Below are 221,622 nucleotides of genomic sequence, written 5' to 3' on the forward strand. Positions count from 1 at the left end.
AGTAGGTCATCGCCAAGCGCCTAATTATCTCATTGAGATGTAACGAAGCCAGCTGAATAAGCTGGCTTTTTTGCGTCTGCAATTTGTACAATCGTCATTTAAAGACCAATGCTATATAGCATTGGTCTATTCATTTTAGTTTTGGTTCTTCTGCTAGTTCTTTACGTTTTTTCCTTCCTTTATTTCAGACTTTTATACTCTAAGTTGATTATTTACATGAAGATCTCGCTTAGTTTGATAAGTCCTTTTGCTTAGTGGTTAGTTTCCCGTTAGCATACAAAAATATTAATTTTTTTGTTAACGGCCATCTGTTGCCTATGCTTCGTAAGCTTTCGCTCGCGGTACTGCTTCCTCTTTGTATGCTGACCCTATATTTAGTGTTGGTCATAGGCGAGTACCTGTTCGAAAGTGACCAAGTTAGGGCTGAACTTGCGCAGCGACAATCGGCTTTGATAAAGCAACAGTTGTTCCGCATGCAGAATGTGGTTCAATCGGCGCAAGCTTTACAGGATGTAGAGCGGATTGAACAGGAAGTTTCCTTAGCTGCGCTGGATATGGGCACTATGGTGTATATCTTGGTTGATGCTGAAAGCCGTATTCGTTTTGCTAATCATACTGTGTGGCGTGATAGCAATGCTACTCAAGTCATCGATGGTTATGATGTAGACCTTCATCGCTCTGTGGTTCAAGCTTTTCTTCCGCAGATCCTCGTTAATCTCGACCGTTTAACTATTCAAGCATATTATCCCGTTCTTCCCCAGTATGGTGGGGCTGTTGATTTGATTTATCTTGAAGCCGATTTAGCCCCTTTAGTGGCCGAAGCTTCTGCTAAGTTACAGCAACGTTTTATGCGGGTTTGGGGCCTTGGCGGATTATTGCTGATTGGCTTTACCTTTATTTTATATTTCCTGTTGATCCGCCCATTCCAAATGTTGAGCGAGGCAGCTAAGCAGGTAGGCACTTCTTCCTTTTCGACATCGATACCTTGGAGTTCATCTGAAGTTTTATCTTTGCAAGCCAGTTTGCAGCAGGCACATGAGCGTTTAAGTCGGGCAGTTAAACAGCTGAATGACAGTGAATTGCGTTGGTTATTTGCTGTGGAAGGTTCGCGTAACGGTATTTGGGATTGGGACATCAGTACGGGGGAGGTTTTTCTTTCTGATCGCTGGAAAGAGATGATTGGTTATGCGCCTGATGAATTGGCTGGAGTATTCCAGACATGGGAGACGCGGCTACATCCCGATGATAAGCAGATTGTGTTAGATGCTTTGCAGGAATACGTTAGCGGAAAGAGTAAAGAATTTGAAAGTGTTCACCGCTTACGGCATAGAGATGGCCATTATGTGTGGGTGTTAGACCGCGGTATGTTAGTTGATTGGGATCCCCAAGGGCGCCCGACTCGCATGATAGGCATTCATATGGATGTGTCAGAAAGCGCGAAGAACCATGCTGCAATTACTGAGCTTGTGGATCAATCTGTTGTCGGTCGCAAGATGTTGCCCGATGTCTTTATGGTGCGTTTATCGCAATTTTTAACCCAAGGTAATAGTTCGGGGCAATGGGGAGCATTGCTGCTCGTTGAGGTGGATCGCTTAGGATTGGTCGCCACTTTAAATTCCCATGAATTAGAGCGCTTGTTAACGCAAATCGCGGCCCGTTTATCGAGTTATTTCACTGAAAATATAACGGTCGGTCGATTAGAGTCTGGTAATTTCATTTTGCTTGCTAAAGATTTAGCGGCAGATGCGTCAGCCGCTGCTCGTCGTGCTTTAGCCCTTGCGAGTGAGTTAAGGCAAGTGATTGCTCGACCATTCCATTACGGTCATCATCACTTTGAGCTGAGCGCGTGTGTGGGGATCTGTTTACTCGATAGTATAGAAACCTTAGATCCCGCTTTAGTGATGCGTCGTGCCGAGTTGGCAACGTTAAGCGCTAAGCAAGCAGGTCAAGCTGGGTGTGCTTTTTACCATGCTGAAATGGACTTTCGCCAGAGCCGTGATGAACAGTTACAGCAGGAATTACAGACGGCATTACAGCAAGATAGCATGACGTTAATGTTCCAACCTGTGATGAATGCGCACAGTGAACTTGTCTCGGCTGAAGTGCTCACGCGTTGGTATCGTGCTGATGGAGAGTTTATTCCGCCAGCTGAATTTGTGGCGTTAGCAGAACAAGGGGGAATTATTGCTGAGCTTGATCTTTGGGTGGCTAAGCGGGTGTGTCTGTTTATTCAGAAATCGCGGGCTCAAGGAAGGAGTTTGCCTCCTTTGACTCTCAATATCAGTGCATTCTCATTTGGTCAGGCTGATTTTGTTGATGCATTCGTTGGGTTGGTAAAGGAGCATGGTATTGTGGCTAATCAACTGGGTATTGAGCTCAATGAGGCCGCATTTTTAATGCAACCACAGTTTGTGGATGAGCGTGTCTCTAAGTTAGTTGAAGTAGGTGTAGGTATCATCCTCGATCATTTCGGTTCAGGCTTGAGTGCCTTGAGCTGCTTAGCTAATCAGCCATTAGTTGCGGTTAAATTGGATATGAGTTGTATTGATTCATTAACCACAATGCCAACAAAAGTGAATGTACTTATTACCTCTGCGCGGCAATTCAATTTGAGCGTTGTCGCCAAAGGTGTCGAATCATCCCAACAATATCAAGCTTTTGTTGAACTTGGCTGTGATGGCTATCAAGGCTATTTATTCAGTCGAGCCTTAAACCAAGCGGACTTTATCCAGCTTGTTTGTCCTCGTCCTTTATTGCGTAGCGTTTAAAGAAGTCGAGAGCATAGTTTAAGGCTTGGTTTCGGCAGGCGTCTTTTTCCATAAAAATCTCATGGGCAGCCCCAGCGATTACTTTCAATTGGCAATGGGTACTCACGGCGAGATTCTGGGCCGCATTATCAACAATCTTATCTTCACTCGCTTGCAGTATCAGTATCGGAGTGCGAATTTGTGCCGTTGCCAGTACGCAAGTATCTGCCGCATCTAAAGATTCAGTCAACCAACGGTTAGTGGGTGAACCGAGTTGTAACTTAGGGGCAGCATCATACAATTCTCGGTAGGCTTGGTATCGGGTCTGGCTGTGAGTTAGCTCATTCCCTTTGAATGGAACAGGTTTATAGTTTTGTCCTGCAAGTACATAATTAGGCTCGCCGCCATTGAGTGTGGTATCGAGTTTACTGGCTAACCAGCGTACGAACGCTTTTGGCATAGGTAATTTAATGCCATACATGGGTGCGGAAAATGCCGCGGCGGTAAAAATATCGGGATGCTGTTTGAGATACAAAGTGCCAATCGCGCCCCCCATTGAATGGCCAAGTAGCATGAGTTGTTTGTCGTTTTGTGGTAACACTATCTTCTGCATAAATAGAGCAAAGTCATCAATATAATCATTGAATCTTCGCACATGGCCCATGTGTGGATTGATTGTCATACGATCCGATAGCCCTTGGCCACGGTGATCTATGGCATAAACAGAGTAACCTTGTTGGTATAAGTCGAAGACCAATTCTTGATACTTTAAATAGGACTCGACTCGGCCACTGCTGAGAACGATTGCGGTATGCGCTTGGGGATGTTTGACCATCATATAGGCCAGCGTGACGCCGTCGGCAGAGGCTAGCGTGTCTTGAACAACGCTTTGCCAGAAGGCTTGCTGCTCTGAGGTATTTAAATCGTGTTCAGTCGAAAATGTCGCTTTGGCTTGGCTCATACTCAGTCGCAAATCATTTGGCTTGAATGGTTTGTTAGAGTGTAACAGACAACCATGGGAGTCTGAAAATACCGACTCCCATGAATTTCATTAACTTAGCGTGTCGCCTTTTTCGCTTCAATAAAATCATTGATTTGCTGTTCGAGGATTGACATAGGCACTGAGCCATTTTCGAGCACAGCATCGTGGAAGGCACGAATATCAAATTTGTCGCCGAGTTCCTGTTCTGCCTTGGCACGTAATCGTTTGATTGTTAACTCACCAATTTTGTAGGACAAGGCTTGTCCTGGCCACGAAATATAGCGGTCAATTTCGGTAGTGACATTGTGCAGTGATAGTGCGGTATTGCTGGCCATAAAGTCGATGGCTTGTTGACGACTCCATCCTTGGGCGTGCATGCCAGTATCTACGACTAAACGCGCCGCGCGCCACATTTCATAGGTTAAGCGACCAAAGTTACTGTATGGATCTTGGTAGAAACCCGCTTCTAAACCTAAATATTCGCAATATAGCCCCCATCCTTCACCAAAGGCAGAGATATAGCCATAACGACGGAAATCTGGGAGTGAGGTTAGCTCAGAGTTGAGTGAAATTTGCAGATGATGACCGGGTACGGCTTCGTGCAAGGTTAAGGCTTCTAGCTCGTAGAGTGGGCGCTTATCCAATGCATAAGTGTTGACCCAGTAGTAACCGGGTTCATCATCGCTGTTCGATCCTGAATATCGCCCAGTGGTGTATTTCGGTGCAATTTCGGCGGGCACTGGTGCTATACCATAGGGTTGGCGTGGGAGTTTGCCGAAGTACTTAGGCAGCATGGCATCGGCTTTTTTGGCAATAAATGCCGCTTCTTTGAGTAACTGATCGGCACTGGTGGTGTAGAACTGAGGATCGGTCCGCAGGAAATATAAGAAGTCGGCAAAGCTGCCTTTAAAACTTACTGACGCGATGATTTGTTCCATTTCTTGGCGGATACGCTTAACTTCCTTTAAGCCCAGTTCATGCACTTCTGCTGATGTCATATTCAAGGTCGTATAGTAACGTACCCGATTCTCATAAAATTCAGCACCGTTAGGTAAGCTACTGGCCGCGATATTTTCCCGTGCATTGGGAATGTACTCTTTAGTCATAAAATCATAGAAGTTTTGGTACAGAGGTAGAACTTTTTGCTCAACTAAAGCTCGGCCTTCTTGGGTCAGCTGAGTTTTTTGTGCCTCAGTGAAATAGTTGGGATATTGAGTAAAAGGTTTGAAATAACTGCTCTTTTCAACAGGGACGATATAAGCACTGATACTGTCTTCAAAGCCATTGAGTGTCACTTTTGGCGGCGTTATTCCCTCGGCTAATCCTTGTTTTAGCCAGTGGGTTTGCTGGGCGAAATAGGTCGGGAGTGCATTGAGTTTGGCAATATAGTTGCGGTAATCCTCAAGGGTGTTGAATCTTCCCTGTGCGATTGACGTGATATAAGCGTGGAAGCCGCTTTCCGCCGTAATGGGCAGGTAATAATCCTTGAAACGATATAGGTCGACATCGTTTTGGATCTGATCTTCCAGTATTTGAGCGTTAATCTTATCTTCTTTACTCAAGCTGCCGCGGTCGAGTGCTTTGAGCTGCGCTAGTACTGCGATTTGACCTTGATTAAGCTTAGCGAGCGCGGCTGGCGAGAGATCCGCTAATTTTCCTGCGGCACTGGCATCGCCCATGCTGTAAGCCATTTCAGGACTCGCACTGAGCTGTAATTGCCAGCTTTGGTCGATAATCGCTTGCAGCGCTGGGGCGATTGGCTCAACTTGCGACTGTGCTGCTGATATTGTCTGTGATGATGGGGTTTGAATATTTTTTGTGGTTTGAGCGGCACTACAGGCGCCTAATGCGCATATCAATAAACTGGGGGTTAAGAGTTTATGCATGTTAGATCTCTGATATTTTCGTTGTTATTGAAGTCATTATGCCTGATGAATGCGGCCGTTCCTTGTATGGATATTAAGCAGAATTGTGACTGAATGTGAATTTAAATGCGTTTAGCGCATAAATGCCCCCGAAAATGCGTGTTAAACTTAGTGTCCGCCCGCGACCAAATAACAAAAGCATTGGCTGGGTAGTTCAAATAGGGGTTAAATATGATTGATACATCCATTCCATTGGTGGATCTGCATCGTCACCTAGACGGTAATGTGCGGGTAAATACCATTTGGGAACTAGGACACCAACACGGCATTGCGCTACCTGCCGATTCTTTAGAGACGCTCGCACCTTTTGTGCAAATTCAGGGGAAAGAAACTAGCTTAGTCGCCTTCTTAAAGAAGCTCGATTGGATGGTTGCCGTACTCGCAGATTTGGATGCGGTTAAACGCGTCGCCTATGAAAACGTTGCCGATGCGGCGTTATCTGGCTTAGATTACGCTGAGTTACGTTTTAGTCCTTACTATATGGCGATGAACCATAAGTTACCGATTGAAGGCGTAGTTGAAGCGGTAGTCGACGGCGTTAAAGCGGGCTTAAAAGACTATAACGTGAAAATCAATTTGATTGGCATTATGTCACGTTCATTTGGTCAAGCTGCTTGTACTCAAGAACTTGAAGGCTTACTCGCCCATAAACAACATCTCGTGGCTATGGACTTAGCCGGTGATGAATTAGGCTTCCCTGGCGAGTTATTTAACGATCACTTTAAACGTGTTCGTGATGCTGGCCTTGCGATTACGGCTCACGCCGGTGAAGCTGCGGGTTCACAAAGTATGTGGCAAGCGATTCAAGAACTTGGCGCAACTCGAATTGGTCATGGGGTGAGCGCGATTCACGATCCTAAGTTGATGGAATATCTTGCTAAGCACCGTATTGGCATCGAATCTTGCCCAACCAGTAACTTGCATACTTCTACTGTGGCTTCTTACGCTGAGCATCCATTCAGAACCTTTATGGATGCAGGCGTGTTGATAAGCCTAAATACCGATGATCCCGGTGTGAGCGCTATCGATATTAAGCATGAGTATCGTATCGCCAAATCTGAACTCAAGTTAACCGATGCTGAGTTAGCGCAGGTGCAACGTAACGGCGTTGAAATGGCATTTTTATCGGACAGTGAGCGCAAAGTACTGTATGCCGCTAAGGTATAAGTTGATTTTGAGTCATTAATAAAAATAGCTATAAATAAAAAATCCGACTCTAGAGTCGGATTTTTTGTGAGCGTTTGCGAGTGCAGCAATAAGCGTTTTAGATCACGCGAGAGAACTGTTGCTGACGCGCTTTTTGACGATAGTAAAGATCGAAGCACATACAGATATTGCGGATCAATAAACGGCCAGTAGGGCTGATAGTGATCTGTCTGTCGACGATTTCAACTAACTTATCATCGATAAATGTCTGCATTAACTTAAGATCTTCAGCGAAATAGGTTTCGAAGTTAATCCCCAGTTTCTCATCAATTTTCGCCATATCCAGTTCGAAGTGGCAAATCAGCTGTTTAATCACGACGCGGCGGATTTCATCGTCACGGTTTAGGCTGCAACCTTTCCACAAAGCATGGCCTTCCTTATCTATGGCCTCATAGTAAGGGCGGATATCTTTCTGGTTTTGCGCATAGCAATCGCCAATCTGACTGATGGACGATACGCCAAGACCTAACAAATCGCATTCTTCTTGGGTGGTATAACCTTGGAAGTTGCGGTGCAGTCTGCCTTCGCGCTGCAACTTGGCTAACTCGTCATCGGGTTTAGCAAAGTGGTCCATGCCGATATATTGGTAACCAGCGCCAGTTAAGGTCTCGATAGTTTGGTGCAGCATTTCGAGTTTTTGTTTTGGCGAAGGTAAATGCTCGTCTTTGATCTTACGTTGAGCGGCAAAGCGCGCAGGTAAGTGAGCATAGTTAAATACCGACAGACGGTCAGGCGATAAATCTAAAACGCGCTGCATAGTGTCGGCAAAAGTTTCTGGCGTTTGGTGTGGCAAACCATAGATTAAATCTATGTTGGTCGACACAAAACCCATGGCTTTCGCTTTGGCCATTAAGTCGAAGATAAATTGCTCATCTTGTTCGCGATTAACGGCAATTTGCACTTCTTTATTGAAATCTTGTACACCGATGGAGATCCGGTTAAAGCCCGCTTCTTTCAACGTGTCGAGCATTGACAGTTCTATCTCGCGAGGATCGACTTCAATTGAGTACTCGCCTTCTTCCGCAAAGTTAAAGTTAGCTTTAATCAATGACGTAAGTTTAAGAATCTGCTCTGGATTTAAGAACGTGGGTGTACCGCCGCCCCAATGCATTTGGGTCACACTGTAATGTTTGAACAGGGGCGCACGTTTAATAATTTCTTGGCTTAAATATTCAATGTACTGATCGGCTTTGTGTTGGTGGCGGGTGATGACTTTATTACAGCCGCAGTAATAACAAAGCTTGGCGCAGAACGGGATATGAATATACAGCGACAGTTTATCGCTTTTGCTATTTTCAATGGCCGTCAGCAGGTTTTGTTCGGTGAATGTGTCATCGAACTCTAATGCCGTTGGGTAAGAGGTATAACGGGGACCGCTGTAGTTATATTTTTCGATCATCGACTGATCCCAGCTAATCTGAGTGGGCTGCTTCAAGGCGTGTCCTCCGTGGGTAAATTAGCAACAAGCGAAGTATGCAAGGTTCTTAAGTAAATAACCTTGATCTAGGTTGTAAAAATGACGTCTGTCTTTTTAGAAGTTACGCAATATCTATCAAAAAAGTACGCTTGTCTGTCGATATTTGGCGGTTTTGTGCGCAGGCTCACGGGAGTAAGGAGGGTAAGATTAGTACGGGTTTTATCGAGATGACCTCAAAACCACAATAATAAGTGGTCTTGAGGTATAACAATGAGCGGGTTTAATGCATCGCTTTGGCTTGGTAATCCGCCAGCTTTTTCGCATCATCACTAATACCTTGCTCTAATGCGGCTTCGGACTTCATTCTGATCAAGTCTAACTTCATCCTTTCTTGCTTAGGCAAGGCTTGGCGAGCATCCATGATGGGATGATCTTTAATTAGCTCAAAGTGTTTGAATAATGAAGGGTAATCAGGAGCCACGCGCTCACTTAATGACAGGATTTCAAATAATCGCCCAATCCTGACCACGCCTTCAGAGATCTCACAGCGGTCTTCAATCATAGCGGTGGCGATATAGCGGATATCATCTAAAACTTGGGCACGTTTTGCGTTCGCAGTCACTTCGCGCTCGGCTTGTTCAGTCTGCTGACGCTTTTTTTGCTGCTTGAGTTTTAGGATTAAGAAGGTGGCGTAGCTACTTAGCGCTACTATGATGATAAAACCGAGAATAATGATAGCCGTAGACACAGAGACTCCTTATATGAATGGCATAAGGAGCCACAGCTAAAAACTGAGTTCCCTATGCCTTAGCACTGAGAGGTTAGAACTTGTCTTGATAATCTTTTAGTAAGTCAGCGCCTGATTCGAATTTGTCGAACAACTCATCGTCAGATAAAGACTTAGCAGGTGATGAAGGTGTGTCATCATCCATATCGTCGGTAATGCCCAGTTTAATCATCAGAGCTTCAATTTTATTTAGCTGTTGATCTAACCACTTTTGGTCAACCTCGTTGAGGTCGCGGCCTTCTTCAAGCATATCTAACAGCTGATTTAGTCTTGGATCTTCTTCCAATTTCAGCAGTTTTTGCTCGTCAGTCAGCTTAGCTTGTTTCACTTTTGGCTGAGCGGCTTTATCTGTTACCACTGCCGCAGGAATTGCTAAAGCCACAGGCTTTTTACTGCCATGACGCGGGTCTTTTTTCTTAGCGGCCTGCTGTTGCGGCGCTTGCGCTAAAATTAAGCTTTCGTTATGACGACTACCTGATTTATTGCCAGAATCTTTACGTTTGCCAGTCGCTACAGCGCGATCTTGCTTCTTCACTCTTGGCTGTAACTTAGGGCTGTTCTCGCCGCCCTTGCGTGTTTTCTTGCTACGAGACATGGTCTTCTCAATTATTTACAACGTATGGCCTTGCAGACTAAGGGTGAGCTTGTCTACAAGGTGCGAAATTAGGCCGAGTGTTATACCAGATTATGATGTTTTTTGCATCAAAACGAGGTCCTTTGCGGCAAATAATAGTTCAAAATCGCTATTGTTTGCGAGGTACTCGAAGGTTTGTCGCTGATAAAAGCTCACATGGGTGAGGTTGTTCTTATAATGCCACTTAGAAAAACCATCTAATTCAGTTAGTAATGGTGTGCTTATCGCTAACCAACCACCAGAATGCAGTAGCCGAGAGAGCAAAGTCCACTCTTTTATAGGGTTTTGAAAATGCTCAAACACCCGATAACAGCAGATAAAATCATACTCTAGCTTTAACACGTCATGATTCGGGGCAAAAAAGGGATCATATTGATTTAACTTGTGGCCCGCATTTTCTATGGTCGTCAGGCTCTCATCATCGAGTATGCGGCCAAAATTCAATCCTAATAAACTGCCCGCTTGTTGCTGCTCTAATTGCGCTAACAGCGGCAAAATAAATTGCGATAACTGTTTTTGCTTCGACGCTATGCGTGAACGACCGTATCTTTGCTTCTCTGCCGCGGGGGGTAAATGGCTATTAGCATCCGCAAAGGTTAACTCACATGTCTTGCAAACATAAAAACTCCGCTTTTTATCTTGATGAAGGAGTCGTGTCTGACTGTTATGACAAAGAGGGCATCTGGGCATTGAGTCTGCTGAAGTGGTTATTAAGGCTTTGATTGTACCAATTATATTGGTTGAGTGCACATTTTAGACACTACTAATGGGGTGTTACAAAAGAAAAAAGGCGGCAGTTAAACTGCCGCCTTACAAAGGGTGCTTTAGCACCTTATCCTGATTCCAAGTATCCATACTTGCTATGCGACTTTCCCGGTCGGTATCCTTCTTTTTTTTACTGCTTTCCCTGCATTATTTTTGTTAATGGTCTTCCAGACACTTTATTTTTTTCTGTCGCCATCCTGACTACAGTTTCCGTAGATGGTCTCGCGACACATCTTTTAAAGCATCGTCATCATTGACGTCGAGTTAACCATCCATGTTACTTAAGTACCTTCCTGTGATAACAAGCATCCAGCCAGTGCATCCTAAGCTTATCGCTTCCTTTGCTACAGTTTACATCATGTAAACTATGTCCTGATGGGGCAAGTTACCCTTAGTGTAAGGTGTTTTGCTAGAAGCAAATTGGCGTTATCGGCCATCCCTTACAAAATTGTGCTGACCTGGATTTCAAGTGGAAATCACGACTCTTGTTATTATTAGAGAGTGGTCTTAAGTATATTATTGTTATTGAGTATCTTTATTCTTATATCTTGAACGTTAATTATACCGAAACCTGTAAGTTATTATTAATCTTTTTGTACAAACAGATGGGTTTATCTCGGTACGGGGCTTATTAAACCGAAATCTGTGATCTATGTCAAGCACGAATCTTTGCAGTTTACGTCCACGTCAACTTTGGGGTGTAAAAAAAGGGTGACAATACACCCTTCTTTTCACTCGCGAAGATTACTTCAGGCTAGAAAGATACTTTGATAGCGCGTCGATATCGCTATCATTTAGTTTTTTAGCCACATCTTGCATCATGCCATTCAAGTCATTATGGCGGCCGGCTTCACGGAATTTTGTCAGCTGGATCTTGATATAGTTGGCGTGTTGGCCTGCCAACGTTGGAAAACCTGCAAGCTCAGCGCCTTTACCATCTGGGCCATGACATGCCATACAAGCGGTAATGCCACGAGAAACATCACCACCCTTGTAAAGTTTAGCACCTAACTCAGGAACATCTTTTGCTTCAGCCACTTGGATTGCTTGGCTAGAAAAATATGCGCTAATGTCGAGAATATCCTGATCGCTTAGAGGCATTGCCATGCCACTCATGATAGGATCCATACGACCATCTTTACCGCCAGTTTGTGCTGCGCTACGGAAATCATGTAGTTGCTTTTGGAGATAAGTGGCGTGTTGGCCCGCAATTTTGGGGTACATATCGATCATACTGTTACCGTCCATACCGTGACAGGCCGAACAGACAATGATTTTCGTTTTTCCCGCTTCAGCATTACCTTCAGCAATCGCAGGTGAAGATATGGCGGCAATTACAACAGACAGCGCAAGAGCTAGCTTTTTCATGGCGTTCCAACTTCTGGTTAAATTATTATCCTGAGCTTACTAGGGTGACCCGCAAGCGTGGTAAAATATGATTAATGTGATCGGAGTAATATTTTACACGAAAACGTGGGAAAGTAAGTAATTCTTCATAAATTATGGTATTGCGTAGAAAAATTTCGGAGTAAATAGTGACTGAATCTCGTATAGATTTTCGTAGGGCAAAGTTTTTAATCAGTGCACCTGACATTGCACATTTGGATCAATATCTGCCCGGCGATGTTGGAGTTGAGATTGCATTTGCTGGCCGCTCTAATGCCGGAAAGTCTAGTGCACTCAATGCATTAACTGAGCAAAAAAGTTTAGCAAGAACCAGTAAAACACCGGGCCGTACTCAACTAATTAACGTATTTGAGTTAGATGCTCAGCGTCGTTTAGTTGACTTGCCTGGTTATGGTTTTGCACAAGTCCCACTTGCGTTGAAAAATAAATGGCAGCAAGCATTAGGTGAATATTTGCAAAAACGCGCTTGTTTAAGTGGCGTGGTTGTCTTGATGGATATTCGTCATCCACTAAAAGATCTCGATATGCAGATGATTGAATGGGCAGTTGCTAGTGAAATTCCGGTATTAGCTTTGCTAACGAAGTCAGACAAATTAGCTCAAAGCGCTAAGATGAAAACCGTAAATGAAGTGCGTCTCGCACTAAGTGAGTTTGGCGACTGGGTGCAAGTTGAACCCTTCTCATCACTTAAAGGAACCGGTAAGCCTAAAGTGTTGGCAATTCTTAATGAATGGTGTCATCCACAGTGGTTGACTGATGAGTTAGATGCAGCGAATAACGCTGAATAATATCGCCTGTTTTGGTGTACATGGTAGAATTTGACTGTGTATACCTCCTCTTTGTTTTTACTGCAATTTATTCTCTTTTGTTCAGTCTCATTCCCATCGGTTCTTCGTTAATTCCAGGCAAAAAAATAGCCGATGATATCATCATCGGCCAAAAATATTAGCTCTTTTGGGGAGAAGCTAAATTCAACAAGACTCAAGCACCATCAAATTAGCTTCAATGGTTCTCAATGAAACTAGCATACAGCCAATTCATCCCTTGTTAAAGTAAATACTCTAAAATTTACTTAAAGTCTGAAAAAAGAGCAAAAAAAAGCCTCAGCAAACAAGTTGCTGAGGCGCCAGAATTTGGCTCATCACTATAAGTGAAATAAAGGTCTGAAAGATAGAACATCTTAACCTCTGTACCCTACGCAGAGAATATTACTCTATTTATCTTTAAATGGAAAACAGTTTTTTCAAAAAAGAGGTAATTATGTGCGCTTGATCTCAGGTTGTGAGTGAAAAAACATCTCAAATTGATCCTAAAATTTCATTGAAAATGATTAATTGGCTGATTTATAGATGAAACTCGAAATTTATATACAAAAGTGATCAATATTCTATATTTGATTTTTTACTCTAATCCTGACCTAAGATTTTGGTGTACGCGTGAGAGAACAACCGTTATGGCACTCTTGAGCATATATGGCTGACTTGAATGCAGTTTCAATTCGAGTAAATCACACCTTTTAATATCCATCTGCTGTGGCAGTGTATCGATGAACTCTACTGCCAAATGTATCAGGTAAAGATTGTTTGGCTGTGAGTCATACATTATGTCGGTAGTTAAGTTGCGCTGAACTTAACGATCTAATACGTGCGGAGTCGAGATTGCTTCGTTGGAGTCATACATTGTGCTGTTGATGCAGTTTTTATTAACTTAACTATATGATTTGTATTGTTAAACAATAATTGGCGCACAGTGATAAAAGGGGCTCAGTATTGATGTGCTTAAGACGGGAGAGAGCTAACCTGAGCTTAAAATATTGAAGTCAGATTAGCTTTATTTTCAGTTAAATCATATTGATAGTGTTCTTCTGGATATTACTGAGATTAGTGGGCTTCATCCCAGTTATCACCAATGCCTGCTTCGGCAAGCAGCTCAACATCGAGATTAGCTGCTTGCGCCATCAAGGTGCAGATTGTCTTTTTAAGTGCCTCTGCTTTATCCGCATCGACTTCAAACACTAATTCATCGTGAACCTGCATGATCATAGTGATTTCGCCTTGGGTTTCTGTTTTGATCCACTGGGCAATATTGATCATGGCCTTTTTGATTATGTCGGCAGCCGTACCTTGCATTGGCGCGTTAATCGCAGCACGTTCAGCACCTTGGCGGCGCATCGCATTACGATCACGGATTTCGGGCAAGTAGAGGCGACGACCAAACAGAGTCGACACATAACCTAAGTCAGCAGCACCCGCCCGCGTTTCTTCCATATAACGTAATACGCCAGGATAACGGGCAAAGTAGGTATCGATATAGGTTTGTGCTTCATGGCGTGGGATATCAAGCTGACGCGCCAAACCAAAGGCTGACATGCCATAAATTAAGCCGAAGTTAACCGCTTTGGCACGGCGGCGTTGTTCTGTGGTTACTTCATCAAAGTCGGTACCAAATACTTCTGCAGCAGTGGCTCTATGAATGTCTTTCCCCTCGGCGAAGGCTTTGAGTAAGCCTGCATCTTGGGATAAATGGGCCATGATCCGCAGTTCGATTTGCGAGTAGTCGGCGGCCAAAATTTTACGGCCTGCTGGGGCGATAAAGGCTTGGCGAATACGGCGACCTTCTTCTGTGCGAATCGGAATATTCTGTAGGTTAGGTTCGCTTGACGATAAGCGACCTGTTGCCGCATTAGCTTGATGATAGCTAGTGTGTACGCGACCCGTTTTGGCGTTGACCATCAGTGGCAGTTTATCGGTGTAAGTGCTCTTTAACTTAGATAGACTTCGATGCTCGAGGATCACCTTTGGCAGTGGGAAATCTAAGGCTAATTCGACTAATACTTCTTCCGCGGTCGATGGCGCGCCCTTTGGGGTCTTTTTGGTGATCGGGTAACCTAGCTTTTCATAAAACAAGACTTGCAGCTGCTTAGGTGAACCAAGATTGAATTTTTCACCGGCAATGTCGTAGGCTTTTTCTTCTAAGGTATCGATTTTACGCGCCAGCTCATCGCTCTGTTGGCCGAGTAACATACTGTCGATTAATACCCCTTGACGTTCAATGTCCGACAACACTTGGATTAGTGGTAATTCGACTTCGGTAAACATGGCGGCAAGTTCTGCTTCTTTCTCGAGTCTTGGCCATAAATGTTGGTGTAAACGCAGTGTGATGTCGGCATCTTCGGCCGCATAAGGTGCAGCCGTTTCTAGCGGGATTTGGTTGAAGGTCAGCTGTTTTGCACCTTTACCGGCGATTTCTTCAAAGCTGATATTCTTATGGCCTAAGTACTTGAGCGCTAAACCATCCATATCATGGCGCGAAGCCACTGAGTTGAAAACATAGGATTCGAGCATAGTGTCGAAAGCGACGCCCTGTAGTTTGATCCCTGCATTGGCTAAGATACTGATGTCGTACTTAAGATTTTGACCGACTTTCTTGATCTTTGGATCCTCAAGCAGTGGACGCAGTTTTTCTAACGCCACAGTTTTATCGATTTGAGTCGGTGCACCAACGTAATCGTGGGTCAAAGGAAGATAAGCGGCTTTTCCTGTCTCAACGGCGAAGGAAATCCCGACTAATTCGGCCACCATGTAATCTAAGCTGGTGGTCTCAGTATCGACTGCCATTAAGTCGGCTTGTTTAAGCTTAGCAATCCAAGTGTCTAATTCGGCTTCGGTGAGAATGCAGTCGTACTGTGTTTCAATCGCTTCGACTGGAGATGAGTCTTCTTGTGTTTCTGTGGATGCCGCATCAATTGAGGTATTTGCCGTCATTTTATTATCTAAGACTTCGGCTAACCAACGTTTAAACTCCATCTCGCCGTAGCATTTTATCAGTTCATCTTTGTCTGCTGGCATGATGGTAAGTTCGTGCCAATCTTGCTCAAGTTCGACATCGGTTTTGATGGTGGCGAGTTCGTAAGAAAGCTTGAGCATGTCGGCATTTTCAATGATCTTTGCCGCCATAGTTTTAGAACCTCTAAAGCCGAGCTCGGCGACTTTTTCGGGCTCCGCTAATAAGTTACTCACACTGCCGGCTCCCGTGAGCATCGCGAGCGCCGTTTTCTCTCCTACGCCGGGTAAGCCTGGAATGTTGTCGGCCTTGTCGCCCATCAGTGCGAGTAAATCTATGATACGGTCTGGACCGACACCAAATTTGGTGACGACTTCTTCTGGGCCCATTATGGTGTCTGTCATGGTGTTGATGAGCGTAACGTTCTCATCCACTAATTGCGCCATGTCTTTATCGCCTGTGCTGATAAGTACGGCACGGTTTTCTAAGCTGGCTTGGCGGGCAATAGTACCGATCACGTCATCGGCTTCGACGCCGGAAATTGAAATCAGTGGTAAACCTAGTGCGCGAATAATGCGATGCAAGGGTTCGATTTGCGAACGTAGATCATCAGGCATAGGTGGGCGCTGTGCTTTGTATTCGCTGTACATGTCATTGCGGAAGGTTTTTCCCTTGGCATCGAACACGACTGCGATATGGCTTGGTTGATAACGGGTCAACAAGCTGCGTAACATATTCACTACGCCATAAACGGCACCGGTTGCTTCGCCCTTTGAGTTTGTTAGGTGAGGAGGCGCATAATAAGCGCGATACAAATAAGAAGATCCATCCACAAGCACAAGTGGGTTTTTAGCGACGGTTGGCATAGGTATTTTTCGTTTATCGATGACTTAGATGGCGCTAAGCATGCCACAGAAGCACTATTTCAGCCATGGCAAAATGACTCCCAGCCTGTGGATAAGTCTGTGAGTGAAAAAGTCAACTGAGAATAATGGCGATGATTACGGCTTAGTGCGATTTTTTTAAGTTGTTGTTTTTTATGTTTATAAAAGATTTGTGTGAGTTCAATACTGTTTCTTAAAAAATCTTCCCAATTTGTGGATTTTTTATTGACTCCGTAAAATACATCTAAGGATTGGCTTAATTTTCGGCACTCGTCAGATTCGACGAATTAAGTTAGCACGATTTTTAATCAGATCAACTAGTTTGTTTATGGTTTGTTAAAACTTAATGACATAAGAAGGATATTTTTAATGAAAAAAGTCGCAGTGTTACTGAGTGGATGTGGTGTTTTCGATGGAACTGAGATACATGAATCGGTTTTAACGCTTTTATGCTTATCCCGATCAGGGGCTCACTACCAGTGTTTTGCACCTGATATCAAACAGATGCATGTGGTAGATCATCTCACTGGCGAGGTCGATGCTGCTGCAAGTCGTAACGTGCTGGTGGAGTCGGCGCGTATCGCCCGTGGCGAAGTCAAAGCGACCACAGAATTAGATATCGCCGAATTTGATGCCTTGATCATTCCCGGTGGCTTTGGTGCGGCGAAAAATCTGTGTAACTTTGCGACGAATGGCAGTGAGTGTGAAGTGGAACCGCTGGTGACTGATTTTATCAATGAGTTCATTCTGGCGAAAAAGCCCGTTGGTTTTATCTGTATTGCTCCTATGATGATCCCGCGTTTATATCCCCAGGGTGTAAAAGGCACTATTGGTAATGATAGCGATACTGTCGCAGCGTTTAATTTGATGGGCGGTGAGCATCAAGTTGCGACAGTACATGAGATAGTCGTGGATGAAGCAAATCGGATTGTCAGCACTCCCGCTTATATGTTGGCTGGTAATATTGCTGAAGCGCATTCAGGCATCGAGAAGCTAGTCGTTAAGCTACTAGAAATGACTGATCAGAGTTAGTTTGAGCTGTTTGTAGAAGAGTGAAGCGAGTCATTGAACCAAGATAAATTTCAGGATTTATCTTGGTTCACTATATTAAATTGAGATCGAGGATTTGCGGCTATCAAATAAACCTTGGGCTAACCCTATGAGTAAGCCGCCAATGTGGGCGCCGTTAGCAACCGAAACCCCTAGAATATCTGTGAATCCCAATGCCAACCATATCATCATAAAGCCCATATATGATGGTGGGAAATCTATTCCAGCTGCGGGTTTACGTATACCCATAATCCAAGTGTAACCTACCACTGCATACACAACGCCGGACAGCCCGCCAAAGTTAGGTCCACCGACATAATATTGGATAACGTTTGGCAGTGTTCCTGCGACAAACAGCAGGATGAGTAATGGTGCAGTACCAATACGGGTTTCGATTTTACCGCCTAAATACCACCACCAGAGCAAATTAAAGATGACGTGCATGGCTGAAAAATGCAGCAGGCTCGGTGTAAAAACACGCCAGAACTGGCTGAACTCTGAATGAGGTACTGCCCCAAAATAGGACAGTGCTTCGTAGGTTTGGTTGGCGAATCCTAAGTTCATCGCTGCAAAAATGAGTACGCAAGCCGCAAATACGATCAGCGTGACTGGGCCTGCGCCAGTAATAAATTGGGTGAACAACTGCAGCGAAGGGGCACCATAATCGAGTTTGGTTTGGGTATCGCCGTGTTCCCATGAGGCTTGCAGATATTTATTGTCGTATGGGTGAGCAATAAAGTGGGTAAACTCTTTGCGTGCTTGCTCCACATCTTTGTCATGGATAACCAGAATGGCGACACCCTGAACCAGTGGCTCAATTTGGCAGTCAATGTCTTCCCCTTTGAGGTAATCGACAAATGCCTGTGCGGCTCTGCTGTTGGGGAGTCTGCCAATTTCTATCATGCATTCGCCTCATGCCAAGCGCTATAGCCGCCGTCTAGGCTGTAAACGTCATCAAAACCTTGTTCGCATAAATATTGCGCCGCATTTTGGCTGCTCATGCCGTGATAACAAACCACCACCAGTGGGCTATCCATATCGGCTTGGCTAATAAATTGCGCTAGGTTTTCGTTATTCAGGTTAGTTGCACCTGCAATATGGCCGTTGGTGAAGCTATTGCCATCGCGGATATCGACGATTTGCACTGGCTGTGCTTCGGTCATTTGCAGCAATTGATTAACACTTAAGTGTTTAAAGGAAGACATAATAAAACCTGACAAAGCTAAGAGATGGAAATCAAGATGGGATAAGTGTGCAACAAGGGGCTGCGAGTGTACAGCCCCTATCTAGGTAATGCTCTGGAGGATTAATCCCAGCTGAGGATCACTTTACCCGATTGGCCCGAGCCCATAGCGTCGAAACCTTGTTGGAAATCATCAATCTTGAAGTGGTGAGTGATGATAGGTGAAATATCTAAGCCTGATTGGATAAGACTTGCCATCTTGTACCAAGTTTCGAACATTTCACGGCCGTAGATGCCTTTAATGACCAAACCTTTGAAGATCACTTTGCTCCAGTCGATGGCCATTTCACCACTAGGAATACCGAGCATAGCGACTTTGCCGCCGTGGTTCATGGTATCTAACATGGCGTGGAAGGCTGAGGGTACGCCAGACATTTCTAATCCAACGTCGAAACCTTCGGTCATGCCCAGTTCTTTCATCACGTCTTTTAGGTTTTCTTTTGACACGTTCACAGCGCGCGTGGCGCCCATTTTACGGGCCAGTTCTAAGCGGTATTCGTTGACGTCGGTGATCACCACATGGCGCGCACCTACGTGACGACATACTGCTGCCGCCATGATGCCGATGGGACCTGCGCCTGTGATCAACACGTCTTCACCGACTAAATCGAAGGATAATGCTGTGTGCACAGCGTTACCAAACGGGTCAAAGATTGAGGCTAAATCATCGCTGATATCATCAGGGATTTTAAAGGCGTTAAAGGCGGGGATAACTAAGTATTCTGCAAATGAACCTTCACGATTGACACCCACGCCAGAGGTGTTACGGCATAAATGGGTGCGGCCTGCGCGGCAGTTACGGCAGTGGCCACAGGTAATATGACCTTCGCCAGACACGCGGTCTCCAATCTTAAAACCACGAACTTCTTGGCCGATATCAACCACTTCGCCGACATATTCATGACCAACAACCATGGGGACTGGAATGGTTTTTTGTGACCATTCGTCCCAGTTGTAGATGTGCATGTCGGTGCCACAAATCGCAGTTTTTTTAATTTTGATCAGCAGATCGTTGTGGCCCATCACTGGCTTAGGCGCATCGACTAACCAAATACCTTTTTCGGCTTTTAACTTGCTTAGTGCTTTCATTGTCTTAAGTCCTAAATAATGCCCATTTCTTTGGCAATACGGGTAAAGGCGGTGATCGCTTTGTCGAGTTGCTCACGGGTATGTGCCGCTGACATTTGCGTACGGATACGGGCTTGTCCCTTAGGAACGACTGGGAACGAGAAGCCAATAACATAAATATGTTCTGCTAATAAGCGGTTAGCAAAGTCGCCCGCCAGTTTCGCATCACCAATCATCACTGGGATAATCGCGTGGTCGGCGCCGCCCAAAGTAAAGCCTGCTGCTGACATTTGCTCACGGAAATAACGGCTGTTTTCCCATACGGCTTCGCGCAGGGCTTGGCCTGATTTGAGCATTTCTAACACATGGATAGATGCAGTCACGATTGACGGCGCTAATGAGTTAGAGAACAGGTAAGGACGTGAACGCTGGCGTAACCAGTCGATGACTTCTTTTTTACCCGAAGTGAAACCGCCCGATGCGCCGCCTAAGGCTTTGCCTAAGGTGCCGGTGATGATGTCCACTCTGTCCATCACATTGCAATATTCGTGGGTTCCACGGCCGTTTGCGCCAATAAAGCCTACCGCGTGAGAGTCATCGACCATCACCAGTGCGCTGTATTTATCGGCTAAATCACATACGCCTTGCAGGTTAGCAATCACGCCGTCCATCGAGAATACGCCATCGGTGGCGATCAAGATATTACGGGCGCCCGCTTCTTTCGCGGCGATCAACTGAGTTTCTAAATCGGCCATATCGTTGTTGGCATAACGGAAACGCTTTGCTTTACATAAACGTACACCGTCGATGATAGAAGCATGGTTTAACGCATCAGAAATGATGGCGTCTTCTGCATCTAACAAGGTTTCGAATAGACCTGCGTTCGCATCAAAACATGAAGAGTACAGAATGGTGTCTTCAGTGCCGAGGAATTCGCTCAGGCTAGCTTCTAGCTTTTTATGTATGTCTTGGGTACCGCAAATAAAACGTACTGATGCCATACCAAAGCCGTGGCTGTCTAAGCCCTGTTGGGCGGCTTTGATTAGCTCTGGGTGATTCGCTAGGCCTAGGTAATTATTCGCGCAAAAGTTAACAACTTCTTGGTGATTAACTTGAATGGCAGTTTGTTGCGGTGAGGCAATAACACGCTCGCTTTTATATAAGCCTTCGGCTTTGATGTCTGCAAGCTGTTGATTAATCTGTGCGTAGAATGAGGTAGAGGCCACCTGATATCTCCTTAGTTAACTTTATTCTGATTTTGGGAGTGGCGGCATTCTAACTCTAAACCTAATCGGCCTACAGCCTTTTTTTCATGCAGGTTCGCAAGATAAACTAGTTTAGGGCTAAAGTGGTTTTTACATTATAAAAACTAATGTGCAACATAAGTTTGCCACTGTTTGACTGAGTATTCTTTTAAGCGTTGTAGAGCGAAAACGGGTTCGCACTCAGTACTATAATTGCTTTGAGTTTAGTTCCGAATGCGAGTTCCCAACATAGGTGTTTGGGATGACGTTATAGAGATTCTTGACTCGCTAGCGCGTGGTAATGTTGCTCTAGGCGAGTAAAAGTCGCAACGGAAGTCGGGGTTGCATAGGCTTTGAAAATCATCAGCACCCTTAAAACGCCTTCATAAAGTGTCGCTTTAGTAATGGTGGACGTGCTGGATTGCGTGAGTTGATAACCAATCCAAAAGCTGACGATCATCTTAATGGTATCCGCCAGTGGCGTGATTTTGTCAGCATCGACACACAGAAATCCATCTTGTGTGAGTTTATGCAGCACATGGCTTGAACGCGTTAAGACTTGCTGCTGTGCGTGCAAATAGCGTTTTTTTAGTTCTTCATCGCGGGCGAGAATATCCGCAAGATTGGCGTACATAAAGCGGAATTGCCACAAGGTATAGAACATAGCATCGAAGTAGCCGATTAACAGTTCTACATCCACTTGCTTATCTTCATAGGGTTGGAAACCCGATTCGAGATGATTCTCATATAGACTGAAAATACAGCGGATAATGTCTTCTTTATTGCGAAAATGGTAATAAAGATTCCCGGGACTCATATTTAAGTGAGCGGCAATGTGATTGGTGGTGATGTTTCTTTCGCCATGCTCGTTGAACAGTTCAAGACTGGCATAGATTATTTTGTCGCGGGTTTTCATAAGTTATCCAAATTGCTAGTGAACGCCACATCATAGATAGAGTTAACCAACGACCGCCATACTGCTGGTAAATTATCTCTAATTTGGTGCATATGCTAACATTGCCGCTATTCATCAGGCAAAACTCATAAGTACGTTTTTAATGAATCGTTTTCTCTATTCCACGATCTTATATTTATTATCCCCTTTGCTAATCGTCTATTTAGCATTTCGTGCTATTAAAAGCCCTGATTACCGCGGTCGTTGGGGGGAACGTTTTGGATTAACCCGACTTAAATCGACGGATGTACTGGTCCATTCTGTGTCTATGGGTGAAACGCTCGCGGCAATCCCATTGATCCGTTTGATTATGCAATCACACCCTGAGCTAAGCATTACGGTTACCACAACCAGCCCAACAGGGTCTGCCGAAGTGCGCAAAGCCTTTGGTGACTCAGTGCAACATTGTTATTTACCCTTTGACTTACCTTGGTGTGTGGGGCGTTTCTTGCGCCAAGTTTCACCTAAATCTTGCATCATTATGGAAACTGAACTGTGGCCTAACTTGGTTGCCTTAGCGGCCAAGCGAGGTGTGCGCTTGATGTTGGCTAATGCACGTCTGTCGGCCAAGTCGGTGGCGCAATATGCTAAGCGCCCTAAACTCAGTCGACCTATGTTGCAACGACTCGATGTTATTGCGGTGCAGACTCAAGTAGAAGCGCAGCGTTTTATCGAGTTAGGTGTATCGCCAGATAGAGTGACAGTATGCGGTAGCTTGAAGTTTGATCTCAGTATTACGCCTGAGCGTTTAGCCAATGCCAAGCTGTTGCGTCAGACTTGGGGGCGTGAAACCTCGCCGATTTGGGTCGCAGGCAGTGTGCATCCTGGAGAATTTGACGCCATGCTCACCGCCCATAGGCAATTATTGGCTCAGTGGCCCGATGCCTTGCTGATTATTGCACCGCGTCATCCTGAGCAGTTTTCTGCTGTTGCTGAGTTTGTTGCCAGCCAAGGTTTTGAATCTGTTCGCCGCAGCGGTAATTTTCCTGTGGCGGCCACGACACAAGTGCTAGTGGGCGATACCATGGGTGAACTTCTGACCTTTTATGGCGCGGCGGATCAAGCCTTTGTCGGTGGTACGCTGATCACTAACGGTGGTCATAATCCCTTGGAGCCTGTTGCTATGGGCGTGCCTGTTATGGTGGGACCGAACCATTGGGATTTTGCTCAAATTACGCAGATGTTGGCGGATGCTGGTGGGTTAAAGGTTGTCGCATCGGCGGATGAACTTGCCGCTAACTTGATTGAGTATTTTGCTAAACCTGAGTTACGCCTGCAGGCGGTGAACGCGGGATTGGCTGTGGTTGAGGCAAATCGTGGTGCCTTGCAACGACAATTTCTTCTCGCGCAATATTTAATAACCGCTTAATTTAACTGGATAATTTTTTTAGTGGTTCAGGCGCTTTGCATCGCCGCTTGATAGCCCTGCATAAGTGATGACCAGTTATCAGCGGTGAAGGCAAGGTTTGGTAACTTGCCTTGTTCTTTATTGAAGGAACGTAAAAGTCTGTCTAGATTCGATTGCTGCCATTGCGGGCTCGGTGTTTTTAACTCGCCGCGGTCGAAATCGATAAGATAAAACCGTTCTGGCGTTAAGGGTTCAGTTTGCGCGGGCTGGAACAGAATATTCTTGGCATTAAGGTCGGCGTGGTACACACCACGCTGGTGGAATTGGGCGATAGTTGCTCCCAATGCTTGCCATTGCTCAGTGCTCATGACCCCTTTGCCGAGTTTAGCGACTAAATCTTCGGCGCCTTCGACCCGTTCGATAATGATATCGGCGCGGTAAAATAATCCATCGCGCACTATGTTGGCGGCAATCGGTTTAGGTACAGCAAAATCTTCGCGATACAAAATGTCTAATAAGCGTAACTCACCCATGGCGCGGGTATTTTCGAGGCCAGTATAAACGTAAGCATCTTTGCTGAATTTCTCCATTAAGCCGCCACGCCAGTAATGACGCAATACCCAATGACTGTGCTCAAATGCCACAAACCAAGTGGTGTAGCGGCCTTTGGATGAACCTACGACAGCATTTTTAGCCCGCCAAAAATCCACCGAGAACCACGCGGGATCGATATCTGTTGGCGTATCTTGGCAAACTGCCATGTGACCTTGGGCGGTTTTTATGAGCTGTATCTGAGCATTCATCGGAGATTTGTTGACTTAAGCGTGGCACCTAGGGCCATTCTACATTAAGATCCTTAGCTTGCGCCAAATAACCTTAAGAGCTTTTAGCTTCAATCCCAATGAGTTTAAATCCCAATACCATGAATTCTCTTTGTTTGCTTCGCTTATCCGCTATCGGTGACGTCTGTCATGCCGTGGCTATGGTGCAGGCGATTCAGCGGCAATACCCCGAGCTCAAAATCACATGGGTGATCGGTAAACTCGAATATCAATTGTTGAAGCATTTACCCGGCATTGAGTTTGTTATTTTCGATAAATCTCAAGGATGGCGCAGCTATTTTAATTTGCGTAAGGCCTTAAAAGGCCGACGTTTTGACGTGCTGCTGCATATGCAGGTTGCGCTACGTGCTACCTTGGCTTCATTAGCCATTTCGGCAAAGGTGCGCATAGGCTTTGATCGTGCCCGCGCTAAAGAAGGTCAGTGGCTAGTGACAAATCACAGGGTGGAGCCCTTGGCAAATCCCCATGTGCTCGAAGGATTTATGGGATTCGCTAAGGTGATTGGCGTTAACGATCTTACTCCTCAATGGCATATTCCTGTGCCAATTGCGGATACTGAATTTGCCCAGACGCAGATTAAAGACAATGAAAAAGTCTTTATCATTTGCGCTGCAGCCAGTAAGGCTGAACGTAACTGGTTACCAGAGCGCTATGCCGCCGTTGCGATCCATGCGATTGCGAAAGGATTTAGAGTCATGCTTTGCGGTGGCCCAACTCAACTTGAGAAGGATTTAGCAGAGCAAATTTTGCAGGCTTGTCCCTCTAAAATCGATAATTTAGTGGGCAAAACCAGTCTGACGCAATTATTGGCGCTGCTAAAACGCGCCAGTTTAGTGTTAGCGCCTGATACGGGCCCTGCGCATATGGCGGTGACCCAAGGTACTCCGGTGATCGGTTTATATGCCCATTCCAATCCTGGGCGCACAGGTCCTTACCTATCGCAGCAATATGTGGTGAGTGCCTATGATAAGGCCATGAGATCGCAACATAGTGGACAAATTAAGTGGGGAACTCGCGCTAAAGGCGAGCATCTAATGTCATTGATCAGTGTTGACGCTGTGATTGAGAAGTTTGAGCTGGTGGCGCATGACACTAAAGCTTCAGAATAAATTTATTTGGATTAAAGGTTAATTATGGCTCCTCAAAAAGCCCCTAAGTTCTTGTTTATCCCAGTCTCATCGGCTGAGGGCATAGGTGAGTATATGCGCTCAATGATCATTGCCGATGAGGTGAAGAGAACTTGGCCGAATGCCGAGATAAAGTTTATTTTGAGTCAACAAGCTCCCTATGCGACTCAGTGCCCTTATCCTGCTGAGCTACTCGAAGATACGCCGACTAAACAAGTCAAGGCGGTTAACCAAATCATGTCTGATTTCCTGCCTGATATAGTATTGTTTGACGCATCAGGTCGTAAATCGCAGTTAGTCCATGCCCATAAACTCGGTGCAAAGGTAATCTTTATCAGTCAGCATAAGCGTAAGCGTAGTCGTGGAATGAAAATTGGCCGCGCTTTAGTGACGGATTGTCATTGGGTCGTGCAACCAGAATTTGTGATTGGCCCTATTAGTTGGTTAGATCGCCTTAAGCTGAAGCTAATTAATAGACCTGAGCCTTTGAATATTGGTCCTGTCTTTACCCAGCCAGATACAATTACCCAATCAGCATTATTAGCGCAATATCAGCTAACGCAAAATGAGTTTGTATTATTCAATGCGGGTTCTGGTGGTCACAGGGTGAATGGTGAACTAGCCGCAGATATTTTTGCTAAGGCTGCCAGTGAAAGTTATAAAGCATCTGGTATTTTAAGTGTCATGGTTTTCGGCCCGAATTATCCAAATCTTCTGCCTGAGCTTGAGGGAGTAGTTGTTATTCCCCAATTGAATAATCAGCAATTTATTAATATGTTGGCCGCGGCTAAAGCTGCCGTATTGAGCGGTGGGGATACTTTATTACAAGCGATAGCGCTGCACAAACCAACATTAGCAGTTCCTGTATCGAAGGATCAGCCGCTAAGGATTACAGCTTGTGTGGCTCAAGAGTTGGTTTTGAGTTGCGATACAGCATTGGAGCCAATGAAAAATAACCTTGCAAAACTGTTATCTCAAGAACAAATGATGCATCTTTGTACTAAATTGGCACGAAGCAAACATTTGAATGGATTGGATATTGCGATAAAACAACTAAGGCTATGGGTTAAATAGTTGCTAGAAGAGTCACGTTTTAGCTTTTTGCATTTATAGAATTAGGGACGCACATATTATGGGATTTGATGGAAAAGTATTGAATTATGATGAGTTTAAAGTAGATCTCGCCAAACTTGATGAGCCGAGAAAACCTGGAATAAGTGCTATTCTGCGAATAAAGAATGGTGCCGAACTTCTGAGATCTAGTATTGAGACCCATATTCCTTACTATGATGAAATTATTGCCTGTTATAATGATTGCACTGATAATACTGCTGAAATATTAAATGATTTGAAAGAAAAATATCCTGAAAAAATAAAAGTTTTTGAATATTTACCTAAAGTTCATCCTATATTCTCAGATGCACATAATAGCTGTACAACCTATGATGTTCATAGTTTGGCAAACTTTTACAATTATACCCTTTCAAAAACCAGCTATAATATAGCAACAAAGTTAGATGATGATCATATTGCAATTGATCGTAATCTTAAACCAGTAATTAGCAGGATTCGTAACGATATTGCTTCTAACGTTAAGAAAGTATATACATTCTCAGGTGTTAATCTAGCATTTGATGTGAACAACAAGTTAGGAGTTTATAAAAGAGAACCTCTCGTTGGTACAGGGGATCATATGTACTTCCCTGTTTCTTCTAAAATTTATTTTTCTCAAGAAAAAAATGTTGAAGCATTTAAGTTCTTGGATAGTAAATATGAAAAGAAATATATGGGGGTTATGTATTTTCATCTTAAACATTTAAAAAGTGGTTATGGTTTTTTAAATTTGGAACCCCAGAAGCGTAATGAGATTGTAAAGCAATTTGTTTCAAATTCTGATGTTGTTGGCTTCGAAGATTTTATTAGTGAAGATTCTATAAATAATCTATGTAAGTATCATAACTCTATTGAGTATTGGTTGCGAACACAGAAAATTTTCAATGTCATCATTTACGCTTTATTTAAAAGAAATCCACCATTAAGAATTGCGCGCTTAAATCAGCTTTTTCAGGATTTAAATGGTATTGATTTAGATGAATGTGTTACGAGGCGTTTAAAGAAATTTTAATTTATAATGGGTCTTGTTATGAGTAATAACACTGTTTCACTGGTTGTCACGAGTTGTAATCGTTTTGACTTACTCGAAAAAACAATTGAAAGCTTTTTAAAATATAATACCTATCCTATATCACAATATATTGTGATAGAAGATAGCCATAATCGCGAAAAACTTGAGAACACGCTGGCAAAGTTCAAGGGAATTGAATTTGTTATGGTTCACAATGAACCGCAGTTAGGGCAAATGAAAAGTATCGATAGAGCCTATTCTTTGGTAACTTCTGACTATATATTTCATTGTGAGGATGATTGGGAGTTCTATCGCGAAGGCTTTATCGAAAAATCGTTCGAGGTTTTACTTTCAGATGACAAAATAGTAACAGTCTGGTTGCGTGAAACTAATGATACTAATAGCCATACAGTGCTTCCTGAGTTGTACTTTTGTAAAAATGATGCTTCATTGACGTATCGGGTTATGCATCAAAATGATTTGCTTCATGGCGTCTATTGGCATGGCTTTACGTTAAATCCAGGCTTAAGGCGTTTAGCGGATTATCAGTTGATTGCGCCGATTGCACAATATACAAGTGAAGGTGGAGTGGGTAATAAGTATTATGAACTAGGCTTTAAAGCTGCAATTTTTCCCGAGGGAAGTGTGAGACACATAGGTTACCATCGGGGAATTCGTTATAAAGCTGATATAGCTAAATGGCGAAAAGATTTCAACGTTGCGTTTAGACGTTTTAAGTCAAAAATACATAAAATATTGAAAGTATAATATATAGCCACTACATGATTAAAGTCAACCATGTAGCTCTATTCTACTTCCTAATCACATTTTTAAAACTTATGTAAGTTGTGATTATTGATTATTGATTATTGATTATTGATTACGTCAATCCAGCCTTTACTCCAAGTATCTTTAGCACATGGAAGTGTAATAGAGTTTAAACCATTTTTAGCAAGATTTTTACATAAATCAACATTATTGAGAGCGCTTGAAAGTGCTTGTTCCATATCTTGCGAAGTTGGCATTACTAATGAGCCATTGTATCCATCAATAATTAGATTTGATAGTCCGCCAATGTTGGAACTCAGTACCATACAACCTGCGGCCATAGCTTCTATCATTGAGAGTGATGTACCTTCTGATCCTAAAGTAGGAATAATAGCGATATGATGTTCTTTATGTACTTTAAAACTGTCATCTGGACCATATTGCATTATATCTACGTTAGAGTCATTGGCAAATAATGATTCTAAATATGGTTTTAAGGGACCATCACCTGCAAAGCTGACTTGAATATTGTGTTGAGGTAATAATCTTTTTATGATTGGTGCAATTAGCTCTATCCCTCGGTAGTCAACAAAGCGCCTGGCGATAATTATTTTAATTTCACTATTATTATTCCATTTTTTTTCAAAGTCAGAGTTACTGATTTTTTCATTATAAAAATTGTATATTATTTTTACTTTTTTATTCCCAACATTAAACCACGTGCGATACCAATTTATGAAGTTGTGGTCTACGCATACCAAGGTAGAGTTATTTTTTATGTAAGATAAGTACTTACAGTGGTTTAATAGTGAGGATGTAAACTGAATAAATGAATTGTTAGTTTTTCTCGGTTTATCCCAAGATATTCCGTGTTGAATAGCTATTTGTTTGTATCCACTCAGGTTTACAGCGTATGAGTCTGTTGCGTAAATGATAATATCTTTTTTCTTATCTGCATTTATTTGTACCCATTTAGCGAGTGCAAATTTCTTTAGGTTGCCACGAAAAAAACCTGTACTAACTCCATGAACATTGACATGTAAAGTTTCGAACATAAATGGCTCTTTGGCTGGCTGCACTAAATGACACTTCCATCCCTGTAGAGATAATACTTCCGTCAGGTTAAGGATGTAGTTTTCTATGCCGCCAATAGTTGTTAATGTGCCATCTAAATTAAACATTGCACGATAAATTATATAAATATTAGACATTAGTCGACCTGATAATGAAGTTTTATAATCTTGTGTATTCGTTGGCACGCTTGTCCATCGCCATAAGGGTTAACTGTTTCACCAAAGGCCGAGGGGTTGTCTATTAGTAGTGTAATTTCAGATACGATTTTATCTATGTCAGTACCGACTAATCTAACCGTTCCTGCTGTAACGGCTTCTGGTCTTTCAGTCTTATCTCGTAGAACTAGCACTGGTTTTTTTAAAGAAGGCGCTTCTTCTTGAATTCCACCAGAATCAGTAAGAATAATATCTGCTCGATCCATTAGTGAAACAAAGGATTGATAATCCAACGGTTCTATAAGATGGAAATTATCTAGTTCACCTAAGTATTCATATACAGGCTTCTGAACCTGAGGATTTAGATGCACAGGATAGATCAGTTGCACGTTAGGATTTGATAGTGCGATGATTTTTAATGCCGTGCAGATATTTTCAAATCCGACGCCAAAGTTTTCTCTACGATGCCCTGTAATTAAAATCACTTTTTTGCCCTGTAACTGATCAAACAAGGGACTAAGTTCTGAAGGGTGACTGTAATTATCTTTTCGGGTAAAGGCCAAGGTTTCAAAAAGCGCATCAATAACAGTATTACCAGTGACGTAAATATGTTCAGGCAAATATCCTTCATTTTTTAGATTTTGTGCCGCAGTCTGCGTTGGGGCAAAATGCAATTTTGACAACACTGCGGTTAACTTACGATTAGCTTCTTCTGGCCAAGGAGAATGAATATCGCCTGTCCGTAATCCAGCTTCAATATGACCGACATCCACTTTTTGATAAAATGCGGCTAATGCAGCAGAAAAGGAGGTGGTTGTGTCGCCATGAACCAAGACGATCTGAGGCTGAAATTCTTTAATGACTTTGCCTACGCCTTCAACGATCGCTCCTGTTAACCATTCCAAAGTTTGATTTGGCTTCATTAAATCCAAATCATAGTCTGGTTTTAATTCGAAAATACTTAATACTTGGTCAAGCATATGGCGATGTTGAGCTGTTACACAAATTTTTACATCTAGTTGTGTATCAGTAGCGAGCATTTTCGCCAGAGGACACATTTTGATCGCTTCAGGTCGGGTGCCAAATACAAGAAGAATTTTCACAATAAAACCTACCCAAGTTACGGATGGAAAGTAGTTGCTGTTTTCGGTGTGTTATTGGGCAAAATTGAACCTTTTAAGATTAGTATGTTGGCCAATTAACTGCAGCTGAATAACAATTTTCGAATAGTCATTCTACCTTTTAGGTGGCTCTTTGGCTATGACACATTAGAGAAGCTAGGTTCACTGACGTCTATTTTTTGTGCGCAAGACGGCACATCGAAGATACTTTTGCGCTGCGACATAAGCGGGTGATAAACTGCGATACATAGTATTTCAAACACCTTTTTTGTTGAATTCATGCATACAAGAGCTATTTATCCAGGAACTTTTGATCCTATCACCAATGGTCATGCCGACTTGATTGAGCGTGCGGCTAAACTGTTTAAACATGTGGTGATTGGCATTGCGGCTAATCCTTCCAAGCAGCCTAGATTCACCCTTGAAGAGCGAGTTGAATTGGTCAATCGGGTGACTGCTCATTTGGATAATGTCGAGGTGGTGGGGTTTTCGGGGTTGCTAGTGGATTTTGCCAAGGAGCAAAAGGCCAGTGTACTTGTGCGTGGGTTACGCGCGGTATCCGACTTTGAATATGAATTCCAATTAGCAAATATGAATCGCAGATTGAGCCCTGATCTGGAAAGCGTGTTTTTAACGCCTGCCGAGGAAAACTCATTTATCTCTTCAACCTTAGTAAAGGAAGTCGCTTTGCATGGTGGCGATGTGAGCCAGTTTGTTCACCCTGAAGTAACGGCTGCATTGGCGGCAAAGCTTAAGTTGGTTAAACCTTAGATTTTACCTGCGAACTAGATAGTTTTTACGTAGGAGTTTTGTGTTAACTTTGAGGCATTGTTGCCTTGTGATGATACTTAAAAGGATGTTATGAAGGCTTTTTTTTCCCCCACGATCCTTGCTACTAGCATTGCCTCTGGCCTATTTTTTTCTTCAATGCTTGCTGCTGCACCTTGGGTCGATGCCTCTGATATATATCTTAGAGCTGACATTCAAGCACTTGCTGATGCGGGTGTGATCACTGTGCCAGTGAATACTTATCCATTGATGTGGTCAGGTATTGGTGGTGATTTAGCGAAAATTGAGCCTGAGCTGCTTTCTCCCTCTTTAGTACAAGCCTTTGCACGGGTTAATTTTTATTATCAAAATGCTGTCGATAATCGTGGTAATGCACGGGTAAAAGTATCGGCAGCATCTGATCCTGCTCGCTTTCAACATTATGGTTCTGACTATCGCGAGAAAGGTGAAGTGCTGGGCTCCTATGAGTATTTAGGATCGCGTGTTGCTTATAAGGCGACAGTGGCAGAAACTTATGATCCGCAAGATAATAAAAATTTCCGCCTTGATGAGTCTTATTTTGCCATCATTTTTGGCAATTGGATCGCAACCTTAGGCGCGGTTGAGCAGTGGTGGGGACCGGGGTTTGACTCGGCTCTACATCGTTCTAATAACGCCCGCCCTATGTCATCGTTAACCTTGAGCCGTAACAATGCTGCGGCTTTTGAAACACCTTGGTTATCTTGGATTGGCCCTTGGACCTTTAAAACCGGATTTAGCTTAACTGAAGTGGATCGTGCTGTGCCTAAGACGGCGGAGTGGGATATGCGCTTAAGTGCAAGACCGATTAAACAGTTAGAAGTGGGATTGTCTTGGTCGACTTTATTTTGTGGTGAGGGCCAAGATTGTAACTTTGACTCTTGGTGGGATTCGGTTGCGAGTAATGCTGTTTGTATCGATGGTACAAATGAATGTGCGCCGAATGAGCGCCGCGATGCAGGCCATAGAACTCAAAGTATCGATATGCGTTATGCCGATACTTTGCAGGATATCCCCGTTGGATTATATCTCGAACATAGTTGTGAAAATGGTAGTGACTGCGGCTCACTTTGGGGTATTGATACCCATTTTGGCACATCGGGTAAGCAGTTTAAGTTGTTTATGGAATATTCGGACACCTATGTAAAATGCGATGGTGATAGTGCCAATTGTTTCTATGAGGATCCTGTCTATCTGAGTGGTGCTCGCTACTATGGTCGTGCTTTGGGTTCTACCTATGATAGTGATGCACAAGTGTTTGTGGTTGGATTAGTTGGCCAGTTTAATAACAGCCGTGGTTTTACCTCGTTGCTGCGTTATGCGAAGCTGAATAAAGATGGCTCCAATGTAGCGAACACTTGGGCACCACAACCGCCAAAAGAAGATTTATTGATGCTGGAGCTTTCTTACCGTATGCCAGTGTGGAAAGGCATGTGGAGCTTAGGTGGAACAGTATCGAGATCGGAGTTTGAAGTTCAAGAAAATGATACCAATGCCACGCTATTTAGCAGTTTTGAGTATCGTTTTTGACAGCTGTAATTGATTAAATAACGAAAAATGCCAAGCACTTGCTTGGCATTTTGGCTTATAAATAACGTAATATTAGCGTGTTTGGCAAATGCCACAAAATACTGTGGTGCGTTGGCCTAAACGGATTTCACTCAGCAAGTTACCGCAGCTGGTGCAGGTTTCACCGCCGCGACCATAGACATGCAGTTTTTGGGCGAAGTAGCCGGGCTTGCCATCGGCATTGGTGAAGTCTTTCAGCGTAGTGCCACCCTGTTTAATGGCGTGGGCTAGGATTTGCTTCACTTCGGCAACTAAAACGGTCAAACGCTCGATATCGATTTTACCTGCCTCGGCTTCAGGATGAATACCTGCGGCAAACAGGGCTTCATTGGCGTAAATATTGCCTACACCCACTACGATATGATTATCCATCAGGCAGAGTTTGATCGCTTTTTTCTTGCCTGTTAAAGCTGCTGCTAATTGTTTGACATTAAAAGCATTAGTCAGTGGCTCTGGCCCCAGTTTGGCAAGTAATGGATGCGCTTCTTCTGGGAGTTCACACCATAGCCAAGCACCGAATCGTCTCGGATCGTTAAAACGTAAAATGCGGCCGTTGGCGAGCACTAAGTCGATATGGTCATGCTTTTCCACTGGCGTGTCGTGGGGTAAAATCCGTAAACTCCCTGACATACCCAAATGCACTATGCTGGTGCCCGCGTCAGTGTCGATTAATAGATACTTAGCACGGCGTCGCACTTGGCGTATAACTTGACCGATAATCTGTTTGGTTATGTCAGGCACTGGCCAGCGCAACGAGCCATTGCGGATCACAAGATCTATTACGGTTTGCTCGACAAGGTAGGGGGCAATACCCTGACGGGTGACTTCAACTTCTGGTAATTCCGGCATGGATTCTTTCTTATCTTAAGTAAAATTGGGTGACATTAAGTTGCGGGTTTCGCATCGAGGATCGGTTGCAGTTTAGATCTTAAACTCGGTGGTACTAAATACCAATTACCTGCGGGAGACTTTAAGGCGCCTTCATTGGGAAAATAGATCCACAGTTGAGCATCGCGGATATCTGCAATCTGGATGACTAATTCTTGTGGATTATCTGTGGTTTCTGGTGCAGCCGTTAAAGGGGACACCCGTATGGTTTGCCACGCCTTTGCCCATTCATCACAGTTGAGGACTTTAGTGTCGCACTCCCATTGTGATGCTTGCTTGTGCAGCCACATCCCATTGAGTTGCAGCTGTGAAAGCGGCGCATTATCGTCAAATAGCAGCTGAGCATCACTCGGAACATTATTGGTCTTGTTATCCATAAAAGTCAGCACGGCGACCATAAAGACGCAGGCGACAATAATGACGTTATTCCATTGCTTACGAGTTAAGGCCATAGAAATGTGTGACGCTAAGTATGGGGTGATGCTTCGAGTTTATCACGGCCAAATTGAGATGCTAGCCCTTAAGCGATGGAGTGGTGATGCTTAACCGCCTGTGGCGTTCATAAAGCGTAGGATTTGTACCTGATTATTGCCAAAGTCGTGCTGCTTAGGCTTGAGATTAATTCCCGCGAGAATAGCGACTTTTAATCTTTCAATATCAGCCGGAAATTCCCGGACTATGCTTTTGAGATCAACGGCATGTTCATTGCCTAAACACAGCAGTAATTGGCCTTCGACTGTGACGCGCACGCGATTACATTCGTGGCAGAAGTTGTAACTGTGGGGCGAGATAAAGCCGATATGGATTGGGCTGTCGGCCATAGTGTAATAACGTGCTGGGCCGCCGGTACGTTTGTTGGAAAGCTGTAGCGGATAGTGACTATTGATGATGGCTTTTACTTCATCGCTGCTGCAATGACGGGCGCGTTTCCGCTCATCCATTTCGCCAAGCGGCATTTCTTCGATAAAGGCGATGTCTAAGTTGCGGCCACGGCAGAAATCAACTAAATCAATAACTTCATTATCGTTCTGCTGTTTTAAAATCACCGCATTAATCTTGATACGTTCAAATCCCGCCGCAATAGCCGCATCAATACCATCGATGACTCTGTCTAATTTGCCGTTACGCGTTAGCTGAGTAAACAGTGTGGGGTTTAAGGTATCTAGGCTGATATTGAGGCGCTTTAATCCTGCATCAAACATGGGTTTAGCGAATTTTGTCAGCCTTGAACCATTGGTGGTCATGGATAAATCCGTCAGCCCAGGCAGTTTGCCAAGCAGACCCACTAGCTGGTCGCAATCGGTGCGAACTAAGGGCTCACCGCCGGTCAGGCGAATTTTAGTCACACCAAGCTCGGTAAAGGCTTGGGCAATCCAAGCTAATTCTTCGAGGTGGAGTACGTGGTCCTTTGGCAGAAAACAGGGATCTTCCGTCATGCAATAAATACAGCGAAAGTCGCAGCGGTCGGTGACCGAGAGCCGTAAATATTCGACCTTACGGCCAAAGGAATCCACAATTAGACTCATAAAAACTCACTGGATCCTAAAGCAGATCCGCAAAGGGTTGAATAAATACAGTTTCACCTGCATTCACGGCTTCTGCATCATCCCCTATGATGATGAGGCAATTCCCTTTAACCATTGAACTTAACATCCCAGAACCTTGGTTGCCCGTGCTACTCACGTGTAGGCGTCCATCTTTACCAAGCTGATAAATCCCGCGAATAAATTCGGTGCGGCCTTGGCGGCTTCGTAGAGTTTCATCACTTATTGCAGGGAATAGCTGCGCTTGCCAGTTCACTTCACCTGCTAATTTTCGTAAAGCGGGCTGCACAAATTGCAGGAAAGACACCATGACTGCGACTGGGTTGCCAGGTAGCCCGAAGAATAAGCTGTCATTCACTTTGCCAAAGGCGAGTGGCCGACCCGGACGCATGCTAATCCGCCAGAAATCAATTTTTCCGAGGCGTGCAAGCACGGTTTTGATGTAGTCCGCATCGCCGACAGATACACCACCCGAGCTAATGACGACATCGGCAAGGTTGGCTGCTTTAGCGAGAGTTGCTTCAAGGGCTGCTTCAGAATCTTCGATAATGCCTAAATCGATAACGTCACAACCGAGACGTTTTGCCATCGCTTTGATGGTAAAGCGGTTTGAGTCATAGATGCAGTTAGCTTTGAGTACTTCGCCTGGCTGGCTCACTTCATCGCCGGTAGAGAATACTGCAACGGTTGGGCGGCGATATACACTCACGTGATTGAGCCCGAGTGAGGCCAGTAAACCTTGTTCGGCGGCGCTTAGGCGAGTGGCTTTTGCAAGTGCGACTCGGCCTTGAGCAATATCTTCTCCAGCGAGGCGAACGTGTTGGCTAGAAAGAATGCGGCCTTCAAAGCTAACAATGCCATCGACTTCCTTGGCAAGCTCTCGGGGCTGCACTGTATCGGCACCCGCAGGCACTGTTGCGCCCGTCATTATACGCACGGTTTCGCCGACTTTAAGCGTGCCAGAATATTGATGACCGGCAAGAACCTCTCCCACCAATTTTAAGGTGGTAGGCATGGGGTCTTGATAGACAAAGGCGTAGCCATCCATCGCCGAATTGGTCTGTTGTGGCACGTCGACGGGAGAAATGCTGTCGCTGGCTAGTACGCGGTTATCTAAGGCATCTAACTCAATGTCTTCAATCTCTGCCACAGGTGAAACATGGGATAAAATTTGCGCTAAACCTTGGCTGACGCTGAGGTTTTTATTGTCGCCTATGGCGCAGGCATCTACTGCCGAAATGGGGTATTGGAGTGGCGCTTCCCAGTTTTGGGCGTATTCCATCACAAAATCGGCAATCTGGCTGACATTGTTGAGATCGAGACGGCGCAGCTCACTCGGGAGTGCGTCGTTTGGCAACTGAGTGTCATCGCAACAGGCGATGGCGAGGATATTCTCATCTTGGGTGTAGATAAAAGGTTTGCCGTGGGCGGCGCGGTGCAATTCAATTTTAGGTAATGCGAGCTTTTTAAAGCCTTCGACGAGGACAATATCGACTTTGTCGGCTTCGATTTGCTTGAGTAAATGGACTAACTCAGGATCGCCATCGCGCGCATCTTCTGTCATCAGCGCCCAGCGTACATGGGAGGCAACCAGCATTTGTCGTGCGCCCGCTTTACGCATTTCGTAACTGTCTTTGCCGGGAATATCTACGTCGAAATTATGGTGGGCATGTTTGATTACGGCTAAACGCAGGCCACGTTGATTTAATTCGGGGATCAATTGCTTGAGTAAGGTGGTTTTCCCCGTGCCACTGTAGGCACAAAATCCGAGAACGGGAATAGCGAGCGGATTGACGAAGGGGTTACTCATTTGCACCTCTAATTTGGGTTATTGGAGCCTTTTTAGCTATTGGGTGATTTCTATCGCTAGTCGTTGTTTTTGTTCTGGCGTATTCACATTCACAAAAGCATTGGGCTGGTCGGCGAATGACGCTACGACGAAGTGATGTTTGATATACCAAAAGTCCACTTTACGCTCACCCGCCTCAAGAAACGCTTTCATCGAGTCACGTAAGCTAGGTTTTAAGAGTAAAACAACGGGTTGTTCATACTCACCGTCACTGGCGACAGCAATCTCGGCTTTTTCTGCTTCAATTGCTGCCAACATACGCGGAACAAGGTCAAGTGGCAGGAGTGGGCAGTCGCAGGGCACTACCAATAAGTAGTCTGCATCTGTTTGGCCCATAGCGGTGATCATACCCGCTAAAGGTCCGAGGAAACCACTATGCTCGTCACTTATCACCTTAAAACCGAACTCAGCATAACGTGTTTGGTTACGATTTGCGTTGATCAGGATCTCCTTAACCTGAGGTTTTATTCTATCTATTGTGTGCTTAATCATGGCTTCGCCGTTTAATTCGACAAGACCTTTATCGTCGCCACCCATGCGACGGGCCATACCACCGGCGAGAATAACTGCATCAATTTGCGATGACATACAAAGGCTCCTGTGCTGGCAAAGATTCAGGCTGTTGATAAGAGGTCATCACGCGCTCACCTTCTATGTGCCACTGTTGTTCGCAGATGGCGGTTAACGCGCAATTCTGATGGCTACTCAGTAACATTCCTGTGCCTTCGTGTTTGAGTTGTTGGATCATTTTTAATACTAGCTCTTGGGAATCCTTGTCCATATTGGAGGTGGGTTCATCGAGCATTAACAGTTTAGGTTGTAGGATCCAAGCGCGCGCAATCGCGAGGCGCTGTCTTTCGCCGCCAGAGAGATTACTTGCCCTTGCCTGCAGCAGCGACCCTAGCTGCGCCATCTCAATCGCTTGAGTAATCCGCTGTTTCGCCTTGGCTTTTGTTTCTGAGCTGAAATTCAGCCCATAGGTGAGATTATATTCCACTGTGCCGTCGAACAAATAAGGATGTTGGTGCAGATAAACGGCCTTACCTAACAATGGATTGCGTCGCCACCAAGCATTTTTGGCAAAACCGACAGCCTCAATATGGCCTTTGGTTGGTGGCATTAAGCCCGCCAGAATTTTCATCAAGGTTGATTTGCCTGTGCCATTGTCGCCTTGCAGATAAATCACATCTCCTTGGCAGAGCGATAATACGTCGGCTTTGAATAACAGGCGCGCGCCAAAGGACATTTCTACGTCACGGGCGATCAGTTTGACCTTAGTCATTGCTTAGTGGCTCCTTGGCATGGCTTTGCCGCGTAAACTACCTAAGGCAAAGTTGAGGATCAAGGCCAAGATTAGCAGCACTAGCCCGAGGGCGATAGCTTGGGCGAAGTCACCTTTGCTGGTTTCAAGTGCGATTGCGGTAGGAATATTACGGGTCACGTTTAAAATATTGCCGCCGACCATCATAGAGCAGCCGACTTCGGTCAGAATGCGACTAAAGGCCGCGACAATCGCCAGCAGTAAGGGCATGCGCAGTTCTCGGCATACTGTCCACACTGCACTGCACCAAGAGGCACCTAAGGTGCGTGAGGTTTCCCAAGCTCTGCGATCAACGCTAGTGAATGCGGCTTGGCTCATTGCAATTAGCACGGGGGCACAGATGAACATTTGCCCGAGAATCATGCCTTCTTGAGTAAATAACCATTTTAGATCGCCCATAGGACCGTTGCGCGTTAGCAGTAAATACACGAGTAGACCGATAACCACTGTGGGGATTGATTGCAGAGTTTGAACTAAGTTAGTGACTATCCATTTGCCGCGAAATGGCGCAAACGCCAATACAAAGCCGAGCACCATGGAAGGAACCAGCGTGATCAGCAGTGCCGCGAAAGAAACCGAAAACGAGATCGAAATGATGGACCAAACGTCAGGGTCTAAAGAAAACAGCAGGCTTAACGCCTGCTGTAATAGTGCTAGCCAGCCGTCGTTCATTCGCTATAAGTTGCCTTGAACAATTGCTCGCCTTCAACTTTGAAGCTGTTGATCATGCTTTGACCTTCTTTGCTGATCAACCAGTCGCTGAATGCTTTAGCGCCTTTGTGGTTCAGATCTGGGTATTTAGCAGGGTTGATGAGAATGACTTGGTATGGGTTGGCTAAGGTTTTGCCACCATCGAAATCAACGGCAAGATCGAGCTTAGTTTTATAAGCCACGAAAGTACCACGGTCAGACAGAGTGTAACCTTGCATTTCATTTGCCATCAGCAGGGTTTTACCCATGCCTTGACCTACTGAAGTATAACCTTTGAAGTTAGGAGTAACATTTGCCGCTTTCCATACTTCTAACTCTTTGATGTGAGTGCCTGAATTGTCACCACGAGAGATAAAAGGCACGCCTGATTTTGCCATTTTAACGAAAGCTTCTTCGGCTGTTTTGCTGTCACGGATTTTTGCTGGGTCGTTTTTAGGGCCAAGTACTACGAAATCATTTTCCATAATGCCACGGGGCTCAACACCAAAACCATCGGCTACGAATTTAGCTTCGGCGCTAGGCGCGTGAGTCATGACTAAATCCACGTCACCTTGCTCACCTAGTTTCAGGGCTTTACCTGTACCTGTGGCGATGACTTGAACCTTGTAGCCTGATTCACTTTCGAACTTAGGTAACAGTTCTTTCAATAGGCCTGAGTTTTCTGTGCTGGTGGTGGTGGCTAACTTGATAATTTCAGTCGAGTGAGCGGGTAAAACAGTGAACATACTGGCTGCAACAACCAGTCCCAGTAATGACTTCATATGAGATTTCATGTTTAGCATGGGTACTCCTTGGCGGAAAATAGGATTCCAACTCAAATGCCTACTGAGTGGAAGGTCTCGTAAATTGTAATACGTTCGGTTGAAAGCAAGTTAGATGCCAAGCTGAAAATGCGGTCATTTTCTTCACAGCTTAACCTAATTTGTGAGCTTGATCGCAAGCTTAACAAATACTCTACAGACAAATTGTCTCAGGACAAACTTCTGATGGTTCATAGTGACCTATTCATCTATTTTCAGTGCTAGAATTGGTCGCAAATGAGTCAAAATGTCCAGAAGCAGACAATATGAGCCAGATAGATAATAACCTCAAGCCTCTTCCCTCGGCAGTATCGGTACTGATTGTTGATGATGAACCCGGAATGCGGAGTTTTTTAAATAAGGCACTCTCGAAGAAATTTGCCTTAGTCGAAACGGCGGGCAGTATCGAAGATGCGGAGCAGCTGCGTAGCCGTTGCCATTTCGATTTGCTTATCGTCGACATTCGTCTGCCTGGTCGTTCGGGTATCGAATGGCATGAAGCGTTGGATGAGCAGGGGCGTCGTTCGGACATCATATTTATGACTGGCTATGCTGACATGGAAGTCGCGATTACTGCGCTACGCGCTGGTGCGTCTGACTTCATCATGAAACCTTTCCATCTCGAACAGATGATGACTGCGGTCGATCGCTGTATCGAACGTCGTCTGCTTAAACGTGAAAATTTGATGCTGCGTCGTGAGGTTTCAATCGGTTATTCATCGACCATTATTGGCAGCAGTGAAGCCATGAAGTCGGTGAAACATATAATCGAACGTGTGGCGCCGACCAATGCCGTCGTCTTAATCCAAGGTGAGTCGGGCACGGGTAAGGAATTAGTCGCACGGCAATTGCATTTGCTTAGTGGACGTCAGGGACCTTTTGTCCCAGTTAACTGTGGCTCTATCGCCCCTGAACTGCTCGAAAGTGAATTGTTTGGCCATACCGCCGGTGCCTTTACGGGTGCGAAAGGCAATCGTGAAGGTTTATTCAGTTTTGCTTCTGGCGGGACGATTTTTCTCGATGAAATTGGCGAAATGCCACTGAAAATGCAAACGGCTTTACTCCGAGTATTAGAGCAAAAAGCGATTCGTCCTGTGGGCAGCGAGAAAGAAGTTAACATCGATGTGCGAGTGATCGCGGCCACTAACCGTACTCTGATTGATGAAGTGGATGCAGGGAATTTCCGTCGAGATTTATATTATCGGCTGAATGTGCTCGATATTTTAATCCCGCCATTACGTGATAGACCCGAAGATGTCGTGGAGTTAACCCATCATTTCACTCGCCAACTTGCCGCTGAATTAGGGGTAAGAGAAGTCGTGTGGAGCCATGAAGATATGGTGAAACTACAGCAACACGAGTGGCCTGGTAACATTCGTGAACTGCGCAACATGATTGAGCGTTGTATTTTGCTGGGTAAACCGCCAGCGGAATATTGGAAGCAACAGCTGAAGAGTGAGTCTTTATCCACATCGGGTTATCCATTGGATTGGCCATTGAAAGACGTAGAAAAACACCATGTGACCAGTGTTGTGGACTTACATTCTGGCAATAAGTCTGCCGCGGCGAGGGATTTAGGCGTTTCGCGTAAGACCTTAGATCGCAAGTATAAAGAGTGGTTTGATTTTAGTGGCGAACAGGAGTCATAGGGTGTCATTCTTCACTCACTTTTTTGGTGTCAGTTGGCAGCAAATGCAGGCCAAGGTGCGCTATCGCATATTAATCCTGACGTTACTGCCCATTCTACTGACACTGGTGAGTTTAGTGTTTATCACTATTTACTGGAACATCAGTTATACAGGTAAGCAGCTGTTTATGAAGGTTAAAGCTGACTTATCTGTTGCCGAAAACACCTTGCAGCAAGTGCAAGTACGCCAAGAAAAACAACTTGAACGTGTGGTGACGTCTTGGACTTTTCAAAATGACTTTAGGCCACTTTTCAGTGGTAAAGAATTAAGTGGCGAAGTCAGCTACCGAGCCAGTATTGATGCTTTTCTTCTTGAACAGAAAAAACAGCTAAATCTCGATTATTTGCGTTTAGTTAGTGTTGCCGAAGCGGCCGCAGACCCAGATTTACGTCAAATCCTTCCTAAGTTAGACGGTTTATTACCTTACTCCGGCTTGATGGTGCTGCCGCCCGAGCGTTTAGCACGTATCGACCCCGAATTGGCTATCACTGCGAGCATTCCGATAGTTGCAACCTTGCGGGCGCAGAGCCCCGTTAAAACCGTTGAAGAACGTGGTTTATTGAGCCGTAGCCTATTGCCCGTCCCTGATATGGAAGGCAAAGTGGCTTGGTATCTCGATGGTGGGATCTTGTTTAATCGCGATACTCGAATTGTCGACCACATTCGTGATCTGGTATACGACAAAGGCACCTTGCCCGAGCGTTCCATCGGCACTGTGACCATCTTCTTAGATAACATCCGTATTTCCACCAACGTGCCGCTGCATTTTTATCCCACAGGTAATGAGACGCTGGGCCGCGCGCTTGGCAGTTTAGTGTCGGAGGAAGTGAAAGACAAAGTGTTAACTCAAGGCGAGCAGTGGGTCGATCGCGCTTTCGTATTTAACGATTGGTTTATTTCCGCTTATGCCCCCTTGGAAGATGTTCGCGGCCAACGTGTCGGTATGATCTATACCGGCTTTTCTGAATCGCCATTTATCCATAATTATTTACTCAATATCATAGAGCTGGGCACGATTCTCATGTTGGTGCTGCTGGTGTCGGGCTTGCTGGTTTATCGCGGCGCCTATAGCTTGTTGCAGCCCATTGAGCGTATTCACCATGTTGTACAAGCAGTGCAGTCGGGGCGCAATATTCGTATCGGCGCCTTAGGATTAGATAGGGATAATGAGTTATCGAACTTAGCCGAGCAATTTGACAGTATGCTTGACTTGCTACAGCGTCGAAATGCCCAAATTCAAGCGGCGGCAGAACAGCTTGAAATGAAGGTTGAAGAGCGTACTCGCAGCCTGCAGGATAAAACCTTAGAGTTGCAACGTAACGTGGCGTTACTGAACGAAACGCGTCAACAGCTCGTCACTAACGAGAAGCTCACAGCTCTTGGCGAATTGACCGCAGGTATCGCCCATGAAATCAATAATCCGACGGCTGTAATTCTTGGCAATATGGAATTACTGCGCTACGAACTTGGTGATAATGCTGAAGTAGTAAAAGAAGAAATTGATCTAGTCATTCAACAGGTTGGGCGGATCAGCACTATCATCCGTAGCCTGTTGCAATACAGCCGACCTGGCGAATTCAACGCACCACTAGAAATGCATCCGATGACTCCTATTATCGAAGAAATGTTGGTGTTGGTGCGACATTCGATTCAAAAACAAGAAGTCGTGCTGATCACTGAGTTAAACGCCAGTTGTCCAGTACAGGTTAATCGTCCGCAGTTGCTGCAAGTCTTGATTAATCTTGTAGTGAATGCGGCGCATGCGATGGACGGTAAAGGACGTATTTGGGTGCGAACCTATGACTGGGTGCAGCAAGATATGCCGATTGGCGTCAAAATAGAAGTGGAAGATGAAGGCTCAGGGATAGCGCCAGAGCAGCTTGGACGGATTTTCGACCCTTTTTATACCACACGTAAGGATGGCACTGGTTTAGGTCTTTCGCTCAGTTACGGCATTATCAAGCGGATTGGTGGCACGATAGAAGTGAGTTCAACTTTGGGTAAAGGGTCTTTATTTACCATAGGTTTGTATCATGAAGCGAAGGAAGATCAGCAAAATAATCCCTACGATGGCTTACACTTTGCGGGCAACTACAGCGATATGTCTGCAGATTAGTCTTATCCCGTTAAATAGACATTGTGTTGTATTTGGCTGATTAGGTTTGAATTAAAATATGTCGAGCGATTGCTAGCTTTGTATTATGTGGCTTTGCATTACTGATTTTTAGGCAAAAAAAAGCCGGATGATGAGTCCGGCCACAAAGAGTGTGTGTGAGCAATGTCGTGCTTGCAAACTCAGGAGCTCCATAACAACGTCGATTACCAGTCATCGTTGTTAAAGATGAGTTTTGGAACGCACGTTAACGATAATCATTCTCAATTGTGTTTGCAAGCTATTTATTGCAAAAAGTGCATATCTTTACAAATATCGTTTTGCTCTCATCCATTAACGGTTTAGATCGACTTGCACAGATGCAGTTTATGATCGACTAAGCTTTTAGGATCGGCTGTCAGTTCAGTAATTAAATATTGATTACTGATCAATAAATTAAGCATCGCAGGGAAGCGGTTCTGCGTCTTCACCTGAATATGATTATAGCCATGGCGGCGTGCCCAAGTTTCTTGATATTCGAGTAGACTCTGCGCTAAGCCTAAACGTCTAAAGTCGGATGCTACTCCACCCAACCAGCTGTAAAATATGGTTTCTTCTTGCTCATAACCCAGTTTAAACCCTGCCAATTCACCTTCTACATATGCGACTAAGATCAAATATGTCTTGCCCTGTAAGCGCTGGTCCAACACTTCGTTTGTGAGTGGGTGATCGAGCTCAGGGATTTGTTGGCTAAGTTGGATAAGCTGAGCGGCTAACTCGGGAGTCAAACTTGACTCTGCTTTAATTTCAATAGAATACATAGTTTACTCTCATAAAAAATCAGCCCCACTCGCGCGTTAACAGGAGCAGGGCTGAGCTATTAACTGGTTAAATTATAACAGGTCTGGCCAGTTGGGTTAATTAGGAAATTGATTCTTGCGGATTGGCTCGCAAAATCTTGTCCTGTAAGACTTTTAGCAAAACACCGTATGCCGGTAGGAAAAGGCCTAAGCTCACGATTAGCTTAAAGCCGTAATCGACTGTAGCGATTTCGGGCCAATTGGCTGCCATAAAGCTATCGGAAGAGGCGTAAAAGGCGATACTGAAAAAGACTAAAGTATCGACCAGATTTCCGACTAAGGTTGAGGCGGCTGGGGCGACCCACCAAGAGCGACTGGCTCGAATACGGGCAAAAACCTTAATATCCATCAACTGACCAATCAAATAAGCCGCGAAGCTGGCAAAGGCAATTCGGAACACAAAGGTATTCCACTGTGCAAGTGAATCAGCACCTTGAAAGCTACCTTGATGGAACATCACTCCCATCACGTAGGAAATCATCAAAGCGGGAATCATAGCTTTGAGTATGATGCTGCGTGCGGCTTGTTGGCCAAAAATACGGACAGTGAGATCTGTGGCTAAGTACACGAACGGAAAGCTGAATGCCCCCCAAGTTGTGTGGTAGCCAAACAGTTGAAATGGCAATTGTACTAAGTAGTTGCTGACGCAAATAATCAGTATGTGAAATCCTACTAATAGGAATAAAGCGCGGCGAAGCTGCGCTGTGGTTAACATTAACATATGTGGCCTTTTTAGTTGTGTAGGGCGGGGTGAGGGAACCCGCTAATATTCAATTTATTATGTTTACGACTTTATTGCCGGTGACAGCGTGCTGAAATCGGGTCGCCATTATAGTGGTCGAGTTTTAAGATGCAAGTCTGCTGTTTAAATGTGCACATAGAATGAAAACTCTTCTACACTTTGAATACGTCGAAGGAGGATAGCCATGAGACGATTTTTTGCTACTTTTTGCTTATTTTTAGCTGTGTTACCTGTATCTGTTTCCGCCGCTCAGCCGATAGTGGTCGATGTAGCAACGTCAACTTGGGAGGGATTTGCCAATCGTGATAAAACGGGTTACTACTTCGAGTTACTTCAGCGGATTTTCCCTGAGCCAGAATGGCAGCTCAATGTACAGTTTATGCCTTTTGCCCGCAGTTTATATCTTGTTGAGCACAATCGTACCGATATCACGCTCAGCGTTTACAAGGGTGATATTAAAAAGGGGCTATTAACAGAGAATATGGTTGAAGTGGACTCTATCGATGTGGCTGTTACTGCTGAGGTGGCGGCAGGATGGACTGGTATTGAAAGCCTATCCCACAAGAAGGTTCAGGCCATGCTGGCCTACAGATACAATATGCTGACACCTGTGCCTATGTATTACGAAGAAAGTAGCGATATGTTGACTATGCTCAATAGCTTAAATGCTGGACGTATAGATGCCGTGCTAGATTACAAACCTAATTTACTTACGTTTGTTCCTAAATTAAAGGCGCCACAAAATTTTGTGATTATTCAAGGTGTACTCAAGGCCGAAACCTATTTTGTTTTCGCTAACACCGAGAAAGGCCAGATGTTGAAACAACATTTTGACCTTGCACATAAGCGCTTAATCGATTCGGGTGAACAGGACAGGCTTTACCTTGAAACGATTGAAAAACGAAGGGCTGACGGCGCTGAATAGTCTTAATGTTTACTAGGCTTATTACATTTCGAATAAAATCGACATTATGGTTGCGAGTTTATTTTCAAGCTCTTGCCACTCAGCTTCAGGCTCAGAACCTGCAATAATTCCCGCCCCCGCAAATAGATTAATCCGACCTGGTTCGATCAGCGCACTGCGGATCGCTACCGAAAACTCACTCTCATATTTATTGAAATAGCCGCAGGCACCGGCGTACCAACCGCGAATATAACCTTCACGTTGACGAATAAAGTTTAGCGCTGAATACCGCGGCAAGCCGCCAACTGCAGGAGTAGGATGCAGGGCTTGCAAAAGTTGGAAATCATTCACGCCCGGCTTCAATTCGGCTCGAATTGCACGGTGTAAATGTTGAATATGGTTCAGCTTAAAAATAGTCGCTAATTCATCGGCGCCAACATAATTGCTCAGCGGCGTGAGCATATTCACTATGTGACTGCGAACAAGTTGGTTTTCAACGCTATTTTTGTTGTCTTCTAATAAAGCGTTCGCCAGCGCAACATCTTCTTCTTGATTGAGACCGCGTACCGTTGTACCAGCAAGTGCCTCGGTAAATAGTTCCTGCTGACGGCGGCGGAATAAACGCTCTGGTGAGCAAGAGATAAAAGTGCGATCTGGGCTAAATTGAAAGCCAAACTGGAAACTATTGGGATTACGGCCCTGCCAGCAAGCCAGCACCATCCAAGGATCGATAGGTTCGTTGACTTCAAGTTGCGTTAAGCGGGATAACACGACTTTTGGGGTATCTTGATTGAATTTAGGATCCACCACTTGCTCGACTAATGTCTTCCAACGTTCAAAATCAGGTTTGTCACTGCGCCCAAGTGGAACGATCTTTTTAGGTGGCGAGAGTGGCTTAGCAGGCATGACGGCTTCGATAGCGCCGATGGCCTTATCTATCTCACTATGGTGATCATTATCAGCAAAATTAAGATTCACTAATAGGCTAAATTTGTTCCCACTGCGTCTAAATTCAATGCGCGGCAGGATAAAGCGGCTATTACCGAACTCAGGCCAAGACTCTATAGTGCGATCGAAGGCAACACCGCCATAGTAGCGAATATTCTGATTCGTCGATAAGGCTCGCTGCTCTTGGTAGGCCATGGCCAGTTGCTGATCATTGATTCCGGTTTCAAATCTAAAGTCTTTGCACGCCCCTATCGCCGCGACTTCTTCGATTCTGTCGCGCCCATGCCAGTAGATCCTTGGGTATTGAGCCTGGGATGCCAGCCATGAAATTAAAGGCATAGCGACAGTGTTTAGTGACAACTGCACTATCGGTTCCGTCGGTGGAACTTGCTTTAATTGAATGAGTTTGTCGATGAGAGACTTAAGGTCTTCAGACAGGGCATGAACGGGCAAATAGAACTCCAAAGATAACGGATGAAGGCGAAAGCTGAAGGTCACTCTGTCAGCGTCAGTAAATTCGACTCAGGTTAATGTCCTCTTTTACAAGCCATTTACCTGTAGTGATTTTAGTCTGTAAATAAGAATCTTTCGCTCAAATTAAAGGCCACGGTCGAGTGTGTCAAGATGTAAGGCCCTATCGTGTGACTTTCGCCATAGTCTCATTTTACGCTGATAAAAAATGTGACTTGAGTGGGTCTTTTTGTCGGGCAAGTCACCCTCGATGGACATTTTGTCTCTTAGTCGTTAAATGTACTTTCCCTTTGTCGTAATTAGTCGATCTAGGTTGGTTTTTAAACGTTTTTCGGTTGAGACAGAATAATCGCGGTCCACAATAGCTGGCACATCTTAAATTTTCTACGTGACAAGTTAGATGTCTATTAACGTATGACTCGCCGTGGGAATGAAAAGACGACTAGGGTGAAGCCTTGTCATAGGCTGTTCGTTAGATCTTTATAGGCAGATATAGCATGAAACTCTTAGATCTCGAAGGCGTTAGCTTCAACTATGGCAGCCAGTTACCGACGGTATTGCAGGAAATTAACTTGGCGATTGGTACAGGCCAATGCCATTGCGTGAGCGGTCCGACGGGCTCAGGAAAATCGAGTTTGCTAAACCTACTGGCGGGCGTGTTAAATCGCCCGCATGAAGGTGACATCTGGCGTTATCCTCAATTGGTTACGGGTCTGGTAATGCAAGACCCACAAACTCAGCTACTAAGGCAAACCGTTGGTGCCGAGGTGGCTTTCGCCTTAGAAAACCTCGGTATTCCCACCGAGCAAATGCTACCTAAAGTGCAATTAGCTCTGCGGCGTGTGGGCTTGTATTTGCGCCTCGATACCCAAGTCAGCACGCTTTCTCTCGGTCAAAAATATCGCTTAATGATCGCCGCCCAGTTAGTGTCAGAGCCGCATTTACTGCTGCTCGATGAACCTTGGGCACAACTCGATGATCACGGTGTGAGTGAGCTGCTGGTCGTGCTTCGCAATTTTATCCAAGATGGTATGGCGCTAGTATTAGTTGAGCATAACGCCTCGGCATTCGCCGAGATTATTCAGCATTATTGGCAGTTAGAGGCTGGCAAGTTGTCCGAAGGCATCTATACCGTGAGCGATGCGCCGCAAATTGAAGCGCCTGCGTGGCGACATCAAGCTAAATTTGAGCATTTAGGCAAAGTCTTGGTCAGTGCCGAAGCCTTTGATTTTGGGTTCGATGCTTGTCCCACGTTATTTGCGTGTCCACAAGGATTTCAATTGCAAGCGGGGGAGATAGTGACCTTAGTGGGCGACAACGGCTCTGGTAAAACGAGTTTATTGAAAACCATAGCGGGCGTGCACAGTTTAAGGCAGCGTCTTCCCCTTAAAGTGCTAGGGCGAAGGCCTAAATTGGGGATTTATGGCGCTGAATTGGGACTATTGATGCAAAGGCCGAGTCGACAATTATTCGAGTCTAACGTGCTAGCCGAAATGCAGTTTAGCCTTAGGCGCTTTGAGCTCCCCAAAGAGCGAGCGGTGCAAATGTTAGACGAGTTGGATTTATTTAGCTTAGCCCATCTGTCGCCCCACAAATTATCCTACGGCCAACAGCACTTGATTGCCTTAGCGTCACTCGCCTGTCTACGCCCTAAGGTGCTGCTTTTGGACGATCCATTGGCGGGGATGGATAAGCATTACTACGGCAAAGTGTGGTACTTGCTAAAGCGGTTAAGCTCCCAAGGTTGCGCTATTTTGCTCAGCACTCACAGAAGCATTGAACACAGCGCAGTGTCACGGCAACTGAGTTTACGTAATGGTTTATTGGTGGAAGAGTCAACTGAAATGGTTGAGCGTTATGTGGGGTAATTGTGAGCTTTTCGCGCGTGAGGGGCGCAGGTTTTGAATGCCTAGCCCTTAGGCATTTGTTGAAATAATGAGAGATTGAAATGGGCCTAATCTACGCCTTAAGCTCTGATTTCATCGTATCTTGTTTAGGACCCTTTATTTACCAAGAAAGTCTATGGTGATTTTCTAATCCTCGTCTTAGAATGCCCCTCACGTCTGTTCTATAATAATCAAAAATAACAACAGAACATTTGAGCGTAAGTCGCTTTAATGTCGTATGGTTAAGTTGATATTTTATTCAGGCACATCATCCTTGGGGTTGTAGATATGAGTGAGTCGGCAGAATCAGTTGAACTTATCAAATTACCTGTGTCGCAATTGACATTAGGTATGTTTGTCAGTGCCATAGACAAAAATGATAAAGGTCAACTTGCTATTGCAAATGCAGGACAAATTAAACACAAGGATGCGATTTTAAAGTTAGCTAAAAGTGGTATTAAATTTGTTTGGGTAGACGCTGATCGTTCGGCTGAACATTGTGGGTTAAAGAAAAAAATCACTAACGATAATCAAACTGACAATAAAAAAGCGCTCATTAGCCGCGATAAGCAACAAGCTCAAGCTAAAGTCATGCTTACCGAAGCGAAAGACCTCATTCGTAAAGTCTTATCTGAGACCTTCGAAGGTAAAGCCATCGAAGTTGCCCCCTTCGAAGCGTTGGCCGATACCATGATAGAGTCAGTGATGTTGGATGCTGATGCGCTTAAATGTATGTCTGCACTCCGTTCAAAAGATGCCTATCTACTTGAACATTCAGTGAATGTCGCCTTTCTACTGGTGACCTTTGGTAAATACTTAAAGCTAGATCGCGTCATGTTACGGGAAATGGCGGTCGGCGGGATTTTGCACGATATTGGCAAGATTAAAGTCGACAATAAAGTGCTGCATAAGCCGGGCAAACTGACGCCGGAAGAGTTCGAACATATGAAGCTGCATCAAGTGTATGCGCTTGAAATTATGAACGAAACTACTGGTCTGTCACAGATCAGTAAAGATATCTGCTTGATGCACCATGAAAAATTAGATGGCAGAGGTTATCCAAGGGGTTTGAAGGGTGATGAAATCCCCCGCCATGGCCGTATGAGTTGTATCGTTGATATCTTCGATGCTTTGACAGCGACGCGATGTTATAAAGAGGCTATGAGCCCTGCCGCGGCCTTTAAAATTTTACTCAGTCTGACGCCATTCCATTTGGATCAAGAATTGGTCTATGAGTTTATTCGTTGTATTGGTGTTTACCCTGTGGGTTCCTTAGTTGAATTGTCGGATGGTCGTGTTGGTATTGTTTGGGCCTCGAAAGATAGGGATGCGCTACATCCAATCGTAAAGTGTTTTTATTCTTTAAAAGTAAAACGTTACACTGATGTCGCTATGGTGGATTTATTAAAATCTGAACTTTATATTGAACGCGGTGTGTCACCGAGTACATTAGATATCGATCCGACTCCTTTCTATTAATCTTCAAATCCTACCTTAAATACCGGTCATCTGAGTCGATGGCTGGTGTGAATGATTGCAGAGCCTGCGCTAAAAACCGTAAACTGAAAGTATTTCTCTGGTCGAGCAATGCTATGAACAGTGCTATGAAATCTCTATTTCCTATTTTTATCATTATCTTATCCTTGGCTTTGTTAATCCCTGGGGTGACTCAACCTATTTTGAGTATCAGCGGCAGTATCGATAAGGCCAAGCTGGCGGAACAAGGCATAGAGCAAGTTGCCCAAAGCTTTGATGAGGACTCTGGACGTGACAGTGCCCGCGGCATGTTAAGCATGGTCAGTGGCTTGCTTGGGTTTAATAGCCTTAAGGGCGAAGTCCAAGTGTTGCAGAAGACTCGTAGTATTTGGGGAACAGTGACCGAGCTTTATCACTCTGGTAATGGACTCGTCGCGGGATTAGTCATGTTATTCAGCGTGGTGGTGCCAGCCTTGAAGTTGAGCTTAATGTTGGCACAGCAATGTGTTAGCTCGATTGGCCTGAAACTGAGGATTAATGCCGTCGTCAACGCACTCGCCAAGTGGTCGATGGCCGATGTGTTTGTGATAGCGCTGATCATCACCTTTATGGCGGGGAACGCCTCAGGTGGCATGGGGGAAATGCTAAAAACCCAAGCGCAGTTTGAAAACGGTTTTTACTTCTTTACCGCTTACTGCATTTTATCGATCCTGAGTGGTTTTTTAGTGCGGCGTCCAACGCCAATTTTGTAGCTATTTTATAAGGCATCCCGACCTTAGCGATAAGGTCGGGATGCCGAGATTTAACCGCTCAGCGAGTTAGGACAGAGTACCATTTTGATAGATGGGCATAATCCAATAGCGACAGGGATTATGTTTGCAGATTAACGCCAGTGCCGCGAGCAGCGCCGCTTGTTGCGCAGCGGGGTGCATGATTTCGAATTTGCAAAACTCCCGATAACCTTCCACTTGTTCCTTGATATTAAAATGGCTGTGTTCACGGCTAAAACCACAAATATTCCCTAGGCTAAAGCCCGATAGAAACTCCAGCTCTATCAAGGTATCGACTATGTCGTCCTTAATATCATTTTGGGCGATCAGTACTAACAGTTGTTCTGTGCTCATTTACGTTTCTCCAGCCAAAAATACAGAATTGGCAGTAAATACAGTGTGGTAATGGTTGAAGTGAGCAGACCGCCAATCACCACAATCGCTAAAGGTTTTTGAATTTCAGCCCCAGGACCTGAGGCAAACACTAGTGGCATAAGACCAAACATGGCCGTTGTCGCCGTCATCAAAATGGGGCGTAAACGCCGCGCCGCACCTTGTTCCACCCGTTCGCGCAGGTTGCTGAACATGTGCTTGGTTTGTTCGTAATAGCTGACCATTACCACTCCATTGAGCACAGCGACACCGAGCAGGGCGATAAAGCCAACTGAGGCGGGCACGGACAAATATTCCCCAGATAAATACAGGCTAACTATGCCGCCCATCATAGCGAAGGGAACGTTGGCGAGGATTAAGCCCGCTTTGGCCAGTGAGCCAAATGTGGTGAATAAAATCAAAGTGATCAGTGCGATAGCAATGGGGATCACTAGTAGTAAATTGCTGGTGGCCCGTTGTTGGTTTTCAAACTCGCCACCAAAACTCACGCTATAACCGCTCGGGAGTTTGATTTCCTTTGCGATTTTAGCGTTGAGCTCTTCTACAAAACTCACAATATCGCGACCCTGCACGTTGGTGGTGATCACTGAAAAGCGATTCCCTTGCTCACGCTCGATAAGGATGGGGCCTTGCTTATAGCTTAAGGTAGCGACATCACTCAGGCGTTTTAAAGAGTGATCTGGCATCACCAGTAACTGATTTTTAAGCTCATTAATGCTGCTTAAGTGGCTCTGATTATTAGCCATCAGTACGGGCGTTCGTTTCTTACCTTGCAGCACTTCGGTCACGATCACGCCTTCGAGCTGGCTTTTCAGGTAGCGAGCAAACTCCATGGTGCTCATGCCAAAGCCACGGGCGAGCTCGTTATCTAAGGTGAGGTTGATAAAAGGACTGCCTTCGATCATCGCCATTTTCACATCGACGCTGCCACTGGTGGCATTAACGAGCTGTTGGATCTGGCTCGTGAGCTGGCCTAAGGTGTCGATATCATTACCAAAGACCTTAATCGCCACGTCGCCAATGCTGCCGGTGAGCATTTCGGACACACGCATTTGTATCGGTTGAGTGAAGTTAAAATTAACGCCGGGATAGTCCAATAACACAGCGCGGATCGCATCGATAAGCGCTTCTTTATTTGCAAAGCGCCATTCACTGCGGGGAAAAAGTTCTAAGAATACATCGGTTTCATTGAGCCCCATGGGATCTAAGCCGATTTCATCCGCGCCAGTACGCGCCACCATTTGTTTGATTTCAGGAACTTTAGCCAGCAAGGTTTGCTGAATTTGCTTGTCGATGGCAATCGAAGCTTCGAGTGAAATCGACGGGGATTTCTCCAGCTGCAGGATAATGTCGCCTTCATCTAAGGTCGGCATAAAGGTTTTTCCCACTAACCCGAACAAGCCTAAGCTGACGATAAGCAAGCTAAAGGCGATCACCATAAAGCGTTTTTGATGGCTAAACGTGCTCTTGAGGCTGACCAGATAAAACTGTTTAAGCTTTTCAATCGCCTTAGGTTCCTTGGCGGCTTTTTCGTTGACGAGATAAGAGGCGATAACCGGAATGACAGTTAACGACAACACCAGCGCCGACAGCATGGCAAACACGATAGTGACCGCAACTGGGGTGAAGAGTTTGCCTTCAAGCCCGCTCAAGGTCAGTAAGGGCGAGAACACTATCATGACGATCACAGTGCCCGACACCACGGGAATGGCAACGTCCTTGGTTGCGCGAAAAATCAAGTGCAGCCGCGGTAATCTCTGCTTAGTAGCGATGAGATTCACCATGTTTTCGACTACGACCACAGATGAATCCACCAACATGCCGATGGCAATAACCAGTCCGCCTAGGCTCATTAAGTTTGCAGAAAGATTGAAGTAATCCATCATCAAAAACGTCATCAACGCGGCAAGAGGCAGCGAGAGTGACACGACCAATGCGGCGCGCACGTTGCCTAAAAATAGCGCCAGCAAGATGATCACCAACACTACGGCTTCGAATAAGGCATTGGAGATAGTATCAATCGCGGTATTGATCAGATTAGCGCGGTCATAAAAGGTGTTGATCTGGCTACCTTCTGGCAAGGTTAGGCTGATTTGATCGAGTTTTTCTTTAATGTTTTTGACTACTTGTGCTGTATTGGCGTCTTTTAGGGCGATGATCAAAGCTTCTGCGGTTTCGTTACCGTCCTTAGTGACTGCACCATAGCGGGCTAAGTGGCCAATTTGAATATCGGCTAAATCCTGCAGTCGATACACTCTGGCATCATCGGCTTTGATCACTAATTGTTTGAGCTCGTCGATATCATCGATGCGACCTTCGGCGCGCACTATGATGGTATCTGTACCAATGGTGAGCTTGCCCGCACCTTCGTTGTGATTATTCTCCACTATCGCTTGTTGCAGCGCCGCAAAACTTACGCCCGCGGCCGCCATAGCCGCAGGTTTGGGGGTCACACTAAAGCTTTTGGCATAGCCACCGAGGATATTCACATCGGCGACACCTGCAACGGTTCGTAGTAGCGGACGGATTTCCCATTCGAGTAATTGACGCCTTTCCATCAGTGATAGATTGGGATTTTCGAGTGAAAACATAAAGATTTCGCTGAGTGGCGTACTCATAGGCGCTACGCCGCCCGTCACACCTTCAGGGAAACTGTCCCACACGGCGGCGATGCGTTCACTCACCTGCTGGCGCGCCCAATAGATATCTGTGCCTTCGTCAAAATCTAGGGTGATATCGCTGATGGCGTATTTAGTGGTTGAGCGCAGAATCGATTGATGGGGAATGCCTAGCAGTTCGGTTTCAATCGGCACGGTAATTTGCGCTTCGATTTCCTCCGGCGTCATGCCGGGCGCCTTGAGGATGATCTTCACTTGGGTGGGCGAAATATCGGGAAAGGCATCCAAGGGAATGGAAAACCAGGCTCGTGCTCCCGCTAACATGATGATCAGCGCCACAATCAGCACAAATAAGCGCTGCGTAAGCGAAAAGCGGATGACTGAGGTCAACATCTTATTCGCCTCCTAAGCCAAGCATTATGCCTTTGACTGCAGCAACTGACTGGGATAGCACTTGGATTTGGCTGAGTTCTTGATCGCTTTCAACGATATATTGCTCTGGGGTTGAGCCAAGAATATTGATTGTAATCGAGGTGAGCGTGTCTGCGGTTTTAGTGAAGACTTGGCTGTCTTGCTCCCAACTGAATACGCTATTTTTAGGCAATAAATACACCGCCTTTTGATACTCGGGTATCACAGTGATCTGTTGTCCTAACAGTAAGTTACACTCCTGCGGCAAGGGTGATGACCAAGCGGTCACAAAGGCACCTTCGGCGATGGCCGACACGGACTCAATAGCGATATGGCACTGATTGATATTCACCGCCGAGAGCGAGTGCGACTGACTCATTGGCACACTGACCTTGACGCGAATGCTGTCGCTGGGCACCAGTGAGAATAGCTGTGAACCCGCCATATAAGGCCCATTCACTTGGTTGAGTTTAACGATCCCCGCCACTGGCGTGCCTACCACTAGGGAGTCTGTGGTGGCATCTGTGCTTTTGACTATCTCCATAAAATGCTGCATGTGCTCGTATTCGAGGTGAGTGCTGAAGTAGTCTTGGCTGATCTCTTGCCATTTTTCTGCGCTAATACTGCCATTGTTTAATAAGGGTTTATTGCGCTCATAACGGCTTTTGGCTAGTTGATACAAGCTGCTGGCGGCTTCGACTTGGGCGAGGTAGTGGAACACTTCTGGCCCAGTCAGTTTGACAATCGCTTGGCCTTTAGTGACGAGCTGGCCTTGGCCGACGAGAAAGCTGATCTGCTGGATATTCTCCGGTGTGCTGATCCAGTAATCGTTACCGGGGAGGATTTCAACCTGCGCGGGCAACGGGCTGCCCTCATAACTGGCGACTTTCTGTGGTTGCACGTAGCTCAGGTCTAAATTACCGAGGGAACTTATCGTTAAGGATTCAGCCTGCACTAAGGTGGCAACACTGGCGGATAAACAGAAAAGGCATGCGCCGTACTTGGCCATCATAATGAAATTCCTAAGGCTTGCAGTTGTTGGGAGTGCAGTTGTTGCTGCGCGACTTGGTTCAGTGCCAAGCGGGATTCGGTATCGAGGGCATCCATATAGCGGCGCAGCCAGACTTCGTAGCTAACTTGGTTTTGGTCTTTGACCTTAGCCAGCTCCTCTGTGATGGTGCGGCTAAGGTGTAAGGCTTGGGTTAGCAATGTTTGTTGGTCGAGTAAGTTTTGTTGCTGTTGCTCTAGCTTTTTAAGCTGAGTTTTTAGCTCGATATAGGTACGGTCGAGGTTGAGCGTGTGCTCGGTATTGGCTTGTTGCCATTGGGATAATTCGGTTTGTGATAGGGCAGAACCTAAGGTCAGTGGTACAGAAACGGCGATGCCAAGCTGTTGATCATCGACTTTATTATCGGCGGTATTTTTGGCCGTGAGTGAGACTGCCCAAGGATCGTTATTCCCTGCTTGCTGACTCTGGATGATCAACAGCTGTTGCTGCTTCTGCAGGCTCAATAGTTGCCATAATGGATGCTGCGCGAGCATGTCATTGGGTTGGTTGTTGGCAGAAAGTGGCCGCGCGGTTTCGGCTATGTTCTGCGGTATTTGCTCTTGTCCGGTGAGTTGTTGATAGAGGGCACGCGCCTCGGCCTGTTGCTGATTAAGATCGACCCGCTCCAGTGCAATATCCACCAGTTCGCGTTCTAACAAGAGAATGTGGGCAATCGGCAGTTCGCCCGCATCTGTGAGTTGCTTTTGCTGATTATGGAGTTTGTCGAGTAATTGGCTCTTGCGATCTAATTGGGCCAGTTTCACTGCAGCAAGACGATGTTCCCACAGGCTTTGTCGCAATAATCCCGATAAATACAGGCCTTGCAGCGCGGCTTGTTGCACCTGAATGCCTTGGGTGAGTTGTTTAATTTGCTTATCGCTGCTGTGCAAAGCAGGGGATTTTATTGGCAAATTGAGTGAGAGTTCCTGCTCGTAGCTGTTACCATTATCTAGGCTACCTAAGTGACTCAAGCTAATGCTCGGCAGGCCATTGAGCCAAGATGAACTGCTTAAGCTTATTTGTGATTGCGGTAACTGACCGCCTGATTGAGATAGAGAATGTAATCTTGCTTGGCTGGTGGTGAGTGCTTGAGATAGCTCGGAATGCGCGGCGTGGCACAGGAAACTGCTGCTGACTAAGGTCGCCAACAGACATAACTTGATACAAGACGTACTGACAGACATAGGACGATTCTATGGTAATAAAGTGTGCTGTTAGTGTAGGGATTGGTGGGCGAAAGTCGTGGGGGACATGTATCATAAAACCGTCTATGGTACATATGTCCCATAAATTAATGGGTTGATTTTGCTTTTATTTAGGAGTTTTTCGATGAAGGATCTTGTCATTATTGGTCTGTTGGCCTTGATCATATGCTTTAAGCTTTTTGACATCACTTCCGACATTCAATTGGGCATTCCCCAATGGCATATTGCCCAGGAAGCCATGTTATTAGTGCTCACTGTGATTGGTGCCATGTACTTAAGTTATGACCTTATTCGTCGCTCCCGCGAAGTGAAAGCGTTGGCTAAACGGTTGGAGCATGCGGATAAAAAAATCGACAATATGTCGACGCAAATGCGCTCTGCCAGACAAGAATACAGCCAAGCGGTGTCGCAGCAATTCGAGACTTGGGGCTTTACTAAGAGTGAGCAGCAAGTGGCTTTTTTATTACTTAAGGGCCTAAGCTTTAAAGAAATTGCCGAAGTGCGCCAGACTAAAGAAAAAACCGTCAGACAACAGGCATCGACCATTTACGGTAAAGCGGCAGTCGATGGACGCCATACTTTTTGCGCTTGGTTTATGGAAGATTTTATTCAAGAACATAATCAAGATCTTGCTGCGAATGAAGCGGCATCAGGCCCTAAGGCAGCTTAATCAGCGCAGGATTGGCTTAGCTGTTATAGCTATTTGTTATTGAAAATCGATATTTGCTGAGTTTTTAGTTCTAAACAATAATGAGCATCCCCTAAGTTTGCAGGAAGATGCAATTGAAAAACTGGCTGATTATCGTGTTTTGCCTGATTGCCTTGGTCGCTTCGACGCAAACCACAGGACTCGTGCGTTCACTTATCGAATTCTCCGCCTTTGTTGGCGTCCTCTACTGGGCTTGGCGAATGAAGCCGACGGCAGAGTAGATTGGCTTTGAGTTAAATCTTAGCTATTGAAAATAAACAATATACACTAAAGACGTGATACCAATTGCTGCCCACAGCATCACCCCAAGCAACAAAGGTTTGGGGCCACTCGCCCGCATTTTCTGCACTGTAATTCCTGCACCAATCAAAAACAAACACAGGACTAATGCCCGTTTCGACACCATAAATAAGGTGTCATAAACAGCGTGGAATTGTGGCAACCAATGGGCCACGGCAATGGCTAAACAATAAAAACCGATAAAATACGGCAGGTTAAGCTTGCGCTTATTGCCACCAAACAACATAGCGCTGACCAATGCTATCGGAATAATCCACAGGGCACGGGCGAGTTTTATGGTAGTGGCGGTTTTTAAGGCTTCATCGCCGTAGGCTGAAGCCGCGCCGACAACCGATGAAGTATCGTGGATGGCGATGGCACTCCACACGCCAAAATCGTATTGGCTCATATTGAGCAAGTGGCCGAGTGCAGGGAATAAAAATAGCGCGACTGAATTGAGCACAAATACGCAGGCTAACGCAGTGGCGGTTTGATCGTTACGCGCATTGATGGCCGGAGCGACTGCGGCAATGGCGCTGCCACCGCAAATAGCGGTACCAGAGGCGATTAAGTGGCCCGTGACATGATCAAATTTCAGGGCGCGGGTGAGCATAAACCCTAAGCTGAGGGTGAAAAAGATTGAGCCAACAATCAGGCCGAAGTTGTGGGTGCTCGCCTCGATCGCCGCGTTTAAGTTAATCCCAAACCCTAAGCCAATGATCGAATAAGACAGGAGTTTTTTGGTGAGTGCGGCGATATTCCATTGCACTGGCACCCAACCAAGGCTGGCTAAGGTAAAACCTAACACTAGCGCCATGGGCGATGAGATAAAAGGCGCGAGGCATAACAAACCCGCACAGATGAAAACGATGCGATGAGTCTTATTATTTTGCTGTGATGTCGATGAAGAATTCATAACGCCTTAGGCTCGAGCGATTCGGTTTATCGTTCCAACCACAGATCTTCACATTAAGCGACGGATACAAAATGGCGATCAATTGGATTGATCATGGAGACAGATGAAAGAGGGCATTATAGCTGGGTGTATGAGCCTCAATAAAATCAATTAAACTTATCTAGTCAGTCAGTTTTATTGACTATCAGAGGATTGTGCAAAGCAGGAGGGTAAATTGAAGAAGATGAACTGAGCTCAGTTCATCTTCTTAGCTAGATAATAAATGGCGAGGTTACAAAACGTGAAATTATAAATTTACGATACTTTTCAAGTTGTAATCGCTGCCATCCTTTGCGGTAAACAACTTATCTTGGGTGTCGTTGGCGCTGGACATACCCGCATGTAATAGGCTGAGCCAATGGCGCGATGCGGCAGAACGTGACTCTGGTGTTCCGACTACCATGTTTAATGACGTTCCGATTTGGATATCTTCCAGATTGGCAACGTCTCTCGCACCTATCATGCCACTGCGGTCGAAACTGAGTTCAACGTGGCAACCTAGGTCCTGTAACACTATGGCGCAAGGCGCATCTTTAGTGCCGTTAAAGGCCACAAACTGTTTTGGCTGACGTAAACCACTGTGGCTGCCGTCGGCAAAAAAGGCCAACAGGTGTTGGTAGTAAACCACATAGCTGCTCACATCTTGGTGTGAACCAGAGTTAAGTGGAAAGAGGCGGTCGAGGAATTGTTTCGCATTAGCGATCTTTTCGTGCTCGGCGACATTCACTTGCGCCACGGCTAGCACTTCTTCTGCGATGAGGCTGTTTAGATTCGGTTGGATCTGGTTGCTCTTGATAATTGATATATTCATCGCTTGTTCCTCTCACTCTTTCAATTTAAAAAAATTCAGGGTTTTGATTTAACTTTTGGCTTATCAAAGTTTGTCTTCAATTTGGTTTGTCCGCTTTGAGTGCTTAGCCACTTTTAGTGGGAGTGGTTAAGCATTTTTTGTACTGGAATGGCTTAGCTTTTTCGCATTAGCCTTTCCTTGATTGCTTGATTTGTAGTCTAGTCTTTTTTTGACTACAATTTCACAATAAAAATTTTACACTGTGAATTTTACAAAATGCGCAATGACCAGAGCTTGATGAGAAAATCACATTTCCTAGGCACAAAAATACGTAACCTACGGAAACGTAATAATTTAACTATGGAAGATTTGTCGGCACGATGCATTCGAGTCGACGCGGGAAGTGCGCCCTCTGTGTCATATTTGTCGATGATCGAACGTGGCAAGCGTGTGCCTAGTGCCGGAATGCTGGCTGTGATCGCCGCGGTTTTTCAAAAAGACGCCGAATGGTTCTTAGACGATGTGCCCGAAGAAAACGCCATTACGCCAGACAAGGGTCGACGTGGTGGCATAAGTGGTATGGCACTCGAACCCAGCTTTTTGTTTTCCAATGATATTTTACAAATAGCGATACCTGAGATGCTGTCGCAAACAGGGATCTCAGGTCGGCAGTTTGCCCATTTATTGATCCGCGCCCATCAAGAACACCATCAAAATCATTTCCCTGATCTTGAACGTGCCGCTGAAGAAGTCGGCCTCAAACGTATGCCCTTATCTCTGGACGATATGCTGGATATTGCTAAGGGAATGGGATTGAAAATCAAGTGGATAGATAGTACGCCGCAGGAAGTTATCGATGAAATGGGCGTGAGTTCGCGTCAGTTGGTCACCTCATTTATTGAGCCGCCGAGCACGATTTATGTAAATAAAATCCTCAAAAATCGCCCCAACAGACTCAAATATGATTTAGCCGTGCACATAGGTCATTGCGTGTTGCACAACAAGGATGGCCTCAAGAGTGTAATGATCTCAGGCCGCAAATTAGAAGTGGATGAAGAGGCGGGTATGCAGTCCAATACCTTGAACGCGCAGGATATCTTGCATGCGTGGCGCGATTTTGAATCGAGCTTCTTCGCCGGTGCGCTGCTGTGCCCTAAAGTGCCTTATCGCCAATTACTCGACCGCCACGGCTATGAGATTGAAGTACACAAGCAACTGCAAGTGTCAGCTTCAGTCGCCATGCGGCGCATGACTGTCGTCTCTCCTTATCCTCATTGGCATTATTTCGACGCTTACGCGCCAGGCAAACTCAAAGCCGTTTATCGTGGTAACGGTATTCCACTGCCTTGGGGCAATATGCGACTAGTGGAAGACCCTTGTCAGCATTGGGCCGTCTTTAGGATGATCAGTGAGCCGACGGTCGGTACTTCGGCACAGATTTCGATTTTAAACGTCGGCAACGAACCACGCATTTACTGCTGTGAGTCGATTAAAGTCGAAGATTCTGCGGGCAACCCGCATGTGCTCTGCGCCGGTATTGATTTGAATCCGGCGATTGAAGCCCAAGGCAAAGATGCTCTCTCAATCGCCCACGATTTGAAAGATGCCTGTGTCGCCAGTGGCGGTTCAGTCACTATTCCAAAACACATTAAAAGCGATCTGGTGAGCGTTGCAAAAATCCTCAATATCAACTGGATAGAGCGCGGGATCAAAAATGACGCCCGCCTTATTTGCTCTCGCGGCGCCGTATGCCCACGCCAACCCAGTTGCTATCAAGCAGGTAAATCACAGTGTGATGGTACTGAATAAAGTATCGCAGATGGGATTGATGTTAAGCACTCTCACTTCAGTGACTCGCCATAAACTCGTCCCTGAGGGCTCGACGGCGGCATCCATGCCGCCAACGGTCACTGCCATGAGAGTGCTTAATTTAGCCTGCATCCCTTCCTATTCATAGCAGCCTGTAATGATAATGTTGAGCATAATAAAGACGTTTAAAGTAATAGTTGTTTAAAAAATAACTACTTAACTGACTCAAATTCTTATAGCATAAAATGATAAATTGTAGGGATGTGGCCACAGTTATACTTAAAGATCAGTCAACACTTTCTTTGTATTTTGTGCACAGCGTAATCTATAAACTCTAGGGCTAACATGTTGCTTTAGCATGTTATTTATTTTTCAGATTGTTTCTTAACAAAATTTTTAGTTGGCATAATGGATATAAATCAAAGGAAAGAATTGTTAAGTAGAGCGTATGTTAGTGCGATTGCTGCTCAAATTGGTTTTAGATCAGCAATTCCTGATGTTGATGATGATAGTGTTGATTTAATTCTAAAAGGAAGAGGTTTTGCCTCTACTATTCGTAATCCTCAGCTAGAGATTCAATTAAAGTGCACAGCCTGTAATGACGGTTGCGAAGAATATTTTTCTTACAAACTTCCAATAAAAAACTACAACGATCTACGCGGGAATAATCTCTTGTGTCCTAGGCTTTTATTTGTTCTAGTTGTGCCGAATGAGACAGATGCATGGCTTTCATATGAACTTGATCACATGAAAATGAAACATTGTTGCTATTGGATTTCGCTGAGAGATTTGAAAGAAACTACCAATGGAACATCAGTTACAATTAAGATCCCAAGAGAAAATATCTTAACAGCTACTAGTATGTTTTTGTTGATGGAGTCGGCAAGTCATGAAGGTATTGCTGCATGAATATTTCTCAGTTAAAAAATATTACCCATAATATACCGCCTAAAAATTTAGAATGTTACTTACGGTCAAATGGATGGGTGCCAGATGGCGATGTTTTCGGTCAAGCTACAATTTGGCATCGAAGAGAAGAAGGTTTTTTTGACTTTGAGGTCATACAACCAACATCGATTAATATTAAGGGCTATCAACAGCGCATATTGGACGCGGTAAATTCGCTCTCAGAGTTTGAAAATAGATCTCCTTTAAAAATTATAAGAGCAATAGATAATTTTTTTTCTGATAGTGTGAAAATACGGGTTGTACATGCCGATGTAGAAGAAGGCACTATTCCTATCGATGATGGAGTTTTACTTATTGAAAAATCAAGAGACTTACTTGCAGCAACAACACTCTCTACATTTAGAAAAAAAGCACATTTTACTGGTCAACGTAACACTGATGTTCAAAATTTTATAAAGCAACTGCGCTTAGGCCAAACAGAAGTTGGTAGTTTTGTCGTTAATTTAATAGCTCCTATTGTAGAGTCTTTTGATGCCCAATTAGATCAAGATAAAATATCAATTACTAGAGCTGTCACTAATAATTTGTCTCGTAGCTTGTTAGCTTTAGAGAATGGGATAAAATCTTATCAAAATACAGAAAGCGTATTTGAATTCGAATCAATTGTGGAAAGTGGTGTAAGTGCTAATTTATGTGATGCACTAGTTGGCTTAAGTGGTACTGCCAAAACTAGGTCATTCACAATAAGTATATATCTGGCTGGAGCTGAAGCCGATATCCAAAATATGCCAAAGCAATTTAACTTCTGTTCGGAACAGGTGCCTACACTAGAGCTCGCATCAGCATTTTATAAAGGGAATTATGTTATTAAAGCCTATGAAGCATTTGGCTTAGTTAGCAGAATGACACATTTACCTGATGATGATTTCGGCGAGATTACTGTTAGATCTCTTGTTCGAGGTGTCGAAAAAAATGTGGTTATGCAATTAGCTTTAAATGACTATTGGGACGCTGTGCATGCACATGAAAGAAAAGAGTTTGTGAGTTGTAAAGGCGCACTGCATGTAACCGCAAAGTCAGCAAAGATGCTTGATTCGCATAATTTTAAAGTAGTAGGTAGTCATTCTAACTCGGAGGATGAATGTAGGCTCTAATGTATTGTGATGTTTTTTAGTTAAGTGGAATAACGGATTATCATAGATATGAAGGGCTAACGAGATTAAGCACTCGCGTGTAAGTGACCGTTGGCGGCATGGATGCCGCCGTCGAGCCTATAGGGATATATTCACGGCGAGTCACTGGAATGAGAGTGCTTAATCATTAGTTATGTCGTCACTCATGTGTTTATCGCTTTAAAAAGAACTCATCTCACAATCCCTACTCTATGATTTTTATCAATTAGCCTCGCTCATGGTCGATTTCATTCGTTATTTAATACAACAAACCGAGCAAACACACTACGGCGCTGGCGGGCAATATGGGCTGTAACCAGCGTGGCTTGTAGCTGAGTAAAATTACTAGGATTATTGAACTTAAACACACCCAGCCGAGCAGTAATACGCTTGCGTACGCGGGGCCGTAATGACGACTGGCAAGCCAATAGCACAGGACGAGCGTTGCAGTACCAGTGGTGCGAAATCCGCGTGCCTGTGCATCGGTTAACGGGCGGTTACGCACGGCGCGGTGGTGGCTAAAATAAGATAAGGCCAACAGCCCCATGGCGATAAAACAGGTTAACAATTCGCCTGTGGCTGTCATGATTCAACTCCTAATTCTGTCGTCGCTTTGGTTACCCTTGTAGCCAGCACTTTTTTAGGGCTACGCAAGCGTTTGGCTGCCATGTAAAACAGCGCTGCAAGTGCGAGCATCATGAGATCAAATCCTGCGAGAACATAGGCTTGGCGCTGTAGATTGCTTATCAGCTGATACTGCGAAGTCATGGCGTTGAGCAGAGGTAGCAGGCCATAAAGCAAGGATGTGAGTAAAAAGAGTCGTTGCCATGTTTGTTTATCTCGTTTGAAGCAAGCGAGCAGTGCGACTAACGCCCAACTGATAAAGAAACAATGGATTTCCCAGTTTTCTCTATCTGCAAAGGTGACGGGTAAGAGTCGATTGGCATAAAAATAACAGGCTAGCGCAATGGGCAGGCCACCAAAGGTGGCGAGATTCAACATGTTCACTAGCGTGAGCCCGCTATGATTCTTATCTTTTTTAAGCTGCTTTTGTGCCAGCTTATCGGCCCACATAATCGCGCCGCTGGCGATCATCACGCAGCCCGTTAATCCCGCCAGTAAATACAGTAAACGTAGGCCTTGGCCAGCAAAGCGACCACTGTGCAGGGCTATCATGGCACTTTGGGTTTGATTTGCTCCCGAAGTCACAGCCGACTGCGCCAACACTGCACCTGTCACAGTAGACAAGTGATACCAAGGCGCTTGCTGATTTAAGCTGTGCTCAGGGGCGATTTTGACTGTTACGCTGGCATTGCTGTCGTTGAGATTATCAAACTGCAAGCCTTCAAGTGGCGACTCACCCACGACACTGTGAATCGCACTGAGTAAACTCTGACTATCGAGCATAGTGGCTGGCGTGCCAGTGGCGGCGGGAGTTTGGTAAATGGGTTTCCATTGCGAATAAAAGGCTTGAGTTTCATCACCATATTGCGTGTTAAGTCCCCATGGCATATACATAAACATCAAAGTCACTAGGCCGGTGTAAGTGATCATAAGATGAAAGGGCAATGCGAGAACTGAGCTGGCGACATGGGCATCTAACCAAGAGCGCGGGCCTTTTCCGGGGCGAAAACTAAAGAAATCCTTAAAAATACGTTTGTGGATCACTATCCCGCTGATGATGGCGACCAGCATGAACATAGTGCAAAAGCCGACAATCCAACGCGCCGTGAGCACACTCATGTAGTACAAGTCGAAATGTAGTCGATAGAGAAAGTCGCCCCCTCGGCTTTCCCGTGCTTTAGGTAAGGCTTCACCTGTCGCAGGGTTAATAAAGCCTTGATGATAATCACCAAATCGCTGGCCTTCAGCGGCGGGATCGCTCCATGCATAGGTCAGTAATGGCACCCGTTGTGTTGGTAAGTAAATCCACCATGACTCAGCGTCAGGCGCTTGTTGTGCCAAGGACGTGAGGCCCTTGAGTATCAATTGTTGATTATCCGCATTGGCATCATATTGGCTGCTGTGGTTTTCGGGTTGCATCCACAGGTTGATTTCAGCACGGTAATAGGCCGCTGTTCCGGCGAAAAAAACCAGAAACAACACCCAGCAGGTGAGCAATCCAACCCAAGTGTGTAGCCAAGTCATTGAACGAAAAAAGGAGTCTTTCATAATCCACTCCCTTGAGCGCTTGTTGCATCAAACGCTTTAGCGGCGAGGTAAGCTAAATACAGCAGACCGCTAAGCGCGAATAAATCCAGCCAGTATCGCCATGTTGATTTAACGCTGAACACCCAAATCACGGCGCAGGTGTACACAGTAAATGACAGCATCATGGCGGTTAACACCCGATCAACCTGAGATAACGGCAGGATTTGCGCGAATAAAATAGTCGCTACTGCACTTAACAAATAGCCGCCAAAGGTTGCTGCGAGGCAGCGATTGCCTATGTTCAGGCTATCGCTCCAGATGGCTGACGTTTTCCAGCGCATCAGTCTTTGTGTTAACGGTGGAGTCATGTTGGTTTTTTCAGTCATGATGGTGTGCCACTTCTGCTGAATTTGTCTTGTGGGTGCGGGATAGCACAGAGATTAACAGGGCGGGTAAAAAGGTTAAGCTGAGTAGCGTTGCCACGATAATGCCTGCCAATACCACTATGCCAACGCCGCGGTAGAGTTCGCTGCCAGCACCGGGGAATAACACCAACGGCAATAAGCCAAACAAGGTCGTCGCGGTAGACATTAGAATTGGTCGTAATCGACTGGCGACGGCAGATTTTACGGCATCAACGACACCAAACTGACCTGATTGCAGGTTTTTACGGCTCTGTTCTACGATCAAAATAGGGTTGTTAACGACTGTGCCGAGTAGGATTAGAAATCCAAGCATAGTAATCATATCAAAGGGTTGGTGCCAACCTTGGCCGCCAAGATACGCAAATAAGCTGCCAATAGAATTAAGCGCTTGTAAGCCGACTAAACCGCCCGCAAGTCCGAGCGGGATAGTGATCAGCACAAATAACGGATAACCCCAGTGATTAAAAATCGCGACTAATAACAAGTAGATGATCAACACGGCGACCAGAAAATTGCTGGAGAGTGCCGCTTTCGTCGCTTCGAGCTGATCGGCTGCGCCCGAAATATCCAAACTGACATCTTTGCCGACAGCACCCTGTTGATAGAGGATGGGGACTAATTCTTCCCGCACCTTAGCCACAGCGGTTTCTAACGCAATGGAACGCGGCGGAATAATGTAAAGAGTCACGGTTCTGCGGCCATCGACGCGGCGTAAACTGTCGCTATCCATTTGCTCACTAATGTCGGCCAAGGCTTGCAGTGGCAGTACATTACCCTTAGGCGTGACTATCGGCGCGAGTGCCAATTGCGACAGACTCTGTTGATTGCCTGCCAGACTAAATAGAAAGATATCCACCTTGTTATCATTGAGGAAAAACTCGTCGACATAGGCGCCATCGCTCAGTGCCGAAACCGCATAGCCAAACTCGCTGCCGCTGAAATCTTGTTCTACAAGACGTTGCCAGCGAGGGGAGATCTGCCACAGCGGTTGGTCTAGCGACAAGGTCGATGGGTCAGAATACAGCTGCGGCTCGGCAAATACTTTTTCCGCCGCTTGATACGCCGCTTCGGCAGCGCGATAGAGACTGGCTTGATTTGGGCCAGAAATGTCCAAGGCGACAGCGCGGGTGCCACCATCGTTGCTGGAAATAATCGACCCCCGCGATGAATAGGCGCGCATGCCCGGATATTGCTCAAACAAGGCGGTGAGTGAGCTCATCATGGCATCCATATCTTGGCTGCGAATGGGTTCGCTCATCACCCAAATACTGCCGACACCCACGCTGAGGGTATAGTATTTTAGCGGCGGGATCTTTTGCTCACCACGTTCAAAGGATGCCGCCTCGGCATTGACTCTTGCGGATAGCTGAGTCGTTAATTCTTCAGCAATTTTAGCCATTTCCGATAGGTTGTAACCCGGCGGCGCGACCATAGAAGTAAAGGCTTTTGGTTCTTCGCCTTCGGGTAAATATTCGGCCGGAGGCATCAGCCAAGCCGCAAGCCCGATCGTCGAGACGAGTGACAGCACAATCACAAAGGCGCGGCGTCTTGCCGACAGTACAAGTTGGCTGACTAAGCTCAATATGCGTGATGCTTTGGGCGGCTCACTTTGGTTTGTCTGCGCCGAGTGCATCTTACCGAAACCAAAACGGGCAATAGCGGCGGGTACGATGAACACCGCGACCAGCATAGAAGCGATAATGGATGAAGCGATGGCAATCGCGATATCCGAGTACAGTTGCCCCGCTTCTTGTTTGATAAATAGAATGGGTACAAACACTAGCACTGTGGTGAGCGTCGAGGCTAATACTGCGGGCCAGACATCGTAGATACCACTTATGGCTGCTTCGAGATGCTCTAATCCGCGTCTGCGCGCTTGTTCAATGCTTTCGAGCACCACAATGCTGTTATCGACCGTCATGCCGATGGCAAAGGCAACACCCGCCAATGAAATGACATTAATGGTGCGATCAAACACCAGCAGCCCGACGAAGGCGGCTAAGGTACACAGCGGAATACCGATAACACCAATCAGGGTGGCTCGATTCGAGCGCAAGAAGAGGTACATGACCAAGGTTGCCAGCAATGCACCTATGCCCAAATTAACCCACACATTTGCAACCGAATCTTGCACATAGCGCACATCATCACTGAATAACTCTAACTGCATGGCGTGCTGGGCGAGTTGATTTTGATTGATCTGCGCTATCACGGGCATCATGGCATCTTTGATGGCGATAACGTTAGAACCGACATCCCGTTTGACCGCTAAGCTGAGGGTACGTTCTTGTTCGGCAAAGGACAGTTCTCGGATCTCGGCGTGGTCGAGTTTTATCTCGGCAACGTCTTGCAGCAGAATATTCGTATTACCTTGGCGTTTTAAAATCAGTTGCTTAAGTTGATTTAAATCCTCAAAACGGCCAATTACCCGCAGTAAATAACGTTTTTTACCACTGTCGATATCGCCCGCAGAAGTGTCTTTGTTGCGATCTCGAATGGCTTGGCGCACGTCCATAATGCTGATGCCGCGTTGGGCGAGTTTGGCGGGATCGAGCCGTATTTGAATTTGCCGTTCAGCGCCGCCTTGAATAGTGACGGAGGAAACGCCTTTGACGCGCTCCATTTGTGGGCGAATGAAATCGTTAGCAAAATCGCGCATCATGTCTATATCTAGATTCAGCGGGTTCCCCGCGACAGGCACGAGGCGGAAATACATGAAAGCGTTGTCTGAATATGAACTGCTGTAAAGCCTTGGTTGATCGACGTTTTCAGGGTAGGACGATACTTGGCTGAGCGCATTGCTAACACGAATAAGCGCATCGCTTATCTCTGTGCTTTGGGGGAATTCGAGTTCTATCCATGCCGAGCCCGTATCGGCCCAAGAGGTCATGCGTTGTAAGTTGGGCAGGGTGCGCAGGTAGCGTTCCTGCTCAAGCAGAATTTCTTTTTCGACGTCTTGCGGTGTCGCTCCCGGCCAACCTGTGGCCACGCTGATGGTGCGCACATCTAAGTCGGGGATCATTTGGATTGGGATACGCAGTGCTGCAGCCGTGCCCAATACGCAAAATATCAAGACGATGACCGACAGTAAGGTGCCATGTTTAATTCCAAACTTCAGCATCCCACTAACCTCCTACTGCAGAGTTGAGTACAGAGACTGGCTGTTGGTCTTGTAGGCTTTCGTTACCGCGGATCACTACGGGCGCGTCTTTAGGTAATGGGCTAAGGATTTCAATCCCGATGGCGCTCGTGTGGCCCACTTGAACGGTATGCCGTTGGGCTATGTTGTTTTGCACGGTAAAGACACTGAACTGGCCGTCCGGGTGACGGACTAGCGCATCTTGCGGCACGACAACACTGTGTTGCGCCCGCTGTAAGTGGAAGGTGGCGGTGGCCGATGTGCCGGGCATCAAAAGTCCACTCGCATCAGGAATGGTTAAGCGCACCAAGAAGCTGCGAGCATTGTGGTCGCTCACGGGGACGAGTGCATTCACATGGCCGATAAACTGCTGTTCAGGCAGCATATCTGCGGCAATATCGACTTGAGTTGCAGTGGCTATGTTTTGGAACATTTCCTGTGGGACTTGAATATCGAGCCAGAGCTGTTCTTGGGACACTAAAGTGAAGATTTCAGTGCCGACATTGACCCATTCCCCAGTTTCAGTTTGTTTGCTTGCAATCACTCCCGCAAACGGCGCGATCAGTTGGTGGCGGGCGACCACCTCTTTTTGGTGTGCTAATGCTGCCGTTAAACTCTGCAGATTAGCTTCGGCTTCGGTTAACGCCGCTTGGCGAATCGCGCGCTCAGTTTCGGGGAATAATTGCTGAGAACTGAGTGTTTGCGCTTCGGTGAGGAGTCGCTGTTTTTCTAGCAGCATGGTCTTAGCGGCCATTACATCGGCCTGACGCTGTGCTAATTGGTGTATGGCTAAGGTGTCATCGAGTGCGAGTAGAGGCTGGCCAGCGCGGACTTGCGAGCCCGCATCGACCAGTACTTTGGCAACTAAGCCATCGGTACGTGCAGATAAGCGGGCTACCCGTGCGGATTTAATGGAGCCACTGAGTGGCAAAAGTTCATTGGTACTGCCTGTTTGGGGCAAGGCGACTGTTACAGGTGCTGTGCTTGCGTGGACTGCAGAACACAGCATGTATAAACCTATCATTAAATAACGCACGTTAACTCCATCTCACTATTAAGATTATTACTGAGTGATAAAACTCGTGGTGGTGATGTGTAAAACGCTATCAACCTCGTTGCCTGCGAGTGTTTGTTTACCTTCAGTGGTGTGATTACTGACGAGTAAGTAGCGGCCCGCATCTGGGGTATCGAGGGCGAATTTACCTTGGGCATCGGTGGTGAAAGATTTACTCCAAAAACCGGGGCGATAAACTTGTACTGGATGATTCACCAGTGGTGCGCCTTTATAGCTAAGCACAAACTCGGGAACGCCTGACTTTACTGGCGTAAATTCAAAATCTTGCAGCGCTTTTGTGTGTTCTTGTCCAGTGCGTGCATAGAGTATTGCGGCCTGTAGTCCGGTCTCAGTTTTCCATGGTTGCCACGCAGTATCGGCATAGAAACTGATGTCACTCTTGCTATCTTGGGTTTTGACCAGTAGATGATCGGCCTGCGCTGTGGCGGTTAACGGTGTCTTGGCATTGGCGGCGAAAATACGCGCCGCGCTTAACGATGCTAACTCTTCTGCCGAAGCTTGCTCTGAACCCGGTTCGCCAAATTGCACTTTAACCGAACCATCGTTATTACGCTCAAGCCATACTTCATGTGCTTGAGCCGAAAAAGCGATACCGCCGAGTAAAGTGAGTATTGCAAGTGCTTGTTTCATTTGATCATCCTTAATGTTATTTCGGTTTGGGGCTATGTTTTAGAGCGTCCAACGTAGTGATAGTGTGGCATTACGTGGCTCGCCAAAGTCGGCGTAACCCCAGAGTGAACGGTTGTAGTTCTTGTCGAAAATATTGTTAATGTTCAATTGCATAGAAATAGAAGGTGTTATTTGGTAGCCAAACATTAAGTCAACGAGTGAGTAGGCTGATTGTGTTTGGCGGTAAGCCACATTCGGCGCGCCATCGACACCCCAAATAGTGCCTTGATAGAAGGTGCTGCTCTGCCAGCGCCAGCTCGCACCTGCAGTAATGCCCGGCAGAATATCTTCAAAGTTATATTTAGTGGTGAGTTTGAAGATATCTTCGGGCAGATAAGTTTGACGACGTAGGCCATCTTTATCTTCTGCATTGTTGTGGGTATAACCACCGCTGATATCCCATAAGTCGGTAAGACGTCCGGCAATTTCTAACTCATAGCCTTTGGTGGTAATCCCATCCACACTTTCGTAGATAGAGTCACCGGAAGGTAGCTGACCTTTACCTGCATACTCGGGTTCGTTGTCTTTATTGGTTTCGTAGATGGCGGCTGACATGTTTAGCGTGTCATCGAACAGCGCGACCTTGACGCCGCCTTCGACGTTTGTGCCTTCTGCAGGTTCGAGCAGTTGGCCATCTTCACCAAAATAGGTGCCAGGTTTGAAGATTTCAGTACGGCTAGCGTAGACAGAGATCTGCTCGGTCACATCGTAGACTAGGCCGTAGTAGGGGATGAAAATACCGGTTTTTTCCATGGTCGCATCTGTGCTGTTACCCACGAGATCATGCTTTTCATAGGACCAGTTACTTACGCGTCCACCGACCATTAATTTCAGTGAATCCAACAGATTGACACGGACAGTGCCGTAAACACCCGATTGGCTTTGCTCATTGGTTTGGCCATTGGTGGGTGAATTAGGAATATTAGGCTTGGGGTAATTGCCCTGATCCGCAACGTTATAGCGACGTTGGGGGGCGGAGTTCGTGTTGATGTTATCGAACTCGTTGTCACCATAGTTAAAACCGATCACAGCGCTATGTTCACGGCCGAGTAAGTCGAAGTTACCCGTTGCATACAGGTTGAAACTGTTGGTATCGGATTCGCGATCATGTTGGGCGGCATAGGTATCGCCCCAAGGGCCAACAAATTCGCCGGTTGATTTGACGATATAATCGCCTGGGTAAAAGGCCAATGCGTCTATGGTGGCGTTAGCAATACGATAGGCACTGACGAGTGACCAGTCGTTATCGAATCTATGTTTAAATTCGGCCATGAGACTCTTTTGGGTCACGTCCCAATGGGTCCAGTCCTGTGAGCTAGAGTAGTTGCGGCCAAAATCGACAGCTGTGCCATCGGTATAAAATGCGGGATTAGAGTTCCAGTTATACACACCGTCGGTTTGTGATTTTTGATAGTCCGCAAACAGCGACAAGCTAGTATCTGTGCCGAGACTCGTTTCAACTACGCCATAGAGCACTGTGGTATCGCGCTGATAGCGATCGATAAAAGAATCGCCTTTCTTCACTGCACTTACGAATCGACCTTTCACATTGCCAGAATCCGTTAGCCAGCCAGAAACATCGGCCTCAAGTCTATAGGTATTCCATGAGCCATAACTTGCACTTGCCGTGGCACGGGTGTCATCCGTTGGACGTTTACGAATAAAATTAACCGTGGCAGAAGGTTCACCTAAACCGCTTAAAATCCCTGCCGCCCCTTTTAATACTTCAACCCGTTCGGCAATCACAGGGTCTAAACCTTGATCAATTGAGCCGCTGTAAACATGGGATGAAGAAGTCGTGATTAAGCCGTCAATTTGGACACCGCTGTCGAGTGCATAACCGCGCACGAATATCTGACTATTTTCAGAGGCATCGCCCACCATAGTGACGCCAGGAGTGTGATTTAACACTGACTCCATAGTGACCAAACCTTTGTCACTGATCATTTCTTCGGTAATCAAAGTGACGCTTTGTGGGGTTTCTTTGAGTGACATAGACAAACCCGTGGCGCTATTCATTGCCGCGCGGGTGTATGTTCCTACCACGTTCAATCTTTCTATCTGTTCTGTATCTTTTTTCTCATCTTGCTTAGGGTCAGTATTGGCTTGAACCGACAGAGTAAGTGTGCTGAGAAGTACAGGGATCAATGGCGAGCGCCAAGACGTTAAAACAGATAGGGGAGGCATGGTATTTCAATCCTTTCAGGCGATTTCAGATTAAATGATGATTGGTGATCCTGAGTGCAAATAAAGTGTTTAGGTGCAAATGAGAATCGATCGCATGATAGGTTTGTTGAAAATAAATGCAATATGCTCAATGTGTAAATTGTTTAAGCTGGGTTGTAACTTATTGGCGAATAGCTTGTCAGCGAGCTGTGATAAGCCGTCGCAGTGGGATCTGCACTTTTAGCGCATGCCTTACTATAACTCGGTTTCAGGGCATTGACTGGGAACTCAGGCTGTTGTGGTTCGAGTCAATTTAGCCAACAAAAAGGCCACAGTCGTTACTGACTGTGGCCTTTAATCTTTACAATTGAATCGAAATCCAACGGACTTGTTAAGCCTAAAAGTGTGATTTACAGCTTAGGTTTACGCCCGCACTTGGCCTGTGCCTGAGACTAAATACTTCTCAGCGGTCAAGGATTCGAGTCCCATTGGGCCATAGGCATGTAGCTTAGAGGTCGCGATGCCGATTTCTGCTCCAAGGCCGAGTTCGCTGCCGTCGGAGAAGCGCGAAGAGGCATTGACCATTACCACAGAAGCATCGACCGCACGTTGGAAGTGTGCGGCAGTGACTTCGTTTTCGGTGCAAATCACTTCGGTGTGCTGGCTACCAAAACGGGCAATATGTTGGATAGCATGGTCAAAGTGATCGACTTGGCGAATGGCAATTTCGAGATCTAAATACTCTTGGCCGAAATCGTCTTCTTCCATATACGTACAGTTTTCGAAGTAGCCACCGGCTTGAGTACAAGCGTTGATTTTAACCTTATGCTCGGCCAGCGCTTTGGCTACTTTAGGCAGGAATTGCGAGGCAATTTCTTGGTGTACTAATAGGGCTTCGAGGGCATTACATACGCCAGTGCGCTGGGTTTTACCATTGAGCAGTAAGTCCATAGCAATATCCAGATCGGCATCTTTATCGACGTATAAATGACACACGCCTTTAAAATGCTGGATCACTGGGATTTTACTGTTGTCAGTCACAAAGTTAATCAAGCCTTCACCGCCGCGGGGAATGATCACATCGATATAATCTCGTTGCTGCAGCAGTTCTAGCATGAGGGCGCGATCTGGGTCGGGCACTACTGTGATTAACGCCTCGGGCAAGCCGTATTGTTTCAATACGCTTTGCAAAATCGTGGCGATAATTTTACTGCTGTGCAGCGCCTCTTTACCACCGCGCAGGATCACGGCATTGCCGGATTTAAAGCACAGGGCACCCGCATCGGCGGTGACATTGGGACGTGCTTCATAAATCATACAAACCACGCCTAAGGGAACGCGCATCTTACTGATGGATAAACCATTAGGTCGTTGACCTATATAACGTTCGTTGCCAATCGGATCGGGCAAGGCGGCGATGGTTTCAATGCCTACCGCCATAGCTTCGATACGCTCTGGTGTTAGCGTTAATCGGTCGAGCATGGCTGGGCCGACGTTATCGGCGGTCGCTCTGTGTAAGTCGATTAAATTTGCGCTTTGGATTTCATAGGACTTTTCGCGTAATGAGCGTGCCATATCGAGGAGTACAGTATTTTTAAGCTGTTCGTCAACTTGGGCGAGGATCAGAGCCGCTTTGGCAGCTTCTTGAGATAAATTTTTGATTAAAGTCATATTTACTCCGCTTAGATGTTTACTCGAGAATGGCGATGTTTTTCTCGGAAATGATCGGTCCAGTCTTTTGCTGAAATTCACTGGCAAACTCGCGATCGTCTTGGTCCGTAATAAAGCTAAGTAAACAACTGCTGTAATTGGATTTGGCCTTGGCCAATTTAGTGCCATCGTCTTTGCGTACTAAAATGGTGTCACCGACAGAAAAGTCCCCATTGATGGCAACGACATCGTCACTGGTCAATTGCTCGCTATGGATATCAAGGGCGATATTAAAGTCATTTTCAACAATGACTTCGCCTTGAGCCTGCGAGGTATGTGTCATCCAGTGCAAGTGATCCTGCATTGGCTTCTCATCGGGGGTAAATAAGGTTCCTGGGTTTTGGCCCTTCAACAATTGGTTGAATGAGTCGGCATCAAAACCATTGATAATAAAGGTTTCGATCCCGTGGGAAATCGCCTTCTTGGCGGCTTGTATTTTAGTCCGCATTCCCCCCGTACCGACGGCACTGCTGGCGCCGCCTGCCATGGCGTAGATCTCGGCATTAATCTCGGTCACCTGCTTGATAAGCTGTGCATCGGGATATTCATGGGGGTTTTGCGTGTAAAGCCCATTCACATCAGAACAGATAATCAGCGTATCGGCATCGGCCGCCGCGGCGACCATGGCCGAGAGATTATCGTTATCGCCAACTTTGAGCTTGTCGGCGGTGACGGCATCGTTCTCGTTGATGATTGGCAGTAGCCCATGTTCGAGTAGGCTGAAAATCGTGTCTTTAATACTGATGTAACGATCTCGATTGCGTAAATCACCGTGGGTTAACAGTAGCTGTGCGGTTGGGAAATCAAATAACTTGTTCCATGTGGCCATCATATCGGCCTGGCCCGCTGCAGCCATGGCTTTCTTCACTGTGACGCTCGGTTTATCAACCTCGCCAAAGTGATGCCATCCTGCAGCGACTGAGCCCGAAGAGACCAAGACAACTTGGATCCCTTGGGCACGACAATAAGTAATAAATTGGGCAATGCCGAGTAAGTAGTGGCTGCTGCAACCTTGTTTGTGTGGAGCAATCAGGGCACTACCTACCTTAACGACAATGCGTTTCCAGGGTAAGTCAGTCATACCTGCGCGCCTCATCTGTCTTCGGCTAAAACACGGCCAGCCTTATGGAATAATTTAGTGGTTTTGGCACAGGGATCAGTATCGAGTAACGAGACTATCCAAATCACCACACTGCTCACGGCAAAGCCGGGGATCATCTCATACACCACTGTGGTTAAAGCTTTACCGTCAGCAAGTACTGGTGCATAAATCCAAAACAACACTGTAGCTGCGCCTGACACTATGCCGGCAATCGCGGCTTTGTGGGTTAGGTTAGCTTTATACAAGCTAAACAAGACTAACGGACCGAAGGCTGCACCGAATCCTGCCCATGCATTACTCACCAATGACAGCACACTGCTAGAGCGGTCAAGCGCCAGTAGACTTGCGACAATTGCCACGCCAGCTACGCCAAAGCGTCCCATTTTCACCATGTCTTTTTCGCTAGATTCTTTCTTCGAGATCACGCGATAGATATCTTCCGTTAGCGAGCTTGATGACACTAATAGTTGCGATGAAATGGTGCTCATGATCGCGGCCAGAATTGCGGCTAATAAGAAGCCACTAATGATCGGATGGAACAACAACTCAGAAAACACGATAAAGATGGTTTCAGGATCGGTCAGCTTCATGCCAAATTTATTGGCGTAAGCGATACCGACAAGACCTGTTGCCAGTGCACCCACAATGGTCACTGTCATCCAGCCCATACCTATGTGTCTGGCGGTTTTAATGTCAGCGACTGAACGAATAGCCATAAAGCGCACAATAATATGCGGTTGGCCAAAGTAACCGAGTCCCCAAGATAAGCTTGAGATAAGCCCTAACATAGTGACGTTTTGCATGGCATCGGTGAAGTGTGGAATCGATTGATACGCAAAGTTCAGCATAGTGTCAGCGCTGGTAAACTCTTGATATGCCACCACGGGCACTAAGATTAAAGCGACAAACATGATACAGCCTTGGACAAAGTCAGTGAGGCTCACTGCTAAGAATCCGCCCAACAAGGTATAAGAAACCACTACGCCGAGGGTGACGACTAAACCTATGTCGTAGTTCAGGCCGAATGCTGACTCAAATAACTTACCGCCAGCCACTAAACCCGCTGAGGTATACAAGGTAAAGAAGATCACAATGATCACGGCCGAGATAATTCGGATACTGCTGTTGGCATTGCCGAAGCGTTTAGCAAAAAACTCTGGGATAGTAAGGGCGTTATCCGCGACTTCGGTATAGACCCTTAATTTGGGTGCAACGACCAAGTAATTAATTAGAGCACCAATTAATAGTCCAAGTGCGATGTAAATGGTTTCGAAACCAACCAAAAACATTGCGCCGGGAAGACCCATTAGCATCCAGCCACTCATGTCAGATGCACCCGCTGAGAGTGCGGTGACCTGTGGGCTCACCTTGCGGCCGCCCAAAATATAGCCGGATACATCGCTGGTGGATTTTTTATAGGCGAATAAGCCAATAGCAAGCATGGCGATAAAGTAAATCGCTAAGGAAACGTAAGCCAGGTAATTCATGGATTATTTGTCTCCTAACGCTTTGTTATTTTGAATAATACTCGGTTTCAAAATGACAAAGAGATAGGTGCTTAATATTGCGCATAAACACATAAACTGCATTGTTTCCTTGGCGTGTAATCGGGTAAAGCTTGCTACTTGCGAGATAAGATTTTCCTCTGGTGGGTTCTCCGTAGACATAATTGCTCCTTGGTTGATAATTGAATTTATATCACCAATATAGTTAGTGATCTAATTATATTAAGGCATTTTATCGGCCAAATATCAAGCTTCTATTGGATTTAAATGGTTGTGGCGGCGGTACGAGAGTAGCTTTTGGGGCGGAAAATAGTTTGAGAACTGACTATTTTGCTGAGGTGTTTTTCTGCTCGGCGATACTGTGGGCAGTGCGTTCGAAGGTTAATGTGATGCGTTCAAACATCCCTGTAATCAGAGTGAATTGTTCGTGGGGTAACGGGCATTGCGCCAGCGCTTGTAATAAGGCCTCGCTGCTGATGTTAAACTCTTCTGCGACTTGGCCGTGGGCGCAGGCGATAAATGCCTGACCTAAATTGTGTTGCCAGAGGTTGAGTGCATTTTCTAAGCCTAAGCCTAAGTCTGAGTGCGTATCTGAAATCCCCTGCAACATGCGCCGCATTCGAATCGACACATGGCCTAGATTAAGTGCAGTGAACACCAGATCGGTAAATACCCTCGAACTCTTGCCCGAGCCTTTTTCGTAACTGGCTATCCGCAGCAGTCGATCGCCCATGCGGGCGTTAAACCAAGGCTCAGGATCGCTATGCTGCGCGATATGCACTAGATCTTTTTGGATAGATTGCAGCAGACGATATTGCATCAAACGCTGGCTAGGTTCGGTAATCAATTTAAACAACCAATACAGCACAGTAACGCCAACAAAAATCGCTAAGGCATTGCTGACAGTGTTTTCTATCGCAAATGAAATGGTGTTGCTGGGCTGCACTAACACCGCAAACGGCACGCAAATGCCGAGCCCATAGGGCAAGGTCGGTCGATTCGCCAAGGCGAGTAAGCCAATAAAAAACGGCCCAGCGAGCACTAAAACGAGGATTTCAAAATCGCCGCTACTCTGTGCTAGTAAAGGTAAAGCGTAAAACACTGTGAGGGGCACAGCGATAGTGATGCCGACAAGAATGCGGCGCAAAATCGTGGTTAACATCGGCAGTGGCTGGCGCGCCATCATCATGGAAAAGACCACAGGCATCAGGATCATCATGAGTACCGCACTCGATCCTGTGCCGATCCACAGCGAAGCCCCAATGACAAATACCGCCATGCTGCGTAGACCGGTCGTAAACCCTATCAGTGGATCTCGGTGAAATTCCATTGGCGGCGCGTTGAGTTGTACCGCAGAATTGCTTGTCAGTACGTTATAACTCTTGAGCACCATGATCAGATCGGCGCTTAACTCCATCGCAATTTTGAGTAAGCGAGTCTCTAATGGGGTTCGGTCGCGGTATTGCATCAGGTTTTGTTGGAGTTGATACCTTAAAGTACGCGCCATTTTGTAGCATTCTTGGTCATCAGTGGATTGCGCCATCAGGGTAAAACTGCTGCGCATATTGGCTAAGGTTTTCGCGAGCGGTTCGCTGACCAGATGGGAATGATTACGTTGTAGTCGGCCAAATATTTGGATTGCCGCCAACAGCGAAAGGGTTTTATTGCAGAGAAAGTTCGCCGCATGGCTCTGCCCGCGACCTTCGGGACCTTCATAAATCACCGCGCTGGAGTCGTCACTCAGCGCCGATACTGATTCCATAATAGTGTCGATATGTTCATGGCGGCTCGCATGTACGCCCTGTAAATCTAGTTCTAATGCAAGATAGTTAAGTGTTTGATTAATTGTGTTTTTAGCATGCAGTTGCAGACCATGTTTTACCTTAGTCGGCCAAAGTAGCGAACTGACCAAGACGGCACAAATTGCGCCGACGATAATTTCGCTGATCCTCGCCTGCGCCACATCGAATATTTTTGCACTATCGGCTGTGCTCGGGCTCGCCATCACAATGAGCACTATCAAGCAGGCTGTCATGCCCGCCATAGCAAAGGCATAGACAAAGTTTTGCTGACGCACCATGGCCGACAACCCAGAATTTAGTCCTATCCAGCAGGCGAGTAATCCTAAGGCGAGTTCGGGATAGGGCGTAAACCCGTTGAGTATGGCAATCCCCGCGAGCGCGCCGACTAAGGTGCCGCCGATTTGGCATAAGCCCTTTTCTATCACGAGTCCACTTTCGGGGCGAATTTGCAAAAATACCGCCGACACCAGCGCCCAATATGGCCGTTCTAAATTTAAGAACATGGCCACATATAAGGCGAGCGCCATCGAGATCACGCCTTTAATCGCGAAGATGAGGGTTCGTCGGTCAGGAAAAAATAAACTCTTAAGTAACAGCGCCATAATGACTATTTGTCAGTCTGTAGCTGGATGGAAACTGTCATGCCGACGCTCAGCTCTATGTCCTTAGGAATGCTGTCTAGCTGGATATCGACCGGAATACGTTGTGACAATCTCACCCAATTAAAGGTTTGGCCGATTTGCGGTAATAACTGCCCATTAGCGGTGACATTGGTATTGGCGATTGCCTTGCCTATGCTGGTCACTTTGCCGTGCAAGACATGGCCGCCACTCATCAGGCTGACATCGGCGTTTTGACCTATGTGAACCAAGGGGATTTTGGTTTCTTCAAAATAGCCTGTGATATAGAGAGAATCTTGTTTGACCAGCGAAAATACTGAGTTGCCTTTGCTGACATAGTTGCCATTACGCAGGCTTAAATTGATCAGTGTGCCGTTTTCGGGAGCGTGAATTTGCGTTCGCGCTAAGTCAATTTTGGCGGTATTCAATTGCGCCTGTGCGAGCTCATAACTGGTTCTTGCCAGTTCGGTATTGATAAAGGCTTCGTCGAAGGTTTCTTTGCTGACCAAGTTGTCATTGGTCAAACCGATACGGCGTTTGTACTTATGCTTTGCCAGTTCCCATGCCAATTTTTGGCTTTCCGCTTTGGCATTCAATTCGGCAATGGTGGCTTTGTAGCGGGTATCGTCCACTGTGAACAATACATCACCTTTATTAACGACTTGATTGTCTTTTACATTCAGTTGGTTTACCCAACCGGATACATCTGGCGCTATGGTAATGATTTCGGCGCGAACTCGGCCGTCGCGGGTCCAAGGAGAATAAAGGTAGTGCGACCATATCCAATGTCCGGCGATACCTGCAATCGCGACCACAATAAGGGTGAGGCTGATACGAAAGATTTTTCCCATGAACAATCAACTCCCAAGCAAGTAAATGACCAACGCCAGATAGCAGATAAACAGCCCAACTTCGAACCAAGCTGCGCGCCACAGCTTGTGATAGAGCCCAGTTTGATAGAGTACCCAGCGAGTGATGCAGGAAAGCAGAAAAGCTAAGGGGATAAAGATAATTAATGGACTAAATAACAAACCATCGAACGCGAGTTCTTTAAGCATTACGCTATTCATCCCGATAACAGTGGCGCAGCGATAACCGCACTAAGTGTTTAAAATGCAAAGTACTCCGTCGAGATTATAGGAAAGTCGCGTGAGAGTTAATGGTTTTATGCTATCTGTGATCAATTAGGGCCAGCATAAGCTGGCCCTAAATATGATGAAATCAAAGCGAAAATCGCTTCTACCTCATGGTAACAAACTCTTCCGCGCCCGTGGGGTGGATAGCAACGACCGCATCGAAATCGGCCTTAGTCGCGCCCATTTTCATGGCGACGCCGAAACCCTGAAGGATTTCGTCCATACCAAAACCAATACCATGAATACCAACGACTTTTTCGTCCTTGCCAGCGCAGACTAACTTCATCTTACAGGCTTGGCGATGGGCCGTAACGGCTGTGTACATGGAGGTAAACGTCGACGTATACACTTTGACGTTATCGTCGCCGTATTGAGTACGGGCCTCAGGTTCGGTCAAGCCCATAGTGCCGATAGGCGGATGGCTGAATACAACTGTTGGGATCAGGTTGTAATCCATTTTGGCATCTGTCATGCCGTTAAATAAACGCTCAGATAACAAACGGCCCGCTTTAACCGCAACAGGGGTGAGCTCTACGCCGCCCGCCATAATGTCGCCGACACAGTAAATCCCTTTGTGAGTTGTATTTTGCTGCTCATCAGTGATGACATAGCCTTTGCTATCTAATTGCACTTCAGTATTTTCTAGGCCGATATTGCCTGTTGCAGGTGAGCGGCCAATTGCCCAAATCAAGCAATCGACTGTAATGCTTTCACCGTTTTCTAAGTTTAATGTCAGGCTGTCATCGGCATTTTTAACCACGGCTTTTGGCACGCTATGGGTGTGCAATGTTGGGCCTTCGGTTGCCATCGCATCGACGAGAGCATCGACTAATATAGGGTCAAAGTTACGCAGCGGCGCATGTTTACGCACTAATAAGTGAGTTTCACTGCTCAGAGCGTGTAACACGCCAGCGACTTCAACAGCGATATAACCCGCGCCAACAACTGCAACGCGCTTAGGTTGCTCGCGTAGGGCGAAGAAACCATCGGAGTCGATACCGTATTGCGCGCCAGGAATGTTCGGAATCGTCGGTGCGCCGCCAGTGGCGATAAGGATGTGATCGGCGGTGTAATGTTCGCCGTCCACTTCGATGGTGTTGCCATCCACAAAACGGCCGTAGCCATTTAACAGCGTCACTTTATTGTTGGCAAAACCACGGCCATAGGCATCGTGAATGCGACCAATGTAGGCTTCGCGGTTTTCGACCAAAGTGTTCCAATCGAATTTATTAACAGTGACGTCGAAACCATAATCTTTGGCGTAAAGGTTCATCGCTTCGGCAACATGGGCGCCATACCACATGACTTTTTTGGGCACACAACCTACGTTTACACAGGTGCCACCCACGTGTTTGGCTTCGATGAGTAGAACCTTAGCACCACGCATTGCCGCTCGGTTTGCTGAGGCGATACCGCCGCTGCCTGCGCCTAGGCAGATATAGTCAAAATGTTGAGCCATGAGTTTCTCCGTCTTACTTCAAGGATGAGATGCTTTACAGCAGAAGGTCATTGTAGGGGGCTTTGCGGTAACAGACCAGCCTATTGCATCACTAACGTATAAGGCATTGCTTTTAATAAAAATACTCCTAAAGTTGCATTCAGTTGTTATCGTGTGGCTGTTTCGCGGCGATATTGGCACTTAGAGTGATCGTTTTGAGCTGGGCCTTCTGCACCACATTTCAAACACTGCCACTCTTTTTGGCGGGCGCTGAGTTCGTCGGCTTGATGTTTAGCCGCGTTATCTTGCTTGTCGCCGAGTAGGGACTCTAGCTGATCCATACGTTTATCGAGCCAACGGCAGTTAGGATCATTGGCGACATGTGCACGACTGGCGAGCTGTTGTTTGCGACTGAGTTTTTTACTCTTAGCGGCTTTGTTCGATTGAGTGGCTTTAGTTGATTTAGTGGTTTTGGATGGCTCTGCGGGTGTGACAGTGGGGGGCGAATACTCGAATGCACTTTGCACTTGGTTAGGCACATTAATCGGCTTGCCCTCATTGTCGAGCAAAGTGCCTAGGGGCAAAGGCGCCGTTTGTGCCGGTTGTGCTAAGGATTCTAGACTCGGTTCAGGCTCAGATACCTGCTGCGCATTAGTCGAGCTTGTCACTTGGATAAAAAGCAGGGGCAAGGCAATGACAGCGGTTCGGATAAGATAGAAATGATGCGTTAACATTCCCTGTTCCTCGGCAAAATCGATGTAACATTCCCTGTTCCTCGGCAAAATCGATATGAATAGTGAGTCGCTCCGTCGACATTTTGAGTTTAGTTAGTGAGCTTTGTTTTTGCCAAATGTCGCGGGATAAATTGACAGAGGAAGGTTGCAATACAGCGCTAGAAACACAGAGCTAAAACGACGTTAAAACGTTATCGCAAAGTGGATGCCTGCATAGGTTTGATCCTGTGAACTTATATCGCCGTTGGCTGAGGCTTCTTGCTCAATATCACTCTGGGCAATGCTGTGGCTAATGTGTCCGCTAATATTCATGCTTGGGGTCAGTTGATAATTCGCTTCGAGGCCAAACTGCAGGTTATTACTGCCATCGTGTTCTTCTGTGCGGTATTTAAAATCAAACCCTTGAGTGATATAGGGCGTGAGGCTGAACTGGTCTGTGATACTCCAATAACTGTGCAAACTCACTTCAACAAAGTAGCCTGCTGCCTCTGTGGAATAGACATAACTCACCGATGGTACCAACCAAGCTGTGGCGCTGTAGGCGAGTTCTGCAAATAGCTCGTTATCTTGGCAGCGGCTATTGCTATAGCCTTCAATGCGCTGATATCCCAGATTAGCCTCTAGGTTTTCGGCTAAGTTGAACCCATATTCAAGGCCGATATTCCACTCTGTATAGGCTTGGCTATCACCGCGTCCGACTAAGGCATAAGTGGTTAAGTTGCCGTGTTGAACGGCAGCATTGAGCCAATAAATACCCCCATTTTGCAAGTTATTGCGACCCTGTGAGACATATTTGCTGTCCCAACCTAAATCCAGCGTCACCGCCAAAGGTTCTGTTATCTGGCGGGGTAATATGGTGTTTGAAATACTATCGACTTGTTCTAGGCCCTCATTAGCAACTGCGTTGTGACTAAGGCAGTTGATCCCTAATGTGCAGAGGACGCTGGCGATAAGTTTCACTGAGTGTGTTGCCATATTTTTACTGATTTTGGTCGAGGTACGTTAGTTATGCAGATAATACCTTGCCCACATACAAACATTAATGCGAATTGATTCGATTTGCGATCGAGATTGCAACAATGTGTAGGTAAATAAAACGTAAATCCTAAATGCGAACTAGTTCACTTTTTTTCAAGGGAAATAGGGTTAAGTAAGACGTTCGAAGGGGACAATCGGTTTTCTCGCCTTGATAAATAGGCCATTAGCCCTTATTTATAACAGATACAGATTGTTGAGGAGTCAATATGAGCAACCCTTTGCTTAGCGGCGCAAAATTACCGCTTTTTTCACAGATTAAACCGGAACATATTCAAGTCGCCGTTGAGCATGCCATTGCTCAGTGCCGCACTAAGATTGATGAAGTGCTGCAGAACCAAGGTCCTTTTACGTGGGACAACTTGGTCGCGCCATTAGAACAGGTTGATGATGAGCTAAGCCAAATTTGGTCGCCAGTTTCTCATATGAATTCAGTGACTAGCACAGATGAGTGGCGTGCCGCCCATGATGCTTGTTTACCTCTTTTATCGGAATACGGTACTTACGTTGGCCAACACCAAGGTTTGTATCAAGCCTATAAAGCGCTGCGAGCATCCAATGAATTTGCACAATTGAGCCAAGCGCAGCAGATGGTGATAGAGCACAGCCTGCGCGACTTTGAACTATCGGGTATTGGCTTAGATGACGCGCAAAAAGTGCGTTATAGCGAGATTGTAAAACGTCTTTCTGAACTCACCAGTGGCTTTTCGAATCAATTACTGGATGCGACGCAAGCTTGGACTAAGTTGATCACTGATGAAGCTGAGCTTGCTGGTTTGCCTGAGTCTGCCAAAGCCGCCGCTAAAGCGATGGCGCAGTCGCGTGAGCTAGAAGGTTGGTTATTTACCTTAGATTTTCCCTCTTACCTACCCGTCATGACCTACAGCGAAAACCGCAGTCTTCGGGAAGAATGCTACCGTGCGTTTGTCACTCGCGCTTCAGATCAAGGTCCCAATGCCGGAGAGTTTGATAACAGCCCGCTGATGGACGAAATTCTTGCTTTGCGCCACGAACTCGCATTGTTACTCGGTTTTGACAGTTTTGCTGACAAATCCCTAGCGACGAAAATGGCTGAAACACCGGCGCAGGTGATGGCATTTTTAAATGAGTTAGCGCTGCGCTCAAAGGATCAAGCTAAGGCAGAACTGGCTGAGCTGAGAGCGTTTGCAGAGGCCGAATATGGCGTGACTGAAATGGCCTCTTGGGACTTAAGTTTCTATGCTGAGAAGTTGCAGCAGCATAAGTATGAGATTTCACAGGAAATCCTGCGTCCGTATTTCCCCGAAGATAAAGTGCTCTCAGGTTTATTCTACACAGTATCGCGTTTGTTCGGCCTTAAAATCCTTGAGCAAAAGGATTTTGACCGATGGCATAAAGACGTGCGTTTCTTCGATATTTTCGACGAAACTGACGAACACAGAGGTAGTTTCTACCTCGATTTATATGCCCGCACAGGTAAACGTGGTGGTGCTTGGATGGATGACTGCCGTGTGCGCCGTCAAACCGCCAATGGATTACAAAAGCCTGTGGCTTATTTGACCTGTAACTTTAATGGTCCGGTCGATGGCAAACCTGCGCTGTTTACCCATGATGAAGTGACAACCCTGTTCCACGAATTTGGCCATGGTATCCACCACATGCTGACCAAAATCGATGTTGCAGGCGTGTCGGGTATCAATGGCGTGCCTTGGGATGCGGTCGAGTTACCAAGTCAATTTATGGAAAACTGGTGTTGGCAGGAAGAAGCATTAGCCGAAATTTCTGGCCACTTTGAAACCGGCGAACCATTACCTAAAGCCTTATTAGATAAAATGCTGGCGGCGAAAAACTTCCAGTCTGGTATGATGATGCTGCGCCAACTCGAGTTCTCATTGTTCGATTTTAGAATGCACCACGAATACGATCCAGCTAAAGGCGCGCGCATTCAAGAAACCTTAGACGAAGTGCGTCGTCAGGTGGCCGTATTAACGCCGCCGGATTTTAACCGTTTCCAACATGGGTTTGCCCATATTTTTGCAGGCGGTTATGCCGCAGGTTATTACAGCTATAAATGGGCTGAAGTGCTCTCGGCGGATGCCTTTTCCCGTTTCGAAGAGGAAGGTATTTTCAACCCTGAAACGGGTCGTCGCTTCCTGCACAATATCCTCGAAATGGGAGGCTCTGCCGAACCTATGAACTTGTTTAAACAGTTTATGGGACGCGAGCCGAATATCGATGCCCTGTTAAGACATTCAGGCATTGCTGCATAAGCAATTGTGAGTTTTGATAAATCAGCCCCTTTTAATGGGCTGATTATCTGAGGGTATTTAGCTTAATCGAACGATAAAAAGACGCCTTAGGGCGTCTTTTTTGTGAGCTATATCCCGCTTGCCCTGTGGTATGACCTCTGTTAGCCTGTGGCTCTTATTTCAAGGGCGGCGCGTTATGAATCTGTATTTTCGTTTGTTTTGGTTGTTATTTTGGCGCACGCGCCATTGTCGTAAGATCGATTTTCTAGGGACAAGCCGTATCACTTATCGTGCTTTACCGAGCGATTGCGACATCAATTTCCATCTAACTAATTCTCGCTATCCCGCGTTTATGGATCTGGCGCGGACTTATATGTTGGCTGAGATGGGTCTGCTGAAACGTTTCTTAAAGTTGAAGTGGATGCCGATAGTCAATGCCGCCGAATTTACCTATATTCGCGATATTAAGCCGCTAAAAACCTTTGAGATTGAAACCAAAGTCGTCGGTTGGGATGAAAAATATTTCTATATTGAACAACGCTTTGTGAGCGAACGTGGCCTACATTGTATCGTTCATGTACGCGGTGTGTTTGTGTGCAAAGGTAAGCAAGTGCCGCTAGATGTACTAGTGAAAGAGGCGGGTTATACCGATCCTGCACCTGAGTTGCCGCCAGAAGTCGTGAAGTGGAAAGCGTTTTTGCAGTTGAAGAAAGAACGCAATATGTGATTGTGTTGAGGCATGACTTACTCGCTAAGGTATGCCTCTTATTCCTGCCGTTTCCTCCATCTCTGCCAGTAACACCTCTTCTTGTACTAACATCCAAGCGCCACGCAGTTGTGCCTGTTGCCAATAGCGCACGATTTCATCTAAATCCAACAGGTTTAGATGTTGGAAGCTATAGCTTAAGCAAGGGATAAGTGCACAGTCGGCTAAGGTAAAACTGTCGCCACAGACCCAATGATGTTGTGTGAGTTGCGCGTCTAAGCGTTGAAACTGTGCCAGTAGTTGCTTCTCTAATTGTTTGATTTCGAATTCATTACTGTCTTCTATATGCTTTAACTTTTCTAATTGAAATAATGGGTTGTTAATATCATTGTCTATGATGCGATCGAACAAACGTACCTGTAAGTTGCGTTGTGGCTCTTGTGGCAGCAGCTGGGTACTGTTTTCAAAATGCCTATCTAAGTACTCGATAATAATGCTGGATTCGGGTATCAGCTGTTCATTTTGGGCTTTAAGCAGGGGGATTCGCGCTTGCGGATAACGTTGGTGAAATTCCTTGCGGGACAAAGGGTCGCGTAGATCTATGATTCTGGGGTAGAAGTTGGCCTGCTTTTCATAAAGTGCGATGAGCACTTTCTGTGAATAGCGTGATAACGGGTGATAAAAAAGCTCCATAGGCACTCACTCCAAACCCAGTCTTTTACGGACTTTACGTTTTAACTTTAGTCGTAATTGAAGCGCTTGCTGTAAGAGTTTTCTTAAAAAATGCTGGAATAAACACAATTTTTCTTGGCAAAGCCAAGTGATCCATCAGGGGTAAAAATAGGTATTATGAGCCCATATAGGAAGTGTCGGGATTTAATCATTTTAAAGGTAATAATATGAGCCAGTTAGAGCGTTTTTCATCTATTTATGCCAGAGCCAGTGAGCGCAAAGGCGGACCTGCTGGACTCGAAGCCTTATTGTCTGGTTGCCTGTCTGATGATGAAATTCGCCAATATCGGGATGCTGAATTATTGTCGGCGATGAGCCGTCAGGTGTTTCAAAGTGGGTTTGTATGGCGGGTGGTTGTGAACAAATGGCCCGAGTATGAGAAGTCTTTCTTTGGGTTCGAACCGCATAAAGTATTAATGTTATCGCCTGAGCAAATTCAAGCGCGGGCAAGTGATGCGACCTTGATTCGCCATCTTAAAAAGACTCAAGCCATTTATGATAATGCTCTGATGATCCACGATGTTGCTCGCGAACATGGCAGCTTGGCGCAGCTGATCGCCGCTTGGCCGACGCAGGATATTATCGGGTTGTGGGCATTTTTAAAGAAACGCGGTACCCGACTGGGCGGCAATACGGGCCCCTATTTTCTGCGCGGTATTGGCAAAGATACTTTTTTGTTAACCGATGATGTACAAGGCTATTTTAAAGCACATAAGTTAGTCGATACGGGTTTTTCATCACAAACGGCGCTTAAACAAGTGCAAGCCGTATTTAATCAGTGGCAACAGGAGTCGGGTCGTTGTTTGGCTGATATCAGCCGTATTTTGGCTTGCAGCGTGGGCGATAATCGAATTTAGTCCTGTTAAGTTGTGATTGAAGATGAACAAATTAGTTTTAATAGACAAATATTGCTTTGCTAGCAAGATTTTTCATTACAGAAGCATTATTTGTGGGAGTCTGAGTTTCATTTAATGGGGTATTAATCTGAATTTCGGGTTTGCTCCGTTTTGGGGTAACCACTAAAATAGCTCGCTAGCTATTATTTGTGGCTGTTTAATTGTGTGGCGTTGGCTCATAACGCTGGCGCTGCATTTTAGCCGTGCACAAATAGTAGATGTAATAAATTGCACAGCAATCCGCTATCGGATGTATTCATGTTTTTACGCGCAAGCAGTCTGAAGCCAGCTCTTTGCTTACTCTCTTTCGGTATTGTCAGTCTTGATAGGGTCGTTTTTAACGACTTGATGCTGAGAGTGGCCTGAGTAAAAACAAGCGCGCTGCGTTTTCGTCTCTATGTACAAATTATTGCAACAAGTGACGGTTAAGCTAACGTCATTGAGCTGTGGGCCTTGGCCTGCCGCAAGTCTAGAATATGAACAGATTTGCAACATATTCAATATGGAGTAGGCTTATTGGGTGTTTTACGGCATATCCCCCTAACAATGCCACTCAAAGTTAACCGATTTTTTAAATCGAATAACAATTCGATGAATATAGTAATGCTGAATGAGTGAAAATTTTCATTAGTTTACAATTTAGTTTCGTTATCTTCCTTGTTGATTCATATAGGCTATGAGATAAATAACGGATTTGATTTTAGTTACAATTACGGCTCGTGTCAGCGCAATAAGTGTACTGGTATGTGGGCAGTTAATATTTGAAGGAGTTCTCATGCGGCAGACAATTAAACTTGCCTCAGTTATAAGCGTGGCGTTATGGATGGCAGCTTGCAGCCCTCAAGAAGAGAGCGCTCAGGCGGGTGCTGGTCCACGTAGTATGGAAGTGGGAATCCTTAATGTTGTTGCCCAGCCACAAGTGATTCAGGTGGAATTACCAGGACGCAGTAAAGCTTTCCTCGAGGCTGAAGTTCGTCCACAGGTTAACGGTATTATCACTAAGCGTAGTTTTGTTGAAGGTGGTAATGTGAAACAGGGTGAATCTCTGTATCAGATTGATTCTTCAACTTATAAAGCTGCTTTAGTGAGTGCCAATGCTGATTTAGCCAGAGCGAATGCGGGCTTAGCCTCAGCAAAAGCTAAGGCGGCACGTTATCAGCAATTGGTAAAAACCAACGCCATCAGTAAGCAAGAGTTCGATGAAGCTGAAGCGGCTTATAAAGAAGCATTAGCGAATGTAACCGTGGCTGAAGCTGCGATTAACACCGCTAAAATCAACCTGCAATATACTGAAGTATTAGCGCCTATCTCTGGTCGTATCGGTAAATCGAGTGTGACTGCGGGTGCGTTAGTCACTGCCAACCAGAGCCAAACGCTGGCGACGATTCAACAACTTGATCCTATCAATGTGGATATCGCGCAATCGAGTGCTCAGTTGTTACGTCTTAAAGCTAAGTTGCAGCAAGGTAAGCTACAAGCTTCAGAAAATGCAGACGTGAAATTATTGCTTGAAGATGGCACTCAATATAGTCATCCGGGTAAGTTGCAGTTCGCTGAAGTGAGCGTGGATCCAAACACTGGCTCCGTTATTCTGCGCGCAGAATTCCCTAATCCAGAAGGTATCTTGTTACCTGGCATGTATGTTCGCGCTATGTTAAATGCTGGTACTGATCCACAGGCTATCTTGGTTCCACAAAAAGCGATTACGCGTAACTCTAAGGGTGAAGCTGTGGCTATGGTGGTGAATGACCAAGGTTTAGTCGAAGCGAAAACAGTGACGACCGCAGAAGTGATTAACAACCAATGGCGAGTCACTTCTGGTTTAACTGTGGGCGACAAGTTGATTGTGGAAGGATTACAGAAAGTTCGTCCCGGCGCTCCAGTAACCACCAAAGTTATTTCTGAAACGCAAGCACAATAGGGCATAGCTATGGCACGTTTTTTTATTGATCGCCCCATCTTTGCGTGGGTGATCTCCTTGATTATTATGCTGGCGGGGATCCTCTCGATCCGCTCGCTGCCAGTGTCCCAATATCCTAACATTGCACCACCAACCGTGGTGATCAGTGCTAACTATCCTGGCGCTTCCGCTAAGATTGTTGAAGATTCTGTGACTCAGGTGATTGAGCAACGTATGACGGGTATCGATCACCTCCGTTATATCGCCTCAGCCAGTGACAGTTTTGGTAATGCTGAGATCACTTTAACCTTTAACGCTGAAGCCGATCCGGATATTGCACAGGTTCAAGTGCAGAACAAGTTACAGGGCGCTATGACCCTGTTACCGCAAGAGGTGCAGGCGCAAGGGGTTAACGTTAACAAGTCGAGTTCAGGCTTCTTAATGGTATTAGGCTTCGTATCGACCGATGGTTCGTTAGATAAAGGCGATATCGCCGACTATGTTGGTGCGAACATTCAAGATCCTATGAGTCGCGTACCGGGCGTAGGTGAAATTCAGCTGTTTGGTGCCCAATATGCGATGCGTATATGGCTAGATCCGTTGAAATTGACTCAATACAACTTGACCAGTTTAGACGTTATCGCTGCGATTCGTTCTCAAAACGCTCAAGTTTCAGCTGGACAGTTAGGTGGCGCGCCCTCTGTGGCTGGCCAAGAGTTGAACGCAACGGTATCGGCTCAAAGCCGCTTACAAACGGCGGAAGAGTTCCGCAAAATTATCCTTAAATCGGATATTTCAGGCGCAAACGTCTTCCTAAGCGATGTGGCACGGGTTGAATTAGGTTCTGAAAGTTATGCTGTGGTGTCACTGTATAACGGTCAACCTGCGACAGGGTTAGCGATTAAGCTGGCAACGGGTGCTAACGCGCTTGATACTGCTGAAGCTGTTCGTGAAAAAATTGCTGAGATGAAACCTTTCTTCCCGCAAGGGCTAGAAGTTGTTTATCCATACGATACAACGCCTTTCGTTGAAAAATCGATAGAAGGTGTAGTACATACCTTGCTTGAAGCTATTGTACTAGTGTTCATCATCATGTACCTCTTCTTGCAAAATTTCCGCGCAACTTTGATCCCGACTATTGCAGTACCTGTGGTATTGCTGGGAACCTTTGCGATTCTGTCGTTAGCGGGTTTCTCGATTAACACTTTAACCATGTTTGCTATGGTGCTCGCCATTGGTTTGCTGGTGGACGATGCGATTGTGGTGGTGGAAAACGTCGAGCGGGTAATGGCCGAGGAGGGCTTAAGTCCACTGGAAGCGACGCGTAAGTCGATGGATCAAATTACTGGTGCTTTAGTCGGTATCGGTCTGACCCTCTCCGCAGTGTTTGTCCCTATGGCATTTATGTCAGGTTCAACGGGGGTTATTTATCGTCAGTTCTCTATCACTATCGTATCTGCTATGGCGTTGTCTGTTCTAGTTGCTTTGATTTTAACTCCTGCACTTTGTGCGACTATGCTCAAACCGATTAAGAAGGGCCATGCTCATATCGAAACTGGCTTCTTTGGTTGGTTTAACCGTAGTTTCGATAAACTGACTAATCGTTATGAGTCGAGCGTTGCTGGGATCATCAAGCGCGGCTTTAGAGTGATGGCGATTTACGTTGTGCTGGTTATTGCAGTGGGTTGGATCTTTATCCGTATGCCTACGGCTTTCTTACCAGATGAAGACCAAGGTATTTTGTTCACGCAAGCCATTTTGCCGACTAACTCAACTCAAGAAAGCACCTTAAAAGTATTGGAGAAAGTGTCTGATCACTTTATGGCTGAGGAGGGAGTGAGATCGGTGTTTAGCGTGGCGGGCTTCAGTTTTGCGGGTCAAGGGCAAAACATGGGTATCGCCTTCGTTGGTTTGAAGGATTGGTCTGAGCGTGAAGCGTCTGGTATGGATGTGAAGTCTATTGCTGGTCGCGCTATGGGTGTGTTCGGTCAGATGAAAGATGCCTTAGTATTTGCCTTCGTACCGCCTGCGGTAATCGAGTTGGGGACGGCGAACGGTTTCGACATGTACCTGCAGGATAAGAACGGCCAAGGCCACGAGAAGTTAGTGGCGGCACGTAATCAACTGCTTGGTATGGCGGCACAGAATCCAAATCTGGTGGGTGTGCGTCCAAACGGTCAAGAAGATGCGCCAATTTATCAATTACATGTAGATCACGCTAAGTTGAGCGCGTTAGGCATTGAAATCACTAATGTGAACAATGTGCTTGCAACGGCTTGGGGTGGTTCTTATGTGAATGACTTTATTGACCGCGGCCGCGTGAAGAAAGTATATGTGCAAGGTGATGCCCAGTATCGTATGCAACCGGGAGATTTAGATTCTTGGTACGTGCGCAATAACAAGGGTGACATGGTGCCATTCTCTGCGTTTGCCACTGGTGCATGGGAATACGGTTCTCCACGTTTAGAACGCTTTAACGGCTTACCATCGATGAACATTCAAGGTGCCACGGCTCCTGGTTTCAGTACCGGTGCAGCTATGACAATTATGGAAGACTTAGCCAAGCAGCTTCCTCCTGGTTTTGGTGTCGCGTGGAACGGTCTATCGTATGAAGAACGTCTATCGGGTAACCAAGCGCCAGCGCTGTATGCTCTGTCGATCTTAGTGGTCTTCTTAGTATTGGCAGCACTCTATGAAAGCTGGTCGGTACCCTTTGCAGTTGTGCTCGTGGTTCCGCTCGGGATCATCGGTGCCTTGATTGCAATGAATGGTCGCGGCTTGCCAAACGACGTGTTCTTCCAAGTGGGGCTGTTAACCACAGTAGGGTTAGCGACTAAGAACGCCATCTTGATTGTGGAATTCGCCAAAGAGTTCTATGAGAAAGGTTCAGGCTTAGTTGAGGCGACCTTACATGCGGTGCGTGTGCGTCTTCGCCCCATCTTAATGACGTCTCTAGCCTTTGGTCTGGGTGTTGTGCCGTTAGCTATCAGTACCGGTGTAGGCTCTGGTAGTCAAAACGCCATTGGTACAGGTGTACTCGGCGGTATGATGAGCTCGACTTTCCTAGGGATATTCTTCGTACCATTATTCTTCGTGATAGTGGAGCGTCTCTTCAGTAAGCGCGAGAAGAAAGGTAAAGAACAGAAGCCAAACTCAGCTGAATAAGCTCGATCGTTTCTAAACTTCTAAACTAAAGCCCTGCAATTGCAGGGCTTTTTGTTATTTTAATGCTGTTAGTTATAAAGATGGATAGGCACTGTGCGCGAGTTCTGGCATATTGCGCTGAGGCAGTTAAGAGGACGAAACATGGATGATGCTGCGTTGGAATTGCAAAAACTAGATGCACTCATTGCTAAAGGTAAGATGTACGTCATTTTGGTCTTTGGCGTATTTTTCTGGGGTATGCTGACGTCCCTCGTGGTCGCCTTAATACATTATTTTATCTCGGGCGATCCATTCTGGGCGGAACTGCAAAGAGCGCTCTATATTTATCCCATTGGCGGTATTTTATTTGGTTGGTTTGTGTGGGTGCAGATTAATCGTAAGCGAGATAAACTTCGCGCCCAATAGTATCAATAGTTCTGGTTAAGCTGAGTGTAGGAGTGACATGGTGTTTTCGTGGGGTAATCTTGCCACTAAGCAACTTATCGTGGGAATGGTATGCCATGGCATAGCGCTGGCATTTTTGGCCTATGGCGTTTATGCATTTTACTTGCAGGAGCTTGTACTACCAGAGTTAACTCGCTGTGTCGGTGCTGCAGTGTTATTTGTGGGCATGGGGCTAGCCCCTCAATTATTTTTTATGTCAGTGAGCCAGATAGTATCGCAAGCTGAGGACACGACATTAAAATCTACCCTACAGACCTATGTGTTTAATCTAGGTATTTTTTTGATGATCTGCAGTCTGTTAATGGAATGGCTATACGAGTAAAGTTATCGAATAAAGAAAGGGCGTCGACTTTATCATCGACGCCCTTTTTATTGCGGTTAAGGCGTGTAGTAAGTCGCGGCTCCCGGCCCAACGGGCAGACCAAAGCCAAATACCCACAGGAAGAAGAACGCTGTCCAACCCACGAAAAACACGAGCGAGTACGGCAGCATAGTGGCGATCAGCGTACCTATCCCTAGGTTTTTCTGGTAACGACAGGCAACCGCTAAGATCAAACCAAAGTAGCTCATCATAGGTGTGATTAAGTTAGTCACCGAATCCCCAATACGGTACGCCGCTTGAATCGTTTCGGGCGCATAACCAACCAGCATCAGCATAGGCACAAAAATAGGAGCGGTAATGGCCCACTGGGCCGAGGCACTGCCAAGCATCAAGTTGATAATGCCGCAGAGCATAATAAAGAACAAAAATACGATCGGGCCCGTCAAGCCAATGGATTGCAGAGCATCGGCACCTAACACCGCCAATACTGCACCTAAATTACTCCAGTTGAAGAAGGCGACAAACTGCGCGGCGAAAAAGACGAGGACGATATACATGCCCATAGTGCTCATGCTGTGGGACATGGCATTGATGACATCTTTATCATTTTTGATGCTGCCCACGACTTTGCCGTAAATAAAGCCAGGTATGGCAAAACAGATAAAGATAAAGGCGACTATGCCCTTGAGGAATGGCGAACCTGAGATGAGACCGGTTTCAGGATGGCGCAGCGGTGCGCCTTCTGGTACGACTGAAATCGCTAAAATAACCGCGAGCACTAACATAGATAACCCAGCCCATTTTAAGCCGCGTTTCTCAATAGCACTGATGCTCTCCATCGATTGCAGTACGGTTTCGTCTGCATCATCATCTTGGTATTGACCTAACTTAGGTTCGACGATTTTTTCTGTGACAAAGGCGCCAAGGAAAGTGATCACAAAGGTGGAGACAAACATGAAGTACCAGTTTACTTCTGGGCCGACGTTGTATTGAGGATCTATCATGCGCGCCGCAGCTTCGGTAATGCCCGATAGCAAGGGATCGACAGTACCAAGCAATAAGTTAGCGCTATAACCTCCTGAAACCCCGGCAAAAGCGGCAGCTAAACCTGCAAGTGGATGGCGGCCAAGGGAGTGGAAAATCATCGCCGCCATAGGGATAAGTACCACATAGCCAAGCTCGGCAGCGGTGTTGGACATTATGCCGGCAAATACTATGGTCACAGTGACTAATCGTTTAGAGGCGCCCATGACTAAAGCACGCATAGCCGCAGATAATAAGCCAGAGCGTTCGGCAATCCCGACGCCGAGTAGCGCCACGAGCACAGTGCCGAGCGGCGTAAAGCCAGTAAAGTTGGTCACTAGATGCGAGACTATCATCCGCAAACCTTCGGCGTTCATCAGGCTCACCACATGGATTAAACCGTCGGCACTGCGGCCGTGTGAGCCAATAGGTCTAGGATCGACTACGGTTAACCCAAAGTAGCCCGCAATACCTGAAATAATGATCACTGCAACACAGAACAGTGCGAATAAGGTGATTGGATGGGGCAGCAGATTGCCTAAGCGTTCAACAATATTGAGAAAACGTACAAACCAACCACTAGAGCTGATATCGCCCTGTTGTGGATTGGGTTCAGAAGCTTTTTTTGGAGGAATATCGCCGGAATTAAAACTCATCGTCCTTCCTTTATGTCGACCTTTACGCAGCGCAATATTTGGACCCTATAACAGACTCGAGACATTGCCGACGGCCGATTGTGGATGACGTGGCTGAGGGGATAACTCTAGGTGCAAGACTCGGAGTGAAAGCTAAGGTAAAAGTTAAAAAATTAGCGGCAAAGTATGATTGTTAAGTTTTAATTGAAACTTAAATGTTGCTATTGACTGCGTTGAGGCGAGGAGGGCTAAAATTAGGATAAAAAAATGGACTCTCGAGGAGTCCAGTATTCACGAGCAAAATTGGATGCTCTAATGTTGTGCCATATCACTATAGACGTTGTTTGCTGTATCGGAGCTGAATATCGATAAATTTATAGTTTAAATGCTGTTTTTTATGCAGATGATCACTTTTCATCGCTGAATATGGCCAGTTTCGTTGATGATTGCTCGTTAGATGACATCGCCAGCTCTGACCAGCGAGTAATTTCATTGTCTTAATCAGCCCGCAGGTGAAATTTTCACTCATTTATGGTTAGCTGTATCCTATTAACAAGAATAAGAAACCTAAGGATGGAAGATGGAAAAATTGTTATTGGGATTAACGCTGATTTTTATCGTGACCTATCTTTGGTACGTCAGTCTAGTCAAAAAGCGCAATACCGCGCTCGAAGCCTTGTCGGGTATCGATGTACAGCTGACCAAGCGTGCCGACCTTGTGCCTAACATTCTAAAAATCGCTAAACGATTTATGGAGCATGAAAAGTCACTGCTCACTGAAATCACCGAATTACGCACTCAGCTCAGCCATAATTACAACAAGGCCGATCCGAGTGCCGTTAAAGAGCATTTAGTTCAGGCTGAGCGGTTGAACGACAAAATGAGCACCTTGATGGTGAATGTGGAGAACTATCCTGAGCTCAAGTCCGACAACACTATGTTGCAGGCGATGCAGACCTATAACGAGGTCGAAGCGCATATCTCAGCTGCGAGGCGTTTTTACAACTCGGCAGTTTCCGAGCTTAATACTGCGGTAGAAATCTTCCCCGGCTCGATTATCGCTTCTATGGCGAGTATTAAAGTGATGCCATTCTATGAGGTAAGCGAAGTGGCAAAAGCGCCCGTAGATGCGGCCGAATACTTGTAAGCTTAGCTGTGCAGGGTGAGTTATCACCCTGCAATACTATGACATCAATATGAATATCATCACTTTTATTTTAGGTAGCCCGATTCGGACTTATCGGGGGCCTGTTGGTTTGTCTGCGGATTTTGACGAACTACCTCAACTCGAAGCGTATTACGAAGAACATATCGCGCCCATCAGTCGCAAATATGAAACTAAGCGTGTGGCTTGCCTTAAGGCGGCGCGTAAACGTTTGTATTTGAGTTTGATGATAGTGCTTGGGCTGAGTTTGCTCACCGTTATTGGCTACTACAGCGGTGGCGCTTATTTCCCGCCTTTGCCATTGCTTGCCTTAGTCGGATTATGCTGGTGGAGCTTTGCTCCGACTCGTGAGTTTAAGCATTTGGTTCAAAATGATATTTATCCGCTGATGTTTAAATATTTCGGCGATGATTTTATTTATAGCCGCGAAATGCGCCTCGACATGAATCGACTCGTTGCGGCTAAAGTATTACCGCGATACGACAAAGTCAGCTTCGGTGACTATATACAAGGCTGCTATAAGGGCGTTGAGTTGGCGGTCAATGAGCTTACCCTGACCAAGAATGTGCAAGTCGAAGAGCTGGATGTCAGTACCAGCAGGCGCAGAACTGTGACCCGCACGGAAACCCAGTTTCGTGGCTTAGTGGTTGAGCTTAGTAGCCATAAAGCGTTTATGGGTCATACTGTTGTGCTGAGGGATCGCGGTGGTTTAGCAAATTTCCTTTCCGACAGCCATGCGGGACTGGTACGAGTCAAACTTGAAGATCCGCAATTTGAAAAAGAGTTCGACGTGTTTTCAACGGATCAAATCGAGTCACGTTATTTGCTCAATACGGCATTTATGGAGCGCTTACAGGAGCTTGCCAAACATTTCGATGGCAATATTCAATGTGCATTTTTCCGCAATAAATTGACTTTGTTCCTGCCGAATCGCAGAACGCATTTTCAAATGCAGTCCATTTTTTATGGCGCAACCTTTTCAGTAGAATTTAGTCAGATAAACCGAGAAATGAAGCAACTCTTTGCTATTATTGAAGTACTTAAACTTAATCAGTACACGGGACTTTGATGTTGCTTACTCGCTTAGCGCTTGCTCGTACACTGACTTTTGCAGCCTTTTCATTGCCCTGCAGATTTGAGGCGCTAGGCCTGTGCTTATTATTGATATCGAGTTTGATGATAAATGCAAATGCTGAGGAGGCGCGCGAAAAAGCTAAGCCGCGTATTGTGGCGCGGTACTCACAGAGCGGCATAGTGAGTAGTGAAGGTCTAGAAAAGCTCAAAATTTATCAATACCAACAAGCTAATGGTGTCACCGTATTTACCGACAAAGCCCCCGCAAATAACCAGTATCAAATTTTGTTATATGACTGTTTTGCCTGTCGTCCCGATTCGACCATAGACTGGAATGGTATTCGGTTATTTACCGCTAATTATGATGCCTTGATCTCCCATGCAGCCCATAAGCATCAACTTGATCCCGCCTTAATCCGCGCTGTGATCCACGCGGAATCAGCCTTTAATGCGCGTGCACTTTCGCGAACTGGCGCCATGGGATTAATGCAATTGATGCCAGAAACAGCAAAAGAAATGGGTGTGGCAAATGCATTTTTACCCGAAGAGAATATCTTAGGTGGCAGTAAGTATTTGGCACAAATGCTAAAACAGTTCAATGGTGATATCGCATTGGCCTGCGCGGCTTACAATGCGGGGCCGACGACCGTGGTTCAGTACAATGGCATTCCGCCCTATCCTGAAACCCAAGCCTATGTTGAGCGTGTGAAAATTTTATTGAAGCGTTACCGCGAGCAGAAGGACGTTTAGTTGCCGCATTGATAAGCTAAAATGAAGTGGCGAAAATCCGGAGATCATCGCCGCCATTTGAATCGAAGGTTACTCGCCGACTTCCCATTTTACGGTAATGTCACCGTCCACTTGTCCAAGTGTTTTACCCAAGTAATCCATTAATTCAGTTGCGATTTCGTCTAACTGCCAAGGTGGATTGATGATCCATAATCCTGCCGCTGTCATGCCAAATTCATCTGAATCGGGCTTAATGGCTTGTTCAATTCTCAGCTGACGTTTAATGCCACTGCTGGCTAGGCGCGATAACATACCTTCGGTCTGAGCACGATTTACGACTGGATACCACAGGATAAACACACCCGTAGCAAAACGCTTGTGCGCTTTTATCAGGGTTTCGGCCACATCTTGGTAGTCGGTTTTCATCTCGTAGCTAGGATCGACTAGCACCAGAGCACGACGCTCTAATGGTGGTACTGCGGCGATAAGGCCTTTTAAGCCATCACCTTTGATCACTTTAACTTGTCTGTCTTCGCAGAAATAATCATCCAATAACACATAATCAGTGCTGTGCAGCTCGTGCAAGACCATGCGATCTTTAGGCCCTAGCTCCATGTCGATAATGGCGGGTGAACCTGGGTAGAAGTTGAGTTCGTCTGGATTTTCTTCATTAAAATGGCGCACGGCGGCGACATAGTCCTGCAGCGACTGCGGCAGATCAGTTTTATCCCAAAGCTTAGCTACACCTTCGAGGTATTCACCTGTTTTCTGTGCAAATTCATCGCTTAAAGCATAACCACCCGCACCTGCGTGGGTATCGATATACACGAGTGGTTTGTCTTTTTTGTGCATCAGCTGCAAGGTTTGTAGCAAGATGGCGTGTTTCAACACATCGGCATAATTGCCAGCGTGATAACCATGGCGGTAACTTAACATGGGGGATCCTAGTAATTTGCAAACATAGCAAAGAGAGGCAAATGCCAGTCGGCAATTATACCTGCGATGCTTCTAGGCGTAAATTTAATGCCTCAGTTGGCGCTCTTTTTATTGGCAAACCAATGTGTGGGGGTTTGCATTTGAAAGGTTTTCAGCCAGAGATTCGCTGGTGCGGGTTTACCGAATAAATAACCTTGAAATTGTTCGCATCCTAGCGCAGTGAGTTGCAATAACTGGGCTTCGGTTTCGATACCTTCGGCAATGACGTTGAGTTTTAAGCTCTTGGCTAACAGGATGGCGGCGTTAACAATTTGGGTATGGCGTTCACTAATGCCCATTTGACTGACAAAGTAACGGTCGATTTTAATTGTGTCGGCACTGATATCAATGAGCTGGCTTAATGAGGCATGGCCAGTACCAAAATCGTCAATGGCGATAGACACTCCCATACGAGCCAAGGTGTTTAAGCGTCGGCCTGTTTCTTTATGGGTTGAAAATACAGAGGTTTCAGTAATTTCAATTTCCAACAATGGGATGAGTTCAGGATGATTCATATAGGTTTGGATTAACACTTTAAAGAAGCGATCCGACAGAATATCTTGCCCAGATAAATTAAAGGCAATCCTGACCAGAGGTACATTTTTAGGCCAAGAACGGATCAGTTGTAGTAATTGCCTGAAGACTTTTATCGCAAAAATCGCCTGCAATTGAGATGACTCTATAATGGGGATAAAAGTGTTCGGCATGATCATAGTGCCGTCTTCATCAAACATTCTGGCTAGCGCTTCAAAGCTAGTAATGTGGCCATTGGCCATCACTTTAGGTTGCAGCCACATTTCAAGGCGGTTGTGTTTCAGTGCGTCACGGATTCTGGCTTTTTGCGATGAAGCTTCGAGAAGATTGTTAATCAAACCAATGTAATACACCATCACTGGGCTAGCTTGGGTGGTTTGTTTTATGGCAATTAAACATTGCTCTGCGGCTTGCTGCGGTGAGGCTTTATTACCTGAGCTGCAACCGACTCTGCACTCGAGATGATATTCAGTCTGTTGTTCTTGCTTAAGTTGTAGGTTTGTTGGAATACGCTCGCGTAATTGTAGCGCTAGGTTTTCAGGGGAGATAAGCGGCAGGCTAGTAAACTCGAGTGCAAACGATGCTCCTCTAAATCGGTATATTTTTGCGATATGACCAAAGCGATTTTTGAGTTCAATAGCAAAGGCTTTTAGGATGGCATCTCCGACGCTGATACCGAAAGCAGCATTAATTTGGCTAAGATTATCAATTTTGATTAAGGCTACGGTCATTTCCTGATGGATCAAGCTTGGCGCTGGGTTATACCAGTGATTTTCGTTGGGTAATCCTGTCACTAAATCATAGAAATGCGTGCTGATGTGGTGTTTTTTAAGTCGACTCAGTTCAATCGCATGGTTTGCCTGTTCTGTGACATCGTGGCAGTGAAACAACAAAGTATCATGGTGTTGCAATGAGGCTTTTTGCAGCAGATATTTAGTGCTGTTATTGTTCTTTAAATGGGTCGGAAACGAGGCCGCCAGTAAATTCGTGCTGGTATCTTCGGTAAGTTCAAAAATGTCACATAGGCGAGTGCTGTTTAGTGTGACTTCTCCAGCGATTTCCCTCGCGGCATTATTCAGGTTGAGAATGACTCCATCCTCATTGCAGAAGAAGGAGGCTGTACCATTATTTTCAAAGATTTCAGCATATTGATCTAATGTATGTTGCAGTGCATTTTGATGCTGGATCATTTGCTGCGCATGGATTTTCTGGGTTTTTAGCAGGCGCATTGCCGACAACGGGATACAGATATTAAAAAACATAAACAGCAAACCGTTTAGATAAGCGTGGGTCGCAGGTAGGCTGATATCAATATCGATAATGGGTGGCAGGTTTTGGTTACGCAGTAGCAGTAAAAAAGGCAATACGTTGAAACACATCATAATAAAAGCGACTTTTCTGCCAAACAGGAAAAGCGCCATCAAGGGCAAGGTATATAAGAAAGTAATACCTACCTGCGATAAGTTAAAGTCAGGGATAAACAACAGCATAGATAAACAGGCTGCAATAACCATCGCCAGCAGGCTGATAGAGCTGACGAGTAAATATTTGCGCGTAAACCATAAAGACAGGAATAGTACGGTTAAAAAACTGACCGTAATGCTGATAATGAAAGTGAGGTTTAACTCATACGCAATTAAAGAGCTATGCAGCACTATGCTAGTGGTCAAGATGGCGCCACTGAGCAGAATAATCCGCAATAAGCTGGTTTTTAATATCGTTTTGTCAGGATTTAAAAAATCTTGCTCCCTGATAAACAAAAAACCTTTTAGCCATTGAAGCAAAAAAAGTCCTTATCCCGTACGGAAGTCACGCAGGTTGGCTGGGGACGTAACATATAACATAAATCACTAAACTGTTATACAAATAGATTGCTGCCTTTATAAATCAGTATATTACAGTGTGATACTTGTTTGAATTATTAAGGGCGCACTGAGACAAATTGGCTAAGACAGTGATGAGTTTGGCGATGTGTTTTGCTTACTAGCATATTCATAAACGAGATTTTTAGGCATAATGGCCATCATTTTCGTTGGTTAGAAGACAGCCTGTGACCCCGATTTTTTTCAATCAGCAATACCCAACACTTGTGGATATTTGTGCACGTTGGCAACTCGTCTACGATGCGAATGCGATCTTCGAATTGCGTTTTGAATCAGATACTTTATCACTGCATAAACGCGATGAGCCTAAGCTCGATGGCATAGTGGTGGATTTTGTGACTGGCGCCGTCGCCCATAGACGTAAGTTCGGTGGCGGTCGTGGCCAATCTATCGCTAAAGCGGTGGGATTGAAGCAAGGGGTAACACCGAGTGTGGTTGATGGCACAGCGGGTTTAGGGCGCGATGCGTTTGTGCTCGCAAGCCTTGGTTGCACTGTAACTATGGTTGAACGTCATCCTGTGGTTGCCGCATTACTTGAAGATGGCTTACGCCGTGCTTATCAAGATGCTGAAATCGGCGATTGGATGCGTGAGCGGATGCGCCTATTTCATGGTTCTAGCCTAGAAGCACTATCGAAATTGGCACAAGAGGTGGATGTGGTTTACCTCGATCCTATGTACCCCCATCGTGATAAATCGGCCCTTGTTAAAAAAGAAATGCGTGTATTCCAATCCTTAGTCGGTGCCGATTTAGATGCCGATGGCTTACTCACCCCAGCTTTAGCTTTAGCAACTAAACGTGTCGTCGTTAAGCGCCCAGACTATGCCGAAGATTTGGATGGGATTAAGCCTAATACGGTTATTGAAACCAAGAAAAACCGTTTCGATGTCTATGTAAAAGCCGCGATGAAATAGCGAAGATTTTTCTCATCGCGAACATAGTATGCTTTCTGTCGCTGAACCCATACACTGACATAGTGTACCCATAGTCTGACAAATTTAACTCATTCAATGACATAAAAATGGCTTTTGTAATCATGTTACAAAAGCCATTTTCTTTAATATTAGTATGTTGAACAATTAATAACCCATAGATTGACAAAAAACTGCATGCTAGTAAACTAAATGTACACTATTCGTTCGAATTATACTTATGTATATAAGAAGCTTACGTAAACCATCACCGAACAAAAACGTATTTAAATTCGCTAGCGCAAAAGTTAGCGAAACGATAATGTGTGAAAGTACACTGGAGTTTGATGCGTGCTTTCACCATGAATACAATGATTGTATAGAGGAGTTTGGTAGTCAGCCTGAAGGGTTTTATTACGATTTTGAGGGCAAAAGATTGCCCTATACACCTGATACGATAGTTCACTTTATTGATGGGACGGCAAAGTTCCACGAATACAAACCTTATAGTAAAACATTCGATCCAATCTTTAGGGCTAAATTTCTAGCAAAGAAGGCGGCTGCTCAGTCTTTGGGAGCAGATCTTATATTGATAACAGAACGACAAATTCGCGTAAATCCTATTCTAAATAACCTTAAAATTTTGCATCGATATTCGGGAGTTTACGGCTTGAGCGACATTCAAGTTGAACTGCTCAATCTTATAAAAAAAGCAGGGAAAATTAATGTTAACGATGTAGCTGTAAAGCAATCATTAGCATTAGGGGAAACCCGTTCACACTTGTATTCCCTTATGCATAAAGGATTGCTTAAGGCGAACTTAAGCCAAGATGATCTTAGTTGCAATCCTGCAGTATGGTGTATTGAATGATGGACTTCGAGGATGAGTTCAGTGAGATTGAATTAGTCAAGAAGCCCGACACCCCCATTCAATATGTAAAGTTAGAGGATACAGTATTAGTCAAAAGAGACTTAGATACCTTTCCTGACTTTTTAAAAAACAAAGCGCTCGATAAATACCAGCTCATTGCCTTCATCGAAAAAACAATCACTGGTGGATGGACTCAAAAAAATCTAGACCCAATTCTTGATGCTCTTTTTATTACCATCACGGACAAGCGGCCTAACTGGCGAACGTTAGTCCGTTGGCGTAAAAGCTACATTGAAAGTGATGGTGACCTTGCAGCATTAGTCGTTAAGCGACACAAAATGGGTAATAGAACGAGTCGAGTTAAGGGGGATGAAGCATTTTTTGAGCAAGCCCTAACTCGTTTTTTAGATGCTAAAAGGCCTAAAGTATCTACAGCATATCAGTACTATAAAGATGCCATCACAATTGAAAATGAGAGCATTGTTGATGGACAAATTCCTATCATTTCTTATAAAAGCTTTAACCAAAGAATAAAGTCATTACCTCCTTATCCTGTTGCAGTGGCGCGGCACGGTAAATTTAGAGCAGATCAATGGTTTGCATATTGCTCATCCCATATTCCCCCAACGCGAATATTAGAACGGGTAGAAATTGATCACACTCCACTAGATCTAATCCTGATTGACGATGAATTATCTATCCCAATTGGCAGACCTTATTTAACTTTAGTTGTTGATGTTTTCAGCGGTTGCGTTTTGGGATTTCACTTAAGTTATCGAGCTCCTTCATATGTTTCAGCCACAAAAGCAATAGTACATGCAATAAAACCCAAATCATTTGAAGGCCTTGGAATCGAGCTTAAACATGAGTGGCCTTGCTTTGGCAAATTTGAAACCCTAGTTGTGGATAATGGAGCAGAGTTTTGGTCTAAAAGCTTAGAGCATGCATGCAAAGAGGCGGGAATTAACATTCAATATAATCCAGTTCGCAAACCTTGGTTAAAGCCATTTGTAGAACGTTTTTTCGGGATGATTAACGAGTGTTTTTTAACTGAGATACCAGGCAAAACCTTCCCCAACATCCTAGCAAAAGAAGATTTTAAACCTGAAAAAGATGCCATTATGCGTTTCTCCACATTTGTCGAAGAATTCCATCGTTGGATTGTTGATATTTATCATCAAGATTCAGACTCACGTGAAACGCGAATTCCCATAAAACAGTGGCAACGCGGCTTTGATATTTTCCCGCCACTAAAGATGAGCGCAGAGGACGAACAACGGTTTACTGTGCTGATGGGTATTTCAGGTGAGCGAACATTAACCAGAAACGGTTTTAAATTTGAAGAGTTAATGTATGACTCTACTGCTTTGGCCGATTACAGAAAGCATTACCCACAAACCAAAGAAACCATCAAAAAAATCATTAAAGTCGACCCTGATGATCTATCAAGTATCCATGTTTACCTCGAGGAATTAGGCGGTTATCTTAAAGTCCCCTGTACTGATAATAGTGATTATACCCACGGCTTGAGCCTTCATGAGCATAAAGTGATTAAGAAAATTAATCGTGAGATTATTCGGGAAGGAAAGGATGATTTGGGATTAGCTAAAGCGCGTATGGCTATTCATGCTCGAGTTAAACAAGAGCAAGAAGCATTTATAGCATCCAAAACCAAATCAAAAATTACAGCGGTTAAGAAACAGGCTCAGTTGGCTGATGTGAGTAGCACAGGCCAAAATACGATAAAAATGAAAAGTGATGATCAGAGCTTACTTTTACCTAATAAATCAGCAGCTAAACAAATCCATATTTTCGAAAACTGGGACGACGATTTAGAGGCTTTTGAATGAAGACATTAAGTCCTACTCAAATTGAACAACTGGGTAAATTTAGCGACTGTATTGTCATGCATCCTCAGTTGATAACCATTTTCAATGATTTTGATGAACTAAGGTTTAATCGAACTTTTCAATCAGATCAGCAATGTATGCTCTTAACGGGAGATACCGGAGTAGGCAAAAGCCATCTAATTAACCACTATAAAAAACAAGTATTAGCTAGCCAGAAATACGGACGTGAATCTATACCAGTTCTAGTTAGCCGTATATCTAGTGGCAAAGCATTAGATGCAACACTAACTCAGATGTTGATGGATCTTGAACTGTTTGGAAGCCATCAAAGAAAGAAGCATGGCTATGCCACTGACTTGAGGAAAAAGCTGGTCGATAACTTGGTTAAAGCCAAAGTTGAGCTGCTTATCATTAATGAGTTTCAAGAATTAATCGAGTTCAAAACAGTTCAAGAGAGACAGCTGATTGCAAATGCGTTCAAGTATATAAGTGAAGAAGCCAGAGTTCCTATTGTGTTAGTCGGTATGCCTTGGGCCGAACAAATTGCAGAAGAACCACAGTGGTCATCTCGCTTAGTGAGAAGAAGAAAACTTGAATATTTTAGTCTTCAAAAAGACAGCAAGTATTACCGCCAATATCTGATGGGTTTAGCTAAATACATGCCGTTTGCGGAGCCTCCCAAGCTGGAAGATAAACATGTGGCAATTCCCTTGTTTGCCGCCTGTAGAGGTGAAAATAGGATTCTAAAACACCTTCTTTTAGAAGCATTGAAGAATGCGCTGCTCGCAGATGCTAACACGCTAGGAAATCAACATTTTGCTGATGCTTATACAACACTTTTCAATAGAACATCAGGGACAGTTTCAAATAATCCATTTACTCAACCAATAGAGGATATTCTGATTTCTGAAGTTTTTGAGCATTCTAGGTATAACTCAAATGCAATGTCAGCAGAAGACATGCTGATTGCTAGAGTATTTTCTAAACCACAAACCTTGGCTCAGCTACTGAGTAAATAATTGTCAAACATTCTGACGATTTGCTCTTTATATGAACCTAGCAATGCCAAATTGTAAGAGTTCTCTTCGTCAATGGCTGATTTATGTGAAGCGTTAGCATGCCCATTAGTATTGGATAATGAAAAACCTGACAGATCCACATGTAACTCATTACCTATATTCCCTTGAGTAGCCTCACTTGATGTTAATTGTGGTAACTCTAGGTCTAAATCCTGTGAGCCAGTCTGCTCGATAACCACAGATTGCTCTGGTAAATCTTGGTCAATTCTATAAGCAAACTCTGTCAAGTTTGATTCTGCTAACGTGAATAACCAAGCTTGTTGAGCCTCATCTGAATTAACCCTTAATATTCGACCTAGCACTTGTCGGTAATGCATTTCAGTTTTTATTCGGCTCAAATGACAACATACTTGCAGCCGAGGGATATCAGTACCTTCAGAAATCATCCCTACACTAACAATCCACTGGGTGTGACTTTGTCGAAATCCATCAATAATACAGGAAGGATGCTTTGAGTTAGATGTCACGATACACGCACTTTGTTTAAGATCAGAGACAAGTATTTGGAGTAATCGTTTAGCATGCTTAATTGATGCCGCGACAACTAACCCGCCGGCATTCGGGTTACTCAGGCGTATTTCAGCTAATTTTTTAACGCTTTGATTCAACATATAATGCATTATTTGATGATGATTTATTAACGCTTGATAACTGTATCTTGGGCCTAACAAGAGCTCAGCTATAGATGCAAATGTCTCAATCTCTTGATCAATTTCTAGTTTGATTTTGTTGTTATCAATTAAAACGATATTAGGCTGACGACAGACGTTATCCGCAATTGCCTGCTTTAATCCATAGCTAAAATCACAGTGGATTGTATTATCTGGTTCAGTGAATCGTGAAAGCACAATAGGGGCCTTATCTGAGCGCCAAGGTGTACCAGAAAGCGCTAACGTATATGCCGCATGATATTGAATATTTAGTAGTACCTCTTCTCCCCATGCATTGGCATTGCTAAGAAGATTGCCCTTTAGATGATGAACTTCATCCATGATCACAAACACTTTATGCGTTCGTAAGAGCTGCCAAAACGCCTCAGTTAAGGAGGGCATGAACTGATAGGTATAGACACTACCAATGGCACCCATTAGCCCGTCAAATCGCTTGTTCAGACGCTTTGAAAAGGTTGAGCGAATGCTGTCATTCACCTCTGATGATGGAGAGAAGCACAGTACAAAATCAATTTTCCCCATAGCAATCAGTCTTGCAGCTAGTTCTGCAGCCATAATAGTTTTACCAGCACCTGGCGTGGCTAAACACATAAAGTGACTTTGAGTTTGATATCGTGCCAACGCCGCATCAACGCATTGGCTTTGCCATTGTCTTAACTTCACAGTCATAGGCCTTTGAGGTCGTTAAGGCATGACTCTACAGCTTTAATCTTCCCCATCAATGTTGAACTTTGATTACGAGCATTCATGTATCTCGGATAAAGCCTGGGTTTCGAATTGGGGATCTCTTCAATGAGACGTTTAAACTCTTCCGCTTCCCCAATGTATCCAAGTAAATCAACTTGATATTGGTTGAGTGTGGCCTTAAGCCGCGTTAGTTCTTGTGAGTTTAAAGATGTGGTAACTATTGCTTTGACCCGCGCGTTGCTGGGTACTAGCTGTGATTTATCGAACAGTGCTGTTTTATAATAAACGTGCTTATTCCCCTGGTTTATTTTCTCCAAAAATCCAACATTGACCAGCTTTGCACAAGCACGACGCACCAGCTGATCTATATCTTTTGGCGATACTGAAGAATTTGCCTCTATTATCAAGTTTTTTATCTGAGTAATAGTGAATTTTTCAAGCTCTACGGCAATGATAATACTAAACAAAATTTCATTTATACGGATTAATTTTATAGCCACGGTTTTTACCAATAGTTTTTAATTTCAATGCTTAACGAGCCACTCCATGACATTTTGTTACGCTTAAATCAACAGAGCCTTCATTGATAGGTAACTTGATATTACTTAGCTCAGATTAAATCTTGACAACAAGCCCTAAAAAGCTAAGGATTCCTTAGTATACCTTAAGTGAAAAAACTAAGACAATCTGAGTTATCAAAGGACAAATCATGTTGAAGTTGTGGCAGATAAAATCATCAATCCATTACCTCTTAGACTTAAACAAGCTCGCACTGCTAAGGGAATTAGTCAAAAACAGCTGGGTATGCAGCTAGGTATGGAAGTGGGTACCGCGAGTGCGCGTATGAATCAGTATGAGAAAGGTAAGCATACACCTGACTACAAGACCTTAAAGGCCATTGCCGATGAACTAGGTGTGCCTGTTGCTTACTTCTTTTGTGAGTCAGAAAGCACAGCAGAGCTACTGTGTTTGCTTGAAAAGATGACTGAGGACGAAAAGGTCAATCTACTAGAGCAAATCAAAAAATCATAAATTATTATTGGAAAATTTAATAGGGGCTTGAATCAGACTTACGTCGTCTGATTCACACGCTAACATCTACAATATTATGTTTTTTTAGTTTCTAAAGTCGTAGCCAAGTTCAGTTGAACACTATGAATGTAAAATTTCAGTTTTGATAATTTCAAAAATCAAAACTTACGATGTGTACTCAATAATGCTGTTTACCGTAACAGGCTAACCCCGCTGACTTGATTACGACCATGTTCTTTCGCAAGGTACAATTGCTTATCCGCCGATTCGATAAGTGTTTGCCATTTTAAATGCCGATGAGGCTGCATGCTCGCAACGCCAGCACTAATCGTGACCTCTTGAAAACTGGAGCCTAAATGCTCGATGTGTAAGGCTTGCACTGCGTTTACGATGAGCTGTGCGATGTGCATCGCGCCTAAATGCTGAGTGTCCGGTAATAGGCAAATAAATTCCTCACCACCATAGCGCGCCACTAAATCGTTCGGGCGGTGTATCGCTGTGCGTAGCGCTTTCGCAACGAGACGTAAACATTGATCTCCTTCCTGATGACCATAGCGATCGTTGAAAAGTTTAAATGAATCGACATCTAACATCACCACTGACAGAGGTGCACTATTTCTGCAGCAGTACTTCCATATTTCGGGGATCCGTTGCTCAAACAGGTGCCGATTCGCAACCCCTGTTAGCCCGTCCAGTAAAGCAATCGATTGGAGTAAATCGGCTTGTTGTTTGAGGATAAACTGATTATTCACCCTCGCGTTCGTGATAATCGGATTGATGGGTTTATGAATAAAATCGGCGGCGCCAAGCTGAAAGCCTTTAACCTCTTCTTGTTCATCAAAATGCGCGGTAACAAAGATAATGCAGATATTGGCTGTTGCGGGATCGGCTTTGAGCCGTTGACACACTTCATAGCCCGTCATACCAGGCATTTCTATATCCAAAAGCACTAAATCAGGCAGTTCATTCTGGCAGACTGCGATGGCTTGCTCTCCGTTTGTGGCCATAAACATTTCATAATCTTCATGAAAAAGCTGATGTAATATTTTTATGTTGAGGGGTTGGTCGTCAACGATAAGAATTTTTCCCTTCATGCGATTGGCTTGCGGGATGATTTCCGTAGGATGCATTATTTATTCTCCAACATGATGATGCGTAAAGTGTCTGATGCTTTATCGAATTCGAGTGCTTGTACTTGTCCCTGTAGTGTTACCCACTGTGGATGGTGTGGTAATTTTTTGATTAACTGGTCAACGAAAGTCATAGCTTCTAAATTGTTCGCTTTTAAGAGGAGCATTAAGGCGTTAAGTTCAGTCCAAGCACTTGGTATCGATGCTTGAGAATCGATGGACTGTGCTATTTTATCTTGAGCTAATGCAGTCGATTCAGGTTGAGGGATGTAGGTAGATAGTTGCTGAGTACTTTCATTGATTAATAATTCTAATTGTTCGGTCCACGCTTTTATCTCAATAAACTCAAAGTCTTTTTGTTTGAGCTGTTTTTCTAAAAATGCGGCATAAGCGGCTAAACGCAGTGCACCAAAATTACTGGCAAGACCTTTGATACCATGTCCCACGGCCGCCGCAGTGGCATACTCAAATACTTTAGTAGACTGCTTGAATAGATTGAGTTGTTTCAACATTTCAGGTGCAAAACCTTTCGCCATTTTCTGGAAAAAAGCCTGATTACCGCCAAAACGGCGCAATATCAGCTTGATGTCATCCAGTAATGGCATATCGTCCATATCGTCGAGTGGAGCCTGTAACTCCGCTGTCTGATGCTGTTGCGCTAATGAGGGGACTTCTTCCTGTCCCACTAAACGCAAAATGCTGGGGAGCAATATCTGCATGTCGATTGGCTTACCCACGTGGTCATTCATACCTGCATCGAAGCAATCCTGTTTATCACTTTGGGATGCATTGGCTGTCATCGCTAAAATGGGCAGATCCGCAAATCGGCTATCAGCGCGGATAAGTCGTGTTGCGGCTAGGCCGTCCATATCGGGCATTTGTATGTCCATGATCACGATATCGAATACGTTTCCACTTTCTAACACTTGAAACACCCCTTCAACGCCGCCGTTGGCAAGTTGCACGTTTGCCCCTTCATAACTCAGCAGCTCATCAATCACTTGTCGGTTGAGTTGGTTATCTTCAACCACTAAAATGTCGAGTGTAGATAACAATCGTTGTGAGTGTGGCGTAGGATTCACCGTCATCGTTTTGCCTTCGATAGCATTGATTATCGCCTCGGCTAAAATCTGTGATGTGACCGGTTTAGTTAAAAAATTCACGAAGGGGACATTTTTAATATGCTGACTTTCGCTAATCACCTCATGGCCATAGGCGGTGAGCATAACGATGAGCGGAATAGGGCTATCTGAGTGAGAGTTGCACATTAAATCAGCGGTTTGTAGCCCATCAAGATCTGGCATACGCCAATCCATTAGCACGACATCGAATGGTCTTGCGCTTATATTGGCTTGTTTTACTTTTTCAAGCGCTTGATATCCCCCCGAGGCGGTTTCTGCACTGCAGCCAAAGTCAGTCAAAATCTTATGCAAAATCTCGACAGTCAGTTCGTTATCATCGACAATTAAAATATGATATCCACTGAGGTCAATGGCCTGAGTGGCTTCAACTTCCATGACGCAGAACGTCACATCAAACCAAAAGCGGCTACCCACACCCACACGGCTGGTGACGTTTAATTGGCCTCCCATGAGTTCGACTAACTTTTTGCTTATCGCTAATCCCAGCCCTGTACCGCCAAATCGCCTTGATGTTGACGATTCTGCTTGTTCAAAGCCCGTAAAAATACGCTCTATTTGCTCTTCGCTAATGCCAATACCGGTATCTGAAATTGAAATTTGCACAGTAACGGTATTGGCCTCATGACGTAAGCATTCCATGGCGACAGTGACTTGACCGTGGCGTGTAAATTTAAGGGCATTACCTGCTAAATTAACCAAGATCTGTTGCAGCCTCAGTTGGTCAGCTAAGAGCCATGCGGGTAAAGCCGAATCAAGGTCAAACATGACCTCAACATTTTTGTTGCCATGGTTACCCGACAGCACTATTGCAAGGTCTCGCATAAGCAGTTCGATTGAGCAAGGGTGCAGATCGAGTGTTAATTTACCGGCATCGATTTTTGAAAAATCGAGAATATCATTCAGTAACCCTAATAATGATTTCGCTGCGGTTTGGGTTTTGGTGACATAATCCTGCTGTTGCACTGACATTGAGGTATGTTGCATTAATTGCAGCATACCTAAGACCGCATTCATTGGGGTGCGGATCTCATGGCTCATATTGGCTAAAAATGCGGACTTTGCCGCATTAGCCGCATCAGCCTCATGTTTAGCCTCTCTCAAGGTTTCTTCTAATTGCCGCTGTTCGGTAATATCTAAATTGATACCGATGACTTTTGTGACCTGACCCGTGACATCGCGTTCGATTTGGGCGGCAGCTTGTACGTAACGAATAGTGCCATCGGTTCTGACGACTCTAAAAATGGGATCATATTGGTCTTTTTCTTCTATTGCTGCTTTTAGCTTCGCCTCGGCGAAGTCAATATCATCTGAATGGATCCGCATACGCCAATGTTCATAGGTTAATCCTTTCTCCTGCAAACTTAAGGGGTGATCGTAAATAGCAAACATCCGCTCATTCCATTCGAGGGAGTTATCGCGTAAATCCCAGCTCCAAATGCCGAGCTTGGCGACTTCCGCGGCCTTACTTAAATAATGACTCGCAGTGACAAGTGCTTTTTGTTGTTGTAGTACTTGGGAAATATCAATCGCAATGCCTAAATAACCAATAATCTCGCCGAGATTATCCTGCATGGCTGTAACAGTGAGAGAGACTTGGCATTGACTGGTGTCTTGTCGCACATAGGTCCAAGTGCGCGTTTCTGGCCCAAAGGTTCGCGCTTTATAGACGAACACATCAAAGCCTTGAATGTCTTCACCATACTCACTGGACAATTCAGCTGCTCTTGCTGCGACTTCCTCGGGCAAATGTAGCGGTGCCGGTGTTGATAGCCCAATCATATCCACGGCGGCGTAACCGAGTAATTGCTCGGCCCCACGATTGAAAATCGTGATCACGCCCTTTTTGTCCGTTGCGATGATGGACATTTCGGAGGCGGCATCGAGTACGTTCGTTAACAACGAACCCAACTTATTTTTCTCAATTTGCACCAATTTACGCTCTGTGATGTCGGTTCTTAATGCGACAAAACGTTCTATATTGCCGTTTTCATTAAAGACAGGGCCAATCACAGTATCAAACCATTTCAGCATTTGGTGTCGGTCGCGATTACAAATCTCACCATGCCAAGATAGGCCCGATTTTATTTGGGTCCACATGGTGCGCCAGAATGCGGCATCATGCTCACCAGAGTTCAAAATGGCATGGGTTTTACCTAACAATTGTTTGCGTGAATAGCCACTTACGTGGCAAAAATTATCATTCACTTCTAAAATGACGCCATTCGGGTCGGTGACAGAGTAGAGCAACTGTTGATTGATGGTGTCGAGCAACGTCTGGTTTTCGAGTAATGCTTGCTGGAGTGCATTGGTACGCTTGGTGACTTCTTGTTCTAAACGCGCATTCAAATTTAGAATATGCCGCTCGCCATCTTGTTGGACGGTGATGTCGCGGATAGTTTGGCTTACCCCCACAATCTCATTGTGTTCATTGTAGATAGGCAGCGCTGTCGTAGAGGTTGATAACTGGCTACCATCTTGGCGCTGATGGCTTGATATTCGATTTAATACCGTTTTTCCTGAGAGCACTTCGCTAAACAGAGCGTGCTCTTTCGAGACGCTATTGGATGGAATAATCAATTCTGCATTTGATTGACCTAATACCTGATGTTCTTTATAGCCAAATAGCTGCTCAGCGCCTTGGTTCCAACTCGTAATTTGGCCAGCAAGGTTAAAGCTGATAATGCCGTCGAGGGAATGCTCTAAGATGCTGGCCCGTCTTGCCTGCTCAGCCTGCATTTGGTGCTTACGTTGCGAACTTAAGGACCACACCGTGATAAAGGCGGCCAACAGTAGACTGAATAACCCGCCACTGAGCAGCACTAAGCTCGGTTGATTAAGGTGTAATGACTGAATAAAAGCGGGGTAGGCAATGACTTCGACCTGCCATTTGCGGCCAAAAATAGTTTTTGTCAGTGTGTGGCTATATGCTGATGGTAGCGAGGCATCATTGGCATGCGTCTCAAAAAATCGAATGGGTTGCTGTGCTTGGGTAATATCACTGAGCAGCAATTTAGTCTGTTTTTGATTAAGCGCTAAATTCATTAGCACTTCGTTTGTCACGAGGGGAGCATAACTCCAACCATAACCAGTAGAAAGCCTTTCTTCGACGGTTTTGGGTACCAAAACACTACGATAAATCGGTCGTAATATCAGAAATGATTGCTGGGGTTCACCTGTGGCTTGTACTAACGTGATGGGAGCCGATAACCGCACTTCTCCGGATAATAACGCGGCATCTGCTGCTTCTTTACGATAGGCTTCGGATGCAATATCTAACCCAACGGCAGCACGGTTTCTGTCTATCGGCTCAATGTACTCAATCACATACTTTTCGCCGCTGTGTGGAGTCAGTTGCCGAATATTGAAGTCAGGCCAATCGTCATTTTTGGCTCTTGCTAAAAATGCGGCTTCATCTGCGCTGGATATTCGACGAATAAACCCAAATCCTCTGGCTCCTGGAAACTCTTCATCAATATCACGGGTCAAGCTGTAACGATGGAATATCGCACGGCTGATATTGTGCTCACCTGCGGTGATGATTGTCCCTTGAGCCCCACGCAAGCCATATTGATATAACTTAATACGGTTTATGACGTTCTCACTGATAAGCTCAGCATTTTCCTGCAAAGCTTGTCCGATGACGTGGGCGTTCATCCGTCCTATCTGCCATGAGATTAAGCCACTGAGTATCAATCCCAATATCAGAAAACAGATACCCAATTTATAGGCGGGTTTATAACTCGTCGGCAAATTCATATGTGCTTAATTATTTATCATCAGTAAGGTTCTGATTTTGGACCATTAAAAGACCTTTTGCCACTGAGGAAGTGTTGGCAAAAGCTAAATAGGTTAAAAGTCGCAAATTTAGATGATGAGCGATGATTTCAGCTCGTTACAAATATGAGTGGGCCACGTTGAGATCTCGTTATTTGCCTAGCGATTGGCGACGGTAAGTTGGATAATCTTCAACATGCTTTTAAGATTACGGCGGGTTTGAGTACCGCTGTTTGCATTGTCAGCCTTTTACAAGATAGGTCAATATGAACAATCGGCGCAATTTCATTAAGTCATTTGGCGTTCTTACCTCCGCTACATTGTTGTGTGGCCCAACAGAGATATTTGCAATGTCTAATAATAAGTTGTGGTTTATGCCTGATGAGAGTGAGCCTCACTTGCGCACATGGATGGCCTTTGGAGCAAGTCAGAAAATCTGGGGTAAGAAGCTTCTGCCGGAAGTTCAACGTAACTTAGCGACCATAGCACTGTCCATCGCAAAGTACGAACCCGTTTCAATGCTTGTTCGTCAAGCAGACCTTCCTTTGGCTCAACAACTTATGGGTGACAACATTGAGCTAATTAGCTGTCCACTGGATGATTTGTGGATGCGTGATACTGGCCCTGTTTTTGTTGTTACTGAGAAGGGTGACAAAGGGACGGTTGACTTCAATTTTAATGGATGGGGTGAGAAGCAGGACTTTGACTATGATACTGAAGTCGCTTCGTTTGTCACTCAGCAAGTAGGCCTGCATCGCATTAAGACTGAGTTGGTGCTAGAAGGTGGAGGAATTGAGGTTGATGGTCACGGCACTGCAATTATAACGGAAAGTTGTGTGCTCAATGAAAACCGTAACCCTGGCCTCAGTAAGAGTCAATGCGAACATGAGTTAAAGCGGTTGCTTGGATTGGAGAAAATCATTTGGCTGCCTGGCATCAAGGGGAAAGATATCACCGATGGCCATACTGATTTTTATGCCCGTTTTGCGCGGCCCGGTGTGGTTGTCGCTGGGTATGATCCTGATCCAGCGTCTTTCGACCATGCAGTAACAAAAAAGCATCTAGAAATTCTAAGCACAGCTACAGATGCAAAAAACCAAAAACTTGAGGTAATTGTTCTTGAGGCTCCTTCCATTGTTCGGAATCAATTCGATAATGAGGATTTTGCTGCAGGCTACATTAATTTTTACGTCTGTAATGGTGCAGTTATCGTCCCTGAATTTGGTGACCCCGTGGCTGACGCTGCAGCTAAGCGCCAATTGCAGAACGTGTTTCCTGGGCGTGATGTTGTACAGATCAATATCGATGGTATAGCAGCAGGTGGGGGAGGTATCCATTGTGCAACGCAGCAGGAACCTAGGGGGCAATTAACATCGTAAACTATGATAGAGACAGGCTTAGCCGCGGATGGCTTGGTCAACAATACCGCGTAAACTGAAAATACATTATTTTTTAAATGGATCGCTGAGTTTATTGCTCTTAATTCATTGTTTAGTGCAAAGGAAGACTATTATGTTGAAACGAGTATATAGCTTACGTTTAACCCGCTTTTTTATTTTAATTTTTTTGTTTAACTTTAATGTTGTTGCTCAGATTAGTGAGGAGAACACTAAACTGCCTGACAGTCTCTTGGAACAATTAAATTCTGTTGTAAAAAAGGATACGGGTCGTCTGGTTGATATGTTTAAAGATCTTCATATGCATCCTGAATTGGCTTTCACTGAAATCCGGACAGCTAAGATTGTTGCTAATGACCTTAAACGCTTGGGATATACCGTCACTGAAGGGATTGCAAAAACTGGGGTTGTCGGTGTGCTCCAAAATGGAGCGGGTCCAACAATCTGGTTTAGGGCTGATATGGATGGCATATCAGTAAAAGAAGACACGGGTCTCTCCTATAGTCCTAAGAGAAAACAAAAACTTTCTGATGGCTCTGAAGTCGACGTAATGCATGCCTGTGGACATGACGCACATGTGGTTTGGTTATTGGGCATGGCAAGTGCGATGGTTGAACTTAGGGAGAGTTGGTCTGGAACACTTATTGTTTATACTCAACCTGCAGAAGAAGTGGGATTGGGGGCGCAGGCGATGGTTAATGATGGCTTATGGGAAAGAGGTTTCCCAAAACCGGATTATGCCTTTGGATCGCATACAGCACCTATCCCTGTAGGGCATGTATCAAGTTCTGCGGGGTTGAGAATGGCAGGTACAGATCAGCTTGATATAACCTTTGTGGGCAAAGGTGGTCATGGCTCAACACCTCAAATGACAATCGATCCTATTGTTATGGCTGCTCAAGCTATTCTTTCTTATCAAACAATCATTAGTCGGAATCTGGATCCACTAGATTCCGGCGTTATCACTGTCGGTGCCATAGACGCCGGACGTGACAATAATGTTATTCCTACAGAAGCGATATTGAAGCTTAATCTAAGGTGGTTTACGCCAGAAGTCCGTAATAAAATAATTTTACGTATTGACGAAATTAATAATGGTATTGCATTTGCGTCTGGAGTTAGCCCAGAGCAAATGCCCATACGTAAAATGAAAGGCAATGCTGGGCCATTAGTTAATAACGATGAGCTAGTCACTAAGATTAATCCTGCATTAAAACAATTATTGGGAGCTGAGAATGTCTATGATCAATTTCCGCCCGTAATGGGCTCTGAAGATTTTCAAGAAGCTTTTAATACTCTCAATGTTCCCTATGTATTCATGTTAGTGGGGGTTGCTCCGATGGAACAATTTACTGCTGCACGTGCTAAAGGGTTACCCTTCCCCTATGCTAATCATAACCCCAATTTTTTTGTTGATTTGAATTCTATACCTGTAGGTGCCAGAGTTAATACAGTTGCAGCATTAAGTGTCTTAAGAAAACGATAGTTGATTAGAGTCAGACTTACCTCGTCTGACCCATGCGCAGAATTTCGCGTTTTCGTATGATTCTAAGCTAACAGGTTACTGATTTATTGACATATTCTAGTGGAGAAAGGTTAACAAGCCGCTTTTATATCGCTACGGTCACAAAAAGCGTGGCCTTCTTCATTGAATTTGCTAACGTTCGTCGTTTAGCTATGCACGAAAGTGGGGAAAGATGTCAATTGGAATGCAATATGAAATCACCTAAAACACCTGACGATGAACAAGTTCGATTAAGTCAGCTACGTGCTTTAGCCATTCTTGATACTTCTCCCGAAGAGCGATTTGATCGCGTCACACGAATGGCGAAACGTCTATTTGGGGTTCCGATTGCTTTGGTGTCCTTAGTTGATGAAAATAGACAATGGTTTAAGTCATGTCTTGGATTGGATTGGATGTTTCTGAAACAGAACGGCGGATTTCATTCTGCGGCCATGCAATTCTTAATAAAGGTGCACTCGTTATTAATGATGCCACTCAGGATCAGCGTTTTTTTGATAACCCCTTGGTTGTTGACGAACCGCACATTCGCTTTTACGCGGGGCATCCTCTGTGTACGTTGAGCGGTCAAGGATTGGGTACACTCTGTATTATTGACCTAACTCCACGAGAGTTCAGCGATGAGGATATCGCGATGTTAGCTGATCTTGCGGGTATGGTGGAGCGTGAAATTATGGCTGTGCAGCTCACCATATCCGATGAACTGACAAAAATCTCGAATCGCCTTGGCTTCATAACGCTAACTCGATACTGTCTTGACGTATGCAAACGCGAGTTGTTTCCGGCCTCGCTTGTGTTTTTTGATTTAGACAAATTCAAAGAGATCAACGATACATACGGACACGCTGAAGGTGATAGAGCGCTCAAAATCTTTGCTGATGTAATGCGAGAATCATTCCGTACTTCGGATATTTTTGCGAGGTTTGGTGGTGACGAGTTTGTCGCATTGTTAACCAATACGAGTACAGACCAAATTAAGCAGCTAATTGGACGCTTCGAGACCTTGCTAAGGTCGCGTTGTGTCTCGGAGTGCCTACCTTATTTCATCACGTTTTCTTTTGGCATTGTTGATTACGAACCTCTTAAGCATAAGTCTATCGAGGATATGCTGAATGAGGCTGATAAAGCGATGTATGAGAATAAAAAATGCAAGCGTAATGCATAGCTGCGCAAATCTTGAGTAAAACCAACTAACAAGTCAATGTAACTGACAACTAATTAAAATCTTATAGATTTCCTAACGACCGTTTATTCCTAAATCGTGCACATGAATCACTCTTGGTGCTTAGTCTAGTTCACGCGCCAAAAACTCCGTCTCACGTGGATTTGGGCTAACGCGATTTTCCCCCAAAACGATTTTCGAACCCTGCTATTCGAGTCCTTTAGTTCAGCCAAGTGACCAATTTTTTTGATGATAGAAAGCATCTACTATTGCTTTACCAGTACAGAACGATAGAGGTTGAAATACCCTAAAAGATAAGTTTTGATACATTAAAACCTAAAGATAATTGTACACATCTGAAGGTGTGTCATTGTGGTAATATCCTCAGAACGGAGCATGTTTACCTTATAACATGAACGCTGAATATGATGGCATTCTGGCGGGAAATCCTCTAATCCTGACAAGTCTTTAATGACTCACGCAACTTTAGTATTAATAAGTTTTCATAAATTTTCATAATTATTTGTTTTCAGTTCATATCCTTAATAATGGCTATTCATATCTTTACCATATAGTTACCTCATCGATAAAAACCTGTAAATATAAGGTGATATATGAATAAAAATTTTAAGTTAGTGCGATTAGCAATGCTATATGGTTTGTTATTCCCAACGATCCCCTTCGCTAATGCGGCCGAAGAAGGTGAAGTGTTTGGCGGTAAAATTAATGGGACTTTAACCTTTGCATCTGATTATGTTTTCCGAGGAGAATCAGAAACGCTGGATGCAGATGTTCCTGCAGTGCAAGGGACCTTGGGTTGGGGGAATCATGATGGTTGGTATGGGGGCGTTTTCGCTTCAAATATTAAATTTGCTGATCCAAATCTAGAGATAGTCACGGCACCATTTATTGGTAAAACAGGCGAAATTGCAGAGAGTGGGCTCCAATATGATGTGATGGTATTTTCTTACCTCTATCCAGGTGCTTCTTATTCAAATTATACCGAGTTGTGGATTAAGATCGGTAAACAGTTTGGCCATGCAAATCTGCAATTTGAGGTTACTCCTACATTAGATGACTGGTTTGGCGTCGATGGGTGGCATGGCGTAAACTATGCTCTTCATCCTAGTTATGTATTTGATAATGGAATAAAGTTGTCCGCTAGTTTAGGTTACCAGAATTTAGAGGGCGAAGGTGCTGAAGGTTGGGGGCATTGGAATATGGGCGTGAGCAAGTCCTATGCGGGAATCAATTTTGATGTTCGTTATCATGGGAGTACTGTGGAAATGGATCATAAAGTTTATGGTGATCAAACTAAAATATTTGATGACCGTATTGTTGTAGGCGTGAGCAAAAGCTTTTAATTAAGCTTGTTTTTGTTATTAATGAAATGTGGATCTATTCATCCTATTTTTAGCGGATAATGGATCTATTTTATTTCAGTATATTATTCTGTACTCGTGTTATTTCTTGCCTAGTACCATCGGTGGAAATTAAAAAACATTTATTAAAATAAGTTCTTATTGATTTTTTTGGTGGGAAATATGGTACATACAGAGTTTGCAAATACGGTTCTTGTTGTTGATGATGAGGCTGTGATACGTGCTCGGCTAAAGGGATATTTTGAGCGAGAAGGTTATCGTGTGATTGAAGCTGCTGATGGCGAACAAATGTGGCAGCAATTCACCAAGCAACACATTGATTTAGTTATGTTAGATGTTAATTTGCCAGGTACAGATGGCCTGAGTTTAGCTCGCGACCTTAGAAGTCGTTCAGATGTTGGTATTATATTAGTGACGGGGCGCGATGAGACCATTGACAAAATCATTGGCCTTGAAATGGGAGCAGATGATTATGTTACTAAACCTTTTGAACTAAGAGAACTTTTAGTTCGTGTTAAAAATTTGCTTTGGCGGATTTCTCTTGTAAAAAAAGCGCGTCTAGAGGTATTGGCGGAATTGGAGGAGCCCGATAATCAGCTTGTTTTTGATGTGTATATTCTTGAGTTAAACAGCAGAAAGCTTAAACGTGGTGATGAGGTTATTCGACTCACTAAAGCGGAATTTGAATTGCTGACTGCTTTTGCATTACATCCTCAACAAGTGCTTTCTCGAGAACGTTTAATGCAGCAAACAAGCCATCGTAATGATGATGTTAACGATAGAACTATCGATGTTATTATTCGCCGTTTACGTAATAAGCTCCATGCGGAGTTGTTTGTAACAGTGCATGGTGAAGGTTACTTATTTGCCTCTAAAGTCGAAGATTGATCTGGATTCACTCTATAAATGGGATAGAAATCTGCAGGAGCTAAGCTATTACTAAGTGTTTTTAGTGACATTTCTCCTTGTTTTAAGCCGCGTATTTGCGGCCCTATATCACCAAAGGGTTTTGCACCTTCAAGTTCTTTTATGACAATATCTATCGCTAACTTGCCTTGCAGGACGACTTGGTCATCATTGCTGAAAACAACTTTATGACGATAAAGACCGCGCAGCGTTGCTGGTGAAAGATAGCTACTCACGAGTTTGACCTGATTTGTCATTTTTGCCTGCTGTAGAGAACCTATCGCGGCCTCTATAGCGACTGCACTGCCAAGTATATAGTCAGGTACATGATCTTTCAGGAGGTTGTGTAGCTGCTCTCGATACAGGTCTCGATTGTTATCCGTGTGTCGAATGGATGAAACCTTAATGGGACTATTAGCTATCGCATCAATAATGCCTTGCTCGACCCAATCACTACCTCCAACACTTTCAGGACCAGTTAGTAGTGCAAGTTTGACTGGATTCGGAGCAAGGGAGGTCACTGATTGAGTTATATAGTGCCCTGCAGTCCATCCCATTTGATACCAATTTACGCCAATACGAGTGTTAACTACTGGGCTGTCAAGTCGATTAACTAACGCAATTATGGGTTTGTTTATTTGTCCGTGATATTGATTGAGCAAAGCTGGGTCGACAGTACCAATTAAGATGGCATCAAATGGCTGCTTCAGACAATGTACTAGTTGTTTTAATTGTTGGTCTTTTTTGTAATAGCTACCCGCTTCAAATAACTCTAAATTGATACCTAAATGTGAGGCCTGTGATATCAAACCATAATCAATGCCTATCCAATAGGCATCTTTTAGATGTGGGACTAACACACAAATCCGCCAAGGTTTTTGGGCTGTAGTTAATGCTTTATATTCAAAGATTCTTGTTTTCTGGATTTGGATATTAAAGGGGAAACGTTGTTCAACTGTCCAACTGGGTTGAGCAGTTGCCAATGGTGGAGCTGTCCCTAAACAAGCTATGAGTGTATAAATAATTTTTCGCATCTAATTGTCTCGAATTGGGTTTTTAATTGCTAAACCAAACGAGTCTGATGGTAACAGTTTGGGGAATGAATGTGGGTGTTTTATCTCTCTCTGGCAAAAGTTTAGTGAGCCGACTTATGTTTGCGTTTTGCATTCTCGGACTGCTATTACTGTTGTTAGTTAGCCTTGGTAGTTTATCGCTCTATTGGGTAAAGCTTGCTGATGAGTATTTATATGAGAAGGCTTTACCCGCCTCTGAGGCCGCCCGTCAATTGATGCAGTCTTCTAATGGTTTACTCGATAATGCCCAAGGACTTGAGCGGGTGGAAGAGGAGGCTCAGCGTGCGTATATTGGTCGAAAACTTTCAATTGAAAGCACCAATTTGCTCACTGCAATCGATCGACTGAATTCCCTCAATGTCCACGTTAATGGTACTTTTAAAGATAAAGAGTTAGCACTATTTGCCGGTGAGATCATTCATGAGTTATCTATGTTGGGTCGTCAAGTCGGTGAACGTTTGGCACTTACTCATCAGTTAAACAAAGCTGGACGTGCTCTTACTGAAGCTGCGAGTAAAAGTAATTTATTACTTGAAGCTGAACTTGCTGTAGTCGATTCAGCTATTTTGGCTAAGTTAAGTTTAGCATATCCGCAAGTGGCGGGTAATACGGCTAGCGCGCAGCTTTTGGATACCATTATTGAACAAGATTTGGATCTGCGTGAGCGTCTAAATCGGGGTTTAGTCTTAATTCATCACATCGCATTGGTAGGACAATTATTACAGTCCCCTGAGCAGCAGTTAGGTTTAAAAAATGTCTTGGCGAGTGTGCCAAGGGAACTCAATCAACTGACTATAATGCCTCTGGAATATTACGTGATGGACCCCAGTAGCGATAATGGTCCGAGAGCAACAAACGAAGCTACAATCGATAGGCAGATTGATTTGATGCCTCTTGAACTACTCAAAGGATTAGTTCGAGATCCCGTGCGTGCGATGGAGCTCGAACATGAGTTGTTAGCGTTAATGAACGTTAATTCTGGTTTGCGATTACAGCAGCAATATGGGCAGATTTTATCTCAGCAAAATAAGCAATTACAGCAGCTTACGGGCAAGTTAAGTTGGTTGAACAAATCCGTTGATAACGCGATGAAAGTTCAGCAAGATCAGGCGAATGATGCTCGTTACGAGTTTTTACAGCAACTGCTTTGGGCGAAATTTGGTTTATGGATGACGGGTATTTTGATGCTTATTATCATGATATTTGTTGTGTATCGAGTGATATATAAGGGGATTACGGTACGTTTGAGTGAAGCAACAATGGCATTATCACAATTAAGCCAAGGTAATACAGAGGTTGTGTTAGATCCACGAGGAAATGACGAACTCACCGCCATGGCATCAGCAATTGAGGCTTTTAAGCAAAAGACGGCTCATAATCAGGCTTTATCTTTGGAGTTACAAGCTACCGCTTCAGAGCTATTCGCCCACAAGGCTTCCCTTGAAAGTACCGTGCTTGCTAGAACAATGGAACTTGCGGAGGCCAATAGTCAATTAGATGCCGAGGCAAAAGGGCATTCGGCTGCGCGCGAGATGGCGGAGCAAGCAAGTAAAGCTAAGTCGTTATTTCTCGCCACAATGAGCCATGAAATCCGAACACCATTAAATGGTTTATTGGGCACGTTAACCCTGTTGGGGCATTCACCATTACCGCCAGCACAAAAGCAAATGCTGGCCTTATCTCAGTACAGCGGTACCTTATTGCAAACAGTATTGAATGATATTTTAGATTTTTCCCGTTTAGAACAAGGTAAGTTAACGAATGAACCCAGACCTGTGGCATTGAATGAACTGCTTGATGAAGTGGTTGCGATTATGTTGGCTGGCGCTGGTTTATCTGGACTATCACTATCATTAGTCAAAGAAAATTTACCCGAGTGGGTCAATTTAGACGGCCCTAAGCTGCGACAAGTTTTGTTTAATCTCCTTGGTAATGCGATTAAGTTTACGCAAAAAGGAGACGTTGAGCTTCGAGTATTCGCAGTTGATCAACAGCTACACTTTGAAATTATGGATACCGGAGTGGGTATTAATGAGTCTGTGATGGGGCAATTATTTGTTGCCTACAGTGCTCAACCTAACCAAGGCAGAACCAGAGGAACAGGGCTTGGATTAGCGATTTGTAAAGAATTAGTCGCATTGATGAACAATGTTGATACTTTAACCCAGTGTATCTGGGTGCAAAGTCAAGTTGCGAAGGGGTCCACATTTGGTTTTAGTTTACCATTAACTCTTTGTCAGCAAGTAGACCGGCCTTCACCAGCGGTATTACCAAAGGTTTTACCTAAATGTATTTTGGTGATTGAGGATAATAAGGTCAATGCAATGATAGCTCAGGGTTTTTTAGCTCATCTTGGGCATCAGTCTATCTTGGCTGAAAGCTGTGCTGAAGCGAGAGCCTTATATCGTCAAGATAATGCTTCGCACTTTGATGGTATCCTGCTTGATATTCAACTTAGTGATGGTTCTGGTTTAGTGCTATTGCCTGAGTTAAAGCTAATTGCCAGTAAAGCGCATTTGGAAATTAGTGTTATGGCATTTACTGCGCAAGTTCAAGATGAAGATATTAAAGCCTATCAAACATCAGGTTTTGATGGAGTATTAGAAAAACCCTTAAATATGGATTCACTGGCACTGTGGGTCGGTGTTGCTTCTGGGGAGCAGCTTCAACCTAAGGTGTCCCCGAGTGAAAAGCAATCTATATCTGATTTGGGGTCGACACTTGGATTCGATATTTCTCATGGCCCTCTATTAAATGAACTGCAGATTAATCAAGACGTAACGTATTTAGGGAGCGCTGCGTTATGGGAAATGTTAGAACTTTTTAAAATGAGTAGTACAGAGCAAATACGCCTTATGGAAGAACAGAACAATGATCCCGGGCCTCTCTTGCATGCACTTAAAGGCAGTAGTGCCAGTTTAGGTTTGGTGACTATGTATCAGTTGTGCAAGCAACTTGAAGATCAAGGAATTGATAAAGAATCATATTTACTGCTTGTTAAAGTATGGCAGGCATCAATGAGTGCATTTGAAGAAAAATTAAATTTCGTATCATAATATGAAGATTTGTGCCGCCTTAGGGAAGGCTGATCTAACTACTGAAGTCAAAACACTGAATATATTCAGTGTTTTGACTTCAGTTTAGCATTTGGACAAAAGAAGACTCGGAGGTATTAGCTGTGAGCCGCGAGTCCTTCGCAGTCGCTGGCAACCCAAGTTTGAGTCAAGTTACAAACTGCGGTGTAGAATTTCCCTGTATCGAGAGCGGTTACTTTATCTGTAAAAGTCGGTAACCAAGTGTTGAGATATTGGCTGATAAAAACGAGCTGGTTTTTATTATTACTGATACATGTTTGATGGGCTGCATAAGCTAAGATCACGGCAATATGGTCTGCAGGTTCAGGAAACTCACTTCGAACCATCAGTTGGCTATGCTGCAAATAGCTTTGCATTTTCTGATGTTGTTCACCAAATAACAATACTTCACTCTGACCGACAATATTGTTATTCAAATATAAACCGGCATATGGGCTAGTGCTATGTTTAGTGCCGACTAAGAATAATCCACAGTAATCTGCTGCAAGTTCTAATAATGCTGTTTCTGTGTTCAACTGATTAATGAAAGACTTCAGAGTCAAAATATCTTCAGTGAAGAGAGGATTAGTTTCTAAATAGCTCAAGAAAGCTTGCGCTTCAGTTGTTGTTAGTTCTTGTAATAGCGGATGGTCCAATTCTTTAGCAAATAGCCTAGAGAGTAATGTATACACCATTGAACGACCTTGATTTACTGGTGTGTTATATTGAGGAGATTTATTCATCTTCGTTATCTCTTTTGAGCTAATTTCGATTGTAAGTTAAAGCACCATGATGACAATCAGGTGCTTTGTTATGCTCAGCAATTAGATTAGCGTTTCAATTGGGCCACTGAAAGCACTGACTTCTGGAATTTTTCCTTGGTACTTCTCAAACTCTACTAAGCAAGTGTAAGCAGAGCATGCTTGGGCTAACTTTGAAGTGCCAAGATCTTGTGTTAAGGTGTTTGGGTCGCCGTAACTGCATAAAGCACCTATTTCATTTCCCCCTTGTTTACTACCATCTTTACCAACGGGACCATACCAAGCACCTTCGTGGATTCGAATTATGCCACGGGGAAAACTATCCGAGACCACTGCTCCAGCTAGTAGTTGACCACGATCATTAAAGACTCGCACAAGATCTCCATCCTTAATCCCACGTTGTTTGGCATCGATTGGGTTTAAATACACTGGTTCACGGCCTTGAACTGTGTAAGTTTCACGATATTGTTGTGATTCACACATTTGTGAATGCAAGCGCTTATCAGGGTGGCAAGACTGCATCCACATTGGATACTTATCTGAGCCGGGTCCACCGTGACTACGTTCAGTCTTCTCCATCCACATTGGATGACCAGGGCAGTCATCATAGTTATACTGGGCAATTTTACGACTGAATATTTCAATCAAACCCGATGGTGTACCTAAAGGGTTCATTTCAGGATCCGTTCTGAAGTCAGCATGGCGTGTCCATGGCTGTCCTTCACCAAAGTGAACATAACCATCTTTCCAGAAAGCCTCAAAATCTGGCATATTAAATTTACCCAAATTATCGGCTTTACAGTCGTTATAGAGCTTTTGGAGCCAATCAAACTCAGACATGCCTCGGGTATATTCGTTTTCTTTACCTAAGAGTTTTGCAAAACGAGTGAAAATTTCAAAATCTGATAAGCTATCAAATAATGGCTCTACCATTTTATGCATTGCTAAAATACCGCGGTTAGCGTAGCTGCCATAAACATCTAAGTCGTTGCGTTCAAAGGTAGTGCAAGCAGGCAAAACAATATCTGAAAAACGGCAGGTGGCAGTCCAGTTCATATCTATAGTGACAACACACTCTAGCTTTTGAAACGCAAGCTTCATTTTATTTCTATCTTGATGATGGCTCCAAGGGTTGTTACCGGAAAATACCATCATTTTAATGTCGGGATATGTTACTTTGGCTCCGTTTGCATCAATAGTTTTGCCTGGCTCCAATATTGCATCGACCCAACGAGCCACTGGAATCGTATTACTTGCCCCTTTAAAATCATTACTATCAAATAGCGGTTTTTGACCTTCATCTAAGTTACGTGGAAAAGCGCCTGGTGCTGCTGCACCCGATGACGGTACACCAATGCTTGAATAGTGGTGTCCATAGCTAATTCCACCACCAGGTAAACCAATTTGACCAATCATAGTCGCTAACACCGCGGCCATCCAATATGGTTGTTCACCGTGTTGTTGACGCTGAATGCACCAGCCCATCATGATCTGAGTGCGGCCTTGGGTCATTACTTTGGCTAAATCTCGGATGATATCAGGGCTAACTCCCGATATCTGACTCGCCCATTCAGGTGTTTTGGCTAAGCCATCAGACTCCCCTAATAAATAGGGTAAAAATTGCTCAAAACCTAAACTGTAACCTTGGATGAATTCAGCATCGTGCCACTTTTTAGTGACTATTTCGTGAGCAATTCCAAGCATGAGTGCCACATCGGTTTGTGGATTGACATAGAGTTGTTCGCACTCAAGGTATTTTTGAGTTTTGGTCTCAACAGGATCAATGCTTATCACGCGGATCTTACCCTGACTAACTTTTTCTTTCAGTTGGGCAAGATAGGCAAATGACTCATGTGTTTCTGCGTTCCAGCCTACTTGCAGATTTTTATAGGGATCATTTGACCATAAGATGATGGTGTTAGATTGCTCAAGAATTAATGGCCATGAGGTTCCTTGGGCATACACCTCAGTAGAACCTAAAATGTAAGGCAAAATCGTTTGGCCAGCACCAGTTGAGTAATCACCAATTTTTTTGACAAAATTTCCATGCATGCCTACTGCACGCTGCATGTGACTCGTGCTTGAGTGAAGTTGGCCCGTAGCACGCCATCCGGTTTGTCCTGCATGAAGACCGGATGGGCCATATTTGGTCTGGATTTCATCGAGGGACTCTTTGAACAGAGTTAAAGCTTTATCCCAAGTAACGCGTACAAATCGAAAATCCCCACGTTGTTTAGTATCACTTTTATGGCCTTTTAATAAAAAGTCTAATCTCACCATAGGGTAACGAATACGGGATGGATTGTAGACAAGCCCCTTAACACCATTCATCATATCTGTTGGATATTGATCTAAATCAAAAGGGATGACTTGGTCAATAACACCGTTTTTACGCTTAATTTTAAATGCACCAAAATGTGACCCCGTTGTTAGCCAGTCATCACTAGCCTTCGAGCCAGAGGTGGCAAATGCATTAAGAGGAGTCAATACAGATCCACTGCTCAGACCAATATATGAGGTGGCCGCTAAACCCTTAAGGAATTCTCTTCTGTTCATGTTGGTATCCTGTTAGTGCGCTGACTTATCGAAAGTTGATGAATGCTCTTGCAAGTATTTCTGCACTAATGCTTGAGTATCTTGATCCATATTGACGAACGCAATCATGCCTTGAAACATTCCTGGCCAAGTATTGGCATCAAAGTGAGCTTCTGCGGGTTGGGTATGGCATACACTACAGCTACTTGAATATGTGTTACGTGCATAGTCCCAAAGTGGCTGTAGATCTTTCATTAAGTAGTCCGCGTCAGTCCAAATTTGAGCTTCGACTCTTTGCCATGTCAAGCCTGTCATTGGGTCTTCTTTTTCTTCAAAAATCGCTATAACACCATCTTCAACTGCAGCATCTTTTGAAAGTTGAGCAGAGAGAATGTTAAGTCCGAAATCAAAATAGATAACGCGACCAGCCCCTATTTTTTTTCGCCAACCATTAATGCCAATTTTGATGCGGTTAGCGTTGGTTTCTAACACGGTGACTTGTGTGGCAATGTTTAAGGTGCCAGCTTCCACATCTGTTTTTTCATTAAAATAAAGGGGCTTAGTTAAAGCCGTAAAGTAACTTTCACCCACGACTAAACTGGTTTCCCCTGAGCCGACCTGAGCAATCAGTTCTGGTGCGCGGGACGTGCCCATATCGGGAAGCTTATGGGCGATACCTTTATGGCAATCAATACAACTTTGATCGATTTCGGCAGCACGTTTCATTTGCTTTTGTGCCAATGTAGACATCTCATCCCATTTCATTGAATTGTAGTTATGGCAGTTTTTACACGCTAAGGAATTGTCACGATCGAAGCGTTTCCATTCTCGACTGGCCATTTCTAAACGCTTTGCTTCAAATTTTTCATCTGTGTTTACGGTCTGTAATAACCAACCCCACATATCATGGGATGCTTCAATCTTACGGCCAATTTTTCGGCTCCAATTATGTGGGACATGGCAGTCAGGGCATGTTGCGCGGACTCCGGAATGATTTGACCAATGTACTGTTTGTTGTAGCTCTTGATATGGTTTGCTTTCCATACTGTGGCAGCTGATACAAAACTCTTCAGTGTTGGTCATTTCAAGCGCAGTATTAAAACCACCCCAAAAAATAATTCCCATTAAAAAAGCTGATAGGCTAATAGAGCCTAAGGTAAGGTATTTGGCTGGTTTGTTCAGAGTGTGCCAAATGTTAATAAACCATTTCATAAGAGCATCCTTTAAAGATTGACTAATGGGTTGCGTGAGGATTAGTGAGCGACCACGCCACCGAATGCTTGGATCATCCAAATGACAAAACCATAAGCGCTAATGCCTGTGGCAGTGATGATTGGAAATAGCAAAAAAATGATGAATCCAAGAGCTTTTAACTCTCTGGATTTTATGTTTTTTGGTGTTTCAGCCAAATCTTTTACTGTCATGACTTACTCTCTAATAAATTATCAATATGAGAGAGCATAAGGGAAGGGTGTTAATGGCCGTCATGCAGAAAATGAACAGAATTCGATAAGATGTGAAAGATTATGAATAGGTATCTTAGGCGGCAAGATGGTTGATTTATCTTAACGGTGTTGCGGATTAGATTTTTCAGTGAAATGTTGTAATGATCCCAAGTTTATTAGCCAATTAGGTCATTTATTGATAAACAGGTTTACCTCATCTAATGATTTTTTCATTGCTTTGACACTCATAAATTCTTTTGCAAGCTTCCAACGACGATGACATAACGATCTGAAATAAAGGCGTTAATAAAATAATGCAAGCGTAACTTCGGTGTAGCGTTAATCATAGAATAAATATTCTGATTTTATACTCATAAACATAAGCTTGTAAAATAGGAGAGGTCCAACAATATGGGTCATCTTGATACACTCTCCGCCCTGAATGGCGGAGTATGTTCATGTTACTTTTAGGCTAAATAACCTAAAGTCTGTAAGATCCGCACTACATCCTTATCTATATGTTTATAAAAATTATATAAACCGGTGCAGAGATAATTGAGTCCTGTCTCACCTTGAAGTGTTTTTATTAAACGATTTTTAGGGCATTCTCCCCAACATAGTGCTAAATAATCACACTTTTTGCATTGGCTTGGCAGAGTATTGCATTTGGCCATGCCAAACTGTACTTGCTTATCAGAAAATGCGATATCCCCAAGGTGAGTTTTAGTAATATTGCCAACAAGAAAGTCAGAATAAACAAAGTGATCGCAAGAAAATACGTCGCCATTGTGTTCGAGAGCGAGGGCTTTGCCACAATATTCTGCCTGAGTACAAGTCTGAGCTGGCATTCCAGCGGCTTGAGCAATGGTGGTTTCAAACAAGTTCACATGTATTCGGCCAAAATCGGTACTTAACCATTCGTCCCATACACTTTTTAAGAATTCGCCATAATCATCAGGGTCGACTGACCAATCCGTGACAATAGAAAGCGGATGACCAGGGCGGGCACGCGGTGAGTTTTGTACTGGGGCATTGGCTGCCTCTAGTTTTGTAGGTGCAGTCTTTTTAAATTCGATGGGTTCAACAACAGGCGTAAATTGGACCCGCCAAGTTCCGAGTTGGTCGGCCAGAAAGCGATACACTTCCTTTGGATATTTCACATTTGTTCTATTAACGACACACAGTGCAGCAAAGGAAACATCGTTATCCTTTAGCAGCTTTGCAGCAGCCATTACTGCATCGAAAGTGGGTTTGCCACTGCGGGTTTTTCGGTAAATATTGTGTAGGTCTCGTGGCCCATCGATTGATAAGCCTACGTGAAATTTATGCTCTTTTAGAAAGCTAACCCATTCTTTATTTAATGCTATGCCATTAGTTTGTAGGTCATTATTAATAGTTTGATTGGCTTTGACATAGCGAGTTTGTAGTTCAACAATCCGCTTGAAAAAATCGAGCCCCATAAGTGTGGGTTCGCCGCCTTGCCATGAGAATACTACTTCTTCCCCTGTTTGAGCTTCAATATATTGCCGTATGTATTGCTCGAGTATCTCATCGTTCATTTGTAACTGTGGATTGTGTTCGAGTAATTCAGTTTTATGGAGATAAAAGCAATAGTTACAATCAATATTGCATTTTGCACCAGTGGGTTTTGCCATTGTATGGAACCGATAGTGTCGGTTTGCGGGTAAAGCGGGTAGCTTTAATACTGGAGTCGACATAATAACTCTTTTGTGATGTTTAACTTTAAATGGCTAACAATAGTGTTTAATCGCGCCATTGCTAGCCTGACGTCGAGTTATTGCTGGCCTTTGTTCAATGTGTCGCCGATTAAGTTAGACATATCGAAACTGGTTCCACCTTGTACTGGTGGGTATTTAACAAGTGATTTAATGTGATCATTAATAATTTCAGTTGCTGGAGCCATCAACCAAGACATTTTCTGGAGCAAATGACCTTGAGCGTCGACAGTGTCGTAACTCTCAAAGGGATCTGCTCGCAAGTTAAAAATCTTAGGTGCCGTTAATGGTACTAGGTTTGCGTAATAATCTTCTTTGGTTGAGAAATGGAACTTCCACGGTCCGATACGAATTGCTGTCAGTTTACCTTCGTAATAATGAAGTATTGAATTACGATTAGATTCTGCAGTTTTTCCAGTCCAATAATCGAGATTATTTATCCCATCGATATATTGATTTTTCTCTTTCATCATTTTTTGATTAACGTCCTTTTCGCCACCAATGGCGGCTAAGGTCGTAAACAGATCTTGATGGCCTTGAATCCCATTTAATATTTTACCCTCAGGCAGATGTCCTGGCCAACGGGCCATCATTGGGACACGAACACCGCCTTCATAGGTCGTCATTTTCTCGCCACGAAATGGTGTTGTTGCTCCATGTGGCCAAGATGAATGTTCTGGACCATTGTCAGTGCTATAAATAATAATAGTGTTATCATCGAGCCCCATTTCTTTGAGCTTATCTAATACAGTGCCTATATCATGGTCGTGCTGTAGCATGCCACTGCCATGCATATCATATTCGCTTGTGTATTTTTCTGCGGCATAGCGCCATTTATCATTGAGGCGGGTATATAAATGCATTCGGCTTGTGTTCATCCATACGAAGAATGGTTTACCATCATCCTTTGATTTTTCGATGAATTTTAACGCCGCCGGGATCATTTCACTGCCATCAAAATCCTTCATTCGCTCTTGAGTTAATGGACCCGTATCGGTACAGGTTTGTTTGCCAATGACACCAAAACGAGGGTCGACCGTTTTATCATTTTTTTCGCTGGTGTAGCAATGTAACACTCCACGGGTACCAAACTTTTTATCATAGGATTTTTCTGAGCCAGAATAGGCCTTGGCAAAGTTTTTATAATCTCGCTGTTCAGTTTCTTCTTGAGTGTTTAAGTGATAAAGATTTCCAAAAAACTCGTCAAAACCGTGAACGGTTGGCAATGCGAAATTATGGTCACCTAAGTGGTTCTTACCAAATTGGCCAGTGGCATAACCCTGAGTTTTAAGTACTTCAGCAAGTGAAGGAGAGTCGGCTTTTAACCCAAGGTCTCCCCCAGGCATAGCAACGGTTGTCATACCGGAACGAATTGGATATTGACCTGTAATAAAGGCTGCGCGGCCTGCTGTCGAGCTAGGTTGTGCGTAATGATCAGTAAACTTAATGCCTTCGTTGGCAATTCTATCAATGTTTGGCGTGGTATAACCCATCGTACCCATGCCGTAGGCACTAATATTTTGCCATCCAATATCGTCACCAAAAATGACTAAAATATTGGGTTGTTTTGTTGGCTCTACCGCATAAGCTGTAGGCGCGATGGCTAACGCGGCAAGCAGCGCTGTAGATAGTAATTTCCTTTTTAACATCTTTGAGTCCTCTATGGTAGATCATTACACCTAGTCTGTTGTATCAGCATTAATGGGAGGGGGCAATTGCTGCACAGTACACAATTTAGCAATGGATCAATAATGACCAATTAAAATTATAGGAAACGCTGACACAAATGCTCTGCGCTTTCACATAAATTCGGTAATTAAAAAATGTCACTCAGCACTCAATAGTGGATAATTACTGTTTATTTTCAATTTATTAGAAAGTAAATGTGTGGTTCTTCTATCATTACTTTTGACTTTTTACTTCAAACTAATCAATAGGGATGATTTCAAATAAGGGGGGGTGTTCTATTATTTAAACACATTGATGCAAAGGTGTTCACCGATTGGTATTTATATCCATATCAGCGTCAGCTTGAGAGTTTCTTGTGACAAACAAGTTGTTACATTTAATGATATATATATGTTATACGGCATCATAGAGATAAATTGCACCAGTATGCTTATACTTCGATGACGTGGTTGCCCATGTATCACGAAACAATATTTAAACAAAAAGAACAACAGACCTAAGGTCCATGGAAAATTATATGTTATTTTACAGTGTCCTCTGTCAGAGAAACTTTATAAATCGATTTGTCATTTTATCTTTATCGTGCAGCGGCATAGCTCAAGCGACAGAGCAGCATCTTTATGAAAAAAATAACTTACAAACGCTCAATAGTTTGCCTGAATCGTATTTTTACATTGGGGGAGAGCTCGGCGTAAATCATTATCAGCATAGTTGTGAGGCTTGGAGTCTTGACTGTGACAAAAATAGTACGATGGGAGGACTTTTTGTTGGGTATAAATTAAACAATAATTTTGCTTTCGAAGTTGCTTACATTGATTTGGGGAGTGCTGAAGCGACTTACCTCGAAGTTTCCAAACAAAATACGTATCAAGGAAGCATGCAGGGACTTAACTTTTCTGCTGTTGCTTCAATTAATTTACATCCTGATTTAGCACTGTTTGCAAAAGCGGGGGGATTTAATTGGCGTGGTGAAAATAAAGGCCCATTTTCTACGATAAAAGCTGATGATTGGTCACCCTCTTTTGGCGTGGGCATGACTTACCAATTAAGTGATTCTTGGCAAGCTCGATTGCAATATGAGTACTTTCATCATCTAGGTAATGATGATATTGGTGGTACTAACGCTCATGCAACCAGTCTTGGGATTAGCTATCAATTTGGACGTTCAAGACCGGAGGTTATCACTAGTACAGTCATAAATTCGGTAACAAATACAGTGATTAAAGCGACGCCTATTGAATTGGAAGAAGTCACTTTTCCTGTGTTATTTAACTTTGATAGTAGCGAGCTTTTCTTCGTCGATTCTTTGCAGATTATTATTAATCGCTTAATTCAATTCCCGCAGGCCACTGTCATTTTACGAGGCTATTCTGACTCACAAGGAAGTAGTGAATATAACTTAGCATTATCAAAACGTCGTACTGACAGTATTACCCAATATCTTACAGAACATGGGGTAAAACCGCAGCAGATCATCGCGGAGCATTACGGTGAACAATATCCTGTGACAGATAAAATTTCTGAACAACATAAGCATTTAAATCGCCGTGTTCAGGTGTTACTTCCTCAAACGATAATTCAGCCACAGCAGGAACAACGATAATGATGTCTATATCCCATCCCAAATATCTGATTTTATCATTATTGATGCTGTTATTAAGCGCATGTGGTGACGGCAGTAATTCTGGCTTTCCAAGTGGTTGTGGCGGGGAAGGCAACTTATGTGTGAGCGAGTTGACTATTAGCCCTAAAACATCAGCAGTATTAGTAAGTGGTCAGCAAAGCTATAAAGCAATTGCGATCTTAACTGATGGTAGTGAGCTTGATATTACAGATAAAGTTACTTGGTTCATTGATGACAGCAGTATTGCGACCCTATCAGTTGAGGGGAATCGAGTTGTCGCTACTGGTGTCGCGGATGGTTTAGCGACAGTTTCGGCGAGCTATCATGATTTGAATGCTAGTTCACAGCTATTGGTTGGGGCTATTAGTGTCAGTATTACGCCTAGTGTAAGTACCATACTTACAGAGATGGCTCAGAGTTATCAAGCGTTTGCAATTTTCTCTAATGGCTTACAAGTTGAGGTGACTCAGCAAGTTTCTTGGCAAAGCGATAATCTGGCCGTGGCGAGTATTGATCGAGTTGGTGATAACGTCATCGCTAAAGGTTTAACCGAGGGATTGGCCGTAATATCAGCAAGTTATAATGGCAAGTCTATTTATGCTCAGCTCAATGTTGTTAATAGTACCGCTGAAACGTTGGTGATTACTCCGGCAAGTACCGTGATCCCTAAGGGAACGGCAACACAATATAGCGCTTTTTTGACCACAAGTCGCGGAGATGTAATAGATGTTACTACTAAGGTAAGTTGGCAAGTCACAGATCCAAGCATCGCGACAATGGATGCAAATGCATGGCTTAGCGCACTAAAAATAGGTTCAACGAATATTACTGCAAGTTTGGTTCATAATGCTAAGACATTAACCGCAGTCGCAGCTTTAACGGTTAATAATGCCCAACAGAGTTCTCTGGCAATCAGTCCTGTGGATGGTATTTTTCCCGTGGGTAAAATAGGAGCCTATCGTGCTCATGCATATTTCTCTGATGGTAGTGTTATTGATGTTACACGAACTTCGACTTGGAATATCGCAGATCCCAGTATAGGGACTATTATTCCTACAGGGATTTTCGCGGGTGACAGTGTGGCTTTATCACCAGGAAAAACAGCTGTTAGCGTCAGTTTCAATAACATCACAGTTGATACTGGTTTGGAGGTGACAAACGCCAAAATACTGAATATCAGTATCAGCCCGCATGATTTTTCTACCCCGCTAGGAACAAGAGTCGCTTATCAAGCCTATGCCCGTTATTCAGATGGCTCAAAGCAAGACATTACTCAATTAGCCGCTTGGTCCAGTAGTGAGCCGAGTGTTGCAGCCATTCAATTTAGTGGGGCGCTATCAGGTGTTGCCAATACTCTCGCTATTGGTAATACCGATATAACGGTGAGCTTTGAAGGCATGAGCAAAACCACTACGCTGACAGTAAATCAAGCTGTGGTTGAATCAGTACAAATCACACCACAAAATCCGAGTGTACCAGTGGGGGTTGAAGGACAATTTACCGCGATTGCGTTTTACTCCGATAAGACCACCGCCAACGTCACTCACAGTGCAAACTGGCAAGTCGATGATTATAGTATCGCAGCGGTTATTCCTAATGGAGATTCAGCAGGTTACGCTAAAGCTTTAGGGGAGGGAACTAATCAATTATCGGTGAAGTTTTCTGGTCAAACCGCCAGCACTTCGATATCTGTTTCCGCGGCCAAGCTAGATTCTATCTCGTTAACACCATCCATCGCTGAAGCCCCTGCTGGTACGACTTTGCAATATCAGGTATTTGGTTTATTTTCTGATGGCACAAATCATGATTTAACCACATTTGCTCACTATCAAACTAGCGATAACGCGTTAGCATCTATCGATAGCCATGCCTTAGCCACTGCTCATCAATATAACGCTAAGCCCGTTACAGTGACTGCTAGCTATAATGGCTTGCAGTCAACCGCAACTCTCAAGGTGACTGCAGGTTTACTTGACCATATAGAAGTCACTCCAGCAGCGCAAAGCATAGCCGTTGGCCATAAAGGTTTACTCCAAGCCCGTGCTTTTTATTCTGATAAAACCAGTTCTGATATCACCTCATTAGCCAGTTGGAGTGTGAATGATGGTGATATAGCGTCGGTAGATAATACTGAAGCAGAAAGTGGTTCTGTCTTGGGGATCCGTGAAGGGATGGTAACCGTGACGGCCAGTTTTGGTGGTAAGACTGCATCAAATATCACTACCGTGACTGCTGCGGTGTTAGAAAGTGTGAGTATTACGCCGATTAAATACACAATAGCTGCAGGTTTTACTCAGCAATATGCATTAACTGCGCAGTTCTCTGATAAAACCAGTGTTGATGTTACAGAACTTAGCCATTGGCAATCGAGTGATACACCAACTGCATCAATTGATAATTTTGGTGTGGCTCAGAGTTATAAAGAAGGCAAAGTGAATATCATTGGCACGTATCAAGGTTTATCCGCGAGCGCTAATTTGACTATATCGGCGGCGTTATTAACCGACTTACAAATTACTCCTGTTAATCCCATTGAACCATTGGGCAGTAATGGCCATTTTACGGCTACTGCATTTTTTAGTAATGGTTTCAGTGCAAACGTCACTCGTATTGCAACTTGGAGCTCTTCAGATTCGAAAGTGGTTAGCCTTGTTACCAGCGGCTTTAGAGCGGGGCATGCCAGTGCCGATCAAGTGGGCACCTCGACTATACGCGCCACCTATGGTTCAGGGAGCCATACAACCTTAGCCACAGTCACTGATGCTGAGCTTATTAGTGTTGTGATTACCCCTGCCATGGCGAGTGTCGTTCAAGGTATGAAGTATCAATTCACTGCTGCCGGCATATATTCAGATAATAGTCAGCACGATATAACCAATTTAGTGAGTTGGCAGACTAGTGATACTCGTTTAGCGAGTATCACTAGCAGTGGCTTAGCTAAAGGTGAACAGCAAGGTTCAGTCAATATTATCGCTAATTATCAAGGAAAACAGGCTAAGGCGAAATTAGATATCTCAGCCCCAGTTATCGCTCGCCTCGTCATAGTGCCAAATGCAACAGAATTACCCGTAGGCACGAGTATTTATTACCAAGCAATTGCCTATGATTCAACAGGCAAAGAATATTTGGTGAGTAATTCTGCCGATTGGCGCATGGTGGATCAGACAATAGCTCATGTAGATAACACCGCGGCCAATGGCGGTTTTGTAACATCATTAGCAGTTGGGACTAGTCAGATAGAGATAAATTTCGCAGGGCTTACTCAAACCGCGGTTGTAGTGGTCACGCCTGCAATCATGAGTTCATTAACCATTTCGCCAGCAGATAGCACCATTGTGGATGGTAAAACTCAAGCTTATACAGCAACAGCTCACTTTACGGACTCCACTAGCCTAGAAGTCACGAAGGAGAGTAGCTGGCAAAGTAGCAATTCTGATGTTGCCACTATCACCACGAATGGTAGCGCGTTAGCGGTAAGTCAATCACCAGGGATGACAAATATTCAAGCAGCTTACCTTGGGATAGCAACACAAACTAGTTTAACGGTACAGGAAAAAGATATTGATAATTTGCAAATCATTCCTCATGTCAATTACCTTAACATTGGTGAACAGGTGCAATTAAAGTGCTCAATTATTTATGTAGACTTAAGTTTAGGGGATTGTACAAATGAAGCTTTGTGGACCATTTCTGATACGAGTATTGCGCACATAGAACCCTCTAGCGGTTTAGTTACTGGCTTAAAATCAGGTACAACGCGTGCTTTTGCTTCTTATCATGGTGTCACTAGCAAAAGCACTGATGGTCAAGTAAGTGTTAGGTAACGGGTATTTGAGTTAGCTTTACATGTGCAAGGCCTGCTGAACTTTCGAAAGTTATTTTTAGACCACATGGCAAGACGTTATGATTTGCTTTTCAAAAAGTAATTATAACTTCAAGCCATGCCAAGATTATGCAAACCGATACACGCAGAGAAAAGCTATTCAACTTTGCTGACATGAAATGGTTCTTTATAGATGGGCCGATAGTGTGTCATCAGCACAGTACTGGTGCTACCAAATTGAATAACGTGATCATCGATAAAAGGTGGAAATCAGTTATATCATATCACTATTATAAAAAACCACTTCAAGTGAGAGTAGATTGGTGTTTGTATTGATAATGATTTTGAAAGAATGAAATACAATTGACCTTTGTAACAAATTAGCGAGGAATTACACCAGTGTGGTTTCACTGGTGTGGTTTCTGATTAGTTGCAAACCGTCCAAGGTGACTTTTTGGTCTACTTTTTACTGCTAATTTGCCAATTTATTCAACACAGTCATTTTCATCAACAACTTATGCGCTAGTGAATAGCATTTGATTACAATGTTCGACCGAAGATTTAACTGAAGAAAGTCGCAATACTGTTTGGTGAGTTTTACCCCCCTTGAGTGCATATCACACAATTACGGCCTTGATGTTTAGCGAGATAAAGGTTGTCGTCAGCCTGTTTTATCCAGATATCTAAATCTTCACTAAAATTAGCGTCGGCAAAAATAGCCCCAATGCTGACAGTAACATTAAACGTCGTTTTATCAGCCGGGTTCGTAATGCTGATTTCTGCAATTTTTTGCCTAAAATCATTTAAGTGTTGCTCAACATTTTTTTTATCTTCTATGGGCAGAATTAGTAAGAACTCTTCACCGCCATACCGGGCGACTAAATCGGTATCACGTTTAAAGTGCTGGCTTAAGGCTTTTGCCATGACTTTTAAGCATTCATCACCACCTAAATGTCCATGGTTATCATTTACTTTTTTGAAAAAATCTAAGTCCATAACCACAACCGCAATAGTTGCTTTATTGCGTGCACACATTTTTTGAATATGCTGGAATTGGGTTTCACTGTAACGACGATTGAAAAGATGGGTGAGTGGATCGCGTTCAGCCAGTAACTTTAATTTTGCATTAGCACTCTCTAATTCTTGGGTGCGCTGCTGTACTTTTTGCTCCAGTTCAGCTTGATGGGCTAAGAGTGCATTTTGATTGGCCTCTAAACTTTCGTACAAACTATACACTTCTGCAGGTGTATCGTCATTCAGGCAGTAGTGTTCAAACTTTTCATGTCTAGAATGGCTAAAGTGTTTTGCCAAATATGATAGCGGCTCTGTGAGTAATCGACTGGTGGCTTTAGATATAAAATATACCGCTAACAGTGAGCAAAGTACGGCCAAAAAGGTACTGATGTATTGCTGCTCTGCCAACACGAGTAAGGGGGCAAAGGGCTTGATAACATAAATATGCCAGCCGTTTGCTAAGGAGCGCTCGGTATACACGTATTCTGGTATGCCTTTAGTATCGTTGTTTTTACTGATATTCATCAGTGGCATCAGGGTTTTATATTCCTTATCACCTTTGGTGAATATAAACGGGCTAAGTGGTGTTAAATTTAATTTTTTTGAAGCATAGAGGATATTTTTTTTGTTATCGATCAGGATAATGGCCTGTTCACTGTCATGTAAATCTTGCTCATCAATTTTAGATATGTAATTCAAATCTAAGTTACTTTCTAGAATACCTATAATATTCATATCGTCATTTTCAGCAAAAATAGGCGTATTGATACCAACAATGACATCATTGCTTAAATTGGGGGCTAATTGTGCAGGAGTGATCGTGACTTTTCGCTTCTCTAAGCTCGGAGCAAGATAAGGAGTGGCTGCCTGTAGGACACTCTTCTCGTCGAGATTGAATGACGCTATTTGTGTCTTTACACTTGCAAGTAAGAATGTTCCCTGTGGACTTGCGATAAGCATTGTCGTAAATCGTGGTCGATCATTATGTTTTTTTGACAGCACATCTTGCCAATTTGACTGGTTAGATTGGCTTAGAAATTGTGCGATATTGATAAGTGCTTCTTCGCTATCGTAAAGGTAGTTTTCAACGGAATGTGCCAACAAGGTGGCGGTGTCTTGAATATTACGATTGATCAACACTTGCTGTTTATCAATAAACATACGGTTAAATGTGAGCGAGGTGATGAGTAAGCAAACCGTGATAATTAAGATAAATAAGTAGTTTAAGCGTGAGCTAAATAGACGGCGCGTACGATTGGTGATTTTATCTTTAAAATGCCATAAAAACGGAATAGTTACCACACTCAGCTCTGCTAAAGCCGCGTACAAAATACCATTAACGCCTTGTTTTATAGTGATAAAATGAATGTGGCTGGTCGGTATCTCGGTAAAATTCATCGCTAATATACCAAATAGCGGCATACCGATGAAACACCAATAAAGTATACTGGCATATAAAATACGGATGTCCTTAAGTCGAGCAAAACCAAGGACAATGGCTTCGAGTGAAAATAAAATATAGGCGTAGGAATCTGACCACACTAAAACCAAACCTGTGGCACTTAATAGGGCGGTTATCAGTGCATACCAAGGCCCCAATAAAATGGCGACAATAACAATAGCCATATTGCCGAGTATCAGATTGATATTTGCAAATAAAGGGATAGGTAGCAAATTGACCACAAAGCCGAGTAGACCAAGAACTAAAGCAAATCGGCAGTGTGCGAAGTTAACGCTAGATAAATGCAAAGAGAACCCCTTTAAAATTGGAAAGTCGTAAGTCATCAAGCATGAGATTTCCAGAATATGATGCCATTATATTGAATTTTCGGTTGTATTTCTGGTATTCCCCTCGTCTGTTAGTTTTTTAAAGACTCGAAAACTATTTTTATCTCGTGGTTGCAAGGGAATGTTAATTTTCCGATAGTTATGTTTAGAAAGTATGGCAAAATTTTTCGCTGACGAGTGCAACAAGAGGAAATTTAATTAAAAATGATCTTGGCAGCCAATACTGCTCGCATGATTATTGTTTTTGATAAAAAGCATCAGATGATACAAAACCTTAGTCGTAAAGGTAATTGCTGGGACAACGCCTTTGCAGAAAGTTTCTTTCACTCACAAAAAGTGGAAGCCTTGCAGAGGATGAGCCGATAATGACGAGAGAAAGCATATGTTTAAAGAACTGATCGCTTTATGAGGGGAATTTTGATCTGTGAATCAAGTTAGTCTTGCTATTCTCAATCGCAAACTTCATTGCCTTCCGCTCTGATTTTTTCCATTTTGCGGCTTGAATCGTTTATCTAGTCCCAATTTTGACCGTAGAACCTGGTATATCTTCGATGGTTTCATAAGCACGATATGTTGAGGCATGGCGCTGTAGGATCCCCTCATAATTCATAGCCTCAACAGCCATGAGTTAATGAGAGTTCGGCTAGTTTCTTCACAGCACAAAACAAATCATCAGCTGATATGGGGTAATCATGCCGTCGCCGCAGTAGTTCTTTGCCCATCCTGACTGTCGATAACACATTCCGTTTCTTCACCTGTTGGCTTGGAAGTGCCGCTGTAATTGCTGTGTTTCTCCGTATAATCCTACCCATCAAAATGCCAGTTGCACCAATAACGCTATCAATAGCAGTATGTCCTCTTAGCCGCATAACGTGTTCTGCTATGACGTAAACCAAAGCCATAAGCGGGACTTTTTAAATCTCTAAAGGTTTCTTCTCTTTGCATTCGCTTTTGGTAAATATTGACCAGTTTTTGAGGTGACATGGCTTCCATAGTCAAGTTAGTCACCAGTGCCCAAGGCTCTTTGGCCGTCAGTTCATACGTCCATTGCGCCGTATGGTGGCAGTCGGTTGTAGTACTTCGCTGACCTTTTCTGCCTTTACTTTGCGCCCTGAACAACACCATCTCGCATAACAAGGGTTGCTTTACCGATAACGCCACCCGCCCAACATGTTTTGCGCGACGACGGGCTTGGGGATAAAGCGCTTTTAGCGAAAATTGGCGACTGAAGGGGGGGCGATAGACACTCAATCCTCTGACGCGACCAAGCCAATACCAACCGAGCTGCTCGATTTTCGAAACCATGGATTACGAAAGCCTGCGTCCGTTACTATCAGCGGGGTGATGTTGTCAGGTAATACTTTATGGAGCTCATTAAGAAACTGATTATGGGCAGTTTGAGTGCCTTGAAGTACTAACGGAAATGTTCGCTCGTAGAGTGTGATAGAGCGGCCCTTGATAGCGATAGAGGCACGTAGCGCAATCATCTCGGCATCGTATGTGCTGTCAGTAGCCACTTTACATGCCACTGATAAACAGCCAGTCTTTCATGGTGAAGATGAGAGTTGCCCAGCAATCTATCCATGCGTTTTATTGAGTGTTTAGTCTGTATGCTGGTGCCATCAATATGCCGGCCTAAATGCGTGAGTGTGAGATCATCAGCATTGATGAGTGCTCGGCAAGCGACCATGAGCGTATTGAGCCGCTTTTGATGGATTTCTGGACAATGTTGATAAAGAGATTGATGTAAGATAGTTAATACTTGCACTTTGATGTCTGTGATTGATATTTGTTCGTACTTCCATCTGATCACACTTCAAGGTGCAAGTTCACTCCAATATAATGATTTATATTAAAATTATCAGGTGGCTTCAGGGTATGGCTTTTATGAGTTGAATACCGATATTTGTATGTTGTCATACTCTTTTCCTCCACAAAGCCAAATATGTATAAAATGGCTCGCTCCCATGTGGAGGCTGACTATCAAGGTGTTGTTAACTGGATAGATACATCTGGCATTATAGAAAGTAAAATCAGCTAATCTATAGCTTAATGCTAAGCATTATTTTATTAAACATCCTCACTGATTTCAGAATTTGGAGATAACCAATCATCCAAAACCTCAAAATCTTGACCTCGCTAGTGGTGGTTGGGGACACGACGGTCTCGCCTATGTTGTTGGGTGGATAGCATCAAGGTGAAAATGAGATGTCTAAATCACTATTTGCTATTTTTATGCAACTGCTTTATTTTTGCTAAGGATTTCTTAGTTTTTGGTGGGTGATGGCATTTTTATTTTCCCCTAGAGCGCGTGCATTTATTGATGAATCGCTTGAAAGTTATTTGCTTCGAATCGTTTCAGAGAACTTTTTTGATTCTTATCAGCAGCTCAGTCTTGCTATTAGAGAAGAGCTTCATGAGCTAGACTTCGAGGCCCATGGAGCTTTCCCTATCGAGCTAAAACGCTTCAATATTTATCATGCTAAGCATAATAGCCACTTTAGGATGAGGGCGTTGGGTTTGCTTGAATCCCTTCTTGGTTTACCTCCTCATGAACTGGAGAAAATAGCACTATTTAGATCTAACAGAGTCTTTATGGGGTCTAGCGTTGCAGTGCATCGTAATGGTATCGATATTCCTTTAAGTTTTATCCGTTATGTCAATGAGGATGATGTTGAGAGTGTGCCCATTTGCCCTGAGTGCTTAAAGGATGAGCCTTATATTCGGCAAGTTTGGCATTTAAAACCATATACTGCCTGTGCCAAGCATGAGTGCGCGTTGATCCAACATTGCCCAGAATGCAAAGCACCGCTCAACTATATTGAGAATGAATCAATTGGCTATTGTTCATGTGGATTTGAGCTTTCAAAAGCGGAAATTGTTCGCGCTAAACAGCCTGATCTCATGCTAGCGAGGAACCTTATTGGTGGTGATGTTACGTCTACAAATCCACTTATTAATGAAACATCTGCGACTCACCGACTTGCGGCTCTACTTTGGTACCAAAAGCGTCATGGCGGAAGTAATGACAATTCTTTTAGCGATGCTATTGAATATTTTGATAACTGGCCTGACAACTTTTATCAAGAACTGGATAAAGTGACTCAAGGTGCTGAACTAAGGCTGATAGAGCTATTTAATCGTACTGCTTTTCGGTTTATTTTTGGTGAGTTGATTTTGCATTCACGATGTCTTTATCCAGAGGATAAAGAGCCACATTTTATCTATTATGCTTCAATGGGGTATTTGCAAAGATTGGTGGTGTTACATCCCAAATCGAAAAAGCCTAACGTGGCCGATATGCTAGTCAGCGTCGCAGAAATAGCTGTTTTACTATCAACAACCCAAGAGCAGGTTTATCGGCTTCATCAAGATGGGATATTAACTTCGGCGTTTAGACAAAAAATGAAGCAGCGGATTGACCCTCACGCAGCTGTATTTTATTTAAGGCAAGTGATCGAGTATAAAAGTAGCTTCGGCAGTGATAGACAGGGGATGTACTTATCGGCATGGTAAAGAATTTACATTTGCGAGAACTGCTAGATATTGAAGATGTTCAAGCACGTTCGGCAGCGTTGAGGCGTGCATTTGCTGCTTATACAGAACCGTTAGATGTGACTGGCGAGGAAAGCTCTGCCCTAATTATTTTGCTTAATCTTACCTATCCGAAAAAGTTGGTGGATGACTTACTTGATAAAAAGTTAGCCAGAATAACTGTTAATAACCAAACCCATATTGATGTTTGCATTGACGAAGTACAATGGCTGCATACCCATAATCTCAAGTTCCCAGATATTCGGGTCAGTAAACAAAGGCTCGTTGCCCCTAGTCCTCAATTACATCCCAATATGTTGAGTGGCGCTAATTGCCAGCGTACTTTAGGGTGGTCTCATGACAGTGCTAAAGTCAATTTTGCCAAGCTGTTTGGCTGCCAGTTTATTTGGCAAGGTAAAGTAACTTGCCTTGCAACATTAATGTGTGAAGCACCAAAACACTGGAAAGAGGCTTTTCAAGAACTTGGCATGCCTGTTAAACAGTTTATGAATATTTGCGGCAGGGTGAAGTATTTTTTACCTGCGCAGTTAAGCCCAGATAAAGTCGATAAATACTCCGTACAGGTTCGAATGCCATTCCGTGATGGATATATAGCGATTACCCCCGTTGTAAGCCATGCACTTCAGTCTGAACTCCAGCAAGCAGCAATCAAAAAACAGGGCCGATATACCAGTCTTGAGTTTATTCGTCCTGCGGCAGTCAGTGAGCTAGTCGCATCTCTTGGTGGTAATGCTAGAGCCCTGAATTATCCGCCTCGTATTAATAAAAAAACTCACGGATTAGGCGATAATTTACTGGTTAGGGTTTTATCTGGTCAGGATGTATTGAATCAAAATGTATTGTCACAGCCTCGATTTGTGAGGGTGTTGGATGAACTGTTATCGAGTGAATCAGCGTTGGCGTTAAAGCAACGCAGGCAACAAAAAGTCGCCAATCTTAGACAGATAAGAACGATGTTATCTGAGTGGCTTGCGCCAATGTTGGAATGGCGATTAGAGGTTAAAGATGGGCCGATTCTTCTTACCGAGCTTGAGCCTATTAATGGCTCATTAGAGTATCAGTTTTTAACCTTTGAGAATGAGCTATTACCTGAATTGCTGCTGCCTCTGTTCGGCAGATTAAATTCGGTGATGTCGCATTCAGCAATGATAAGTCAGTATGCCTTTCATCAGAGACTGATGCCTCTTCTTCGAAATAGCTTGAAATGGTTGTTAACTCATTTGGCTTATAAAGAACCTTTGCTACAAAAAGATGCTGAGGATGAGCATTTTCAGCGATATTTACATTTGAAAGGTATTCGAGTGTTTGATGCCCAAGCTTTATCTAATCCGTATTGTGTTGGCATTCCATCTCTCACCGCTGTTTGGGGAATGATGCATAGCTACCAGCGGCGATTAAATGAAGGATTGGGTACTCAGCTTAGATTAACCTCATTTTCGTGGTTTATTCGTCAGTACTCATCTGTCTCGGGCAAAAAACTGCCTGAGTACGGCATGCAAGGATCGAAAGAGAATCAATTTAGACGAGCTGGAATAATTGATAATCGACATTGTGATTTAGTGTTTGATCTTGTCATTCATATTGATGGTTATGAAGACGATTTAGTTATCTTAGATAATCGAACTGAAATGTTGAAAGCAAGTTTTCCTGCGAACTTTGCCGGTGGAGTAATGCATCCTCCCGAGTTAGATGCTGTTGGTGCGTGGTGCCAGCTTTATCAATCCGAAGCGGAGCTTTTCTCAACATTGAAAAGACTGCCTATGTCAGGAAAATGGATTATGCCGACTAGATATTCAATGGGTAATATTAGTGATCTTCTGTTTTTGTTGGATAAAAATTCATCGCTGTGTCCCACTATGGTTGGCTATTTACCATTAACTGAACCCGTTAGCCGAGTCGGTAGCCTAGAGCCTTTACATTGCTATGCTGAACCAGCGCTTGGCGTAGTTGAGTGTGCATCGGCAATTGAGATAAGGTTACAGGGGCAAATAAACTATTTTAAGAGAGCGTTTTGGATGTTAGAGGTAAAAGAGCATTCAATGCTGATGAAACGGATTTAAGGAAGGTTTATGGAGCTATGCAATGTTTTAAAGTATGACCGATCCCTCTACCCAAGTAAGGCGGTATTTTTCTATAAAACAGCCGATTCTGATTTTGTTCCTCTTGAAGCTGAAATCACTCGTATACGTGGTCAAAAAGCTGGATTCACTGAAGCATTTACTCCTCAATTTAAATCGAAAAACTTAGCACCCCAGGACCTTACACACTGTAATCCTCTAACGATTGAAGAGTGTTATGTTCCGCCAAATGTAGATCACATTTATTGCCGCTTCTCGCTAAGAGTACAAGCTAACTCGCTCAAACCCTCTGGCTGCAGCGATCCTGAAGTTTCTAGTTTACTTGAAAAATTGTCTGCAGCATTTAAGGAGTGCGACGGTTACCAAGAGCTGGCGACCCGTTTTTGTAAAAATCTGCTGTTAGGAACTTGGCTCTGGCGTAATCAAAACTCTGGTCACACTCAAATTGATATTAAAACAAGTACGGGAAAGTGTTATCAAATCAGTAATACGAGGCAGTTAGCTTGGAATATTTGGTCTGATGAAGCCCGGACTGTTCTTGATGAATTAAGTAAAGATATGCACTTAGCTTTGACTGATCCGAATGTATTTTGGAACGCTGATATTACGGCAAAAATTGAGACTGTCTTTTGCCAAGAGATCTACCCAAGCCAAACCTTTGGTGAAAAGTCCGCAGAAGGTGAAACTTCAAAACAGTTTACTAAGGTTAAATGTACTGATGGTCGTTATGCGGTGAGTTTTAATTCGGTCAAGATAGGTGCGGCTATTCAATCAATTGATAATTGGTGGGATCAGGACGATGTTAAACGATTACGAGTACATGAGTACGGTGCAGACAAAGAGCTGGGTATTGCACGGCGTTCACCTGAATCTGCACTGAGTTTTTATACCTTATTTGTAAATACAGAGCTGTATTTAGCTGAACTCAAGCAACAGGCCGCAGAGTCAGGGCATTCAATTCATCCTAATATTTACTATCTTTTTGCTGTCCTGATAAAGGGTGGCATGTTCCAGAAGAAAGCCGAAACGAAGAAGGCATAATATGCAGCGCTACTATTTTATGGTGCGTTTCTTACCACGAGAAGCAAACTTGGCTCTACTAATGGGGCGTTGTATCTCAGTAATGCATGGGTACATCTGCAAACATGAAATTAAAGGTCTTGGGGTGACGTTTCCTGCTTGGTCAGACGCGTCTATCGGTAATGTCATTGCTTTTGTTCATTCTGATGAAATTGTATTGAGTGAGCTGAAACAGCAATCCTATTTTCAAGATATGAAAGAATGTGGCTTTTTTAGTCTTGGTAACGTTGACGTTGTACCTGATGATTGTACTGAAGTGATTTTCAAACGTAATCAGGAAATTGCAAAGATTTTTGTTGGTGAGGCCCGCAGACGCTTAAAACGTTTGGAAAAACGAGCGTTAGCTCGAGGTGAGACATTTAATCCTATAAAAAATACTCAGCCAAGAGAGTTTAACATTTTCCATCGTATAGCAATGAGCAGCGGTAGTAATAAGCAAGATTACCTTCTTCATATTCAGAAAATGGTAGCAAAGAAGCAAACTGAACCATTATTTAGTAGCTATGGATTTGCCAGCAATCAACAACAAAATGGAACAGTACCGGAGCTATCTCGTCTTGTAGATAAAATCTGACCTTTTGGTTTCGTGGTTACTGTAATGTTTTAATTTTAAAACTAATTATCTGTTTGAGAAATTATATGGTTATTTCCTTGATTTTGGCTCTAGTAATTGATTTTATATAGGTTTATTTTATAAGTGTATAGTGACCCGCCGAATAGGCAGTTGAAAATTATTACAAATAAAGTTATACAAAACCCTCGATGTGACCTGCCGAATAGGCAGCTGAAAATTTAGTGAACAGTGTAAAATCCTTTATACCAAGGTGACCTGCCGAATAGGCAGCTGATAATAAAAACAATCGTTTCGACGTTTATGTTAATACTGCAAACTGCCGGATAGGCAGTAAAAGCCTCTTCTTACCCAATGTGGGAAGAGGCTTTTTAGTGGCAATGCCCCAATTTTCGCTGGATAATTGTTTGAGTGGAAATGCGCCTTTTTAAGCTATTGATAGCCATTAAAAATCTAAAGTTTGATCAATTTTGAGGAAAATCACTACCAACACGACGGTAGACGTGAAAATAAATATTGATCAATTTCTAGCAAGCTTTTGGACAATTGTGTGTTAGGACTTTTGCTCTACTATGTGAGTCTCGGATTAATATTTCTATGGACTAACGTCCCTGCTAACAGGAGAGCGAATCCAGTGAAGCTGATTGTTATGTATTTTCAATAGCCAAAAGTAGCGAGAAGGGCCGGAATATATGGAAGTAATTGCTGAGCGAGAACGGCACCCGATGCGCCTTCAAGAACACGCTGAATGGAAAGAAGACTTTCCTTTATGATTCCACCCTTTGGCATTTTCGAGCCAATTTGTGCTTCGACTGTAGCTATATCAGCTGAAATTTCTGAGTGCGCAGAATCATCCAAGTTCAGTTCTGGCAAGGCGTTTTTCAACTTTCCCATAAATTCATTAATCGCAAATTTTTCAGCATTTGTTATTTGTACTGTTTGGGTGCTATTTGTTGTTCCTTGTTGAATTACCGAGCCATGCATTTGATGAACATTAATTATATTCACGGGTGGAAAATACTGCGTTGGTTTATCTGGCTCAGTTACGGCTCTTTCAATTTCCACGACCCCTGCATGAGTAATCGACACGGCCATATTCACTGGATCGGCGAGGTATTCACCTTTCAGGTACTTCCAAATATCGTGAGTTTCCTGTGGCGTAACATCAAAGTGCTTAGCAACATCTTCTTTAGCAACCCTTTTAAGCTCACTTCCGTCGGTCAGTTCGTACAGCTTGTGCAAGAACAAATACCGTAGCTCTTTTTTTCGATTAATGTCGACCATGCTCAGACTCCGTTTTTATGCATAACGCTGGGGTCAGATTACACGCCCTTGTTATGTGCTTCATATTATATAGTTTCAATTATATCTTTTACATTACTCTGTGCTTGCTCAAGTATTTCTCTATAGACTCTAGCGACAATACATGAATGATCATTCGATTCAAACAATCGAAACACACTGGTTAGTAATGCCAAGCACTGACCTGGACTAAAATATTTATCAGGACAACTATACTTTCCCAAATCAGTACTTTTATTGTGGACCCAGTGACGCCTTAGCGTATTCAAAGCCTTTAACTGAATATACAGATCACTATCAGTGACGTTAATTTGACCGAGATAAGTTTCTGCTAAATATTGGTATCTCACAACAGGCGAACATTTATTTTCTGCTTTAGTCTTAGATTCCTTTTCTATTACATAATCGTAATAGAATGCTTCAAGGGCCATTGCAGTGAACGTTTGAGCAATCAACCAACGTCCAGTCCAATTCGGGCAGTCAATATCTGCATTATCAATAGGTATTTCGTTAGGTGCGTACTTATGAACTAGAAATTTGAAGTCTTCAGCCCAACCGTTAGCTTGTAGGATTACAACTCGGAGAATCATCCCGAGTCCAGTTTCCCTGACTTGAACCAAATCACAATCTATTTCTTTTAACATATTCTCAAGTCCATACGAGAGTGATCACCACATGACGCAAAATTCGTGACAGTATGGGGTCAATTGGAACGCTTGTATGGATAATAAACTCACCTGATTACAAATAATTTCCAGTTTCGGGTAATGTGAGACCCAGGCTTTAGCTGCAACTAAAGCTTTCCTTGTCGTAGTTCGATTGAACGCTGGCTCCTCTATTGAGAGACCGATAACAAGAAAGAACGCGACAAAGGACTCCAAGCAAAATACTCGAATAGTCTACTGGGTCTCGAACCCGCATTTGCAAGCAAGAGTTAGCTTATTATGAAAACAACGTCTAATCAAAACATTAACGTAGGTGTTGATACTGGCAAGTTTCAACTCGACATTTATATCCGCCCTCTCAATATCTATTTCACTGTATCGAACGATGAAAAAGGGATTAAAGAGGCTGTCAAAACCATTAAAAAATACACTCCTGAGCGCATCGTTATCGAAGCGACAGGTCGTCTTGAAATGCCCTTCATTATGGCCTGCGCTGAGGCAAACTTACCTTTTGTCATCGCAAACCCTGTTCACATAAAACGCTTTGCTGGTGCCATTGGTCAACGGGCAAAAACTGACAAGCTTGATGCGCAACTTATAGCGCATTACAGCGAAGCGATTAAGCCGACCTTATCAACTTTAAAACCTGATGTAATGCGTGCTATGAGTGATTTAGTCGCAAGACGAAATCAACTATTGGTGATGCAGACGATGGAAAAAAACCGCCTTCAAATATTGCCAAAAGAACTTGAAATGACCATTAAACCTATTTTAACGGCGTTCAAAAATCAGATTGAAAAGATTGAAATAAAAATCGTTAAACTCATTGAGTCAAACCCTGATTATCAAGCGAAAAATATACTGCTTCAGAGTATGAAAGGTATCGGTAAAATCGCCGCAGCTTCCATCATCAGTAACTTACCAGAATTGGGTTATATCAGTAACAAGGAAGCAAGCGCATTGGTCGGTGTGGCACCGATGAATAAAGAAAGCGGGCGCTTTAAAGGCATGCGAAAAATACAAGGAGGAAGGCATCAAGTGAGAACGGTTTTATATATGGCAATGATGTCAGCCATACAATCTAACCCGGTTTTTAAGAGCACCTATCAGCGATTAGTTGCCACAGGGAAACCTAAAAAAGTGGCTATCATTGCCTGTATTAGGAAGATGGTGGTGACGTTAAATTCGATGTTGAGAGACGGTGCCCTATGGGAAGCGCCAAAAGCGATAAATTAGCTATTGACGCCATAGTCTCTTGTTATAAATCTGAACTTTATAGATTTTGGTTGGCAATTTTGTCCATAAAACCAGAGATTAGAGCCAACGACTTTTTATTTTGACTAGCCTGCCTATACATGCACGCAGCGCGCCCAAAGCCCAATGCAGGTTCCTTTTCCTCATGAGAAAAGAATGCGCTCGAACTAAATTCAAATAAAATTCCCGCTACATTACGACCTGCGTTTTTGGCTGATACATCTTGCTGCTCTTTAGCGAAACCTGTAATTGCTTTTTGTATTTCCATGTCATACAAACGCACATCGCTAGTTGCTGTTACTGTGCCCTCAGGCAAAAGTACATCAGTCACGTCCATTGCTATCAAGCCATACTTATTTTTACGATTTAAACCAATGCGTGTATCAATCTGGTTTGATGCTTCTTTAATGCGAGTGGCTAACTTTTTCAAAGACTTTATACGTTTGCACTCTACGTACAATTTATCTTTATCAATAGTAACAACCACATCGCAATCATCTGTTAGATCAACTTCATAGCCGCCTTTGAGAAACCTAGAGGCAATATTCAGCTCAAACGCAAAATCTCGTGCAGGGTCATCATTCTGCCCCTTTTTGTTCTTTTTGATTGCTTCGGTACGTATGCTCTTACCTGACATAACATGCTTAATACGATCTTTTAAACCCTCGTGCTTACCATCTTTAAAAGTATTCCATAATCGGATGATCTGGCACGCCTCGGTCACTGCTTGCATGAAGTGATAAAAATCATCAATTAAGTCTCGTTCCGTAGGCGCTTTAGCTCCTGGGTTAACAAATGTTTTTAGCAGCCGCTCGTAGTCGCCCATTCGAGTACTTTTATATGGAAAACCCATCTCTTCGGATAGCCATTTACATGCTTCTGAAAACTCTTTTTTACGGTCTGTAAACTCTCCGTGATACATTGCCGTTTTACTTATTTCTAAGGTTGAAATATTCATAATCCTCCGAACTCAAGTGATTTATAACGATTAAGCTAACTGACGAAATGAGCGACAGTTGAGCGCATTTTTAGCCGTTACCACAGTTCTTTTTCATGTTTGCCAGCATTTTTTCATTGACCTTAATGCGAGTTTGGAGCTGCTTGCTGGTAAGTGAGCGCATTCTCATTGTGTCGATTGAGAAATTATACTCCCACTCATTTATCCAGCTCTTTTCATATGCATGTCTAATGGCTTCAGCATTAAGTGACTTTTGGTTGTCTTTTCGGACTCTCTTGACGGCTTGGAATATTAGGTCTGATGGCAGTCCTATAAATTTCTTAACGCAGCAATTGCCAACGGTTGCAAATTGACCGTTAAGCTTGTTTTGAAGGGTGCAAACTTCAATTATTGGGAAGTGACCGCACAAGCAGGTTTCCGGATCCTCCGCTTCGTATATTTGATACAGGGACCACTCAAGCTTCGCCAGGTCCCAAATTGCTGCATTAGAACTTTTTAGGATCTCTTCCGTCAGTTTGTATTGGGACATTATGCCTCTTTGCAGCTAATGTTCGATGAGTGTTCATGCGCGTTACCAGTGAAAGCGCGCACAGTTAACTATCTGTATATAAATAACTTATCAGCTTTCTATCAAATACACCATCAGGAAAAACGCGCATGTGTGTTTTTCAAATCTATTAACCAAAAGTAGATTTAATTAATTGATTTTATGAGATTCTATCAGTTTGATTAATGCGTACTGATTTTGTGGTTCAAATCACCCCCAAATATCTAAATTTAAATACGACTGTATACCCGCACATTGTTAGGCGATTTACTGTAGAACCAAACATTGAGTAAATAGATGAGAATTTGTATGGCAACTTGTTTGTAAGTTTGCTATTCACACTGCCGAGTGCTAGCAAGCTTTGGGGCAATTTCGATTTAGAAATGGCAGCGTAACTATGCGATCGCTGCCATTTTAGTATCAAACTTATTGCTCCCCCCACAGTTACAGCTGAACAATTCACAGATAGAGAGTCATTAAAGGCCGCTAAAAAATTTGCGCAAGATCTAGGGAAGGATTTAAGAAGATAGGTCGCTAGTAACGAATGCTGGATACTCAGCTAAGCAACTTTTCAATACCCATTTTGATTCACTGGTGGCTAGATTAGCAATACAACCAATACTATTTAGAGCAATTGTCAGTTTGCAAAGGCTTAATAGTCATTTGTAGTAAAGTTACATTTTTCACTTGAGTTATTTTGCGGCTGCTCCTATTTGTCAGACTATGGGTACATTTTATGTCGACGTATGGTTACATCATTTAGCTAAGTAATTGTTTCTGTATATGCTGCTATGTCATAGTTTGGTTTCAGCGACACTTTCAGTGACAACGGCTAGCCCATGTCGATTTTTCAGTTTTATGGGCTATTTTCTTTTTTATACCCACTTGTGATTTTTTATATGAAACTCATTCCTCTGCTAAAACAGCCGCGTATTCACTGACTATTCTAATGTAAAACTTCTCATAACATTATGTTTCGTATTAACAATTTTGTTTATAAAGAGGATTTGCAATGCAGAAAAAGCATTGGTCAAAAGTTCAGTTATTGCACGAGGTGGTCACCAATCCCAATATCATAGTCAAAGGTCAACATAGCTATTACAGTGATTGCTGGGATGCAGGCTTTGAGGGAGCAGCAGTGAGATATCTTCATGGCGATGAAGTGAGCCGTGAGTGGGAGCCTAAGTGGTCTATCGATAAACTTTATATCGGGAACTATGTGTGTATCGCCGCCGAAGTTGTGATCTTAATGGGCGGAAATCATACGCATAGAGCGGATTGGTTTTGTTTATATCCCTTTATAGATTTCATCGAGGAGGCCTATGTAGGCAAAGGTGATACTCATATTGGTGATGGGGCTTGGTTAGGCATGAGATGTATGCTGATGCCTGGGGTGACGATAGGTGAAGGTGCGGTTGTTGCCGCAAATAGTGTTGTCACCCAAAATATCGAACCCTACAGTATTGTGGCGGGATCACCCGCGAAATTAATCAAGTATCGGTTCGATAAAGACGTTATTACTGAGTTACTGGCGTTAAAAATCTACGATTGGCCTGCCGAAAAGTTTGATAGCTTAAAGCAGCATATGTGTTCGGCGGATTTTGACGCGCTCAGCAAAGCGATCACTCTCTATGACCAATCTGTACATCAAAATAAATAACCGTTAGCCCCAAAGCGAAAGGTCGCGCTCAGTCGAGGCCTTTCACTTATTCTGCCTTAAATCTGCTTTTTGGCGTTTTGGCTAGTTCCACCAGTTCTTCGATGATCACCCGTAGCTTGGGTTGGAGGTAAGGGGTTTTAAGCCAAATCAAGTGGATGGGTGTGTCGTCACTGGCGAGTTCGTCCAGTACCGAGATAAGTTCACCAGTTTTAAGATAGTCCTCAACCAACCATATTGGCACTTGCGCTAAACCCACTCCCGCCAGTGTGGCCGCTAAAATGGCTTCGCAATCAGCGATTTCGTGGCGTACTGGAATGTCATAAGCCTCGATGATCCCATCCTCATTTTTAAGTAACCAGCGATGTTGCTGCCCAAGCGGCCAGCCGACAATGCATTGGTGCTGGCTGAGATCATCTTTGCCTTGTGGCGTACCAAGTCGAGCGAAATAGGCGGGAGATGCGCAGATCACTCGGCGTTGTTCTCCTAATCTACGGGCGACTAAATCCACAGTGTCGCCGAGTTGTCCGACACGCACCGCCAAATCAATGCCGCCACTAAACAAATCGGTCGCTCTATCGTTAAAGGTAATGGATAACTCGAGCTTGGGATATTTTTGCGATAGTGATAATAGGGTTGGCAGTATATATCGCCGCCCAAACGTCACAGGTAAATCCACTCGCACTCGACCTGAGGGAATTTGCTGTTCGCTGCCGAGTCGGCTCTGTGCATTGTCTAGGATTGCCATGGCATTTTGGCAATCTGTGAGATACGAATCGCCATCATTGGTTAAGCTCACACGCCTTGTGGTGCGGTGCAGCAGCTTAGTGCCTAAGCGGGTTTCTAATCGTACTATGCTTTTACTGAGCGCCGAACCTGTCATGCCTAACGCCTGCGCCGCTAAGGTAAAACTGCCGAGCTGGGCAACTGTGACGAAATGGCGTATCTCAACAAATTGATTATTTATCACGGCAATTAATTCCTTGAAGGACTTAGTGATGGTCATTTTAGTGACTTAATCATGGGAAGTGAATCGCGTAAGCTACTACCACAGTATGAAAAAGAGCGTTAACTAACGGGCGATCGCCATTTTGTGATTGATTAACAACGCTTTTTTATACCATAGATTTTTATCCCTATTGAGTGAGCTAACTATGAAATCGTCGAATAATTTGCAAGGTAAAGTGGCTTTTGTACAAGGTGGTAGTCGTGGTATCGGTGCCGCCATCGTTAAACGTTTAGCGAGTGACGGCGCAGCAGTTGCCTTTACCTATGTTTCATCTGAAGCCCAATCACAATTGCTTGTTGACGAAGTTATCACCCATGGTGGTCAAGCCATTGCCATTAAGGCCGACAGCACAGAGCCTGATGCGATTCGTCGTGCCATCCGCGAGACCAAAGAGCATTTCGGTGGCTTAGATATAGTGGTCAATAATGCGGGCACGTTGATTTGGGATAGCATCGAGAACCTGACGTTAGAGGACTGGGAGCGAACAATTAACACTAATGTGCGCAGTGTGTTTGTGGCGAGCCAAGAAGCCGCGCTGCACATGAATGACGGCGGCCGGATCATCAATATCGGTAGCACAAACGCTGAGCGTATTCCGTTTGTAGGTGGTGCGATTTACGGCATGAGTAAATCGGCCTTAGTCGGTTTGGCCAAAGGACTCGCGCGGGATTTAGGCCCTCGAGCTATTACGGTGAACAATATTCAGCCTGGACCTGTGGATACCGATATGAACCCTGATAACGGTGATTCATCCGAGCCCGTTAAGGCGATAGGCGCACTAGGGCGTTACGGTAAAGCCGAAGAGATCGCCAGCTTTGTCGCCTTTATTGCGGGCCCAGAAGCGGGCTATATCACAGGGGCGAGTTTGATGATTGATGGTGGGTTTTCTGCATAAGTTTTGCCTGTATTTATCTTTTAGGCAAAAAGTTTGATTCCAATCATTAATAAGCCTGCACAAGAGTCACTCTGGCGGGCTTTACTTAAGCTGTGGCTAGTTATGAAAAATCAATATGTTAGAGCATAAAAACTCGTTGAGTATGATGGTAAGACCTTAGGTCGTTGTTACTCAAATTATCCGTCAGCAAAGCGTGGTTTTATTGAAATGGTGGACTATGGCTTGACTCAGGCAAGGCAAAATAATTTGCTTGTTGATGAACTATTGTTACAATCCGCCGGTCTTATCTTCAGCTATCTGTTGAAAGACACTCATTTTTTATCTTTATTATCAAAGAATAAGACGAAGGGAAATCCAAATTTCTAAGTTATCGACTAAGCAAACAGGCAACTTATGGGGCGTGATGGTGTTTACCATTCTGACCTTGTTCTGTTTGACTCAAAATAGTGGAATACTTAACTTGTTGCTCAAGGAGTCGAGCGCGCAAGCGATGTCGGCTACGTCTTTTTCTGGTGCTGGTTTTAGCGCCAACTCAGTTTTAAACTCAAGTTCAGCTTCAAACAATATGGCTAGCCACGCCGATGCTCAAGCGGCAGGTACTGAGCTGGTCAAAAGTGAACCTAAAAAATGTGAATTGTCTGAGAAATCGATCCGAACCTGTATCGACACTCCGAGTACCATCCCATTTCTTATCCTGCTGTTCCTACTGCCGTTACTTCCCCGCGCCTCCCGCGTGATAACACTGTTACCCATACAAGGTTATCAAGCTAAACCTAGGCGAATACATCTCACACATTGTCGCTTTCAAGAATAAAAACTTATTTATCAATTTGATAGGTGGGTTTGTTTAGGCATGCTTTCTCTCAGTCAATATTTGACTTTTCTCGCCAGTTTGCCGGTAGAAAAGAAAGTTAAGCGGCTACAGAACATCCAATTTTACACATCACACCTCCCTATCTGACTGCTTGAACTTAAGCCTTCTATCACGCTGATGTTTCTTAAGCCATAACGATATTGGTAACCAGAACATAGCGTTAGCCAATATTTATATGGCCTAAAAGCAAGGTAAGCATGCACGCAGCATCACAGAGTCTTGTTTAACTTAGCTTGGTCTAACAGCGCTTAAGTATTGCAATGGCAAATGCTGACGACATATCGAAGAGATTAATATGCAATTGAATAACAAACAGTTAATGCATATTTGGGGGACAAAATGAGTACATTAAAATCCATGTTAACCAGATTCTGGATACTCGCCTTGATAGTGACGAGTCCGTCGCTAATGGCCGCATCGACGGGGTGGTTGGTTAATGATAATCACCCGCCAGCCAAAGTACGTTTTATGCTAACGGGGGAGGTTGATCCTGCAACGAATACTTTGCCCGCTGTGCTTGAAGTACAACTTGAGGGCGATTGGAAAACCTATTGGCGTAGTCCTGGGGAAGGCGGTATCGCGCCGACGATAAAATGGGATGGCTCACGCAATCTACAGCAAGTGGATTGGAGATGGCCTGCGCCAGAGGAATTCTCATTATTGGGATTACAAACCTTTGGTTATAAAGGCAATACCACCTTTCCATTAACCCTAAAAGTCGATGATATCGCTGCGCCAACTCAGCTGCGTGGCAAAGTGACCTTGTCGACCTGTACCACCATCTGTGTACTGACGGATTATCAGATTAGTCTCGACTTCACGCCCAATGCGCTGCAAGCGGATACCGATGCCATGTTGGCCTACAACAAAGCCGAGTCGCTTGTGCCGCAAAAAGTGTTGACCCAAGAGGGCCAAAATCCTGCGATGACAATGGGTTGGGATACCGCCAAAGGTCAACTTGAAGTCAGACTCAATGATGCCAACTGGCAAAGTCCAGCCGTGATTATCGATGGCGAGTCAGATACCACATTTAAGCTAGTGAGCTTAAAACCAAACGAAAGTGATGCTAACGGCAAGCAATTGGTCGGTATTTTCACTGGTCAAAGTTGGCTGGGTGAGCCTGAAGTTTTGGGTAAATCGTTGAACATGACTGTCGCCGATAGCGAGCGGGCGTTGGAATACAGCGCCGAAGTGAAGCCTGTGGTGATTACTCAAGAAAGTACCTCGATATTTGGCATGATTTTGTTAGCGCTTATTGGTGGTTTGATTTTAAACGTCATGCCCTGTGTGTTACCCGTTCTCGGCATGAAGCTCAGTTCAGTGGTGGCCGCGCCTGATCTTAAGCGTAATCAAATCCGCCAACAGTTCATCGCATCAGCGCTGGGGATATTGGCCTCATTCTGGTTACTGGCTGGTTTTATCTTAATGCTTAAGCTCACGGGTCAAGCGATTGGTTGGGGTGTGCAGTTCCAAAACCCTTGGTTTATCGGTTTTATGGCGCTGGTGACCATAGTGTTTGCCTTCAATATGTTAGGTGTGTTTGAGATCAACTTACCCTCTAACGTGCAAACCAAGTTGGCGACAACGGGCGGCAATAATAACAGCGGCCATTTTTTACAGGGCATGTTCGCCACACTGCTAGCGACGCCCTGTAGTGCACCCTTCTTGGGGACTGCGGTCGCTTTCGCCTTGGGCGCCGATGTACTGAGCCTGTTTGCCATCTTTACCGCGTTGGCCGTGGGTATGGCGTTCCCTTGGTTGATTGTGGCGGCATTTCCGCAAGTGGCGGGTTATTTCCCTAAACCCGGTCGCTGGATGAACACAGTCAAAGTGTTTTTCTCCGGCATGTTACTACTCACCAGTTTGTGGCTCATTAGCCTGTTGTCCAGCTTCATTGATACAATCTACCTGTGGCCATTAGCTGGCATTATTACACTGATATTTATGGTGTTTATGGCTAAAAAATATGGCGCGATTGCCATTGTGAGCTGCTTAGGTATCGGCATTTTACTGTCGGCGATTATCGCATTTATGACGGCGAACCAGTGGGCTAAACCTTTACCTACGGATCTTGCTTGGACGCCATTGGATCAAGCATTGATTAATCAGCAGGTCGCCCAAGGCAAAACTGTGTTTGTCGATGTGACTGCCGATTGGTGCATTACTTGTAAGGCCAATAAAGTTGGCGTGATCTTGCAAGATCCAGTCTATAGCCTGTTGCAACAGCAGCATATTGTGCCGATGAAGGGCGATTGGACCACGCCTTCTGAGCCCATAACTCACTACCTGCAAAGCCATCATCGTTTCGGGGTGCCATTCAACGTGGTTTACGGCCCGGGTGCACCGCAGGGGATTGAATTACCTGAAATTCTATCGACTGACCTTGTGCTCGCTGCGTTTGAGCAGGCCTCAGCGTCCCCTGAAAAGTCATCCGTAGCGGCAGGGGAATAACGCGAACGAACAGCCATTCACTCGGACATGTCATTCGGCAATATCACTGGCGAGTCTCATTCAATAGCGAGTCGAGTGGCACTCAACAAATACTCAGGGCAGGGATAACCCTAACCTAAGGCAATGGAAATCGATTATGAAACAGAAGATTGAAGTACAAAACAACACTGAATCAATGCAGAAAACTCAAGCCATTGGAGGCACCCAAATGTCGAAATTTAGCTCTTTATTTAGTCCTTTATTTAGCTCTTTACGAAAAAATCGCAAGTTACAGATGTTTGTTGTCTCGGGTGTCGCCATGACAATGCTGGTGGTTTCCTTGCCTTCGGTGAGCACCATGGCCTATGCCAAGGACAGCAGTTTATCGGCTGCCCAGCAGCAAGAGGTCCGAGCGATTCTTAAAGATGCCTTGATCAATGATCCTGACCTAATGAGAGAAGCAATTATTGCGTGGCAAGCAAGGGAGCAAGAGGGTGCCAATACAGCCATGCAAACGAGCCTAGTAACCCATCATAAAGCCATGTATGAGACCAAAAGCGATCCGTGGAAGGGCTCTGCGGCACCTGAGATTGAGATGGTGTACTTCACCGATTTTAACTGCCCATACTGCAAGAAAATCGAGCCTTCGCTGAACCAGCTGATTGAAGAATTTCCGCAGTTAAAAATCATAGTAAAAATGGTACCGCTACAGGGCGAAGGCTCCAAAATGGCAGTCGATTTTGCCCAAACGGTTTGGTTAAACGAGCCTGAAAAGTATCTCAAGGTGAAGGATATGTTGATGTCGAGTCCGCGTGGACTCGATGCCGCCGCCATCGCTAAGGTCGCTAAACTGACGGCAACCGAGCGTTGGGTTGGCAACACAGATGCGCGCGTGGCTAAAATGGTAGATGACAATGTTAATTTAATGAATGAGTTAGGTATAGGTGGCACTCCAAGTATGATAGTGGCCGATACGCTTATTCCCGGATTAGTGCCTTACGAAGTGTTAAAAGAGCAGCTTGAAGCCGCGATTGCCGCTAAAGATAAGACGCAGAAGAGCAGTTAAGATGCCGCCAAAGGAAACTGAAAATATGAGCGCCGAACAGGTTTCGATATCTTTACCTAAACGCATATTGGGCTGGATTAAGCAGCTGGCACTTTGGCTGCTCATTGCTCTTATCGTGACCAGCGTGATGGACATCTGGCGCGGCAAAGATATCCCGCGGGATAATTTGCCGCAACTCCAAGGGACGACGTTGGCAGGGGATACGCTTGATATTGCCACGCTCAGCCAAGATCAGGCGGTATTGGTGTACTTTTGGGGCACTTGGTGTCCTGTGTGTAATTTTGTCAGCCCGGCGGTCAATCAAATGTCGGCCTATTACCCCGTGGTGACGGTTGCCATGAGTTCGGGTGAGGATGAGAAACTGAGAAAATATCTTCAGCATCAAGGCTATGGCTTTAACACTATTAACGATAGTGACAGCAAGATTGCCCGTGATTGGTCATTGCAGGCGACGCCAACCATTATGATCTTTAAAGAGGGTGAGCTAAAACACTATACGACAGGTTTTACTAGCCTACCCGGTATGTGGTGGCGAATGATGTTCACTTAGAAGTGATACATCAGGGGCTGTTTTAAGGTAGAAAAAAAGCGCTAATCTAGGTTAGCGCTTTTGTATTATCAACTTATTTCAGGTCTAGACAACTAGCTGAAAGCTTAGGATTTACTTCACTAAAGTGAGTAGTGGTGCCTGACTCACAACTTGGAAGTCGAGCGCCATAGTCACACTGAGCGCCGTAATAGTGATGATTGAAAAACCAAACACTTGGCGAGCCCAGCGGTGCATGTCGATGCCGTGGCGATAACCTTTTAATGCCATGGCAAGCCACCACAGGCTAGTGGCACAGGTGACTGCCATAAAGGCGATACCTGTGTAACCCGCGAGTGGTAACAGCGCACTGACTAAGGCGAACACAGCAATATAAAGCACGATATGCAGTTTTGCCTTGGTCATGCCTTCTGCAACCGGCAGTACAGGAATATTAGCGGCCGCATAGTCATTAAAACGGAAAATCGCGATGGCATAGGAATGTGGCATCTGCCATAGACTGAACATCAACAGCAAAATAGCTGCGCCCATGTCCATTTGCCCTGTCACACTGCAATAGCCAACCACGGGCGGTACTGCACCCGAGAAGCTGCCAACCAAAGTGCCATACACTGAGTTACGTTTCATGTAGAGGCTATAAACCCCCACATAAACGATGTAACCAATAACGGCAAATAGCAGGGCTAATGCATTGGTAAACAAGGCTAAGATGCTAAAGCCTAACACACCTAAGGCGAGTCCAAACGCGAGTACGTTACCCACGGCAATTTCGCCCGTGACGGTCACGCGTTTGCAGGTTCGCTGCATTTTGGCGTCGATATCACGGTCAATACAGTTATTGACAGCGCAGCCCGAGGCTACAACCAAGGACAATCCTACTAAGCTCGCCAGCATCAAGACCAAATTTACGTCGCCTTTGGCGGCTAATAAAAAACCGCCAGCAACGGAAATCAGATTCCCGAAAATGATGCCAGGCTTAGTAACCTGCACATACCCTTTGAAGCGTGCTTTCCATTGCGGTGACATAAATCTGTCTTGTGTTTGCATAGACTGTTTCTCGTTACATCATCAAAGCGTTGGCTTCGAGTATGATCCACACCGACAGGCCGACGACCATGACAATAATCAGGGCGGTAAACAGGAAGGAGAAGGTATTTACTTTGCCTTCTTTCGAGAAATCTAAGTGCAAGAAGTACTTAAGATGTACCACTATCTGCACTATCGCCATCACTAGCACTAAGCTGAGGGTGGTCGCTTTCTCGAAGTGATGGGTCATTACGGCCCAAAATGGAATGGCGGTTAATACCACTGACAGCACAAAGCCCATTAGATATGACTTAATGCTCGCGGCCAGATCGTCAGTGCCATGGCTATGCTTATCAGTATGACTATGTGCGCTCATTACAGTGCTCCCAATAAATACACGACCGTGAATACACAAATCCACACTATGTCGAGGAAATGCCAGAACAGGCTTAAGCAGCTCAGGCGGGTGATGCTGCGATGACCTAAACCGGTTTTCGCCACTTCAATCATCATAATCGCCATCCAAATCAGACCTGCGGTCACGTGCAAGCCGTGCATACCGACAAGGGTGAAGAAGGACGACAGGAAAGCGCTACGCTGTGGGCCATTGCCGTGTTCAATCAGGTGATGGAACTCATAGACTTCCATCCCGATAAACACACAACCGAGGGCGAAGGTGACGAGTAACCAAGCCAAGGTCGCGGCTTTGTTATGGCGTTTAGCAAAAATCAGCGCCATGCCATAGGTAATACTACTAACGAGCAGGGCGGCAGTTTCGATCAGCACAAAGTCCAATTCGAAAATGTCTTTACCCGAAACGCCACCGTCCGTGTTCATGTAGAGCACTGCATAGGTTGCGAAAACCGAGGCAAACAAAATGCAGTCGGTCATCAGGTAAATCCAAAAACCAAACAGAGTGTTGCCACTCGTATCATGGTGTTCGTGATGATCTTCTGCGTGAGCTACTTCTAAATCTGCTGGGATTGCAATACTCATATCAGCCCCTTACTACATTGTTTAAGTGGGCATTTTCAATGCGAGCCACTTCATCGGGTTGCACGTAATAGTCGACGTCATTGTTATAGGCACGGAATAAGAACACGATAAACGCGCCCACTAAGCCCACAATGGCTAACCACAGAATGTGCCAGATAGCGGCAAAACCCGCGGCAGTGATCCCCAGCGCCATTAAGATACCGCTTGAGGTATTTTTCGGCATATGGATTGGCTGATAGTGTTTGAGGCCTTGATAAGCAAAGCCTTTTTCTTTCGTATCGGTAAAGGCATCGATATCAGCAACCTGTGGCAGCTTAGCGAAGTTATAGAACTGGGGTGGTGAAGCGGTTGACCACTCTAAAGTATGGCCATTCCATGGATCGCCCGTAGTATCGCGGTTTTGGTCGCGGTCACGGATACTCACGTACAGTTGGATAAACTGCAGAATGATACCGACCATGATGATGCAAGCACCCACGGCGGCTAAGTAGATCCACAGATTCCATGCCGGGTTATCCGTATGGCTAATTCGGCGCGTCATACCCATAAAGCCTAATACGTACAGCGGCATAAAGGCCACGTAGAAACCGATTTGCCAGCACCAGAATGACGCTTTACCTAAACGCTCATTCAAGTGGAAACCTGTCGCTTTAGGGAACCAGTAAGCAAAGCCAGCTAAGTAACCAAATACCGCACCACCAATAATAGTGTTATGGAAATGCGCGATTAAAAACAAACTGTTATGTAGAACGTAATCGGCTCCTGGTAAGGCTAATAGCACACCTGTCATACCGCCTATGGTGAAAGTCACCATAAAGCCTAGCGTCCACAACACAGGTACCGTTAACCGTAGGCGGCCACGGTAGATAGTGAACAACCAGTTAAACAGTTTTACCCCGGTTGGAACCGCAATCACCATAGTCATCACCCCGAAGAAAGCGTTGACGTTGGCACTTGAGCCCATAGTGAAGAAGTGGTGTAACCAAACGATGAAACCTAAAATTGAAATCGCACCGCTCGCCCACACCATAGAGGTGTAACCGAACAAACGCTTAGCCGTAAAGGTTGAGATCACCTCGGAGAAAATACCAAAAGCAGGCAAAATCAGGATGTAAACCTCAGGATGTCCCCACGCCCAAAATAGGTTGATATACATCATGGCGTTACCGCCACCGTCATTGGTGAAAAAGTGGAAATCCATGTAACGGTCGAGCGTTAACATGGCTAACACGGCGGTTAAGATTGGGAATGACGCGACGATCAAAATGTTCGCCCAAGTACAAGTCCAAGTGAAGATTGGCATTTGCATCAGCTTCATGCCGGGGGCACGCATCTTAAGTACGGTGGCGATAAAGTTCACCCCGGTTAAGGTTGTCCCTATGCCCGAAATCTGCAGTGCCCAGATATAGTAATCGACTCCAACCCCCGGACTGTAAGCCAGTTCTGAGAGGGGGGGATACGCCACCCAACCTGTCTTAGCAAATTCACCTAAACCCAATGAAATATTGATCAGCACAGCGCCAGAGGCGGTCAGCCAGAAACTGAGGTTATTCAAGAAGGGGAAGGCAACGTCGCGTGCGCCAATCTGCAGCGGCACCACTAAGTTCATTAGACCTATCATAAATGGCATCGCCATAAAGATAATCATGATCACGCCGTGGGCTGTGAAGATCTGGTCGTAATGTTCTGGCGGCAGATAACCTGCGGCGCCGTTGGTGGCGAGTGCTTGCTGGGTACGCATCATAATGGCATCGGAGAAGCCACGAATGAGCATCACCAAAGCCAACACTATATACATGATACCGAGGCGTTTATGGTCAACTGAGGTTAACCAATTATTCCAGAGTACACTCCATTTTTTGTGTTTAGTGATCAAGGCTGCGATATACAAACCTACCACTGCGACGACCGCTAGGGTCACCATGATGATGGGCTCGTGATACGGAATCGCATCTAAGCTTAATTTACCGAGAAATGACATGATTACTCCGCCTCCACTTTATGAGTGGATGAGTGCTCTAATGATGAAGGTTCTGTGGATGAGTCTTGTGTTAATGACGGTACAGAAGGTGTTGAGCTATCCATGTCGGCCATGTTCTGTGTATTTTCCATCGCGTGCTCGCCTGCCATATGTGCCATGTCGTGCATACCTTTCATGTCTGCCATGTCAGATGTGTGCTCAGTGCCCATGTGTTCCATGCCTGCGTGCATGTCCATTCCTTCGTGACTTTTCATGCCCTCATGTGAGTCCATGTGCATGTATTGCATCACGATTTGGTCAAACATCCCTTTGCTCACTGAGCCAAAGTATTCAACTGGATTGTATTCACTCGGTTTAGCCAGTGTGGCATAGGCCGCTGAGTCCAATTTCTTGCCCTGTTGTTTTAACTTGGCTACCCATGCCTCGAAGTCGGCAGGTGTTTGAGTGGCAATCGCTTTAAACTTCATGCCCGCAAATCCGGCGCCGCTGTAGTTAGCCGAGATACCGTCGAAGGTGCCGGGCTCGTTAGCGATTAAATGCAACTTAGTGGTCATGCCCGCCATAGAATAAATCTGGCTGCCTAACTGCGGGATGAAGAAGGAGTTCATCGCAGTGTCAGAGGTGATCTTAAAGTTCACCGGCACATTGGCTGGGAACGCCAACTCATTGACCGATGCCACGCCTTGTTCTGGATAAATGAATAACCATTTCCAGTCCAGCGACACCACTTCAACCGTGACGGGTTTAGCTTCGTGATCTAAAGGTTTGTATGGATCAAGATCATGGGTCGAACCCCAAGTGATCACACCTAGCACTATCACGATCACAATCGGTACTATCCACACTACGGTTTCAATCGCCGTTGAGTGTGCCCATTTAGGCGCATAGATTTCCTGATCACGGCCATCGCGGTATTTCCACGCGAAGTACAATGTCATGGCAATCACAGGGATAACGACAATGAGCATGAGTAGGGTGGCGACGATAATCAGGTGTTTTTCATCGATACCGATTTGGCCCTTAGGGTCCAATACACCGCCATCACAACCCGCGAGCATGAGTGCTAGTGCCGCGATTGCTGCTTTACTTAATTTTCGAATTAACAAAGGAAGATTCCTCTAACCCTAAGGTTTACAACTCTGCCAAGCGTTAACCGGCAGTCGCACTAAGCGGCGTTATCTGAGCGCAAATCCTGAAACCCAAGAGGCATGACACAATAATGTGCCGCCATCCCGAGGCAAATCTAAGATCCGCTTTCAGCGCTTAATGCTTAATTTGAATTTAAAAACAGAGGGTTAAAATGGCGGAGCGCGACAACCGTGGGCGGTATGTTCGAGGGATTTTAGCCTTGGGGGTGCTAAAAAAAGTGAAGCGTTAGTTAAATCGAGATGATTGAAAAATTTGAAGCAGCAGTCGATTAAATGCCATAACTGCAGAATAACGAGGGGATTGAGTAATAACAGGCTGAGCAAACTAGCGCCGATAAACTCGACCAAAAAGCCATTGCTGAGGCTGATGAGTTCACTAATATCAACACAACCGCCGATTAATACGTATAAAACGTCAGCTACAGGCAGCACAAACAATAACCCGAAAAACAGGGTTAGGTTTGTCATGCTAAAGGTTGAAAGCCGAATAGTTAGGTTCAATCTTTCAACAATGAATTGGCTAAGAGCTAATTTCAATTAATGAGTCCGGCTGAACGGGAAAAGGAGTCAGTTGGCAGAACAAAAAATATTCAGCATGTAACTTTTTTATGCGGCAGGAGGATACCAAGAAGCGGCTATTGAATGAAAGCGGATCCCCGTAGTAAAAGGGCTTAAGTATTAAAAAAACCTTAATTAAAACTAAATTAGATCGTTAATTTTACAAAATTAACAGTATTTAAGCTGATTTTGTTCTCATAAAATAAAAAATTGTGAAGCCTCTCATTTATTCATTTTGACTAAAGTTGATTTGCTCGTGGCGTCATTGAGTTGATTACAGCCCCTATAAACATGTTAGCTTTACCCGCAAAAAGACTAAGCTGAACTTTTATGGCGGGGCTAATGTTGCCGATAGTTGTCTTGATGGGTTAGCTTGTTTGTCACAAGATTGGGTTCGCCAAGTTTGGCTGTGTGATTAAGTGCATTTGAGATCGGCATCCCAAATAAAAACATCGCGTTAAATGAGTGATTGTGTCAGTCATTTACGCTATTTACATTAGATAAACCGATTATTAAACTGTGAACTTATCTCGCCCCTGATATGTGCTTGAGATTGAGCCTGTGAGTAGGGCATGATGCTTCTCAATTCTCGAAGTGCGTCAGCATGAAGGACTACACATAAAGTCATTTATCCCATACCTTAAGGTAAACATTTTCATCGCCTTAGCTTACGTTATTGTAGGTAAAATTGGTTTGATGATTGCTTTGCCGCCTGGATATTCTGCTGCAATTTGGCCTGCCGCAGGTATTGCCATTGCCGCTTGTGTTTTATGGAAGGAATATGCGCCTTGGATTGGCGTGTTCATTGGTTCTTTGTTGATTAATCTCAACATCAGCGGACATATCCATTGGGGGTGGTTGCCCTTTGCGATTTCAATTGGCTCATCTATACAGGCAGTGCTTTCTGCCTATGTTCTTGGGCGGGTCGATCATTTATTCACCCTAGATAATCCTAACGCCGTCATTAAATCCTGCTTGAGTTTAGCTTTAACTTGTACTGTAGCGACTGTTTTTGGCAATTTCTCCTTAGTGATTAACGGTACGATTCCACAGTCCGATTTACTGGGTAGTTTAATAAATTGGTGGACTGGGGATTTGCTCGGTGCCGTGATATTTATCCCTCTGACTATGTTGTTGTTTGATAAGCGAGTTATTTGGCGTTCTCGCCGCATTCAGACGGGTGTGCCTTTGCTGGTGGGCTTTTTATTTTGCGTGGGGATTTATTACTACTCAGATATGAATCAGCGCCAACAGTTACGGGATAAGTTTCTGGTTCAATCTAATGCGATTATTAGCAATATTGAAAGTTTTCAAGATGCTAACCTCCAACAAATTGTTGCCTTAGCAAGCTTGTTCGATAATAGCGAGCAGGTTTCTGAGGATGAGTTTGTACAGTTTGGCAAACGCAATATGTTGATGAAGGATGGCTTTAGAGCTTGGTCTTGGTCACCGCTTGTGGCGGCAGCCGATCAGCAAAGTTTTGAGGCATCCATTCGTTCTGTGGTTGGTGGTTCCTACAAAGTGACTCGTCCCGAAGGCTGGCAGGCGAATACTGATGGTTGGCTAGTCCCTGTGATGTATATTCAGCCGCAGATAGGTAACGAAGCGGCTTTGGGATTAGATCTCAATAGTGAGCCGACGCGAGCTGCTGCCATAGCAAAAGTGCGTGCGACGTTAGCACCCGTGATGACAGCCAAGATTCAATTAGCACAAGATCCCAATGGCCCTGGTGGCACCTTACTCATTGCTCCTGCTTTTGACAGATTGGGTAAGATCTCAGGGTTTTGTTCTGCCGTAATTGATTTGCAAGGCATTATTGATGATGTTGATAGTGTAAAAGGGTTGCAGTGGCAACTGACAGATATGAGTGCGGGCGGTACCTTACTTTATAGCAATACTCGAAAATCGTTTCCCGAATTTAGCAGCAAGCTCTTCAGCGATAAAACTGGGCAGTATTTTCAGGCAAACCTGATGTTAGCGGATCGTCATTGGCATATAGTGATTTATCAATCCTATGCGGTGCTGATGGGCGATACTTTTAGCTTATCGCTACTGATGCTTCTGCTCGCCTTTATCACTTGTGCGGTCGTGGGCGGCATGACACTGGTTTCCTCCGGCGAGCGCCAACGTATTGCCGAAAAAGTGACAGAAAAAACCATGGCATTGTCGAAGGAAATTGCCCGCCGTCAGGCTTTTCAAGCTACCTTGGTCGAAAGTGAGCAAAAATATCGAAACCTATTTGATAAGGCCCCAGTGGGGCATGTGCTTAAACGTTTAGATGATGGTCAATTTGTGGCGATTAACCCCGCCTTTCAAGCGATTACGGGTTATTCGCTCGATGAGCTTAATCAACTTGATCCTTGGGATCTTACCCCAAAGCGTTATCAATTAAGTGAAGAAGAGCAATTAGAGCGCTTAAAGCAGACGCGCCGTTACGGCCCCTATCAGAAGCATTATTTACATAAAAATGGCCAATTAGTGGCGGTGCGCCTCAACGGGGCTTTAGTTACTGGTGCTAATGGTGAACAGCTAATTTTGTTTATTGTCGAAGATATTACCGAGCAGGAGCGTACCGTTGCGCGGGTAAATCTCTTGGCGCAAGTATTTCAGCAGAGTGGTGAAGGCATCACGATTATGGATGCCAACGATATCATTGTGGATGTGAATAGTGCATTTTCTCAGATCACGGGTTATTCCCGAGAGGACATTATTGGTAAAAACTGCCGTTTTATAGAGGCTGAACGAACGGATAAAAGTATCGATTCTCAAGTCCGTGCTGCCCTCGAGCAAACGGGTTTCTGGCAAGGTGAAGTCTGGGACAGGCATAAACAAGGCTACGATTTCCCGAAATGGTTGATGATGTCTGTGGTGCGGGATGATTCTGGTGCCGTGAGTCACTATATTGGCAGCTTTACCGATATCAGTGAGCGTAAAGTCAGTGAGGAACGCATTCATTTCCTTGCCCATCATGACTCTTTGACCTTATTGCCTAATCGACTGAGCTTGCAGTCGCGCCTCGAAGTGGTGTTTAAGGATGCTCTGGTATCCCACAGCCAAATAGCGGTAATGTTCATCGACATGGACCACTTTAAAAATATCAACGATACCTTGGGCCATCATGTGGGCGATCAACTGTTGTTAGAAGTTGCCCGACGTTTGAAATACATCGTTGGTGATAATGATACTGTGGCGCGTTTGGGGGGCGATGAGTTTGTGGTTGCCTTGTCCGATACAAACCATGATGAAGTGGCCAGTTTAGCCGAGGCGCTGCGCAGTGGTTTGAGTCAAACCTATGTGATTAATAATCAAGCATTACATTCATCGCCAAGTATAGGGATCAGTTTATTCCCCAATGATGGTGACAGTGTTGAAGCCTTGATGAAAAATGCTGATATGGCCATGTACCGCGCAAAAGCGGCTGGGCGCAATAACTATCAATTCTTTACTGCGGCAATGAACACCTTGATCACTGAGCGCCAGCATATTGAAACGGGCCTGAGGCAAGTGTTAGCAAACGACGAATTACGACTTCATTATCAGCCACAAATTGATATTAGAAGCGGGCAAGTGGTCAGTGTCGAAGCGCTTGTGCGCTGGCAGCATCCCGAATTTGGCATGATAGCGCCTGACCGTTTTATTCCCATTGCCGAAGAGATCGACATGATCATCCCAATTGGTCAATGGGTGTTAGAAACGGCGATGGCGCAGCTTGCTGTTTGGCGCGCTGCGGGTGCCACTGAGTTGCGAATGGCGGTGAATCTGTCGGCACATCAACTCCGTAAGGATACGATAGTCGCCGATATTACCAATGTGCTGGTGAAGCATAAGTTGGGCAAAGGCGCACTGGAGCTGGAGATTACCGAGAGTGTGGCGATGCAATATCCTGAGCAGAATGCGCGCCTATTAGCGGAATTGCGCCAACATGGTATCGAGCTCGCCATCGATGATTTTGGTACAGGATATTCCTCTTTATCCTATTTGAAACTCTTGCCCTTAGACAGGTTAAAGCTCGACCGATCCTTTGTGAAGGATATTGAGACCGACTCGAACGATGCAGCCATTAGCGCTGCAACTATTTCTATGTCCCATGAATTGGGGTTAACTGTGGTCGCTGAAGGGGTTGAAAACGAGGCGCAATTGGTATTATTGTCGAGCATGGGGTGCGACTTAGTGCAAGGGTTTTACTTTAGTAAACCCTTAGCGGCAGAAGAGTGTTTCCGCTTTATCCAGCGTAATTTATAACGGCAGAGTGTTGTTGTTTTTCTAATGCTGGCGCAGAGTTGGACTATACTTGAGTTCGCATTATGCATGCGTTAATCAAAATACTAAGGATGGTTTTATGCAAGTCATCTTCACTAAAGGTACTCAGCGTTATGGCCAGTTGCGCTGTGTGCGCATGGACGGTAGTGTGACCCAAACCCAAATGCCAGAACAAGGTATAGCACCTCACGATATGATCCACTATGTGGTTGAAAAACGCCTGCATATTCAAGGCGCTTTCTTCTCGCAGATCAGAGCTGGCGCCGATATCAGCTTTACCTTAGAGCATAATGAAACCTCCCGCGCCATCGCTGATAAAACGGAGGTGTGGCAAACCGAATCCATAGTTGAGACCCTGCAGTCGCTACTGTGGTCGGGTGAAACGCCAACCTATGACGGCTTTATTTATCTGTTAGAGCAAGCCTGTAGCAGTCGAGACTTAGCCGTTCCTACTGTTAACCAAACAGATTTTGATCATATTCTCAATGAGATTATGGATTTGAGTGTTGAGTGGCAGGGAATGGGTGAAGGTCAGTCCTTGACCTTGAAGTTCTGATCTATTGATTAGGGCGGTGAGTGGCTAAATACCTTCCCCTAAAAAGACTTTGGTATAGCGCGGCTGGATCCAAGCGCTATCACCTTTGTTTATGCCAAGCTGTTTAAATTGCACTTTAGATAATTCAACATGGATCAGTTGGTTATCTAGCTCAGTTAGGACTTCTAATCTCACTGCAGGGCCAACTATGGTCACTAAGTCTAAACTGACTTTAAGGGCATTTTCAGTTGGTTGTGTCAGTACTTCGATTTCGTGTGGACGAACATAGGCCAAGCCTTGTTGCTCTTCGCTAATCGTGTGTTCAGGTGAGGGAATGTGGATATTGCCTATAGTGCTATGCCCTTGTTTTACCCGGGCATGAAATAGGTTCACATTGCCAAGAAACTCGTACACAAAAGGATTGCTTGGATTATCATAAACTTCTTCTGGCGTACCTTGCTGCTCGATACGACCTTGATTCATCACCACGATTTTGTCTGCGACTTCGAGTGCTTCTTCCTGATCATGGGTCACAAATACGGTAGTGACATTAATCTCATCGTGTAAGCGTCTTAACCAGCGGCGTAATTCGGCGCGGACTTTTGCATCGAGTGCGCCAAAGGGTTCGTCTAACAGCAATACCTTAGGTTCGACCGCAAGTGCGCGGGCGAGAGCGATACGTTGTCTTTGTCCGCCAGAGAGTTGCGATGGGTAGCGATTGGCGGTCCAATCTAATTGAACAAGTTTGAGTAATGAATGCACCTTATCGGCAATGTCTGCCTTACTCGGGCGTGTCTTTCGTGGTCTGACAGTGAGTCCATAGGCGACATTTTCGAATACAGTCATATGTTTAAATAGGGCGTAATGTTGGAATACAAAACCGACACCGCGTTCACTCACATGCTGTGTGGTGATGTCTTCGCCATTAAATCTGACTATGCCACTGTCGGCCTGTTCGAGTCCGGCAATAATCCTGAGTAAAGTTGTTTTGCCTGAGCCGGATGGACCTAAAAGGGCCGTCAGCTCTCCGGTTTTGATCTCTAAATTGACCGAGTCTACGGCAACAAAATCACTAAAACGCTTATTAACTTGTTGAATGTGTATGCTCATAATGCTCTGTTCCCAAGGACGTTGCGTTTAGTTAATTTGATGTTTGCGCTCATCTTTCCACTCAACAATGCTTTTCAGCACGATAGTGACCAGTGCTAAACCTGTGAGCAGGGATGACACGGCAAACGCGGCCGTAAACATGTATTCGTTATAAAGCACTTCTATGTGTAGCGGCATAGTATTGGTCTCACCGCGAATGCGTCCAGAGACCACAGCTACCGCCCCAAACTCGCCCATAGCACGGGCATTACACAGGATCACGCCGTAAAGTAAACCCCACTTAATGTTCGGTAGAGTGACGTACCAAAAGGTCTTTAAACCGCTGGCACCTAGGGTGAGTGAGGCCTCTTCTTCATCTTTGCCCTGTTGCTGCATCAGTGGGATGAGTTCGCGGGCAATAAAGGGCAAAGTGCCGAACATGATGACAATGACTATGCCCGGAACGGCAAAAATCACTTTTAAATCATGGGCAGCAAGCCAAGGCCCAAACCAGCCTTGGGCACCAAAGAGGATCACAAAAATCAGCCCGACCACGACGGGTGAAATGGCGAAGGGCATATCGATTATCGAGATCAGTATGGTTTTTCCTCTAAACTCAAATTTAGCAATGGCCCAAGCGATGGCGACACCAAAAATAGCATTAGTGGGTACAACAATAATTAACACTAACAAGGTGAGTCGAATGGAAGCGAGCGCATCGGGATCTGTCACGGCTTGCCACCAGACCTTGAGACCCGCTTCGAAGGCGCCGTAGAGCACAACCGCTAATGGCAAAACCAGAAACAGTGCGAGAAAGCTTAATGCGATCCCGATTAAACTCCACTTTATCCAAGGAGCCTCAGTAGTAGCGTGATGATTTACAGTCGATATTTGGCCCATAGACTTAACCTCTTTTACTCGCCCACCACTGTAGGCTATTAATTAATAACAATAAGAGGAAAGCTGCTGCGAGCATGACCACGCCGATAGCCGCAGCGCCGTTATAGTCATATTGCTCAGCTTTGGACACTATCAGTAGCGGAGTAATTTCGGTGCGATAGGGCAAATTGCCCGAGATAAAAATGACGGAACCATATTCGCCTACTGCACGTGCAAAGGCTAAGGCGTAACCCGTTAATAATGCAGGCAATACCGCAGGTAGGATCACTCTTCTTATGGTGGTTAATCGATTAGCACCGAGGGATGCTGATGCTTCTTCAAGTTCCTTTGAAAAGTCTGCTAAAACCGGTTGCACTGTTCGCACGACAAAGGGCAATCCAATGTAAGTTAAGGCGATCACAACACCAATTTGACTGTAGGCGACTTTAATGCCCCATAAATGTAAATATTGACCTACCCACCCGGTCGTTGAATAAAGCGTTACGAGCGCGATACCTGCGACAGCCGTCGGTAAGGCAAAAGGCAGATCGACTAAAGCATCGACGACTTTTTTACCAAAAAATTGATAACGTACTAACACCCAAGCGACGAGAGTCCCAAAAATGGCATTAATGCTGGCGCCAATAAAAGACGCCGTAAATGACAGCTTGTATGAGGCTACAACCTGAGGATGACTAATTGCGACCCAAAAGTCAGCCCAACTCATTTGCAGCGTAAACAGAACTAATCCGGCTACAGGAATAAGAAATAGCAAACTTAAATATAAAACTGAGAAGCCTAAGGTAATACCAAATCCAGGTAGCACAGATTTTATGACAACCTTGCTCATATCATTATTCCGTCGCGAGATAAGTGAAACCAATGGGCGGTTTCGTATTAATGAAACCGCGTAAAAGATTACTTGCTAATCTTGGTTAAAATAGAATCGAATTGACCACCATCATTAAAATGAGTTTTTTGTGCTTTGTTCCAGCCACCAAAAACCTCATCAATGGTAAAGAGCTTCAGTTGTGGAAACTTGTCTTTGTATTGCAACGCAATGTCTGGGTTTGTCGGGCGATAAAAGTGTTTTGCAGCTAGGTGTTGTGCTTCATCAGTATAGAGATGTGCTAGGTAAGCTTCTGCTAACTTACGTGTCCCTTTGAGATCGACATTTTTATCTACCACTGTCACTGGTGGCTCGGCAAGAATGCTGACACTTGGAACAATGATTTCAAATTCACCTTTTCCTAACTGCTCAACAGATAATATGGCTTCATTTTCCCAAGCGATGAACACATCGCCAATTTTTCGCTGTACAAAGGTATTGGTTGCGCCACGGGCGCCTGAGTCCAGCACAGGTACGTTTTTATAAATCTGAGTGACAAACTCTAACGCTTTTTCTTCTGAGCCGTATTGCTTCAGTGCATAACCCCAAGCGGCGAGATAGTTCCAGCGCGCCCCACCTGAAGTCTTAGGATTTGGGGTAATGACTTCGACACCTTCACGAACTAAGTCATTCCAGTCATGGATGTTTTTTGGATTTCCCTTGCGAACCAATAGCACTATGGTTGAGGTATAGGGCGAGCTATTGTGTGGTAGGCGACTTTGCCAATTTTCAGGAATTAAATCCGCTTTTTGCCTTAATGCATCAACGTCATAGGCCAGTGCCAGAGTGACAACATCCGCTTCTAATCCATCGATAACTGAGCGAGCTTGCGAGCCTGAACCACCGTGAGATTGACGTATGGTTGGGGCTTTATGGCCTTGTTTTTGCCAGTATTGGCTGAAGATTTGGTTATATTCCCGATAGAATTCACGGGTTGGATCATAGGAAACATTCAATAGCGTATCTTCAGCGAGTGCGAGAAAACTAGTAGAGGCCAAAACTAAAGTGAGTGTTGCTTTTTGTAGGTGAGATAAAATATTCATACCGAAATCCTCATATTATTTAATAAGGCTTCCGGTTGACCGGTCAGCGATGTGGTCTAACTGTGTTGATTGGGTGGTAAATTTCGTTTTTATTTTGACGGCGTAACTTGGTCTAAACGAATTTTTTCTTTCTTTTCTAATTGCACTAATTTCCCATGGTGAAAGGTTAATTCCACTGTCCCAAACTCAATTCTACCCAGTAGTTTTTCTAAACTATTGACGAGCACGGGAATCACGGTCTGTAGATCTTCTTTGGTTGCCATATAAGTCCTCATGTAAGTGGTTTTTGACAACGTAATTGGAATTATAATCAAATATTGATAACTAAAAAGTTACATTTTGCGATTTGATATTCTTTTATGTAATAAGTGTGTCTTTTGTGTGTTTGAGTTTGTGAGATCGTTAGACAGGCTCTGAGTTGCACTTTCTATTTGATAGATAAGATTACCAATCAGCACATCAATGAGGGGCCACTGTCCATGTCCGGAATCGACATTAATGTGGCCACTCAACCCTAAGTTGATTGTTGGGAATCCAAATTTTTTTGCCAGTTTTGTAGCTTGATTAAAGGGCATCCAAGGATCGTTTTCACTAGCAATGACAAGCCCTGTGACACCTAAGGGATGTTTTGGCAACAAGTGTTTGATCGTTTGAGTGCCATCGTGTTCAGGCAGAATGTGTCCATTCTCAGAAAATCGTGCTGGTGATGCTGGCGCGACTAAAATAGCTGCTGCTACCCGCTGTGGATGATGAGCGATGGCAAGGCTTGTCGCTAAACAGCCAAAACTGTGGGCGAGGATGAGGATTTCACCTTCGATTTGATCGATTGCGCGGCAAATGGCATTGGCCCAGATATGAATCTTAGGCTCCAATAGTGGTAAGTCATTGACCCATATAGCTGATTCATATTTTTTTGCAATCCAACTTTGCCAATGTAAAGGGCCGCTACCACCAAACCCTGGCACAATTAATAAGGTTGCCATATTTCATCCTCCAAGATGTGAGTTGATAAGAGAGCCAAATGACGACCGGATGAAGCCAGTTTGACTCGCACTCTGACTATATCTACAAATTTGGTTATTAAAATTGTTATTTGTAGTTCATTTTGGAATATTAGATATATTTAGGATCTTAACTCTGGAGGAAGTTGCCTTTGTGAGGTGATGTTACAGATAAATAATCCATAAAAATGCCCAGTAAGAGGGTGAGTCTTCTGGGCACTCGTTTTCAGTTTATATCTTGCTATTCCCTATGACGGCGTTCTTGACTTTGAGTTGATCGACCTTGGTTATGTTCTACCGAGCGAGCGGTTTGCACATTTTGGCGTGGCTCACTTTGTCTCACTCTCACTTCTTCGCGTTGTCTAGGCGCCGCTTGTCTTGATTGTTCAATCCGTTGTGGCTCTGTACGTCTTGTTTCAGGCCGTGGCGTTTCAACTCTTGGGGTCATAGTTCTTGGTTTTTCTTGCCTTTGTGACTGTGCCCTTTGTTGATCGACATTACGCGGCTGTGACTCCCGAGTTTGGTATTGCCTTTGCTGAGGCTCCTTTGATGACATTGGCTTTGACTGCACGGGTCTTGATTGCATGTCATTACGCTCCTTGTGGGTTGGTGTTTGTACCATAGGGGCGGAGCGACGCTCCTTTAACTCGGCTTGTGTTTTCTGATAACTCGGCGTGCGGTTATCACGTTCACGGCTGACGTTGTGATAGTCTTTATTATCACGACTTTTATTGCCCTGATTACTCATATTACCCAGATTACTATGGGTATCTTGGCGTTCTTTAGACTTCGAATATTGGCTATTGAAGTGCTGTTTACTGCCGCTGGAGTGTGAATCTCTGCCGCGATATTTATCATCATGGTAATAGCGTTGTTTCACCACTGGATTGTGATAACTCACACCGCGTCTATGTTCGGGTTTATGTTTCCAAGGTTGTGCGCCATGGCTAACACTGTATCTTTCCCGTGGGCGATATCGGTGTGAATGGCGATAGTCGATCACCACCACTTTATGGTTGTGCCAGTGGAACGAACTGAAGAAGTAGTTAAAGGAAATATGGATGCCCGGTGACCAGTAGAAATGGTTATGACTCGGACGATAGGGATAGCCAGCATAGCCGCCAAATTCCCAATATACGGGTGGATAAGCCACTCCCCAACGCCATGTGCCGTAAACCACGCGTGGATCGTAATAGGGGACGTAGACGATTTCTCGCTTAGCGGGTTCTATGATGATCTGATTGTTGGCGCGGGTAATTGCCATGTTATCCATGTCCGCTAAGCTATTCGCTTTATCAGCCTGTTGTCTTAGGGACTGAATGCTGTTCATCACTTGGCCTTCATCTTCTAAGAAGGCTTCACCGAGTCTTTGAGTCCATTCGAGATCTTCACTCATTTTTTGCAGCAGAGTCGGGAAGGCCAGCAAGGCTTTGACGCTCGGGTCCCAGTCCTGATCTTCGGCTTGCGACATAATTTGGTCGATCGATGATTTGGGGCGTTGGGTTAACCAACGCTGCGCCTGCACTAATTCGAGTGGATAAGTTGAAGCGATAAGTATGTGGGTCAGTAAGCTATCGGGATACAGGGCAATAGGCGCCAGCATTTGTTCGAGTTCGGCTTGGCTTGCCGCTGTACTCGAGCCATGGCTCGCAGATATGCCCGCAGCCTGTGCTGTGGTAGTGAAAGGCAAGGCCACTAATGCCGCCGTTAACACTAGCCAATTCCATCGATGTAGTCTGTTCATGGTTTGCTCCAATAATCCTGTTCGAGGATGTTATGGGCATATTAGGCGTGTGAATATGAACATAAGCTGAAAGTGTTTTGCGGTTAAATATTTATTTATAGCCAAGTTTTAAGAGAAGTAATAAATCTATCGCATTGAAAATAAAGACTTAAACTGAGTGTGCAAAGCTGATGCTAAATTTGGCACCACCTAAGGTTTCTGAACGAGAGACAGAAATTCTGCCGTTATAGCTGTCGACTAAATCGCGCACGATAGCAAGCCCAATACCATTACCTTGAAGGTAGGAGTCTGCGCGAATACCACGTTCAAAGATTTGATTTTGCAGGGCTTCACTGATCCCTGGGCCATCATCTTCGATACAGATTAGCAGTTGATAGGCATCGCCTGTGACCGTTAATGTCACCGTAGACTTCGCGGCTTTACAGGCGTTGTCGAGTAAATTGCCTAGAATTTCAGTCAGATCTGCTTCATCCCCCTTGAATACTGCGTGTTCTACCATCTCGCCGCTGAGATTGATTTGTGGCTCTCGATAAATTTTAGCTAACGTGCGTAATAACTTAGCGGCGACTTCATCGACACGAATACCTAAATGCCACGAGGCCGCCGCTGCGGTTTGGGCGCGTTTTAGCTGGTGGCCAATGATCCGGCTGATCACTGATACTTGCTCACTGGAGGATTCGCTTAAGTCGGCCTGACTCTTGATTACCGCCAGTGGTGTTTTGAGGCTATGGGCTAGGTCTGCCAAGGCATTACGATAGCGTTTTCGTTGGGTTTGTTCGGTATTGAGCAAAATATTAAGCTGCCGAGCAACCGCTTGTAATTCAGTGGGATACTGGCTACTTAGCTGCATCGACTTACCTTGCTCGACGGAATGTAACTCTTGGGTAAAGCGTGCTAAAGGTCGCAACGTCCACAGTAACCAACTTAATTGAAACACGAGCATGACGAACATTAAGATCAGCAGCCAAGTCCAAAGCTGTTGATTAAACTGATCAATTTGCTGCTGAAATTCTTGCTCGTCTTTAATGATGTGGATTGTCACTGGCACGTTTTGATTTTGGCTGGCAAAACTGACACTAAAGCTATAAATCAAATGGAGTTGATCGGCGAGCTCGATTTGCTCAAATGCGCTTTGACCCGTGGCTGGGATGGTAAAATGTGGCGGTGGCGTAATCCCCATAAAAGATTGCGAATGCCACACTATATCTTGTTTGCCGCTGGCGTCTTCAGTGGTTGCAATGGCATACAGCCCTGATTGAATGAGGTTAAAACGATTCTCTAACACTAACTCTGGGATGGAGATTTGTTTGTTTTCGACTTCAGTCACCGCGAGAATCGAATAGACATAGGCACTGAGTTCATTCTTGGTTGCGCTTTTAACTTGTTCAGTAAAGGCATCGTTTAAGGCAACGCCGATCAAGGGTAATAACACTAAGATAAATAATAGCGCGCTGGCAACTAAGCGTGCTTTTAGGGAGTTCAACACTTGCCACGCCATGGCGCGTTTACTCATCGGTTGCTTGCCCAGACGTTAACGCTTTTAGGCGATAACCTTGGCCGCGCAGAGTTTCAATTAAGTTGTATTGATTATCTGGGTCGAGTTTTTTGCGTAACCGGCGGATAAAGACTTCGATGACGTTAGAATCTAAATCAAAATCCTGATCGTAAATATGCTCTGTGAGTACAGTTTTTGATTTGACTTCGCCTTGATGCAACATAAAAAATTCGAATAGCTTGTATTCAGAACCACTGAGATTAACCAGTTCTTCGCCTTTACGTACTTCTAGACTGCTGGTGTTAAGGCTAAAGGGGCCGTTGTAGATCAGGGGGCTGGCCTTACCGGCGGAGCGACGGATCAGGGCTTTTAGTCGTGCGATGAGTTCTTGGGGATGGAAAGGTTTCGTCAGATAGTCGTCGGCACCGGCATCGAGTCCTTCAACCTTATCTTGCCAACTGTCCCTTGCGGTTAAAATCAGGATAGGAAAGTCGCGTTTTTGTTCACGCACGCTACGGATCAAGGCGATACCATCGAGTTTAGGTAAACCTACATCGATAATTGCTGCATCATAGTTGTATTCGAGCGCTTGAAATAAGCCTTCTTCACCATCACTCGCCACATCGATACTGTAATGGGCATCGAGGAGATGTTGCTTTAAGTTAGTCTGTAGTTCTATATCATCTTCAACTAGTAACAATCGCATCGTTAGTTCCTCGAGACTCGGCCCGTTGCGGCATCTACTGAAACAGAAAATACTTGGCCATCATTATTGAGGATTTTAATACGATATCCCGATCCGCTGGATTGTACGCTCAATACTTTGCCTTGAAATTGTCGTTGCGCCATTGCCACCGCTTGATCAGGGCTATTGACCGCTAGACGACGCTGCTCATTCTTCGCACCTTGGTTACGAGGCTGATTGCGATCATCATGTCTATCATTACCTGCTATGCAACCAAAGGAGGCTGATAAGCAAGTGATTAGGGCCAAGGTCAAACCAAGTTTCATATCGGGTACCCGCAATGTTCAGCGATCTTAAGTTAATGAGTGAGATGGATAACTTATCGAGTCGACTAAGAATACCTCATCACCTTAACAAACACATAGAGATCAGCCAATTGGTTGGCACAATTCCTTCAAAATTAACTCTGGCAGTTATTTTGTTATTCGTGACAGAACTGAAGTTCTGTTGGCGAGTCTATCTCTATGCTCGCGCTTGTATCGTTTAAGTTTTGTGAGTGTTACCCATTCCAGATGAACTCGGGCTGAACGTATCTTCTGGCTGAGAACAGTGGGCGTTGATGTTCAGCTTATGTTCACCTTCATTGCACTTTAATAGCTCCAATTTGAACGGGTTATCCATAGGATATTCAAGATGAACACACTCAATAAGCAAGATATGGCAGCCACAGTTAATGTTAAGCTGTTTATGGCAACGGCTATTGCAGCTCTGTTTTTAGCGTCCCTTGCCGCTAGCGCTCAGCCCCGCGAACTGGAGTCATCGCAAAGCTTAACGCCATTTACTGCAGCCAGCGTTGGTATTGCCAAAAAAGCAGAAAATAGCGAGCAAGCTGCTGAGCAGGAACAACAAGCTTTAGCTTTGTTACAACAAGCTTTAGCTTTGTTACAACAAGCCGCGCCCGCAAAAAATGTCACTGAAGTCGCCGCTGCAGCCGTTAAATCGTTGGCGCCAGCCTTATCATCCAAAGCGCCGACGACAAACCGAGTGCAACTTATGGGCGCCTCGCCGATGACGCGTGAGCAAGTAACAGCGAAACATGCGAGCCAAGGGATTCCGAGTTCGAGTGCGACCAGTGAAGATCCCTACCGCGCACCTGTGTATCACAGCTTTTCGATTTTTGATGCCAGCAGTCGTTTGTTTGAAGACTTTGACTACGATGGGTTTTATCAAACGTTTAGCGTGACCTTCGATGTTGATGTCAATGGTGCATATCTTAATGAAAGAGCTGATTTATTTGCCGAGCTTTATCTCAGTCGTGATGGTGGCCCTTGGGTGCATTACTACACCACAGACGTATTTACCATTTACGGCGATTCGACACAGGACGATTACGAAGTGTTGACCACGCTCTACACAGGTTATGCGACGGATCACTATGATGTGTTGATTGATGTGTATGAAGTGGGTTACAGCGATATTGTTGCGACCATTAGCGCCGATGAGACCGATAGTTTGTATGCGCTGCCATTGGAGAGTAGCGATCGAGACAGAGAGCCCGACATTATCGTTGTTGAGGAAAGTGGCGGCGCCTTCTCAGTATTAGGTTTGTTATGTCTTAGTTTGTGTGCGGGGCTGCGGTTGAATCGAACTCGAGTCTAATCGCCCTTATTTCTCTCGGTGTTTATCTGCGGTAAATAGGGCTAGTATGGATGAGTTATTTTAACTAAATGGAGAAAGACATGATTGCTCAAGGTCAAACATTACCCGCGGCCACATTAGGTCAACTGACTAAAGATGGCATGGTGAATCACCAAGTTACCGAATTGTTCGCGGGTAAAAAAGTCGTATTGTTTGCAGTGCCAGGTGCTTTTACTCCAACGTGTTCTGAAGCGCATTTACCTGGCTATGTGGTATTAGCCGATCAATTTAAAGCGAAAGGCGTGGATTTGATTGCCTGTGTTGCTGTGAACGATGCCTTTGTTATGAAAGCGTGGGGCGAAGCCCAAAATGCCTCTGAATTAATGATGTTAGCCGATGGCGATGCCAGCTTTACTAAAGCCTTAGGTTTAGAGATGGATACTGCCAGTTTTGGTGGCGTGCGTTCACAACGTTACGCCATGATCATCGATAATGGTGTAGTGACTCTACTGAATGTAGAAGAGCCAAAGGTTTTTGAAGCCAGTAAAGCTGAAGTTGTTTTGGCTGCTATCTAAGCGTATTTAAGACATGAAGTTTGGATGTGACCAAAGCCAGCCATTCATTGGCTGGCTTTAACTAAATCAATTTATTGTACGATTTGAATGTTGTCTGCATCTATGGTCACTTCAGACCAATCTTTATCCACTTCACCACGAATAATGACCTGAGTTTCAGGTGTTACTGTGTTGCCGCGCCATAAATCATCATCAATTTCGACCTTAATATCACCCGTAGCGTCACGGAAAATATAATCATCGTGTCCAATGGAAGAAATGATATGGCCCGTTAACTCAATTTGGGCGTCATCACTGGCATTGAGCGCGCTTACCACATCATGAATCACTTGTCTTGCGCTCGGCCCTTGGAAGCCACCCTGTATTTGAGGTTCACCCGTTGTAGGTTGAAAGCCTGCTTGGCTGGTCATAGTCGTGAATGAAAGTGCCATTGCGAAAACGGTAAGAGTCATTTTATTCATCTGTTTGTCCTTTCTATGGTTTTATGTAACTCAGCCTCAATGGCTATTACAGTGTTGCGAGCATAGTGCCAAGACAAGCGTGAAGCGGTTGTGAAGATTGGGTTTGCAACTCAGAATTTGCTAAAACGAGGTCATTTATCCAAGCTAACTTCAGTTAATGGGCATTATCTATAAACTGAACATAAGCCTGATAGCTAGCACCATCGTTTTGGGTTGAAAATGCCCAGCCCATTCGCTCGCAAATACGTTCAATAATAATTAATCCGCAGCCATAGCCTGATGTATCAGTACTTTGAGTGCTTAGTGGATTCAGTATCCATAATTGGTTGCTTTGCATCGTAATTTCAATGTTTCCGGCACTGTAATTGAAAGCATTTTTAATTAAATTACCTATCACTATGTCAATAAAGCTCAGTGGCGCCTTGATGCTCAAGCAATCTTTAAGCGTTAAGCTGTAGGTGATTTCTTGCTTGGCAAAGTGCTGCGCCAATTCAGCTAAAATGTGTTCAAGGCGTGGTGCTAAATCAATTTGGCTGTAGTGCTGGGATTCAATGTCTTCTTTTCCGAGAAGTAAAAAGGCCTCGGTGAGCGTTTTCATTTGATGCCCTGCGTAATCAATACGTGTAATGGCTTTTTTGACCATTAATTGTTGAGCCTCGGTTGTCGCATTGGGGATTTTTTTGAGCAATTCTACCGAACCTTGGATCACCATAATGGGCGTGCGTAGTTCATGGGAGGCAAAACGGCTAAATTCTTGTTCCCGAGTGAAGTAGGCGGCAATTTTAGCTTTGTTGCTTAATAGGGTTTGCTCAATCTGGCGGGTTTCACGGTATGAAGTACTCGGTGTTGATGTTGGTCTTTTTGGTGATAGTTGATTGATTTTATTTTCAATCTCAGCAAGTGGACTGGATAGCAGACGTACAAAATACAATCCATACGCCATGATAAACAGGAGCAAACCGATCCCCATAATAGAGATCAAAATGTGCATTCTATCTTCATAGCTATCAAGGAAATCGTCCGCGTCATCCTTATAAACCACATACAACAGCCCTTGCCCAGAAGGATGAGCGGATATTAAAAAGTGTTTATCTTCGTCACCCAGTTGATGTTCGTAAAATCCGGTATTTTGATAAGGTTGCAGCCAAGCTGGTACAAACTCTTTGCTCCAATATGTTTTCAATTCATTGATATCGGGGAGCTGTGCTTTATCACCAAACCTTTGATAATTCTTTAGATATTCGCGAGTCTCTGTGGCCAGCGTTTGCTCGAGGCTAATCTTCTCAATTTGTTCTTCGGCGATATAAATGAGGCTCCAAAAAATGGCAAACATCAAGCTAGTTAATACTAAAAAAGTGAGGCGGATTTTTTTATATAAACTCGGAAAATACTCAGGGGATAAGTCGGTAACCTTGGCCATGGATAGTCTCTAATTTTGAGTCTGAAAAACCTTTATCGAGTGCACTGCGTAAGCTGTATATGTGGCTGCGAAGTGAATCACTCGAAGGTGCATCATCTCCCCATACTGTATCTACCAATTGCTCTTTACTCACGATAGCGGGCGCATGTTTTAGTAACAGTGAGAGAATGGTGCGCTGAATTTTACTGAGCTTAATTTCTTTACCAGCACGGGTAACTTGATGGGTTTGCAAATTTAAACTGATATCACTGAAGCGCAAAATACCCACATCTAAACGTGGGCCACGATTATGCAGTGAATGTAGTCGTAAGCATAATTCTTCCATCGCGAAAGGTTTATTTAAAAAATCATCCCCACCTGATGTAAAAGAATCAATTTTATCCTGCAGACTATCTTTGGCGGTTAAAAATATAATCGGTGTATTACAATAAATTTCTTCACGCAGTTTTTTGACCGTATTAATACCGTCTAATTTGGGCATCATAATATCCATTATGATGACATCGTAATGGTTTTGTTGAATTAAATTGATTGCACTTTCCCCGTGATATGCACAGTCGGCAATAATACCCTCTAGGGTTAAATAATCCATGATTGTTTCAATAACATCATGATTATCATCAACAATTAATACTTTCATAGGTTAATTCATTTCTTCACATTTGCTTGACGATCTTCATACTAAGATGCCCAGCACTGATTTAACAAGACATAATAGGGAAGAAAATGAATAAACTCTTAGTCTGTATTACGGCCATTTTGCTGGCAGGTTGCGGTGGTAATGATTCATCAACAGATACCTCTAAACCCGATCCTATCGTTCCACAACCCACGTTACCCGCAAAAATTAACGGTACAGTAACAAATATTGCTTCTGACAATAATTCGATAACGGTCAACGGATATAACGTAAATATCGCTAATGCTAAGATTCACTATGGTCAACAGCCGTTAGAGGTTAATGCCATTCAAATGGGGATGAGGGTCAAAATTGATAATGAAGGCCAACAGGCTAAAAATGTCATATTAGATCCAAGCCTCGTGGGTGAAATCAGTTCCGTTAATCAAAATACTATTGCCGTTAATGGGATTAATTTAGTCGTTAAACCAGCGGACGCGACCCAGTATAAAGTAGGCGATTGGGTGGCGGTAAATGGTTATCCAACCGTAATGGGAGAATGGCAGGTTAATTCTATAAACCTTATCCCCAATTTTGCGTTTGCTGAAATAGAGGGACGTGTCTCTGGATTAAACAAGGCCACGCAACAATTCAATATCGGTTCGGCAGTGATTAATTATGCCACCGCACGTTTAGAAGGCAGCTTACAGGAAGGCGCATGGGTTGAAGTGGAAGGCCAGCAAAGTGGTGCTTCATTTTTGGCCTCTGAAGTCGAGGTGGAAGATACGGCGTCTTTTAATGATATGGAGCTAGAAGGGACTATTACTTGGGTCAACCAAGATAAAACGCAGTTTGAGCTTAATGCCCGTACTCGACTCTATGTCACTACAAATACTCAATTTGAAGATGGCAAGCAAGCTAACTTGGTTGAAGGCAAGTTAGTCGATGTAGATATTCAATCTATGCCGCAGGGTTTATGGGCCAGAGAAGTTGAATTTGAAACATCACATGATAATGGTGGAATACCTCCAACCTTAGGTAAAAAGTTCGAGCTAGAAGGTCTGGCGACACTGACCACCAATAATCAGCTACAAATTAATGGATTTACATTTGATATTGATGCCAGAACTCAATTCGATGACGGTTTAACCTTAGCGACACTTGACCAAAAATGGATTCAAATAGAAGGTGTTGAACTCGCAGACAACCAGTGGTTAGTGAAAGAAGTTGATCTTGAAGTGCGAAGCAATGAGCTTGATTTGTCGGGTTTAGTGATGCAAAAGACCTTGTGGGGCTATCAAGCGACTGATGCTTCATTAACGCCATTTGAAGGCAAATGGGTTGATGTCGAATGTCAGTTCGATGGCTCTAATATCCACAATTGTCGAATCGACGATTAAACACAAATAGAGAAATTAAGTGAATAAACGTGCGGTTTTAGGCCGCACGGTTTATTTGGCTTTGCCCAATCCCCAAGCTGGTTTCAATATCTTCTACACTCTGCTGTACTTCTTGGGCGATGACCTCACTCTGCTGTGAACTGGTTTGCGCTTGTTCTTTTAAACTATCCATAGTGCGAACAAATTCATCGAGATAATCGACTTGCTCTTTGGCATTTAGCGAGCCTTGTTTGGCGGTATTAGCCATTTCACTTGCTTGGTTTTGTACTGTTTGCGCCACTTGCCACAGGCTTTGAGCACGCAGTTTCTGGCTGCTGGTGGCCTGTGCTATGCCATTGACACTCTCACTGAGAGCATGATTTGATTGGGTAAGTTGTTGCAGAATTTTCACGATCTCATTCAAAGACACTTGGGTGCGTTGGCTTAAATTACGCACTTCATCGGCCACCACGGCAAAGCCGCGACCTTGCTCGCCAGCCCGCGCAGCTTCGATGGCAGCATTAAGGGCGAGTAAGTTAGTTTGCTCGGCAATATTGCCAATCACATCAATGATTTTCGATACATCCGTCACTGAGTTATTTAGGCTTTCAAGGGACGAATGGCACAGACCGACCGCGGTTTGTGTTTGCTCGGTCGCGCTCAATACCGCCTCGGCTTGTGCTTGACTCGACTGCATTTGGCGCATGGTTTCGGCGGCGCTGTCTTCCACAAGTGCCGAAGTGTGGCTCACCTCATTGGCGAGGCTGCGGATATGCTCGGTCTGTGTTTGCGTATCGGCCACAATCGTTTGGGTGTGCTCTGTGTGTTGTGATAGCTGAGTAATGCGTGCCACCAGTTGGCTTAATGATTGAGAAACCTTAGTGATTTGCTGGCGCTGTGCCTCGTCTTCCTGTTCAAACCTGTGTAGTAACTGGTTGAAATGACCTGCTATTTGGCCCGTCTCGCAGCGACGATTAATGTCTAAACGCTCGCGGCTGTTCGATTCGCTTAATTTCATAAAAGCTTGGTTGAGACGTTTTAGCGGTTTGACGACGCGATTTTGCTGCAGGATTAAATAACCAATCGCAAACAAGGCCATGATGGAAACCATAGTGTAGAGGATTAGCTGTAACTCATATTTCAGCTGTTGGTTCTTTGCTGTCTGGGCCTCACCTAAGCCAATAAGCTGTTGTTCCACATTGCTAATCGCTTGAATGAGTTGATCTTGCATCTCTTGGTTTGTTTGCAGTAATTGGTGGGTATTGGCGACTTCTTTGTTATATCGATTGGCGAGACTCAGCAGTTCACTGCGGTCACTCTCGCCGATTTCAATTTGTTCCGGTTCGCTGGCACCGAGGGCAAATTCATCTGCTTCTTGCTGTTCATATACGCCGATTAACGGCAGTGCGCTGAGGGAGTCGTGCCACGTATTTAGCTCTTTGCTGGTGCTGTCTAAAATACCCTTGAGCTGCTGATTTTTACCGATCAGATAACCATCGGTCAGTTGGGAAAGTTGGTAGACGATAGAAGGTAAATCGCGGCTCAATTGCAGATATTGTTCGGCGACCGCCGCATTTGTGGCTAAGCCTTTATCGGCATAACTGCCCAGACGACGGTTATAGTCGAGCATTTCAGATTCGGCGTGGGCGAGCAGTTGCCTAGGGTTGCCAGCGAGTTTACCCGCGGCGCGGTACTTGGTATCTAAATCTTGAATGAAGTTGCTTAGGCTGGCTTGCAAGTCATTGTCGGTAGCGCTCATGGCTGCGAGGTTAAGCTGCGTGAGCTGGTTCTTAATGGTGCTGAGTTTGGTTTTCGCTTGTTCAAGTTGGCTAGCGTTGCCACTGGCTAAATAGCCATCGAGATCGCGGCGTACACCGACGAGAAAATCCTGCTGAATAGCTTGTAATGTCAGTGTTTGCTGCTCAATTTGTTGCCGCTGATCACTGCTCCACAGCACTACGGCTGCTAGCAATCCCGCGAGCAATAACAACAGGGCAGAAGCAGAAAGCGACAGTGTTGAAATTTTCATTTTGCAATCTTCATAATGGTCAGAGCCAGTAACTGTGCTGAGTTTATGAATTTAAGGTGACATTAATATGACAAGTGCTCACTTGGATGTCAGCGTTGTCATTTGATTTGCAAATATGTGATCTCGCGTTATTCCAGCGGCAGCCACACTTGGGCTTTTAAACCGCCTTCGGCGCGGTTGGAGAGGGTAATTTGCCCTTGGTGCCTATCGATAATCCGTTTGATAATGGCGAGGCCTAGGCCAGAACCAACACTACCACGGGCGATATCACCTTGGGTAAATGGTTGAAATAATTTGGTAATTTGCGACTCGTCGATCCCAGGGCCGTTATCTTCAACGCTAAAACCGATACGTTTACCATCGAACTGTGAGCTAATGCGGATCCAGCCTGAACCATAGCGAAAGGCATTTTCGACTAAATTACTCAGTACCCGTTTAATGGCAATCGCTTGGAATTGGGCTTCGGGGCAGTCAGTTAACACCACTTCTATTTCACCGACGCGATTGGCTTCTGCTTGAGCGACATCTTGAATGAGTTTATTGATTTGACCTAGCTCACGGCTGGTTTCCTGATCTTGGCGAATATACGCAATAAACTGGCTAATGATGGCGTCCATATCTTCGATATCGTTGACTATGCCATCTTTAAGATATTGATCTTCCTCAACCATCATCTCTGAGGCGAGGCGAATACGGGTGAGTGGCGTGCGCAAGTCGTGGGAGATCCCCGCCATCAATAGCGCTCTGTCCTGCTCCAGTTGCTTCATGCTGTGTGCCATCTGGTTGAAAGCATTGGTAACTTCGACAATTTCACTCGAACCTTTTAGCGGCAAGGGGTCGGGAAATTCACCGCGGGAGACTGAAATCGCGGCTTTTTGTAGTCGCCTAAGTGGGCGGTTTTGCTGGCGAGCAAACCACCATCCCCCAGCGACACTGAGTGCGCCAATCACCATTAAATAAAGGGTGAGTGGCGAAAGATCTGAAACATTTTGGCCGATAAGTGGCACTTTTATCCAAATCGAGGGCGCCTGTGGTGGACGGATCCAAATTTGTAATACGCTGCCATGGGTGACGCGGACTTCGGCATCGCCACCAAGATATTCCGACATCTGCGATGACCAGAAACCATAGTAAGTGGCTTGCTCAATCCCCGCTTCATGGGCTTGCTGTTGATTGTAGATTTTCATGCCATCGTCGTGGACTTTGGCATTAAGGGCATCGACTATGGTTAAGTGTTCGCGGCCAATATCTATGCCGTCGACAAACAGTAATTTGACTTGGCGAGCGATTAACTGATTGATTTGTTGGTAACTTGGCTTAAGTACATAGACGGCGACCGTGACGTAAGACACCAGCTGATTGATCAGTAATAGGCAACCAATCAGCATCACGGTTTGACTAAATGCGCTGCGAGGAACAAACCGCCACCAAAACTTAGGTTTCATCGTGGGCTCAATAACCGCAGGAGATTAAGATGGCAGCGCGGCTCATCGACGCGCAGCACCATCGGGTACAAACACATAACCTAAACCCCAAACCGTTTGAATGTAGCGAGGATTCGCGGGATCTTTTTCGATTAAGCGGCGTAGACGTGACACTTGCACGTCGATGGAGCGTTCTAGCGCCGAATAATCGCGGCCACGGGCGAGGTTCATCAACTTATCCCGAGACAAGGGCTCGCGTGGATGGGTGACGAGCACTTTAAGTACGGCAAACTCACCGCTAGTGAGTGCGATGGATTCGTCGCCGTGGTACATCTCACGGGTCGCTAAATCCAGCGAGAACTCACCGAAGCTAATCTGTGCTTCCTGCTGGGCGGGCGCACCGGGCACATCTTGGGTTTGGCGACGCATCACGGCTTTGATCCGCGCAAGTAATTCCCGTGGATTGAAAGGTTTTGGCAGATAATCGTCAGCGCCCAACTCTAAACCAATAATACGGTCGACTTCATCGCCCTTGGCCGTCAGCATCACGATCGGAATGGGGTTACCTTGCTGGCGCAGCCTACGACAGATAGACAGGCCATCTTCACCGGGCAACATCAAGTCGAGCACGAGTAAATGGAAGTTTTCGCGTTCTAATAGGCGGTCCATCTGCTCGGCATTGGCCGCGCTGCGCACCTGATAACCTTGCTCCATCAGGTAACGCTCGAGTAACGCTCGAAGGCGCATATCATCATCGACGACGAGGATTTTCGAGGTTTCTTGTCCCATGGGATGTCCTTTAATTGCTCAGATTGGTGCTTATTCTACTGACGAGAAACAGTTAAGATTAACCAACTGGCTGAAATTGAAAACGAATCTGCCTAATATAGCCGCATTCAACCAAGGCGACTAGCTCACCTTAGTAACTTGAATGCGATAAATGCTGACATTGATTGCCCAATGTTAATACTAAGCAAATGAAATTGCATGGGAATACTCGCGTTTATTCACGCTATAGCTGAAATTGTAACTAAATTGGCATCAGTAAAAGAGGTGATTTAAAAGCCATTATGCACAGAGATGATTTAGTGGATAGAAATAGTACACATACTTTGATGAATGTACTATTTGCACGTTCAGCTCATAAAGTCATCACAGAACTAAGAACCGTTGTTAGCTCCATAACCATAAAAAGTGGTTATGGAGCTATCTATGTAAATAGAGCTCCAATCATTGATTGTTACAAGCGGTTTGAGACAGTTTACTTCCAATTAATCATATCGATTAAGGGCGTTGAATCGCTATTGGTTCCTGGACACTTAAGTAATGCTCCTGCTGTCGCTTGGTACTCAGGCTTGATGTGCTCTTGTATCCAGCCTTGAGCTCTTATTAGATCCTTACCCATGAGCCCGAAAATACGTTGTGGGTTTACAACTGGGGCATTTGGGAAGAAGTCACCGCTAGTGGCTTCAATCATGCTCAATAAAATGGCGTAGTTATCGTGGTTTTGGTCTGCGAGTGGATCCCCGTTTAAAATCGCATTTGTTAAATGCGCTGTGGTGTACTCTGGCGTGCAGACAATACCATTATCGCCATCGTTATAATCCGCCGCGACCAGATTTTCCACATCAATATGATGCACATGGCTGCCTTTATAGGTTAGATTTTCAGGTTTAATATCGTGCAGGAATATCTCCTCGCTATGTAAGGAACATAAATCTTCTAAGAGTGATTTAAAGTGAATTAAGGGAATCTTGTCCCCTTGTTCAATTAATTGCGCTACTTCAATGCCACCATTATGGGCAATCATGGTCGAATCGTTTACATAAATAGAAGGACAAATTGAAGGATGCGATCTAAGTTGGTTCATTGCTAATTGGTTGTATTTATTTTTATCTATATCAAACGTGTCATTATGAATATGTAATTGCACAAATTGACTATCTTGGCGTACTAACTGTTTGAAGGTTCCTTTCCCAGCAGGTTGAAACTTAGTTGGTGTTTTTGCGACTAATTCGGTTTGTGCATTATAGAAGTAGCTACGTCCTGCCTTAGCATTTGTGAGTGATTTAATACCTACTGTATTGAGCTCTTTTTCAGCTTTTTTTTGTTGATAAGAGCGATAACTTTTTTGTATTAGCTGAGCCGCTTCGATTTTCACTCGATGGAGAGATTTTTTGACATTGTTGATCTCTGCGAATGAACTTATCGTTTTCACAGGCTTTAGCGTATCAGCTCTACGTTGGGAAAGTTTTACGATATTGAGCGTGTTAGGTATAGCTGCGAATTGATTGTAGCTTTTATAGCTGGAAAAATTAGAATAATTGCTTGTATGAATCGGCATTATCAAATCTCTGAATGGAATATTAATACTAAAATAAATGAAAATTTTATTAATGGTTAATGGCAAATGATGAATAAAAAATGATTAATTTACTTGCACAATCCTAATTTTTAACTAACTAGTGATTACTTTTACTTGTCTAAATAAACAGAGTGATTAAGTCATTCCACTTTTACTCAGAATATTTCAGACAAAGTCTGTGTGTCCCTCTTCTACTTATTTATATAGTGATGGAGTAGATAGTTAATTGCTCACACATTTATAACATTAGTGAGCCTATGACCAGAGGAGTACCGGATGCCAATTTCCAATCACATCATCAATCCACCTTCATCAGATATCAAGAGTGAGGGCGTCAGTAACGCCGCAACTGATAAACTCGAGATTAAGCAGGTGAGTAATAGGCCTAGTATAAAAAAGCGTTTTTTATCGCTGTTTCAATCTATCCGTCTTAAATCTCGCTCGAAGAATGGCAAAGAAAAGTCAGTTGCGAATAAACCGCTTCAGTTAGCCAAACCAGCCCAAGTTGCCAAAATGGCAGTTACAGCGCCGAAGCAAAATGCGGATTCTAGACTGTCATTAATGCAAGCGATTCGTGATGGCGTTGAGTTGCGATCGGTAACGGCAGATCAGAAAGCGCGACCTGTGACGCCCAATGCCGATACTTCATTTTTACAAGAAGTATTGAAAAAAATGCAAGACGCTCGGATGGTTTTATCCAGCCAAAGTACTGCACCATCCACAGTGCAAGGAGATATTCAGCCTCCTGTCGCATTAACTATGGCAAGTGGTACATTGCCACCGCCACCGCCACCTTTGCCGCCACCGGCTCCGATCCTGCCAGTAGGTGCGATGGCAAGTGACGTGGTTGCGCCGTCAGGTGGAGGAAAGGACGCTTTGCTAAATGCAATTACAGGTTTCAATAAAAACAACCTTAAAAAAGCAGTTACTGGAATCAAAAATGACGATGTTCAGGCACCTGCAACAAAAAATGAGCCCATGGATGAACTCTACTCTGATGAATTACTTAAAACAGCGCCCAATATGAATCAAGCTAATAGAGAGTTGCTCTGCCAACAAATTAGTGATTATGTTGTCAATGCTATGGAGGTTAATTGGGAAGGCATTTTACTCGATCAATATGGGCAGTATGCGGATATTGATGCGTTAGAGGCGGCAATGAACGGGCAGTCTAAATCGATTTCAAGTTATTGGGCCGAAGTGAAACGTTTTCCTGATCTATGGAAGCGAGCCGATGTTGTGTCTGATCAGCCTTTCCAGACGCAGCGTAAAGGTGTTGCCACTGAAACGATGAGTCGCCTCGATTCAGGAAAAACACGGCTTTTCCGCTCGGATAGTAGCCGTGGCGCCATTGAGATGAAAAAAGGGGAAGCCATTTTAGATGGGGCTCGTCGCACAGCCAATCAACTGACGACAAATGAAGAAAAATTGAATTTACTAGGTAGCAATTACCGTCAGTCAGCACTCAAAGTTCTTACAGAAATGCCTTTTATGGAAGGATTCGCTACTAAGAATGGTAAAGATGCGCAGGCAAAATTGGAAAAGCAATTCATGGAAAACATCCATGGAGCCGACAGTCTTAAAGCAGATATATCAAGATTTCTATCGATTCATATGAAAACTGGATTTGAAGACTTTACCTTTTTAGGACAGGAGGCTTTGGTCAAAAAACAGAGTGAGTTAATAAAAACATTACAATTAAAACTGGGTTATTCTAACAGTTAAGCTAAAAATAGTAAGTCGGGTCTAAGTAGATATTTTGGGCCTGGCTTATGACTTAATGTATATAGATTTGTAAACATAAACATATGTGTACACATTAATAAATTAAGTTTCAACACTAAACTTTCCTAAAGGTAAATTTTTAATTTAAAATAATTAAGGTGAGTATAATAAAGTGTGTCATATTTTAAAGTATGAATATTTAGGTTTTTGTTAGTTATATTCTCTGGGGTTCCCGTAGTTCCTTATCACCTTCTAAGCATATCAGCACAATGTACTGTAATCTTAATAATTAGTATTTACATTCGGCAGCTTGATACATTTGGTTTCGTTTGTTTTTCCATTGTTTTCAAAGCTGCAAAAGGTCCGCACCTTGTTTTTTGAGTGTGTTTTTTTCGATTTTTTTCTGGTTAATTCATCTTTTTTTGGCGATTTTTTATTACTTTATTCTGAAAAAAAGACCACAATGTAACTCTGAGTTAATTTTGTGATGAACGAGTAATTCTTAGGAGGAATAGCAATGGCAAGAAACTATGCGTTAGGAAATCAGATGGTTTTTGATGTGCTTAAAAGACAGGTTAGCACTGAGGATAATGTAGTTAGCATAGGTGGACGTGAGGGTGTAATATTAAAACTACTATGTGATCATGTAAATGAAGTTGTAGGTAAGGAGTATATACAAGAAAAAGTTTGGGGTAAGGTTTTCGTGAGTGAAACATCATTGACCAAAGCCATTTCTAATTTAAGAAAATCTCTTGCGCAATTTGATAACTTAGCGTGCGAAATAAAAACCATTTCTAAAGAAGGTTATATACTGATTCTGGATGAAAGTGTTTCAGGCGTTTTAATTGAAGAGGAATATCCGATTTTTGAGATAAAGAATATTAAGCAGAGTCGTAAAGAATCCTTAAGTAATATCAATGTTTCTCCATATTCAATCGAACGAAATTTATCAATTCGTACTGACATACCAATGAGAAATATATATTTTTTATTGGTATGTTTTTTCTCTGCTCTTCTTGCATCTATGTTAACAGTAGGAGCAATAGTCGTTTTCAATAAGTTTTTTTAAAATTATATTTCACGTAAATTTAAACTTATGCGTGCCAAGATTCATATTGGTTGACTTTTGTTTTTTAAAATAATAGTTGATTCAATCTAAAAGATTTTTAGTGTAATTTTTCACGTTCAAATTCAACCTTGAAACGAAATGAAATCATACGCAAGATTGTCTTAAATATTCTACTAGTATTCTATAATTTATGGGCTTCTCTACAGAGATTTGAGCCAAGGATAAGGCTTTTTTTGCTCCTTTAAAGTCACTTTTACATCTTGGTATAAGCGCGACTGTTGGTTGTTATACATGTCGTTCGGTGATAGTTATTTTTTACGGATTTTTTCATAAGTAATCTGGTGATATTGATGTGCAGGATGATGGATAATTAAAGCTCAACCTCTAGGAGATATTATGCTTTCATTAAACAAACTAGCTGCATGCGGACAGACTGAAACATCTGAAATCATGGATAAAAAAAATATTGATTTAGATGTCAAAAAAATTTCCCACATTGAGAATAAAGATCCCATTGTTTCTTTAAGTAAATTGTTGAGTCCAAAACCTTACCAAAAAGTAAAAGTAGAACTAAAAAGCGGCAGTGAAATTTTTTCTTCTTTAATTAAAAATAAATTAATAAATGGTAAAAGTACTGCTTCTGAACGGGCTCTCGATGCAATGGCATCTAGTTTAACTAATATTCTTAATACGGCAACAGATGATGTAGATCTAAGTGGGAAGAAGGTATATGTGAAAAACTTTCTTCAATGCGATCAAAGTAAGCCTGTCAAAGTGACATCTGATCAATTTACACTAGTGCATAAAGCAGAGATCTTTTCACGGTTATCAGTATGTTTTGATGGGTTTATGAATTCTAATCAAAGTGAGTTATCTGAACGTTTGAACACAATCAGAGACAAATTATCAAAAAATGAAAAATTGAATGAAAGTGAAGAGAAACACTTATTTGAAAAATTAACTAAAGATGCATTGAAGGACACTCAAGGTAATAACCTTTATACAAACAAACTCTTGAAACCAGAAAATTTAGTGTTAGAGTTTCCTGGTGATGCTGCGGTTGTTAAAAATGAAACTGAAGCAAGAAATAATAAGATATTAGTTGAGAATTTTGGCTTTCCTAGCAGCCTTTTAGATAGACCAAGCGCTAAGCTCCATGAAACCTATGCATTAAACGCATTTATGAGTGAAAAAGGTGAGCCAGTTGATTTAGGTCAGCTTTTTGGTGGTGCCTTGCAAGGTATTATGCGGGACCCTGTCGATTCCAGTAAAAGTAAAAGTGGCTTATTTAATGAGGGGATTTTAGCTTCTGGGGGGTTACATTTTGATTTTAAGCCTAACGAAAAAGTGTATCAAAATAATATCGATACGTTAGGCCAAGATATACTTGATTTAGCTGTAAACCTCAATATGGATAATTTCAGCCGTCCTGATATGGAGGGTTTCACTGCAGGTGTATCTGGAAATGCTCTGCATTATACCATTCAGACAGCTAAACTCTGTCGTGCCACCAATGCTACATTTAATTTCGAACAAGTGCTTGATGTATGCTTAGACCACTTAGTTGGTGATAGCGTAAAGCAGCCTGTGCATCATAGTTTACCTGAAGTGATACAGGGGGCATATATAGCCAATATGCTAATAAATAAAGGTGTATTGGATAAAAATGATAAAATTATGAAGCATGATGAAATGTATAGTAGTTTAAAGAGTGCCATTTCTGATGCAGATAAAAAAATCACAGACTTGATGGCAACGACTTATCGTAGGTAATGAGTTTGTCTCTGGCATTAATTGATATCACAATGTCTCAGTGTTAATAAAAAACCACTTTTAAAAGTGGTTTTTTATTGCAGATGTTATTTAAGATGTGGTTAATGTTTTTATATTTATAAACTAAAGCCATTTGTAGTATGAGAATAATATTAATGTATATTTTGCATAGTCATTGATTGCATTCTTCGTGGAAGATGGTGTGCTTTTCATCAACAAATTTAGAGGTGTATATGTCACTTATTATAATTCCTTCCCTTCGAGAAAAGCTTGGGTTAAATATATCATCGAGTGAATTAAAAAAGTTGGATGTAAAAAGTGTTCGTAATGTGGATATTTTACGCTTAAAGCAAACTTTGATAAGGAGCCTGAATATACAAAAAAGGGAAGTAATAGCCACATTTTTAGCTAAGCTAGCTACACCACAAAAACTACTACTACCAAGACCAAGGTTGAAGCCACAACTGCAGCATGAAGTTCTGCCATTGCATCTAGCACTGTCAAGTCATGTTGACTCAATAAACATCCGTCATCCAGAAACAATATCTCAATTAAAAGAGGAGGCTAAGGCGGGAAAATATGAAAAATTTGAGGGGACAAATCGAGAAGTATTTATCGATAAAAAAACAGGGAGAGGGTATAAGATCTTTAAACAAGATAGTACGTGGGGAGCGTTAACTAATGCCGACTTAAGAGTAAATGATGTATATCGTAATCATAATTTCTATGATGGTAAGTATGCAATTTTTGCGAACAATGACCTTATTACTATGAGGGATGATAGAGTATGTGGCTCTCCACGAGTAAGAGTGTTTACTTTTCAAAAAATACCAGGTGCAAAGCATCTAGATAATCATGAAAAAATTCCATATTCAGTGCTGGTTATGATGGAACAAGCAGGTTTTAGACCTTTTGATGTAAAGCCTGATAATTTTATGAAAGTCAAAAATTCACATGGAAGATATGACTATCTGCCTATTGATGCAAAACAGATAGGATTAACGAGGAGCAATAGCGAACGCTCTAGGGAGGTTCGTGAGTTTAAGCAACAACATGGTCCTTATTATTATGGTCAACGTTATGTTGATTATAATAAATAAAACTCATTAATTTGAATAGTCATTGGGTATTGGTTAGTGTTAAACGGCTGGACAAAAATGGTCGGGAAGTGAATGGTTACTCAATATCCTCACTATAAAGCTGCGAGCAACCAATTGAAGTGAAAAAGGCTAGCTTAATATTTCTCCATTAAGAGTTGCAGATAGTGGAGGTCGCAATGACGACCTCCTTCTTTGAAAAGTGGATTTTACTGGGAAATCAGAGAAATTTTCGGAGCTATGCTAATTATTTTCTTCAACTGCAGTTAATATTAAGTCTTGATCCAGCTTTAAGTCTGTATATATTCTGGTCGATGAAGTCAGAATAAATGACTTCATTTTTTCTGACGTTGAAAAAGAAAACTCTCCAAGATTAGGATCGAAATATTTGTACTGTTTCGCTTGGTCGTCGATAAATGCTGCGACTTCATGTCCATAACCTTTATTTTTGGGAGAAAGACCCAATAAATGGAAACCTGCCTTTTTTATATTAAGGTTTGTTTCATTTTCCGAGACAGCTAACCCACTAGATTGCAAATATGATGCTACTTCTTTGTTTATTTTTAGGTTAACAACTTCTTCTAAACCCTCTTTTGTGTCCATATCATTAAAAAAGTGAACACCCTGATGTTTGTCAGCACACCATTTTATGGCGAGCGTTGAACATAGCCCATCTTTACCTACTTGAATATTCTTCAGTATGCTCGATTGATCCCAAGTGACATCAAGACATCCACCGAAATGATTGGCAAGCAGTTGTTGATTTTGTGGTAATGAAAAAAGTATCGAGAGAATTTTTTTAGTCGCGTTAGGTTTTAAAGCTTCATCAAGTTGACCACGATTTTCATATTTTTTGAAAATGCCATCAACCACACTATTATCTGAGAAGCTTGCTCTTATGAATTCAAATAATTCTCGATAACTGCTAGGGAGAGTGGTCAGCTTAACCCCTACGAGCTGGAAATCTCTAATGATAGCAGATTGGCCAATTGTTTTATCATTAGTCTTATGAATGATGCTTGCAAGCCGTTTATCTTTATTGAATGCTTTTAATACACTTTTCGTTAATCCTTTAGTACTAAGTGTTGATACTTCATTTTTTGTTTCTTCTCGCTTTACATCAAAAATTCGACCATATTTTGCATCACTAATTTTATCCTTCAATATTATAACTTTTTCCCGTTTAACAGGCTTTTTTGTTACTAATAATGTTTTGTCTAACCGAGAAATGTCGACTTTATTAATGCTTTTCACATCTATATTTTCAAGATTACTCAATTCGATCGATGAAACACTTAATCCAAGATTAGATCGTATTGAAATTGGAACAAGAGACATAGACACCTAAAATTTTAATTGCAATATTTATAGTGAATATTAGTATATTTAGTTAGATATAATTGTAAGATTGTTTATGAAATATTAAGGCAAAGGTTACCATGCAAGTCTTATGAGTTTAAATTGTCGACTCAACATATAAATGACTATAAGTCATGCAGCTTGATTTAACTTAAATGTATGGGAAGAGATAATATCTATGCAGAATGTTCGGCGCGGCTTACAGCTTAAAGGTTCAGAAGATACAGGTCATTGTGATTTACGGTAATTTGATTTTTTAAAAAACCATATTAATCAGTGGTTTTTGGCCGTGTTCAATAGACGCGCAAAGCGCCAAGGATAAATTAATACATTAGCTGATTGTGCTTTTAATGAGCTTTTTCCGTTTTTTATCAGAAGTTTTCACTGGCTTGGCCTGGTGCAGATGGCTTATATTTTGCGCATTCTAGAGCTATCTAGAGGTTTGTGTATGTATGTACAATTAAGTAGGCATGTTAAGTATAAGTAGGCATGTTAAGCATTAGAAATAAACGTATGAATAACTAGGGATGTATTAAATGGCTCAACAATTATCAACTGGGTATATAAGTGGTGTTTTTGGCGGTTTAGTTAATAATGCCGACGATAAGGTCAGTACATTCATTACCGATCATACTGGAAGTGTTGATAAAGATGGAAAATTCACACCAGATAAAGATGGTACGCTTATTTTGAGTGCATCTGATTCTTTATCGCTACAACAGTTAATGGCAGATCAAAGCATTACCGCTCAAACCTCAACAACTACATTAAAATCAATTAAAGACTCTATTTCTGCAGCGGCAAGAAATATTTAACTTTAATTTTATAATGCATTATGGGCAATAGAGAGTGCTATAGATGTTGCAATTATTGAATCCAGATAATGCATTTTCAGGAGCAAATTTAATTTTGCTCCTGACTCTGATCTTGTTGTCTACCGTATTCTTTATCTGTTTCTCTGGATATGTTAAATATAATATTGTACTTAACATCATTAAAAATGCGGTGGGTACACAACAAATTCCACCTACAATAGTAGTGAATTTACTTGCGGCATTAATGGCGCTTAATAGTATTTGGCCTGATATAAAACCCGGATTAGAGAGGGTTAAGCCATATTTTATTGAGCAGATTAATGGCGGAATAGACCCTGACGTCTTGCAATCATCCTCCCTATTTGAGGATAAAAAGCCAGAACAAGTGACTATGTATTATCTGGTCAGCAATGTATTTGAGTTTTTCCCTGAACTGTTGGCGAGGGCGCAGCGTAAAACTAATGAACTAACTGGCATTATTGACATTCCACTTAATTTTGACTCAGGGAGTGATACACTAAAATATTTTCTTGGTAATCTGATTTTAGATTTGTATCAAGGTTTCGAGTTTGGCCTAAAGCTATACATGATATTTGTGAGTATTGATTTTTTAATTGCCGTGATTCTCAGTGGTGTAGGTATGACTATGTTATCACCGACGGTAATATCGACACCTGTAAAACTCGCAGTATTTTATTTTTCTGATAGTTGGACTATTTTATTTAGAGCACTCCAGTGATATGGACATGCTTTTATTTCCTAACTGGCTGTTATTTGCAGGATTATTTTTATTTTTAAAAATTTATAATCCAACACGTCTTTATCTTGATAATTCGACGGCACTTGCTATTGCTGTTGGACTTGCAATTGTTATAGATTCTAGTGATTTAGGAAATATTCCAACTCCTTTTTGGGTATTAAGCGTTATTATTTTTGCTATGTTTTCATCTGTACCTTATTGGCTCAGTGGTATGGTTGGCAGTGTTATACAACAGTTATTATTGCTTAACGAACAGTCTGTACAAGATAAACGTTTTACTGATGAGTCTGAAGCGCTATCTAAGATTAGCTCTTTGATGTTTTTGATGTATGCCTTGGACTCTGGTGTGGTTTTTAGACCTTTGCTGGCGGTGATCTCAGAGAATATTGAACAAGGTGCTAATGTTGGTTTTGATACTTTGTATTTTTACATCACTGATAGCTTAACTATGATGGCTATGGTGACTGGTAAATACATGGTTCTGTTGTTGTGTATTACTATTTGTTGTGGCTATGTTGACCTTTTTTTCAAAAAAGCTTCTTTATCTATTAGTACAACAGCAGATATTAAAGCTATCACCATGATTATTATTCTTAACCTATGGCTGTTACAAGATCAGTTTTATGTTTTTAAACAAATAATGAAAAAGGCAGGGTATGAGTAACATTAATTTATTGAATGTCACATTGAATAGTCAGCAAATTAAAACCACTTCAGAAAGGGATGCCCTTCAGTTTGAGTCAGAACTCAAAGCTGCTGGTGAAGTACATTTAAGTGAACAATTTTCCGATAGCCAAGTAAAAGTACACGCTAGTAAGCAAAATGATTATGTTACTGAAGAAGAGTTTACGATGAAAATAGTAGAGCAAGCCATTATTAATCAAAGTATCAGACAAATGAAAGTTAGTCAGGAACGTATGAAGGAGATACTTGATGAAGTCTAGAATCTTACTTATTTTCCTTTTGTTTACGGCATTTACTTGTCAGGCAAAGGTATTTATTAAGCAGTCTGATATCGATTTGAAAGGCGCCTTGGCGGCAATAGCTAAGGATATGCAGCTAAAGTTAGTTGATGATATTGAAGAAAAAAAGGCTAAACAGCCTATTACTCAAACACTCTCTGGTGACGGTCTCGATTTGTTGGACCAGCTTTCTGATGTTTATGATTTTGATTGGTATGTATATGGTGGGACACTAACAGTTCACTCTGGTCAGGCTTATATAAATCATGCATTTAAACCCAGAAATATTACGCCAGCTAGCCTGCTTAAAGAATTAAAGAGTACGTTCAGAGCCAATAATACGACGAAAATTGAACTCGTGGGCAGTGGCAACTCTATCTTTATTTCAGGAACACGTAAGTTTGTTAATGACGTTGTTGTCTACTCTAATATGATTGATAAAAATCAGTTTTTAGAGAATGGTAATAATTTGGAATTGGCACGGATCGAGTTTGATTATATATCTGTTATGGATCGCCAAATTGATTCATATGACGGTAATGTTATTTTTCCTGGTGCGCAGTCTTTAATCTCATCGGCAATTGAGAAAATTGGTCAGTTTGAGAATATTAGCGATGGAGAAATGGTTAAGCGCGCTTATAAACTAAAACTTAACCAAAATGATAAACAACAGCTTGAAGAGGATGAGTTTACCTCTAAAGTCCAGGTATTACCTGGAAGTAATGCATTGCTAGTTCGTGGTACCCCTGAGGAGATCCAGTTAGCTAAGCGTATTGCCACTCTTATTGATGTTAAACGGCAGCAGTTGCTATTTTTCCTTCGGGTTTATGATGTTTCGGTAGAACGAACTGAAGCACTAGGTGTTAATAGTTCATGGTTGAATGGCAGTCGAGGTCTGTACGATATTATCGTTCCACCCTTTACGGATACAGTAGATTTTTTCAAAAATTTTCAAGCTTTGTATACTAATAATATGGCTAGAGGAGTATATGAAACTAATCTCTTAGTCTTAGAGAACCAGCAAGGGCATTTTGGTAAAAAAGAAACGGCTACAGTTGTACTTATATCTGATAAGCAAGTATCAACTCAAAAAATTGAGGCCGAAAATAGTTTGTATGTCACTGGCCGTTTATTGCCATCAGGAAAAGTGCAGGCGAAATTTAGCTATATAGAAGAGTCACTGAGTGATGATAAGACAGAAGGCGGAGCGACTCAGGCGCCTAGAGTTAACTCTCAATCTTTGACATCAGAAGTCTATATTGAACCAGGGCAGACCGTTATTCTTGGAGGATTTGACAATACAGTGACTGATAGTGTCGAGAGTGGTGTCCCTATCCTTTCAAGTATTCCTTGGTTAGGTGAATTATTTAAGAGTAAGAAGGAAACTAAACGTAAATATAAACGTTACGTATCAGTGTCATTTAAGGTTATCTAGTCATGATCAAACATTTTTTTAAGGTTAAAGAATCTTATCAAGATACAGTGATTTGTCATGTCAGTATAAATACTTTTGTGGGGCAGGAGTGCTTCATTATCACAGTCGCTAATGAGCGTATTCGTGGTGAGATAATGAAAATTACTGGTAAAAGAGTAGAAATTAAGTTGCTTCAGCCTGGTGCTATTCAACGGGGAAGTAAAGTTGAAATTACCCCGCGGCGCTTCTGTTTCCCGCTGAATGAAACCGCTCTTATTGGTAAGGTCATTAATTGCTATGGCGAGTCATTGTATGGTGAACAATATTTGGGCGGTGAGGGTGATTACTATGATCTACCCATTATCGATAAGCCTATACCGCTTAATATTCGCGCACCAATCGACACTGTTTTTCCAACAAAAATTAAAATTATTGATGGCTTATTCACCATTGGAGTAGGGCAGCGTTTGGGCCTATTTGCCCCCGCAGGTGCTGGCAAAACTACTACGGTTTCGATCATGGCAAATAACATGGATGCCGATGTGGTGATTTTCGCCATGATTGGTGAGCGTGCAAGGGAGGTGGTTGAGTTTTTGGAGGGGGAGATTGGTCCTGCTGTGATTCAAAAATCGATCACTATAGTGTCTACATCCGAAGCAAATCCGTTGGAGAAAGTGAGATCGGGTTTAGTCGCTGTATCTATTGCTCGGCATTACATGGCTCAGGGCAAGAAAGTGGTGCTCTATTTCGATTCATTGACACGTTTTGCACGTGCACAAGCCATGTTAGATGGTACTCCCATCGAGGGCGGAATTCCGATCGGAGTCTCTTTGGCACTGTCACGACTGGTAGAGAATTGTGGTAACTCTATTCATGGCTCAGTGACTGGAATTTTTACGGTATTGATTGAAAAAGAAATTGATGAAGATCCTATTGCACATGAAGTTAAGTCACTGATTGATGGACATTTGGTCTACTCAACGACAATTGCTTCTACTGGCCGTTATCCTGCTATTGATGTACTAAAGAGCAAGAGCCGTCTACAAAATAAAGTTCAGGATCCTCAATATGTAAGTCTTTCTGAAAAGTTCAAAGATATGGTGTATCGCTATTTTAATGTTGAATTGTTAATCCGAGTCGGCGAGTACGAGAAAGGTAACGATTTGGCGACCGACGAAGCGATAGAGCGCTTCCCATATATCATGGAATTTTTGAAGCAAGGTTATGATGGGGTTGAGTATGAAGAAACCCTCCAAGCAATGGACCGAATTTGGTCAACTTATTGATGTTGTTGACATCAGGATCGGTAAGCAACAACGCAAGTTAGCTAAACTAAATTTGAGGCATCAAGAGCTATTGGATTCGATAGAGGCTTCATGGGCATCAATCGCTAATGAACAACAAAGGTTAAAAAGCCTCGTTGTTAAGGATGAATTTAATGGGCTTTCTCGTTTATTTCAGCGAAGAGAGAGTGTGAAGTCCCATATAGAGTCTTTATTCTTCGATGTGTCTGTTACCCAGCAAAATGCTAATGAATTAGCGGCTGAGATTGCCCTCGTTATCGTTGAAAAGCGAAGGCAAGAAAAACGAAAAGATGCTTTAGCTGAGATCCAAGAACAGTTAAGAGATGAGTGACAAAATGACAAAGATGGAAAAACTTGCCCCAGTTGCTCAAATAGCCTGTTTGAGCCCAGTTGAGAGCGAATTCGAACAGCTTTTGAATCTATCAAAACGGCAGGCATCTTCTCATGATGCATCAACATTTGATGGTGAAAAGGAGGCCATTGAGACTCATGAGGCTGAACATGAAGAGAGTTTTATTTGGGGGCATGTTGTACCTGTCGCTGCTCATGCACCACTTCGGCAGCATATATTCTCGGCGAGTAAAACAGTCAGAATCCACTCGTCTGATGCAGTGGGCCGTCGTCCTAAATCAGAGATCCATGAGCCATTGTCAAATGAGGCGAACTTGCAACAACCTAGGCATAGAGGGATAAGTGCAATATTAGTAGCGACTCATGATCAATCCCAGTTAAAAGTGAACAACATTGGTGAGTCTGCAGTGAATGCCTTAGTGTCACCGTCAATTACGCCCGTCGGTAAGCCGTTGGACATACAGACAGCAGCGGGGACGGATAAGACCGCGCTTCCAATAATGACGACACCATCTCAGCCTATTGCGACAGCGCTTAAATCTACTCAGTCGTCACCAATCGATTCGTCACCAATAAGTCAGCCGGCTGCTGGTATGGGACGTGAGTCAGTCGTCACTCCTCAAGTGTCAACAATGTCCGTTGGCAAGTCGTTGAACTCAGCGCAATCAGTTGTGAATTCAGAACAGGTTGGGCGTTCACTGACAACACCACCTCAGCCTACTGCGACAGTGCCTAAATCTACTCAGTCGTTGCCAATCAAGTCGCCACTAATAAGCCAGCCCGCTGCTGTTATGGGACGAGAGTCAGTCGTTAATCCTCAAGTGTCAACAATGCCTCTTGGCAAATCGTTGAACTCAACGCGACCAGTTGTGAGTTTAGAACAGGCAGGGCGCTCAATGACGACACCACCTCAGCCTATTGCGACAGTGCCTAATTCTACTCAGCCGTCACCAATCAATTCGTCACCAATAAGTCAGCTAGCTGCTGGCGTGGGACGTGAGTTAATTGTCAATCCCCAAGCCTCAACAATGTCCGTTGGCAAGTCGCTGAACTCAGCGCAACTAGTTGTGAATTCAGAACTGGTTGGGCGTTCACTGATGACACCACCTCAGCCTATTGCGACTGCATATCAACCTGCTCAGTCGTCACTAATCAAGTCGCCACTAATAAGCCAGCCCAATGCTGTTATGAGACGTGAGTCAGCCGTGCATGCCCAAGTGTCAACAACGCCCGTTGGCAAATCGTTGAACGCAGCGCAACCAGTTGTGAATTCAGAACTGGCCGGGCGTTCACCGACGACACCTCCTCAGTTTATTGCGACTGCATCTCAACCTGCTCAGTCGTCAGCAATCAAGTCGCCACTAATAAGTCAGCACGCTACAGTTATGGGGAGTGAGTCAGCCGTGAATGCTCAAGTGTCAATAACGCCTGTTGGCAAATCGTTGAACTCAGCGCAATCAGTTGTGAATTCAGAACAGGTTGGGCGTTCACTGACAACACCACCTCAGCCTATTGCGACGGTATCTCAACCTACCCAGTCGTTGCCAATCAAGTCGCTACTAATAAGCCAGCCCGCAGCCGTTATGGGACGAGAGTCAGTCGTCAATCCTCAAGTGCCAACAATGCCCGTTGGCAAGTCGTTGAACTCAGTGCAACCAGTTGTGAATTCAGAACAGGCTGGGCGTTCACTGACGACACCACCTCAGCCTATTGCGGTAGTGCCTCAATCTACTCAGTCGTCAGCAATTAAGTCGCCACTAATAAGTCAGCCGCCTACTGTTATGGGGCGTGAGTCTGGAGCGAATCTTCAAAAGCAATCAGAATTAAAAGTTGCTCACTCACCTTTATCTATTTTGGCTCGAGTGCAGCGAGAATCGAATGCTAATAAGGGCTTATCTGCCGAAGAGAAGAAAGAAGACCCTATTATTAAAGCTTCTGTAGTATTTAATTCAAATTTAGAAGTAAAGGAGGGAGGCCAGCAAGTAAATATGGTGTCTATTGAGGAAAAATCTTCAGTATTAGCAACTCGCATGGAATTACCAAGTCTAGGTTCTAAACACGCGGCAATTGGAACTGTGAATACAGCCATGACTGTTCAACCTGTATTGTCTTCGTTGATGCTGCATTACCAAATCGCCCCCGAGTATTTTACTCAATACGTGCAATTGAACACCTATCGAGTATTTTTTCGCAATAAGTACTACGTATTCCAGTTTGAGGATAACAAAGTGACTAACTTTCTTGAGGATTATTATGACCGTCATTGATGTCACAGCGGCATGCTTAGACATTCTCAAGAGTGCGATTATTATTTTTTCGCTTAGTTTTGTCATCACGGGAGTTATTGTCGGTCTGTTGCAAACTGTGTTTAGTGTGCAAGATCCAGGCTTACCTATGGCGGCGAAATTAGTTGTATTTATCGTTTTGCTTACACAAGTTGGTGGTGGGATTTATGATCAATTCCATCTGCTTTTTGGGCAACTCTAACATTGAATAATTAAAATATTAACTTTTAAACGGAAGGTATTATGAAAAAACTAAGAGAAATTGTTTATAAAACGCTCGTAGATGATTTTAATGTGTCACCAAGCTTATTATCTCGTATTGAGGGAGATGATCCTATCGCGATTGAACTTAATGGCGGAGAAGAGATATTTATTTATATTAATGATAGAACATTGCAAACTTTTATTGAGATACCTTTACGCGATCAACGCATGCTCAAAAACAAAGCACCTAAAATAATTGAGAGTCTCATGTCTGACGAAGACGTTTTCTTCAATATAAAGAAGGAAAAGTTAACAGTAGTGACAGAGTTTTCCGCAGATATCGCTAATGTAGAGCGAGTGTTGGCCGGTAAGCTGAAACTATTCAATAACATGGTGGCTTATATTAAGGTTTAATCATTAAGCTACATAAAATATTAGTATATTTATTAAATTCCTCATAAAATAATTTTAAGGTTTATATGCCAATATCATCTATCTCTCCATTGCCCTCTATGTCAAATGTGAGTCAGAATTTGACGTCGGAAAAATTGTTAAGTGACTTGAAAACGAACATAAAACAGGTTCGTAATTTACCTAATGGTGTTATCTATAGCCCATTTAACAATGAAGATATGGTAATTCAAGCTATTGGAATAAATACAGCAAGAGTACTTAATGGAAAGCAGCCGTTACCTATGATTTGCTCGATGTTAAATAGAGGTGCATTGAAGTCAACAATCAGTGATGTTAAATCAACAGAATTTTCCGGCAGACTGAAAGATGGTGCCGTGTATGAAAATAAAATGACCTCTTATATTAAAACTATTGGAATTAAAGATGTGCATGCTGCTTTCCCATCAGAAATAAAAAGGCTCGGTGAATACCAATCACTTAATCAGCTCGAGGTTATTGACCCCAAATCCTTACCGGATAATAGTATTAAGAATATTTATGTCATTGGTCATGGTGAAGCTGGTCGACCACATTTATACGAAACAGTAAAGTGTGGCAGTGCAAGTAAATCGATAGATAATGTCATGTGTGAAATACATAGTCTTGTAAGGCAGAAAGCTAACGCTGATGTAAAAATAAAAATGACGGCGTGTGAGAGTGCTGACAGGGAGACGTTGCAATCTTTTAAACAGACAAATGACATTGTCCAGAGAAAAAAAGGTGTTGAACCTTTGGCCAATAGTGCAAAAACCGAAGCCGATAAGTACTTTCCTAAAGCGCGCGTATTCGGTTATCACGGATTGGGTATTAGTCGTGGAAGCGAGTATGTTTCGCAAGCTCGATGTTTGGATGCTGATTTTGATAAGACGACAGGTAATGTATCCAAATGGGTAAAAGCCAGCACTGTAAGGAAAGAATTCTAATCATCTAAATGATGCTATCGCTAAGCCGTCTTGTTTGTATTTTGAGCATCAAGGGTTAGGTGTTTGATTAATAAGACGGATATATTTTCAATAAGATAATGAATTTAAAAGTAAATTTTTTACTCGTATTTTTTCACTTTGATTCCAGTTTGTTCATTTGCTTGCTAACGATAGCAGCGGTTAAATATCAAACATTGTGAAGCGTATTGATTTAAAGAGTTGTTTGGAAAATGGTAGATCTTAATGTACAAGCGATACAACCTTCTGTATTTGAAGATACCTTTAATAATATTGGTGAAGGTTTTCAAGAGATTATGAATAATTTACAGAAGATAAATGATGGCAAAACGATTACCTTGCAGGATACGTTAGCCTTACAGCAATCGGTATTTCATTACAGCATGTATCAGGAAACAGTAACTAAAATTGCTTCGAAGTCTGCTACTGCAATAAATGATGTCATGAAGGCCCAGTGATGAAAAAACTGTACTGGATCGTTTTTCTTGTACTCTTTGGATGTAATGATCAGGGCAGAGTAGAAGTCGCCAATTTTGATTCCGCTGATGCGGCGAACAAAGTGGTTGTTCTGCTCGCCAGATATCAGGTTTCCGCTTCTTTATCTATTAGTAAGGATCGTCATCTTGTCTATGTTGATAAAGATAACTTAGCTCAGGCGAGAGAAGTATTAACAAAATTCAATTTCTATTTTGAACGAGAAGACCTCAATGATCTGCTTGAGTCAAAATTTGCTAGCTTGAGTAAGTTAGAGATAGTGAAGGGAAACTTGCTTGAGAGTCGCGAAATATATAACAAAATTAGTGTTATTCCCAATGTGCTACGGAGCAGTGTCATAGTCACTGGGGAAAAAAATAAGCGAGTCTCGGTTATTATTTTTAGCTTTGATGAAATTGAACGTGAAAATAAGTTGAATATTGAGCGTTTTTTGAAAGGCTTAGTTTCAGAGTTGGATACATTAACTGTCAGTTATTTTTTTCAGAATACGGGTAATGAAAAAGTATAAAAAACTTCATCAAACTTACTTACATTATTTACTGGTCAATCGGCGACTTTCCCCGGATCAATATAGTGTGCTCACATCACTAACCGAGAGTGAGGTACAGGTATGGTTTACACCTAGACGTTCTAAAATTACTGCTTTAGTAAAAGTATTGGGTAGCGTAGTAATATCCCAAGCGCGGAAAGATGACGCGAGTGATCGCTCTTGGCTGCTGAGTAAGCAATCTCTAAATCAAAGACAATATCTCTGGTCAAGAACACTGGGAATTAAACTCGATTCTAATGAGTCAAAAAACATGTGCCCCGAAAAACTTGGTGTTGCATTATTAGCTATTCACAATCCTCGTCATGCCATCATTTGGGCTTTAAGGCTAGGTATATCACTACCAGAATCTATATTAGCAGTAAAATCTTCTACTAGACTTGATGCCTTTATCTTACAAGTAGCCAAAGATACAGATATCGAACTCAGCGGCGTGTAAAATAACCGTTAAAATTGGATTGAATTTATATGAAAAAAAATATAATACGCCCCGGTGAAACCTGTGATGACTTTTTTGAACTATTGAGTGGCACAGTCATTGAAAAAGATATTGCATCTATGCGCAAGTCGAAGAAAATCACAATAACTCAGCTAAAATCAATTTATGAATTAGGGGTTAAGTTTTATACTGACTTCCAATTTAAGGAAGCTGAGATTGTTTTTTCTGCCTATGTTGGTTTAAATCCGTATGATCATCGAGGCCCAGGATGCCTAGCTGCAATTTTTTTGGAAAAAGGGCAATTTAAAAAAGCTTTGGAAGTGCTAAACATATTAAAGACTTTCCCGACTAATGATCTAGATGAAACTATTCTTAATATTTCTTTGTGTCATTATAAGTTAAATGAATATACCGAGGCTAGTGTTACCTGGCTTATTGTAAAAGAAGATAATTTAAATGATTTCTATCTGCAACGATATCATTATCTTAAGTCGCAGCTGAGCCCGTATTTACCTTAATTATAGATAATATTGCAGAGTCAATATGAAACAACTATTCGAATCTAAGATTTTTCTTGAAATATAAGCTAATTTTATGACTCACACATTTAGCTGTTCTGTGTGATTGCGCTCCTAACCTGTACCATCAAGAGGATACAGGATTATTAAATTGTAGAGACTCTATAAATGATAGTAAATAATGCACGAGTGTTATCAGATGCGCTAAATTTTGAACAAAAAAGTTCATCTTTGACTGATGCCGATAAAAAAAATCTAAATGATATAGAAAAGTTAATTAAGTCTGCCTCCCAGCAAGAAGAAAAATTAAATAAAGCTCTGCCATTTACTAAGAGTGAGCCATCTCCATTTCAGACACTTGCTACTTTTGCTGCCCATCAGAAAGAAGTTGTACGCTCTATGGTTGGCCTGAGCTCTGAAAGCGCGATCGCCTCTGCTTTGGCGGGAAGCATTGAAGCCTATGGTAAGCAATTAGCACATATACAAGGTTGGACAACTGGTGGTCTACCGATGTTCGAAAGTGCGATGAGGGAAATGTTCGACGGTTTTCTGAAAGATGGTATCACTGGTAACGAAATTGAAGATTTATTTCAGCTAGCCATTATGGATTACATTTCACACTCAGCTGACTTTCCAGCTCTCACGCCAGAGATGATGGAAGACATGATGCATTATTTAGAGAGCACGGGTTCTGGTTCACATGGATATCATGAGGGCTGGAATGGTCAGAAATTCGCAGATAAAAGTACCGCTATCTTTGACTTTATGTTGAAAAATGCTCCGAAAGACAGCCTGTGTAATGAAGTACTGACATTCTTAAAAGATAAACAAGGTGCACCGTCTGCGTTAGTCAATCACTTTAAAAATAATTTTGAAAATAAATATTCGTTTATTGGTGATGCTGGATATCCAAGTGATGCAGGTGTCTCGCCTATGTTACGTATGGCGCTAATGGCTGCCTATTTAAATAAGTATCCTGACGTCACGCAAGATACGATAAATTTATTTCTCACTGGGTCAGTGGGTGAATTGAATGACTTTATTAAAAATAATACACCGGGCGAAAGCTATACATCTGCTATGGATTTCCTCTTTAAAAATGATGGTCACGGGGTGGATAACGGTTGGCGTGAAGTTGATCAAAATGGTCATAAGGTGATTGATTGGAATGGTGTTGGATTGGATGCCGGTTATTTTAAAGATATGTATACCGACTTTCCACCACGCGAGTTAACCGATGAAGATATTAAAGAAATTAACCGTATCGGCGATCAAGTAAAAATGATCCAGCAGACCCTTAAGTACTGGATCCAGATCTGCCGTGATGAACTCATGGCATTTGCTAGGAATATTTAAAAATCAAGAGTAATTTCGCTATCAGTATTGACTTTTATGATTTTTAATTTCCGCTGATTATTTGATGAGTGCATTTTATGCTTAAAATTAATGTGATACATTTTTGTTTTTCTATTTTTTAGATAAAAGTGAGTAATGCTTTCTCATTTAAATTTTTAATTAATGGTAGGGGCTGCTATTTCCTTCTTGATTTTTTCTTAAGATAAAAGCCAATTTCATGACTCACACATTTAGCTGTTCTGTGTGAGTACACTCCCAACCTGTACCATCAAGAGGATACAGGATTATTAAATTGTAGAGACTTATAAATGATAGTAAATAATTCACGAGCATTATCAGATACGCTAGATTTTGAACAAAAAAGTTCATCTTTGACTGATGCCGATAAAAAAAATCTAAATGATATTGAACAGTCAATTAAGTCTGCCTCCCAGCAAGAAGAAAAATTAAATAAAGCTCTGCCATTTACTAAGAGTGAGCCATCTCCATTTCAGACACTTGCTACTTTTGCTGCCCATCAGAAAGACATTGTACGTTCAATGGTTGGCCTGAGCTCTGAAAGCGCGATAGCCTCTGCTTTGGCGGGAAGCATTGAAGCCTATGGAAGTCAATTAGACATCGTTAATAAGTGGACCAGTGGTGGAAAACCTGCATTCGAGGCCGCCATTATGCAGATGTTTACTGCTATGAAAGAGGGCGGGATTAACGGAATTGAGTACGAGAACATGTTCCAACTGGTGCTGCTCGATGTGTTGAGTAATAGTAAAGAGTACGGTTTAGAAGACGCTAACTTCTTGAATGAATTGGGGACTCTACTGGAAAAAACTGGTAGTGGCAGTCATACCAATTGGAATTTTACCCCTGAGCAATTGGGGGCGAAGGTCAATAATGTTTGGAGTACTCTGAATAGTGCGATTCAGGGGGGGAAAATTCCAACGGATAGCATTGCTTACCAAGCTATGTCAGCTATGAGTGGCGGCAATATTTCATCGACGACGCCCACAGAGTTATCGCGTCGCTTTACCTCATCTGTGTATAACGATCCCAATGCCGGCGGCTGGATCACCAGCGGCCTTAACGATATTAGCCCTATGGCAAGAATTGTGTTGCTGAGCGCGTTAAATGGTGATCAAACAGTATCGGCAGCCGAGGTCGAGACCATTCTCAATGGCAGTAAAGCAGAGGTTGATAATTTACTCACTAAATTAGCCAGTATGGATGCGATGGCGTACTTATTTAGTGCTAAGTGTCCTGGTTGGCAGAATTCGTCGGACACCAGTAAGCCTTTGCCACCAGGAGTGACTCAGGCCTTCGATTATGACGGGACGATTCAGGCTCAATATTTAACGGATCTTTATAAGAACTTCTCACCCAGACAACTTACTGATGAAGATATTAAAGAAATTAACCGTATCGGCGATCAAGTCAAAATGATCCAGCAGACCCTTAAGTATTGGTTACAAATTTGTCGGGATGAACAGTTAGCCGTCGCCCGTAATATCTAAATGGTGATGCTAGTAGCAAATAGAAGGGCATGGTAGCACTGGGAACATGCCGCTCGCATCGCGAGAATTTAGATGTGCAAGCTCACTTCAGTAACTCTGATAGTGAGTGCGCATCTATTCCCAGTATCGTCACATGAAAGGAAATAACTATGAGTACATTCATGATTACCGTCGCTGCGCCAAGCATTATTGGCACTGTCGATGAACAGAGCCAGAGTGTTCAACGCCAAAGTACAGCTGCGACAGAATCGGCTAGGCCGAATCAACCTTTACCAGGCAATACGATTGGTGTGTCCGATAGTCAGCTCTGGCGTATGGTGCAAGAGAGTATGAAATTGGCCGCTGAAGCGTTTTCTGGTACCGGTAAAGAAAACTCTGAAGCGAAAAAAACACTGATAGATATTCAAAAAAATGCTCAGATCGATGCGCTTAAAGAGCGTATGGCGCAGATTGAAGAACAGAAGCAAGCCCAAAAGAGCCAAGGCATTTGGGGCAAGATTGCTATGGGATTAGGTTTTCTTGCGGCAATTATAATGGCGCCATTCAATCCTGTTATGGCTGCAGTGATGATTGGTTTCATGATTGCTTCGATCGTATTGCCTAAAATTGTCGATAAGATTATGGAAGCCGCAGGTGTCTCTGAAGAGATCAGGGGCTATGTATCAATGGGATTAGAGATTGCTATTGGCATTATCAGTATGGTGGTCAGTTTCAATCCAGGGAACATGATGGCGACTGCGGGTAAGGCCGTTGCGAGTGGGGCTGCAAAAGTAGCAACTATGGTTGATAAAGCTGTCGACGCAGTTAAAACATTGAAGTCATTCAGCACTATATCGACAAAAATTCAGGGTATGGTCAACAAAGTTATGAAGTTGATTCAGCCTTTGCTCGATAAGATTAAGTCATTTGCAAGTGGTGGCGAAAAGCTGACCTCAAAGATTGCTCAAGCAAGTTCGGTTACTTCAAATGCAACTTCAGTCGTGAGTAGCGGTTACGCGATTAAGTCTGCCGACATTACAAAAGATCTTGAAATTGCTAAAGCAAACCAAGAGGAGTTGGAAACACGTATCCAGCAAATCTTGACCATGCTTAATCAGGCGTTGCGTGCGGTAAGCCATGCTTTTGAATCACTTTTTAAAGTTAATAGTGATCAGCGCGAATACAACGACAAGATTATTTCAATCAATATGTAAGAGGAAGTTAATTTATGAATTTAGTACAAATGAGTGCACTGTCGCTACCATCGACAAAATCTGAAGAGACTTCTTCTGTTAATAATTTCAAGCCGATAGATCAAAAAGCATGGGGCAGTTATGAAAACTCATTGAAAGAGGCCAACAAAGGCTCGGTATCAATGGCTGATTTACTGGCACTTTTAGCACAAATTATCGAGTCGTCTCAACAGGTTCGCGCTCAAGTGATGAAGAATCGCATTGGTGAAGCTGTTGCTACGTCAGAGTTGGCGACTATGCTCGCGCAAGATAAATCTCAAGATGCCAAATTACGCTTCGGTATTACCTTAGCGTCATCTGTGGTTAACATGGGAATGACAACTGCAGCAACTGTTCGAATTGGCCAAACTAAAACGCTGAAGGATAAACACTTATCCAAAATGGGCGACCGAGGGGCTGCGGATACAGGAGGAGTCAAGTTATTAAAAACGACGGATCTTGAGTCTGGTAAAGTCACTAATGTTGATAAGTCTCCTAAAGTCTCAGATCTAACAGCAAAAGAGCTTAATCAATACAGTGCTAATCTTCAGCAGCAGCGTACTGCCAAGTACAACTCTGTCACTCAAATGGGTGGAATGGCTGATGGTATGGTTGGCAATGCAAACGAAATTCAAAATGCTGAACAGGTGAAAGTACAAGAAGAGACTCAAGCGAGCAAAGACTTGAAAGAGAAGTTTGATGCTCAGCTTGATCAATATATTCAAGATCTGACTGCTGAAGCGGTGAAGTTAAATGAGATCCTTGAAGCTGTAGCGAAAGCGAGTTTAGTGACTAACCGATAATACGGAGCAGAGCGAGCCTAAGCTCGCTCTGATTAACTATGCTTCGACCCGTTTCTTTTGCCGTGACACAACGCACCGAAAAAATTTCGGATATTAACCGAACTCAAAAGGCTGGTGACCACCGCCAGCCTCGCCGAGTAAAAGATATAAAGCAAGTCGACAAGCGAACTAAAAAATATCCTCGTCTGTTCCGGGTTAAACGTAAAAATTTAACATTGGATCAGCAAAGGCAATTTGCTCGACAGCTTAATAGCTATCAGCTCAAGGCGTTACGCGATTGGCAAGGTTTCTCTGATAATTTACTCGATGTTAAATCATTAAATGATGCTCAACTTTGGATATTACATGCGGCAGAGCACTGTGAGCACTTATATCCATTAACGTTAAGAAAGCAACTTAAAAAATATATTGCAGATGTTAAGTCCTCCGCAGGGAATATGGATGCGAATAGCAGCACGGTGCAGCAACTTGTCGCTTATGAACATAATTTAGATGGTTTACTGTCATTATTGGCTTTATGCCGCCGTTACTATATTCAAGAGTAAAGTATAAATGCCTAAAAATAATCGCCATATTCGTATCTCGCATTGTCATTTACAGGGTAAAACACTTGATCCTTATCAGTTATTAAAGGCTAAGTCAGAACGGCTTAGTTGGAATAGATTATCTGATGTGGAGATATATGCCGATAAACAAGCGGTAATCGAATGGTTTGCTATGTTGCGCGATTATTCTGAAACAACAGTTAAAGCGATTGTGGTAGAAGGGATACTAGATAGTCAATTTCATAAAATTACCTTTATTTTAACATTAGTACAAAGTGTTGATTTTGAAGAGGTGACTTCGAAAGATGCTTATCAACAGCTTTATGACTTTGTTTGCAAAACACCTGCTGGAATACGTGATTGGATCGATGATATAGATTTTAAAATGAGTATGGATGTATTAGCACTGTTATCTAGGAATCGGTGAAATATATGAAACAAGAGTGCGTCACTCTCATGCCAAAATATGAGATGAAACCAGCAATGTACCGAGCAGTTAATCAGATTGCTGGGACAACTTTTAATAATCAAGAGATTAGAGTTGATGTGGGGGCTGTATGTCATCGATTTCAGCAGCAGGATTTCATATTACTCAGCTTAAAGCATGTTGGTATCGAGGCTGAACTATATGTTTCTTTATGCGAAGCAGGCAGGTTGCTCGGTTTAGATGTGAACCATCTCGAACAGAATTACTTATCCTATGTAATCACTCAAGTCTTAAGCCAGTATGGATTAGCGTTTAAGTCATATCCTGAGATGGATATAGATGAGTTGCCTCTGTTAATGAGTTGCCAACTTATTATAGGAGATTTCAACATATCTGCATTGTTAAAAGTGGACACACTCAATATTGATGTTAACTATTTGAAAACTAGTTTATCTTCATTGCCGAAAACGTTAGTTCTGATGGCATCTTGTACTATGTTTAAAACTAGTCTTAGTGTTGAAGAAATATTGTCGTTAACTAATAATGACCTTGTATTGGTTTGTCCAAAGTAAATGAAACCTAGAACGTGTGACTACATTCAACAATTTTTACAGCGCCTCGAAAAAAATGAGAGTGTTATTTTTAGAGATTACCCAGACAATCTATTGCTGCCAGTTTTTCCTTTTTTCCAGTTAATACATCTCGTTAACTTGGAGGCCGTTATTGATCTTATTTTACAATTTGAAATGGCCTCAAAAGGTGTATTTATTCGTGTTGATGGATTTCTTACTCTCACAATAGCTGAGCAAGATTATTCCGAAGATAATGTAAGACGGTTAAGCATTAATTTATTTGAAAAGATGAGATTTTAATATGGCACTTAATCCAGCGTTGACTCGTAGTACTTCTATGCCAGAGTTATCACGTTTAGACTGTGAGGCTCTACCTAGGAATATAGCACGATCTACCTCTTTATTGGACGTTAGAGCTCCAACACTTAGATCTGCGGAACCTCAAACTCCAGAGAGTGTATCTATTGCCTCTAGTATTTTGGAGACGGAAGAGCCTCATTCTAAAGCTAAGCCTAAAAAGATTAAAGAAAACACTAAAAAATCAAATAGAGTGAGCACAGATAAGAAGGCTAAGTTTCATTTAGCTGCTATCGCCGGTGCCGTAACAATTGGTACTGTGTTAGCTCCCTTCACCTTAGGATTTAGTTTATTACCGACGGTATTTGTGGTGATGTATGGTAATGCATCTGCGATAGCTATGTATGGTGGCTCACAATTTGTCGCTGGCGATAAAGAGAAGAAAAAAGCCCCGTTGGAGCCGCCTAAAGTTGATGCTCCCAAAGATTTACCAACTAAGCGTCCTTTTCATTTGCCTCCCCTGGCCGATCTACCGGAACCTAAGCATACAGAAGATGTGACGGACAAAGATGCCGGACGGGGAGATACCTTTAATAACTGTTTTAATAACGTTAATAACTTTCATAACAGTTGGTATGTCTTTATTAACTCTCGCAAGGATCCTGACATAAATCTGGTTTCAGAAGATCAGGTTAAGACCCCTAACGAGTCGAGTGTTAATAATATCGGCACGCAAACAACTGATGCAACATCGATCGGACGGGTGACTTTGCCCTTTGCTGATGCTGCAGAAGTCATTGTTGTCGAGACGCCAGTTAAGGAGCGTCAAGAGCGATTAAAGACGTTAATATCTCAGTGCCAAGAGCAAGCAGATCCGCAGTTGGTAACCTTATTCAATTTACTTCTAAGCGGGGATGATGCATGTGCTCAAATGGTCGAAATAAAAGGGAAAGATGGTTCTACAGCGTATGCTGTTATTCCTAATAGTGAATCATTGGTTATTGATGAACGCGATCGTGCGACGGGATCCGATGTACCTAGGCCTTTAGCAGGTACAACAACGAAAACCACAACGCCAGTTGCGACGCAGACGGATGATACACCTGCGACAGTGACGGGCAACGGTTCGCCATCGGTGGCGAATGTGACAGATGATGGCACGCAAACCGATGTGCCGACAGCCGTCGCAGA

Annotated in this window: 183 protein-coding genes and 3 pseudogenes; 89 read left to right on the forward strand and 97 right to left on the reverse strand. The window is 43.8% G+C overall.

Annotated elements, in window-relative coordinates; translation table 11 throughout:
• Positions 1-317: 317 nt before the first annotated feature.
• Positions 318-2,768: a GGDEF domain-containing phosphodiesterase gene (locus HGO26_RS14805; RefSeq protein ID WP_168826092.1), complete on the forward strand. Its 2,451-nt coding sequence runs from the start codon at positions 318-320 to the stop codon at positions 2,766-2,768.
• Here HGO26_RS14805 and HGO26_RS14810 read toward each other — a convergent pair.
• Positions 2,725-3,708, reverse strand: a complete 984-nt coding sequence (locus HGO26_RS14810) for an alpha/beta fold hydrolase (protein ID WP_105250768.1) — start codon at positions 3,706-3,708, stop codon at positions 2,725-2,727. The two genes, HGO26_RS14805 and HGO26_RS14810, sit on opposite strands and share 44 nt — an antisense overlap.
• A 95-nt stretch (positions 3,709-3,803) precedes the next feature.
• Positions 3,804-5,615, reverse strand: coding sequence for a DUF885 domain-containing protein (locus tag HGO26_RS14815; protein ID WP_168826094.1), 1,812 nt, complete (start codon positions 5,613-5,615; stop codon positions 3,804-3,806).
• Positions 5,616-5,825: 210 nt separating this feature from the next.
• On the opposite strand from HGO26_RS14815, the gene add reads away from it, so the two are divergent.
• Positions 5,826-6,821 carry an adenosine deaminase gene (gene add, locus HGO26_RS14820; RefSeq protein WP_168826096.1) on the forward strand — a complete coding sequence of 332 codons (996 nt, stop codon included), beginning with the start codon at positions 5,826-5,828 and terminating at the stop codon, positions 6,819-6,821.
• Positions 6,822-6,918: 97 nt separating this feature from the next.
• On the opposite strand, the gene hemN is transcribed toward add, so the two are convergent.
• The 5 genes from hemN to HGO26_RS14845 form a co-directional block, all read right to left on the reverse strand.
• Positions 6,919-8,295 (reverse strand): oxygen-independent coproporphyrinogen III oxidase, encoded by a 1,377-nt coding sequence (gene hemN, locus HGO26_RS14825; RefSeq protein WP_168826098.1) that lies wholly within the window; start codon positions 8,293-8,295, stop codon positions 6,919-6,921.
• Between the two features lie 262 nt (positions 8,296-8,557).
• A complete protein-coding gene (locus HGO26_RS14830) occupies positions 8,558-9,025 on the reverse strand; it encodes a DUF2489 domain-containing protein (protein WP_107950059.1) in 468 nt (155 codons plus the stop codon).
• A gap of 73 nt (positions 9,026-9,098) precedes the next feature.
• Positions 9,099-9,659, reverse strand: a complete 561-nt coding sequence (gene yihI / locus HGO26_RS14835; RefSeq protein ID WP_168826100.1) for a Der GTPase-activating protein YihI — start codon at positions 9,657-9,659, stop codon at positions 9,099-9,101.
• Between the two features lie 90 nt (positions 9,660-9,749).
• On the reverse strand, positions 9,750-10,388 hold the full coding sequence (locus HGO26_RS14840; protein ID WP_168826102.1) for a class I SAM-dependent methyltransferase: 639 nt from the start codon (positions 10,386-10,388) through the stop codon (positions 9,750-9,752).
• 819 nt (positions 10,389-11,207) lie between these two features.
• Positions 11,208-11,831 (reverse strand): c-type cytochrome, encoded by a 624-nt coding sequence (locus tag HGO26_RS14845; protein ID WP_105250761.1) that lies wholly within the window; start codon positions 11,829-11,831, stop codon positions 11,208-11,210.
• Positions 11,832-11,998: 167 nt separating this feature from the next.
• Between HGO26_RS14845 and yihA the strand changes: the two genes are divergently transcribed.
• Positions 11,999-12,658, forward strand: a complete 660-nt coding sequence (yihA, locus tag HGO26_RS14850; RefSeq protein ID WP_006079362.1) for a ribosome biogenesis GTP-binding protein YihA/YsxC — start codon at positions 11,999-12,001, stop codon at positions 12,656-12,658.
• 1,092 nt (positions 12,659-13,750) lie between these two features.
• Here the strand turns inward: yihA and polA are convergent.
• Complete coding sequence (gene polA, locus HGO26_RS14855) at positions 13,751-16,519, reverse strand: DNA polymerase I (RefSeq protein WP_168826104.1); 2,769 nt, start codon at positions 16,517-16,519, stop codon at positions 13,751-13,753.
• 387 nt (positions 16,520-16,906) lie between these two features.
• Here polA and elbB point away from each other — a divergent pair, with 387 nt between their 5' ends.
• Positions 16,907-17,569, forward strand: coding sequence for an isoprenoid biosynthesis glyoxalase ElbB (gene elbB / locus HGO26_RS14860; protein ID WP_113940152.1), 663 nt, complete (start codon positions 16,907-16,909; stop codon positions 17,567-17,569).
• A 75-nt stretch (positions 17,570-17,644) separates the two neighbouring features.
• On the opposite strand, the gene glpG is transcribed toward elbB, so the two are convergent.
• From glpG to HGO26_RS14885, 5 genes are all read right to left on the reverse strand, one after another.
• Positions 17,645-18,490: a rhomboid family intramembrane serine protease GlpG gene (glpG, locus tag HGO26_RS14865; protein ID WP_168826106.1), complete on the reverse strand. Its 846-nt coding sequence runs from the start codon at positions 18,488-18,490 to the stop codon at positions 17,645-17,647.
• Positions 18,487-18,792: a thiosulfate sulfurtransferase GlpE gene (glpE, locus tag HGO26_RS14870; protein WP_006084745.1), complete on the reverse strand. Its 306-nt coding sequence runs from the start codon at positions 18,790-18,792 to the stop codon at positions 18,487-18,489. The genes glpG and glpE overlap by 4 nt, the downstream gene beginning before the upstream one ends.
• Before the next feature lie 101 nt (positions 18,793-18,893).
• The gene (gene tdh / locus HGO26_RS14875) at positions 18,894-19,919 is read right to left on the reverse strand and encodes an L-threonine 3-dehydrogenase (protein ID WP_012090660.1); all 1,026 of its coding nucleotides are present in this window, start codon (positions 19,917-19,919) and stop codon (positions 18,894-18,896) included.
• A gap of 11 nt (positions 19,920-19,930) precedes the next feature.
• On the reverse strand, positions 19,931-21,124 hold the full coding sequence (locus tag HGO26_RS14880) for a glycine C-acetyltransferase (protein ID WP_168826108.1): 1,194 nt from the start codon (positions 21,122-21,124) through the stop codon (positions 19,931-19,933).
• Positions 21,125-21,410: 286 nt separating this feature from the next.
• Positions 21,411-22,058: a TetR/AcrR family transcriptional regulator gene (locus HGO26_RS14885; RefSeq protein WP_113940155.1), complete on the reverse strand. Its 648-nt coding sequence runs from the start codon at positions 22,056-22,058 to the stop codon at positions 21,411-21,413.
• 142 nt (positions 22,059-22,200) lie between these two features.
• Between HGO26_RS14885 and waaA the strand changes: the two genes are divergently transcribed.
• Complete coding sequence (gene waaA / locus HGO26_RS14890) at positions 22,201-23,466, forward strand: lipid IV(A) 3-deoxy-D-manno-octulosonic acid transferase (RefSeq protein ID WP_168826110.1); 1,266 nt, start codon at positions 22,201-22,203, stop codon at positions 23,464-23,466.
• A 26-nt stretch (positions 23,467-23,492) separates the two neighbouring features.
• Here the strand turns inward: waaA and HGO26_RS14895 are convergent, their stop codons facing one another.
• Complete coding sequence (locus tag HGO26_RS14895; RefSeq protein ID WP_168826112.1) at positions 23,493-24,248, reverse strand: 3-deoxy-D-manno-octulosonic acid kinase; 756 nt, start codon at positions 24,246-24,248, stop codon at positions 23,493-23,495.
• Between the two features lie 98 nt (positions 24,249-24,346).
• On the opposite strand from HGO26_RS14895, the gene HGO26_RS14900 reads away from it, so the two are divergent.
• The 4 genes from HGO26_RS14900 to HGO26_RS14915 are packed head-to-tail and all read left to right on the forward strand — an operon-like array spanning position 24,347 to position 28,307.
• Positions 24,347-25,396 (forward strand): glycosyltransferase family 9 protein, encoded by a 1,050-nt coding sequence (locus tag HGO26_RS14900; RefSeq protein ID WP_168826114.1) that lies wholly within the window; start codon positions 24,347-24,349, stop codon positions 25,394-25,396.
• Between the two features lie 24 nt (positions 25,397-25,420).
• The gene (locus HGO26_RS14905; protein ID WP_168826116.1) at positions 25,421-26,488 is read left to right on the forward strand and encodes a hypothetical protein; all 1,068 of its coding nucleotides are present in this window, start codon (positions 25,421-25,423) and stop codon (positions 26,486-26,488) included.
• A gap of 58 nt (positions 26,489-26,546) precedes the next feature.
• Positions 26,547-27,539, forward strand: coding sequence for a hypothetical protein (locus HGO26_RS14910; protein ID WP_168826118.1), 993 nt, complete (start codon positions 26,547-26,549; stop codon positions 27,537-27,539).
• Between the two features lie 18 nt (positions 27,540-27,557).
• Positions 27,558-28,307: a glycosyltransferase gene (locus HGO26_RS14915; RefSeq protein WP_168826120.1), complete on the forward strand. Its 750-nt coding sequence runs from the start codon at positions 27,558-27,560 to the stop codon at positions 28,305-28,307.
• A gap of 98 nt (positions 28,308-28,405) precedes the next feature.
• Here HGO26_RS14915 and HGO26_RS14920 read toward each other — a convergent pair whose 3' ends face one another.
• Both HGO26_RS14920 and wecB read right to left on the reverse strand, forming a co-directional pair.
• Complete coding sequence (locus tag HGO26_RS14920; RefSeq protein ID WP_168826122.1) at positions 28,406-29,518, reverse strand: glycosyltransferase family 4 protein; 1,113 nt, start codon at positions 29,516-29,518, stop codon at positions 28,406-28,408.
• Positions 29,518-30,639 (reverse strand): non-hydrolyzing UDP-N-acetylglucosamine 2-epimerase, encoded by a 1,122-nt coding sequence (wecB, locus tag HGO26_RS14925; RefSeq protein ID WP_168826124.1) that lies wholly within the window; start codon positions 30,637-30,639, stop codon positions 29,518-29,520. The genes HGO26_RS14920 and wecB overlap by 1 nt, the downstream gene beginning before the upstream one ends.
• Before the next feature lie 297 nt (positions 30,640-30,936).
• On the opposite strand from wecB, the gene coaD reads away from it, so the two are divergent.
• Together coaD and HGO26_RS14935 are read left to right on the forward strand one after the other, a co-directional pair.
• On the forward strand, positions 30,937-31,428 hold the full coding sequence (gene coaD / locus HGO26_RS14930) for a pantetheine-phosphate adenylyltransferase (protein ID WP_105250747.1): 492 nt from the start codon (positions 30,937-30,939) through the stop codon (positions 31,426-31,428).
• 90 nt (positions 31,429-31,518) lie between these two features.
• Positions 31,519-32,994 (forward strand): capsule assembly Wzi family protein, encoded by a 1,476-nt coding sequence (locus HGO26_RS14935; RefSeq protein ID WP_168826126.1) that lies wholly within the window; start codon positions 31,519-31,521, stop codon positions 32,992-32,994.
• A gap of 72 nt (positions 32,995-33,066) precedes the next feature.
• Here HGO26_RS14935 and mutM read toward each other — a convergent pair whose 3' ends face one another.
• The 8 genes from mutM to HGO26_RS14975 form a co-directional block, all read right to left on the reverse strand.
• Entirely contained in the window at positions 33,067-33,882 is an 816-nt protein-coding gene (gene mutM / locus HGO26_RS14940) for a bifunctional DNA-formamidopyrimidine glycosylase/DNA-(apurinic or apyrimidinic site) lyase (protein ID WP_168826128.1), read from the reverse strand.
• A gap of 35 nt (positions 33,883-33,917) precedes the next feature.
• On the reverse strand, positions 33,918-34,373 hold the full coding sequence (locus HGO26_RS14945) for a hypothetical protein (protein WP_168826130.1): 456 nt from the start codon (positions 34,371-34,373) through the stop codon (positions 33,918-33,920).
• Positions 34,374-34,463: 90 nt separating this feature from the next.
• The gene (moaA, locus tag HGO26_RS14950; protein ID WP_168826132.1) at positions 34,464-35,447 is read right to left on the reverse strand and encodes a GTP 3',8-cyclase MoaA; all 984 of its coding nucleotides are present in this window, start codon (positions 35,445-35,447) and stop codon (positions 34,464-34,466) included.
• Between the two features lie 16 nt (positions 35,448-35,463).
• On the reverse strand, positions 35,464-37,275 hold the full coding sequence (locus tag HGO26_RS14955; RefSeq protein ID WP_168826134.1) for a bifunctional molybdopterin-guanine dinucleotide biosynthesis adaptor protein MobB/molybdopterin molybdotransferase MoeA: 1,812 nt from the start codon (positions 37,273-37,275) through the stop codon (positions 35,464-35,466).
• 36 nt (positions 37,276-37,311) lie between these two features.
• Positions 37,312-37,902, reverse strand: coding sequence for a molybdenum cofactor guanylyltransferase MobA (mobA, locus tag HGO26_RS14960; protein WP_113940167.1), 591 nt, complete (start codon positions 37,900-37,902; stop codon positions 37,312-37,314).
• Positions 37,886-38,596 carry an ABC transporter ATP-binding protein gene (locus tag HGO26_RS14965; protein ID WP_113940168.1) on the reverse strand — a complete coding sequence of 237 codons (711 nt, stop codon included), beginning with the start codon at positions 38,594-38,596 and terminating at the stop codon, positions 37,886-37,888. The genes mobA and HGO26_RS14965 overlap by 17 nt, the downstream gene beginning before the upstream one ends.
• 3 nt (positions 38,597-38,599) lie before the next feature.
• Positions 38,600-39,307, reverse strand: a complete 708-nt coding sequence (locus HGO26_RS14970) for an ABC transporter permease (protein WP_168826136.1) — start codon at positions 39,305-39,307, stop codon at positions 38,600-38,602.
• A complete protein-coding gene (locus HGO26_RS14975) occupies positions 39,304-40,128 on the reverse strand; it encodes an ABC transporter substrate-binding protein (protein WP_131524430.1) in 825 nt (274 codons plus the stop codon). Before HGO26_RS14975 ends, HGO26_RS14970 begins: the two co-directional genes overlap by 4 nt.
• A 284-nt stretch (positions 40,129-40,412) precedes the next feature.
• Between HGO26_RS14975 and HGO26_RS14980 the strand changes: the two genes are divergently transcribed.
• A complete protein-coding gene (locus HGO26_RS14980) occupies positions 40,413-41,795 on the forward strand; it encodes a sigma-54-dependent transcriptional regulator (RefSeq protein WP_105250738.1) in 1,383 nt (460 codons plus the stop codon).
• 1 nt (position 41,796) lies between these two features.
• The gene (locus tag HGO26_RS14985) at positions 41,797-43,950 is read left to right on the forward strand and encodes a sensor histidine kinase (protein ID WP_105250737.1); all 2,154 of its coding nucleotides are present in this window, start codon (positions 41,797-41,799) and stop codon (positions 43,948-43,950) included.
• A 338-nt stretch (positions 43,951-44,288) separates the two neighbouring features.
• On the opposite strand, the gene HGO26_RS14990 is transcribed toward HGO26_RS14985, so the two are convergent.
• Both HGO26_RS14990 and HGO26_RS14995 read right to left on the reverse strand, forming a co-directional pair.
• On the reverse strand, positions 44,289-44,747 hold the full coding sequence (locus HGO26_RS14990; protein WP_168826138.1) for a GNAT family N-acetyltransferase: 459 nt from the start codon (positions 44,745-44,747) through the stop codon (positions 44,289-44,291).
• Between the two features lie 100 nt (positions 44,748-44,847).
• Positions 44,848-45,507: a 7-cyano-7-deazaguanine/7-aminomethyl-7-deazaguanine transporter gene (locus HGO26_RS14995; protein ID WP_105250735.1), complete on the reverse strand. Its 660-nt coding sequence runs from the start codon at positions 45,505-45,507 to the stop codon at positions 44,848-44,850.
• 205 nt (positions 45,508-45,712) lie between these two features.
• Here HGO26_RS14995 and HGO26_RS15000 point away from each other — a divergent pair, with 205 nt between their 5' ends.
• Positions 45,713-46,453: a transporter substrate-binding domain-containing protein gene (locus HGO26_RS15000; protein WP_105250734.1), complete on the forward strand. Its 741-nt coding sequence runs from the start codon at positions 45,713-45,715 to the stop codon at positions 46,451-46,453.
• 21 nt (positions 46,454-46,474) lie between these two features.
• Here the strand turns inward: HGO26_RS15000 and HGO26_RS15005 are convergent, their stop codons facing one another.
• On the reverse strand, positions 46,475-47,833 hold the full coding sequence (locus HGO26_RS15005; RefSeq protein WP_168826140.1) for an isochorismate synthase: 1,359 nt from the start codon (positions 47,831-47,833) through the stop codon (positions 46,475-46,477).
• A 515-nt stretch (positions 47,834-48,348) separates the two neighbouring features.
• Here HGO26_RS15005 and HGO26_RS15010 point away from each other — a divergent pair.
• The 3 genes from HGO26_RS15010 to HGO26_RS15020 all read left to right on the forward strand — a co-directional run bounded on the left by HGO26_RS15010 (position 48,349) and on the right by HGO26_RS15020 (position 51,965).
• The gene (locus tag HGO26_RS15010) at positions 48,349-49,719 is read left to right on the forward strand and encodes an ATP-binding cassette domain-containing protein (RefSeq protein WP_168826142.1); all 1,371 of its coding nucleotides are present in this window, start codon (positions 48,349-48,351) and stop codon (positions 49,717-49,719) included.
• Between the two features lie 306 nt (positions 49,720-50,025).
• Positions 50,026-51,216 carry an HD-GYP domain-containing protein gene (locus HGO26_RS15015; RefSeq protein WP_105250731.1) on the forward strand — a complete coding sequence of 397 codons (1,191 nt, stop codon included), beginning with the start codon at positions 50,026-50,028 and terminating at the stop codon, positions 51,214-51,216.
• Between the two features lie 113 nt (positions 51,217-51,329).
• Positions 51,330-51,965 carry a paraquat-inducible protein A gene (locus HGO26_RS15020; protein ID WP_105253024.1) on the forward strand — a complete coding sequence of 212 codons (636 nt, stop codon included), beginning with the start codon at positions 51,330-51,332 and terminating at the stop codon, positions 51,963-51,965.
• Positions 51,966-52,031: 66 nt separating this feature from the next.
• Here the strand turns inward: HGO26_RS15020 and HGO26_RS15025 are convergent, their stop codons facing one another.
• The 4 genes from HGO26_RS15025 to HGO26_RS15040 are packed head-to-tail and all read right to left on the reverse strand — an operon-like array spanning position 52,032 to position 57,637.
• A complete protein-coding gene (locus HGO26_RS15025) occupies positions 52,032-52,337 on the reverse strand; it encodes a DUF3240 family protein (protein ID WP_168826144.1) in 306 nt (101 codons plus the stop codon).
• Complete coding sequence (locus HGO26_RS15030; protein ID WP_168826146.1) at positions 52,334-55,387, reverse strand: efflux RND transporter permease subunit; 3,054 nt, start codon at positions 55,385-55,387, stop codon at positions 52,334-52,336. The genes HGO26_RS15025 and HGO26_RS15030 overlap by 4 nt, the downstream gene beginning before the upstream one ends.
• A 1-nt stretch (position 55,388) precedes the next feature.
• On the reverse strand, positions 55,389-56,417 hold the full coding sequence (locus HGO26_RS15035; RefSeq protein WP_168826148.1) for an efflux RND transporter periplasmic adaptor subunit: 1,029 nt from the start codon (positions 56,415-56,417) through the stop codon (positions 55,389-55,391).
• On the reverse strand, positions 56,414-57,637 hold the full coding sequence (locus HGO26_RS15040) for a metal transporter (protein ID WP_168826150.1): 1,224 nt from the start codon (positions 57,635-57,637) through the stop codon (positions 56,414-56,416). Before HGO26_RS15040 ends, HGO26_RS15035 begins: the two co-directional genes overlap by 4 nt.
• 145 nt (positions 57,638-57,782) lie before the next feature.
• Here HGO26_RS15040 and HGO26_RS15045 point away from each other — a divergent pair, with 145 nt between their 5' ends.
• The gene (locus HGO26_RS15045; protein WP_168826152.1) at positions 57,783-58,328 is read left to right on the forward strand and encodes a helix-turn-helix transcriptional regulator; all 546 of its coding nucleotides are present in this window, start codon (positions 57,783-57,785) and stop codon (positions 58,326-58,328) included.
• Positions 58,329-58,441: 113 nt separating this feature from the next.
• Positions 58,442-58,588 carry a hypothetical protein gene (locus HGO26_RS15050; RefSeq protein ID WP_105253023.1) on the forward strand — a complete coding sequence of 49 codons (147 nt, stop codon included), beginning with the start codon at positions 58,442-58,444 and terminating at the stop codon, positions 58,586-58,588.
• A gap of 23 nt (positions 58,589-58,611) precedes the next feature.
• Here HGO26_RS15050 and HGO26_RS15055 read toward each other — a convergent pair whose 3' ends face one another.
• Together HGO26_RS15055 and HGO26_RS15060 are read right to left on the reverse strand one after the other, a co-directional pair.
• Positions 58,612-59,562 carry a YeiH family protein gene (locus HGO26_RS15055; RefSeq protein ID WP_168826154.1) on the reverse strand — a complete coding sequence of 317 codons (951 nt, stop codon included), beginning with the start codon at positions 59,560-59,562 and terminating at the stop codon, positions 58,612-58,614.
• Between the two features lie 286 nt (positions 59,563-59,848).
• Positions 59,849-60,412, reverse strand: coding sequence for an aldolase/citrate lyase/malate synthase family protein (locus HGO26_RS15060; protein WP_168826156.1), 564 nt, complete (start codon positions 60,410-60,412; stop codon positions 59,849-59,851).
• Positions 60,413-60,667: 255 nt separating this feature from the next.
• On the opposite strand from HGO26_RS15060, the gene HGO26_RS15065 reads away from it, so the two are divergent.
• A complete protein-coding gene (locus HGO26_RS15065; protein ID WP_168826158.1) occupies positions 60,668-62,200 on the forward strand; it encodes a DUF3612 domain-containing protein in 1,533 nt (510 codons plus the stop codon).
• On the opposite strand, the gene HGO26_RS15070 is transcribed toward HGO26_RS15065, so the two are convergent.
• Positions 62,177-62,332: a hypothetical protein gene (locus HGO26_RS15070; RefSeq protein ID WP_168826160.1), complete on the reverse strand. Its 156-nt coding sequence runs from the start codon at positions 62,330-62,332 to the stop codon at positions 62,177-62,179. The two genes, HGO26_RS15065 and HGO26_RS15070, sit on opposite strands and share 24 nt — an antisense overlap.
• A 276-nt stretch (positions 62,333-62,608) precedes the next feature.
• Between HGO26_RS15070 and HGO26_RS15075 the strand changes: the two genes are divergently transcribed.
• Positions 62,609-63,109 (forward strand): DUF4365 domain-containing protein, encoded by a 501-nt coding sequence (locus HGO26_RS15075; protein ID WP_168826162.1) that lies wholly within the window; start codon positions 62,609-62,611, stop codon positions 63,107-63,109.
• On the forward strand, positions 63,106-64,263 hold the full coding sequence (locus HGO26_RS15080; RefSeq protein WP_168826164.1) for a hypothetical protein: 1,158 nt from the start codon (positions 63,106-63,108) through the stop codon (positions 64,261-64,263). The genes HGO26_RS15075 and HGO26_RS15080 overlap by 4 nt, the downstream gene beginning before the upstream one ends.
• A 277-nt stretch (positions 64,264-64,540) precedes the next feature.
• Here HGO26_RS15080 and HGO26_RS15085 read toward each other — a convergent pair whose 3' ends face one another.
• From HGO26_RS15085 to HGO26_RS15165, 17 genes are all read right to left on the reverse strand, one after another.
• On the reverse strand, positions 64,541-64,867 hold the full coding sequence (locus tag HGO26_RS15085) for a DUF3325 domain-containing protein (RefSeq protein ID WP_168826165.1): 327 nt from the start codon (positions 64,865-64,867) through the stop codon (positions 64,541-64,543).
• Positions 64,864-66,453, reverse strand: coding sequence for a PepSY-associated TM helix domain-containing protein (locus HGO26_RS15090; protein WP_168826167.1), 1,590 nt, complete (start codon positions 66,451-66,453; stop codon positions 64,864-64,866). The genes HGO26_RS15085 and HGO26_RS15090 overlap by 4 nt, the downstream gene beginning before the upstream one ends.
• Complete coding sequence (locus tag HGO26_RS15095) at positions 66,450-66,818, reverse strand: hypothetical protein (RefSeq protein ID WP_168826169.1); 369 nt, start codon at positions 66,816-66,818, stop codon at positions 66,450-66,452. Before HGO26_RS15095 ends, HGO26_RS15090 begins: the two co-directional genes overlap by 4 nt.
• Positions 66,811-69,978, reverse strand: coding sequence for an efflux RND transporter permease subunit (locus HGO26_RS15100; RefSeq protein WP_168826171.1), 3,168 nt, complete (start codon positions 69,976-69,978; stop codon positions 66,811-66,813). Before HGO26_RS15100 ends, HGO26_RS15095 begins: the two co-directional genes overlap by 8 nt.
• A gap of 4 nt (positions 69,979-69,982) precedes the next feature.
• A complete protein-coding gene (locus tag HGO26_RS15105) occupies positions 69,983-71,032 on the reverse strand; it encodes an efflux RND transporter periplasmic adaptor subunit (RefSeq protein WP_168826173.1) in 1,050 nt (349 codons plus the stop codon).
• A 27-nt stretch (positions 71,033-71,059) separates the two neighbouring features.
• On the reverse strand, positions 71,060-71,701 hold the full coding sequence (locus HGO26_RS15110; RefSeq protein WP_113940190.1) for a nickel transporter: 642 nt from the start codon (positions 71,699-71,701) through the stop codon (positions 71,060-71,062).
• A gap of 39 nt (positions 71,702-71,740) precedes the next feature.
• Positions 71,741-73,927, reverse strand: coding sequence for a TonB-dependent siderophore receptor (locus tag HGO26_RS15115; protein ID WP_168826175.1), 2,187 nt, complete (start codon positions 73,925-73,927; stop codon positions 71,741-71,743).
• Between the two features lie 402 nt (positions 73,928-74,329).
• Complete coding sequence (locus HGO26_RS15120) at positions 74,330-75,577, reverse strand: glutamate-5-semialdehyde dehydrogenase (RefSeq protein ID WP_168826177.1); 1,248 nt, start codon at positions 75,575-75,577, stop codon at positions 74,330-74,332.
• Positions 75,578-75,596: 19 nt separating this feature from the next.
• On the reverse strand, positions 75,597-76,697 hold the full coding sequence (gene proB, locus HGO26_RS15125) for a glutamate 5-kinase (RefSeq protein ID WP_105250714.1): 1,101 nt from the start codon (positions 76,695-76,697) through the stop codon (positions 75,597-75,599).
• An 11-nt stretch (positions 76,698-76,708) separates the two neighbouring features.
• On the reverse strand, positions 76,709-78,205 hold the full coding sequence (gene putP, locus HGO26_RS15130; RefSeq protein WP_168826179.1) for a sodium/proline symporter PutP: 1,497 nt from the start codon (positions 78,203-78,205) through the stop codon (positions 76,709-76,711).
• Positions 78,206-78,208: 3 nt separating this feature from the next.
• The gene (locus tag HGO26_RS15135; RefSeq protein WP_168826181.1) at positions 78,209-78,385 is read right to left on the reverse strand and encodes a hypothetical protein; all 177 of its coding nucleotides are present in this window, start codon (positions 78,383-78,385) and stop codon (positions 78,209-78,211) included.
• Between the two features lie 163 nt (positions 78,386-78,548).
• Complete coding sequence (locus HGO26_RS15140) at positions 78,549-80,627, reverse strand: FUSC family protein (protein ID WP_168826183.1); 2,079 nt, start codon at positions 80,625-80,627, stop codon at positions 78,549-78,551.
• 5 nt (positions 80,628-80,632) lie between these two features.
• Positions 80,633-81,496 carry an efflux RND transporter periplasmic adaptor subunit gene (locus HGO26_RS15145; protein WP_168826185.1) on the reverse strand — a complete coding sequence of 288 codons (864 nt, stop codon included), beginning with the start codon at positions 81,494-81,496 and terminating at the stop codon, positions 80,633-80,635.
• A gap of 6 nt (positions 81,497-81,502) precedes the next feature.
• Positions 81,503-81,703, reverse strand: coding sequence for a DUF1656 domain-containing protein (locus HGO26_RS15150; protein WP_105250710.1), 201 nt, complete (start codon positions 81,701-81,703; stop codon positions 81,503-81,505).
• A gap of 181 nt (positions 81,704-81,884) precedes the next feature.
• The gene (gene gorA, locus HGO26_RS15155; protein ID WP_168826187.1) at positions 81,885-83,240 is read right to left on the reverse strand and encodes a glutathione-disulfide reductase; all 1,356 of its coding nucleotides are present in this window, start codon (positions 83,238-83,240) and stop codon (positions 81,885-81,887) included.
• Between the two features lie 146 nt (positions 83,241-83,386).
• Positions 83,387-83,953: a hypothetical protein gene (locus tag HGO26_RS15160; protein WP_168826188.1), complete on the reverse strand. Its 567-nt coding sequence runs from the start codon at positions 83,951-83,953 to the stop codon at positions 83,387-83,389.
• A gap of 183 nt (positions 83,954-84,136) precedes the next feature.
• The gene (locus HGO26_RS15165) at positions 84,137-84,928 is read right to left on the reverse strand and encodes a hypothetical protein (RefSeq protein WP_168826190.1); all 792 of its coding nucleotides are present in this window, start codon (positions 84,926-84,928) and stop codon (positions 84,137-84,139) included.
• A 269-nt stretch (positions 84,929-85,197) separates the two neighbouring features.
• Here HGO26_RS15165 and prlC point away from each other — a divergent pair, with 269 nt between their 5' ends.
• Positions 85,198-87,237 carry an oligopeptidase A gene (gene prlC / locus HGO26_RS15170; RefSeq protein ID WP_168826192.1) on the forward strand — a complete coding sequence of 680 codons (2,040 nt, stop codon included), beginning with the start codon at positions 85,198-85,200 and terminating at the stop codon, positions 87,235-87,237.
• A gap of 175 nt (positions 87,238-87,412) precedes the next feature.
• Positions 87,413-87,943 (forward strand): thioesterase family protein, encoded by a 531-nt coding sequence (locus HGO26_RS15175; protein ID WP_011791203.1) that lies wholly within the window; start codon positions 87,413-87,415, stop codon positions 87,941-87,943.
• A gap of 24 nt (positions 87,944-87,967) precedes the next feature.
• Here HGO26_RS15175 and HGO26_RS15180 read toward each other — a convergent pair whose 3' ends face one another.
• Positions 87,968-88,615 carry a glutathione S-transferase family protein gene (locus HGO26_RS15180; protein WP_168826194.1) on the reverse strand — a complete coding sequence of 216 codons (648 nt, stop codon included), beginning with the start codon at positions 88,613-88,615 and terminating at the stop codon, positions 87,968-87,970.
• A 206-nt stretch (positions 88,616-88,821) separates the two neighbouring features.
• Between HGO26_RS15180 and HGO26_RS15185 the strand changes: the two genes are divergently transcribed.
• From HGO26_RS15185 to HGO26_RS15205, 5 genes are all read left to right on the forward strand, one after another.
• Entirely contained in the window at positions 88,822-89,511 is a 690-nt protein-coding gene (locus HGO26_RS15185) for a DNA-3-methyladenine glycosylase I (protein WP_131524443.1), read from the forward strand.
• An 814-nt stretch (positions 89,512-90,325) separates the two neighbouring features.
• Positions 90,326-91,471: an efflux RND transporter periplasmic adaptor subunit gene (locus HGO26_RS15190; RefSeq protein ID WP_105250703.1), complete on the forward strand. Its 1,146-nt coding sequence runs from the start codon at positions 90,326-90,328 to the stop codon at positions 91,469-91,471.
• 9 nt (positions 91,472-91,480) lie between these two features.
• Complete coding sequence (locus HGO26_RS15195; RefSeq protein ID WP_168826196.1) at positions 91,481-94,615, forward strand: efflux RND transporter permease subunit; 3,135 nt, start codon at positions 91,481-91,483, stop codon at positions 94,613-94,615.
• Between the two features lie 141 nt (positions 94,616-94,756).
• A complete protein-coding gene (locus HGO26_RS15200; RefSeq protein WP_168826198.1) occupies positions 94,757-95,020 on the forward strand; it encodes a hypothetical protein in 264 nt (87 codons plus the stop codon).
• A gap of 37 nt (positions 95,021-95,057) precedes the next feature.
• A complete protein-coding gene (locus tag HGO26_RS15205) occupies positions 95,058-95,381 on the forward strand; it encodes a hypothetical protein (RefSeq protein ID WP_168826200.1) in 324 nt (107 codons plus the stop codon).
• A 56-nt stretch (positions 95,382-95,437) separates the two neighbouring features.
• On the opposite strand, the gene HGO26_RS15210 is transcribed toward HGO26_RS15205, so the two are convergent.
• A complete protein-coding gene (locus HGO26_RS15210; protein WP_168826202.1) occupies positions 95,438-97,060 on the reverse strand; it encodes an AbgT family transporter in 1,623 nt (540 codons plus the stop codon).
• Between the two features lie 559 nt (positions 97,061-97,619).
• Here HGO26_RS15210 and HGO26_RS15215 point away from each other — a divergent pair.
• Genes HGO26_RS15215 through HGO26_RS15225 form a run of 3 tightly spaced genes read left to right on the forward strand, consistent with a single transcriptional unit; the run spans position 97,620 to position 100,028 of the window.
• The gene (locus HGO26_RS15215) at positions 97,620-98,186 is read left to right on the forward strand and encodes a LemA family protein (protein ID WP_168826204.1); all 567 of its coding nucleotides are present in this window, start codon (positions 97,620-97,622) and stop codon (positions 98,184-98,186) included.
• Between the two features lie 49 nt (positions 98,187-98,235).
• The gene (locus HGO26_RS15220) at positions 98,236-99,273 is read left to right on the forward strand and encodes a DUF3137 domain-containing protein (protein ID WP_168826206.1); all 1,038 of its coding nucleotides are present in this window, start codon (positions 98,236-98,238) and stop codon (positions 99,271-99,273) included.
• Positions 99,273-100,028: a lytic transglycosylase domain-containing protein gene (locus HGO26_RS15225; protein WP_168826208.1), complete on the forward strand. Its 756-nt coding sequence runs from the start codon at positions 99,273-99,275 to the stop codon at positions 100,026-100,028. The genes HGO26_RS15220 and HGO26_RS15225 overlap by 1 nt, the downstream gene beginning before the upstream one ends.
• A gap of 69 nt (positions 100,029-100,097) precedes the next feature.
• Here HGO26_RS15225 and HGO26_RS15230 read toward each other — a convergent pair whose 3' ends face one another.
• On the reverse strand, positions 100,098-100,943 hold the full coding sequence (locus HGO26_RS15230) for a 23S rRNA (adenine(2030)-N(6))-methyltransferase RlmJ (RefSeq protein WP_105250694.1): 846 nt from the start codon (positions 100,941-100,943) through the stop codon (positions 100,098-100,100).
• A gap of 92 nt (positions 100,944-101,035) precedes the next feature.
• Positions 101,036-103,300: a GGDEF domain-containing phosphodiesterase gene (locus HGO26_RS15235; RefSeq protein ID WP_105250693.1), complete on the reverse strand. Its 2,265-nt coding sequence runs from the start codon at positions 103,298-103,300 to the stop codon at positions 101,036-101,038.
• 266 nt (positions 103,301-103,566) lie between these two features.
• Here HGO26_RS15235 and HGO26_RS15240 point away from each other — a divergent pair, with 266 nt between their 5' ends.
• From HGO26_RS15240 to HGO26_RS15255, 4 genes are all read left to right on the forward strand, one after another.
• The gene (locus HGO26_RS15240; protein ID WP_168826210.1) at positions 103,567-104,313 is read left to right on the forward strand and encodes a class I SAM-dependent methyltransferase; all 747 of its coding nucleotides are present in this window, start codon (positions 103,567-103,569) and stop codon (positions 104,311-104,313) included.
• Positions 104,314-104,632: 319 nt separating this feature from the next.
• Complete coding sequence (locus tag HGO26_RS15245) at positions 104,633-105,181, forward strand: TnsA endonuclease N-terminal domain-containing protein (RefSeq protein ID WP_247651559.1); 549 nt, start codon at positions 104,633-104,635, stop codon at positions 105,179-105,181.
• Positions 105,178-107,031 (forward strand): Mu transposase C-terminal domain-containing protein, encoded by a 1,854-nt coding sequence (locus HGO26_RS15250; RefSeq protein WP_168826214.1) that lies wholly within the window; start codon positions 105,178-105,180, stop codon positions 107,029-107,031. The genes HGO26_RS15245 and HGO26_RS15250 overlap by 4 nt, the downstream gene beginning before the upstream one ends.
• A complete protein-coding gene (locus HGO26_RS15255; RefSeq protein WP_168826216.1) occupies positions 107,028-108,050 on the forward strand; it encodes a TniB family NTP-binding protein in 1,023 nt (340 codons plus the stop codon). The genes HGO26_RS15250 and HGO26_RS15255 overlap by 4 nt, the downstream gene beginning before the upstream one ends.
• Here the strand turns inward: HGO26_RS15255 and HGO26_RS15260 are convergent.
• On the reverse strand, positions 108,032-109,444 hold the full coding sequence (locus HGO26_RS15260; protein ID WP_168826218.1) for a DEAD/DEAH box helicase family protein: 1,413 nt from the start codon (positions 109,442-109,444) through the stop codon (positions 108,032-108,034). The genes HGO26_RS15255 and HGO26_RS15260 overlap by 19 nt on opposite strands.
• Positions 109,445-109,446: 2 nt before the next feature.
• Positions 109,447-109,968, reverse strand: coding sequence for a hypothetical protein (locus tag HGO26_RS15265; RefSeq protein WP_168826220.1), 522 nt, complete (start codon positions 109,966-109,968; stop codon positions 109,447-109,449).
• 220 nt (positions 109,969-110,188) lie between these two features.
• On the opposite strand from HGO26_RS15265, the gene HGO26_RS15270 reads away from it, so the two are divergent.
• The gene (locus HGO26_RS15270) at positions 110,189-110,500 is read left to right on the forward strand and encodes a helix-turn-helix domain-containing protein (RefSeq protein WP_168826222.1); all 312 of its coding nucleotides are present in this window, start codon (positions 110,189-110,191) and stop codon (positions 110,498-110,500) included.
• A 191-nt stretch (positions 110,501-110,691) separates the two neighbouring features.
• On the opposite strand, the gene HGO26_RS15275 is transcribed toward HGO26_RS15270, so the two are convergent.
• Positions 110,692-111,630 (reverse strand): diguanylate cyclase, encoded by a 939-nt coding sequence (locus tag HGO26_RS15275; protein WP_168826224.1) that lies wholly within the window; start codon positions 111,628-111,630, stop codon positions 110,692-110,694.
• Complete coding sequence (locus HGO26_RS15280) at positions 111,630-116,528, reverse strand: PAS domain S-box protein (RefSeq protein WP_168826226.1); 4,899 nt, start codon at positions 116,526-116,528, stop codon at positions 111,630-111,632. Before HGO26_RS15280 ends, HGO26_RS15275 begins: the two co-directional genes overlap by 1 nt.
• A gap of 368 nt (positions 116,529-116,896) precedes the next feature.
• On the opposite strand from HGO26_RS15280, the gene HGO26_RS15285 reads away from it, so the two are divergent.
• The 5 genes from HGO26_RS15285 (at position 116,897) to torR (ending at position 122,897) form a co-directional block, all read left to right on the forward strand.
• Positions 116,897-117,925 carry an agmatine deiminase family protein gene (locus tag HGO26_RS15285; RefSeq protein WP_211085932.1) on the forward strand — a complete coding sequence of 343 codons (1,029 nt, stop codon included), beginning with the start codon at positions 116,897-116,899 and terminating at the stop codon, positions 117,923-117,925.
• A gap of 133 nt (positions 117,926-118,058) precedes the next feature.
• Positions 118,059-119,429: an amidohydrolase gene (locus tag HGO26_RS15290; RefSeq protein WP_168826230.1), complete on the forward strand. Its 1,371-nt coding sequence runs from the start codon at positions 118,059-118,061 to the stop codon at positions 119,427-119,429.
• Between the two features lie 412 nt (positions 119,430-119,841).
• On the forward strand, positions 119,842-120,630 hold the full coding sequence (locus HGO26_RS15295; RefSeq protein ID WP_345719252.1) for a sensor domain-containing diguanylate cyclase: 789 nt from the start codon (positions 119,842-119,844) through the stop codon (positions 120,628-120,630).
• Between the two features lie 644 nt (positions 120,631-121,274).
• A complete protein-coding gene (locus HGO26_RS15300) occupies positions 121,275-121,991 on the forward strand; it encodes a TorF family putative porin (protein ID WP_168826361.1) in 717 nt (238 codons plus the stop codon).
• A gap of 180 nt (positions 121,992-122,171) precedes the next feature.
• On the forward strand, positions 122,172-122,897 hold the full coding sequence (torR, locus tag HGO26_RS15305) for a two-component system response regulator TorR (protein ID WP_168826232.1): 726 nt from the start codon (positions 122,172-122,174) through the stop codon (positions 122,895-122,897).
• On the opposite strand, the gene torT is transcribed toward torR, so the two are convergent.
• Positions 122,867-123,949, reverse strand: coding sequence for a TMAO reductase system periplasmic protein TorT (gene torT, locus HGO26_RS15310; protein WP_168826233.1), 1,083 nt, complete (start codon positions 123,947-123,949; stop codon positions 122,867-122,869). The genes torR and torT overlap by 31 nt on opposite strands.
• 116 nt (positions 123,950-124,065) lie before the next feature.
• Between torT and torS the strand changes: the two genes are divergently transcribed.
• On the forward strand, positions 124,066-127,044 hold the full coding sequence (gene torS / locus HGO26_RS15315; protein ID WP_247651561.1) for a TMAO reductase system sensor histidine kinase/response regulator TorS: 2,979 nt from the start codon (positions 124,066-124,068) through the stop codon (positions 127,042-127,044).
• Between the two features lie 116 nt (positions 127,045-127,160).
• Here the strand turns inward: torS and torD are convergent, their stop codons facing one another.
• From torD to HGO26_RS15345, 6 genes are all read right to left on the reverse strand, one after another.
• Entirely contained in the window at positions 127,161-127,805 is a 645-nt protein-coding gene (gene torD, locus HGO26_RS15320) for a molecular chaperone TorD (RefSeq protein ID WP_168826235.1), read from the reverse strand.
• Positions 127,806-127,886: 81 nt separating this feature from the next.
• A complete protein-coding gene (torA, locus tag HGO26_RS15325; protein ID WP_168826237.1) occupies positions 127,887-130,379 on the reverse strand; it encodes a trimethylamine-N-oxide reductase TorA in 2,493 nt (830 codons plus the stop codon).
• Positions 130,380-130,391: 12 nt separating this feature from the next.
• Entirely contained in the window at positions 130,392-131,570 is a 1,179-nt protein-coding gene (torC, locus tag HGO26_RS15330; RefSeq protein WP_168826239.1) for a pentaheme c-type cytochrome TorC, read from the reverse strand.
• A gap of 41 nt (positions 131,571-131,611) precedes the next feature.
• On the reverse strand, positions 131,612-131,782 hold the full coding sequence (locus HGO26_RS15335; RefSeq protein WP_168826241.1) for a periplasmic nitrate reductase, NapE protein: 171 nt from the start codon (positions 131,780-131,782) through the stop codon (positions 131,612-131,614).
• A 488-nt stretch (positions 131,783-132,270) separates the two neighbouring features.
• The gene (locus tag HGO26_RS15340; RefSeq protein ID WP_168826243.1) at positions 132,271-133,521 is read right to left on the reverse strand and encodes an anaerobic sulfatase maturase; all 1,251 of its coding nucleotides are present in this window, start codon (positions 133,519-133,521) and stop codon (positions 132,271-132,273) included.
• A 77-nt stretch (positions 133,522-133,598) separates the two neighbouring features.
• A complete protein-coding gene (locus HGO26_RS15345) occupies positions 133,599-135,188 on the reverse strand; it encodes an arylsulfatase (protein ID WP_168826245.1) in 1,590 nt (529 codons plus the stop codon).
• A 557-nt stretch (positions 135,189-135,745) separates the two neighbouring features.
• Between HGO26_RS15345 and HGO26_RS15350 the strand changes: the two genes are divergently transcribed.
• Together HGO26_RS15350 and HGO26_RS15355 are read left to right on the forward strand one after the other, a co-directional pair.
• Complete coding sequence (locus tag HGO26_RS15350; protein ID WP_168826247.1) at positions 135,746-136,831, forward strand: OmpA family protein; 1,086 nt, start codon at positions 135,746-135,748, stop codon at positions 136,829-136,831.
• The gene (locus HGO26_RS15355) at positions 136,831-140,676 is read left to right on the forward strand and encodes an Ig-like domain-containing protein (RefSeq protein ID WP_168826249.1); all 3,846 of its coding nucleotides are present in this window, start codon (positions 136,831-136,833) and stop codon (positions 140,674-140,676) included. The genes HGO26_RS15350 and HGO26_RS15355 overlap by 1 nt, the downstream gene beginning before the upstream one ends.
• Positions 140,677-141,272: 596 nt before the next feature.
• On the opposite strand, the gene HGO26_RS15360 is transcribed toward HGO26_RS15355, so the two are convergent.
• Positions 141,273-143,438, reverse strand: coding sequence for a sensor domain-containing diguanylate cyclase (locus HGO26_RS15360; RefSeq protein ID WP_247651562.1), 2,166 nt, complete (start codon positions 143,436-143,438; stop codon positions 141,273-141,275).
• 245 nt (positions 143,439-143,683) lie between these two features.
• Here HGO26_RS15360 and HGO26_RS22370 point away from each other — a divergent pair.
• Positions 143,684-143,860, forward strand: a pseudogene (locus HGO26_RS22370) (IS3 family transposase); the annotation flags it as partial.
• 231 nt (positions 143,861-144,091) lie between these two features.
• On the opposite strand, the pseudogene HGO26_RS15365 reads toward HGO26_RS22370, so the two are convergent.
• Positions 144,092-145,245: pseudogene (locus HGO26_RS15365) on the reverse strand (IS4 family transposase).
• Positions 145,246-145,760: 515 nt separating this feature from the next.
• Between HGO26_RS15365 and HGO26_RS15370 the strand changes: the two are divergent.
• Genes HGO26_RS15370 through cas6f form a run of 4 tightly spaced genes read left to right on the forward strand, consistent with a single transcriptional unit; the run spans position 145,761 to position 150,764 of the window.
• Positions 145,761-146,993, forward strand: coding sequence for a TniQ family protein (locus HGO26_RS15370; RefSeq protein ID WP_168826254.1), 1,233 nt, complete (start codon positions 145,761-145,763; stop codon positions 146,991-146,993).
• Positions 146,987-149,092, forward strand: a complete 2,106-nt coding sequence (locus HGO26_RS15375) for a type I-F CRISPR-associated protein Csy2 (RefSeq protein ID WP_168826256.1) — start codon at positions 146,987-146,989, stop codon at positions 149,090-149,092. Before HGO26_RS15370 ends, HGO26_RS15375 begins: the two co-directional genes overlap by 7 nt.
• A gap of 9 nt (positions 149,093-149,101) precedes the next feature.
• Positions 149,102-150,151, forward strand: a complete 1,050-nt coding sequence (gene csy3 / locus HGO26_RS15380) for a type I-F CRISPR-associated protein Csy3 (protein ID WP_168826258.1) — start codon at positions 149,102-149,104, stop codon at positions 150,149-150,151.
• 1 nt (position 150,152) lies between these two features.
• Positions 150,153-150,764, forward strand: coding sequence for a type I-F CRISPR-associated endoribonuclease Cas6/Csy4 (gene cas6f / locus HGO26_RS15385; protein WP_168826260.1), 612 nt, complete (start codon positions 150,153-150,155; stop codon positions 150,762-150,764).
• Positions 150,765-151,418: 654 nt separating this feature from the next.
• Here the strand turns inward: cas6f and HGO26_RS15390 are convergent.
• A complete protein-coding gene (locus HGO26_RS15390) occupies positions 151,419-152,045 on the reverse strand; it encodes a hypothetical protein (protein ID WP_168826262.1) in 627 nt (208 codons plus the stop codon).
• A gap of 65 nt (positions 152,046-152,110) precedes the next feature.
• A complete protein-coding gene (locus HGO26_RS15395; protein ID WP_168826264.1) occupies positions 152,111-152,707 on the reverse strand; it encodes a hypothetical protein in 597 nt (198 codons plus the stop codon).
• 300 nt (positions 152,708-153,007) lie between these two features.
• On the opposite strand from HGO26_RS15395, the gene HGO26_RS15400 reads away from it, so the two are divergent.
• The gene (locus HGO26_RS15400) at positions 153,008-153,964 is read left to right on the forward strand and encodes an IS110 family RNA-guided transposase (RefSeq protein WP_107948140.1); all 957 of its coding nucleotides are present in this window, start codon (positions 153,008-153,010) and stop codon (positions 153,962-153,964) included.
• Positions 153,965-154,001: 37 nt separating this feature from the next.
• On the opposite strand, the gene HGO26_RS15405 is transcribed toward HGO26_RS15400, so the two are convergent.
• Together HGO26_RS15405 and HGO26_RS15410 are read right to left on the reverse strand one after the other, a co-directional pair.
• On the reverse strand, positions 154,002-154,940 hold the full coding sequence (locus HGO26_RS15405) for a hypothetical protein (protein WP_168826266.1): 939 nt from the start codon (positions 154,938-154,940) through the stop codon (positions 154,002-154,004).
• A gap of 70 nt (positions 154,941-155,010) precedes the next feature.
• Positions 155,011-155,469 carry a hypothetical protein gene (locus HGO26_RS15410; protein ID WP_168826267.1) on the reverse strand — a complete coding sequence of 153 codons (459 nt, stop codon included), beginning with the start codon at positions 155,467-155,469 and terminating at the stop codon, positions 155,011-155,013.
• 1,030 nt (positions 155,470-156,499) lie between these two features.
• Between HGO26_RS15410 and HGO26_RS15415 the strand changes: the two genes are divergently transcribed.
• On the forward strand, positions 156,500-157,147 hold the full coding sequence (locus HGO26_RS15415; RefSeq protein ID WP_168826269.1) for a CatB-related O-acetyltransferase: 648 nt from the start codon (positions 156,500-156,502) through the stop codon (positions 157,145-157,147).
• 46 nt (positions 157,148-157,193) lie between these two features.
• Here the strand turns inward: HGO26_RS15415 and HGO26_RS15420 are convergent, their stop codons facing one another.
• The gene (locus HGO26_RS15420) at positions 157,194-158,114 is read right to left on the reverse strand and encodes a LysR family transcriptional regulator (protein ID WP_345719253.1); all 921 of its coding nucleotides are present in this window, start codon (positions 158,112-158,114) and stop codon (positions 157,194-157,196) included.
• A gap of 184 nt (positions 158,115-158,298) precedes the next feature.
• Between HGO26_RS15420 and HGO26_RS15425 the strand changes: the two genes are divergently transcribed.
• From HGO26_RS15425 to HGO26_RS15445, 5 genes are all read left to right on the forward strand, one after another.
• Positions 158,299-159,048, forward strand: a complete 750-nt coding sequence (locus HGO26_RS15425; RefSeq protein WP_168826273.1) for a 3-oxoacyl-ACP reductase family protein — start codon at positions 158,299-158,301, stop codon at positions 159,046-159,048.
• A 403-nt stretch (positions 159,049-159,451) separates the two neighbouring features.
• Positions 159,452-159,862, forward strand: a complete 411-nt coding sequence (locus HGO26_RS15430; protein ID WP_168826275.1) for a hypothetical protein — start codon at positions 159,452-159,454, stop codon at positions 159,860-159,862.
• 399 nt (positions 159,863-160,261) lie between these two features.
• Positions 160,262-162,373: a protein-disulfide reductase DsbD family protein gene (locus HGO26_RS15435; protein ID WP_168826277.1), complete on the forward strand. Its 2,112-nt coding sequence runs from the start codon at positions 160,262-160,264 to the stop codon at positions 162,371-162,373.
• Positions 162,374-162,509: 136 nt separating this feature from the next.
• Positions 162,510-163,418, forward strand: a complete 909-nt coding sequence (locus HGO26_RS15440) for a DsbA family protein (protein WP_168826279.1) — start codon at positions 162,510-162,512, stop codon at positions 163,416-163,418.
• A gap of 25 nt (positions 163,419-163,443) precedes the next feature.
• The gene (locus HGO26_RS15445; protein ID WP_168826365.1) at positions 163,444-163,968 is read left to right on the forward strand and encodes a protein disulfide oxidoreductase; all 525 of its coding nucleotides are present in this window, start codon (positions 163,444-163,446) and stop codon (positions 163,966-163,968) included.
• A 111-nt stretch (positions 163,969-164,079) separates the two neighbouring features.
• Here HGO26_RS15445 and cyoE read toward each other — a convergent pair whose 3' ends face one another.
• The 6 genes from cyoE to HGO26_RS15475 all read right to left on the reverse strand — a co-directional run bounded on the left by cyoE (position 164,080) and on the right by HGO26_RS15475 (position 169,653).
• Positions 164,080-165,012, reverse strand: a complete 933-nt coding sequence (gene cyoE, locus HGO26_RS15450) for a heme o synthase (protein WP_168826281.1) — start codon at positions 165,010-165,012, stop codon at positions 164,080-164,082.
• A gap of 13 nt (positions 165,013-165,025) precedes the next feature.
• Positions 165,026-165,367 carry a cytochrome o ubiquinol oxidase subunit IV gene (gene cyoD, locus HGO26_RS15455; protein ID WP_168826283.1) on the reverse strand — a complete coding sequence of 114 codons (342 nt, stop codon included), beginning with the start codon at positions 165,365-165,367 and terminating at the stop codon, positions 165,026-165,028.
• Positions 165,367-165,987 (reverse strand): cytochrome o ubiquinol oxidase subunit III, encoded by a 621-nt coding sequence (gene cyoC / locus HGO26_RS15460; protein ID WP_011787513.1) that lies wholly within the window; start codon positions 165,985-165,987, stop codon positions 165,367-165,369. The genes cyoD and cyoC overlap by 1 nt, the downstream gene beginning before the upstream one ends.
• Before the next feature lies 1 nt (position 165,988).
• The gene (gene cyoB / locus HGO26_RS15465) at positions 165,989-167,968 is read right to left on the reverse strand and encodes a cytochrome o ubiquinol oxidase subunit I (RefSeq protein WP_168826285.1); all 1,980 of its coding nucleotides are present in this window, start codon (positions 167,966-167,968) and stop codon (positions 165,989-165,991) included.
• Between the two features lie 2 nt (positions 167,969-167,970).
• Positions 167,971-169,074 (reverse strand): ubiquinol oxidase subunit II, encoded by a 1,104-nt coding sequence (gene cyoA, locus HGO26_RS15470; protein ID WP_168826287.1) that lies wholly within the window; start codon positions 169,072-169,074, stop codon positions 167,971-167,973.
• A gap of 189 nt (positions 169,075-169,263) precedes the next feature.
• Positions 169,264-169,653, reverse strand: coding sequence for a hypothetical protein (locus HGO26_RS15475; protein WP_168826289.1), 390 nt, complete (start codon positions 169,651-169,653; stop codon positions 169,264-169,266).
• A 615-nt stretch (positions 169,654-170,268) separates the two neighbouring features.
• Between HGO26_RS15475 and HGO26_RS15480 the strand changes: the two genes are divergently transcribed.
• Together HGO26_RS15480 and HGO26_RS15485 are read left to right on the forward strand one after the other, a co-directional pair.
• Positions 170,269-173,916, forward strand: coding sequence for an EAL domain-containing protein (locus HGO26_RS15480; RefSeq protein ID WP_168826291.1), 3,648 nt, complete (start codon positions 170,269-170,271; stop codon positions 173,914-173,916).
• Between the two features lie 97 nt (positions 173,917-174,013).
• Positions 174,014-174,490 carry a cytoplasmic protein gene (locus tag HGO26_RS15485; RefSeq protein WP_168826297.1) on the forward strand — a complete coding sequence of 159 codons (477 nt, stop codon included), beginning with the start codon at positions 174,014-174,016 and terminating at the stop codon, positions 174,488-174,490.
• Between the two features lie 24 nt (positions 174,491-174,514).
• Here HGO26_RS15485 and HGO26_RS15490 read toward each other — a convergent pair whose 3' ends face one another.
• The 10 genes from HGO26_RS15490 to HGO26_RS15535 all read right to left on the reverse strand — a co-directional run bounded on the left by HGO26_RS15490 (position 174,515) and on the right by HGO26_RS15535 (position 183,620).
• Positions 174,515-175,579 carry a sulfate/molybdate ABC transporter ATP-binding protein gene (locus tag HGO26_RS15490; RefSeq protein ID WP_168826299.1) on the reverse strand — a complete coding sequence of 355 codons (1,065 nt, stop codon included), beginning with the start codon at positions 175,577-175,579 and terminating at the stop codon, positions 174,515-174,517.
• Between the two features lie 27 nt (positions 175,580-175,606).
• The gene (gene cysW / locus HGO26_RS15495) at positions 175,607-176,458 is read right to left on the reverse strand and encodes a sulfate ABC transporter permease subunit CysW (RefSeq protein WP_115334702.1); all 852 of its coding nucleotides are present in this window, start codon (positions 176,456-176,458) and stop codon (positions 175,607-175,609) included.
• Between the two features lie 4 nt (positions 176,459-176,462).
• The gene (gene cysT, locus HGO26_RS15500; RefSeq protein ID WP_011790693.1) at positions 176,463-177,287 is read right to left on the reverse strand and encodes a sulfate ABC transporter permease subunit CysT; all 825 of its coding nucleotides are present in this window, start codon (positions 177,285-177,287) and stop codon (positions 176,463-176,465) included.
• 68 nt (positions 177,288-177,355) lie between these two features.
• Positions 177,356-178,369, reverse strand: coding sequence for a sulfate ABC transporter substrate-binding protein (locus tag HGO26_RS15505; protein ID WP_168826301.1), 1,014 nt, complete (start codon positions 178,367-178,369; stop codon positions 177,356-177,358).
• A gap of 89 nt (positions 178,370-178,458) precedes the next feature.
• Positions 178,459-178,632: a YezD family protein gene (locus HGO26_RS15510; protein ID WP_105250676.1), complete on the reverse strand. Its 174-nt coding sequence runs from the start codon at positions 178,630-178,632 to the stop codon at positions 178,459-178,461.
• 69 nt (positions 178,633-178,701) lie between these two features.
• Complete coding sequence (locus HGO26_RS15515; protein WP_168826303.1) at positions 178,702-179,352, reverse strand: alpha/beta hydrolase; 651 nt, start codon at positions 179,350-179,352, stop codon at positions 178,702-178,704.
• 259 nt (positions 179,353-179,611) lie between these two features.
• Positions 179,612-181,114, reverse strand: a complete 1,503-nt coding sequence (locus tag HGO26_RS15520; RefSeq protein WP_168826305.1) for a DUF3300 domain-containing protein — start codon at positions 181,112-181,114, stop codon at positions 179,612-179,614.
• 148 nt (positions 181,115-181,262) lie between these two features.
• Entirely contained in the window at positions 181,263-182,627 is a 1,365-nt protein-coding gene (locus tag HGO26_RS15525; RefSeq protein ID WP_168826307.1) for an ATP-binding protein, read from the reverse strand.
• The gene (locus HGO26_RS15530; protein ID WP_113940226.1) at positions 182,620-183,315 is read right to left on the reverse strand and encodes a response regulator transcription factor; all 696 of its coding nucleotides are present in this window, start codon (positions 183,313-183,315) and stop codon (positions 182,620-182,622) included. Before HGO26_RS15530 ends, HGO26_RS15525 begins: the two co-directional genes overlap by 8 nt.
• Positions 183,316-183,317: 2 nt before the next feature.
• Positions 183,318-183,620: a PepSY domain-containing protein gene (locus HGO26_RS15535; protein ID WP_105250671.1), complete on the reverse strand. Its 303-nt coding sequence runs from the start codon at positions 183,618-183,620 to the stop codon at positions 183,318-183,320.
• A 367-nt stretch (positions 183,621-183,987) separates the two neighbouring features.
• Between HGO26_RS15535 and HGO26_RS15540 the strand changes: the two genes are divergently transcribed.
• The gene (locus tag HGO26_RS15540) at positions 183,988-184,953 is read left to right on the forward strand and encodes a choice-of-anchor H family protein (protein WP_168826309.1); all 966 of its coding nucleotides are present in this window, start codon (positions 183,988-183,990) and stop codon (positions 184,951-184,953) included.
• An 80-nt stretch (positions 184,954-185,033) separates the two neighbouring features.
• Entirely contained in the window at positions 185,034-185,507 is a 474-nt protein-coding gene (locus tag HGO26_RS15545; RefSeq protein WP_168826311.1) for a peroxiredoxin, read from the forward strand.
• Between the two features lie 71 nt (positions 185,508-185,578).
• Here HGO26_RS15545 and HGO26_RS15550 read toward each other — a convergent pair whose 3' ends face one another.
• The 3 genes from HGO26_RS15550 to HGO26_RS15560 form a co-directional block, all read right to left on the reverse strand.
• Entirely contained in the window at positions 185,579-185,968 is a 390-nt protein-coding gene (locus tag HGO26_RS15550; RefSeq protein WP_105250668.1) for a YgiW/YdeI family stress tolerance OB fold protein, read from the reverse strand.
• Between the two features lie 154 nt (positions 185,969-186,122).
• On the reverse strand, positions 186,123-187,388 hold the full coding sequence (locus HGO26_RS15555) for a sensor histidine kinase (RefSeq protein ID WP_168826313.1): 1,266 nt from the start codon (positions 187,386-187,388) through the stop codon (positions 186,123-186,125).
• Positions 187,360-188,028: a response regulator transcription factor gene (locus HGO26_RS15560; protein ID WP_131525518.1), complete on the reverse strand. Its 669-nt coding sequence runs from the start codon at positions 188,026-188,028 to the stop codon at positions 187,360-187,362. The genes HGO26_RS15555 and HGO26_RS15560 overlap by 29 nt, the downstream gene beginning before the upstream one ends.
• A gap of 86 nt (positions 188,029-188,114) precedes the next feature.
• Here HGO26_RS15560 and HGO26_RS15565 point away from each other — a divergent pair, with 86 nt between their 5' ends.
• Complete coding sequence (locus tag HGO26_RS15565; RefSeq protein WP_168826315.1) at positions 188,115-189,407, forward strand: DUF5666 domain-containing protein; 1,293 nt, start codon at positions 188,115-188,117, stop codon at positions 189,405-189,407.
• Between the two features lie 37 nt (positions 189,408-189,444).
• Here HGO26_RS15565 and HGO26_RS15570 read toward each other — a convergent pair whose 3' ends face one another.
• From HGO26_RS15570 to HGO26_RS15585, 4 genes are all read right to left on the reverse strand, one after another.
• A complete protein-coding gene (locus tag HGO26_RS15570; protein ID WP_168826317.1) occupies positions 189,445-191,415 on the reverse strand; it encodes a methyl-accepting chemotaxis protein in 1,971 nt (656 codons plus the stop codon).
• Between the two features lie 128 nt (positions 191,416-191,543).
• On the reverse strand, positions 191,544-192,860 hold the full coding sequence (envZ, locus tag HGO26_RS15575) for a two-component system sensor histidine kinase EnvZ (protein ID WP_168826319.1): 1,317 nt from the start codon (positions 192,858-192,860) through the stop codon (positions 191,544-191,546).
• 42 nt (positions 192,861-192,902) lie between these two features.
• A complete protein-coding gene (ompR, locus tag HGO26_RS15580) occupies positions 192,903-193,628 on the reverse strand; it encodes an osmolarity response regulator transcription factor OmpR (RefSeq protein ID WP_006079507.1) in 726 nt (241 codons plus the stop codon).
• Positions 193,629-194,100: 472 nt separating this feature from the next.
• On the reverse strand, positions 194,101-195,183 hold the full coding sequence (locus HGO26_RS15585) for a hypothetical protein (protein ID WP_168826321.1): 1,083 nt from the start codon (positions 195,181-195,183) through the stop codon (positions 194,101-194,103).
• A 297-nt stretch (positions 195,184-195,480) separates the two neighbouring features.
• On the opposite strand from HGO26_RS15585, the gene HGO26_RS15590 reads away from it, so the two are divergent.
• The 4 genes from HGO26_RS15590 (at position 195,481) to HGO26_RS15605 (ending at position 200,871) form a co-directional block, all read left to right on the forward strand.
• Positions 195,481-196,929 (forward strand): WH2 domain-containing protein, encoded by a 1,449-nt coding sequence (locus HGO26_RS15590; protein WP_168826323.1) that lies wholly within the window; start codon positions 195,481-195,483, stop codon positions 196,927-196,929.
• Between the two features lie 517 nt (positions 196,930-197,446).
• On the forward strand, positions 197,447-197,998 hold the full coding sequence (locus tag HGO26_RS15595) for a winged helix-turn-helix domain-containing protein (protein ID WP_168826325.1): 552 nt from the start codon (positions 197,447-197,449) through the stop codon (positions 197,996-197,998).
• Positions 197,999-198,394: 396 nt separating this feature from the next.
• Positions 198,395-199,771 (forward strand): hypothetical protein, encoded by a 1,377-nt coding sequence (locus HGO26_RS15600; RefSeq protein ID WP_168826327.1) that lies wholly within the window; start codon positions 198,395-198,397, stop codon positions 199,769-199,771.
• A 233-nt stretch (positions 199,772-200,004) separates the two neighbouring features.
• Complete coding sequence (locus HGO26_RS15605; protein WP_168826328.1) at positions 200,005-200,871, forward strand: hypothetical protein; 867 nt, start codon at positions 200,005-200,007, stop codon at positions 200,869-200,871.
• A 240-nt stretch (positions 200,872-201,111) separates the two neighbouring features.
• Here HGO26_RS15605 and HGO26_RS15610 read toward each other — a convergent pair whose 3' ends face one another.
• Positions 201,112-202,206 carry a YopT-type cysteine protease domain-containing protein gene (locus HGO26_RS15610; protein ID WP_168826330.1) on the reverse strand — a complete coding sequence of 365 codons (1,095 nt, stop codon included), beginning with the start codon at positions 202,204-202,206 and terminating at the stop codon, positions 201,112-201,114.
• A 557-nt stretch (positions 202,207-202,763) separates the two neighbouring features.
• Here HGO26_RS15610 and HGO26_RS15615 point away from each other — a divergent pair.
• The 23 genes and pseudogenes from HGO26_RS15615 to HGO26_RS15730 form a co-directional block, all read left to right on the forward strand.
• Positions 202,764-203,042, forward strand: a complete 279-nt coding sequence (locus HGO26_RS15615; protein WP_014620520.1) for a hypothetical protein — start codon at positions 202,764-202,766, stop codon at positions 203,040-203,042.
• Between the two features lie 43 nt (positions 203,043-203,085).
• Entirely contained in the window at positions 203,086-203,781 is a 696-nt protein-coding gene (locus tag HGO26_RS15620; RefSeq protein WP_168826332.1) for an EscR/YscR/HrcR family type III secretion system export apparatus protein, read from the forward strand.
• Positions 203,782-203,788: 7 nt separating this feature from the next.
• Positions 203,789-204,466, forward strand: coding sequence for a type III secretion system apparatus protein VscT2 (locus tag HGO26_RS15625; RefSeq protein WP_242068364.1), 678 nt, complete (start codon positions 203,789-203,791; stop codon positions 204,464-204,466).
• Positions 204,459-204,746 (forward strand): hypothetical protein, encoded by a 288-nt coding sequence (locus HGO26_RS15630; RefSeq protein WP_168826336.1) that lies wholly within the window; start codon positions 204,459-204,461, stop codon positions 204,744-204,746. Before HGO26_RS15625 ends, HGO26_RS15630 begins: the two co-directional genes overlap by 8 nt.
• On the forward strand, positions 204,736-206,199 hold the full coding sequence (locus HGO26_RS15635; protein WP_168826338.1) for a secretin N-terminal domain-containing protein: 1,464 nt from the start codon (positions 204,736-204,738) through the stop codon (positions 206,197-206,199). Before HGO26_RS15630 ends, HGO26_RS15635 begins: the two co-directional genes overlap by 11 nt.
• Positions 206,200-206,201: 2 nt before the next feature.
• Positions 206,202-207,464, forward strand: a complete 1,263-nt coding sequence (vscN2, locus tag HGO26_RS15640) for a type III secretion system ATPase VscN2 (RefSeq protein WP_168826340.1) — start codon at positions 206,202-206,204, stop codon at positions 207,462-207,464.
• The gene (locus tag HGO26_RS15645) at positions 207,418-207,813 is read left to right on the forward strand and encodes a hypothetical protein (RefSeq protein ID WP_014615434.1); all 396 of its coding nucleotides are present in this window, start codon (positions 207,418-207,420) and stop codon (positions 207,811-207,813) included. The genes vscN2 and HGO26_RS15645 overlap by 47 nt, the downstream gene beginning before the upstream one ends.
• Positions 207,814-207,817: 4 nt before the next feature.
• On the forward strand, positions 207,818-210,100 hold the full coding sequence (locus HGO26_RS22375; RefSeq protein WP_247651565.1) for a hypothetical protein: 2,283 nt from the start codon (positions 207,818-207,820) through the stop codon (positions 210,098-210,100).
• Entirely contained in the window at positions 210,087-210,320 is a 234-nt protein-coding gene (locus HGO26_RS15660; protein ID WP_006079531.1) for a flagellar biosynthetic protein FliQ, read from the forward strand. The genes HGO26_RS22375 and HGO26_RS15660 overlap by 14 nt, the downstream gene beginning before the upstream one ends.
• 41 nt (positions 210,321-210,361) lie before the next feature.
• Positions 210,362-210,736, forward strand: coding sequence for a hypothetical protein (locus HGO26_RS15665; protein WP_006079532.1), 375 nt, complete (start codon positions 210,362-210,364; stop codon positions 210,734-210,736).
• Positions 210,737-210,855: 119 nt separating this feature from the next.
• Positions 210,856-211,698, forward strand: a complete 843-nt coding sequence (locus HGO26_RS15670) for a hypothetical protein (protein ID WP_247651566.1) — start codon at positions 210,856-210,858, stop codon at positions 211,696-211,698.
• 230 nt (positions 211,699-211,928) lie between these two features.
• On the forward strand, positions 211,929-212,174 hold the full coding sequence (gene sctI, locus HGO26_RS15675; protein WP_006079534.1) for a type III secretion system inner rod subunit SctI: 246 nt from the start codon (positions 211,929-211,931) through the stop codon (positions 212,172-212,174).
• Positions 212,174-212,719, forward strand: coding sequence for a hypothetical protein (locus tag HGO26_RS15680; RefSeq protein ID WP_006079535.1), 546 nt, complete (start codon positions 212,174-212,176; stop codon positions 212,717-212,719). The genes sctI and HGO26_RS15680 overlap by 1 nt, the downstream gene beginning before the upstream one ends.
• On the forward strand, positions 212,706-213,197 hold the full coding sequence (locus tag HGO26_RS15685; protein WP_168826344.1) for a regulator: 492 nt from the start codon (positions 212,706-212,708) through the stop codon (positions 213,195-213,197). The genes HGO26_RS15680 and HGO26_RS15685 overlap by 14 nt, the downstream gene beginning before the upstream one ends.
• A 29-nt stretch (positions 213,198-213,226) precedes the next feature.
• Entirely contained in the window at positions 213,227-213,715 is a 489-nt protein-coding gene (locus HGO26_RS15690) for a tetratricopeptide repeat protein (protein WP_168826346.1), read from the forward strand.
• A 168-nt stretch (positions 213,716-213,883) separates the two neighbouring features.
• On the forward strand, positions 213,884-215,071 hold the full coding sequence (locus HGO26_RS15695) for a hypothetical protein (protein WP_168826349.1): 1,188 nt from the start codon (positions 213,884-213,886) through the stop codon (positions 215,069-215,071).
• Positions 215,072-215,379: 308 nt separating this feature from the next.
• Positions 215,380-216,576, forward strand: a complete 1,197-nt coding sequence (locus tag HGO26_RS15700) for a hypothetical protein (RefSeq protein WP_168826351.1) — start codon at positions 215,380-215,382, stop codon at positions 216,574-216,576.
• 149 nt (positions 216,577-216,725) lie between these two features.
• On the forward strand, positions 216,726-217,769 hold the full coding sequence (locus HGO26_RS15705) for a VspD (RefSeq protein WP_168826353.1): 1,044 nt from the start codon (positions 216,726-216,728) through the stop codon (positions 217,767-217,769).
• Between the two features lie 14 nt (positions 217,770-217,783).
• Entirely contained in the window at positions 217,784-218,590 is an 807-nt protein-coding gene (locus HGO26_RS15710; RefSeq protein ID WP_168826355.1) for a type III secretion system protein, read from the forward strand.
• Between the two features lie 62 nt (positions 218,591-218,652).
• Positions 218,653-219,135, forward strand: coding sequence for a hypothetical protein (locus HGO26_RS15715; RefSeq protein ID WP_345719255.1), 483 nt, complete (start codon positions 218,653-218,655; stop codon positions 219,133-219,135).
• Between the two features lie 7 nt (positions 219,136-219,142).
• Positions 219,143-219,562 carry a hypothetical protein gene (locus HGO26_RS15720; RefSeq protein WP_006079545.1) on the forward strand — a complete coding sequence of 140 codons (420 nt, stop codon included), beginning with the start codon at positions 219,143-219,145 and terminating at the stop codon, positions 219,560-219,562.
• 5 nt (positions 219,563-219,567) lie between these two features.
• Entirely contained in the window at positions 219,568-220,134 is a 567-nt protein-coding gene (locus HGO26_RS15725; RefSeq protein ID WP_168826359.1) for a hypothetical protein, read from the forward strand.
• A 301-nt stretch (positions 220,135-220,435) separates the two neighbouring features.
• A pseudogene (locus HGO26_RS15730) lies at positions 220,436-221,622 on the forward strand (hypothetical protein); the annotation flags it as partial.

It is taken from the genome of Shewanella oncorhynchi (assembly GCF_012584455.1).
In the GTDB taxonomy this organism is placed as follows: domain Bacteria; phylum Pseudomonadota; class Gammaproteobacteria; order Enterobacterales; family Shewanellaceae; genus Shewanella; species Shewanella oncorhynchi.

Bases quoted from the DNA above. Each gene is read 5' to 3' on its own strand.
- HGO26_RS14805 (WP_168826092.1), top strand. From the start codon at position 318: ATGCTTCGTAAGCTTTCGCTCGCGGTACTGCTTCCTCTTTGTATGCTG.
- HGO26_RS14810 (WP_105250768.1), bottom strand. From the start codon at position 3,708: ATGAGCCAAGCCAAAGCGACATTTTCGACTGAACACGATTTAAATACC.
- HGO26_RS14815 (WP_168826094.1), bottom strand. From the start codon at position 5,615: ATGCATAAACTCTTAACCCCCAGTTTATTGATATGCGCATTAGGCGCC.
- add (WP_168826096.1), top strand. From the start codon at position 5,826: ATGATTGATACATCCATTCCATTGGTGGATCTGCATCGTCACCTAGAC.
- yihI (WP_168826100.1), bottom strand. From the start codon at position 9,659: ATGTCTCGTAGCAAGAAAACACGCAAGGGCGGCGAGAACAGCCCTAAG.
- HGO26_RS14840 (WP_168826102.1), bottom strand. From the start codon at position 10,388: ATGCCCAGATGCCCTCTTTGTCATAACAGTCAGACACGACTCCTTCAT.
- HGO26_RS14845 (WP_105250761.1), bottom strand. From the start codon at position 11,831: ATGAAAAAGCTAGCTCTTGCGCTGTCTGTTGTAATTGCCGCCATATCT.
- polA (WP_168826104.1), bottom strand. From the start codon at position 16,519: ATGCCAACCGTCGCTAAAAACCCACTTGTGCTTGTGGATGGATCTTCT.
- elbB (WP_113940152.1), top strand. From the start codon at position 16,907: ATGAAAAAAGTCGCAGTGTTACTGAGTGGATGTGGTGTTTTCGATGGA.
- glpG (WP_168826106.1), bottom strand. From the start codon at position 18,490: ATGATAGAAATTGGCAGACTCCCCAACAGCAGAGCCGCACAGGCATTT.
- glpE (WP_006084745.1), bottom strand. From the start codon at position 18,792: ATGTCTTCCTTTAAACACTTAAGTGTTAATCAATTGCTGCAAATGACC.
- tdh (WP_012090660.1), bottom strand. From the start codon at position 19,919: ATGAAAGCACTAAGCAAGTTAAAAGCCGAAAAAGGTATTTGGTTAGTC.
- HGO26_RS14885 (WP_113940155.1), bottom strand. From the start codon at position 22,058: ATGAAAACCCGCGACAAAATAATCTATGCCAGTCTTGAACTGTTCAAC.
- waaA (WP_168826110.1), top strand. From the start codon at position 22,201: ATGAATCGTTTTCTCTATTCCACGATCTTATATTTATTATCCCCTTTG.
- HGO26_RS14895 (WP_168826112.1), bottom strand. From the start codon at position 24,248: ATGAATGCTCAGATACAGCTCATAAAAACCGCCCAAGGTCACATGGCA.
- HGO26_RS14900 (WP_168826114.1), top strand. From the start codon at position 24,347: ATGAGTTTAAATCCCAATACCATGAATTCTCTTTGTTTGCTTCGCTTA.
- HGO26_RS14905 (WP_168826116.1), top strand. From the start codon at position 25,421: ATGGCTCCTCAAAAAGCCCCTAAGTTCTTGTTTATCCCAGTCTCATCG.
- HGO26_RS14910 (WP_168826118.1), top strand. From the start codon at position 26,547: ATGGGATTTGATGGAAAAGTATTGAATTATGATGAGTTTAAAGTAGAT.
- HGO26_RS14915 (WP_168826120.1), top strand. From the start codon at position 27,558: ATGAGTAATAACACTGTTTCACTGGTTGTCACGAGTTGTAATCGTTTT.
- HGO26_RS14920 (WP_168826122.1), bottom strand. From the start codon at position 29,518: ATGTCTAATATTTATATAATTTATCGTGCAATGTTTAATTTAGATGGC.
- coaD (WP_105250747.1), top strand. From the start codon at position 30,937: ATGCATACAAGAGCTATTTATCCAGGAACTTTTGATCCTATCACCAAT.
- HGO26_RS14935 (WP_168826126.1), top strand. From the start codon at position 31,519: ATGAAGGCTTTTTTTTCCCCCACGATCCTTGCTACTAGCATTGCCTCT.
- mutM (WP_168826128.1), bottom strand. From the start codon at position 33,882: ATGCCGGAATTACCAGAAGTTGAAGTCACCCGTCAGGGTATTGCCCCC.
- HGO26_RS14945 (WP_168826130.1), bottom strand. From the start codon at position 34,373: ATGGCCTTAACTCGTAAGCAATGGAATAACGTCATTATTGTCGCCTGC.
- moaA (WP_168826132.1), bottom strand. From the start codon at position 35,447: ATGAGTCTAATTGTGGATTCCTTTGGCCGTAAGGTCGAATATTTACGG.
- HGO26_RS14955 (WP_168826134.1), bottom strand. From the start codon at position 37,275: ATGAGTAACCCCTTCGTCAATCCGCTCGCTATTCCCGTTCTCGGATTT.
- mobA (WP_113940167.1), bottom strand. From the start codon at position 37,902: ATGTCATCGCAAATTGATGCAGTTATTCTCGCCGGTGGTATGGCCCGT.
- HGO26_RS14965 (WP_113940168.1), bottom strand. From the start codon at position 38,596: ATGACTAAGGTCAAACTGATCGCCCGTGACGTAGAAATGTCCTTTGGC.
- HGO26_RS14970 (WP_168826136.1), bottom strand. From the start codon at position 39,307: ATGAACGACGGCTGGCTAGCACTATTACAGCAGGCGTTAAGCCTGCTG.
- HGO26_RS14975 (WP_131524430.1), bottom strand. From the start codon at position 40,128: ATGCTAAACATGAAATCTCATATGAAGTCATTACTGGGACTGGTTGTT.
- HGO26_RS14980 (WP_105250738.1), top strand. From the start codon at position 40,413: ATGAGCCAGATAGATAATAACCTCAAGCCTCTTCCCTCGGCAGTATCG.
- HGO26_RS14990 (WP_168826138.1), bottom strand. From the start codon at position 44,747: ATGTATTCTATTGAAATTAAAGCAGAGTCAAGTTTGACTCCCGAGTTA.
- HGO26_RS14995 (WP_105250735.1), bottom strand. From the start codon at position 45,507: ATGTTAATGTTAACCACAGCGCAGCTTCGCCGCGCTTTATTCCTATTA.
- HGO26_RS15000 (WP_105250734.1), top strand. From the start codon at position 45,713: ATGAGACGATTTTTTGCTACTTTTTGCTTATTTTTAGCTGTGTTACCT.
- HGO26_RS15010 (WP_168826142.1), top strand. From the start codon at position 48,349: ATGAAACTCTTAGATCTCGAAGGCGTTAGCTTCAACTATGGCAGCCAG.
- HGO26_RS15015 (WP_105250731.1), top strand. From the start codon at position 50,026: ATGAGTGAGTCGGCAGAATCAGTTGAACTTATCAAATTACCTGTGTCG.
- HGO26_RS15020 (WP_105253024.1), top strand. From the start codon at position 51,330: ATGAACAGTGCTATGAAATCTCTATTTCCTATTTTTATCATTATCTTA.
- HGO26_RS15025 (WP_168826144.1), bottom strand. From the start codon at position 52,337: ATGAGCACAGAACAACTGTTAGTACTGATCGCCCAAAATGATATTAAG.
- HGO26_RS15030 (WP_168826146.1), bottom strand. From the start codon at position 55,387: ATGTTGACCTCAGTCATCCGCTTTTCGCTTACGCAGCGCTTATTTGTG.
- HGO26_RS15035 (WP_168826148.1), bottom strand. From the start codon at position 56,417: ATGATGGCCAAGTACGGCGCATGCCTTTTCTGTTTATCCGCCAGTGTT.
- HGO26_RS15040 (WP_168826150.1), bottom strand. From the start codon at position 57,637: ATGTCTGTCAGTACGTCTTGTATCAAGTTATGTCTGTTGGCGACCTTA.
- HGO26_RS15045 (WP_168826152.1), top strand. From the start codon at position 57,783: ATGAAGGATCTTGTCATTATTGGTCTGTTGGCCTTGATCATATGCTTT.
- HGO26_RS15055 (WP_168826154.1), bottom strand. From the start codon at position 59,562: ATGAATTCTTCATCGACATCACAGCAAAATAATAAGACTCATCGCATC.
- HGO26_RS15060 (WP_168826156.1), bottom strand. From the start codon at position 60,412: ATGAATATATCAATTATCAAGAGCAACCAGATCCAACCGAATCTAAAC.
- HGO26_RS15065 (WP_168826158.1), top strand. From the start codon at position 60,668: ATGCGCAATGACCAGAGCTTGATGAGAAAATCACATTTCCTAGGCACA.
- HGO26_RS15070 (WP_168826160.1), bottom strand. From the start codon at position 62,332: ATGCAGGCTAAATTAAGCACTCTCATGGCAGTGACCGTTGGCGGCATG.
- HGO26_RS15075 (WP_168826162.1), top strand. From the start codon at position 62,609: ATGGATATAAATCAAAGGAAAGAATTGTTAAGTAGAGCGTATGTTAGT.
- HGO26_RS15080 (WP_168826164.1), top strand. From the start codon at position 63,106: ATGAATATTTCTCAGTTAAAAAATATTACCCATAATATACCGCCTAAA.
- HGO26_RS15085 (WP_168826165.1), bottom strand. From the start codon at position 64,867: ATGACAGCCACAGGCGAATTGTTAACCTGTTTTATCGCCATGGGGCTG.
- HGO26_RS15090 (WP_168826167.1), bottom strand. From the start codon at position 66,453: ATGAAAGACTCCTTTTTTCGTTCAATGACTTGGCTACACACTTGGGTT.
- HGO26_RS15095 (WP_168826169.1), bottom strand. From the start codon at position 66,818: ATGACTGAAAAAACCAACATGACTCCACCGTTAACACAAAGACTGATG.
- HGO26_RS15100 (WP_168826171.1), bottom strand. From the start codon at position 69,978: ATGCTGAAGTTTGGAATTAAACATGGCACCTTACTGTCGGTCATCGTC.
- HGO26_RS15110 (WP_113940190.1), bottom strand. From the start codon at position 71,701: ATGAAACAAGCACTTGCAATACTCACTTTACTCGGCGGTATCGCTTTT.
- HGO26_RS15115 (WP_168826175.1), bottom strand. From the start codon at position 73,927: ATGCCTCCCCTATCTGTTTTAACGTCTTGGCGCTCGCCATTGATCCCT.
- HGO26_RS15120 (WP_168826177.1), bottom strand. From the start codon at position 75,577: ATGACTTTAATCAAAAATTTATCTCAAGAAGCTGCCAAAGCGGCTCTG.
- proB (WP_105250714.1), bottom strand. From the start codon at position 76,697: ATGACTGACTTACCCTGGAAACGCATTGTCGTTAAGGTAGGTAGTGCC.
- putP (WP_168826179.1), bottom strand. From the start codon at position 78,205: ATGAATTACCTGGCTTACGTTTCCTTAGCGATTTACTTTATCGCCATG.
- HGO26_RS15135 (WP_168826181.1), bottom strand. From the start codon at position 78,385: ATGTCTACGGAGAACCCACCAGAGGAAAATCTTATCTCGCAAGTAGCA.
- HGO26_RS15140 (WP_168826183.1), bottom strand. From the start codon at position 80,627: ATGGCGCTGTTACTTAAGAGTTTATTTTTTCCTGACCGACGAACCCTC.
- HGO26_RS15145 (WP_168826185.1), bottom strand. From the start codon at position 81,496: ATGGGAAAAATCTTTCGTATCAGCCTCACCCTTATTGTGGTCGCGATT.
- HGO26_RS15150 (WP_105250710.1), bottom strand. From the start codon at position 81,703: ATGCTTAAAGAACTCGCGTTCGATGGTTTGTTATTTAGTCCATTAATT.
- gorA (WP_168826187.1), bottom strand. From the start codon at position 83,240: ATGGCTCAACATTTTGACTATATCTGCCTAGGCGCAGGCAGCGGCGGT.
- HGO26_RS15160 (WP_168826188.1), bottom strand. From the start codon at position 83,953: ATGTTAACGCATCATTTCTATCTTATCCGAACCGCTGTCATTGCCTTG.
- HGO26_RS15165 (WP_168826190.1), bottom strand. From the start codon at position 84,928: ATGGCAACACACTCAGTGAAACTTATCGCCAGCGTCCTCTGCACATTA.
- prlC (WP_168826192.1), top strand. From the start codon at position 85,198: ATGAGCAACCCTTTGCTTAGCGGCGCAAAATTACCGCTTTTTTCACAG.
- HGO26_RS15175 (WP_011791203.1), top strand. From the start codon at position 87,413: ATGAATCTGTATTTTCGTTTGTTTTGGTTGTTATTTTGGCGCACGCGC.
- HGO26_RS15180 (WP_168826194.1), bottom strand. From the start codon at position 88,615: ATGGAGCTTTTTTATCACCCGTTATCACGCTATTCACAGAAAGTGCTC.
- HGO26_RS15185 (WP_131524443.1), top strand. From the start codon at position 88,822: ATGAGCCAGTTAGAGCGTTTTTCATCTATTTATGCCAGAGCCAGTGAG.
- HGO26_RS15190 (WP_105250703.1), top strand. From the start codon at position 90,326: ATGCGGCAGACAATTAAACTTGCCTCAGTTATAAGCGTGGCGTTATGG.
- HGO26_RS15195 (WP_168826196.1), top strand. From the start codon at position 91,481: ATGGCACGTTTTTTTATTGATCGCCCCATCTTTGCGTGGGTGATCTCC.
- HGO26_RS15200 (WP_168826198.1), top strand. From the start codon at position 94,757: ATGGATGATGCTGCGTTGGAATTGCAAAAACTAGATGCACTCATTGCT.
- HGO26_RS15205 (WP_168826200.1), top strand. From the start codon at position 95,058: ATGGTGTTTTCGTGGGGTAATCTTGCCACTAAGCAACTTATCGTGGGA.
- HGO26_RS15210 (WP_168826202.1), bottom strand. From the start codon at position 97,060: ATGAGTTTTAATTCCGGCGATATTCCTCCAAAAAAAGCTTCTGAACCC.
- HGO26_RS15215 (WP_168826204.1), top strand. From the start codon at position 97,620: ATGGAAAAATTGTTATTGGGATTAACGCTGATTTTTATCGTGACCTAT.
- HGO26_RS15220 (WP_168826206.1), top strand. From the start codon at position 98,236: ATGAATATCATCACTTTTATTTTAGGTAGCCCGATTCGGACTTATCGG.
- HGO26_RS15225 (WP_168826208.1), top strand. From the start codon at position 99,273: ATGTTGCTTACTCGCTTAGCGCTTGCTCGTACACTGACTTTTGCAGCC.
- HGO26_RS15230 (WP_105250694.1), bottom strand. From the start codon at position 100,943: ATGTTAAGTTACCGCCATGGTTATCACGCTGGCAATTATGCCGATGTG.
- HGO26_RS15245 (WP_247651559.1), top strand. From the start codon at position 104,633: ATGTGTGAAAGTACACTGGAGTTTGATGCGTGCTTTCACCATGAATAC.
- HGO26_RS15250 (WP_168826214.1), top strand. From the start codon at position 105,178: ATGATGGACTTCGAGGATGAGTTCAGTGAGATTGAATTAGTCAAGAAG.
- HGO26_RS15255 (WP_168826216.1), top strand. From the start codon at position 107,028: ATGAAGACATTAAGTCCTACTCAAATTGAACAACTGGGTAAATTTAGC.
- HGO26_RS15275 (WP_168826224.1), bottom strand. From the start codon at position 111,630: ATGCATCCTACGGAAATCATCCCGCAAGCCAATCGCATGAAGGGAAAA.
- HGO26_RS15280 (WP_168826226.1), bottom strand. From the start codon at position 116,528: ATGAATTTGCCGACGAGTTATAAACCCGCCTATAAATTGGGTATCTGT.
- HGO26_RS15285 (WP_211085932.1), top strand. From the start codon at position 116,897: ATGTCTAATAATAAGTTGTGGTTTATGCCTGATGAGAGTGAGCCTCAC.
- HGO26_RS15290 (WP_168826230.1), top strand. From the start codon at position 118,059: ATGTTGAAACGAGTATATAGCTTACGTTTAACCCGCTTTTTTATTTTA.
- HGO26_RS15295 (WP_345719252.1), top strand. From the start codon at position 119,842: ATGTCTTGGATTGGATTGGATGTTTCTGAAACAGAACGGCGGATTTCA.
- HGO26_RS15300 (WP_168826361.1), top strand. From the start codon at position 121,275: ATGCTATATGGTTTGTTATTCCCAACGATCCCCTTCGCTAATGCGGCC.
- torR (WP_168826232.1), top strand. From the start codon at position 122,172: ATGGTACATACAGAGTTTGCAAATACGGTTCTTGTTGTTGATGATGAG.
- torT (WP_168826233.1), bottom strand. From the start codon at position 123,949: ATGCGAAAAATTATTTATACACTCATAGCTTGTTTAGGGACAGCTCCA.
- torS (WP_247651561.1), top strand. From the start codon at position 124,066: ATGTTTGCGTTTTGCATTCTCGGACTGCTATTACTGTTGTTAGTTAGC.
- torD (WP_168826235.1), bottom strand. From the start codon at position 127,805: ATGAATAAATCTCCTCAATATAACACACCAGTAAATCAAGGTCGTTCA.
- torA (WP_168826237.1), bottom strand. From the start codon at position 130,379: ATGAACAGAAGAGAATTCCTTAAGGGTTTAGCGGCCACCTCATATATT.
- torC (WP_168826239.1), bottom strand. From the start codon at position 131,570: ATGAAATGGTTTATTAACATTTGGCACACTCTGAACAAACCAGCCAAA.
- HGO26_RS15335 (WP_168826241.1), bottom strand. From the start codon at position 131,782: ATGACAGTAAAAGATTTGGCTGAAACACCAAAAAACATAAAATCCAGA.
- HGO26_RS15340 (WP_168826243.1), bottom strand. From the start codon at position 133,521: ATGTCGACTCCAGTATTAAAGCTACCCGCTTTACCCGCAAACCGACAC.
- HGO26_RS15345 (WP_168826245.1), bottom strand. From the start codon at position 135,188: ATGTTAAAAAGGAAATTACTATCTACAGCGCTGCTTGCCGCGTTAGCC.
- HGO26_RS15350 (WP_168826247.1), top strand. From the start codon at position 135,746: ATGTTATTTTACAGTGTCCTCTGTCAGAGAAACTTTATAAATCGATTT.
- HGO26_RS15355 (WP_168826249.1), top strand. From the start codon at position 136,831: ATGATGTCTATATCCCATCCCAAATATCTGATTTTATCATTATTGATG.
- HGO26_RS15370 (WP_168826254.1), top strand. From the start codon at position 145,761: ATGGCATTTTTATTTTCCCCTAGAGCGCGTGCATTTATTGATGAATCG.
- HGO26_RS15375 (WP_168826256.1), top strand. From the start codon at position 146,987: ATGGTAAAGAATTTACATTTGCGAGAACTGCTAGATATTGAAGATGTT.
- csy3 (WP_168826258.1), top strand. From the start codon at position 149,102: ATGGAGCTATGCAATGTTTTAAAGTATGACCGATCCCTCTACCCAAGT.
- cas6f (WP_168826260.1), top strand. From the start codon at position 150,153: ATGCAGCGCTACTATTTTATGGTGCGTTTCTTACCACGAGAAGCAAAC.
- HGO26_RS15390 (WP_168826262.1), bottom strand. From the start codon at position 152,045: ATGGTCGACATTAATCGAAAAAAAGAGCTACGGTATTTGTTCTTGCAC.
- HGO26_RS15395 (WP_168826264.1), bottom strand. From the start codon at position 152,707: ATGTTAAAAGAAATAGATTGTGATTTGGTTCAAGTCAGGGAAACTGGA.
- HGO26_RS15400 (WP_107948140.1), top strand. From the start codon at position 153,008: ATGAAAACAACGTCTAATCAAAACATTAACGTAGGTGTTGATACTGGC.
- HGO26_RS15405 (WP_168826266.1), bottom strand. From the start codon at position 154,940: ATGAATATTTCAACCTTAGAAATAAGTAAAACGGCAATGTATCACGGA.
- HGO26_RS15410 (WP_168826267.1), bottom strand. From the start codon at position 155,469: ATGTCCCAATACAAACTGACGGAAGAGATCCTAAAAAGTTCTAATGCA.
- HGO26_RS15415 (WP_168826269.1), top strand. From the start codon at position 156,500: ATGCAGAAAAAGCATTGGTCAAAAGTTCAGTTATTGCACGAGGTGGTC.
- HGO26_RS15425 (WP_168826273.1), top strand. From the start codon at position 158,299: ATGAAATCGTCGAATAATTTGCAAGGTAAAGTGGCTTTTGTACAAGGT.
- HGO26_RS15430 (WP_168826275.1), top strand. From the start codon at position 159,452: ATGGTGTTTACCATTCTGACCTTGTTCTGTTTGACTCAAAATAGTGGA.
- HGO26_RS15435 (WP_168826277.1), top strand. From the start codon at position 160,262: ATGAGTACATTAAAATCCATGTTAACCAGATTCTGGATACTCGCCTTG.
- HGO26_RS15440 (WP_168826279.1), top strand. From the start codon at position 162,510: ATGAAACAGAAGATTGAAGTACAAAACAACACTGAATCAATGCAGAAA.
- HGO26_RS15445 (WP_168826365.1), top strand. From the start codon at position 163,444: ATGAGCGCCGAACAGGTTTCGATATCTTTACCTAAACGCATATTGGGC.
- cyoE (WP_168826281.1), bottom strand. From the start codon at position 165,012: ATGCAAACACAAGACAGATTTATGTCACCGCAATGGAAAGCACGCTTC.
- cyoD (WP_168826283.1), bottom strand. From the start codon at position 165,367: ATGAGCGCACATAGTCATACTGATAAGCATAGCCATGGCACTGACGAT.
- cyoC (WP_011787513.1), bottom strand. From the start codon at position 165,987: ATGAGTATTGCAATCCCAGCAGATTTAGAAGTAGCTCACGCAGAAGAT.
- cyoB (WP_168826285.1), bottom strand. From the start codon at position 167,968: ATGTCATTTCTCGGTAAATTAAGCTTAGATGCGATTCCGTATCACGAG.
- HGO26_RS15485 (WP_168826297.1), top strand. From the start codon at position 174,014: ATGCAAGTCATCTTCACTAAAGGTACTCAGCGTTATGGCCAGTTGCGC.
- HGO26_RS15490 (WP_168826299.1), bottom strand. From the start codon at position 175,579: ATGAGCATACACATTCAACAAGTTAATAAGCGTTTTAGTGATTTTGTT.
- cysW (WP_115334702.1), bottom strand. From the start codon at position 176,458: ATGGGCCAAATATCGACTGTAAATCATCACGCTACTACTGAGGCTCCT.
- cysT (WP_011790693.1), bottom strand. From the start codon at position 177,287: ATGAGCAAGGTTGTCATAAAATCTGTGCTACCTGGATTTGGTATTACC.
- HGO26_RS15505 (WP_168826301.1), bottom strand. From the start codon at position 178,369: ATGAATATTTTATCTCACCTACAAAAAGCAACACTCACTTTAGTTTTG.
- HGO26_RS15510 (WP_105250676.1), bottom strand. From the start codon at position 178,632: ATGGCAACCAAAGAAGATCTACAGACCGTGATTCCCGTGCTCGTCAAT.
- HGO26_RS15515 (WP_168826303.1), bottom strand. From the start codon at position 179,352: ATGGCAACCTTATTAATTGTGCCAGGGTTTGGTGGTAGCGGCCCTTTA.
- HGO26_RS15520 (WP_168826305.1), bottom strand. From the start codon at position 181,114: ATGAACAGACTACATCGATGGAATTGGCTAGTGTTAACGGCGGCATTA.
- HGO26_RS15525 (WP_168826307.1), bottom strand. From the start codon at position 182,627: ATGAGTAAACGCGCCATGGCGTGGCAAGTGTTGAACTCCCTAAAAGCA.
- HGO26_RS15530 (WP_113940226.1), bottom strand. From the start codon at position 183,315: ATGCGATTGTTACTAGTTGAAGATGATATAGAACTACAGACTAACTTA.
- HGO26_RS15535 (WP_105250671.1), bottom strand. From the start codon at position 183,620: ATGAAACTTGGTTTGACCTTGGCCCTAATCACTTGCTTATCAGCCTCC.
- HGO26_RS15540 (WP_168826309.1), top strand. From the start codon at position 183,988: ATGAACACACTCAATAAGCAAGATATGGCAGCCACAGTTAATGTTAAG.
- HGO26_RS15545 (WP_168826311.1), top strand. From the start codon at position 185,034: ATGATTGCTCAAGGTCAAACATTACCCGCGGCCACATTAGGTCAACTG.
- HGO26_RS15550 (WP_105250668.1), bottom strand. From the start codon at position 185,968: ATGAATAAAATGACTCTTACCGTTTTCGCAATGGCACTTTCATTCACG.
- HGO26_RS15555 (WP_168826313.1), bottom strand. From the start codon at position 187,388: ATGGCCAAGGTTACCGACTTATCCCCTGAGTATTTTCCGAGTTTATAT.
- HGO26_RS15560 (WP_131525518.1), bottom strand. From the start codon at position 188,028: ATGAAAGTATTAATTGTTGATGATAATCATGATGTTATTGAAACAATC.
- HGO26_RS15565 (WP_168826315.1), top strand. From the start codon at position 188,115: ATGAATAAACTCTTAGTCTGTATTACGGCCATTTTGCTGGCAGGTTGC.
- HGO26_RS15570 (WP_168826317.1), bottom strand. From the start codon at position 191,415: ATGAAAATTTCAACACTGTCGCTTTCTGCTTCTGCCCTGTTGTTATTG.
- envZ (WP_168826319.1), bottom strand. From the start codon at position 192,860: ATGAAACCTAAGTTTTGGTGGCGGTTTGTTCCTCGCAGCGCATTTAGT.
- ompR (WP_006079507.1), bottom strand. From the start codon at position 193,628: ATGGGACAAGAAACCTCGAAAATCCTCGTCGTCGATGATGATATGCGC.
- HGO26_RS15585 (WP_168826321.1), bottom strand. From the start codon at position 195,183: ATGCCGATTCATACAAGCAATTATTCTAATTTTTCCAGCTATAAAAGC.
- HGO26_RS15590 (WP_168826323.1), top strand. From the start codon at position 195,481: ATGCCAATTTCCAATCACATCATCAATCCACCTTCATCAGATATCAAG.
- HGO26_RS15595 (WP_168826325.1), top strand. From the start codon at position 197,447: ATGGCAAGAAACTATGCGTTAGGAAATCAGATGGTTTTTGATGTGCTT.
- HGO26_RS15600 (WP_168826327.1), top strand. From the start codon at position 198,395: ATGCTTTCATTAAACAAACTAGCTGCATGCGGACAGACTGAAACATCT.
- HGO26_RS15605 (WP_168826328.1), top strand. From the start codon at position 200,005: ATGTCACTTATTATAATTCCTTCCCTTCGAGAAAAGCTTGGGTTAAAT.
- HGO26_RS15610 (WP_168826330.1), bottom strand. From the start codon at position 202,206: ATGTCTCTTGTTCCAATTTCAATACGATCTAATCTTGGATTAAGTGTT.
- HGO26_RS15615 (WP_014620520.1), top strand. From the start codon at position 202,764: ATGGCTCAACAATTATCAACTGGGTATATAAGTGGTGTTTTTGGCGGT.
- HGO26_RS15620 (WP_168826332.1), top strand. From the start codon at position 203,086: ATGTTGCAATTATTGAATCCAGATAATGCATTTTCAGGAGCAAATTTA.
- HGO26_RS15625 (WP_242068364.1), top strand. From the start codon at position 203,789: ATGCTTTTATTTCCTAACTGGCTGTTATTTGCAGGATTATTTTTATTT.
- HGO26_RS15630 (WP_168826336.1), top strand. From the start codon at position 204,459: ATGAGTAACATTAATTTATTGAATGTCACATTGAATAGTCAGCAAATT.
- HGO26_RS15635 (WP_168826338.1), top strand. From the start codon at position 204,736: ATGAAGTCTAGAATCTTACTTATTTTCCTTTTGTTTACGGCATTTACT.
- vscN2 (WP_168826340.1), top strand. From the start codon at position 206,202: ATGATCAAACATTTTTTTAAGGTTAAAGAATCTTATCAAGATACAGTG.
- HGO26_RS15645 (WP_014615434.1), top strand. From the start codon at position 207,418: ATGAAGAAACCCTCCAAGCAATGGACCGAATTTGGTCAACTTATTGAT.
- HGO26_RS22375 (WP_247651565.1), top strand. From the start codon at position 207,818: ATGACAAAGATGGAAAAACTTGCCCCAGTTGCTCAAATAGCCTGTTTG.
- HGO26_RS15660 (WP_006079531.1), top strand. From the start codon at position 210,087: ATGACCGTCATTGATGTCACAGCGGCATGCTTAGACATTCTCAAGAGT.
- HGO26_RS15665 (WP_006079532.1), top strand. From the start codon at position 210,362: ATGAAAAAACTAAGAGAAATTGTTTATAAAACGCTCGTAGATGATTTT.
- sctI (WP_006079534.1), top strand. From the start codon at position 211,929: ATGGTAGATCTTAATGTACAAGCGATACAACCTTCTGTATTTGAAGAT.
- HGO26_RS15680 (WP_006079535.1), top strand. From the start codon at position 212,174: ATGAAAAAACTGTACTGGATCGTTTTTCTTGTACTCTTTGGATGTAAT.
- HGO26_RS15685 (WP_168826344.1), top strand. From the start codon at position 212,706: ATGAAAAAGTATAAAAAACTTCATCAAACTTACTTACATTATTTACTG.
- HGO26_RS15690 (WP_168826346.1), top strand. From the start codon at position 213,227: ATGAAAAAAAATATAATACGCCCCGGTGAAACCTGTGATGACTTTTTT.
- HGO26_RS15695 (WP_168826349.1), top strand. From the start codon at position 213,884: ATGATAGTAAATAATGCACGAGTGTTATCAGATGCGCTAAATTTTGAA.
- HGO26_RS15700 (WP_168826351.1), top strand. From the start codon at position 215,380: ATGATAGTAAATAATTCACGAGCATTATCAGATACGCTAGATTTTGAA.
- HGO26_RS15705 (WP_168826353.1), top strand. From the start codon at position 216,726: ATGAGTACATTCATGATTACCGTCGCTGCGCCAAGCATTATTGGCACT.
- HGO26_RS15710 (WP_168826355.1), top strand. From the start codon at position 217,784: ATGAATTTAGTACAAATGAGTGCACTGTCGCTACCATCGACAAAATCT.
- HGO26_RS15720 (WP_006079545.1), top strand. From the start codon at position 219,143: ATGCCTAAAAATAATCGCCATATTCGTATCTCGCATTGTCATTTACAG.
- HGO26_RS15725 (WP_168826359.1), top strand. From the start codon at position 219,568: ATGAAACAAGAGTGCGTCACTCTCATGCCAAAATATGAGATGAAACCA.